At 64.1% G+C, this 222469-nt stretch carries 213 protein-coding genes, 6 tRNA genes, 1 other RNA gene, 5 pseudogenes and 1 riboswitch (1 of these 226 cut by a window edge); of the genes and pseudogenes, 103 read left to right on the forward strand and 122 right to left on the reverse strand.

All coding sequences use genetic code 11. The features are described from left to right. Positions 1-86 precede the first annotated feature (86 nt). Positions 87-1913 carry a phosphoenolpyruvate carboxykinase (GTP) gene (locus AC50X5_RS06110; RefSeq protein ID WP_494975238.1) on the reverse strand — a complete coding sequence of 609 codons (1827 nt, stop codon included), beginning with the start codon at positions 1911-1913 and terminating at the stop codon, positions 87-89. Positions 1914-2190: 277 nt separating this feature from the next. On the opposite strand from AC50X5_RS06110, the gene AC50X5_RS06115 reads away from it, so the two are divergent. From AC50X5_RS06115 to AC50X5_RS06140, 6 genes are all read left to right on the forward strand, one after another. Further along, positions 2191-2264 (forward strand) — tRNA-Arg (locus tag AC50X5_RS06115). A gap of 149 nt (positions 2265-2413) precedes the next feature. Then, complete coding sequence (locus tag AC50X5_RS06120; protein ID WP_494975239.1) at positions 2414-3886, forward strand: dihydrolipoyl dehydrogenase family protein; 1473 nt, start codon at positions 2414-2416, stop codon at positions 3884-3886. Positions 3887-4014: 128 nt separating this feature from the next. Continuing rightward, the gene (locus AC50X5_RS06125) at positions 4015-4710 is read left to right on the forward strand and encodes an ABC transporter ATP-binding protein (protein WP_494975240.1); all 696 of its coding nucleotides are present in this window, start codon (positions 4015-4017) and stop codon (positions 4708-4710) included. Continuing rightward, positions 4707-6743: a YhgE/Pip family protein gene (locus tag AC50X5_RS06130; protein WP_494975241.1), complete on the forward strand. Its 2037-nt coding sequence runs from the start codon at positions 4707-4709 to the stop codon at positions 6741-6743. The genes AC50X5_RS06125 and AC50X5_RS06130 overlap by 4 nt, the downstream gene beginning before the upstream one ends. Next, complete coding sequence (locus AC50X5_RS06135) at positions 6740-7423, forward strand: TetR/AcrR family transcriptional regulator (RefSeq protein WP_494975242.1); 684 nt, start codon at positions 6740-6742, stop codon at positions 7421-7423. Before AC50X5_RS06130 ends, AC50X5_RS06135 begins: the two co-directional genes overlap by 4 nt. After that, positions 7420-7983: a hypothetical protein gene (locus tag AC50X5_RS06140; protein WP_494975243.1), complete on the forward strand. Its 564-nt coding sequence runs from the start codon at positions 7420-7422 to the stop codon at positions 7981-7983. The genes AC50X5_RS06135 and AC50X5_RS06140 overlap by 4 nt, the downstream gene beginning before the upstream one ends. A gap of 253 nt (positions 7984-8236) precedes the next feature. Here AC50X5_RS06140 and AC50X5_RS06145 read toward each other — a convergent pair whose 3' ends face one another. The 3 genes from AC50X5_RS06145 to AC50X5_RS06155 all read right to left on the reverse strand — a co-directional run bounded on the left by AC50X5_RS06145 (position 8237) and on the right by AC50X5_RS06155 (position 10160). Next, positions 8237-8539, reverse strand: coding sequence for a DUF4193 domain-containing protein (locus AC50X5_RS06145; RefSeq protein WP_494975244.1), 303 nt, complete (start codon positions 8537-8539; stop codon positions 8237-8239). Positions 8540-8684: 145 nt separating this feature from the next. Next, the gene (locus tag AC50X5_RS06150) at positions 8685-9212 is read right to left on the reverse strand and encodes a SixA phosphatase family protein (RefSeq protein WP_494975245.1); all 528 of its coding nucleotides are present in this window, start codon (positions 9210-9212) and stop codon (positions 8685-8687) included. A gap of 96 nt (positions 9213-9308) precedes the next feature. After that, positions 9309-10160: a winged helix-turn-helix domain-containing protein gene (locus AC50X5_RS06155; protein ID WP_494975246.1), complete on the reverse strand. Its 852-nt coding sequence runs from the start codon at positions 10158-10160 to the stop codon at positions 9309-9311. Positions 10161-10816: 656 nt separating this feature from the next. Then, positions 10817-10995: riboswitch (cyclic di-AMP (ydaO/yuaA leader) on the forward strand. A gap of 4 nt (positions 10996-10999) precedes the next feature. On the opposite strand from AC50X5_RS06155, the gene AC50X5_RS06160 reads away from it, so the two are divergent. After that, positions 11000-11839 (forward strand): aggregation-promoting factor C-terminal-like domain-containing protein, encoded by an 840-nt coding sequence (locus AC50X5_RS06160; protein WP_494975247.1) that lies wholly within the window; start codon positions 11000-11002, stop codon positions 11837-11839. Between the two features lie 124 nt (positions 11840-11963). Here the strand turns inward: AC50X5_RS06160 and upp are convergent, their stop codons facing one another. Together upp and AC50X5_RS06170 are read right to left on the reverse strand one after the other, a co-directional pair. Next, complete coding sequence (gene upp, locus AC50X5_RS06165; RefSeq protein WP_494975248.1) at positions 11964-12599, reverse strand: uracil phosphoribosyltransferase; 636 nt, start codon at positions 12597-12599, stop codon at positions 11964-11966. Positions 12600-12632: 33 nt separating this feature from the next. Next, positions 12633-13445: a phosphatase PAP2 family protein gene (locus tag AC50X5_RS06170; protein ID WP_494975249.1), complete on the reverse strand. Its 813-nt coding sequence runs from the start codon at positions 13443-13445 to the stop codon at positions 12633-12635. A 95-nt stretch (positions 13446-13540) separates the two neighbouring features. On the opposite strand from AC50X5_RS06170, the gene tadA reads away from it, so the two are divergent. Continuing rightward, complete coding sequence (tadA, locus tag AC50X5_RS06175; protein WP_494976044.1) at positions 13541-14032, forward strand: tRNA adenosine(34) deaminase TadA; 492 nt, start codon at positions 13541-13543, stop codon at positions 14030-14032. Positions 14033-14225: 193 nt separating this feature from the next. Here tadA and AC50X5_RS06180 read toward each other — a convergent pair whose 3' ends face one another. Next, positions 14226-14624, reverse strand: a complete 399-nt coding sequence (locus AC50X5_RS06180) for a 6-pyruvoyl trahydropterin synthase family protein (protein WP_494975250.1) — start codon at positions 14622-14624, stop codon at positions 14226-14228. Positions 14625-14628: 4 nt separating this feature from the next. Continuing rightward, entirely contained in the window at positions 14629-15666 is a 1038-nt protein-coding gene (locus AC50X5_RS06185; protein ID WP_494975251.1) for a zinc-dependent alcohol dehydrogenase, read from the reverse strand. A 71-nt stretch (positions 15667-15737) separates the two neighbouring features. Here AC50X5_RS06185 and AC50X5_RS06190 point away from each other — a divergent pair. Continuing rightward, positions 15738-15827: transfer RNA gene (locus AC50X5_RS06190), tRNA-Ser, on the forward strand. Positions 15828-15995: 168 nt separating this feature from the next. After that, a complete protein-coding gene (locus AC50X5_RS06195; RefSeq protein ID WP_494975252.1) occupies positions 15996-16385 on the forward strand; it encodes a hypothetical protein in 390 nt (129 codons plus the stop codon). Here AC50X5_RS06195 and AC50X5_RS06200 read toward each other — a convergent pair. From AC50X5_RS06200 to AC50X5_RS06215, 4 genes are all read right to left on the reverse strand, one after another. Beyond that, the gene (locus AC50X5_RS06200) at positions 16378-17319 is read right to left on the reverse strand and encodes an LssY C-terminal domain-containing protein (RefSeq protein WP_494975253.1); all 942 of its coding nucleotides are present in this window, start codon (positions 17317-17319) and stop codon (positions 16378-16380) included. The genes AC50X5_RS06195 and AC50X5_RS06200 overlap by 8 nt on opposite strands. 529 nt (positions 17320-17848) lie before the next feature. Next, complete coding sequence (locus AC50X5_RS06205; protein WP_494975254.1) at positions 17849-18535, reverse strand: DUF4190 domain-containing protein; 687 nt, start codon at positions 18533-18535, stop codon at positions 17849-17851. Between the two features lie 164 nt (positions 18536-18699). Next, positions 18700-19935 carry an endonuclease/exonuclease/phosphatase family protein gene (locus AC50X5_RS06210; protein ID WP_494975255.1) on the reverse strand — a complete coding sequence of 412 codons (1236 nt, stop codon included), beginning with the start codon at positions 19933-19935 and terminating at the stop codon, positions 18700-18702. Positions 19936-20155: 220 nt separating this feature from the next. After that, positions 20156-20932 (reverse strand): type 1 glutamine amidotransferase domain-containing protein, encoded by a 777-nt coding sequence (locus AC50X5_RS06215; protein WP_494975256.1) that lies wholly within the window; start codon positions 20930-20932, stop codon positions 20156-20158. 154 nt (positions 20933-21086) lie between these two features. Between AC50X5_RS06215 and AC50X5_RS06220 the strand changes: the two genes are divergently transcribed. After that, a complete protein-coding gene (locus AC50X5_RS06220) occupies positions 21087-21560 on the forward strand; it encodes a cupin domain-containing protein (RefSeq protein ID WP_494975257.1) in 474 nt (157 codons plus the stop codon). Between the two features lie 33 nt (positions 21561-21593). On the opposite strand, the gene AC50X5_RS06225 is transcribed toward AC50X5_RS06220, so the two are convergent. Together AC50X5_RS06225 and AC50X5_RS06230 are read right to left on the reverse strand one after the other, a co-directional pair. Then, positions 21594-22544: an oxygenase MpaB family protein gene (locus AC50X5_RS06225; RefSeq protein WP_494975258.1), complete on the reverse strand. Its 951-nt coding sequence runs from the start codon at positions 22542-22544 to the stop codon at positions 21594-21596. Positions 22545-22703: 159 nt separating this feature from the next. Further along, the gene (locus tag AC50X5_RS06230; protein WP_494975259.1) at positions 22704-23078 is read right to left on the reverse strand and encodes a hypothetical protein; all 375 of its coding nucleotides are present in this window, start codon (positions 23076-23078) and stop codon (positions 22704-22706) included. A gap of 148 nt (positions 23079-23226) precedes the next feature. Here AC50X5_RS06230 and AC50X5_RS06235 point away from each other — a divergent pair, with 148 nt between their 5' ends. Next, the gene (locus AC50X5_RS06235; RefSeq protein WP_494975260.1) at positions 23227-23895 is read left to right on the forward strand and encodes a hypothetical protein; all 669 of its coding nucleotides are present in this window, start codon (positions 23227-23229) and stop codon (positions 23893-23895) included. Positions 23896-23978: 83 nt separating this feature from the next. Further along, entirely contained in the window at positions 23979-24719 is a 741-nt protein-coding gene (locus tag AC50X5_RS06240) for a YcnI family copper-binding membrane protein (RefSeq protein ID WP_494975261.1), read from the forward strand. Between the two features lie 136 nt (positions 24720-24855). Here AC50X5_RS06240 and AC50X5_RS06245 read toward each other — a convergent pair whose 3' ends face one another. Further along, positions 24856-25053 (reverse strand): hypothetical protein, encoded by a 198-nt coding sequence (locus AC50X5_RS06245; RefSeq protein WP_494975262.1) that lies wholly within the window; start codon positions 25051-25053, stop codon positions 24856-24858. 10 nt (positions 25054-25063) lie between these two features. Here AC50X5_RS06245 and AC50X5_RS06250 point away from each other — a divergent pair, with 10 nt between their 5' ends. From AC50X5_RS06250 to AC50X5_RS06265, 4 genes are all read left to right on the forward strand, one after another. Next, positions 25064-25462: a DUF4232 domain-containing protein gene (locus AC50X5_RS06250; RefSeq protein ID WP_494975263.1), complete on the forward strand. Its 399-nt coding sequence runs from the start codon at positions 25064-25066 to the stop codon at positions 25460-25462. A gap of 113 nt (positions 25463-25575) precedes the next feature. After that, complete coding sequence (locus AC50X5_RS06255; protein WP_494975264.1) at positions 25576-27129, forward strand: FAD-dependent oxidoreductase; 1554 nt, start codon at positions 25576-25578, stop codon at positions 27127-27129. A gap of 139 nt (positions 27130-27268) precedes the next feature. Continuing rightward, a complete protein-coding gene (locus tag AC50X5_RS06260) occupies positions 27269-32218 on the forward strand; it encodes an ATP-dependent helicase (protein WP_494975265.1) in 4950 nt (1649 codons plus the stop codon). Beyond that, the gene (locus tag AC50X5_RS06265; protein ID WP_494975266.1) at positions 32211-33062 is read left to right on the forward strand and encodes an Fpg/Nei family DNA glycosylase; all 852 of its coding nucleotides are present in this window, start codon (positions 32211-32213) and stop codon (positions 33060-33062) included. The genes AC50X5_RS06260 and AC50X5_RS06265 overlap by 8 nt, the downstream gene beginning before the upstream one ends. Before the next feature lie 9 nt (positions 33063-33071). Here AC50X5_RS06265 and yczE read toward each other — a convergent pair whose 3' ends face one another. Further along, positions 33072-33722 carry a membrane protein YczE gene (gene yczE, locus AC50X5_RS06270; RefSeq protein ID WP_494975267.1) on the reverse strand — a complete coding sequence of 217 codons (651 nt, stop codon included), beginning with the start codon at positions 33720-33722 and terminating at the stop codon, positions 33072-33074. A gap of 61 nt (positions 33723-33783) precedes the next feature. On the opposite strand from yczE, the gene yczR reads away from it, so the two are divergent. The 3 genes from yczR to AC50X5_RS06285 all read left to right on the forward strand — a co-directional run bounded on the left by yczR (position 33784) and on the right by AC50X5_RS06285 (position 37260). Next, complete coding sequence (gene yczR / locus AC50X5_RS06275; RefSeq protein WP_494975268.1) at positions 33784-35241, forward strand: MocR-like transcription factor YczR; 1458 nt, start codon at positions 33784-33786, stop codon at positions 35239-35241. Positions 35242-35391: 150 nt separating this feature from the next. Continuing rightward, the gene (locus tag AC50X5_RS06280) at positions 35392-35988 is read left to right on the forward strand and encodes a TetR-like C-terminal domain-containing protein (RefSeq protein ID WP_494975269.1); all 597 of its coding nucleotides are present in this window, start codon (positions 35392-35394) and stop codon (positions 35986-35988) included. A 303-nt stretch (positions 35989-36291) separates the two neighbouring features. Continuing rightward, positions 36292-37260 (forward strand): RluA family pseudouridine synthase, encoded by a 969-nt coding sequence (locus AC50X5_RS06285; RefSeq protein WP_494976045.1) that lies wholly within the window; start codon positions 36292-36294, stop codon positions 37258-37260. On the opposite strand, the gene AC50X5_RS06290 is transcribed toward AC50X5_RS06285, so the two are convergent. Further along, positions 37232-37762 (reverse strand): O-acetyl-ADP-ribose deacetylase, encoded by a 531-nt coding sequence (locus AC50X5_RS06290; RefSeq protein WP_494975270.1) that lies wholly within the window; start codon positions 37760-37762, stop codon positions 37232-37234. The two genes, AC50X5_RS06285 and AC50X5_RS06290, sit on opposite strands and share 29 nt — an antisense overlap. A 179-nt stretch (positions 37763-37941) precedes the next feature. After that, a complete protein-coding gene (locus tag AC50X5_RS06295; RefSeq protein ID WP_494975271.1) occupies positions 37942-38367 on the reverse strand; it encodes an Hsp20/alpha crystallin family protein in 426 nt (141 codons plus the stop codon). A 189-nt stretch (positions 38368-38556) separates the two neighbouring features. Here AC50X5_RS06295 and AC50X5_RS06300 point away from each other — a divergent pair, with 189 nt between their 5' ends. Further along, positions 38557-39186, forward strand: a complete 630-nt coding sequence (locus AC50X5_RS06300) for a DedA family protein (protein ID WP_494975272.1) — start codon at positions 38557-38559, stop codon at positions 39184-39186. On the opposite strand, the gene AC50X5_RS06305 is transcribed toward AC50X5_RS06300, so the two are convergent. Together AC50X5_RS06305 and ppc are read right to left on the reverse strand one after the other, a co-directional pair. Then, entirely contained in the window at positions 39183-39488 is a 306-nt protein-coding gene (locus tag AC50X5_RS06305; RefSeq protein WP_463936811.1) for a hypothetical protein, read from the reverse strand. The genes AC50X5_RS06300 and AC50X5_RS06305 overlap by 4 nt on opposite strands. A gap of 59 nt (positions 39489-39547) precedes the next feature. Further along, on the reverse strand, positions 39548-42385 hold the full coding sequence (ppc, locus tag AC50X5_RS06310; protein WP_494975273.1) for a phosphoenolpyruvate carboxylase: 2838 nt from the start codon (positions 42383-42385) through the stop codon (positions 39548-39550). A 269-nt stretch (positions 42386-42654) separates the two neighbouring features. Here ppc and AC50X5_RS06315 point away from each other — a divergent pair, with 269 nt between their 5' ends. Beyond that, positions 42655-43470, forward strand: a complete 816-nt coding sequence (locus AC50X5_RS06315) for a DUF1684 domain-containing protein (RefSeq protein ID WP_494975274.1) — start codon at positions 42655-42657, stop codon at positions 43468-43470. 1 nt (position 43471) lies between these two features. Here AC50X5_RS06315 and AC50X5_RS06320 read toward each other — a convergent pair whose 3' ends face one another. The 3 genes from AC50X5_RS06320 to AC50X5_RS06330 all read right to left on the reverse strand — a co-directional run bounded on the left by AC50X5_RS06320 (position 43472) and on the right by AC50X5_RS06330 (position 45953). Then, positions 43472-43750 carry a hypothetical protein gene (locus tag AC50X5_RS06320; RefSeq protein ID WP_494975275.1) on the reverse strand — a complete coding sequence of 93 codons (279 nt, stop codon included), beginning with the start codon at positions 43748-43750 and terminating at the stop codon, positions 43472-43474. 161 nt (positions 43751-43911) lie between these two features. After that, entirely contained in the window at positions 43912-45135 is a 1224-nt protein-coding gene (locus AC50X5_RS06325) for an acyl-CoA dehydrogenase family protein (RefSeq protein ID WP_494975276.1), read from the reverse strand. Beyond that, complete coding sequence (locus tag AC50X5_RS06330) at positions 45132-45953, reverse strand: SDR family NAD(P)-dependent oxidoreductase (protein ID WP_494975277.1); 822 nt, start codon at positions 45951-45953, stop codon at positions 45132-45134. Before AC50X5_RS06330 ends, AC50X5_RS06325 begins: the two co-directional genes overlap by 4 nt. A 105-nt stretch (positions 45954-46058) precedes the next feature. Here AC50X5_RS06330 and AC50X5_RS06335 point away from each other — a divergent pair, with 105 nt between their 5' ends. The 4 genes from AC50X5_RS06335 to AC50X5_RS06350 all read left to right on the forward strand — a co-directional run bounded on the left by AC50X5_RS06335 (position 46059) and on the right by AC50X5_RS06350 (position 51201). Beyond that, complete coding sequence (locus AC50X5_RS06335) at positions 46059-47201, forward strand: glycoside hydrolase family 76 protein (RefSeq protein ID WP_494975278.1); 1143 nt, start codon at positions 46059-46061, stop codon at positions 47199-47201. 163 nt (positions 47202-47364) lie between these two features. Then, the gene (locus tag AC50X5_RS06340; protein WP_494975279.1) at positions 47365-48432 is read left to right on the forward strand and encodes an iron ABC transporter substrate-binding protein; all 1068 of its coding nucleotides are present in this window, start codon (positions 47365-47367) and stop codon (positions 48430-48432) included. Positions 48433-48436: 4 nt separating this feature from the next. Then, on the forward strand, positions 48437-50041 hold the full coding sequence (locus tag AC50X5_RS06345) for an ABC transporter permease (RefSeq protein WP_494975280.1): 1605 nt from the start codon (positions 48437-48439) through the stop codon (positions 50039-50041). Positions 50042-50091: 50 nt separating this feature from the next. Then, the gene (locus AC50X5_RS06350; protein WP_494975281.1) at positions 50092-51201 is read left to right on the forward strand and encodes an ABC transporter ATP-binding protein; all 1110 of its coding nucleotides are present in this window, start codon (positions 50092-50094) and stop codon (positions 51199-51201) included. Here the strand turns inward: AC50X5_RS06350 and AC50X5_RS06355 are convergent. Then, positions 51198-51800, reverse strand: coding sequence for a YdeI/OmpD-associated family protein (locus tag AC50X5_RS06355; RefSeq protein ID WP_494975282.1), 603 nt, complete (start codon positions 51798-51800; stop codon positions 51198-51200). The genes AC50X5_RS06350 and AC50X5_RS06355 overlap by 4 nt on opposite strands. Positions 51801-51898: 98 nt before the next feature. On the opposite strand from AC50X5_RS06355, the gene AC50X5_RS06360 reads away from it, so the two are divergent. The 4 genes from AC50X5_RS06360 to AC50X5_RS06375 all read left to right on the forward strand — a co-directional run bounded on the left by AC50X5_RS06360 (position 51899) and on the right by AC50X5_RS06375 (position 56051). Next, a complete protein-coding gene (locus tag AC50X5_RS06360; RefSeq protein WP_494975283.1) occupies positions 51899-52438 on the forward strand; it encodes an NUDIX hydrolase family protein in 540 nt (179 codons plus the stop codon). 87 nt (positions 52439-52525) lie between these two features. Next, positions 52526-53539 carry a DUF6707 family protein gene (locus AC50X5_RS06365; RefSeq protein WP_494975284.1) on the forward strand — a complete coding sequence of 338 codons (1014 nt, stop codon included), beginning with the start codon at positions 52526-52528 and terminating at the stop codon, positions 53537-53539. A gap of 164 nt (positions 53540-53703) precedes the next feature. Beyond that, complete coding sequence (tgt, locus tag AC50X5_RS06370) at positions 53704-54960, forward strand: tRNA guanosine(34) transglycosylase Tgt (protein WP_494976046.1); 1257 nt, start codon at positions 53704-53706, stop codon at positions 54958-54960. A 152-nt stretch (positions 54961-55112) separates the two neighbouring features. Further along, positions 55113-56051, forward strand: a complete 939-nt coding sequence (locus AC50X5_RS06375) for a type IV toxin-antitoxin system AbiEi family antitoxin domain-containing protein (RefSeq protein ID WP_494975285.1) — start codon at positions 55113-55115, stop codon at positions 56049-56051. Between the two features lie 114 nt (positions 56052-56165). On the opposite strand, the gene AC50X5_RS06380 is transcribed toward AC50X5_RS06375, so the two are convergent. After that, entirely contained in the window at positions 56166-56933 is a 768-nt protein-coding gene (locus tag AC50X5_RS06380) for a queuosine precursor transporter (protein WP_494975286.1), read from the reverse strand. 190 nt (positions 56934-57123) lie between these two features. Between AC50X5_RS06380 and AC50X5_RS06385 the strand changes: the two genes are divergently transcribed. From AC50X5_RS06385 to AC50X5_RS06400, 4 genes are read left to right on the forward strand one after another with little or no spacing between them, the layout of a single operon-like run. After that, positions 57124-57792 carry a TetR/AcrR family transcriptional regulator gene (locus tag AC50X5_RS06385; protein WP_494975287.1) on the forward strand — a complete coding sequence of 223 codons (669 nt, stop codon included), beginning with the start codon at positions 57124-57126 and terminating at the stop codon, positions 57790-57792. A gap of 22 nt (positions 57793-57814) precedes the next feature. Continuing rightward, positions 57815-58711, forward strand: a complete 897-nt coding sequence (locus tag AC50X5_RS06390) for a TIGR01777 family oxidoreductase (RefSeq protein WP_494975288.1) — start codon at positions 57815-57817, stop codon at positions 58709-58711. Beyond that, the gene (locus AC50X5_RS06395; RefSeq protein ID WP_494975289.1) at positions 58708-59172 is read left to right on the forward strand and encodes a hypothetical protein; all 465 of its coding nucleotides are present in this window, start codon (positions 58708-58710) and stop codon (positions 59170-59172) included. The genes AC50X5_RS06390 and AC50X5_RS06395 overlap by 4 nt, the downstream gene beginning before the upstream one ends. After that, a complete protein-coding gene (locus AC50X5_RS06400; protein ID WP_494975290.1) occupies positions 59169-60035 on the forward strand; it encodes a hydroxymethylpyrimidine/phosphomethylpyrimidine kinase in 867 nt (288 codons plus the stop codon). The genes AC50X5_RS06395 and AC50X5_RS06400 overlap by 4 nt, the downstream gene beginning before the upstream one ends. Positions 60036-60128: 93 nt before the next feature. Here AC50X5_RS06400 and AC50X5_RS06405 read toward each other — a convergent pair whose 3' ends face one another. Further along, the gene (locus AC50X5_RS06405) at positions 60129-61394 is read right to left on the reverse strand and encodes a glycoside hydrolase family 6 protein (RefSeq protein ID WP_494975291.1); all 1266 of its coding nucleotides are present in this window, start codon (positions 61392-61394) and stop codon (positions 60129-60131) included. Positions 61395-61675: 281 nt separating this feature from the next. Between AC50X5_RS06405 and AC50X5_RS06410 the strand changes: the two genes are divergently transcribed. Next, positions 61676-62755 carry a LacI family DNA-binding transcriptional regulator gene (locus AC50X5_RS06410; protein ID WP_494975292.1) on the forward strand — a complete coding sequence of 360 codons (1080 nt, stop codon included), beginning with the start codon at positions 61676-61678 and terminating at the stop codon, positions 62753-62755. On the opposite strand, the gene AC50X5_RS06415 is transcribed toward AC50X5_RS06410, so the two are convergent. After that, positions 62752-63354 carry a TetR/AcrR family transcriptional regulator gene (locus AC50X5_RS06415; RefSeq protein WP_494975293.1) on the reverse strand — a complete coding sequence of 201 codons (603 nt, stop codon included), beginning with the start codon at positions 63352-63354 and terminating at the stop codon, positions 62752-62754. The two genes, AC50X5_RS06410 and AC50X5_RS06415, sit on opposite strands and share 4 nt — an antisense overlap. Before the next feature lie 108 nt (positions 63355-63462). Here AC50X5_RS06415 and AC50X5_RS06420 point away from each other — a divergent pair, with 108 nt between their 5' ends. Further along, positions 63463-63741 (forward strand): hypothetical protein, encoded by a 279-nt coding sequence (locus AC50X5_RS06420; protein ID WP_494976047.1) that lies wholly within the window; start codon positions 63463-63465, stop codon positions 63739-63741. 14 nt (positions 63742-63755) lie between these two features. Here the strand turns inward: AC50X5_RS06420 and AC50X5_RS06425 are convergent, their stop codons facing one another. Beyond that, positions 63756-65039 (reverse strand): serpin family protein, encoded by a 1284-nt coding sequence (locus AC50X5_RS06425; RefSeq protein ID WP_494975294.1) that lies wholly within the window; start codon positions 65037-65039, stop codon positions 63756-63758. Positions 65040-65046: 7 nt separating this feature from the next. Then, the gene (locus AC50X5_RS06430; RefSeq protein ID WP_494975295.1) at positions 65047-66534 is read right to left on the reverse strand and encodes a helix-turn-helix domain-containing protein; all 1488 of its coding nucleotides are present in this window, start codon (positions 66532-66534) and stop codon (positions 65047-65049) included. Between the two features lie 185 nt (positions 66535-66719). Between AC50X5_RS06430 and aceA the strand changes: the two genes are divergently transcribed. Further along, on the forward strand, positions 66720-68063 hold the full coding sequence (gene aceA, locus AC50X5_RS06435) for an isocitrate lyase (RefSeq protein WP_494975296.1): 1344 nt from the start codon (positions 66720-66722) through the stop codon (positions 68061-68063). Between the two features lie 274 nt (positions 68064-68337). Then, positions 68338-69999, forward strand: coding sequence for a malate synthase A (gene aceB, locus AC50X5_RS06440; RefSeq protein WP_494975297.1), 1662 nt, complete (start codon positions 68338-68340; stop codon positions 69997-69999). A 162-nt stretch (positions 70000-70161) separates the two neighbouring features. On the opposite strand, the gene AC50X5_RS06445 is transcribed toward aceB, so the two are convergent. Beyond that, a complete protein-coding gene (locus tag AC50X5_RS06445) occupies positions 70162-71385 on the reverse strand; it encodes an MFS transporter (RefSeq protein ID WP_494975298.1) in 1224 nt (407 codons plus the stop codon). 96 nt (positions 71386-71481) lie between these two features. On the opposite strand from AC50X5_RS06445, the gene AC50X5_RS06450 reads away from it, so the two are divergent. Then, a complete protein-coding gene (locus AC50X5_RS06450) occupies positions 71482-72441 on the forward strand; it encodes a D-2-hydroxyacid dehydrogenase family protein (protein ID WP_494975299.1) in 960 nt (319 codons plus the stop codon). On the opposite strand, the gene AC50X5_RS06455 is transcribed toward AC50X5_RS06450, so the two are convergent. Next, a complete protein-coding gene (locus AC50X5_RS06455) occupies positions 72431-73675 on the reverse strand; it encodes an ROK family transcriptional regulator (RefSeq protein WP_494975300.1) in 1245 nt (414 codons plus the stop codon). The two genes, AC50X5_RS06450 and AC50X5_RS06455, sit on opposite strands and share 11 nt — an antisense overlap. 187 nt (positions 73676-73862) lie before the next feature. On the opposite strand from AC50X5_RS06455, the gene AC50X5_RS06460 reads away from it, so the two are divergent. The 7 genes from AC50X5_RS06460 to AC50X5_RS06490 all read left to right on the forward strand — a co-directional run bounded on the left by AC50X5_RS06460 (position 73863) and on the right by AC50X5_RS06490 (position 80597). Further along, positions 73863-74603 carry a sugar phosphate isomerase/epimerase family protein gene (locus AC50X5_RS06460; RefSeq protein WP_494975301.1) on the forward strand — a complete coding sequence of 247 codons (741 nt, stop codon included), beginning with the start codon at positions 73863-73865 and terminating at the stop codon, positions 74601-74603. After that, positions 74600-75736, forward strand: a complete 1137-nt coding sequence (locus tag AC50X5_RS06465; RefSeq protein ID WP_494975302.1) for a Gfo/Idh/MocA family protein — start codon at positions 74600-74602, stop codon at positions 75734-75736. Before AC50X5_RS06460 ends, AC50X5_RS06465 begins: the two co-directional genes overlap by 4 nt. 159 nt (positions 75737-75895) lie before the next feature. Further along, positions 75896-76669 (forward strand): sugar phosphate isomerase/epimerase family protein, encoded by a 774-nt coding sequence (locus AC50X5_RS06470; RefSeq protein ID WP_494975303.1) that lies wholly within the window; start codon positions 75896-75898, stop codon positions 76667-76669. Next, entirely contained in the window at positions 76666-77793 is a 1128-nt protein-coding gene (locus tag AC50X5_RS06475) for a Gfo/Idh/MocA family protein (RefSeq protein ID WP_494975304.1), read from the forward strand. The genes AC50X5_RS06470 and AC50X5_RS06475 overlap by 4 nt, the downstream gene beginning before the upstream one ends. A gap of 31 nt (positions 77794-77824) precedes the next feature. Then, positions 77825-79015 (forward strand): Gfo/Idh/MocA family protein, encoded by a 1191-nt coding sequence (locus AC50X5_RS06480; RefSeq protein ID WP_494975305.1) that lies wholly within the window; start codon positions 77825-77827, stop codon positions 79013-79015. A gap of 1 nt (position 79016) precedes the next feature. Beyond that, positions 79017-80012 (forward strand): sugar phosphate isomerase/epimerase family protein, encoded by a 996-nt coding sequence (locus tag AC50X5_RS06485; RefSeq protein ID WP_494975306.1) that lies wholly within the window; start codon positions 79017-79019, stop codon positions 80010-80012. A 51-nt stretch (positions 80013-80063) separates the two neighbouring features. After that, entirely contained in the window at positions 80064-80597 is a 534-nt protein-coding gene (locus AC50X5_RS06490) for a GNAT family N-acetyltransferase (RefSeq protein WP_494975307.1), read from the forward strand. Here the strand turns inward: AC50X5_RS06490 and AC50X5_RS06495 are convergent. Further along, complete coding sequence (locus AC50X5_RS06495) at positions 80594-82759, reverse strand: amylo-alpha-1,6-glucosidase (RefSeq protein WP_494975308.1); 2166 nt, start codon at positions 82757-82759, stop codon at positions 80594-80596. The genes AC50X5_RS06490 and AC50X5_RS06495 overlap by 4 nt on opposite strands. After that, positions 82756-83889, reverse strand: a complete 1134-nt coding sequence (locus tag AC50X5_RS06500; RefSeq protein ID WP_494976048.1) for a glycosyltransferase family 4 protein — start codon at positions 83887-83889, stop codon at positions 82756-82758. The genes AC50X5_RS06495 and AC50X5_RS06500 overlap by 4 nt, the downstream gene beginning before the upstream one ends. Positions 83890-84042: 153 nt before the next feature. On the opposite strand from AC50X5_RS06500, the gene AC50X5_RS06505 reads away from it, so the two are divergent. Beyond that, positions 84043-84765, forward strand: coding sequence for a DsbA family oxidoreductase (locus tag AC50X5_RS06505; RefSeq protein ID WP_494975309.1), 723 nt, complete (start codon positions 84043-84045; stop codon positions 84763-84765). A 106-nt stretch (positions 84766-84871) separates the two neighbouring features. Next, positions 84872-85144, forward strand: a pseudogene (locus AC50X5_RS06510) (TetR/AcrR family transcriptional regulator); the annotation flags it as partial. Between the two features lie 114 nt (positions 85145-85258). Here the strand turns inward: AC50X5_RS06510 and AC50X5_RS06515 are convergent. Beyond that, a complete protein-coding gene (locus AC50X5_RS06515) occupies positions 85259-86611 on the reverse strand; it encodes a M23 family metallopeptidase (RefSeq protein ID WP_494975310.1) in 1353 nt (450 codons plus the stop codon). A 247-nt stretch (positions 86612-86858) separates the two neighbouring features. Beyond that, positions 86859-86943 (reverse strand) — tRNA-Ser (locus AC50X5_RS06520). Positions 86944-87232: 289 nt separating this feature from the next. Here AC50X5_RS06520 and AC50X5_RS06525 point away from each other — a divergent pair. The 5 genes from AC50X5_RS06525 to AC50X5_RS06545 all read left to right on the forward strand — a co-directional run bounded on the left by AC50X5_RS06525 (position 87233) and on the right by AC50X5_RS06545 (position 92037). After that, positions 87233-87556 carry a hypothetical protein gene (locus tag AC50X5_RS06525; RefSeq protein ID WP_494975311.1) on the forward strand — a complete coding sequence of 108 codons (324 nt, stop codon included), beginning with the start codon at positions 87233-87235 and terminating at the stop codon, positions 87554-87556. 51 nt (positions 87557-87607) lie between these two features. Beyond that, positions 87608-87704, forward strand: an RNA gene (gene ffs, locus AC50X5_RS06530) — signal recognition particle sRNA small type. A gap of 50 nt (positions 87705-87754) precedes the next feature. Beyond that, on the forward strand, positions 87755-90775 hold the full coding sequence (locus AC50X5_RS06535) for a DNA polymerase III subunit gamma and tau (RefSeq protein ID WP_494975312.1): 3021 nt from the start codon (positions 87755-87757) through the stop codon (positions 90773-90775). 67 nt (positions 90776-90842) lie between these two features. Then, a complete protein-coding gene (gene recR / locus AC50X5_RS06540) occupies positions 90843-91442 on the forward strand; it encodes a recombination mediator RecR (protein WP_463936764.1) in 600 nt (199 codons plus the stop codon). After that, positions 91429-92037 (forward strand): GNAT family N-acetyltransferase, encoded by a 609-nt coding sequence (locus AC50X5_RS06545; RefSeq protein ID WP_494975313.1) that lies wholly within the window; start codon positions 91429-91431, stop codon positions 92035-92037. Before recR ends, AC50X5_RS06545 begins: the two co-directional genes overlap by 14 nt. Positions 92038-92096: 59 nt before the next feature. Here AC50X5_RS06545 and AC50X5_RS06550 read toward each other — a convergent pair whose 3' ends face one another. Both AC50X5_RS06550 and AC50X5_RS06555 read right to left on the reverse strand, forming a co-directional pair. Further along, positions 92097-93230 carry an ABC transporter permease gene (locus tag AC50X5_RS06550; protein ID WP_494975314.1) on the reverse strand — a complete coding sequence of 378 codons (1134 nt, stop codon included), beginning with the start codon at positions 93228-93230 and terminating at the stop codon, positions 92097-92099. Then, positions 93227-94198, reverse strand: coding sequence for an ABC transporter ATP-binding protein (locus AC50X5_RS06555; RefSeq protein WP_494975315.1), 972 nt, complete (start codon positions 94196-94198; stop codon positions 93227-93229). Before AC50X5_RS06555 ends, AC50X5_RS06550 begins: the two co-directional genes overlap by 4 nt. A 314-nt stretch (positions 94199-94512) precedes the next feature. On the opposite strand from AC50X5_RS06555, the gene AC50X5_RS06560 reads away from it, so the two are divergent. Beyond that, positions 94513-95871 (forward strand): aspartate kinase, encoded by a 1359-nt coding sequence (locus AC50X5_RS06560; protein WP_494975316.1) that lies wholly within the window; start codon positions 94513-94515, stop codon positions 95869-95871. A 6-nt stretch (positions 95872-95877) separates the two neighbouring features. Here the strand turns inward: AC50X5_RS06560 and AC50X5_RS06565 are convergent, their stop codons facing one another. Further along, the gene (locus tag AC50X5_RS06565; RefSeq protein ID WP_494975317.1) at positions 95878-96120 is read right to left on the reverse strand and encodes a hypothetical protein; all 243 of its coding nucleotides are present in this window, start codon (positions 96118-96120) and stop codon (positions 95878-95880) included. Between the two features lie 86 nt (positions 96121-96206). On the opposite strand from AC50X5_RS06565, the gene AC50X5_RS06570 reads away from it, so the two are divergent. Genes AC50X5_RS06570 through AC50X5_RS06580 form a run of 3 tightly spaced genes read left to right on the forward strand, consistent with a single transcriptional unit; the run spans position 96207 to position 98178 of the window. Beyond that, positions 96207-96662, forward strand: coding sequence for a MarR family winged helix-turn-helix transcriptional regulator (locus AC50X5_RS06570; RefSeq protein ID WP_494975318.1), 456 nt, complete (start codon positions 96207-96209; stop codon positions 96660-96662). A 51-nt stretch (positions 96663-96713) separates the two neighbouring features. After that, positions 96714-97265 (forward strand): SSI family serine proteinase inhibitor, encoded by a 552-nt coding sequence (locus tag AC50X5_RS06575; protein ID WP_494975319.1) that lies wholly within the window; start codon positions 96714-96716, stop codon positions 97263-97265. Next, a complete protein-coding gene (locus AC50X5_RS06580; protein ID WP_494975320.1) occupies positions 97249-98178 on the forward strand; it encodes a 3-methyladenine DNA glycosylase in 930 nt (309 codons plus the stop codon). Before AC50X5_RS06575 ends, AC50X5_RS06580 begins: the two co-directional genes overlap by 17 nt. 134 nt (positions 98179-98312) lie before the next feature. On the opposite strand, the gene AC50X5_RS06585 is transcribed toward AC50X5_RS06580, so the two are convergent. Together AC50X5_RS06585 and AC50X5_RS06590 are read right to left on the reverse strand one after the other, a co-directional pair. Beyond that, positions 98313-101501 carry a S8 family serine peptidase gene (locus AC50X5_RS06585; RefSeq protein WP_494975321.1) on the reverse strand — a complete coding sequence of 1063 codons (3189 nt, stop codon included), beginning with the start codon at positions 101499-101501 and terminating at the stop codon, positions 98313-98315. A gap of 289 nt (positions 101502-101790) precedes the next feature. Then, the gene (locus tag AC50X5_RS06590; RefSeq protein ID WP_494975322.1) at positions 101791-101976 is read right to left on the reverse strand and encodes a hypothetical protein; all 186 of its coding nucleotides are present in this window, start codon (positions 101974-101976) and stop codon (positions 101791-101793) included. Positions 101977-102333: 357 nt separating this feature from the next. Between AC50X5_RS06590 and purS the strand changes: the two genes are divergently transcribed. The 3 genes from purS to purL are packed head-to-tail and all read left to right on the forward strand — an operon-like array spanning position 102334 to position 105696. Continuing rightward, positions 102334-102585, forward strand: a complete 252-nt coding sequence (gene purS, locus AC50X5_RS06595; RefSeq protein ID WP_494975323.1) for a phosphoribosylformylglycinamidine synthase subunit PurS — start codon at positions 102334-102336, stop codon at positions 102583-102585. A 1-nt stretch (position 102586) separates the two neighbouring features. Beyond that, entirely contained in the window at positions 102587-103381 is a 795-nt protein-coding gene (gene purQ, locus AC50X5_RS06600) for a phosphoribosylformylglycinamidine synthase subunit PurQ (protein WP_494975324.1), read from the forward strand. Then, complete coding sequence (purL, locus tag AC50X5_RS06605; RefSeq protein WP_494975325.1) at positions 103378-105696, forward strand: phosphoribosylformylglycinamidine synthase subunit PurL; 2319 nt, start codon at positions 103378-103380, stop codon at positions 105694-105696. The genes purQ and purL overlap by 4 nt, the downstream gene beginning before the upstream one ends. 80 nt (positions 105697-105776) lie before the next feature. Here the strand turns inward: purL and AC50X5_RS06610 are convergent, their stop codons facing one another. From AC50X5_RS06610 to AC50X5_RS06635, 6 genes are all read right to left on the reverse strand, one after another. Next, positions 105777-106073: a DUF503 domain-containing protein gene (locus tag AC50X5_RS06610; RefSeq protein ID WP_494975326.1), complete on the reverse strand. Its 297-nt coding sequence runs from the start codon at positions 106071-106073 to the stop codon at positions 105777-105779. 18 nt (positions 106074-106091) lie between these two features. Then, a complete protein-coding gene (locus AC50X5_RS06615; RefSeq protein ID WP_494975327.1) occupies positions 106092-106985 on the reverse strand; it encodes a carbohydrate ABC transporter permease in 894 nt (297 codons plus the stop codon). Continuing rightward, a complete protein-coding gene (locus AC50X5_RS06620) occupies positions 106985-108001 on the reverse strand; it encodes a carbohydrate ABC transporter permease (RefSeq protein ID WP_494975328.1) in 1017 nt (338 codons plus the stop codon). The genes AC50X5_RS06615 and AC50X5_RS06620 overlap by 1 nt, the downstream gene beginning before the upstream one ends. Positions 108002-108006: 5 nt before the next feature. Next, positions 108007-109419, reverse strand: coding sequence for an N-acetylglucosamine/diacetylchitobiose ABC transporter substrate-binding protein (gene ngcE, locus AC50X5_RS06625; protein ID WP_494975329.1), 1413 nt, complete (start codon positions 109417-109419; stop codon positions 108007-108009). Between the two features lie 179 nt (positions 109420-109598). Further along, positions 109599-110243: a hypothetical protein gene (locus AC50X5_RS06630; protein ID WP_494975330.1), complete on the reverse strand. Its 645-nt coding sequence runs from the start codon at positions 110241-110243 to the stop codon at positions 109599-109601. Positions 110244-110312: 69 nt separating this feature from the next. Further along, entirely contained in the window at positions 110313-110717 is a 405-nt protein-coding gene (locus AC50X5_RS06635; RefSeq protein ID WP_494975331.1) for an MmcQ/YjbR family DNA-binding protein, read from the reverse strand. 45 nt (positions 110718-110762) lie between these two features. On the opposite strand from AC50X5_RS06635, the gene AC50X5_RS06640 reads away from it, so the two are divergent. Then, positions 110763-111779 carry an isopenicillin N synthase family dioxygenase gene (locus AC50X5_RS06640; protein WP_494975332.1) on the forward strand — a complete coding sequence of 339 codons (1017 nt, stop codon included), beginning with the start codon at positions 110763-110765 and terminating at the stop codon, positions 111777-111779. Positions 111780-111834: 55 nt separating this feature from the next. Here the strand turns inward: AC50X5_RS06640 and AC50X5_RS06645 are convergent, their stop codons facing one another. Then, positions 111835-112260, reverse strand: a complete 426-nt coding sequence (locus tag AC50X5_RS06645) for a CoA-binding protein (protein ID WP_494975333.1) — start codon at positions 112258-112260, stop codon at positions 111835-111837. A 24-nt stretch (positions 112261-112284) separates the two neighbouring features. Here AC50X5_RS06645 and AC50X5_RS06650 point away from each other — a divergent pair, with 24 nt between their 5' ends. Beyond that, positions 112285-112485, forward strand: a complete 201-nt coding sequence (locus AC50X5_RS06650) for a hypothetical protein (protein ID WP_494975334.1) — start codon at positions 112285-112287, stop codon at positions 112483-112485. Here the strand turns inward: AC50X5_RS06650 and AC50X5_RS06655 are convergent. Continuing rightward, positions 112475-113764, reverse strand: coding sequence for an adenylosuccinate synthase (locus AC50X5_RS06655; RefSeq protein WP_463936731.1), 1290 nt, complete (start codon positions 113762-113764; stop codon positions 112475-112477). The genes AC50X5_RS06650 and AC50X5_RS06655 overlap by 11 nt on opposite strands. A gap of 218 nt (positions 113765-113982) precedes the next feature. Continuing rightward, the gene (locus AC50X5_RS06660) at positions 113983-115047 is read right to left on the reverse strand and encodes a M14 family zinc carboxypeptidase (RefSeq protein ID WP_494975335.1); all 1065 of its coding nucleotides are present in this window, start codon (positions 115045-115047) and stop codon (positions 113983-113985) included. A 295-nt stretch (positions 115048-115342) separates the two neighbouring features. Between AC50X5_RS06660 and AC50X5_RS06665 the strand changes: the two genes are divergently transcribed. Next, on the forward strand, positions 115343-115972 hold the full coding sequence (locus tag AC50X5_RS06665; protein ID WP_494976049.1) for a uracil-DNA glycosylase family protein: 630 nt from the start codon (positions 115343-115345) through the stop codon (positions 115970-115972). 138 nt (positions 115973-116110) lie between these two features. Here the strand turns inward: AC50X5_RS06665 and AC50X5_RS06670 are convergent, their stop codons facing one another. The 5 genes from AC50X5_RS06670 to AC50X5_RS06690 all read right to left on the reverse strand — a co-directional run bounded on the left by AC50X5_RS06670 (position 116111) and on the right by AC50X5_RS06690 (position 123798). Next, on the reverse strand, positions 116111-116539 hold the full coding sequence (locus AC50X5_RS06670; protein ID WP_494975336.1) for a DUF3151 domain-containing protein: 429 nt from the start codon (positions 116537-116539) through the stop codon (positions 116111-116113). 2 nt (positions 116540-116541) lie between these two features. After that, positions 116542-117561, reverse strand: a complete 1020-nt coding sequence (fbaA, locus tag AC50X5_RS06675) for a class II fructose-bisphosphate aldolase (protein ID WP_494975337.1) — start codon at positions 117559-117561, stop codon at positions 116542-116544. A 200-nt stretch (positions 117562-117761) separates the two neighbouring features. Then, positions 117762-118046, reverse strand: coding sequence for a hypothetical protein (locus AC50X5_RS06680; protein ID WP_494975338.1), 285 nt, complete (start codon positions 118044-118046; stop codon positions 117762-117764). Positions 118047-118220: 174 nt separating this feature from the next. Continuing rightward, positions 118221-122645 carry a DUF7507 domain-containing protein gene (locus tag AC50X5_RS06685; protein ID WP_494975339.1) on the reverse strand — a complete coding sequence of 1475 codons (4425 nt, stop codon included), beginning with the start codon at positions 122643-122645 and terminating at the stop codon, positions 118221-118223. A gap of 484 nt (positions 122646-123129) precedes the next feature. Beyond that, positions 123130-123798 (reverse strand): TrmH family RNA methyltransferase, encoded by a 669-nt coding sequence (locus AC50X5_RS06690; RefSeq protein ID WP_494975340.1) that lies wholly within the window; start codon positions 123796-123798, stop codon positions 123130-123132. 51 nt (positions 123799-123849) lie between these two features. Between AC50X5_RS06690 and AC50X5_RS06695 the strand changes: the two genes are divergently transcribed. Then, on the forward strand, positions 123850-124680 hold the full coding sequence (locus tag AC50X5_RS06695; protein WP_494975341.1) for an HAD-IIA family hydrolase: 831 nt from the start codon (positions 123850-123852) through the stop codon (positions 124678-124680). Positions 124681-124718: 38 nt separating this feature from the next. On the opposite strand, the gene AC50X5_RS06700 is transcribed toward AC50X5_RS06695, so the two are convergent. From AC50X5_RS06700 to pyrE, 4 genes are all read right to left on the reverse strand, one after another. After that, positions 124719-125741 (reverse strand): alpha/beta fold hydrolase, encoded by a 1023-nt coding sequence (locus tag AC50X5_RS06700; RefSeq protein ID WP_494975342.1) that lies wholly within the window; start codon positions 125739-125741, stop codon positions 124719-124721. Between the two features lie 75 nt (positions 125742-125816). After that, positions 125817-126038, reverse strand: coding sequence for a hypothetical protein (locus AC50X5_RS06705; protein ID WP_494975343.1), 222 nt, complete (start codon positions 126036-126038; stop codon positions 125817-125819). Positions 126039-126133: 95 nt separating this feature from the next. Then, positions 126134-126889, reverse strand: coding sequence for a GAF and ANTAR domain-containing protein (locus AC50X5_RS06710; RefSeq protein WP_494975344.1), 756 nt, complete (start codon positions 126887-126889; stop codon positions 126134-126136). 97 nt (positions 126890-126986) lie between these two features. Next, complete coding sequence (gene pyrE, locus AC50X5_RS06715) at positions 126987-127562, reverse strand: orotate phosphoribosyltransferase (protein WP_494975345.1); 576 nt, start codon at positions 127560-127562, stop codon at positions 126987-126989. 93 nt (positions 127563-127655) lie between these two features. Here pyrE and nadE point away from each other — a divergent pair, with 93 nt between their 5' ends. Beyond that, the gene (nadE, locus tag AC50X5_RS06720; RefSeq protein WP_494975346.1) at positions 127656-128477 is read left to right on the forward strand and encodes an NAD(+) synthase; all 822 of its coding nucleotides are present in this window, start codon (positions 127656-127658) and stop codon (positions 128475-128477) included. On the opposite strand, the gene AC50X5_RS06725 is transcribed toward nadE, so the two are convergent. Then, complete coding sequence (locus AC50X5_RS06725; RefSeq protein WP_494976050.1) at positions 128478-129611, reverse strand: acyl-CoA dehydrogenase family protein; 1134 nt, start codon at positions 129609-129611, stop codon at positions 128478-128480. Between the two features lie 173 nt (positions 129612-129784). Between AC50X5_RS06725 and AC50X5_RS06730 the strand changes: the two genes are divergently transcribed. Next, positions 129785-131566: an AMP-binding protein gene (locus AC50X5_RS06730; protein WP_494975347.1), complete on the forward strand. Its 1782-nt coding sequence runs from the start codon at positions 129785-129787 to the stop codon at positions 131564-131566. A 3-nt stretch (positions 131567-131569) separates the two neighbouring features. Next, positions 131570-132076 carry a MarR family winged helix-turn-helix transcriptional regulator gene (locus AC50X5_RS06735; protein ID WP_494975348.1) on the forward strand — a complete coding sequence of 169 codons (507 nt, stop codon included), beginning with the start codon at positions 131570-131572 and terminating at the stop codon, positions 132074-132076. Positions 132077-132102: 26 nt separating this feature from the next. On the opposite strand, the gene AC50X5_RS06740 is transcribed toward AC50X5_RS06735, so the two are convergent. Together AC50X5_RS06740 and AC50X5_RS06745 are read right to left on the reverse strand one after the other, a co-directional pair. Further along, entirely contained in the window at positions 132103-132918 is an 816-nt protein-coding gene (locus AC50X5_RS06740) for a CPBP family glutamic-type intramembrane protease (protein ID WP_494975349.1), read from the reverse strand. Further along, positions 132911-133513: a helix-turn-helix domain-containing protein gene (locus AC50X5_RS06745; protein ID WP_494975350.1), complete on the reverse strand. Its 603-nt coding sequence runs from the start codon at positions 133511-133513 to the stop codon at positions 132911-132913. Before AC50X5_RS06745 ends, AC50X5_RS06740 begins: the two co-directional genes overlap by 8 nt. A 69-nt stretch (positions 133514-133582) precedes the next feature. Here AC50X5_RS06745 and AC50X5_RS06750 point away from each other — a divergent pair, with 69 nt between their 5' ends. Then, positions 133583-134551 (forward strand): NAD(P)/FAD-dependent oxidoreductase, encoded by a 969-nt coding sequence (locus AC50X5_RS06750; RefSeq protein WP_494975351.1) that lies wholly within the window; start codon positions 133583-133585, stop codon positions 134549-134551. Between the two features lie 44 nt (positions 134552-134595). On the opposite strand, the gene AC50X5_RS06755 is transcribed toward AC50X5_RS06750, so the two are convergent. Further along, a complete protein-coding gene (locus AC50X5_RS06755; protein WP_494975352.1) occupies positions 134596-135336 on the reverse strand; it encodes an alpha/beta fold hydrolase in 741 nt (246 codons plus the stop codon). A gap of 73 nt (positions 135337-135409) precedes the next feature. On the opposite strand from AC50X5_RS06755, the gene AC50X5_RS06760 reads away from it, so the two are divergent. Further along, entirely contained in the window at positions 135410-136108 is a 699-nt protein-coding gene (locus AC50X5_RS06760; RefSeq protein WP_494975353.1) for a helix-turn-helix transcriptional regulator, read from the forward strand. A 31-nt stretch (positions 136109-136139) separates the two neighbouring features. Here AC50X5_RS06760 and AC50X5_RS06765 read toward each other — a convergent pair whose 3' ends face one another. The 7 genes and pseudogenes from AC50X5_RS06765 to AC50X5_RS06795 form a co-directional block, all read right to left on the reverse strand. Beyond that, positions 136140-136988: an enoyl-CoA hydratase gene (locus tag AC50X5_RS06765; protein ID WP_494975354.1), complete on the reverse strand. Its 849-nt coding sequence runs from the start codon at positions 136986-136988 to the stop codon at positions 136140-136142. Further along, complete coding sequence (gene mmsB, locus AC50X5_RS06770; RefSeq protein WP_494975355.1) at positions 136985-137947, reverse strand: 3-hydroxyisobutyrate dehydrogenase; 963 nt, start codon at positions 137945-137947, stop codon at positions 136985-136987. The genes AC50X5_RS06765 and mmsB overlap by 4 nt, the downstream gene beginning before the upstream one ends. Then, positions 137940-139043 (reverse strand): enoyl-CoA hydratase/isomerase family protein, encoded by a 1104-nt coding sequence (locus AC50X5_RS06775; protein ID WP_494975356.1) that lies wholly within the window; start codon positions 139041-139043, stop codon positions 137940-137942. The genes mmsB and AC50X5_RS06775 overlap by 8 nt, the downstream gene beginning before the upstream one ends. Continuing rightward, positions 139043-140536 carry a CoA-acylating methylmalonate-semialdehyde dehydrogenase gene (locus AC50X5_RS06780; protein ID WP_494976051.1) on the reverse strand — a complete coding sequence of 498 codons (1494 nt, stop codon included), beginning with the start codon at positions 140534-140536 and terminating at the stop codon, positions 139043-139045. Before AC50X5_RS06780 ends, AC50X5_RS06775 begins: the two co-directional genes overlap by 1 nt. A gap of 119 nt (positions 140537-140655) precedes the next feature. After that, positions 140656-142070 (reverse strand): annotated as a pseudogene (locus AC50X5_RS06785) (cryptochrome/photolyase family protein). Positions 142071-142162: 92 nt separating this feature from the next. After that, a complete protein-coding gene (locus AC50X5_RS06790) occupies positions 142163-142900 on the reverse strand; it encodes an ankyrin repeat domain-containing protein (RefSeq protein ID WP_494975357.1) in 738 nt (245 codons plus the stop codon). 11 nt (positions 142901-142911) lie between these two features. Next, positions 142912-143487, reverse strand: a pseudogene (locus tag AC50X5_RS06795) (GlcG/HbpS family heme-binding protein). Positions 143488-143687: 200 nt separating this feature from the next. On the opposite strand from AC50X5_RS06795, the gene AC50X5_RS06800 reads away from it, so the two are divergent. The 4 genes from AC50X5_RS06800 to AC50X5_RS06815 all read left to right on the forward strand — a co-directional run bounded on the left by AC50X5_RS06800 (position 143688) and on the right by AC50X5_RS06815 (position 147323). Further along, on the forward strand, positions 143688-144890 hold the full coding sequence (locus AC50X5_RS06800) for a sensor histidine kinase (RefSeq protein WP_494975358.1): 1203 nt from the start codon (positions 143688-143690) through the stop codon (positions 144888-144890). Next, a complete protein-coding gene (locus AC50X5_RS06805; protein ID WP_494975359.1) occupies positions 144887-145513 on the forward strand; it encodes a response regulator in 627 nt (208 codons plus the stop codon). The genes AC50X5_RS06800 and AC50X5_RS06805 overlap by 4 nt, the downstream gene beginning before the upstream one ends. A gap of 81 nt (positions 145514-145594) precedes the next feature. Beyond that, positions 145595-146401, forward strand: a complete 807-nt coding sequence (locus AC50X5_RS06810; RefSeq protein WP_494975360.1) for an exodeoxyribonuclease III — start codon at positions 145595-145597, stop codon at positions 146399-146401. Between the two features lie 22 nt (positions 146402-146423). Next, entirely contained in the window at positions 146424-147323 is a 900-nt protein-coding gene (locus AC50X5_RS06815) for a DUF8083 family protein (RefSeq protein WP_494975361.1), read from the forward strand. Between the two features lie 7 nt (positions 147324-147330). Here the strand turns inward: AC50X5_RS06815 and AC50X5_RS06820 are convergent, their stop codons facing one another. The 4 genes from AC50X5_RS06820 to AC50X5_RS06835 form a co-directional block, all read right to left on the reverse strand. After that, a complete protein-coding gene (locus tag AC50X5_RS06820) occupies positions 147331-148383 on the reverse strand; it encodes a LacI family DNA-binding transcriptional regulator (protein WP_494975362.1) in 1053 nt (350 codons plus the stop codon). A 27-nt stretch (positions 148384-148410) separates the two neighbouring features. After that, entirely contained in the window at positions 148411-149385 is a 975-nt protein-coding gene (locus AC50X5_RS06825) for a carbohydrate ABC transporter permease (RefSeq protein ID WP_494975363.1), read from the reverse strand. Continuing rightward, positions 149382-150347: a carbohydrate ABC transporter permease gene (locus AC50X5_RS06830; protein WP_494975364.1), complete on the reverse strand. Its 966-nt coding sequence runs from the start codon at positions 150345-150347 to the stop codon at positions 149382-149384. Before AC50X5_RS06830 ends, AC50X5_RS06825 begins: the two co-directional genes overlap by 4 nt. Positions 150348-150439: 92 nt before the next feature. Then, positions 150440-151783 (reverse strand): ABC transporter substrate-binding protein, encoded by a 1344-nt coding sequence (locus AC50X5_RS06835; protein WP_494975365.1) that lies wholly within the window; start codon positions 151781-151783, stop codon positions 150440-150442. 122 nt (positions 151784-151905) lie between these two features. Between AC50X5_RS06835 and AC50X5_RS06840 the strand changes: the two genes are divergently transcribed. Next, a complete protein-coding gene (locus AC50X5_RS06840) occupies positions 151906-153702 on the forward strand; it encodes a glycoside hydrolase family 13 protein (RefSeq protein ID WP_494975366.1) in 1797 nt (598 codons plus the stop codon). Between the two features lie 208 nt (positions 153703-153910). Next, entirely contained in the window at positions 153911-154210 is a 300-nt protein-coding gene (locus AC50X5_RS06845) for a hypothetical protein (RefSeq protein ID WP_494975367.1), read from the forward strand. 131 nt (positions 154211-154341) lie between these two features. On the opposite strand, the gene AC50X5_RS06850 is transcribed toward AC50X5_RS06845, so the two are convergent. The 10 genes from AC50X5_RS06850 to AC50X5_RS06895 all read right to left on the reverse strand — a co-directional run bounded on the left by AC50X5_RS06850 (position 154342) and on the right by AC50X5_RS06895 (position 158578). Next, positions 154342-154953, reverse strand: coding sequence for a hypothetical protein (locus AC50X5_RS06850; protein WP_494975368.1), 612 nt, complete (start codon positions 154951-154953; stop codon positions 154342-154344). Next, positions 154950-155615 (reverse strand): hypothetical protein, encoded by a 666-nt coding sequence (locus AC50X5_RS06855; RefSeq protein WP_494975369.1) that lies wholly within the window; start codon positions 155613-155615, stop codon positions 154950-154952. The genes AC50X5_RS06850 and AC50X5_RS06855 overlap by 4 nt, the downstream gene beginning before the upstream one ends. Beyond that, positions 155612-156022 carry a hypothetical protein gene (locus tag AC50X5_RS06860; protein WP_494975370.1) on the reverse strand — a complete coding sequence of 137 codons (411 nt, stop codon included), beginning with the start codon at positions 156020-156022 and terminating at the stop codon, positions 155612-155614. Before AC50X5_RS06860 ends, AC50X5_RS06855 begins: the two co-directional genes overlap by 4 nt. Next, positions 156019-156210, reverse strand: coding sequence for a hypothetical protein (locus tag AC50X5_RS06865; protein ID WP_493983821.1), 192 nt, complete (start codon positions 156208-156210; stop codon positions 156019-156021). Before AC50X5_RS06865 ends, AC50X5_RS06860 begins: the two co-directional genes overlap by 4 nt. Next, a complete protein-coding gene (locus AC50X5_RS06870; protein WP_494975371.1) occupies positions 156207-156728 on the reverse strand; it encodes an Asp23/Gls24 family envelope stress response protein in 522 nt (173 codons plus the stop codon). The genes AC50X5_RS06865 and AC50X5_RS06870 overlap by 4 nt, the downstream gene beginning before the upstream one ends. 101 nt (positions 156729-156829) lie before the next feature. Then, complete coding sequence (locus AC50X5_RS06875; protein WP_494975372.1) at positions 156830-157066, reverse strand: zinc-ribbon domain-containing protein; 237 nt, start codon at positions 157064-157066, stop codon at positions 156830-156832. Between the two features lie 48 nt (positions 157067-157114). Next, the gene (locus AC50X5_RS06880) at positions 157115-157987 is read right to left on the reverse strand and encodes an NAD-dependent epimerase/dehydratase family protein (protein WP_494975373.1); all 873 of its coding nucleotides are present in this window, start codon (positions 157985-157987) and stop codon (positions 157115-157117) included. 221 nt (positions 157988-158208) lie between these two features. After that, a tRNA-Phe gene (locus AC50X5_RS06885) sits at positions 158209-158281 on the reverse strand. 48 nt (positions 158282-158329) lie between these two features. Next, positions 158330-158403: transfer RNA gene (locus AC50X5_RS06890), tRNA-Asp, on the reverse strand. Positions 158404-158505: 102 nt separating this feature from the next. Then, a tRNA-Glu gene (locus AC50X5_RS06895) sits at positions 158506-158578 on the reverse strand. Between the two features lie 268 nt (positions 158579-158846). Between AC50X5_RS06895 and AC50X5_RS06900 the strand changes: the two genes are divergently transcribed. The 5 genes from AC50X5_RS06900 to AC50X5_RS06920 all read left to right on the forward strand — a co-directional run bounded on the left by AC50X5_RS06900 (position 158847) and on the right by AC50X5_RS06920 (position 164184). Then, positions 158847-159908: a PHP domain-containing protein gene (locus AC50X5_RS06900; protein ID WP_494975374.1), complete on the forward strand. Its 1062-nt coding sequence runs from the start codon at positions 158847-158849 to the stop codon at positions 159906-159908. A 263-nt stretch (positions 159909-160171) separates the two neighbouring features. Continuing rightward, a complete protein-coding gene (locus AC50X5_RS06905) occupies positions 160172-161017 on the forward strand; it encodes a DMT family transporter (protein ID WP_494976052.1) in 846 nt (281 codons plus the stop codon). 24 nt (positions 161018-161041) lie between these two features. Beyond that, positions 161042-161461, forward strand: coding sequence for a metallopeptidase family protein (locus AC50X5_RS06910; protein WP_494975375.1), 420 nt, complete (start codon positions 161042-161044; stop codon positions 161459-161461). 52 nt (positions 161462-161513) lie between these two features. Continuing rightward, positions 161514-162428, forward strand: coding sequence for a cation diffusion facilitator family transporter (locus tag AC50X5_RS06915; RefSeq protein WP_494975376.1), 915 nt, complete (start codon positions 161514-161516; stop codon positions 162426-162428). A 187-nt stretch (positions 162429-162615) separates the two neighbouring features. Continuing rightward, positions 162616-164184 carry a C40 family peptidase gene (locus AC50X5_RS06920; protein ID WP_494975377.1) on the forward strand — a complete coding sequence of 523 codons (1569 nt, stop codon included), beginning with the start codon at positions 162616-162618 and terminating at the stop codon, positions 164182-164184. A gap of 12 nt (positions 164185-164196) precedes the next feature. Here AC50X5_RS06920 and AC50X5_RS06925 read toward each other — a convergent pair whose 3' ends face one another. Beyond that, positions 164197-165231 carry a universal stress protein gene (locus AC50X5_RS06925; protein WP_494975378.1) on the reverse strand — a complete coding sequence of 345 codons (1035 nt, stop codon included), beginning with the start codon at positions 165229-165231 and terminating at the stop codon, positions 164197-164199. Positions 165232-165577: 346 nt separating this feature from the next. Between AC50X5_RS06925 and AC50X5_RS06930 the strand changes: the two genes are divergently transcribed. After that, the gene (locus tag AC50X5_RS06930) at positions 165578-166210 is read left to right on the forward strand and encodes an NAD(P)-binding protein (protein WP_494975379.1); all 633 of its coding nucleotides are present in this window, start codon (positions 165578-165580) and stop codon (positions 166208-166210) included. 17 nt (positions 166211-166227) lie between these two features. Here the strand turns inward: AC50X5_RS06930 and AC50X5_RS06935 are convergent, their stop codons facing one another. Beyond that, positions 166228-166920 carry a copper resistance CopC family protein gene (locus AC50X5_RS06935; protein ID WP_494975380.1) on the reverse strand — a complete coding sequence of 231 codons (693 nt, stop codon included), beginning with the start codon at positions 166918-166920 and terminating at the stop codon, positions 166228-166230. A gap of 112 nt (positions 166921-167032) precedes the next feature. Here AC50X5_RS06935 and AC50X5_RS06940 point away from each other — a divergent pair, with 112 nt between their 5' ends. Beyond that, positions 167033-168472, forward strand: coding sequence for an NCS2 family permease (locus AC50X5_RS06940; RefSeq protein WP_494975381.1), 1440 nt, complete (start codon positions 167033-167035; stop codon positions 168470-168472). A gap of 40 nt (positions 168473-168512) precedes the next feature. Here AC50X5_RS06940 and AC50X5_RS06945 read toward each other — a convergent pair whose 3' ends face one another. Then, a complete protein-coding gene (locus tag AC50X5_RS06945) occupies positions 168513-169817 on the reverse strand; it encodes a cation:proton antiporter (protein ID WP_494976053.1) in 1305 nt (434 codons plus the stop codon). Between the two features lie 244 nt (positions 169818-170061). Between AC50X5_RS06945 and hutG the strand changes: the two genes are divergently transcribed. Then, the gene (gene hutG / locus AC50X5_RS06950) at positions 170062-171069 is read left to right on the forward strand and encodes a formimidoylglutamase (protein ID WP_494976054.1); all 1008 of its coding nucleotides are present in this window, start codon (positions 170062-170064) and stop codon (positions 171067-171069) included. On the opposite strand, the gene AC50X5_RS06955 is transcribed toward hutG, so the two are convergent. After that, positions 171056-171724: a response regulator gene (locus AC50X5_RS06955; protein ID WP_494976055.1), complete on the reverse strand. Its 669-nt coding sequence runs from the start codon at positions 171722-171724 to the stop codon at positions 171056-171058. The genes hutG and AC50X5_RS06955 overlap by 14 nt on opposite strands. Further along, entirely contained in the window at positions 171721-173322 is a 1602-nt protein-coding gene (locus AC50X5_RS06960; RefSeq protein ID WP_494975382.1) for a sensor histidine kinase, read from the reverse strand. The genes AC50X5_RS06955 and AC50X5_RS06960 overlap by 4 nt, the downstream gene beginning before the upstream one ends. A 251-nt stretch (positions 173323-173573) precedes the next feature. Between AC50X5_RS06960 and AC50X5_RS06965 the strand changes: the two genes are divergently transcribed. The 5 genes from AC50X5_RS06965 (at position 173574) to AC50X5_RS06985 (ending at position 177471) form a co-directional block, all read left to right on the forward strand. Further along, a complete protein-coding gene (locus AC50X5_RS06965) occupies positions 173574-174578 on the forward strand; it encodes a Bug family tripartite tricarboxylate transporter substrate binding protein (protein WP_494975383.1) in 1005 nt (334 codons plus the stop codon). Further along, positions 174575-175078, forward strand: a complete 504-nt coding sequence (locus AC50X5_RS06970; protein ID WP_494975384.1) for a tripartite tricarboxylate transporter TctB family protein — start codon at positions 174575-174577, stop codon at positions 175076-175078. Before AC50X5_RS06965 ends, AC50X5_RS06970 begins: the two co-directional genes overlap by 4 nt. Further along, on the forward strand, positions 175078-176595 hold the full coding sequence (locus AC50X5_RS06975; RefSeq protein ID WP_494975385.1) for a tripartite tricarboxylate transporter permease: 1518 nt from the start codon (positions 175078-175080) through the stop codon (positions 176593-176595). Before AC50X5_RS06970 ends, AC50X5_RS06975 begins: the two co-directional genes overlap by 1 nt. Next, complete coding sequence (locus AC50X5_RS06980) at positions 176592-176984, forward strand: universal stress protein (protein ID WP_494975386.1); 393 nt, start codon at positions 176592-176594, stop codon at positions 176982-176984. Before AC50X5_RS06975 ends, AC50X5_RS06980 begins: the two co-directional genes overlap by 4 nt. A gap of 241 nt (positions 176985-177225) precedes the next feature. Then, positions 177226-177471, forward strand: a complete 246-nt coding sequence (locus AC50X5_RS06985; RefSeq protein WP_494975387.1) for a hypothetical protein — start codon at positions 177226-177228, stop codon at positions 177469-177471. 85 nt (positions 177472-177556) lie between these two features. On the opposite strand, the gene AC50X5_RS06990 is transcribed toward AC50X5_RS06985, so the two are convergent. The 4 genes and pseudogenes from AC50X5_RS06990 to AC50X5_RS07005 all read right to left on the reverse strand — a co-directional run bounded on the left by AC50X5_RS06990 (position 177557) and on the right by AC50X5_RS07005 (position 180410). Beyond that, positions 177557-178312, reverse strand: a complete 756-nt coding sequence (locus AC50X5_RS06990; RefSeq protein ID WP_494975388.1) for an SDR family NAD(P)-dependent oxidoreductase — start codon at positions 178310-178312, stop codon at positions 177557-177559. After that, the gene (locus AC50X5_RS06995; RefSeq protein ID WP_494976056.1) at positions 178309-179244 is read right to left on the reverse strand and encodes a fumarylacetoacetate hydrolase family protein; all 936 of its coding nucleotides are present in this window, start codon (positions 179242-179244) and stop codon (positions 178309-178311) included. The genes AC50X5_RS06990 and AC50X5_RS06995 overlap by 4 nt, the downstream gene beginning before the upstream one ends. A 102-nt stretch (positions 179245-179346) precedes the next feature. Then, positions 179347-179511: pseudogene (locus AC50X5_RS07000) on the reverse strand (L-rhamnose mutarotase); the annotation flags it as partial. After that, a complete protein-coding gene (locus tag AC50X5_RS07005) occupies positions 179502-180410 on the reverse strand; it encodes an amidohydrolase family protein (protein WP_494975389.1) in 909 nt (302 codons plus the stop codon). The gene AC50X5_RS07005 and the pseudogene AC50X5_RS07000, both read right to left, overlap by 10 nt. A 23-nt stretch (positions 180411-180433) precedes the next feature. Between AC50X5_RS07005 and AC50X5_RS07010 the strand changes: the two genes are divergently transcribed. Beyond that, positions 180434-181243 carry a FadR/GntR family transcriptional regulator gene (locus AC50X5_RS07010; protein WP_494975390.1) on the forward strand — a complete coding sequence of 270 codons (810 nt, stop codon included), beginning with the start codon at positions 180434-180436 and terminating at the stop codon, positions 181241-181243. Here AC50X5_RS07010 and AC50X5_RS07015 read toward each other — a convergent pair. From AC50X5_RS07015 to AC50X5_RS07065, 11 genes are all read right to left on the reverse strand, one after another. Beyond that, positions 181156-182526 carry an L-fuconate dehydratase gene (locus tag AC50X5_RS07015; protein ID WP_494975391.1) on the reverse strand — a complete coding sequence of 457 codons (1371 nt, stop codon included), beginning with the start codon at positions 182524-182526 and terminating at the stop codon, positions 181156-181158. The two genes, AC50X5_RS07010 and AC50X5_RS07015, sit on opposite strands and share 88 nt — an antisense overlap. Further along, the gene (locus tag AC50X5_RS07020; RefSeq protein ID WP_494975392.1) at positions 182523-183464 is read right to left on the reverse strand and encodes an aldo/keto reductase; all 942 of its coding nucleotides are present in this window, start codon (positions 183462-183464) and stop codon (positions 182523-182525) included. Before AC50X5_RS07020 ends, AC50X5_RS07015 begins: the two co-directional genes overlap by 4 nt. Before the next feature lie 282 nt (positions 183465-183746). After that, positions 183747-183896 carry a hypothetical protein gene (locus AC50X5_RS07025; RefSeq protein WP_494975393.1) on the reverse strand — a complete coding sequence of 50 codons (150 nt, stop codon included), beginning with the start codon at positions 183894-183896 and terminating at the stop codon, positions 183747-183749. Between the two features lie 294 nt (positions 183897-184190). After that, on the reverse strand, positions 184191-185837 hold the full coding sequence (gene hutH, locus AC50X5_RS07030) for a histidine ammonia-lyase (RefSeq protein ID WP_494975394.1): 1647 nt from the start codon (positions 185835-185837) through the stop codon (positions 184191-184193). A 72-nt stretch (positions 185838-185909) separates the two neighbouring features. Next, a complete protein-coding gene (hutU, locus tag AC50X5_RS07035; protein WP_494975395.1) occupies positions 185910-187643 on the reverse strand; it encodes a urocanate hydratase in 1734 nt (577 codons plus the stop codon). A 195-nt stretch (positions 187644-187838) separates the two neighbouring features. Continuing rightward, positions 187839-188648: an IclR family transcriptional regulator gene (locus tag AC50X5_RS07040; protein ID WP_494975396.1), complete on the reverse strand. Its 810-nt coding sequence runs from the start codon at positions 188646-188648 to the stop codon at positions 187839-187841. A gap of 102 nt (positions 188649-188750) precedes the next feature. Further along, on the reverse strand, positions 188751-189719 hold the full coding sequence (locus tag AC50X5_RS07045) for an NAD(P)-dependent alcohol dehydrogenase (RefSeq protein ID WP_494975397.1): 969 nt from the start codon (positions 189717-189719) through the stop codon (positions 188751-188753). A 2-nt stretch (positions 189720-189721) separates the two neighbouring features. Further along, positions 189722-189943: a helix-turn-helix transcriptional regulator gene (locus AC50X5_RS07050; RefSeq protein WP_494975398.1), complete on the reverse strand. Its 222-nt coding sequence runs from the start codon at positions 189941-189943 to the stop codon at positions 189722-189724. Beyond that, positions 189937-190365 (reverse strand): hypothetical protein, encoded by a 429-nt coding sequence (locus tag AC50X5_RS07055; protein ID WP_494975399.1) that lies wholly within the window; start codon positions 190363-190365, stop codon positions 189937-189939. The genes AC50X5_RS07050 and AC50X5_RS07055 overlap by 7 nt, the downstream gene beginning before the upstream one ends. Before the next feature lie 140 nt (positions 190366-190505). After that, positions 190506-191081 carry a hypothetical protein gene (locus AC50X5_RS07060; RefSeq protein ID WP_494975400.1) on the reverse strand — a complete coding sequence of 192 codons (576 nt, stop codon included), beginning with the start codon at positions 191079-191081 and terminating at the stop codon, positions 190506-190508. Between the two features lie 9 nt (positions 191082-191090). After that, positions 191091-192239 (reverse strand): zinc-dependent alcohol dehydrogenase, encoded by a 1149-nt coding sequence (locus AC50X5_RS07065; RefSeq protein ID WP_494975401.1) that lies wholly within the window; start codon positions 192237-192239, stop codon positions 191091-191093. Positions 192240-192332: 93 nt separating this feature from the next. Here AC50X5_RS07065 and AC50X5_RS07070 point away from each other — a divergent pair, with 93 nt between their 5' ends. After that, on the forward strand, positions 192333-192935 hold the full coding sequence (locus AC50X5_RS07070; protein WP_494975402.1) for a DinB family protein: 603 nt from the start codon (positions 192333-192335) through the stop codon (positions 192933-192935). Between the two features lie 46 nt (positions 192936-192981). On the opposite strand, the gene AC50X5_RS07075 is transcribed toward AC50X5_RS07070, so the two are convergent. After that, positions 192982-193854 carry an SDR family oxidoreductase gene (locus AC50X5_RS07075; RefSeq protein WP_494975403.1) on the reverse strand — a complete coding sequence of 291 codons (873 nt, stop codon included), beginning with the start codon at positions 193852-193854 and terminating at the stop codon, positions 192982-192984. A gap of 100 nt (positions 193855-193954) precedes the next feature. On the opposite strand from AC50X5_RS07075, the gene AC50X5_RS07080 reads away from it, so the two are divergent. From AC50X5_RS07080 to AC50X5_RS07090, 3 genes are all read left to right on the forward strand, one after another. Then, on the forward strand, positions 193955-194332 hold the full coding sequence (locus tag AC50X5_RS07080; protein WP_494975404.1) for a winged helix-turn-helix transcriptional regulator: 378 nt from the start codon (positions 193955-193957) through the stop codon (positions 194330-194332). Beyond that, positions 194316-194669, forward strand: a complete 354-nt coding sequence (locus AC50X5_RS07085) for a hypothetical protein (RefSeq protein ID WP_494975405.1) — start codon at positions 194316-194318, stop codon at positions 194667-194669. The genes AC50X5_RS07080 and AC50X5_RS07085 overlap by 17 nt, the downstream gene beginning before the upstream one ends. 188 nt (positions 194670-194857) lie before the next feature. Then, a complete protein-coding gene (locus AC50X5_RS07090) occupies positions 194858-195121 on the forward strand; it encodes a hypothetical protein (RefSeq protein ID WP_494975406.1) in 264 nt (87 codons plus the stop codon). Between the two features lie 64 nt (positions 195122-195185). Here the strand turns inward: AC50X5_RS07090 and AC50X5_RS07095 are convergent, their stop codons facing one another. Both AC50X5_RS07095 and AC50X5_RS07100 read right to left on the reverse strand, forming a co-directional pair. Then, the gene (locus AC50X5_RS07095; RefSeq protein ID WP_494975407.1) at positions 195186-195935 is read right to left on the reverse strand and encodes a 3-hydroxybutyrate dehydrogenase; all 750 of its coding nucleotides are present in this window, start codon (positions 195933-195935) and stop codon (positions 195186-195188) included. Between the two features lie 41 nt (positions 195936-195976). After that, entirely contained in the window at positions 195977-197377 is a 1401-nt protein-coding gene (locus AC50X5_RS07100; protein ID WP_494975408.1) for an MFS transporter, read from the reverse strand. 141 nt (positions 197378-197518) lie between these two features. On the opposite strand from AC50X5_RS07100, the gene AC50X5_RS07105 reads away from it, so the two are divergent. Continuing rightward, positions 197519-198424 carry a LysR family transcriptional regulator gene (locus AC50X5_RS07105; RefSeq protein WP_494975409.1) on the forward strand — a complete coding sequence of 302 codons (906 nt, stop codon included), beginning with the start codon at positions 197519-197521 and terminating at the stop codon, positions 198422-198424. A gap of 87 nt (positions 198425-198511) precedes the next feature. On the opposite strand, the gene AC50X5_RS07110 is transcribed toward AC50X5_RS07105, so the two are convergent. The 3 genes from AC50X5_RS07110 to AC50X5_RS07120 are packed head-to-tail and all read right to left on the reverse strand — an operon-like array spanning position 198512 to position 202417. Then, on the reverse strand, positions 198512-199402 hold the full coding sequence (locus tag AC50X5_RS07110; protein WP_494975410.1) for a spermidine synthase: 891 nt from the start codon (positions 199400-199402) through the stop codon (positions 198512-198514). Between the two features lie 55 nt (positions 199403-199457). Next, the gene (gene rfaE2, locus AC50X5_RS07115) at positions 199458-200966 is read right to left on the reverse strand and encodes a D-glycero-beta-D-manno-heptose 1-phosphate adenylyltransferase (protein ID WP_494975411.1); all 1509 of its coding nucleotides are present in this window, start codon (positions 200964-200966) and stop codon (positions 199458-199460) included. Then, the gene (locus AC50X5_RS07120; protein WP_494975412.1) at positions 200963-202417 is read right to left on the reverse strand and encodes an aldehyde dehydrogenase family protein; all 1455 of its coding nucleotides are present in this window, start codon (positions 202415-202417) and stop codon (positions 200963-200965) included. The genes rfaE2 and AC50X5_RS07120 overlap by 4 nt, the downstream gene beginning before the upstream one ends. 193 nt (positions 202418-202610) lie before the next feature. Between AC50X5_RS07120 and AC50X5_RS07125 the strand changes: the two genes are divergently transcribed. Beyond that, positions 202611-203771 (forward strand): glycosyltransferase family 9 protein, encoded by a 1161-nt coding sequence (locus AC50X5_RS07125; protein WP_494975413.1) that lies wholly within the window; start codon positions 202611-202613, stop codon positions 203769-203771. On the opposite strand, the gene AC50X5_RS07130 is transcribed toward AC50X5_RS07125, so the two are convergent. After that, positions 203735-204994, reverse strand: coding sequence for an MFS transporter (locus tag AC50X5_RS07130; protein WP_494975414.1), 1260 nt, complete (start codon positions 204992-204994; stop codon positions 203735-203737). The genes AC50X5_RS07125 and AC50X5_RS07130 overlap by 37 nt on opposite strands. 30 nt (positions 204995-205024) lie before the next feature. Here AC50X5_RS07130 and AC50X5_RS07135 point away from each other — a divergent pair, with 30 nt between their 5' ends. Next, entirely contained in the window at positions 205025-206071 is a 1047-nt protein-coding gene (locus tag AC50X5_RS07135; protein ID WP_494975415.1) for a LacI family DNA-binding transcriptional regulator, read from the forward strand. Positions 206072-206154: 83 nt separating this feature from the next. Here AC50X5_RS07135 and AC50X5_RS07140 read toward each other — a convergent pair whose 3' ends face one another. Next, a complete protein-coding gene (locus AC50X5_RS07140; protein ID WP_494975416.1) occupies positions 206155-206910 on the reverse strand; it encodes a ZIP family metal transporter in 756 nt (251 codons plus the stop codon). Positions 206911-207041: 131 nt separating this feature from the next. Here AC50X5_RS07140 and AC50X5_RS07145 point away from each other — a divergent pair, with 131 nt between their 5' ends. Further along, positions 207042-207704, forward strand: a complete 663-nt coding sequence (locus tag AC50X5_RS07145) for a ketopantoate reductase family protein (protein WP_494975417.1) — start codon at positions 207042-207044, stop codon at positions 207702-207704. Positions 207705-207883: 179 nt separating this feature from the next. Here AC50X5_RS07145 and AC50X5_RS07150 read toward each other — a convergent pair whose 3' ends face one another. Both AC50X5_RS07150 and AC50X5_RS07155 read right to left on the reverse strand, forming a co-directional pair. Next, positions 207884-208486 (reverse strand): GTP cyclohydrolase II, encoded by a 603-nt coding sequence (locus AC50X5_RS07150; RefSeq protein WP_494975418.1) that lies wholly within the window; start codon positions 208484-208486, stop codon positions 207884-207886. A gap of 193 nt (positions 208487-208679) precedes the next feature. Next, a complete protein-coding gene (locus AC50X5_RS07155) occupies positions 208680-208952 on the reverse strand; it encodes a helix-turn-helix domain-containing protein (RefSeq protein ID WP_494975419.1) in 273 nt (90 codons plus the stop codon). A 56-nt stretch (positions 208953-209008) separates the two neighbouring features. Here AC50X5_RS07155 and map point away from each other — a divergent pair, with 56 nt between their 5' ends. Beyond that, entirely contained in the window at positions 209009-209779 is a 771-nt protein-coding gene (map, locus tag AC50X5_RS07160; protein WP_494975420.1) for a type I methionyl aminopeptidase, read from the forward strand. A gap of 17 nt (positions 209780-209796) precedes the next feature. On the opposite strand, the gene AC50X5_RS07165 is transcribed toward map, so the two are convergent. The 7 genes from AC50X5_RS07165 to AC50X5_RS07195 all read right to left on the reverse strand — a co-directional run bounded on the left by AC50X5_RS07165 (position 209797) and on the right by AC50X5_RS07195 (position 216821). Then, positions 209797-210510 carry an SDR family oxidoreductase gene (locus AC50X5_RS07165; RefSeq protein ID WP_494975421.1) on the reverse strand — a complete coding sequence of 238 codons (714 nt, stop codon included), beginning with the start codon at positions 210508-210510 and terminating at the stop codon, positions 209797-209799. Between the two features lie 49 nt (positions 210511-210559). Continuing rightward, positions 210560-211936 (reverse strand): PfkB family carbohydrate kinase, encoded by a 1377-nt coding sequence (locus AC50X5_RS07170; protein WP_494975422.1) that lies wholly within the window; start codon positions 211934-211936, stop codon positions 210560-210562. Then, positions 211933-212550 carry a D-sedoheptulose-7-phosphate isomerase gene (locus tag AC50X5_RS07175; RefSeq protein ID WP_494976057.1) on the reverse strand — a complete coding sequence of 206 codons (618 nt, stop codon included), beginning with the start codon at positions 212548-212550 and terminating at the stop codon, positions 211933-211935. The genes AC50X5_RS07170 and AC50X5_RS07175 overlap by 4 nt, the downstream gene beginning before the upstream one ends. A gap of 86 nt (positions 212551-212636) precedes the next feature. Then, positions 212637-213959 (reverse strand): glycosyltransferase, encoded by a 1323-nt coding sequence (locus AC50X5_RS07180; protein ID WP_494975423.1) that lies wholly within the window; start codon positions 213957-213959, stop codon positions 212637-212639. Further along, complete coding sequence (locus AC50X5_RS07185; protein ID WP_494975424.1) at positions 213956-215008, reverse strand: glycosyltransferase; 1053 nt, start codon at positions 215006-215008, stop codon at positions 213956-213958. Before AC50X5_RS07185 ends, AC50X5_RS07180 begins: the two co-directional genes overlap by 4 nt. Next, on the reverse strand, positions 215008-216171 hold the full coding sequence (locus tag AC50X5_RS07190; RefSeq protein WP_494975425.1) for a glycosyltransferase family 9 protein: 1164 nt from the start codon (positions 216169-216171) through the stop codon (positions 215008-215010). Before AC50X5_RS07190 ends, AC50X5_RS07185 begins: the two co-directional genes overlap by 1 nt. Then, a complete protein-coding gene (locus AC50X5_RS07195) occupies positions 216168-216821 on the reverse strand; it encodes a D-glycero-alpha-D-manno-heptose-1,7-bisphosphate 7-phosphatase (protein WP_494975426.1) in 654 nt (217 codons plus the stop codon). The genes AC50X5_RS07190 and AC50X5_RS07195 overlap by 4 nt, the downstream gene beginning before the upstream one ends. A gap of 214 nt (positions 216822-217035) precedes the next feature. Between AC50X5_RS07195 and AC50X5_RS07200 the strand changes: the two genes are divergently transcribed. Beyond that, the gene (locus AC50X5_RS07200; RefSeq protein ID WP_494976058.1) at positions 217036-217947 is read left to right on the forward strand and encodes a glycosyltransferase family 9 protein; all 912 of its coding nucleotides are present in this window, start codon (positions 217036-217038) and stop codon (positions 217945-217947) included. A 53-nt stretch (positions 217948-218000) separates the two neighbouring features. Here the strand turns inward: AC50X5_RS07200 and AC50X5_RS07205 are convergent. Then, a pseudogene (locus tag AC50X5_RS07205) lies at positions 218001-218768 on the reverse strand (sigma-70 family RNA polymerase sigma factor); the annotation flags it as partial. Positions 218769-219019: 251 nt separating this feature from the next. Between AC50X5_RS07205 and AC50X5_RS07210 the strand changes: the two are divergent. The 4 genes from AC50X5_RS07210 to AC50X5_RS07225 all read left to right on the forward strand — a co-directional run bounded on the left by AC50X5_RS07210 (position 219020) and on the right by AC50X5_RS07225 (position 222088). Continuing rightward, complete coding sequence (locus tag AC50X5_RS07210) at positions 219020-219871, forward strand: hypothetical protein (RefSeq protein WP_494975427.1); 852 nt, start codon at positions 219020-219022, stop codon at positions 219869-219871. Continuing rightward, positions 219868-220293, forward strand: a complete 426-nt coding sequence (locus AC50X5_RS07215; RefSeq protein WP_494975428.1) for a phage holin family protein — start codon at positions 219868-219870, stop codon at positions 220291-220293. Before AC50X5_RS07210 ends, AC50X5_RS07215 begins: the two co-directional genes overlap by 4 nt. Beyond that, entirely contained in the window at positions 220290-220898 is a 609-nt protein-coding gene (locus AC50X5_RS07220; protein ID WP_494975429.1) for a DUF3618 domain-containing protein, read from the forward strand. Before AC50X5_RS07215 ends, AC50X5_RS07220 begins: the two co-directional genes overlap by 4 nt. 116 nt (positions 220899-221014) lie before the next feature. Then, positions 221015-222088: a YihY/virulence factor BrkB family protein gene (locus tag AC50X5_RS07225; RefSeq protein WP_494975430.1), complete on the forward strand. Its 1074-nt coding sequence runs from the start codon at positions 221015-221017 to the stop codon at positions 222086-222088. Positions 222089-222091: 3 nt separating this feature from the next. Here the strand turns inward: AC50X5_RS07225 and AC50X5_RS07230 are convergent, their stop codons facing one another. Next, positions 222092-222469 carry the 3' portion of an O-methyltransferase gene (locus AC50X5_RS07230; RefSeq protein ID WP_494975431.1) on the reverse strand. It continues 300 nt past the right edge of the window, so only the last 378 of its 678 coding nucleotides appear in the window; its start codon lies beyond the right edge, outside the window; the stop codon is at positions 222092-222094.

The raw sequence follows: 222469 nt of genomic DNA on the forward strand, positions 1-222469 counted from the left end.
AAAAACCACACCCAACACCGCCCCCCCCCCCCTTTGGGGAAGAGGGGGCGGTCCCGCCGTCGTATTTTCTTTTGTCCCGGGTGGAATCAGGACAGTCGGGATTTCAGCCCGGTCAGCTCGGCCTGCAGGGCGCCGGGGAGGGACTCGCCAAAGTTGGCGAACCATTCCTCGATCGAGGCCAGTTCCGTGGCCCACTCATCCGGGTCGACCCGGACGGCTTCCTCAACCTGCGCCGGGGTCATGTCCAGTCCGGTCAGATCGATCGCGTCCCCGGTAGGCACGTAGCCGATCGGGGTTTCGACGGCGTCAGCCTTACCCTCAAGGCGCTCGATGGCCCACTTCAGGACGCGCGAGTTGTCGCCGAAGCCGGGCCAGGCGAAGCCGCCGTCGGAGTTGCGGCGGAACCAGTTGACCAGGAAAATCTTCGGCAGCCGGTCCGGGCTGCCCTTCGCGGACAGGTTCACCCAATGATTCAGGTAATCACCGGCGTCGTAGCCGATGAACGGCAGCATGGCCATGGGATCGCGGCGCACCACACCTACTGCGCCTGCGGCGGCAGCGGTGGTCTCGGAGGACAGGGTCGCTCCCATGAAGATGCCGTTGGACCAGCTGCGGGCCTCAGTGACCAAGGGAATCGTGGTCTTCCTGCGGCCGCCGAACAGGATGGCGGAGAGCTCAACACCGTCGGGGTTGTTGTATTCCTCTGCGAGCATGTCGATCTGGTCGATCGGCGTGCAGAACCGGGAGTTCGGGTGCGCGGCAGGCTGGTCCGAATCCGGCGTCCAGGAGTTGCCCTTCCAGTCGGTCAGGTGAGCGGGCACTTCCTCGGTCATACCCTCCCACCACACGCCGCCGTCGTCAGTCAGGGCAACATTGGTGAAGATGCTGTTGCCCTTGGCGATAGCGCGCATGGCGTTGGGGTTGGTGCCCCAGCCGGTACCCGGAGCTACGCCGAAGAGGCCGGCCTCGGGGTTGACGGCGCGGAGCTCGCCTTCCTTGCCGAAGCGCATCCAGGTGATGTCGTCACCCAGGGTCTCCACTTTCCAGCCGTCAATGGTGGGATCGAGCAGCGCGAGGTTGGTCTTGCCGCAGGCGGACGGGAAAGCAGCCGAGATGTAGTAGGTCTTCTGCTCGGGCGAGGTGAGCTTCAGGATGAGCATGTGCTCGGCCAGCCAGCCTTCGTCGCGGGCCATCACGGACGCGATCCGGAGGGCGTAGCACTTCTTGCCCAGCAGGGCATTTCCGCCGTAGCCGGAGCCGAAAGACCAGATGGAACGCTCTTCCGGGAAATGCACAATCCACTTGTCCGGGTTGCAGGGCCAGGCCACATCGGCCTGGCCGGGCTCCAGTGGCGCACCGACGGAGTGGAGTGCGGGGACAAAGAAAGCGTTCGTCTCGGTGATCTTGTTCAGCACATCGGTGCCGATGCGTGCCATAATGCGCATCGAAGCAACAACGTAGGCGGAGTCGGTGATCTCGACGCCGAACTTCGGGTCTTCGGCGTCCAGGTGGCCCATGACGAACGGGATGACGTACATGGTGCGGCCGCGCATGGAGCCAGAGAAGAGGCCCGCGAGCTTCTCCTTCATTTCCGCAGGAGCCATCCAGTTGTTGGTGAACCCGGCATCACGCTTGTTCTCCGAGCAGATGAAGGTTTGCTCCTCGACACGGGCCACATCGGCAGGATCGGAGAAGGCGGCGAACGAATTGGGGAAGAGCTCCGGGTTCAGGGGCTTCAGGGTGCCGCCAGCAACAAGCTCCTCGTTGAGCTGCGCAATTTCCTCTTGGGACCCATCTACCCAGTGGATACGGTCCGGCCGCGTGAGAGCGGCAACCTCCTCAACCCAGGCAAGCAGCCCAGGGTGGGTGGTTGGTGCTTCTTCAAGCAGCGGCATTCGCGCCAGATCGCCCATTGCGGTTCCCTTCCTCGGGGTCATCGGTGTGCCTAAATGCTATGGGCCTGCTGGTTTCCGGATTTGAGGCCCAAGCTTGGGCCCACCGCGCCTCGGAAGCCAAATCCGCGTAAAATCAGGAAAATCCTGACAAAAAGCCGCCAATTTAGTGACCAAGGTCACATAGACCGGTCTAGTCGCGCAGATTACAGGGCTCTTGATTTGGAACATAGGCCCACCTCGCGTAAAGTTATTCGAGGTTCGGCGGGGAGTACACGCTCCACAACGAATCGAAGATGCGCCCATAGCTCAGCTGGATAGAGCGTCTGTCTACGGAACAGAAGGTCAGGGGTTCGAATCCCTTTGGGCGCACGGATCAAGAAAGCCCACACCGGTTGGTGTGGGCTTTTTTTGTTGCCCAACTAAGAATTCGCTGCGGATACCAGTCCACCCGACCGGGCGGCTCGCCCTAAGGCCGATCGTAGGACCAACCCCGTAATAGCCGGGCTAGGCTGTTGCCCATGACGCCTGAGGCCATTGAACGCGAAGTTGATGTCATTGTTATCGGCGCCGGCGCCGTGGGTGAAAACGCCGCGGAGCGGGTAGTCAAGGGTGGCCTGTCCGCCGTCCTTGTAGAGGCCGAACTGGTGGGCGGGGAGTGTTCCTACTGGGCCTGCATGCCGTCCAAGGCCCTGCTTCGCCCGGGCTCGGCCCTGCACGGTGCACAGACCGTGCCGGGTGCAGAGCAAGCCGTGACCGGAGCCCTGGACGCCGCCGCCGTTCTTAAGCGTCGGGATGAGTTCACGTCCAACTGGCAGGACGAGGGCCAGGTCCAATGGGTGGAGGACACCGGTATAGACCTCTTGCGGGGCCATGCCTGGATCAGATCGCCGCAGCACGTAGAAGTGACCGGACTGGACGGTACGACCCGGCACCTGCAAGCACGCCATGCCGTCGTACTGGCCACAGGGTCCCACCCCACCCTGCCACCTATCGAAGGCCTCGAGGGGCTGGAAGTCTGGGGTACGCGGGAAGCCACGTCAGCGAAGGCGATCCCCCGAAGCCTGGCAGTACTGGGTGGTGGAGTGTCCGGGACGGAGCTTGCGCAGGCGTACGCGAGGCTTGGCGCGGATGTGACGCTGGTAGCCCGGGGTGCTTTGCTCGGTTCCTACCCGGAAGAGGCAGCCAAACTGGTGGCGGCCGGCCTGCAGGCCGACGGCGTGGAACTGCGGCTCCACACCAACACCGAACACGTGGAGCAGAACCACGACGGCAGCTTCACCCTCACGCTGGCAGGCGGCACCAAGGTCACGGCAGACAAACTGTTGGTCTCTACCGGCCGCCACCCCGCACTCGAGGGCTTGGGGCTGGAGAACCTCGGATTTTCCTCCGACGACGGCAGGCACCTGACGCTGGAGACTGACAGTTCCGGAGCAGTCCAGGGAGTCGCGGTCGAGGACGGTGAAGGCTCCGGGCAGCCGTGGCTCTACGCCATCGGCGACGCCGCGGGCAAGGTGCTGTTGACCCATCAGGGCAAATATGAAGCCCGCGCAACCGGCGATGCAATTGTGGCCAGGGCCCAGGGCAAACTCACCGGCGAACCGGCCGCTTGGAGCAAGCACGCGCAGACAGCCAACCAGCACGCCGTTCCGCAAATCGTGTTCACGGACCCTGAACTTGCGAGTGTGGGGAGGAACAAGGAACAGGCCAGCTCAGACGGGTACAACGTTTCCTCCGTGGAACTGCCTATCGCCGTCGCTGGCTCCTCCCTGCACGCGGACAACTATGAAGGCTGGGCACAGCTGGTGATTGACGAGGACCGGAAAGTTCTTCTTGGAGCCACCTTCGCCGGCCCGGATGTGGCGGAGTTGTTGCATGCGGCAACGATCGCGGTGGTGGGTGAGGTTCCGCTGGACCGGTTATGGCATGCGGTGCCGTCCTATCCCACTATCAGCGAGGTGTGGCTGCGGCTGCTGGAGAAATACGGCCTCTGACTGCCGGATCCGGCTGCTCGCGGCAGGCGCTGCACGGCCGGACTGCCGGAACGTCCTCAAGGGCTATTTGAACTGACTAGTCAGTTTAGTTTAGATTTGGTGCAGACATTCTCTGCGAAAGGCTTTTCTTGCTCTCCGTACACCAGCTTCAGGTGAAAGGCCGGCGGGATCCTTTGCTTCCGGCAACCTCGCTCCAGGCAAAACGCGGTGAACTTCTCCTGGTATCCGGCAACCGGCAGGACCAGCGGACCGCACTGGCCCTCACCCTGAGCGGACGCATGAAGCCCAGCAGCGGTACGGCCAGCTGGGACGGCAGCGGACGCATCAAGCATCTGCGCCTTGCCAGCGCCCTGGTGGACTCGCCCGGCGTAAATGAGCCCGAGCAGCACTTGAGCGTCCGTGACCTTGTCACTGAGGACCTTGCCCTGATCCCGCGACGATACCGCGGAGCGTTGCTCAGCAAGCCCTGGCTGAAAGTGAACAGCTTCGAGGACATCGCGGACCTCTGGACCGAGCAGCTGCCGCCGTCCCGGCGGCTGGAACTCCTCACCGCCCTGGCATTAGCCAACCCGCACACCGATCTCCTGGTGGTGGACTCCCCGGACCGGCACACTGCCGAGGCTTCGGACTGGCTGCCGCGGCTCCGGCAGTTGGCTGACGACGGCGGCCGGCCACTTGCCGTCGTTGTTACTGTCGCTGCCCTCCCGGAATCGTGGGACGGGGCGTCGGCGGTGATCGGCAACGCGGCCGTGGAACCTGAGTCCGAAGTGAAACCGGACCGACCGGAACCCGAGACCGAGACCGAAACCGAGGACGCAGAATGACTGTGCTGCGGCTGGCCCGCTCCGAACTGAAGCGGATGACCGGCGGGCTCCTGCCCAAGCTGACCATCCTGGCGCTGACCATGGTGCCGCTGCTGTATGGTGCCGTGTATTTGTATGCGAACTGGGATCCGTACGGCAATTTGGACCAGATCGATGCCGCCCTGGTGGTTGAGGATTCCGGCGCCACTTCCGGCGACGGCACTGAACTGCGCGCTGGCGACAAGGTTGCCGAGAGCCTCCTGGAAGCCCACCTCTTCAATTGGAAGTCGGTTTCCACCACAGAGGAGGCCGATCAGGGCGTCAGCAGCGGCAAGTATGCCTTTGCCCTGAAGATCCCTGCGGACTTTTCTGCCAACCTGGCCTCCCCTGCCAGTTTCGATTCTGCCAGCCAGGCCATGCTAAACGTCACCACCAATGACGCCAACAACTACCTGCTCAGCACCATCGTGGACAAACTGACCACCGCCGTGCACAACACAGTGGCCAAGGATGTGGGTGAGGAGACCGCCAACCAGCTGCTCACCGGATTCGGCACCATCCACACCCAGATGGTCAAGGCCGGGGACGGCGCCGGGCAACTTGCCGACGGTGTGGCTGCCCTCCGCGACGGAACCGTCACCCTGCACCAGGGCACCACGGAACTCAGCGGCGGCGCGGATGCACTTTACGCAGGCGAGCAGAAATTGCTCGACGGCGCCACCCAACTCAGTGACGGTGCACACCAGCTAAGCAGTGGACTCGCCTTACTGAAGGACAAGACTGCCTCACTTCCGGAAAGTTCGCGGGCACTGGCAGAGGGTGCGGCCCGGGTCGCCGCCGGAAACGAGCAGCTGAACACCAAGGTGCAGGACGTGGTGGCCCAACTGGAGACAGCGGACCAAGGACTCCGGGCCCGTCTCATCGAATCGAACAACCAGCTGGTGGAATCAAAGGTCGTCACCCGGGAGCAGGCGGATGCCATCCTGGCCGAATTTGACGCGGCAGCCGCTGCCGGTCCTGTCACCGGGGCGAAAGCCACAATCCAGGCCGATGCCGCTCAAATCCAGCAGCTCGCGGACGGTTCAGCCGCGGTCAGCGCCGGGGCAGCCCAACTCGCTGCTTCCACTCCCGCACTGAGAGATGCCATAGTCCAGGCCTCCGGCGGCGCAGACCAGTTAGATACCGGTGCCGCTACCCTTGCCGCCGGGCAGCAATCGGCGCTGGACGGCGCGGCCAGGCTCAGCGATGGTACCGTGAAGCTCGACGCCGGTGCAGGCCAACTCGAGGCGGGCGCCGGAACCGCTGCTGAAGGGTCGAGGACGCTCGCGGATGAAATCGCCAAGGGCGTCGGCCAGGTGCCCAACCCCGATGGCGCGCAAAAAGCCAGTGTGTCCAAGGTGATTGCTGACCCGGTTTCAGTCAGCAACGTTTCCCAGGCCAAAGCGAACTCCTACGGCGCCGGGCTGGCCCCGTTCTTCCTGACTCTGGCGCTGTGGATCGGCATCTTTATGCTGGTACAGGCCATGCGTCCCATCACCCAGCGGGCCCTGGCGTCGAACGCCCCCGCCTGGAAAATCGCCGTCGGAGGTTGGCTTCCGTTCCTTGCAGTCTCCGTGGTGCAGGCCACCCTCCTCACCCTCGTGGTGGACCTGGCCCTGGGACTCAACCCGGCGCACCCCTTGCTGATGTGGTTGTTCATGCTCGCCGCGGCCATGGCCTTCAGCGCGATCATCCAGGGCGTGGTTGCCTTGCTGGGCTCTCCCGGAAAGCTGGTGGTCCTCATCCTGCTGGTGCTGCAGCTGGTCTCCTCCGGCGGTACCTTCCCCTGGCAGACCACGCCCACGCCCCTTCACCTGGTGCACGACGTCCTGCCCATGGGATACGTGGTCACCGGTATGCGGCACCTGATTTATGGCGCGGACCTGTCCATGATTGTGCCCACCCTCCTTGGCCTGCTGGGCTACACTCTGCTCGGCGCCACAATGTCCACGTTGGCCGTCAGGAAGCACAAATTCTGGACGCTGAAGGCCCTGAAACCGGAGATCGCCGTATGAGCAACGAACCAGCCCTGCCCGGGGAGCAACTTCCCGGCCGGAAACTCCGTCCCGAACGGACCAACGCCACGAAGCAGCGGCTCTTCGAGGCGTCGATGGAACTGATCGGCCGGCGGGGCGCAGCCGGAGTTACGGTGGACGAGATTGCTGCCGCGGCCGGAGTTTCCAAGGGAACGGTGTACTACAACTTCGGCAGCAAATCGGACCTGATAGCCCAGCTGCTGCGGCATGGTGTGGACATCCTGAAAGCCCGCTTGCTCGAAGGCGACGACGGCGGTGCCGGCGCTGAGTCCGAGGCCCGCAAACCTGCTGATCCGCTGCTGGCTATGGAGGCCATGATCGGCCAGGCCATGGACTTTATGGACGAGTATCCCTCCTTCGCCCGGCTCTGGGTCAGTGAGAACTGGCGGACGCCCAGCGAATGGCAGGACACCTTTGCTGTTCTCCGGGGTGAGCTGCTGGAGGTGATCGGTACGGCGATAGGGAGGGTCGCCGTCGTCTATCCCGTGGACACTACGATTTCCCGCGGCAGCCTGGAAACGGCGATTTTCGGCGCATGCTTTGTGGTGGGCCTGGACCGGCAGACCTACAATCCGGAGCGCAGCCGTGACCAAAGTGTTGCCGCAATTATGACGATTATGCGCGGCTACGTGCAGAAGCAGCCGTCCACTCAGGAATGATGAAGGCCATGGGCAGCAGTGGAAAAATTGCCATCGCGGCGGCGCTGGCCGCCGTGGGGTTGATGGTAATGACCGTCTTTACCCTGGACGAGCCCGTGTTGTTCGCCTTATCGGCTGCGGTGGCTGTGGCTTACATCGCGTCGGTCTGGGCCGTTCTCACGCGGGGCCGGCACCTGGCCATGGTGTTGGGAGCTGCTGGGAGCGGGATGGCCATCGCTTTTTCGATAGCCTTCCTGCGTATGTGGGGGCTCGCCTTCAACAAAGACGCCGCTGCCTTGGGCACGGCCGTGGCCAGCCGGGATTCGGACATCTATTTCTTCCTGGCCGTGGTCACCGGGCTCCTGACCCTTGCCTTCCTTTTTGTGTCCGCGGTCTGGCCTTCGCGGGCAACGGTGCCGCCGCGAAGCCCACGGCGGAAGCCGGCACGGAAACCGGCAGCCCGCAGACCCGCCCCGAACAGGTCGGCGCCCAAAAAGCCCACCCCGAAAAAGCCGGCCCCCAGGAGCACGGCAGCAAAGAAGCCGGCCACCAGAAAGCCCGCCTCCTCCCCAACTAGGTAGCGTCAACTGTCGTTATGGGCGCTCATAACGACAGATAGCGCTACCTGGTTGGGCGGGACGGGACTGACTTTGGGCGCGGCACCATGGGCGACCGGCAGCCCGCCCGCAGAGTCCCTGCCGGGCCGGGGACGTGAGCCGGACACGGCCGGCCTGCTGCCCGGCAGACGAGAGCCCGAGAAACTGGCCGTCCGGTCGATAAGGTGGTCTGTCCCGGCTACCTCCCGAACTGAGGGGATCGGGCTAAGCCTTCGGCTCAGTCCCCTTCGCATTCGAGGCAGAACGCCATTCCGTCCTTCTCGCGCGCAAGCTGGGACTGATGATGGACCAGGAAGCAGGATGAGCAGACAAATTCGTCCTTCTTCGGTGGCACTACTTCCACCGTCAATTCCAGGGTGGACAGGTCCGCCCCGGGAAGCTCGATGCCTTCGGCGGTATCGGGTTCGTCCACATCGACACCGGCTGAGCGGACTGCACTTTGGGCTGTGCGCAGCTCCTCCAGCGATTCCGGAGCCGGATCCGATTCAGACTTGCGCGGTTCGTCGTAATCCGTGGCCATTGCCAGTCACTCTCCTCCCTTGGATGCCTCCCCCAAGGTCTATAGTAAGCATGCTTATCTTACAGGTGGTCAAGGGGAAAAGTAGATGCCACTGAACACTCTTTGTGCGCTCAGGCATCCAGGGCGATCCAGCCGCGGGAAAGGACTACCTGGCCCTCGGCACCGCGAAGCTGACCAACCGGGCGTCCTGGCCATCCAGTTCGGCCCAGGGCTTCTCAGTTTCCATCACCGTCAGCGCGCTGGTGGGATATTTTGTGGCCGCATCCATATAGGCATCCTGGTCCGAATCGCGCGAGGCCAGATGCACGGCAAGATCCTGCACGCCAGGCAGGTGCGCAATGACCATCAGCGTGGTCACGGTATCCGGTACATGGTTGATCACCGTCAGCATGCGCGACGCCTGCGCGGCATAGAGACCGCTTTCCAGCTTGGGCGTTGGCGCTTTGTCGCCCAGTTCCGAGCACACCCAGGTACAGGTTTGCCGGGTGCGCAGCGCGCTGGAGCAAAGAATGAAGTCGGGAACTACGCCCTGATCCACCAGCCAACGGCCCGCCAGCGGTGCCTCCAGGTGGCCGCGTTCCTCTAAGGGACGGTCGTGGTCATCCACACCGCCAGGCCAGTCTGCCTTGGAATGGCGCATGATAATCAGCCGCCGAATGTGATGCTCACTCATGCCCCCACCCTATCCTCGCTGTCCGCACGGTAACCGGGAGCGTAAAGCGAAAGCGCCCATCCCACGGTGGGACAGGCGCTTTCGGTGCAGCAAAAGCTAGATGGAGTACTCCGGTGCTGCCCAAACGACGACCTCGGGGTGCTCGTAGAACCGGTAGCCCTGGCCACGGACGGTGCGGACCGTATTGGCGAGGCGGCCCAGCTTGGAGCGCAGGCGGCGGATGTGGACGTCGATGGTGCGCTCGTTGGGGACCTCATCCGCGTTGCGCCACAGGCCCTCAAGGAGTTCATCGCGGCCGACCGTCCGGGTGCCGTTCTCGACGAGGTAATTGAGCAGTTCGAATTCCTTGAACGTCAGGTTCAGCGATTCGCCATCGAGGTGCACTTCGCGGCGGGCCAGATCAATCAGGACACCGGAGGGACGCGGCTCCTGCGCCTGCTGCAACCGGGTATTGTCGGTGCGCTGCCTGGCATTCACTGTGGGGTCGCCGAAGGTGGAACGTACGACGTCGAGCGCTGAGCCGGGTGCGTTGGCGGGAGCGATTGCCACGGCGGCATAGCTCTCGGCACCTGTAACGAGCGACTGGGCGTAGGCCCGGATTTCCTGCGCCAACTTGGCAATTGAGGTACCTGCGGCCGCTGCAGTCTCCTCGTCAATGCCCATGTAGAGGACGAATCCACGGGCAACAGTGTCGTTGGCGACCGGGCGGACACCGCTGCCGGGACCGGCAATGACGGGGGTGGGGGCGGTCATGGGCGTCGCTTCCGCGGCAGGCACGGCCCGGAGCTGACCATAGGAGTTGGGGTTGTAACCCTGCGGCGCGTAGCTGGAGGCGGAGGGAAAACCGCTGCCCGATCCGGGGGCGTAGCCCTGCCGGAGGCCGGCCGGCTGGGCCGGCTTGTTGGCGTTGCGGACTGAGATGTGGACGTATCCGGATGCAACTGACATGGAATGCTTACCTCAATGTGAATGGCCGTTATCGCGGCACGAATGCTGAGTTCCCCAGAGCTGTTGGAACACATTCTGGGGAGGTTGCCCGGCACTGGGCTTGTTGGGGACGAATGCCTAAAAACTCTCTGGGGTTTGACAGTTAGGCGTGCATTCGACAACAGCGCATGTCGGCAGCAGCAGGTGTGCTGGGCCAGTAATCTGCAGTTGCAGGTGCTGTTGAGTTCTTGTTCACAAATGAAGTGTGCAACGTAACAATAAGAACTTGCAAGTAACAATGGACGCTTTAGTCCGCATAGTGAGACGATTCCGTTCTTTGTGGTGCACATCACGATTCGCTGAGGGGTCTTGACTGCCCGCACTTTTGGGCTAACGAGGACTGAAACTCCTATTCCAGCGAATTTTACGACGATATGCACGCTTTAATTCGTTTTTTATTCAGTTCTCAATTGACTGGATTAACTTGCACGTAAAAGTTCCCCAAAAGTCCAGCGATTCAGGAAGCAGCGTCGTGAGGGCCGGGCGGCCCCTCGTCCAAAGAGCGGAACCAAGCGGAGAGTCGGGTGCTGCCTGCCGTGATCTCCGTTACCAAATTGTGACTCAGGTGGCAATCCCCTGTACCGTGGATGGGGTGTGGCCACCGTTCCGGCTGCATGACCGGGTGAATGCCGAGCTCTGCCGCCACCCGGATTCCTCATGATCAGGCAGAGGCGGGGAACCCACAGTCCCGGGCACGAGTCGCCCTAGGGGTGAAGCCATCGCGTGATTGTTCCGCGTGGCCGGATGACCTCATCCGAATCCGACAGCTAACTCCGCAGGCGTTGAGAGGCTAAATCATCATGACTGAATACCAGGATCACGCGCGCGTGAAAAACGGTACGGAGCAAGCCCATGGCCGACGCCGCACCGCTGAATCAACCGCCATTCCAACAAGTTCCACCCGCACTGTCCGCAGCCGAGTTGTTGACTCGGCGCACCCGGTACCCAGCCGCCGCACCGCCGTTCTGGGTGTAGCCCGGCGCGCTGCCGTGGTAACGGCGTCCTGCGCCCTGCTCATCGGCGCCGCCGCTGCCGGTCAAGCGGGCAGTAATCCGATGGTGCCGGCGTCCGTCGTCCAGGCTGTCTTGCCGGAGTCGGCGGCAAACTCCACTCCCGCCGAGGCGCTTGCGTCAGCAGCAGCCGAGCAGTCTGCCATGAAAGCGGATCCGGCACCGGCACCTGCTCCTTCCCAGGAGACGCCTGTTGAACCGGCTCCCGCTGCTGCACCGGCAGAACCTGCTCCCGCTCCGGCGCCCGTGGAGCCAGCACCCGTGGCGCCCGCTCCCGCTGCTGCGCCCGCTCCCGCTGTTGCCCCCCAACCTGTTGCCGTTAACGACCCCGCTGGTGCCCAGGCCTACGCGCTGAGCCAACTGGGTTCCTACGGCTGGGGCGCCGGCCAGATGCCGTGCCTGACCACGCTCTGGACCAAGGAATCGGACTGGACCACTACTGCCACCAACCCCACCAGCGGCGCGTACGGAATCGTCCAGTCACTGCCGGCGGAGAAAATGGCGAGCGCCGGTGCTGATTACCTCACCAACTACCGCACCCAGATCAACTGGGGCCTGAACTACATCCAGGAGCGCTACCAGTCCCCGTGCGGCGCCTTGGACTTCCACCTTTCCAACAACTGGTACTAAAAAAATTCCTACGCCACGCTAGTTCCGGTTTCCAGTGGTCCCTGTGGACAGGCTGGCCCGGGGTCTGACGCAGGGAGGGGCCGGCTCCGTTTGGGGCCGGCCCTTACATCTGTCCAAGGCGAATTTAGCCCGCTACGCCGTAGAGCCTGTCGCCGGCGTCGCCCAGACCGGGAACAATGTAAGCCTTCTCGTTGAGTTTCTCGTCAATGGACGCAAGCACAATGGTCACGTTGGCGTCGGCCAGCTCTTCTTCCAGCTTGGCCAGGCCCTCCGGCGCTGCCAGCAGGCAGATGCACGTGACGTCCGAGGCGCCACGGCGGAAGAGGAACTTGATGGCTTCGCGCAGGGTCCCACCGGTGGCCAGCATGGGGTCCAGCACGAAGATCTGCCGGTCCGTGAGGTCCTCCGGGAGGCGCTCGGCATAGGTGATGATGTCCAGGGTTTCCTCGTCGCGGGCCATGCCCAGGAAACCGACCTCCGCAGTGGGAACCAGCTTGGTCATGCCTTCGAGCATGCCCAGGCCGGCGCGCAGGATGGGAACTACCAGCGGCGTGGGCTTTGTGAACGCGGTGCCGATGGTGGTGGCAACGGGCGTCTGAATAGTGACGTCCTGGGTGCGGACATCGCGTGTGGCCTCGTAGGCCAGGAGCGTCACCAGTTCCTCGGTCAGCTGCCGGAAGACCGGCGACGGGGTGTTTTTATCGCGGAGAACGGTGAGTTTGTGGGCGACCAGCGGGTGGTCCACGACGAGTGTGCGCATGAGGTCAAAACTATCATCCGGTCACTCGGAGTTTCATTGCCGGGTGGGTCCGCCGGGCCGGCCGGAGTCTTCCGCGTTGGAGGTCATCTCTTCCTGCACCACGTCCCGTACTACAGGCCTGTCGAACGACGGGACCGGACCCACGTGCTCGCGGCGGGCGATGGCATAAAAGAGCCGATGTGCCAAAATCACTATCCCCAGCCACGCCAGCCCCAGCAGCCAGGCGGCCACGACGTCGGTCAGCCAGTGATGGCCCAGGTACACCCTGCTGAGACCCATGGCGATGATGAACAGCGAGCCTGCAGTGATGGCGGTGATCCTGGCCCAGAGGATATCGAACTGGAGACACATCACGTAGACCAGCACCCCGATGACCACCGTGGTGTTGAGGGTATGCCCGCTGGGAAACGAGGGGGAGGTTTCAAACGGCGGGACGGCGTCGATATGGTCCGGACGGGTCCTGCCTACCAATCCCTTACCCACGGTGGTGGCCGTGGTGGATACGGCGGCGGCGCCGGCCACCAGGATTAACGGACGCCAGTTGCGGCCAAGATACATCAGCCAGGCGGTGAGGATGGACGCGAGGATGGGCATACCGATCCCGCCGCCGATGTTGGTAAAGGCCGTCATGGCGGCATTCAGTTCCGGGGTCCGCAGGCTCTGCGCGTACTGGAGCGCGGGGATATCCAGGGAGGCCAGTCCTTCCTCATCCACTACGCTCTCGTAGACCTCTGCCCCGGCCAGGGCCAGGACAATCACCAGGAAGCCGCCCACCGCCATGGTGATCCAGAGGGCCGCATATGGTTTGTACCAAGTAAGCAGCCGGTCCTTTATTGAGTCCATCATTCCCCTCCTGGGCTCAGGCCAATCGGCAACCGGGTAAATATCGAAACTATCATTGAGCCATGCTTGCGGCAGAAAATTCTTATCCGGCTGATGCCATGGTCCCGGCCGAGGCGCAGCGTTCTGCCTGGATGGAGCTGGCGTTGGCGGAAGCCCGCCGTGCTCTGGAAACAGACGACGTACCCATCGGCGCCGTCGTTGTGGGTCCTGACGGCACCATCCTTGGCTCCGGCCGCAATGAACGGGAGGCATCCGGGGATCCGACGGCGCACGCGGAGGTGATTGCGATCCGGCAGGCTGCTGCCCGGTTGCGCGGGTCCGGTCCAAGCGGAGGTAACGGGTGGCGCCTGGCTGACTGCACGTTGGTGGTCACCCTGGAACCTTGTGCCATGTGCGCCGGCGCAACTGTGCTGGCCCGGATTCCGCGTGTGGTGTTCGGCGCCTGGGACGAGAAAGCAGGAGCAGCCGGCTCGGTGTTTGACGTGCTCCGCGAGCGCAGGCTGAATCACTGGGTGGAAGTGTACGCGGGCGTGCGCGAGGACGAATGCGGGGCCCTGCTGCGGGACTTTTTCGCCGGGCACCGGGACTGATTACTTTCCGCCTGCCTGCCTGCGCCGCCGCCCGACACGACTCCTGCACCAGCTCCGAATTGGTCAGCCAACGGCTGAGGGCAGCCACCAGCGGTGCCGGGTCCTCTTCCCCGCCTATTGCGTGCTCAAGTCCGCCGGAGGAATGCCGGATATTCCCGGGAACCAGCAGGCGCAGGGCGGAAGGGCGACGATGTCAGGCCCCCGGAAGGTCCATGCTGTAGCTGGCCCAGGCGTCCGGGTTTTCGCGCAGGGTGACGTCGAGGCCCGCCAATGCGGGGCCGTCCACGGCGTCTTCCAGCGTGGCAGCCACTTTACGGGCGATATATTCTGCGAGCGCTTCCGTGGTGCTTAGCTTCCCGGCAAAGTCCGGGTGTTCGTCCAGGTTCTGGTAGTTCAGGCCTTCCAGCACCTCGTCAATGATGGTCCCGGCTTCGCCGATGTCCAGCACAATCGCGTTTTCGGTCAAAGTACGACGGCGGAAGGTCACCTCTGCCACGAACGTCGCCCCGTGCAGGCCCTGAGCGGGTCCGAAGACGAGGCGCGGGAGGCTGTGGGCGATCATAAAGTGGCGGCGGACGGTCAGGCTGAACAATGGGTTACCTCGCGTTCTGGTGGGCGGTCTGGACTGTTTCGGGGTCTTCGGCAGTCGGATATTCGATGACGTGGCACAGGGCCTGCAGGCTGCCGTCGGCCAGCGCGCGGACCACGCCCGGGAGCTCGGCGAACGGTGACGATCCGGTGAGGAAGGCGTCGAAGACAGGGTCTTCCAGAAGGCTGACGGCCAGGTTGAGGCGGTCGCTGGTGGTGCGGCGGTGCCTGCGTGCCCGCGCGACCACACCTACCTGGCTGGCACGGATGGCGAGCCGGCGCGCGTGGAAGTCCTCACCCAGCGGGATGGTGACGCTGCGGTCCGCGTACCAGGACATTTCGATGACTTCGCCTTCATCGCCCACCAGCTGGAGGGAGCGGGCCAGTCCATCGTCGGAACCCGAGCAGTGGATGACGATGTCGCAGTCGGTTTTAGCCTGTTCCGGGGTGGCGAACTCGACGTCCAATTGGTCTGCCAGGTGCTTGCGCCCGGGGTCCAGGTCCACCAGTTGCAGTCGGGCCAACGGGAAGGTGCGCAGCAGCGTGGCCACCATGCCACCCACCAGACCCGCACCCACGACGGCAATCCTGTCACCCAGCCGCGGGCCGGCCTCCCACAGGGCGTTGACGGCGGTTTCCACGGTGCCGGTGAGGACAGCACGTCGGGACGGGACGGCGTCGGGAATTCTTGTCAGTTGATCTACCGGCACCACGTAACGGTCCTGGTGTGGGTTCAGGCAGAATACGCGCTGCCCCAGCCAATCGGATGGGCCCTGCTCCACGACGCCAACGGACAGGTATCCGAACTTAACCGGTCCGGGAAAATCGCCTTCCTGGCGCGGGGCGCTCATCCTGTCCGCAACCCGGTCCGGCACCGCACCGTGGTGGACCACCATTTCGGTGCCTTTGCTGATGCCGGAATAGAGGGCGCGGACTATGGCTTCATCGTCTTTGGGTGCGGGCAGTTCTTCGGCGCGGAGCTCGCCGTTCTCGGGACTCAAGGTCCAGTAAGCGGTGGCCTGGCGGGTTTGGGCTGGAATAGTCATCTTGCTTACGAATCTAGCGCCGCCCGCCCGTTTTGGGGAAGCTGGCCATACTCCGGTAACCTAGTCAGGTTGGTGACGTGTCCGAGCGGCCGAAGGTGCAACACTCGAAATGTTGTTTGGTGTAAAAGCCAACGTGGGTTCAAATCCCACCGTCACCGCCAATGAGAAAGGCCCCGAATCCCTCTGTTTATGAGGGAAGCGGGGCTTTTTCTTTGCCCTAAGGGGGTTTCAGCGGTAAAGCATGCAGTAGTAGATTTCCTCATGTCCTGCTGTATCGAGCCACGGTGGACATGCAGCCATGTGCAGGGCCCATCCGAGAGGACAATTCCTTGACTTCAAAAGCAGGCAACCATCCGGCGAACCCTTCCGAGATGATCTTGCCCGTTCAAGACTGGTTGCTCATCGACGCAACCATGGACAACACGGTGGCCATCGCAGACCAGAACGGTGATGTGTTCACCGCGGAGCAGGGCCGCACCGTTCGGAAGGCAGGCTGGTCAGCAGCCGGCCATCACCCTAAGGCTGAACAGGGGTGGGGAGGTTGGCCGCCCCTGGACGAACATTTGAGTTTCGAACTGCCGGCCGCCACGTGGCACTTCATAGTCGGCCAGCTGCGACGTTGGGACGAAGTGGACTCTCTCATGAATCCTCGCAGCGACGGTGCACCGGAAGCCAAGAGCTTGGAGCTGGCCCGGTTGCTTGAAGGACAGCTTAACTGAGTCCTGATTGGCCCTGCTCGGTCTCGCGCTCTTTTTGCAGTTCCTCAGGCGGGCGCAGTCGCTCCGGCGGATGCAGGTCAATGATCGGCAGGTGTCCATCAGTGCGGATGGCGTCTCCGCCGCCATTGCGGTGATGGTAGCCACTGGAGTAGTTGAGAATTGTGTGCACCCCTTCAACAGCGTTGGCCGAGCGGAGCGTCCCGATAATGAAGTCGCGTTCCTCATCAGTGCGGTCGGCAATCTTGTGGGTGATCTGAAAGGTGAAGAGGGATAGTCCTACGCTTCGATCGTAGGTACCCGCCCCTACCCAATCCACGGCCAGACCCCCTGGCAGCAACCACCCAGCCGGGCACTTCCAAAACCGTACGTGGTGCCGTTTGCGGGGGTTCCCGTCAATCTCGCGCTGGAAGGCGAGGTCTTGTTTGTTGCCGAAAACATAGAGAGAGCTGACCGGCGCCTGCGGGTAGCTGCGGCCCATCACTGTGGAGGTCAAGGTCCGCCAGGCCGTAGCCGGAGTGATGGGATCAGCTTCCACCCACCCGGCGGTCCGCATGGCCTGCCGCAGTTCCCTCTCCGGTCCCACAACCGCCAGGTTCACGGGGTCGCCGAGCACGCCGTCGCCGGTCCTGGTCCGTCCTATGAAATAGTCCGGAATGTACAGACTGCTGAGGATCTTATGGACGCGCGGCAGCAGGGCGTAGGCCAGGATCAACCACACCGGCAGGAACACCCACGCCTGCTCCGGGCCTCGCGCAAGCCGGGCAAGCAGGAAATAGTAAACAGCCCAGCCCACTGCCGCCGTCACCACCAGGTACAGCAGCCGCTGCAGGACTGCCAGGACAGTAGCCCATCTGCTTTGCCTGCGTTCAACCGGGCTGCTGGAAGGTGAGTGGTCCGGCTCAAGCGGAGCGGCTGGCTTCTCCCCCTCAGTCATCACAACTCAGGAGATCCTCATACTCCCCTGCGATCCGGGAAGCCACTCAGTCGCCTCCACCGCCGCCGCCTCCATCACTGCCGCCAGCAGCACCAGTGTCAGCACCGGGGCCATCGTTGCTGCCCATGAGAGCTGCTCCCCCTACGACAGCAGCAGACCCGCCGCCGTCGTCGTGTCCTTGGGTTGAGCTTTTCCTATGGTCAGACTTCCTGGCACTCCTTACCACCGCGAGGATAATAAGCACCGTCACCACGAGGATGAGTCCAAAGATCAGTGCACCAGATGGCTCCATGGCCAGGTTCCCCTCCTTCGAATGTCACTTCAGTCGAATGTCACTTCAGTCTTGGAATCTACACCGGCACCAATGACACCCGCGAGAGGCGCCCGGCGCTTCTTGGGTGATTCTCCCCGGCCCCGCTACTTGGGACCTGATTGAGCTCCTCTTTTGCCGGCCACGACCAGCCCTACCCACAAAAACACCCTGTGCACTCCTTTCGGAGCACACAGGGTATTCAGACAAGCAGGCCTACTATCCAGCAGCAACCAGGGTCTGGCAGGCCGCGATGTCATTTCCGACTACGGTCTCCATTGCCATGACCTCCTCGGGCAAAGCACCGGTCTCGTGACCATGGGCCAGCATGTACTCATAGAAATCTGAGTAAGCGGCCTGGTTTGGGCCGGGAGCAGAGGCGAGTGCCTTGAACGCCGCCGAGGACGCAGCATCCCTGTCTTCCTCATTGGCGGCTGCGATGTTCGTGATGCCCTCCGTCAGCACTGCACAAAATTCCGGCGATACCGCACCAGCAGCCTGGCCGGAATCAGTGGGCAGCTCGCCGGTGTTCACGGGGGCTTCCTGCTGTGCGATGGCCTCCTGCTGCTCTGCGACATCGATTGCTGCCTGGCCAGCGGAGATGCCGACCATGATCATAACGACGATCACCACGGCACCCGCCACGATTCCGACATAACCCAGAATCACGCCGGCCAAGGCGAGGCCACGGCCTTTCTCACCTGTCCTTTTAATCTGCGACAAGGCGATGTGCCCGGTGATGATCGCAGCCAGGGAGATGAAGAAAGCGCTCACTAGCGAGATGATCGCCAGGACGTTGTATCTCGGCTCGGGCTGCAGCTGCGGCGCTCCCTGGTAAGCGTTCCCCTGGGGGTAGCTTTCCGGCGGGACAGCGGGCACGTCAACGGGCGGAATGTTATTGCTCATGGAGTTCAAAGTCTCATTTTCATTTTTGGGTGCGAGGAATAGCAGATAGAGCTTCTTCGCCTTTAGCCTAACGTATGGAGTAAGTACGCTAAGAGTCGGAATTTCGGACCGCGCTGGTAGTGCCACCAGTCAGGAAGAGACCAACGAGATCAGGTTCAGTGAGCTCAGCCGCGGACCTGCAAGTCCACCCAGACGAGACGGTGGTCGCTGCTGGGAAACGGATAAACACCGGTCAGCCGCGAAAGAGGGTCAGCCCGGGCCGGCCAGAACACCCCGGCGTCGAGCACCTTGGACCCGCGTGAGGGCAGCACGTAGTCAGCCCGCAGGTTGCCAGGCGCAGTGTCGGCGAAGTCGGCGGTGTCATAGCGGGGGGCGCTTTCATGCGTGGCATTGGCGCCGCCCTGCAAAGCGGCTGCTTCCCGGCCGCCATCGGACGCCGGCAGTGGGTCGAGGACTCGCCTCGAATCAAGGAGCTGATTGATCGCGGCGTCAACAGAGTCACCGTCAAACGGGTCGGCATTCTGGTCGCCCACGATGACGAACGGTTCGCTCGGCTTGAGCCCACGCTTCATACCTTCGTCGTCAACAATGTACGTCGACTTGCCCGGGGTAACGTAGTCAGCCCAGAACCGGATCTCGTCGTGGTTCCGGCGGCCGTTCCGGTCCTCGGGGCCGTCAAAAGTTGGCGGTGTTGGGTGGGAGGCGAGTACGTGCACTGTTTCGCGACCGACCTTCACCGGAACATCCCAGTGCGACTTGCTGGATAGACGCACAACATCGAGCTCCTCCGGGGAGAACCAGTCCGCCGGTTCGGGCGTCGCCGGGTTGTCAGGCAAAAGCGCATCCGGCATGTCTTTCCAGAGGAAGTTCTGAAACGTCCGCACTTGCTCTGTCACGATCGGATACTTCGACAGAATCGCCATGCCGTATTGACCCTCGAATGCACCGAAACCAAAGGCGTCGTCGCCTCCAGCTATGCGCCCGTCGTTGTTCAGGTCAAATCCGCTGGGAATTCCGGTGTTCGACGGCGCTACGTAGGCGTAGGGGTAATCGACGGGGTCTGCCCCGCCCTGACCGACGGCGAGGTAGTTGTCGCGGAACACATCGGCCGCACGTATTCCGGGCACGTAGTCGAACTCGTTCAGCAGGATGACGTCCGGCTCCGCCCGCTGAATGACCTCGGCAACGGTACGCGCCTGCGGGTCATCCGGGGTGCTGAGATCCGCCTCAAGTTCGCCGGCGCTTGCCCGGTTGAGCGACAGATTGTAGGTCGCGACCCGCAGGTCGACCGCGTGATTTTTCTTGGGCTCTGCGGCTGCGGGGGCTCCGCCGAATCCGACGGTAAGGCCGCCGAGAATGACAGCGGTGACGGCGGCGGTGAGTGGGCGGTTCGTGGACATGGAACTCCTTGGCGGCGGAAATGGCGGGACGAAGGACGGTGCGTTCAACCTATGCTTCCTACGTGACCGGGAGAAGTACCACAGGCAAACGGATGTCGTTGCAAGTTCAAGGTCCTGGCCGTGCGCAAGGCAATCCGGGCGGCTCACCATCACTCGGTGTTGTGCAAAAAAAGACGGCCACCCCGTCGTCGGGGTAGCCGTCAAATTCCGCTCGGTGGGGTTAGTGCTCCGCTTCTGCGGCCGCCTTCTTGGCGCTCTTCTCGGCGTCCTTCTCGGCGCGCAGAACCTCTGTGTCGTGCTGTTCTTCCGCTTTTTCCTGGTGGATAACCTCCGCGAAGAGTTTTTCCATTTCCTTGGCGACCCCTGCGGCTGAAGCCGGGTTCTGGCCGGTCACCAGCCGTTCGTCAACTACCACCTTCTCCTCAAAGACATCGGCGGAGACGTGGGTGGCGCCCTGTTCCTCAAGTCGGTCTGCCAGGAAGAACGGGATGACCTTGTCCTTCCCTGCTGCAACTTCCTCGTCGTTGGTGAAGGCCGCCACCTTTCGGCCCTCAACGAGGCGGAACCCGTTGTCCAGTTCCACGTTTATCAGGCCGGCCGGGCCATGGCAGACCGCGCCCACCAGGCCGCCGGCGTTGTACACACTGGCTACCAGGTTCTGCAGGCCTTCGCTGTCCGGGAAGTCCCACATGGTGCCGTGTCCGCCGACGAGGTAGACGGCGTCATACTGGTCGGGATCTACGACGTCGACCCTGGCTGTGTTGAAGAGGCCGGCGCGGGTAGTCTCGTCCTCCGTGAAGGCCACCTGGATGGGGTCTGATGAGTCCACTTCATCGCGCGGCGGCTGGCCGCCCTTAATGGAAGCGAAGTCGACGAAATGCCCAGAATCCTTGAAGACCTTCCAGGGATGTGCAGCCTCGGCCACGTTGTAGCCGGTCTTCTCTCCCGTGTTGCCAATCTCGGAAACGCTGGTCAGTACCATGAGGATTTTCTTCATGAAGTGCTCCTTTCGTCCAGCTTCCACCCTACGCCCGTCACCACAGGCCCACGTCCCCCCAAGCTGGCTGCTGGCCGGGTTGGCAAAGAGCGGGCAACAGCAATCAGCTGTTCCCTGCCTTGGCGAACTATTGGGAATGGTACAGAATGCGAGCATGGATATCACCGATAACGGACCACAGCCGAATGCCTTCAACATCGAAAGCGCCACGACGGAAAATGCCGCCTACCGCCGCGTGGCCTGGACGGGCAAGCACCTGCAGGTGACGCTCATGTCCATCGAACCCGGCGGTGCGATTGGTCTTGAAGTGCATCACGGGACCGACCAGTTCCTGCGCATCGATGCCGGGAAGGGCCGCGTGAAGATGGGGCCTTCAAAGGACGATCTCTCGTACCAGAAAGACGTCGGGGACGGTTGGAGCATCCAGGTGCCGGCCGGCACCTGGCACGACGTCGAGAACACCGGGGACGAAGCACTCCGCCTCTACACAATTTACGCGCCCACCCATCACGCCCAGGGCATTGTTCAGGAAACACCAGAGGATGCTGACAAGGACGAGGAGAAGGGCCTTGACGAGCCGCCGGAATGGGTCGAGGAAGTTGACGACAAGGGCGAAGAGAGCGCCTGAGTAGCCGCATCACGAGGACGTCCGCCGGGTGCCCTAGGAGCTTTCGGAAGTCCCGGGGCCCTCAGGCGTCCGCTGCGTACCGGCCGCCAACCGGCGCAGCCGTTTCAAGGCAGCCTGCTGGCTCGGAGCAACGCGCCCCAAGGCGAGGTGTACCAGGCTTAGCGTTACCCTCGTCGCCAATTTCACGGGAAGTGGGATGGGACCGAGCCGGGCCGTTTTCAGGCCCAGCATCTCCCGGTACTTCGGCTCCAGGCTGGTCACGGCGGCTGCGAACAACACACGGTACCCGGGTTTCAAAGCTGCGTGGATTGGCGGATCCTTGATGAAAGCGACGGTTTCCGCAACCCGCTCGTCAGAGACCAGCTCGCCGTCGTCGTACCAGCGGTCAAGCTGCCGGCGCATCTCCTCCTCGGTGAGCGGGGGCGTGGGCACTCCCATCAACAGCCCCGCCTGCGCCCATTCGCGCACGTAGGCATCCGGCCCTCCGGGTATGGGGCCGCCCCACAGCTTGTGCGCGGCGAGGAAGGCGTCCATGAAAGCTATGTGCACCCAGCGGAGGAGCTCGGGATCGTTCGCCGAATAGCTTTGGAGACGGCCCGCGCCATCCACATATGTTCCGCGCACGCGTTCATGCAGCCGGAGGACCCAGTCAGAGGCTTCACGGGCGGCCTCTGTGGAACCGTAGGTCACGGTGAACACCCACCGGATGGTGCCGGCCAGCCTGCCCAGAGGGTCTTCGCGGAAACGCGAGTGGTCATGCACCCCGGCGAGCGCTCCTGGATGCAACGCCTGCATCAGAAGCGCCCGTATTCCGGCTACGATCGTCGGCATTCCCCCGTGCACTGCCCAGACGGCCGAACCAGGCAGGTGATAGCCGGCGTCATCTCCCTCAGCGAGCCTGCTCACCCACTCCGGAACGGCGTCCGGCGAGCCCGTAAAGGTCCGTTTGAGTTCGCCCCGCCACTTCGTGAGGAAGTTGAACATCCCGCATCCTTTCCGTGGGACTGGTGCGGTTTGGGATGACCTTGTTTGCACCACCTTGCCGGCCTTACCGCTGCCGCTCTCCTGCCAATCCGCGCGTTTGCACAACGGGGACGACCCAAAGTGGGGCAATTTTGCCGTCCCGGCGGCGCCGGTGCAGCGCTACATCGGATCGGTGCCGGACCCCATCCTCGTGCCGGTCCCGCCGCTGCCACGCTGATCTCCTTTGCTCCCGCGCAGGTTTTCCTGGACCTTGCCGAACAGGTCCTTGATGGTGGACTCGGTGTTGGTCAACACGTCCGGCTGAAGGTAGATGGTCTGGCTGGTGGAAAGGGTGTAAGCGGACTTCAGGTCGCCATGGTCCGTGGCGCCCTCCAGCGCGATGGTGGTTGTCCCGCCACGGCGGGCGATGGCCGCGATCCTTCCAAACACCTGGACTTCGTCGTCGGTCTCGAAACTGACGGTCTGGCCTACATGGGTTCGGTTGAGTGTGCCCACTGACGTTGCCTTTTCATTGCCGGTCCCTGCATAAGTCATGATGCCCTCCTGAGGCAATGGCGGCGGCTGATGCCAGCAGTCTAGTTCCGTCCGCACTGCCCGGTACAGGACCAAATCGAGTAACTTTTGCGGCAAGGAGCCCAGTAGAATCTAGAGCGACCGCCGGCCCAGCAACCAGGAGGAACCCGTGCACCACAGCAGTGCCACGGTTCCATCGCACCCGGCGCTCAGCCGCGAGGTCCCCTTCCACGCGGTGCGCGCGGGCATGGTGGCGAGTGCCGTCGTCGGACTGGCTGCCGGTGCGCACGTGATCGGTGGCGGCGGCCTTCCGGCCCTGCCCATCCTGTTGGCGATCGTGACGCTTACGGGCCTGGCAGCCACCACCGCCACCCGCTTCAAATTAAACGCCCCCGCAATGCTTGCTGTGCTGGGCACGGGGCAACTGCTCCTCCACGAGGCCCTGACTGCACTGAGCGCCGCCCCCGTTGCCAGCCAGAAACTACAGGGCAGCCACGCCGGACACGGCAGCCAGGAGCACGGTGAAGTGGTGGCCGCCCTCGCCGCTGCGGGGCAAACCACGGCGGAACAGGACCACAGCTCCGCCGGCATCGGCATGTTCCTGGCGCACACCGCGGCAACACTGGCCTGCGCCGCGCTCCTGTCCCGCGGTGAGGCCGCCTTCTGGGCTCTGGACGCGTGGTTGCGTCCGTTGGTCAACCTCCCTGAAGCTATAACTTTCGACGCCGGTCACTCACCAGCGGCAGCCAGCCCGCCGGCGTCCTCCCCCCACCGCCCCTGGCGGAACCTGAGGCAAGACAGCCGACGCGGCCCGCCTTCCGTCGTCGTATTTTCCTGACCTCAAACAAAAAATCCTGCTCCGCAACGGGGCCATTATTTGCCACACGCCGTGACTATTCCGGCGTGTGCGAAAGGCACACCATGAACAGCTCCACCATTCGTCGCGCCATCTCCGCTACCGCCGTAGCCGGCGGCACAGCCGCCCTCCTGCTCACGGGCATCGGCCCGGCAGCTGCCCACGTAACCGTCACTCCGGACAAAACTGCCGCCAACGGCTATGCAGTCCTCAACTTCGCCTTCTCACATGGTTGCGAGGGTGCCGCCACCAGCAAGATCACCATCACGCTGCCACAGGAGCTCAACGCCGCGACGCCCACCGTGAACCCGAACTGGACAGTGGAAAAGGTCACCGAAACACTGGCCGAACCCCGCACCCTCGCAGACGGCAGCAGCATCACCAAACGCACCAGCCAGATCGTCTACACAGCCAAGGAACCCGTGGCCGACGGTCTGCGGGACACCTTGGCTCTCTCCGCCAAGCTCCCCGATGTTGCCGGCACCACGCTTTACTTCCCTACCCTCCAGACCTGTGAGACCGGCCAGACGGATTGGGCGGAGATCCCTGCGGAGGGCCAGGATCCGCACGACCTCGAGGCTCCGGCACCATCACTGACCGTCACAGAGGCAGCAGCCGAGGGAACCGATGGGCACGGTTCTGATCAAAAAGCAGAGCCTGCCCCGGCAAGCACCACTGAGGACGCCGGAGCGAACGCCCGCAGCTGGGGAGGGCTGGTGGCGGGACTCGGCGGCCTGGCCCTGGGCGGCGTGGCGCTGGCCCGCAGCGGACGCTCCCCCAAGCAAGGCACAACAGCCGGCAACTGATACCTGAGCTGGGGAAACAAGGATTTGATGCCCGGAGCATTACGATCCGGGCATCAAAACCTCCCCGCAGCCGCGCCGCCGTTGACTCGCCGCTGCCGTACCGAGAGGGTGGAGCGATGAGGTCTCAGCGATTCACCTACGGTATTCTCCTGACGACGGCGGCCGCGGCAGGCGCTCTTCTCCTGGCCGGCTGTGGCCAGGCCAGCCCGCCACAGACGCAGGAAACGCCGACGACGTCGGCCGGCCCAACGTCGTCGATCTCCCCTTCCAGCCCCAGCACTTCGCCGAGCGCACTGCCAGCCCCGCCTTCCACCCCCGGTGTGAAGAGGTGCAACACTGATACCTTGACCGGGTCCACCGACGCCAGCGGCGGCGGCGCGGCGGGCAGCGTCTACATGACCCTGGTCCTCACCAACAGCGGAGCGGAGCCCTGCATGCTGATGGGCTATCCGGGCGTGTCCCTGACCGCCGGACCGGAAGGCGAACCCATCGGCGCGCCGGCTGCGCGGGAAGAATCCAAGGCGCCGGTGGAGCTGCTGCTGGCTCCGGGTGAATCGGGCGGCGCGGTGCTGAGGTACGTGCAAGCCGGCAACTACCCGGACTGCACTATGACTGGTGCGGCAGGCTACCGGATCTACCCGCCGGAGGACTTTGGCTCACTGTTCATTCCGCAGCCCACACAGGCTTGCAGCAACACCGAAATCGACCTGCTGACCATCGAATCTTTCCAACCGGTGGGCTAGCTGTTCCTTGTTCCTCCCTTGCTACCCATCGCTTCATAAGTAGACTTACTAAATCTGCTGTTGAATCGATGGGTATTAGTGGACAAGGGCACTGACCCGGAACGGACTGCACCATGACCTCACTGTGGCTTGACCGGAAGACCGAATTTTCCAGTGATGCGTTTGTCCCAGGGAACACGTACGACACCGTTGTAGCCGGCGCCGGACTTACCGGCCTGGTGACGGCCTTGCTGCTGGCCCGCTCCGGCCAGAACGTGCTGGTCCTGGAAGCCCGGCAGCCCGCAGCCGTGACCACCGGCAACACCACCGCCAAAGTGACATTGCTTCAGGGCACCGTGCTTTCACAACTGAGCCGCCAGTACTCGCCGAAGGTGGTGAATGCTTACGTGGAGATGAACCGCGAAGGCCAAAGCTGGCTGCTCCGCTACCTTGATTCCAACAACCTGCCGTACCAGCGCCGCACGGGCTACACCTACGCCACCACCCCTGAAGGCGCAGAGAAGCTGCGGTTGGAGCTTGCTGCCGCCACGTCAGCTGGCCTGAACGTCGATTACGTCCGGACTGCCGGACTGCCGTTCAACATCACAGGTGCGATCGCACTGCCGGAGCAGGCCCAGATCAATCCGCTGGACGTCATCGAGACCCTTCTGAAGGACGTGAAGGCCCACGGCGGAACAATCGTGAGCAACGTCAGAGTCACAGGAGTCAAGGGCTCAGGGCCGGCAACAGTGGAAACAAACCGCGGCGCAGTCCGGGCCACGAGCGTAGTCCTCGCAACCGGCACGCCCATCCTGGACCGGGGCCTGTACTTCGCCAAACTCAAGCCGCACCGCTCCTACGCGGCGGCCCTGGAGATGCCGGGAACAATGCAGGCGCCGGAGGGCATGTACCTCTCCGTCGAACAGCCCACCCGGTCCTTGCGCGATTACCCGGCGGACGGGATTGTCGCCTCGGACGCCGTCAGCGGCGAGGGCAGTGGTGCGGGAAGTGGAAAGCCGCTGCTGCTGGTGGGCGGCAGTGGGCACCCTGTGGGCAAGGCCGATTCCGAGCAGGCGCACCTGGATGATCTGCTGAACTGGGCTGAGACGCACTTCCCCGGAGCACGCCCCACCCACACGTGGTCCGCCCAGGACTACCAGGCCGTCAACCTGATGCCGTTCTTCGGCAGGCTCCCCCGCGGCCGGGGAGACATCTACTTCGCCACCGCCTACAACAAGTGGGGGATGACCAACGCGGTGGGCGCCTCGATAGGAATCTCCGCAAACATCCTCGGCGGCCAGATCCCGTGGGCAGACACTATCCACCGCCGGATCACCGCCCCGTCGGCGGCGGCATCCGCCGTGGGGCACAATGCGGAAGTCGGAGCGACGCTCGCCAAGGACTGGGCAAAGCTCCTGAAACGTCCGACGCCGGACGGGGCACCTGAGGAGGGCACCGGCGTCGTCACCCGTTCCGGCATGCGCCCGGTGGCAACCTCCACGGTCAACGGTAAAACCTGCGCCGTCAGCGCGAGGTGCACGCACCTGGGCGGCATCCTGCACTGGAACGACTCGGAGAAGACCTGGGACTGCCCGCTGCATGGCTCGCGCTTCACACCGGAAGGCGAGAACCTGGAAGGGCCAGCCACGACTCCGCTGGCGCAGGCGCCGGATTCGGGCAAAGGGTGAGGTGGCACGCCCCCTTCAGGATGACCTGCTCACCGAGGACACGGCGCTCGGCGGCAGCGAACTTGCGTGAAGGACGGATTGCGAGGCCCACCGTTGCCCAGCACGGCAAACTGTCAGTGCGTTGAGGCATGATGGAGAAATGCAGGGTCAGGAGCTTCTAGGAATGGATCGGTTCAGCCGGCCCACCCGTGACTGGTTCCTGGGCGCCTTCAGCGTTCCCACGCCTGCACAGGAGGGTGCCTGGAACGCTATCTCTTCCGGCCAGCACGCCCTGGTGGTGGCGCCTACCGGCTCCGGTAAGACCCTGGCCGCGTTCCTCTGGGCCCTTGACCGGCTCCTGGTCTCGGCGCCTGCTCCGCCGCCGGAACTTCCCGGCACCGCGGAAGCCAAGCCTCGCGGCCGGATCCGCGCGCCAAAGCGTAAGACCCGCGTCCTCTACATCTCACCACTCAAGGCCCTGGGTGTCGACGTCGAAAGGAACCTGCGTGCCCCGCTGATCGGCATCACGCAGACCGCAAAGCGATTGGACCTGCCGGCACCGCTGATCACGGTGGGTGTACGCTCCGGCGACACCCCCGCGTCGGACCGGCGGGCACTGTTGACCAACCCGCCGGACATCCTGATCACCACCCCCGAGTCGCTGTTCCTGATGCTGACGTCCCGGGCACGCGAAACGCTCAGCGAGGTGGATACAGTCATTGTGGACGAGGTCCACGCAGTCGCCGGCACCAAACGCGGCGCCCACCTGGCAGTCTCGCTGGAGCGTCTGGATGCCCTGCTCCCCAAGCCCGCTCAGCGCATCGGCCTGTCCGCCACCGTGGAGCCGCGCGAACTGGTGGCCCAGTTCCTGGCGGGCAGCGCACCGGTGGAAATCGTGGCACCGCCGTCGCGCAAAACCTGGGACCTCACTGTCTCTGTGCCTGTGGAGGACATGTCAGATCTGCAGGGCGCTGCGGGCGCCTTCGATTCAGGCCCGGCGTCGGGATTGCAGCCACAAGCGTCTATTTGGCCTCATGTGGAGGAGAAGATCGTGGACCTGGTGCTGGACAACCAGTCCACCATCGTGTTCGCCAATTCCCGCCGCCTGGCAGAGCGGCTCACGGCACGGCTCAACGAGATCTACGCGGAACGCCAGCTGGTGGCCGCGGGTGGCGGTGGCTGGGATCTTCCGGCTGACTCCGGTGCTGCCGATTCGCCTTCCCCCGTTTCCACCGCCACGCCTGCCCACATGATGGCCCAGGCCGGCAGCACCACGGGCGCCGATCCGGTGCTGGCCCGGGCGCACCATGGCTCCGTTTCCAAAGACCAGCGGGCCATGATCGAGGACGACCTCAAGTCCGGCCGGCTGCGCTGCGTGGTGGCCACCTCATCACTGGAGCTGGGCATCGACATGGGTGCGGTGGATCTGGTGGTGCAGGTGGAATCGCCGCCCTCGGTGGCCAGCGGGCTCCAGCGCGTGGGCCGAGCCGGGCATCAGGTGGGCGAGGTCTCCCAAGGCGTGTTGTTCCCCAAGCACCGCGCGGACCTGGTTCACACCGCCATCACCGTGGAACGAATGCTGGACGGCAAGATCGAACGGCTCGCCATCCCGGCAAATCCGCTGGACATCCTGGCCCAACAGACCGTAGCGGCCACCGCGTTGGGAAGTATCGACGTCGAGGAATGGTTTGCCACGGTGCGCCGCTCTGCGCCGTTCGCCTCGCTGCCTCGTTCCGCGTACGAGGCCACCCTTGACCTGCTGGCCGGCCGCTACCCCTCGGACGAATTCGCCGAGCTGCGGCCACGCATCATCTGGGACCGCAATGCCGGCACCATCGAAGGCAGGCCCGGGGCGCAGCGCTTGGCCGTCACTTCCGGCGGCACCATCCCGGACCGCGGCCTGTTCGGCGTTTACATCATCGGCACCGAGCAGGAAGGCTCAGCCAATCCCGGGACCGACGGAAAACCCGCAGCCTCCCCGGCAAAGGGCGGCCGCCGCGTGGGCGAGCTGGACGAGGAAATGGTGTACGAATCCCGCGTGGGAGACGTCTTCGCGCTGGGTGCTACCAGCTGGAAGATCGAGGACATCACCCACGACCGTGTGCTGGTCTCCCCCGCCTTCGGCCAACCAGGGAAACTGCCGTTCTGGAAGGGCGATTCACTGGGCAGGCCCGTGGACCTGGGCCGGGCGCTGGGTGCTTTCGTCCGCGAACTGTCAGCGTCCGACGTCGGGCCCGCCATGGAACGCTGCAAAGCCAGCGGCCTGGACGACTACGCCGCCGGAAACCTGATCCAGTACCTGCGTGAACAGCGCGAAGCCACCGAGGTGGTGCCCAGCGACACCACCCTGGTGGTTGAACGGTTCCATGACGAGCTTGGCGACTGGCGCGTTATCCTGCACAGCCCGTTCGGCATGCCGGTCCACGCGCCGTGGGCCCTGGCGGTGGGCCAGCGGCTCCACCAGCGCTACGGCATGGACGGTTCCGCGATGGCCGCCGACGACGGCATTGTGCTCCGCGTTCCCATGATGGAAGACGAGCCGCCGGGTGCTGAACTGTTCCTCTTCGAGCCTGACGAACTCGAGGAGATTGTCACCGCGGAGGTGGGCGGCAGCGCGTTGTTCGCCTCCCGATTCCGTGAATGCGCTGCCCGCGCGCTGCTGCTGCCGCGCCAGACTCCCGGCAAACGGCAGCCGCTGTGGCAGCAGCGCCAACGGTCCGCCCAACTCCTGGACGTTGCCCGAAAGTATCCAAGTTTCCCGATCGTGCTGGAAACCGTGCGTGAATGCCTGCAGGACGTGTACGACCTCCCCGCATTGAAGGACATCGCCGCGTCCGTGGAGCGCCGCGAACTGCGGATCCTTCAAACCACCACGCAGCAGCCGTCGCCTTTCGCCAAATCCCTGCTGTTCGGCTATGTGGCGCAGTTCCTGTACGAAGGCGATTCCCCGCTGGCCGAGCGCCGCGCCGCAGCCTTGGCCCTCGATTCAACCCTTCTCAACGAACTCCTGGGCCGGGTGGAGCTGCGCGAACTGCTGGACGCTAAGGTCATCGAAGCCACCGAGGCGGAGCTACAGCGCCTCGCTCCAGGCCGCCGCGCCCGCGGGATGGAAGGCGTGGCGGACCTGCTCCGGCTGCTGGGGCCACTGACCGTGGAAGAAGTGGCCGCGCGACTGGAAGCTGAGCAACAGGCCGAGACCTCCGCCCCGGTGGTTGTGCCTGCCGAAACCCCGGAAGTCGCCGTAGAGCCGGCCGAAACCCCGGAAGTCGCAGCCGCCCACCTGGCTGCGCTGCAGCGCGCCAATCGTGCCATCAAGGTGAACATCGGCGGCGTGGAACGCTTCGCTGCTGTGGAGGATGCCGCCCGACTCCGCGACGCCATTGGGGTGCCATTGCCCATGGGCGTTCCGCTGGCTTTCATCGAGCCGGTGGATGATCCGCTGGGTGACCTCGTCTCCCGCTATGCCCGCACCCACGGCCCCTTCACCGCTACGGAGGCAGCGGCGAGGCTGGGGCTCGGCGCCGCCGTCGTCAGTGCCGCACTCAAGCGGTTGGCAGGCGAGGGCCGAACCGTGGAGGGAGAATTCCGGCCGCACCCAACGGCCACGGAAGCGGGGGACGCTTCCGCAGAGCTACCTCCCCCGGCCCCTTCCGCACCGCCGGCCAGCGAATGGTGCGACGCCGAGGTGTTGCGCAAGCTGCGGCGACGTTCCCTGGCGGCCCTGCGCGCCGAGGTGGAACCGGTTGATGGCGCCGCATACGGCCGGTTCCTGCCGGCCTGGCAGCACGTCCAGACGCGTGGACAACAAGGCCAAAGAGGCCAACCCGCACTTCGCGGGCTGGATGGTGTGCTCACTGCCGTAGACCAGCTTTCCGGCGTCCCCGTCCCGGCGTCGGCGTGGGAACCGCTGATCCTGGCCAGCCGGGTATCCAACTACCAGCCAGCCATGCTGGACGAGCTGATGGCCAGCGGCGAGGTCTTATGGTCGGGTGCCGGCGCGCTTCCGGGAAATGACGGCTGGGTCAGCCTGCACTTGGCCGAATCCGCCGAATTGACGCTGAATCCCTCGCCCGAATACGAACCCGGCGACGCCGCGCAAAGAATTCTGGACCACCTGCAGAACAACGGCGGGGGCTATTTTTTCCGCCAGCTCACGGAAGTCGCCGGCGGAATGGACGCAGTCTTGAGCGACGCCGATGTCAACTCCGCCCTGTGGGACCTCGCCTGGGCCGGACGCATCACCGGGGACACTTTCGCGCCAGTCCGGGCCCTCATCGCCGCCGGACACACCGCACACCGGCAAACCGCCAAGGCGCCCCGCGCCAGGGCTCCCCGGCTCAGCCGGCTGGGCCGTTCACACGGTACCGGCCTGCTTGGTTCGCCGGGACTGACCGGTGGACGGTACGGTTCTGGTGGCGCGGCGCCCACCCCGCCAACTGCGGTTGGCCGCTGGTCAGCGCTGCCGCTGCCCGAACTGGACCCCACCATCCATGCACGGGCCACAGCTGAGCTCCTGCTGGACCGCTACGGCGTGGTTACCCGTGGATCCGTGATGGCCGAACAAATCCTTGGTGGCTTCGGCCTGATGTACAAGGTGTTGGCGCGCCTGGAAGAAGCCGGGCGATGCCGCCGCGGTTACTTCATAGAGCACCTCGGCGCCGCCCAGTTCGCCGTGCCCGCCACCGTAGACCGGTTGCGCACCTACGCGGAGGACGTTGCCATGTCCAAGGCCCAGCCCTTCGCACTGGCACTGGCAGCCACTGATCCCGCCAACCCTTACGGTGCCGCCCTCCCCTGGCCGGCCATGCACGTGGAAGCCGGGACGGGGCACCGGCCGGGGCGGAAAGCGGGAGCGTTGGTGGTTATGGTCGACGGCGCCCTGGTACTTTACGTGGAACGTGGCGGCAAGACGCTGCTCGCTTTCTCTGAAGAGCCGGAGGTGCTCACCGCTGCGGGCGCTGCGTTGGCGAACGTGGTCAAACGCGGGGCAGTGGACAAACTGATCATGGAAAAGGTCAACGGGCACGGCATTCTGGACACCCCGATTGCCTCTGCACTGGCTGCGGCAGGCGCCTATTCCACACCCAAGGGGTTGCGGATCCGTGCCTGAGGGAGATTCCGTATTCCGGGCCTGCGCCGAGCTCCACGCCGCCCTGGCCGGGCAAACTCTCACCGCCTCCGACTTCCGGGTGCCACGCTTCGCCACCCTGAACCTCGCTGGCTGGACAGTAGAAGAAGTGATTCCCCGCGGCAAGCACCTGCTGATGCGGGTGAAAAGCCCTGACGACAAGCGGCTCACCATCCGGTCCCACCTGAAGATGGAGGGGAACTGGCAGGTGTACCCGCCGGGTGGCCGTTGGCGAAAACCCGGCTTTACAGCCAGGTGCGTCCTGCGGACCAGTGTTGCCGTCGCCGTCGGATTCTCCCTGGGGGAGCTGGAAGTGGTCCGGACGGATCAGGAGGATTCCGCCGTCGGGCATCTGGGTCCGGACCTGTTGGGGCCCGACTGGGATCCCGAGGAAGCCGAACGACGGGTGCGCGCGGCCCCTGAGGTCCCCATCGGGGTTGCGATCCTGGACCAGCGGAACCTGGCCGGGATAGGCAACATCTACCGCTGCGAGGCGTGCTTCCTTGCCGGTGTCCACCCCGCCACACCGGCACGGGATGTTGCTGACCTGAAGACGTTGTTCGCGCACGCCAAGTTGCTCCTGGAAGCAAACCTCGGGCCTGGGCGGCGCATCACTGTTCTGCCACAGGCGGGAACCTACCGGGACAGGACCATGCTGGCACGGGGCGGGCGGCCTGCACGGTACTGGGTGTACCACCGCGAGAACCAGCCGTGCCTGCGCTGCCGCACGCCCATCAGGCATGCCACCCTGGGAAAGCCAGGCGGCGAGGAGGAGCGTGACATCTATTTTTGTCCGCGGTGCCAGCCCGCCCCTGAAAGTCCTTGAAGCTGCAGCTTATGCTGCGGTGGTGGGAGCTTCTGCTCGTAAGCCCCGTTCCACTGCAGGTCCTGACGCTGGTGGCTTAGCCCGTTCCGCCACCGCGAAGAGCGGCATCAGCAACTGCACCAGCGGCCCGATGGCCAGCGCGTACACAACGGTCCCGACGCCCACGGACCCGCCCAGCAACCAGCCCGCCGCCAGAACCACCACTTCGATCAGGGTGCGGGAAACCCGGACAGACCAGCCGGTGCGCCTGGCCAGGCCGGTCATGAGCCCGTCCCTGGCGCCCGGGCCGAACCGTGCGCCGATGTAGCAGGCGGACGCCACGGCGTTGGCCAGCACGGCTCCCACCAACATCGCTATCTGGCCGCCGAGGTGCGAAAACTCCGGCAACAACGCCAGCCCGACGTCGGCGAACAGGCCCACCAGGATCGCGTTGCACAGGGTCCCAAAACCGGGCCTCTGGCGCAGCGGGATCCAGAGCAGCAACACCAGGAAACTGACCACGATCACCACAGCGCCAATGCTCCAGCCGGACTTGAGGGAGATGCCCTGGTGGAACACGTCCCATGGATCCAGCCCCAGGCCGGCGCGGATGAACATGGCCAGGGAGAAGCCATACAAGGCAAGGCCGGTAAAGAGCTGAACGAGTCTGCGAATCATCATGACAACCATAGTCCCGGCAAACTGGCATCGAAATACATAGCCAGTCTGCGATACTGGCTTTATGTCCGGTCAACTCTCAGCCTCAGCCCTCGCCCGTCTCCTTGGCAGGTGGCAGGCAGGTGCCGCCCCGGCGTATCGCGAGCTTGCTGACGTCGTACGCCTCCTCATCCTGGATGGCCGGGTCCCGCTGGATAATGCCCTTCCCGGCGAGCGCCCGCTGGCCGAAACCCTCGGCATCAGCCGGACCACCGTTACGGCGGCTTACGCACAACTGCGTGAGCAGGGCTTTCTCAGCAGCGGCCAGGGCGCAAAAGGCCGTACCCGCCTGCCCCGCTCACCGGAAGCCGCAGCCGTTCCGGGAATCAATGCCCCGGATGGAGTCCTCGACCTGGCGTACGCCGCCCTGCCCGCCAGCGGCGAGGCGGTGCACCGCGCATTTGCTTCAGCATTGACCGAACTCCCGGCCCTGCTGCCCGGTTTTGGCTACGAGGTCCAGGGAATGCTGGGGCTTAGGGAAGCCATTGCGGAGCGCTATACCGCGGCCGGTGTGGCTACAGAGGCGGACGCAATTCTTGTGACGTCGGGGGCGCAGCATGCGCTGAACGTTGTCCTCCGTGCCCTGATCACCCGGGCCAGCGGACGCCAGGACAAGGTGCTTGTGGACCACCCGAGCTACCCGAACGCCCTGGACGCGATCCGGAATTCCGGCGCCCGGGCCGTGCCGGTCCCCCTTCCGGCGGCACCGGGCAGTTGGGATATTGAGGCCTGGGAATCTGCGCTCGAACAACACCGCCCCACCATCGCGTACGTCATTGCGGACTTTCACAACCCAACAGGGCGCCTGATGCCAGATGACCAGCGTCGCCGGCTGGTGAGGGCAGCGGCCCGAACCGGCACGGTTCTGATCGCTGATGAGACGCTGCGGGAGCTGAACCTGGACGGGACTCCCAGCCTGCCGATGGCTGCGTTCGGCCCGGGCGTGGTGTCCATCGGTTCGCTGAGCAAGTCACACTGGGGCGGGCTGCGGACAGGATGGATCCGTGCCAGCGCAGACCTCATCAGTCGCTTCGCGCCGGCCCGGAGCAGCATTGACCTGGGTGGGCCCGTGATGGAGCAGTTGGCTGCCGCACACCTGGTTCGAACACTTGACCAGCCACTGCCGGACCGGCTGCAATCGCTGCACGGAAACAGGGCGGCCTTGCTGGAGTTGCTGGGCAAGGAACTGCCGGACTGGACACCAGAAATTCCCGACGGCGGACTATCGGTTTGGTGCCGGCTGCCGGGCCCGATCAGCACCTCCCTGGCCCTGGTCGCTCCGGAGTTCGGCATCCGGTTGGCGGCCGGCCCGCGATTTGGACTAGGGGGAAGCTACCAAAGTCATCTGCGTATCCCGTTTACGCTGCCTCCGGAGCGGCTTCGGGTTGCTGTCCTGGCACTGTGTGCGGCTCAGGAACGGCTGGCGGCAGCTCCCCGGTTGCGGAGGGAGCTCCGGGACTCGCCTGTCAACGCGATCGCCTGACTTGTTCTTTCGCGCCGACTCCCCCAATAGTTGCCGGCGCGAAAGAATGCACTGCTCGCGGTAAGCCTTTCGGCTCCGCCATACCCCGCCCGGAAGGGCCGAAGGTTTTATAACGCAGTTACGAAACAATGTAGTGAAACAATGCAGAGTATGGCAAGACCAGTGGTCCACGACGAGGCACTCCGTCAGCGCCTGCTGAACGTCACTGCCCAGCTGGTGGATCGGGAAGGCCCGGACAGGGTCACTATGCGGGACATCGCCGCCGCCGCAGGCACATCAACATCAGCTATCTACTCCTTGTTCGGCGGCAGGCCCCAGCTATTAACCGCGGTGGTGGACTACGGATTCCGGTCCTTCCACGCTTCCCAGGAAGCGGCAGGTAAACAAGGCCTGAAAGCTCTTGGTCGGGCGTACCGGCAATGGGCGCTGGAGCATGACTCTCTCTACAGGCTGATGTTCGGTGGCGGCATGGCCGCTTACGCAGGCGGAGAATCGGGCGCGGAGCCGGCTGAGGCGGTATCTGTGGACGCCATGGCGCCGTTGGTCAGCGCGGTCACCGCGGCTCAGGCCGAAGGGCTCCTCGGCCCCTACAACGTGATGTTGATCGCCACAGCCTTCTGGGGCCAGGTCCACGGGCTGGTCAGCCTTGAGCTGGCCCGCGGCGCCTCAATGCCCATCGACTGGGAAGGGCTTTACGACGCCACCCTGGATGCCGGCATCCGCGGCTGGGCACCCCGGGCCGGGTGAACCGGGCCCGCAGTTTGCACCACTCGTGCCGCGCTGCCGGCCCTTCAGCACCAACCCGAGTGCCGCCGTCGAACTTTCCGCCCCTGCCCAATGGTTCGGCGGCCCGCACCGATTCGATGGTTCCCGGCCCGTTCGATGGCCCGAACCATCGTATGGGCAGGGAACCATCGAAATGGCGAGGAAGCGCGGCCATCCGCCGGCATCCGCGGCTGGGGACCGCGGCTGGGCACCCAGGGCTGGGCACCCAGGGCTGGGTGAACCGGGCGGTGAGGGAAAGCGGGCAGCAAGTAGAATGGACCGGTGATGCAATCCCCCCTCCCCGTGCGCGACGGCGTGAATGCGACCCGCCTGCGCCTTCCGGAGGACGGCCCCTGGATCACCGCAATCGACTACATGATGCACCGCTGGGGCCACATCGATCCGCAAGGCATTGAGGACAGGTTCGACGCCGGCGAAATTGTTGGCGAGGGCGGCGTCCCCCTGGACCGGACTACCAAGCTCCAGGACCACACCTTCATCTGGTACTACAGAAGCCTGCCGCCGGAGGACCGCATCCCGGTGGAGCTGAACATCCTGCATCAGGACCAGCACCTCCTGGTAGTGGACAAGCCGCACTTCCTGCCCACCACCCCGGGCGGCACCTACATCCAGGAATCGGCGCTGGTGCGGCTGCGCAACCAACTGGGCCTGCCGGACCTGATTCCCATGCACCGCCTGGACCGGATGACCGCAGGCATCCTGCTCCTCTCCACCAACCCGGAAACCCGCGGCAGGTACCAGGTCTTGTTCGAGAAACGGCAGGTCCAAAAAGAGTACGAGTGCGTGTCCGCAGCCGACCCTGCGCCCGGGTATCCCGCCGTCGAGTTTCCCGTGGTAGTGCGGAACCGGATGACCAAGTCCCGCAGCTACCTCTTGGCCGAGGTGATCGAGGGCGAACCGAACGCGGAGACCCGCATCGAACGCCTGGAAACGTTCGACGGCGGAACGCCAGCAGGTGATGCCGCGCACCCGCTCTCCGGGCGGAGGGCGCTGTACCGGCTCGAGCCGCATTCGGGCAAGACGCACCAGCTGCGGGTTCACATGGCGTCGCTGGGGCTGGGCATCGTCAACGACGCGTTTTATCCCCAGCTGCTGGACAAGGCGCCGGACGACTACTCCAAACCGCTCCAGCTTTTGGCCCGTGGCGTCCGCTTCGTCGATCCAATATCGGGCAAGCCGGTGGAATACCGGAGCCGGCTGCAGCTCAGTGAGGTTCCGCCCACACGGCGTTGAACGTTTCCTCCATTTCGGGGCTGAACAGCACAAACTCCACCAGCTCCAGGGAGGTTTTCGGGTGGGAGGCTGCATAAGCGCTCAGTGCGGCATGGGCTGCCTCAGCCACCTGGCGTCCGGTCCAGCCGTAGATCCCGCCGCCTATGGCCGGGAAGGCGATGGACCTGGCGCCCAGCGCATCTGCCACCCGCAGGCTTTCGCTGAAGCAGGAAACCAAGAGTGCTTTGTTGGTCTGGCCGGCATGCCGGTTGGGGCCCACGGTGTGGATGATCCAGCGCGCCGGCAGCCCAAATGCCGGCGTTGCCACGGCGGCCCCTGGCGCCAGTCCGTTCGGCAGGTCCGTGCCGCGAAGCTCCTTGCAGGCGGCCAGAAGCTGGGGCCCAGCAGCCCGGTGAATGGCGCCGTCCACACCGCCGCCCCCAAGCAGCGTGGAATTGGCCGCATTGACGATGGCGTCCACGGCCCTGGTAGTGATGTCGCCCTGCAGGATCCTGGTACGCATGTTCCAGTTTCCCACTGCCGGGCCCACAGCGACAGAAGTGGTCCCCGGCCGTACCGACCGGGGACCACCGTGGGGAAGGGATCCGCGCTGCTGCATTTGCGCTACAAGGCGCTGTGGCGTCCGCATGATGCCAACCGCCCTATCCGCAGCCTCTGCGTCCGGCGTCCCGTCCCTGCTTGTCAGGCGGCGTTGATCTGTTGCTGCCTGCCTTTCGTCTCGATCTCGATCCTGTGGGGCTGTGCCTGTTCGGCCACCGGGATCCGTATGGTCAGGACGCCGCCCTCGTATGAGGCCGTAACCTTCGCAACGTCCAGGGCTTCGCCCAGGACCAGCTGCCGGCTGAACACGCCGCGGGGACGTTCGGAAGCGAGCAGCTCGGTGTCTTCGCCGACTGGATCCTTCCGTTCGGCGCGCACCGTGAGAACATTCTTTTCAACATCCAGGTCAACCGAATCGATGTCCACGCCGGGCAGATCCAGTGCAACAACAAATTCATTCCCCTCACGCCAGGCGTCCATCGGCATCACTGCGGGCCGTGCCGCCGTGCCCATGACCTGCTGGGCGATCCGGTCGAACTGGCGGAACGGGTCGTTCAACATCAACATCGCATACCTCCTATGATCATCTGACCGCCGGATGTATATCGGCTGATATAGATTAAATAGCACCACGGGCCCGCTATCGCAAGAGGTTTTCTACCTGGTGTTGATACCGGTTCCGCCGTCAAAAAGAGATGATGGCGGGTTGGCGATGGCAGGTGACGTGGGTCCCATAAAGTGCGGTACGTTATGCGCATGGACGTTGGCAGCGTTGACCTCTGGGGGGCCGCGATCTATTTCTGGATCATCCCCGCAGTGCTCGGCGACGCCATCTTTCCGCCCATCCCGTCCGAGCTGGTGGTGATCACCGGCGGAGCACTCTCTGCCGAAGGCGGGGCCAACGTTTTCCTCGTTTTAGCCCTGGCCGCAGTGGCCTCCTGGATCGGCGACATCGTGGTCTTCCAGCTGTTCAAACGCCGCCTCAGCTACGTGCTGGACCGTTGGCGGTGGGGCCGGAAAGTCCACGCCAGCATCCATCTGGCCATCGCCAAAGCCGGCCGCTCCTCCACTTACGGCACCATCATAGGAGCGCGCTTCATCCCGGGCGGACGGCTTGCGACGTCGGCTGCCGCAGGCATCGGTGAGGTCACCACCCGAGGCTTCAGCCTCTGCGCCGGCCTCGGTGCCCTGTTGTGGGCGTGCTGGCTGGTCGGCCTGGGCTATGTCACCGGCTCCACCACCGGCCTGCCGTTCTGGGCCAGCTCCCTCATCGGTGTAGCCCTGGGGCTGGTGGTGGGTGCCGCCGTCGGCATCATTGTCACCCGACGGCGCGGCACCCGCTCGCCCGTGGACGAACCCGGCACCGCGGCGCAGACTGATTCCTAGACCGGTGCCCAGCGTCCGCGGTTCCGGCGCAACACCATCAGCGAACCGGTCAGGGCAACACGTTCGACGGCGTCACGCATCATCGCTGCCGACTCCAGGGCCTGCTGGTTCTCACCGCTGTACTCGGTGGCCTCCACGAGGAAGCGCAGGTTCAGCTGGGGCACGCCACCGGCAATGTCCAGCTGGTTGGACTCAACGTGGTGCCGGGTTTCAAGGGCCTCCACGGCGGCAGCCATCACGGATTCGGGCGGGTTGCCGGGCAACAGCCCGGTGATCTTGAGACGGGTCTGAAACGAAGGCATGTCACCACCCTAACCACAAACGCACGGCCAGAATTGCCCGCCACCGCCGGGCGGGAACCCTACCCGGTGTTGCGCAGTCCTGCCGCCACGCCGTTGACGGTGATAAGCATGGCCCGCTGCAGCCGCTCGTCGATCTCACCGCCGGAGATCGTGGCCTCGGAGCTGGGAGCAGCGGTCTCCCGGATACGGCGGAGCAGTTCCACCTGCAAATAGCTGATGGGATCGAGGTACTGGTCGCGGACTTCGAGGGAGCGCTTCAGGGTAGGCTGCGCGTCGAGCAGGATGTTCTCACCTGTCAGGGCCTGGACTTCGCGGACCGTCAGCTCGTACTCCTCACGGATGGCCTTGAAGATATGGTGCAGCTCGGCAGGAACCAGCGTGGAAACGTAGTATCCAGCGATGTCCATGTCCGTCTTGGCCAGCGTCATTTCGACGTTGGACAGCACCGACTGGAAGAAGTGCCATCCTTCCATCATCTCGACCAGCTGCTCGGAGCTGCCTGCTTCCCGGGCCGCTTTAAGCCCGGACCCCACGCCGAACCAGCCCGGCACAATCTGGCGTGACTGGGTCCAGCCGAACACCCACGGAATGGCGCGCAGGCCACCAAGGCCCGCTCCGGAATCGGGGCGCTTGGACGGCCGCGAGCCGATGTTCAGGGAACCAAGCTGCTCCACCGGCGTGGAAGCCAGGAAGTAGGCAGGAAGGTCGGGGTGGTCAACCAGACTGCGGTACCGGTCAAAGGCGGCATCAGAAATGACTTCCATCACGTGGCCGTAGCGCACGCGCTGGTCCTCGGACGTCCGCGGGCTGCGGTGCAGGGCCGAACCCTGGAGCACCGCGGCCAGGGAGAGCTCCAGATTTTCACGGGCAAGCTCCGGCAACGAGTACTTGTCCGAAATGACCTCACCCTGTTCGGTGAACTTGATCTCACCTTCCAGGACGCCGTTGGGCTGGGCCATGATGGCCTCATAGGTTGGTCCGCCGCCCCGGCCCACGGAACCGCCGCGGCCATGGAACAAGCGCACCCGTACACCGTGCTTTGCGGCAACGTCGCGGAGCTTCCGCTGGGTTTTGTGGATTTCCCACTGGCTGGTCATGACGCCGGACTCCTTATTGGAGTCCGAGTAACCGAGCATGACTTCCTGCACGTCTCCGCGCAGGCGCACCAGGTCCCGGTAGGCCGGAACGGAGAGCAGCTGGTCCACGATCTCGGCAGAGGCCCGCAACTCCTCCACGGTTTCCAGCAGCGGCGCAAAGCCGATCTTGGCCCAGGGAGACTCGCCGAACAGGTTAACCAGCCCGGCCTCCCGGGCCAGAACAGCGGCAGCCAGCACGTCGTCGGCGCCACGGGTCATCGAAATGATGTACGTCTCGATGACGTCGGGGCCGTAGGTCCTCAGCGCACGTCGGATCTCACGGAAGACGTCGTAGGTGCCGTCCGCAGCGCCGTCGAGCTTGATCGGGTGGCCCGAGAGCGGCCGGCGGGACGCGAGCTCGGAACCGAGCACGTCGAACCGTTCGCTGCGGCTGAGCTCGGCGTAGCGCAGCCCGGGACCGCCCAGCCGGTCCATGAGCTGGCCGACGGCGTCGTGGTGCTGGTCGGCGTGCTCACGGATATCAAGCGTGGCCAGGTGCAGCCCGAAGGAGGCAACAGCACGCTGAACCCGGGCGAGGGCGCCGTCCGCAGCCAATACGCCCGAGTGGTTGCGCAGGGAGGCTTCCAGCAGCGCCAGGTCCGCCAGGAGTTCCGGCGCGCCGTTGTAGTCGCGGCCGTGCTCATGCGAGGAGTTATTGGCCACCCGTTTGCCGGTGTTGATGAGCTTGGCCTTGATGCAGGTGAGCTTTAGCCGGTAGGGCTCCTGCGCGTTGAGTTCAAGGACCCGGCGGTCCAGTCCGGGCAGGTTGATGAGGTCCTCGTCGATGGAGGCCTGCAGTTCGGCATCCACCCCGGACAACGCCGTGGAGTTGGACAGGATAGTGATGAGTTCATCGATCATGCCGATGTTCAGGCGGATGGCCTGCTGGTTTTGGATCTGCAGGATTTCCCTGGTGACCGCGGCCGTCACGTTGGGGTTCCCGTCGCGGTCACCGCCGATCCAGGAGCCGAAGCGAATGGGCGCCGCCTTGCCCGCCAGGCTCACGCCCTGCTCCGCCAGGAGCTCGGAGAAGTCGTCCAGCATTTCGGGCATGGCGTCCGTGAGGATGTTGCCAAGGTAGTAGATCGCGTTGCGGGCCTCATCCACGGGAGTTGGCCGAACCTGGCGAAGCTCGTCGGTCTGCCACATCTGATCGATGATCTCCGCGAGTTCGCGGTCCTGTCGGCGCCAGGCCGAAGATCCTTCCGCTGCAGGCCTGGCCAGAATGTCGGAGAGCCTGCGGATCTTGTCCAGGACCGAGCGGCGCGATGCCTCGGTGGGGTGTGCGGTGAAAACGGGCCGCACGTCCAGCGAATCAACCACGTCCTGCAAGGCTCCGGGACCGGCCTTGTCGGCGATGTCCGCCACGGCCTTGGCCAGCCAACCGTCTTTTTCCTCCCGGGTCCGCAGCCCGCGCACCCGGTGCACCTGCTCCGCCGCGTTGGCGAGGTGGAAGTAGAAGGCGAAGGCGCGGACCAGGTCTGTTGCCTGCTCAAGTGGCAGGGAGGCGAGCAATTCGCGGACCTGGGCCACGACGTCGTGCGCGCTCCACGGGCCGGTGGCATCGGCGCCGCCCCGGGCGGCTTCCTTGGACTCCTTGGTCAGGAGCCGGACCTGCTCCACCAGCTCAAGGAGCTCCGGACCGTGCTGGCGGACCAGGGATTCGCCCAGCAGCGTGGACACCCGGCGGACGTCGGCGCGGAGCTCGGCAGCCAGGTGGGTGTCAAGGTCAATGCCCTTGTTGAATGCAGTGTGAGCCATGGAAGCTTCTTTCGAAGGTTTGGACTTGGGCCCGTACACTGCGCTGGATACTGTGAGCCACGTTACTGCTTAATGATGTTACCGGCACCGGGGCTGTACTTAGGAATTTGTGTCAAAAGTGACTGCACCGCGCTGAGCTGCCATTGCCATCAGGCGCTGCTTTCCAAATTAGCAGCGGTGCCCGTGCCAGATAAGGGCCGGTGGGATGTGCTGGAATGAACAGCATGCGGCCGCGGTTGTACCCAGGCACAGAGGCAATGGAGGGCCACATGAGCACCAACACCAATCAACGGCTTGAGCGCTTGCAGCGTTTCCGCAGCAGCCGGAACCGTGCCCTCGCTGCCCCTCACGGCTGGCTGACCCTCACCTCCTTCCAGTGGCTGGAAGACTCTCCTTCCGCCGTCGACTTTGCCCCTGGACTTTGGTTTACGGATGGCACGACGGCGGCACTCACCGCCGTTTCCGAGGACGGACTGACGCTTGTGGAGAGCGGAACGCCGGTCAGCGGAAAAGTGACAGCGACTTTGCTGGATGAGGAATCGCTGCTGTGGGTGCAGTACGGCGGCACGGACGGGACACAGGTGCAGGTGGAACTGGCCATGCGGGCCGGCAAGTACGCCATCCGTACCAGGGATGCCGGCTCACCGGTGTTCACGGAGTTCGACGGCGTTCCCACCTTCGATTTCGACCCCGCCTGGGAAATCACCGGGCGCTTTGAGCCATATCCCGAACCGGTCGACGTACCGATCGCCACGGCCAACCCGCTGGTGGACGGGCTGCACCGCTCAGTAGGTGAGGTGGTTTTCCGGATTCCAGGAATCGGGCACGAGCTGCGGCTGCAGGCTGAGGAAGAAAAACTGGGCGCCCTCAACGTCACGTTCCATGATGAAACAAATGGCATCAGCACCGACGAATGGCGCAAGGTTCTCATTCCACGGCCCCGCCCGGACGGCTCCGTCGTTATCGATTTCAACCGCGCCATCAATTACCCCAGCGCATTCACTCCCTACGGGACCTGCCCCATGCCCGTCCGAGGGAATTCATTGGACGTAGAAGTAAAAGCCGGCGAGAAACTGCCGCGCTAATTCAGCGGTTAATTTCCTGCTCAATTCGCTGGTTATTCCCGTTCCGGTTCCACCGGTAACGGCGGATGAGGTCAGCCGCCGCCAGCAGGCCCGCGATCGGGGTAAGAACAGCTATCAGGTAGACGAACAACATCCACATCAATGTAGTTATGGGCAGGTTCCGGTCATTGAGCATGGACAGCCCGCCGGTCAGCGCCACCACCCAGAAAAGGACCACTCCCGCGAGCACCGCGGCTGCAGGGAAGTACTCGCTCCTGACAATCTTCCTGACCGTTTCCATCCTTGCCTCCTGCCTGCTGTCTGCGCGGGAAGAACCGCTCATTCAGTATGCAACCGGCAGCGGAAGAAAAGCAGCGACACACCCCGGGGCGTGATGAAGATAACGCCCACCCGCACGGTAAGCGTTTACCGACGAACAATCCGCGGCTAAAAATCATTCTTTTACGTAATGGCCGAGGTACCCGTTATTTCCCGCCCCACAATCAGCGAATTTATTTCGAAGGTACCTTCGTACGTGTAAATAGCCTCAGCGTCGGAGAATATCCGGGCCATCCGGTAGTCGCTGAGAATTCCATTGCCGCCCAGGATGGACCGGCCCATGCCCACACTGCGGCGCATCAGGGCGCTGGTGTAGGACTTCGCCAGCGCCACCTGCGCCATATCCGCCCCGCCGTCTTCCTGAAGCGCCGAAATCCGCACCATCATGCCCATCGAGGCCACGGCGTTTCCCAGCATGTCCACCAGCTGCTGCTGGATCAGCTGGAACTTGGCCAGCGGCCTGCCGAACTGCTGGCGGCCCACCGCGTACTCCCGGGCGACGTCGAAGGCCGCCAGCTGCTGCCCGACTGCCTGCCAGCCCACCATGATCCGCGATGCCCGCAACAGCTCCTTGGTGTCCTCGAAGCTGCTGATCCCGGCCAGCCTGTCCCGCTCCTCGATTTTGACACCCTCGAACCGGAGGTCCGCGTTCTGGACGGTCCGCAGCGCCACTTTGTTCTCGATCCGGCTGCGGCTGACTCCCGGCAGGGTGGCGTCAAGGATGAACCCGCGCACCGAGCCGTCGGCCTCATCCCGCGCCCATACCAGCATGTAGTCGCAGAACGTCCCGTTGCCGATCCACCGTTTGGCACCGTTGAGCACCCAGTGGTCGGCGCCGGCGTCGGTAACACGGCGGACGCTGGTGGCCATGCCGCCGGCCACATCCGAACCATGATCAGGCTCAGTCAGCGCGAAGGCGCCGGTAATGCGCAACCGGGACGCGTCGTCGAGGAACCGCCCGCGTTGGTCCTCTGAACCGAAGCGGTGCAACGCCTCCACGAAGAGATCGTGGTGAACCAGGAAAAAGGTGGCGATGGACGTATCCGTCCTCGTCATTTCGGCAATGACCAGCCCCGCGAAAAGCTGGCTGTAGCCCCTGTGAACCGGTGTGCTGAGTTCCAGGGCGGCCAGTTTCGGCAGGATATGGGCGGGGAACTCGGCCTTGTTCCACCACTCTCCGGCGAACGGAGCGATCTCCGAGGCCAGGAATTCCCGCAGCTCCGCCAACTTGCGCCGCTCCTCTTCACTGAGCAGCGATTCGAAGGCGAAGAAATCCGGGCCCGGGAGCGTGTGCGGCGGTTTCGGTGCGGATACGGTTGCGGGAAAGTCCGACGGCGGCTGGGTCACTTGGGTGCCATCCTGATGGCACCATCAAGGCGGATGGTTTCGCCGTTGAGCATGGCGTTGTCCACGATGTGCGCCACGAGTTTTGCGTACTCAACCGGAAGCCCCAGGCGCGAGGGATGCGGCACCTGCTTGCCGAGGGATTCCTGCGCCTCGGCCGGCAGCCCTGCCAGCATGGGCGTCTCAAAGAGGCCCGGCGCGATGGTGACCACCCGGATCTGCGAGCGCGCCAGCTCTCGGGCGATCGGCAACGTCATGGCGGCGACGGCACCCTTTGACGCGGAGTAGGCGGCCTGCCCGATCTGGCCGTCAAAGGCAGCCACGGACGCGGTATTGATAATCACACCGCGTTCGAAGTCTCCGGGGCGGGTGTCACTGCCGGATGTGCCCGGGTAGGACAGCACCGGCTCAGTAAGGGCCATGGCTTCGGCAGCCAACCGGATCACGTTGAAGGTGCCCACCAGGTTGATCTGGATGACCCGGTTGAACGTCGCCAGCGGCAGCACCCCGTCGCGCCCCATTACCTTGCCGGGTGTGGCAATCCCCGCGCAATTCACCACGATCCGGAGCGGACCCAGCGCTGCGGCAGCCTCGACGGCACCGCGCACATCGTTCTCGCTGGTGACATCCGCTGGGACAAATACGGCCTGCGCCGTGGTGGGATTCCCATTCGTCAGGGAAGCGGCCGCCTCAGCACCCGCACTGCCGGGGAGGTCAACCAGCACCACGGAAGCTCCGGCGTCGAACAGCATCCTGGCGGTGGCGGCACCCAATCCGGACGCCCCACCCGTAACCAGCGCTACAGCTCCTGCTACGTCCATACATCCTCCTTGATGCGGAACCGGCCGGTAGGCCTTAGTTAACGCATGCTAACTGAAATTCATGTCCGGCGCACCCTCCAGCCCTCACGGCGATAGGCTGGCCGAATGACCTGGCCGGATACCACCACCATCGACTGGTCCGCGCGGGCAGATGAGGCCGCCCGCTCCGTGACACGAAGGTTCGGCCGGAAGCTGCTGTTCCTGCCCGGCACCCACATCGCGGTTACTGCCTGGCCCGCAGGGAACCGGAACCGGCCGCTCCCCTGGCATTACTGGTGGCAGGCGCACTACCTGGACTGCCTGGTGGACGCCGGCCGGCGCGAACTGGATCGTGGGGCTGCGCCACGGGACCGTTTTGACGGCCCCGATAACCCGAGTGCCGGACGGCTGGCCTCACGGCTCCTTAGGGGTATCCGACTGCGCAACCTGCTCACTTTCGTCAACAATTACTACGACGACATGGCCTGGCTGGCCCTGGCTGCGCTGCGCCTCGACGGCCTGGCTGCGGCCGCCGGCAAACGGGGCCGCCGCCGCTATGCCAAAGTCCAGCGCAGCCTTACTCCGCAGTTCATAGCGGCTTCCACCGACGACCTGGGCGGCGGCACCTTTTGGAGCACCAAGCGGGACTTCAAGAACACGCCGGCCACCGCCCCCGTGGCCCTCTATTTTGCCCGCACCGGCCAGCAGCAGCGGGCACGGGCCTTGGCGGACTGGCTCGATTCCACACTGTTCGACGCCGGACGCGGCCTTTACCTTGACGGCGTGCGGCTGGGAGGGGATGGCCAGATCCAGGTAGAAGGCAACGTATACACCTACAACCAGGGTCCCGTTCTGGGCGCGCTGCTGGAGCTAGGCGGGGCACGCAACCTGGAACGGGCAGTGGAGGTGATTGCCGCCGTCGAACGCCACCTCACGGTGCGCCCAGGCGCCACAAAGGTGCTCCGCTGCGACGGCACCGGCGACCGCGGGCTGTTCACTGGAATCCTCTGCCGCTACCTGGCCCTCGCCGCCCGCGACCAGCGAATACCCCGTGCGTGGCGCAGCACCGCCGGGCGGCTGATCCTGGACACCGCGGACGCCTTCTGGGCCGGCAGCCGCAGCTCACCCGAAGCCAGGGAAGAACGTGTTTTCGCCATCCACGCCACCGGCACAGCCGACGAGGATTACCCGCCAGGTTCCGCCGTCGAGCTTTCCACGCAGCTCCAGGCGTGGATGGTCCTGGAGGCCGCCGCTACGCTTCGCGCTTGAATTAGAGAACGCAATAGTTACGTAATGCACGTGATCCTCATCACTTAAAGTGAATCCCTCTAGGTGGCTTAGGGATGCCTAACCTAAAGTTCATTTCGAATGAGCCGACACCCCCACTTCCCTTCGGCTCATCGGACCAAGTCCATTCGAGAAAGCAGTCCCCATGAAGCTCCCCAAGAATGCGCTGGCCGGTGTCGCACTGGCCGCCACCGCAGCCCTGGCACTGACCGCCTGCGGCGGTAGCGCAACCCCAGCAGCCACCACCCCCGCGTCCGCACCGTCAGCGTCGGCCAGCAGTGCCAGCGGTGAGATCACCGTGTACAACGCGCAGCACGAAAGCCTGACCCAGGAATGGATCGACGCGTTCACCGCCGAGACCGGCATCAAGGTGACCATGCGCCAGGGCAAGGACACGGAGCTGTCCAATCAGATCATCCAGGAGGGCGACGCGTCCCCCGCTGACGTTTTCCTGACCGAGAACTCTCCCGCGATGACGCAGGTTGAGAACGCCGGCCTGTTCGCCGACGTCGATGCCGCCACCCAGGAGCAGGTTCCCGAAGAGTACCGTCCCAGCACCGGAAAGTGGACCGGCATTGCCGCCCGCTCCACCGTCCTGATGTACGACCCCGCGAAGATCAGCGAGGACCAGCTTCCGGAGTCGATGCTGGATTTGGCCAAGCCGGAGTGGAAGGGCAAGTGGGCTGCATCCCCCACCGGAGCCGACTTCCAGGCGATCGTTTCCGCACTGCTGGAACTGGAGGGCGAGGAAGCCACCAAGACCTGGCTGGCCGGGATGAAGGAAAATTCCACGGCGCACAAGGGAAACAGTGCCGCCATGAAGGCAGTCAACGCCGGTGAAGTGGATGCCGCTCTGATTTACCACTACTACTACTACGGCGATCAGGCCAAGACCGGCGAGAATTCCAACAACGTCAAGCCTTACTACTTCAAGAACCAGGATCCGGGCGCCTTTGTGTCCATCTCCGGCGGCGGTGTCCTGAAGACCTCGAAGAATGCTGAGGCTGCACAGGCCTTCCTGAAGTTCATAACCGGCAAGAAGGGCCAGGAGGTCCTGCAGAAGGGTGACTCCTTCGAGTACGCCATCGCGTCCGACGTTCCTGCGAACGAGTTGCTGGTTCCGCTGCCTGAGCTGCAGGCTCCGGTCGTGGACCCCGCCAAGCTCAACTCGGAAAAGGTCACCGAGCTCATGACCGAGGCAGGACTGCTGTAATTTCGTGACCACTGATCTATCGGCTCCCCGCGGGAAGGATTCCGTCACAGGGAGCACGACGACGGCGGGCAGGGGCAAGCGCCCCCGCCCGCCTTTCGGCGTTTCCACGGTGTCCCTGCTGGCGGTGCTGATCGCAGCATTCGCACTGATTCCGCTCGGGTACGTCGTCTATATGACGGCGGTAACCGGCTGGGACACCGCCGTCGGACTGATTGTCCGGCCCCGGGTGGGCGAACTGCTCCTCAACACCATCCTGCTCACCGTCATCACCGTTCCCCTGTGCCTGGTGCTGGGCGTGGGCGGAGCCTGGCTGGTGGAACGGACCGCTCTTGCGGGCGCTCGTGTGTGGGCTGTATTGCTGGCCGCGCCGCTGGCCATTCCGGCGTTTGTCAACAGCTACGCCTGGGTTTCCGCCGTGCCGTCGCTGAACGGACTGGGCTCCGGAGTCCTCATCGCCACGCTCTCCTATTTCCCCCTGGTCTACATTCCGGCCGCCGCCACCCTCAGCCGGCTGGACCCGGCCATCGAACAGTCCGCGGCGGCGCTGGGGCTGGGCAACTGGCGGGTCTTTTTCCGTGTGGTACTCCCCCAGCTCCGCGTTGCCATGACAGGCGGCGCGCTCCTGGTGGCGCTGCATCTGCTGGCCGAATACGGCGCCTTCGCCATGATCCGCTTCGATACCTTCACGACGGCGATCATGGTCCAGTTCCAGTCCACCTTCAACGGCAGCGCCGGCAACATGCTGGCCAGCGTCCTGGTGTTCCTCTGCCTGATTTTGCTCGTCCTGGAGGTCCGCAGCAGGGGAAACGCCCGCTACGCCAGGATCGGCTCCGGCGCCCAGGCCCGGGCGCTCCGGCTTCCCCTGCATGCCTTCCGCGTTCCGGCACAGCTGTCCCTGCTGGCGCTGGCGGTTCTTTCCGTGGGACTGCCCGTGTTCCAGGTGCTGCGCTGGATCATGGCCGGCGGGGCGGAGATCTGGACGGCCGACGAATTCCTGCCGGCCCTCCTGCAGACCCTCTGGTACGGACTCGCCGGCGCACTGGTGACCACCGTCGTCGCGTTCCCCATGGCGTACCTGGCCGTCCGGCACCCGGGGTGGTTCAGTAAAACCCTGGAACTGTCCAACTACATCACCAGCTCGCTGCCGGGAATCGTCGTCGGGCTGGCGTTTGTGACCGTCAGTATCCGGGCCGTACCCGCCTTGTACCAAAGCAGCGCGGTGCTCATCGCCGCGTACGTGCTGCTGTTCCTGCCGCGGGCTCTGGTGAGCCTCCGGGCGGGCCTGTCGCAGGCTCCCCGGGAACTTGATGAGGCCGCACGGGCTCTCGGGCGTCCTCCGCTGCATGCGTTCCTTGGTGTGACCCTTCGGCTGACCGCGCCCGCTGCCGCCGGCGGGGCCGCCCTGGTGTTCCTGGCGATCGTGAATGAACTCACCGCCACACTGCTGCTGGCTCCCAACGGCACCCGCACGCTTGCCACCGAGTTCTGGAGCAAGAGCAGCGAAATCGATTACGTGGCAGCCGCGCCGTATGCACTGCTGATGATCCTGCTCTCGGCACCCATGACCTACCTCCTCTTCCAGCAGTCCAAGAAAGTGGCCGGACAGTGACAGACCTAGCACCCTCCCGCGTACCCCTTCGGCCAGGACCGGGCACCACCGTGCCCTCCGCCCCCGGGTATCTTCAGATCTCGGCTGTGACGCGGAACTTCGGGTCACAGGCCGTGCTGCAAGGTATCGACCTCTCCATCGGCAAGGGCTCCACCACGGCCATTGTGGGGCCCTCCGGGTCCGGCAAGACCACCCTTCTGCGGTTGATCGCCGGCTTCGACGCCCCGGCCACCGGCTCCATCACACTGGACGGCGTCACCGTGGCGGGCGACGGCGGCTGGGTGCCGGCCCACAAACGGCACATCGGCTACGTAGCCCAGGACGGCGCACTCTTTCCGCACCTGACAGTTGGCCAGAACGTCGCGTTCGGGTTGGGCGGCCCCGGCTCGCGCCACGGACGCCACGGACGCCACGGGCGGAAAGACATCGACGGGCGCGTGGCAGAGCTGCTGGAGATGGTGTCGCTGGATCCGGCGATGGCCAGGCGGCGTCCGCATCAGCTGTCCGGCGGGCAGCAACAAAGGGTTGCCCTGGCCCGCGCCCTCGCCCGGGAGCCCGGCATCATGCTCCTGGACGAGCCGTTTTCCGCACTGGACGCCGGGTTGCGCGTGGCTACCCGGCGCGCCGTGGCAAAAGTGTTGGCGGAGGCCGGCATCACCACCATCCTGGTCACCCACGACCAGGCGGAGGCGTTGTCGTTCGCGGACCAGGTGGCCGTCATGCGCGGCGGCAGGCTGGCGCAGGTTGGCAACCCCTTTGTGGTGTACACACGCCCCGCTGACAGGGCTACCGCAGAGTTCCTGGGTGACGCCGTCGTTCTTGATGCCTGGATGGAAGGCTCCCTCGCTACCTGTTCGCTCGGTGGCATACCCGTCCGGAGGCCGCCTGCGCAGGGCCGCGTGCAGCTGATGCTGAGGCCCGAGCAGATCAGGATCGCGGAGGACTCGCCCATTCGCGGGGTGGTGCTGGATGCCGACTACTTCGGGCCCGAATCGACGGTGCGGATCCGCCTCATCGCGCCTCCGGAACTCCAGCAAGATCCGCGGTACCCGGGAGGCGGCGAGATCATCTCCATCCGGCACTGGAACGCCTCCATCGCGCGCCCCGGCAGTACTCTAAGCCTTCGCGTGGTGGGCGAGGGCGTGGCTTTTACCGCTTAGTCCGGCCCTGCGAGCTTTTTCTTCTGCGGAAACGGCGCCTCGCCGCGAGCCAGCATCTCCACAAATCCGGCGATTTTCCGGGCGCGGGTCTCTGGCCTCTTGACCGAGTTGGTGCGGTAGATCAGGGCGTAGCGGTTGACGCTGGTGAGGACGTCAAACATGGCCTGCGCCGCCGGGACCGCGGCTATAGCCGCGGCCAGGTCCTCCGGAACTTCCGCAGTAGCCTGCCCGGAATATGCAGCGTCCCAGCGGCCGTCGGCTTTGGCACTTTCGACGGCGGCACGGCCGGCGTCGGTCATCTTGCCTTCGGCTTCAAGCCGGGCTACATGGCCCACGTTGATCAGCGACCAAGGGCTCTTGGGCCCCCGGCGGGTCATCCTCCGAAAGCTGGTGTCGTCGTCGCGCTTTCTGGACTGGCCGTCGATCCAGCCGAAGCACAGGGCTTCATCCAGTGCGGCTTTGTAGTCCAGTTCCGTGGCCCGGCCGCCCTTCTTGTGCAATGCCAGCCACACTCCGGGGCTGGTGGCATGGTTCTCAGCCAGCCAGGCGCGCCACTCATGGGCGTCTCTCACCAGAAGTTCGGGCAATTCAATGGCCATGCAACACAGGCTACTCCCAGCCCCTGACACGAGCCGCGGAGCGCATTTATCCCGCCGCTCGGTGGGGCGGCCCGGCCTCATGGGGTAGAACTTAACCCATGAACGTTCGAACCCCCGACCCCAATCCAGGCTGGCTTTCGCAGGAGGACCTCTTCGAAGCCCGCGGACGGCTCCCCATGGTTTACGTGGAGGCGGTGCCCGTTAGGCTCGATCCCCTAGGGTTCGTCAACGAAGTGGGCACGCTGCTGCAAGGCGATCAGGATGGCAGCATGGTCCGCTCGCTCGTCTCCGGGCGGGTCCTGTACCGCGAGACCATCCGTGCGGCCCTGCTCCGGCACCTGGAAAAAGACCTCGGCCCATTGGCGTTCCCGCAGCTTCCTATCAGTCCGGTTCCCTTCACGGTTGCCGAATACTTTCCAGCGCCGTCGCAAACGGGCTTCACCGATGACCGCCAACACGCCGTGGCTCTGGCTTATGTTATTCCCGTGACCGGCGAGTGCGAGCCACGCCAGGACGCCCTTGAACTCACCTGGATGACCCCCGACGAGGTGCTCAGCGAAGGGGTCCAGCTGGAATTCGTTGGCGGCCGCGGCGCCCTTGTCCGGCAGGCATTGAGCTTTGCCGGAGTAGGCTTCTAGGCGCATCCGCCCGGCCCGCGTCCCCGAATTCCGGGGTGCCGCTTTGTAGACTGGTGGGCGGACCGCAAGAGAACCAAAGGATTTCCGATGACTCAAACCCCAGCCGAACCGCAATACCGGAACCAACAGGCTGGAACCCTGAGCGCAGGAGACCGCCTGCTTCTTCCGGATGCCGCCTCCAGCGCCGAGATCCACGAGTTCCATATCGACGCGGACGACTACGGCACCGCCGCAATCATCGTGGCAACCCTCGTGGATGGCCGCACCGTCCGGATAGCTGCAGGTTCCGAAGTCAAGATTGTCCAGGAAACGCACGACGGCGTGACTCCCCTTTTCACCAAGGGCAACCTTGATGGCAGTGAGGGTTCGCCTGCGCGACTGCCTGCCGAGGGGCAGGGCGGCGAGGCAGCCGCCACAGTGCCTCCCGCCGTCGTCATCCCCCCTCTTCCTGTGGCCGCTCCTGCAGTCCCGATCGCGACCGAGGAGGAACTGGCCCTGATTCCTGAGCCTGCCGGCACGCCGGAGTCCGTGGTTGAGTCCGTGGCGCAGAACCATCAGGATTCGATCGGCGTCCTGCTGCTGGCGGACAAGCTGGCCAAGGGGATCAACCCAAAATCGGGCAGTTGCCTTAAGGACCTCAGTGACCTTTCCCATGAGCTGTTCATTACGCTCAAGGACGGTGACGGCGCCCTGGCTGTGGCCGATCTACTCAACGTCCTGCCTTACGACGGGAACCCGGGACGCTGGGCCTCGGTGGAGGCGTCGCTTGCGCTGTCCAGCTACATCTGCAGGCAGAATGGGCAGCCGGAGCGGGCCGCCGTGTACGAGAAACTGCTCCGGAGCCCCGAATCCCGGGAAACTGACCCGTTCAAGGCGCGGATGAACGCCAAAGTCAGGCAGCGTTCACTCAACGAGCCCAATCTGTACGACAAGGAAATATTCCGTTCGATCGATAACTCCAACCACGATGCCGAACGTGAATGGCGGCTTCTCCGGCTGGAATCGTTGCTCTTCCTGCGTGCCCACGGTGGTTCAGAGACCTTCGGGGCCGGGGAGCTGGAGCGGCGGATTGCCAACGAACTTGAGGCCGTGCGGGCGTGATACCAGCCTCGGGTTGATGGGCCTGGTAAGGCCCGCCGTGCGGAGCGGCCGCCAATAGCTGGCAAACTGGAACGGTGCCAGCTGAACCTGTTTCGTCTTTTGCCCCTGCCTCCCCTTCTGTTCCTGCGTCCCCCGACGCCCGCGAGGCGTCACCGGAGGCGTCATTGCGGCAGTCGGAGTTTTCATTCACCGTAGGAACCAGGCTGTCCGAAAGCTGCACGCCGTCCGCTGCCCAGGTTGACGCCAATGGCGGAGAATTCCTTGGCCGCACGGGCACCATCACCACCCCGCACGGTGAGATCAGGACGCCGGCGTTCATCGCCGTCGGAACCAAAGCGACCGTCAAGTCCGTACTGCCGGAGTCCATGGCGGAGCTGGGCGCCCAGGCCCTCCTGGCCAACGCCTACCACCTGTATCTCCAGCCCGGCGCGGATATCCTTGATGAGGCCGGCGGGCTGGGCGCGTTCATGAACTGGCCCGGCCCCACCTTCACTGACTCCGGCGGGTTTCAGGTGATGAGCCTCGGTTCCGGCTTCAAGAAGGTCATCGACATGAAGTCCGTTGATGCTTCGGGACCCGATGACGCTGTGGCGCCCGGCAAGGAGCGCCTGGCCCATATTGACGACGACGGCGTCTGGTTCAAGTCGCACCTGAACGGTGACCGGCACCGATTCTCCCCCGAAATCTCCATGCAGGTCCAGCACCAGATCGGCGCGGACATCATGTTCGCCTTCGACGAGCTGACCACCCTGCAGAACTCCCGCGGCTACCAGGAAGAGTCGCTGGAGCGCACCCGCCTGTGGGCGCTGCGCTGCATCGAGGAGCACTTCCGGCTGACAGACGCGCGGGCGGGCAAGCCCTACCAGGCGTTGTTCGGTGTGATCCAAGGTGCCCAGTACGAGGACCTGCGCCGCAAGGCCTGCCGGGACCTGGGCGCCATGCCGTTTGACGGGTTCGGCATCGGCGGCGCGCTGGAGAAGGAAAACCTGGGAACGATTGTGCGCTGGTGCAATGAGGAACTTCCGGAGAACAAGCCGCGCCACCTGCTGGGCATCTCCGAACCGGACGATATTTTCACGGCCATCGAAAACGGCGCCGACACCTTTGACTGCGTCTCTCCAACCCGTGTTGCCCGTAATTCAGCGTTCTACACCCCTTTCGGTCGATTCAACCTCTCCGGAGCCAAGTACAAGCGCGATTTCGGCCCGCTGCAGGATGGTTGCGACTGCTACACCTGCACCAACTACTCCCGCGCCTATATCCACCACCTGTTCAAGGCCAAGGAGATGCTCTCCGCCACCCTGATCTCCATCCACAACGAGCGCTTCGTGGTGAAAATGGTGGACGACGCCCGCCTGGCCATCGAATCCGGCACCTTCTTCGAATTTAAGGCCCAGACCCTGGCGGATTACTACTCGTAGCATCCGAGGCGGGTGCCGCCGTCGGGCTCGCCTGAACGCTGCCAGCTCGCCGATTCGGCCCGGCAAGCTGGCACAGTTCCGGCGAGCTCGAGTTATGCACATAACGGCGACGGCACCTGGCGGCCGTTCGTAGGCTGTCCGAAGGTGGATGGATGACTGAGCCGAACCCGCCGCTGGTCCCGGAGCTACCGGAAACCGGCAATCTCTGGCGGACTGAACAACTGCATCAGCTGGGCCACACCTCTCGGTCCATCCGGCTGCTTCTGGGACAGCGGACGCTGGTACGGCTCCGCTACGGGTGTTACATCCGGGGTTCTCTGTGGGACAGGCAGTCCGCGGCCAGCCGCAGCAAGCAGCTGATCTTTGCACACGCCCACGGAACACTCACGACGTCCACGGGAGATTACGTGTACAGCCACACTTCTGCGGCCAGGCTTCACGACCTGTTCCTCTGGAATGCCGACGACATCATCCACATTCTGCTCAAGGTCTGCCCATCAAATGAGCGCCTCGGCAGCGACGTCCGGGGCCACACCAAACCCTTCACGGAGGATGACGTCGTGATGATTGACAAGTTACGGGTGACCAGCCTCGAGCGGACGGTTGTGGATTGCGCCATGATGCTGAGTTACAGGCAAGCACTGGTCCTGCTTGACCATGCACTCAGGCTGGGCGCAGACGTAGCCCTGCTGGAAGCTATGGCAGCCGAATTGCCAGGGCGACGAGGCATCAGAAATCTCCGGATGGTTCTGGCCAATGCTGACCCCAGGTCCGAGTCTGCCGGTGAGACGCTGACTCGCGAACTGCTACATCGGCTGAAGCTCCCCATGCCGGAGCTGCAGGTGGACGTGCAGAGCCGGAGTGGCCGTCACCGGCTGGACTTTGCCTGGAAGGAGAGGAAGACCGCGCTCGAATTCGACGGCAAGGTCAAATACTTTGCCTACCGGCCCACCCAGGAGGTGCTTTTCGAGGAGCGGCGCCGGGAAAAGGCACTGGCGGAGGAGGGCTGGTTCTTCATCCGTCTGGAATGGCGCGATCTCTTCCGCGAGCAGGAGCTGAAGAACCGCATCTTGGCCGCCCTCCGGCGGTAGCTCCGACGTCGGAAGCGCGTTTCCGCCTCCGGACTCGCGGGAAAGGGGCGGGCTCGCCGCAGCGCTACGGTGAGGTGGCAGCGTTCCGGCGAGCCCGGTGAATCAGCGGGACTGTCAGGAACTGACGACGCCGTAACTCGGCTCGCGCTTCTTGACCCACCCGATGAGCAGGGACGTTACGGGAACGAAGAGGAACTCCACGAGGGTCTTGTAGACGAAGCCCACCAGCACGTAGTTCAGGAATGTCGCGAAGTCGGTGATGCCAATGACTGACGCTGCGATGCTGCAAAAGATCAGCGTGTCCACGAATTCGCCGGCCCCTGAGGAACCCATCAGCCTCGCCCAAAGCGACTTCTCACCTGAACGGGCCTTCATCTTCACCAGGATCCAGGAATTGATGGTCTGGCCCGCCAGGAATGCCAGCAGCGACGCCAGCACAATCTGCGGTACCGGGCCAAGGGCTCCTTCGAGGGCGGCCTGCTTGGAGATGCCGAACTCGTCGTCAAAACCCGGCAGGGCGATGATGATCCAGAAACAGAGCGACGCGAACACCGACAGGGCGAACGTGGTGAAGATGGCCTTGCGGGCTACCTTGAAGCCGTAAACCTCGCTGATGACGTCGCCAAGGATGTAGGCCAAGGGGAACAGGAAGAAGCCGCCGTCAGTGATGATCGGCCCGATTGCAACGCCCTTGGACGCGCCGATGTTGGACAGGATCACCACCACGGCCATGACCGCCAGCATGATGCCAAAGTAGGGCGAGCCGATCGAGGCGAACTTGACACCGCTCCCGGCAGAAGCTGCACGGGCGGCAGCGGGTTCAGGGGCGGAGCCGGTGTTGACGGTTCGGGGCAGGGCGTCAGAGCCCGGGGATGAAGGCATGGGGAGTGTCCGTTCGTAGTGGTTCGCTCGGTACCCGGATCATCACGCGGCACCGGCTGTATTAGCACTGGTCGAACAATTCTCCCACGCGAGGCCAGTCAGTAATCCGAGGGTCTCCAATGGCAATATTTGAACATGTTCAGATATCTGCCATACTCGGTTCTGAACGTGTTCAAAAAGGGAGAAGTAAATGTCCAAGAGCGAACAGACCAGGCAACTGGTGGCAGGTGTGGCACTGCGAATGTTCCGCGAAACCGGCTTCGAGAAAACCACCATGCGCGCCATAGCGGCACAGGCGGGGGTATCTGTCGGCAACGCCTACTACTACTTCGCGTCCAAGGACGAACTGGTGCAGGAGTTGTACCGGCAGGTCCAGGACGAACACGCCGCACTCGCTGAAAAGGCACTGGCGGAGCAGGCAGTGGCAGGGAAGACTGACCTCGCTTCGCGGCTCAAGGCCACCCTCCATTCCGGCCTCGACGTTTTGACGCCCTATCACCAATTTGGCGCCGACTTCATTGCCACTGCCATCCGGCCGACGTCGGCAGTAAACCCCTTTTCCAGCGACTCCACCGAAGCGCGCGAGGCCTCGCTGGCCGTCTTCCGGAGAGCAGTCGAAGGTGCCAAACCACAGGTGCCGAAAAAGCTCCGGCCGGAACTTCCGGAACTCCTGTGGCTGGGCTACATGGGGATTGCACTCTTCTGGGTATACGACTCCTCCGAGGGCCAGCGCCGCACCCGCCGCCTGGTGGACGGAGCAGTTCCGCTGATGGCACGGGGGCTGTCACTGGCCCGGATCCCGGGCGTCGGCAAGCTCATCGACGAAGTACTGGAGCTCACCCGCAGCATCCGGAACTAGACGCATCCACCAAGGGGGAAATATGAAGACAGTTGTTATCGCAGGGGCTGGGGGTTACATCGGCCAGGACTTCCGGCGGCGGTTCACAGCGGACGGCTGGACGGTCCGCACCATCGGCCGCAGTGCTGACAACAACGCCACCTGGTCCGACGGCGACGCCATCACCAGGACGGTTGACGGCGCCGATCTGCTGATCAACCTCGCCGGACGTTCCGTAAACTGCCGCTACAACGCTCGGAATCGCGCCCAAATCCTCACCTCCCGGGTGAGTACGACGGCGGCACTCGGCAATGCGGTCGGGCGCAGCGCTGCTCCCCCGGCCACCTGGCTGAACGCCAGCACAGGAACCATTTACCGTCACGCGGAGGACCGGCCCCAAGGCGAAAGTGACGGCGAGTTGGGTACGGGCTTTTCGGTGGAGATCGCTCGCGCCTGGGAGGACATACTGGAAGCCGCGGATACGCCCCGGACGCGCAAGATTCCGCTGCGCATCTCCATTGTTTTGGGCCCGGGCGGCGGAGTGATGCGGCCGCTGCGCAACCTCGCACGGCTGGGATTGGGCGGCGCCATGGGCAAGGGCAGCCAGAAGTTCAGCTGGGTTCATCTTGACGACCTCTACCGGGCCACGCTGTTTATTGCGGCCCGGGCTGACATCACGGGGCCGGTCAACATTGCCTCGCCTGAGGTTGTGGACAACCGAGGGCTGATGCGGCTGGTGAGAAAGGCCTACGGGATAGAACGAGGCGTTCCCACGCCGGCATGGCTCCTGGAACTGGGCGCCGTCCTGATCGGGACAGAGACTGAGCTGGTTCTCAAAAGCCGCTGGGTCCATCCGCGAAAACTGCTGGATGCCGGTTTCACGTTCAAGCACCCCACCCTAGGCGATGCGCTGACGGCCATCGCGAGAGACGCAGCATGAGCCGGCCGCGGCGGGTAGTCCTGGGTACCACGGCTATCTTCGCGGGATCGGCTGCGAGCCTGGCCTGCTTGGCTGCCATGCTGATGGTGCTCCTGGGATTCTCCCTCCACCCGGCGGCTGTCTTGTTCGCTACCCTGCTTTATGGTTCAGTGCCAGCGGTCGCACTGGGCTTCTGCTGTGGAGCGCCACTGGCGATTCTTCTGCATCCTGTCAGGAACCAGTGGCTACACGTGGCGGCCTTTACCGGTTTAGGTGCCGGCATCGGTCCCGCGCTTGCTGCGCTCACCAGGCTCAGCACCGGCCCGGACCCTGGATTCATGGCGCTCGCAGCGGCCGTCATGGGGCTCTCCCTAGGCGTGGGCCGGCTGAGCGTCTGGAAGCTGGCGCGGACCAACGATGACAACGTCGAGCTTGTTTCCGATCCCGGCACCCTGCCTTCGGATGGCAGGATAGAACCATGACTTCTGTAGCAGCTGCAGCCGCATCCACCCTGCCCGCTCCCGATCTTCCTGCTGTGGTCCTGACCATCGCGGGCTCCGAAGCGACCGGCGGCGCCGGCGCCCAGGCGGACTTGAAGACCTTCCAGGAACTGGGTGTCTTCGGCATCGCGAACCTGACATGCATCGTCTCCTTCAACCCGAAGGACGACTGGAACCACCGCTTTGTGCCGGTGGACCAGCAGGTCATCGCGGACCAACTGGAAGCCACGACGGCGGCATACGGTGCCGGGTCCGGTGCACCGTCTGTGATGGACACCGTGAAGATCGGCATGCTGGGCAGCCCTGCCACCATTTCCACAGTGGAGGACGCGCTGTCCGCTGGCTCGTTCACCAACGTCGTGCTGGATCCGGTACTCATTTGCAAGGGCCAAGAGCCGGGGCATGCTCTGGACACGGACCAGGCCCTCAAGGCGCAGATTCTGCCGCTGGCCACGTTCGTCACACCCAACCACTTCGAGGCGGAGTCGCTGTCCGGGATGACGATCACAGACGTCGAATCCCTCAAGGCGGCGGCCGTGAAGATCCACGAGCTGAGCGGCGCAGCAGTCCTCGCCAAAGGCGGGGTACGGCTGGAAGGCCCGGACGCCGTCGACGTCTTCTACGACGGTGAGACGCTGGAAGTGCTGTCCACGCTCAAGATTGGTGAGGTGGCCGTGTCAGGTGCCGGGTGCTCGCTTGCCGCCGCGGTGACCGCCGAACTGGCCAAGGGCGCCACCCCGCTGGAAGCCGCCCGCACTGCCAAGGAGTTCGTGACGGCCGGCATCAAGAACCGCGTGGCCTCGGGTGCTCCATTTGACGCACTGTGGCAGGGCGGCACCCGCTAAGCACGGCAGGAGAAGACACAAAAAGCTGCTCCCTGTTACTACAGGGAGCAGCTTCTGCATGTGGTGCTGACTGACGTCTGGTGCTGCGAAGCTTTAGCGTCCGAACGTCGGATTCGAGTGCTTGATCAGGTCCAGCGCCTGCTGTGGGAACCATGCTCCTGCTGCAGGATCGACGATTCCCCACTCCGGATCGACCGCGCCGGAACCCAGGCCGCGGTTGCACTCGCCGTCGGATTCCCCGGGCACTTTAACCCAGAGGAAAGCATCGGCGAGTTCGTTGCCGGTATCCGTGGTGGGGGCGATGCCCAGGCCCCTGGCCGGTGGGTTGCACCAGGTCTGGGGGTCCGGGTAGGTGCGCTCTGGTGTCCAGGGCCCCTGCCCGTTACGGCTTGTGTCGATGACGAAGTGGGCAAGGTCGTCGGAACCGGGAGCGTTGGAGGCCTTGTCCACGTTCGCTTCGTACCATGCATCGGTCAACGTCCAGGTTGAGAAGTCATTCGAGGACGCAGGATAGTACTGGCTTCCGCAGGCCCCGAAGTTCCCGGGATTTATTTCCGTCGCGTAGTAGATGCACTTGGAAATCCAGGTACCGAATTTGAGTTGCTTGTCGGTCAACTCATAGTTCGAAACATTCAGAAAGAACCCATCGGCTCTCTGAACTCCTGCCTTAACAAGCCGGTCTGCTGCGTCCCCTACGCTCAACCAGCCACTGTGTGTCCCATCGAGGTACACACTCGTTTCGGGCAGGGCCTTGAGGGTATCCACCGCGTAGTTGAGCATTTCAAAGCGATCTGCGGCCGCGGTTTCGGCGTCAGCCTCGGCGGGCTGGCACCACTCCGGGCTCGTACTGTTGTAGGGCGTGTACCAGGGGATGATCCCGAGTCCGTCGGTCTCGAGGATGATGACAGCCTCCCGGTCCTCGATGCCAGCGGCAACTCCATCAATCCAGGCCTTGTATTCGTCAACGGTGGAAGCACCACCGGCTGAGTACTGGGAGCAATCCCTGAACGGCAGGTTGTAGGCAGACAATACCGGAATCTGTCCCTTACCCTCCGCCCGATGGGTCGTCTGGCGCACCTGTTGCTCGACCTGCTGAGGGGTTCCTGACGTCACCCATACAGCCTGCGGGGTCGAAATGAGCTCCCTGAGCTGCTCAGCAGACCTGTGGTCCCCTGACGCCCGTAGTTTTGCCGACTGCCGCAGAGCTTCCTGGTAATGGTTCTGCTGCTCAACGTAAAAACGGGATCCGTCTGCGATATCAGCGGACGCAGCGGGAGCTGAGAGGGACATGGCGGCGAATGAGGTCGCCGCCACCACAGCTCCCAGTTTAGACAGCGAGAATAGCGATCTTTTGAACATCTGCGCTCCTTCGAGCAGTAGTGGGCATCTTGGAAAGTGTCGTTCCCGGCGCCTTCGTGGAAGCGCTCCCACAAAGTATGTGTGCTGCAGGTCACGCCGTCAACCAGTAGCGTGCTGACGAGACATGCCGGGGTGGCTGCCACTCTTACTGGCGAAGGGCAGGAAGAGCGGTTCCAACGGAAAGAGGGTTGAGAGCGCTCCCATGGAGAGTGGCTTATCCGCGGGCAGATGATGGCGTCGCTGCTGGAAGAATCCACCGCTGGTGTCGTATCGTCTAGATAATGGACGCTCAAACGCTTGGGTCCGGTCATCCCATCTCACGACGGCCAAGCAACCCCACGCTGGAGGACCTGGCCCACGCTGCCGGGGTGTCTCGATCAACCGCGTCACGAGCAATCAACGGGGGATACAAAGTCAGCCCGCAGGCTCGCGACGCAGTGGATCGCGCCGTCGCCGCCCTCGGTTACATTCCCAACCACGCGGCCCGGAGCCTGGTGACCCGCCGGACGTCCTCGATCGCGCTGGTTATACCGGAGCCGGATGTCCGCGTCATGATGGATCCTTTCTTCGCCGTTGTGATCACCAGCATCACGGAAGCCCTTCGTGAGACCGACGTGCAACTGGTGCTGCTGATGTCCAGGACCGGCGACGACTCGTCACGCACCCTGCGGTACCTGCGGGGCGGCCACGTTGACGGTGCCATCGTCGTCTCACACCACAAGGCCGACTCCTGGGGGAAATTACTCGCTGAAACAAGCCTTCCATCCATCTTTATTGGCCGGCCGTGGGACACGACATCCGATGTGACCTACGTAGATGCGGACAACTACGAGGGTGGGCGGCAGGCGGCACGACATCTCGCTTCCACAGGTCGCACCCGGCTAGGGACCATTGCCGGTCCGGTGGACATGACGGCAGCAACAGACCGACTGGCAGGTTGGAAGGAAGGACTACGTGAGGCGGGACTGTCCCAAGGGCCTATAGTCCATGCTGATTTCTCTACCGCAGGAGGGCAGGAGGCCGCTCTTCGTTTGCTGGCTGGCAACCCGCACCTCGATGGCATATTTGCCGCGTCGGACCTCATGGCTCTTGGGGTGATGAGTGCCTTGGCCAGTAAAGGCCGCTCAGTCCCGGACGATGTTGCCCTCATCGGTTACGACAACCATGCGATCGCTGCTACCACCGCCGTCCCGCTGACCACCATCACCCAGCCCATGGCCGCCATGGCAAGCAAAGCCGCTGACATGCTTTTGCAGAAGTTGGATGCTCCCGATGCCGGGCAGGTCCCTTTCATCTACCCAGCTCAGCTCATCATCAGATCAAGCACGCCCTCCATCCAGATGGAAGGCGGCGCCCGCTAGGAGGCACTCCCCGCGGCCTCGGCGACCAGCGCTTCGGCCATGAGGGCTGACGTCCGGACGATAAAGGCGCGACGCCGGTTCGCCCGGTCCGGCGCCTCTCCCGCCATCAGCGCGTCCACCTGCGGCAGCGCTACCCAACCATCGCACAGCGTCACGACGGTAAGGAGCAGTTCGGCCGCGTCGGCCCTGTGGATACCGGGCAGGACTGACTGGACCTGGCCTACCTTGGTGGCGCAGTGATCCGCCCGTGTGGCGCGGTCCACAGTGTCCCGGCCGCGCTCCAGTCCCTCCCAGAAAAGCAGCCGCGGCAGCACCCCGTCCCTGCTGTGCCGGTCAAAGAGGCGGCCGGCGTAGTCGCCGAAGGCTTCCGGCCCGTGCCCTTTGATGGGCACCTCAGTCATTACCCGGACCATTTCCGCCGCCAGGACGGCGTCGAAGAGATCGTCCTTCTTACCGAAGTACTGGTAGATCCGCTCTTTGTTGACGCCGGCGGCAGCTGCGATCCGGTCCACACGTGCGCCGGCCAGGCCCTTATCGCTGAATTCAGCCGTAGCAGCGGTCAGCAGCAGTTCCTTGGTGCGTTCAACATTCCAGGCCATGAACCCATTTTACGCAAATTCCAACTAACCAGTTGCACTTGGGCATTTGCGGGACTAGAGTCGCATCCATCAAATGCAACTAGACAGTTGGAGATTGTCGTGAACAGCATGCCCAGCCCCGAACCCACCACCCTCGCGGCAGACGCTCCCCTCCCAGCACCCAACGGACCGTCCGTCCACATCCGGGCCGTCATCACCTGGCTGGCCATTTTCCCGCTGGTTGCGATCGCCATGATGGCTTCAGCACCGCTCATGGAAGAGTGGCATCCGGTACTGCGGTCCTTTGCGCTCACCCTGGTAGTGGTTCCGGCAGCCGTCTACGTGGTGGTACCCCGGCTCTTCGCCGGCTACGGTGCCCTGATGCGCCGGCGCAGCGCCAGACGTTAAGGCGCACCACGCAACTATCGCGGGTCGCCGATCTGACCCATAAATAAGGGCATGCCGGTCTCCAGGTGCACTATCTGGTACTGGAACGGCCTGTCGAAACTGATGCTCAGGTCAGGTTCAGCAATCCCGCTTACCTCCATGGCGATCTGTGTTACGGCGGCGGCAACTGTGCCTTTTTCGGCCACGGTGATGTTGGCGGCCTGGGCGGCGGCGCTGACAAAAGCTCCACGCTGGATGTTGTCGAAGTCTGTGGTGGTGGACAGCATGATGTCCAGGCCCAGTTTCCGCAGGACCTCCATCAGTTCGAACTTGCTCTCGTGGTCCCACTTGGGCAGATCAAGAGCAACGTTCGACGGCGTCACGCCCTCAAGTGCCTCGGCCACCAACCCCAACTCATCGGCGTCGAGCATCTGCTGCGGCGCATCAGCATCCGGCAGCACCAACCGCATGGCGAAACCTTCCGCGTACGGCAGGTCGATGGCCCGCCAGCCGTCGCCTTCGGCATACGCGGCCCGAACGTACCCGGCCATGGTGGGGACGTCCACCGTTTCGCCGGCCGCGGTAGTGAACGGACGGTCGTCCGTGGCTTCGGGCTTGAACGGGGCGTCCCAGGCAGCAGCCAGGTACAGGGTATTGAGGAGCGTAAGGGTGAAGTTTTGCTGGTACCGCACCGGGGCCTTCTTGATGCGGCCGCCGGTATGCTCTTCCACCCAGGAATCGATCATCGGTTCGGTGGTGGCCTGGTCGGTAAAGCCCAGCCGATACACGCCGGTCCCGTAGTGCCTGGCCAGGATGTTCAGATACTCCTCACCTGTTGGCACGTCTCGGTCAATGAACAGCCCGTTCGCGGGATGCATTACCGGTTTGCGTGGCGGGTCCTCCTCGTCCACTGAGGAGGGGTCGCCGTCGTACTCTTGCAGGGAGGCGAGCAGCGCGTTCATCCCCTCGTCACGCTTCTCCGGAAGCCCCAGCACCTGGTCCATTTCGGCGGCTGTCCGGCCCGTAGCGCCTGCCCGCAGCATCGAGAGTGCTATCAGCAGGCTGGCCGGCGAGGCCACCACATTCCCGTCGGTATTCCCGCCACCGTCGGCAAGAAGGGCGCTTCCGAGCTTCAGGGATGACTGCCGGAAAGCCTCCAGTTCGGCGGCGTAGTCACCCGTAGAAACTGACAGGCGCTCGACGTCGGCCTTCTCCAAAGCGGGTGGCGTGGGCTGCGGTGCGGGCGGGGCCGACGAACAGGCCGTCAGTGAGGCAACAGCACCCACGGCGATGATCCTGACAAGATTCCTGGGGTTCACGGTTTCCTCAGCTTTCCGAATGCGCCTGCAGGAATGAGTAAACCTCGGTTTCATCAACCCCTGGAAACGCACCCGGCGGCATCGCGGCCAGGAGGTGCGAGTGGGCCCGGGCGGACGGCCACGCGTTGCCGGCCCATGCCAATGCCAGCTCTGCGGGCGGGCGTTTGCAGCAGCTCTCGTCGGGACACATCGACTTGGACCGCTGCGTGGTATCCCTGCCACGGAACCATTTCACTTGCGCATACGGGACCCCGACGGAAAGCGAAAATTCACCGTTTGCCGAGCGCTCAGTCCGTGCAGTGCACCAGTACGTGCCCGAAGGGGTGTCCGTGTACTGGCTGTACGCGCTGAACTTGTCCGGCACATCGAACACCACCCGCGACGTCCACTGCTTGCACGACGGCTGGCCCTCAATGGCGCCCGTGTGATCCTGCGGGAACGTCACGCCGTCGTTCTCATAAGCCTTGTAGATGATGCCGCTCTGGTGCGTCTTCTGGAAGTGCGTGCGGATGTCCAGGTGCTCGGTGGCGAGGTTGGTGAAGCGGTGCGCCGCCGTTTCGTAGCTCACCGCGAAGGCGTCGCGGATGTCTTCCACAGCAATTTCCTTGGCCTGCTTGGCACGCTGCAGAAACTCGACAGTAGCTTTCTCCGGCAGCAGAAGGGCCGCAGCGAAATAGTTGGTGGCAACGCGTTGCATCAGGAAATCGGCATAGCTGGACGGCGTCTGGTGGCCCAGCACGTAGTGCCCCAAGGCCTGCAGCAGCACCGAACGCGGGTCGTGATCACTGCGTCCGCCCTGGGTCAGGTAAATTCGGTGATTCTTAAGGTCCGTGACCGAGCGGGTGGAATGCGGCAAATCGCTCACGTGGTGGAGGGTGAAACCCAGATGCCCGGCGATGTCCGCGATCACGTGCTGGGACAGCGGACCATGGGTATGCCCGACGCCGGCAAGCACCTTTTGCGCCTCCGCCTCGTATTCGGGGAAGTAGTTATTCCGCTCCCGCATCATGGCGCGCAGCTCACTGTTCGCCCGCCGGGCTTCCTCTGGGGTGGCGATTTGTTCATTCAGCTTTCGCTCAAGCTCCTGCTGCAGGCCCACCATGGACTCCAACACATCCATGGGAAGCCGAGAGCTGATGCGGATTTTAGGCAGGTTCAGGGACTCGTACAGCGGACTGCGCTGGTACCGTTCCAGCTCGATTTCCAGCGCCGCCCGCCGGTTGGGAGGCTCCGCGCCAAGCAGTTGATCGATGCCCACATTCAGGGCCGCGCTGAGCTGCTGCAGCAGTCCCAGCTTGGGTTCACGCTTGCCGTTTTCAATCAGGCTCAACTGGCTGGGCGCAGTCCCGACGGCGGCACTCAAGCCATCGAGCGTCAGCCCGGCTTCCTTACGCAGGTGCCTGATGCGGCGGCCCAGGCTGATGGCGTCCAGATCCGCCGAGGAAGGGGACGAGGCGGGGACTGTGGCGGTGCGGTTCCAGCTTGAAGGCGACATTTTTGAAGAATACGTGAAGAAGTGCGTTTCTTTCCATGCTTTGCCTCTGTTGAAGGGGTTGTAACTGCTGAAAAGTAGTCATTACGCAAAGAAGCACGGCTTCGATTAGCTCAACCGCCGGGACTTGGGTCTCGACAAGCTCGACCACCGGGGCAGCTATCGAAGCACAAACAAGGAGATTACCGATGACTGCAGCATTTGAGCCCACCCAGCAGCCTTCCGGCCAGGACGCAACCTCACAGGCCGCCGCATTGGAGCTCGAGTGGGCCGCTAACCCCCGTTGGGAAGGTGTGACCCGTGACTACAAGGCAGCGGATGTGGTCCGCCTCCGTGGCCGGGTGACCGAAGAGCACACCCTGGCCCGCCGCGGATCTGAGAAGCTGTGGAAGCAGCTCACCGAAGAGCACGCGACCGGCCAGTACACCAACGCCCTTGGCGCACTGACCGGCAACCAGGCGGTCCAGCAGGTCAAAGCCGGCCTGCGCGCCATCTACCTCTCCGGCTGGCAGGTAGCCGCCGACGCCAACAACTCCGGCCACACCTACCCGGACCAGTCCCTCTACCCGGCCAACTCGGTTCCCACCGTGGTCCGCCGCATCAACAACGCCCTGCTGCGGGCCGACCAGATCGAATTCGCCGAGGGTGTCCAGACCGTTGAAGACTGGCTGGTTCCGATCGTTGCCGACGCCGAAGCCGGCTTTGGCGGCCCGCTGAACGCCTACGAGCTCATGAAGTCCATGATCCAGGCCGGCGCTTCGGGCGTGCACTGGGAGGACCAGCTCGCTTCCGAAAAGAAGTGCGGTCACCTCGGCGGCAAGGTCCTCATCCCCACGCAGCAGCACGTCCGGACGCTCAACGCCGCCCGCCTCGCGGCCGACGTCGCCGGCACCCCGTCGGTGGTCATCGCCCGCACCGACGCTGAGGCAGCCACCCTGATCACCTCCGACGTCGACGAACGGGACCAGGAGTTCATCCTCCGCGAAGGGGGGCAGCCGGTCCGCACGGCCGAAGGCTTCTACAAAGTCCGCAACGGCATCGAACCCTGCATCGCCCGCGCCAAGGCCTATGCCCCGTACTCGGACCTCATCTGGATGGAGACGGGCACCCCGGACCTGGAGCTGGCCCGTACGTTCGCCGAAGCTGTCAAGGCCGAATTCCCTGACCAGATGCTTTCCTACAACTGCTCGCCGTCGTTCAACTGGCGCAAGCACCTGGACGACGCCACGATCGCTAAGTTCCAGCGCGAACTCGGCGCCATGGGCTTCACCTTCCAGTTCATCACCCTGGCCGGCTTCCACGCCCTGAACTACTCGATGTTCGACCTCGCCCACGGCTACGCCCGCGACGGCATGAGCGCCTACGTCGAACTCCAGGAAAAGGAATTCGCCTCCGAATCCCGCGGCTACACCGCAACGAAACACCAGCGCGAAGTCGGCACCGGCTACTTCGACGACATCGCTACTGCGCTCAACCCGAACGCATCAACCCTTGCCTTGGTGGGATCCACCGAAGAAGGCCAGTTCCACTAATCCCCAGCCGCCCCTCCACTCGCAAGCTTGCGAGGGAACCCGGCGGCCGTGGGCCCGCCCCGACGGCGGCAGTTGCTTCCGGCCTCCGGATCGGCGTCGCTCTGCCTGCTATTCCCCACGCCCGCCCCGTGACCTCGTAGAACTCGATCGGGGGCGGGCACAGGGCCCCTTTTACGCAGGCTGCCGCGGCACCGGCTCCTTCGGCTACACGCCCATGTCGCCGCGTGAGCTAAGCGTCGCCGTCGACCTTTCCTTCTTTCTTTAGGAGTTTGAGATGCATTCCTTTACTGACCCTGACACCAGTTCTTTCGCAAATGGCATTACGTTGACTGCGCAGCCTGTTTGCCGGCAGGACGAGATTCTTACTCCTGATGCGCTGGATTTCATTGCCCGGCTGCACCAGGCTACGGCGGGGCGGCGGCAGGAACTGCTGCAGGCCCGGCGGACCCGGCGGGCCGACATTGCAGCCGGCCAGGACCCGCGTTTCCTCCGCGAGACCGAACACATCCGTAATGATGACAGCTGGCGCGTCGCTCCCCCGGCTCCCGGTCTGGAGGACCGCCGGGTGGAAATCACCGGCCCCGTGGACAAGAAAATGACCATCAACGCCCTGAACTCCGGCGCGAAGGTGTGGTTGGCGGACATGGAAGATTCATCCACACCCACGTGGCGGAACGTCATCAAGGGCCAGCTGAACCTCATTGACGCCCTGGAGCGGCGCATCGATTTCACCACCGAGGAGGGCAAGGAATACCGGCTCCGCAGCGACGTCGAACTCCCCACCATCGTGGTGCGGCCGCGCGGTTGGCACCTACCGGAAAAACACATGATGATCGACGGCGGGCCCATCGCAGGCGGAATCGTTGACTTTGGACTGTTCTTCTTCCACAACGCCCGCCGTCTGCTGGCCCAAGGCAAGGGCCCCTACTTCTACCTGCCCAAGATCGAGAACCACCTCGAGGCCCGATTGTGGAACGACATCTTCGTCCTGGCCCAGGATTTGCTGGGCATACCGCAAGGCACCATCCGCGCCACGGTTCTGATCGAGACCATCACCGCATCCTTCGAAATGGAGGAAATCCTCTACGAGCTGCGCGATCACGCCGCCGGCCTGAACGCCGGACGCTGGGACTACATCTTCTCCCTGATCAAGAACTTCCGCACCCGCGGCCCCCGCTTTGTCCTGCCGGACCGGGCCCTGGTGACCATGACCCAGCCCTTCATGCGCTCCTACACCGAGCAGCTGGTCCGCGCCTGCCACAAGCGCGGCGCCATGGCCATCGGCGGAATGGCCGCCGCCGTCCCCAACCGCAAGGACCCCGCAGCCAACGCGATCGCGCTGGAGAAGGTCCGTGCAGACAAAACCCGGGAAGCCAACGACGGCTTCGACGGCTCCTGGGTGGCGCACCCCGACTTGGTGCCCATCTGCCGCGAAGTGTTCGACGGCGTACTGGGCAACCGTTCCAACCAGCTGGACCGTCTCCGCACAGACGTCACCCCCGATGATGCCGCCCTCATCGACATCACCGCGACCCAGGGCACCATCACTGAGAAGGGCATCCGCAATAACGTCGAGGTCGGGATCCGCTACATCGAGTCCTGGCTGCGTGGCAACGGCGCGGTGGCCATCCATAACCTGATGGAGGACGCCGCCACCGCGGAAATCTCCCGTTCCCAGCTGTGGCAATGGATGTATGCCCGGGCCATCACCGACGACGGCGAGATCGTCACCCACGAATGGGTGGGTGAACTTCTCGACGAGGAGTTCGCCAGGCTGGAGCGCTTCGACGGCGACCGGTTCGAGGACGCCCGGGACATCTTCGAGGAAGTCACCATGAGCCCGGAGTTCCCGTCCTTCCTCACCCTGCCTGCCTACGCCCGCTACCTCACCGAGGCACGGGAAAAAGCCACAGCAGAGGAACTCGCCGCCGCCTAACATCTCCGGTGGTTGAGCCCGTCGAAACCTGGTCTCGACAGGCTCGACCACCGGCACGTCAGCCGGGCCGGCACGCCCTTCGCAACAGGCACCCCGAGAGCCGGGGGCCGGCCCGGCTGCGGAAACCCCGTCCGGTTCCGCTGTTCGTCCGGGGGACGATACCTAGCGGCCCTTCGGCACCAGCCGCACTGACGCAGTGGTGCACACGAAGAACGTCAGCACAGAGACCAGCACCACCAGCAGTGCGGGCGTCCAGGAATCAGCCGAGGTGTGGACGAAACCCACCAGCGGGGGTGCAACAGCGGCAAAGCAGTAACCGACGCCCTGCACGGTGGCTGACATTCGGCCCGCGGAAGCCTGGTCCCGGGCCAACCGGATGATGGCGAGGAAGATCAGGGTGATGCCCCCGCCTTGAGCTATCCCGCCGGAAACGCACCACAACCACCAGAGCCCGGGTGCCATCAGCAGCCCCGCCGGTACGGCAAGCCAGAGCACACCCAGGGTGACCGCCGTCGTCGTCGTACTGAGATATTTAGCCGCGAAGGGCACGCCCAGCGCTCCCACGATCGCCAGCACCTGGAAAAGCGAGGATCCGGCGCCTGCTGCGGAAGCGGACATTCCCAGTTCGGCGTTCAGGTAGCTGGGCAGCCAGGCGGTAACACCGTAGTAGGAAAAGGCCTGCCCGGCGAAGCCCGCGGTGAGGCCGGCCGTGATCCATCCCGAGCCCTTGACGGCGTCTTTGCGGGCGTCGGGGTCTTTGTCATGAGTAATCCCCTGCGGCAGGAGGGCACGGCGCGGTCCAGTGGCCAGGATCCAGGCCACAATCGCTGCCACCGCAAAGATCCCAACGGCGGCAAGCGCCATGCGCCAGCCCGCCACCTCCGCCAGCGGCGCAGTGACCACGGACGTCAGAAAGGAGCCAATGTTGAGGGCTGCTGTGTAAACACCCATCGCGGTCCCCTGCCGCCGTGCGGAGAAGTCGCGCCGGATGATCAGCGGAACTGCGATGTTGCCGATGGTGATGGCCAGGCCAATTATCACCGTGCCCAGAATCACCATCGTCGGGCCGCCAGCCGAACGTACCACCACCCCGGCCAGCACGCCCAGGATAGTGAGTGTTACGGCAAATTCGGCACCATACTTGCGGGTGGCCAGCGATGCCAAGGGCGCTGCAAGCGAAAAACACAGCACCGGAATACTGGTCAGCAGGCCCAAAAGAACGGGTGAAAACCCCAGGTCCGCCTGCATCAGCCCAACCACGGGCGCAACTGCCACAAAGGGACCACGAAGGTTCAGGGCCAGGAGCGCAATACAGGCAATCAGGATTGCCCCGCCGGACATCCTGGACAGGAACTTGTTGCGCGGCGGTGGTGGGTTTTCATTCATCACCTTATTGCTATCACGCCCGTGGCTGCCTGATTTCCCACCCACACGCCTCACGCTGCTCTACGATGAAAGCCACCACGGAATGAAGGGCACGCCATGAAGCACCGTCTTGCAATCCTCGATGACTACCAGGACGTGGCCCAGGGGTTCGCAGACTGGACCGCACTGGAGCAGGACGGTGTCCAGGTCATGACCTTCCGGGAGCCCTTTCCATCCCAGGAGGCGATGGCGGCGGCACTTGCCGGGGTAACAATCATCATCGCCATGCGTGAGCGCACTGCCTTCCCTCGGGAAGTCCTGGAACAACTTCCCGCCCTGCAGCTCCTGGTCACCACCGGGATGGCAAATGCTGCAATCGACGTCGGAGCCGCCGAAGAGAACGGCGTCACTGTGTGTGGCACGCCGGGTTCCCCCGCTGCGGCGCCGGAGCTGACCTGGGCCCTGTTGCTGGCCGCCGCACGAAACCTCACTGCAGAGGAACGTTCCCTGCGGGCGGGCAGCTGGCAGACAACCGTGGGCTTCGAACTGGCCGGGAAGACGCTCGGGATTGTGGGAATGGGCAAGATCGGCCGCCGGATTGCGGGCTACGCCAATGCTTTCGGGATGGAGGTGCTCGCATGGAGCCAGAACCTCACAGCCGAGGCCGCCAAAGAGGCCGGTGCGCGGCTGGTCACCAAGGCGGAGCTGTTCCGGCTGTCCCATGTTGCAACCCTGCATCTGCGCCTCTCCGAGCGATCGGAAAACACGGTGACTGAGGAAGAACTGCGCCTGCTCGGGCCGGAAGGTATTTTGGTCAACACGGCCCGGGGCCCGTTGGTCAACCAGGATGATCTTGTCCGGGCGCTTTCCGAAGGATGGATTGCGGGAGCCGCACTGGATGTTTTTGACCAGGAACCTTTACCGCCGGGGCATCCGCTCCTGGCCACACCAAACACTGTGCTGTCACCCCATCTGGGATACGTCACCCGGGAGAGCTACCGGGAGTTCTACGGCGGGGCCTTCGAGGATGTCACAGCATGGCTGGCAGGCAAGCCTGTCCGCGTGCTCAGCCCCTGACACCGCCGGCTGTACTGGGCCAGGACGTTTGCAGTTTTGCCTCGACGGCCGCGGGGGACAACACGTACTGCGTCACCAGTTGACTGGCCCCCAGGATGGCGGCCTGGTCCGCTGCGATTGAGGGCGCAATCCGGAGGTGCGTGGTGGCCAGCGGCAGTGAGCGCCGGTAGACCACCTCGCGCACTCCAGCCATCAAGTGCTCGCCGGCCTGACCCAGGCTTCCTCCGATCACGATGACTGACGGATTCAGCAGGTTTACCACCGTCGCCAGCACGTCCCCCACATCCCGGCCGGCCTGGCGCAGCACGTGGATGGCCTCAGGATTGCCTTCCGCAACCAACCGCAGGACATCCGCCCCTTTGGCTGCCGGCAGGCCCCGTCGGCTCAACTCCGCAGCCAGCGCCGGGCCTGAGGCGAGCGCTTCCAGGCAGCCGGAATTGCCGCAGCGGCACAGGACGTCGTCGCCACGCGGAACGCGGACGTGCCCCAGATCTCCGGCGGTACCGTTGGCGCCTCGCTGCAATTCTCCGTTGCTGATGATGCCTGAGCCGATGCCGGTGGCCACCTTGATGAACAGGAAATTGTCTTCCATGGGCCAGTGGGCCGTCCGCTCGCCCAGGGCCATGATGTTCACGTCGTTGTCCACCAGCACGGGAACGGCCAGCGAGCGCTGGACGTACGTAACGACGTCGAACCCGTCCCAGCCAGGCATGATGGGCGGCTTCACGGGTTTTCCGCTGTGGTGTTCCACCGGACCCGGCAGCCCGATTCCGATTCCAGCCAACTGCTCCAGGCCCCACGTGGTCCGGGTAAGAAGGGCTTTCCCTTCCCGGATCACCCGGTTCAGCACCGCCTCGGGGCCGTCGGCGACCTCCTGCGCCAGGCGTTTTTCCACGATGACGCTCCCGCTCAGATCCGTCACTGCCACGATCACGTGCGTGGCGCCTACGTCAATGGCCAGCACAGCGCGTGCCGCGGGATTGAAGGCAAAGCGCGACGGCGGCCTGCCGCCGCTGGAGTTCGCCTCACCGGCAGGGCCAACCAGACCGGCGCTGATCAGGGCGTCGATGCGGGAAGCAACGGTGGAGCGGGCGAGACCCGTTGTAACGGCAAGTTCGGCGCGCGTGCGGGCTCGTCCGTCCCTGAGAAGCTGGAAGAGGTTTCCAGCACGCGAAAGGTTGCCGGCCTCCGGGACGGACGAAGGTCCGGCGACGGTTCCGGGTGCTGAAGTCATGCCTTTAGTGAAGCATGATTGCTTATTTGTGTCATTCGGCAGAAGACTGCCGGAGTAGTTCCACCTTTTGCTTGACGCTCGGCAAAAGTCACCCTAAGTTGAGGTGTGAGTGACGTCACCCTGGCCTAAGCGGCGGAATCCGGGCCACAGGGGGCCGCCCGTCAACCCACGATTACGAGGAGAGCCAGTGCCCTACTCCATTCAGCTGTACACGGTCCGCAAAGCCCTTGAGGAGGACCTTGCCGGAACCATCCGACGACTAGCCGACATCGGCTACACCATGGTTGAGCCCTACCGTTTCGTCGCCAAGGCCGACGAACTCAAGCGGGCCCTGGCCGAGAACAACCTCACTGCCCCGTCCGGCCATGCCCCCCTGCTCAGTGGCGACCAGGATGAGATTTTTGCTGCGGCTCAGCAGCTTGGCATCGGCACCGTGATAGACCCGAACGTTCCGATCGAGCGCTGGAATACGATCGAAAACATCACGGCGACTGCTGAACAGCTGAATACGGCTGCGGCGAAGGGCGCCGGGTACGGCGTACGGGTGGGCTACCACAACCATTGGTGGGAAGTTGAGTCAGTCATTGACGGCAAGACCGCCCTCGAGCATCTGGCAGACCACCTCAACCCCGAGGTCGTGCTGGAACTGGACACCTACTGGGCGGCAGTCGGCGGCCAGAACCCTGCCGAGCTTCTGGCCCGGCTCGGTGACCGGGTCACCTTTATTCACATCAAGGACGGCCCTGTCACTTCCGACCCGTCGAGCCAACTCGCCGTCGGCGCCGGCAAGATGCCCATATGGGACGTGCTGGAGGCGGCAGTATCCGTCGAAGCAACCGTGGTGGAACTCGATGACTTCAAGGGCGACATGTTCGAAGCCGTACAGGACAGCTATAACTACCTCAGCGCGGGAAAGGTATCCGTATGAGCCACGCGGCAGGAGCAGCCTTTGGTCCGTTGGGGTCAGGCCCGGTAGGCGTCGGCATCATCGGCGCCGGCGTCATCAGCAAGCAATACTTGGACAATCTCACCAGCTTCCCTGACATTCGCGTTGTAGCGATCGGTGACCTGTTCGAAGAGGCCGCTGCTACGCGGGCCGGCGAGTATGGGATTGCCATCCATGGCGGGATCGATGCTGTCCTCGGCCACCCCGAGGTGGAGATTGTCATCAATCTGACCATTCCCGCGGCGCACGTGGAAGTTGCTACCCAGGCCGTGAACGCCGGAAAGCATGTCTGGAGCGAAAAGCCGTTCTCACTGGATCGCGAAAGTGGCTTGGGCCTGCTCAAAGCTGCTGACGCGGCGGGCGTCAGGCTTGGATGCGCACCCGATACGTTCCTGGGCGCCGGGCTGCAAACGGCCCGACGGATGATCGAGCGCGGCGATATCGGAACTCCTCTGACCGCATTGACCCTGATGCAGTCACCCGGCCCGGAATCCTGGCACCCGAATCCCGCCTTTCTGTTCCAGGACGGAGCCGGCCCGCTGTTCGACATCGGACCGTATTACCTGACCGCGCTGGTCCAAACGTTCGGCAGCGTCCGCAAGGTCGGAGCATTCGGTTCCAAGTCGCGGGAAACACGCGTGATTGGCTCGGGACCCAAGGCCGGAGAGACGTTTGAGGTCACAGTCCCCACCCACGTCAGCTCCATCATTGAGTTCGAGAATGGAGAATCGTCGCAGAGCATCTTCAGCTTCGATTCACCGTTCAGGCGCGCAGGCTTCGTGGAAGTCACCGGCTCCGAAGCAACCATCGCTTTTCCGGACCCGAACAACTTCGACGGTGATGTCAGGATTTGTGCCCTCGGCTCCGATGACTGGACTACTGTTCCGTCCGTCGGCTCCACTGCCAGCCGGGGCGCAGGAGTACTGGAGATGGCCCGCGCCATCCGTGCGGGACGGCCGCATCGGGCACAGGGTGAGCTGGCTTTCCACATCCTGGACACGATGGCGTCTATCGCAGAGTCGATCGATAACCGGGCATTTGTGGATGTGGAAAGTTCCGCCGCAAAGGTGCCTGCACTGCCTGAGGACTGGGATCCCACGGCAGCAACGCTTTAGGCTTCGTGACCGAAGCCACGGGCCGCAGGGGCGCCCTCCCTTGGCCCCAAGGCTTGCGCCAGTGATTGCTCATCTTTAGACATGCCACCGAAACCGGCTCCTTCGGCCCCCGCCCAACCGGGGCTCCTGCTGACGGCAATGAATATACAAAGGAAATAAATGTCTTACTCCATCCAGCTGTACAGCCTGCGCGACGCTATGCAGGAGGACCTTCCTGGAACTATTAAGCGAGTCGCGGAGATCGGCTTCACACAGGTCGAACCGTACAATTTCGTGGCCACAGCCAAGGAACTCGGGGTTGCCCTCAGGGAAAACGGCCTCACCGCCCCTTCGGGTCACGCTCCGTTGTTGAGCCAGGACCAAGACGAGATCTTCGCCGCCGCCCAGGAACTGGGCATCGCCACCGTCATCGATCCTTTCCTTCCGGCGGAGCACTGGCAGGACGCACAAACCATCCAGGGCACCGCGGAGAAGCTCAACGCAGCAGCCAAGAAGGGTGCGAAGTACGGGATCCGGGTGGGTTACCACAACCATGCCTGGGAGCTGCAGTCCACCATTGAAGGCAAAACTGCTTTGGAGTACTTCGAGGGGCTCCTGGACCCGGAACTCGTCCTTGAAGTGGATACCTACTGGGTTGCTGTCGGCGGCCAGGACCCGGTTGAACTTCTGGCCCGCCTGGGCGACCGCGTCAGACTCATCCACATCAAGGACGGCCCGGCCACCACGGACACCAAGGCGCAGCAACCCGCCGGCCAAGGCACCATTCCCGTCCTGGAGGTCATCGCTGCCGCCACGTCCCTGGAAGTCGGCGTCGTTGAATTCGACGACTACTCCGGCGATATCTTTGAAGGCATCACCGAGAGCCTCAACTACCTGACCGGCGCCGGCCTTCCGGCAGCCAGTGGAACTGTTACACAGGAGGCAGGGGCATGAGTGCCGCTTTCTCCCCGTCAGAACGCAAAGGCCCCGTTGGAGTCGCCGTCATCGGTGCAGGCAACATCAGCAAACAGTATCTGGAGAACCTGACGGCTTTTCCTGACGTGTTGGTCCTGGTCATCGCGGACCTTTTCGCCGAGGCGGCGAAGGCACGCGCTGAAGAGTACGGTGTTCCGGAGTGGGGCGCGCCGGACCTGGCACTGAACCATCCCGACGTCGAACTGATCATCAACCTCACCATCCCTGCGGCGCATGTCGAAGTCGCAACTGCAGCGGTCAGGGCCGGCAAGCACGTCTGGACAGAGAAGCCGTTCTCGCTGGACCGTGAATCCGGCCTGGGCCTGCTCAAACTGGCCGACGCCGCCGGCATCCGGCTGGGCACCGCACCGGACACGTTCCTGGGGGCCGGCCTGCAGACCGCACGCCGAATCATCGAGCGCGGCGGCATCGGCACACCGCTCACCGCCATGACCGCATTCCAGACGCCCGGCCCGGAATCCTGGCACCCGAATCCTGCTTTCCTGTTCCAGCATGGCGCCGGCCCGCTGTTCGACATGGGCCCGTACTACATCACCGCCCTGGTTCAGACGTTCGGCCCGGTCCGCAAGGTGGCCGCAGTCGGCTCCTCCGCAAAGGCGACCCGCATTATTGGTTCCGGTCCAAAGGCAGGCGAGGAATTCGCGGTCGAGGTCCCCACGCATGTGTCCGCAATGGCCCAGTTCGAGGGCGGGCAGTCCTCTCACAGCGTGTTCAGCTTCGAGTCCCCGCGCCAACGCATGGGATTCGTGGAGATCACCGGAACAGAAGCGACGCTGTCGCTTCCGGACCCGAACTACTTCGATGGTGACCTGAAGCTTTGGCGTCCGGGCGCGGAAGAACCCGAGATCATCGCGTCCACCGGTCCGGCCAATGGCCGCGGGATGGGCGCATTGGACATGGCGCGTGCCATCCGCGCCGGCGTTCCGCACCGCGCGACCGGGGAACTTGCCTACCACGTAGTGGACACCATGGTCGCGGTTGCCGAGTCAGTGGAATCGGGCTCGTTCGTGGACGTCAGCAGCACCGCACCCGCCTCGGCTTCCCTCCCCGAGGACTGGGCTCCGGAAACCGCCACCCTCTAGAATCCCCAGCAAACAGCAAGGAACCATACTTATGACCATCCCCGCCCATACTGGCCAGACCCCGGGCCTCCCCCAACGACCCCTGGGAGTTGCGGCCGTCGGCTACGCCTTCATGGGGAAAGCCCACTCCAACGCGTGGCGGAATGTAGCCAGTTTCTTCGACGTTCCCGCATTCGAACAGAAGGTACTCGTTGGCCGTGACGCCGCCCAGGTGGCCGCAGCCGCCGCTGCATACGGCTGGACAGAATCTTCCACCGATTGGCGTTCCGTCATCGAGCGGGACGATATAGACATCGTCGACATCTGCGCCCCCGGCTGGATGCATGCCGAAATCGCCATCGCAGCCCTGGAGGCCGGAAAGCACGTCCTCGTGGAAAAGCCACTCGCCAACACCGTCACCGAGGCAGAGGCCATGACGGCAGCCGCTGCAAAAGCCCGCGCCCGCGGCGTCAAATCTATGGTGGGCTTCAACTACCGTTGTGTTCCCGCCCTGGCCCTCGCCCGCGAACTGATCGCCGAAAACCGGCTCGGTACAATCCGGCACGTCCGCGCCGCCTACCTTCAGGACTGGCTCTCCGACGCCGATTCCCCCATGACCTGGCGGCTTCGCAAGGAAACCGCTGGTTCCGGTGCGCTCGGCGATATCGCTTCCCACGCCGTAGACCAGGTCCAGTTCCTCCTGGGCGATGCCGTCACGGAGGTCACCGGCCGTCTGCATACCTTCGTGGATCAGCGTCCGGGGCCGGACGGACCGGAAGCTGTAAATGTCGACGACGCCGCCTGGGCCACGCTGACCCTCGCCTCTGGAGCAATCGCTTCAGTGGAGGTCTCGCGCGTGGCCACGGGCCAGAAGAACTCCCTCAAGCTCGAAATCTATGGCGACAAAGGCACTATCCTTTTCGATCTTGAAGCCTTGAATGAGCTCGGCTTCCTGGACGCCACAGCCCCGGTCCGTGAGCAGGGCTTCCGCCGGATCCTGGTTAACGAGCCCGAACACCCTTATCTCGAAGCCTGGTGGCCCCAGGGGCACATCATTGGTTGGGAGCACACCTTCACCCACCAGATCCGGGACTTCCTGACCGCCATTGACGCCGGCGGGCAACCGTCGCCCTCATTCGAAGACGGCCTGAACGTCCAGCGCATCCTATCTGCCGTGGAGGAATCCGCGGCCGCCAGAAGCTCACTCATCCAGCTGCACGCCGTCACCCCCGAAGGAGCCTGACATGTCCCGCCCCTACACACTGTTCACCGGCCAGTGGGCCGATCTCCCGTTCGAGGAAGTTGCCCGGCTGGCATCGGGCTGGGGCTACGACGGCCTGGAAATCGCCGTCTCCGGCGACCACCTTGATGCCTGGCGCTGGGACGAACCCGGGTACGTCGACTCCAAGCTCGCAGTACTGGAAAAGTACAACCTCAAGGTCTGGGCCATCTCAAACCACCTCAAGGGCCAGGCCGTCTGCGATGACCCCATCGACTTCCGGCACCAGGGCATCGTTGGCGCGAAGGTCTGGGGTGACGGTGAGCCCGAAGGCGTACGCCAGCGCGCGGCGGAGGAAATGAAGCACACCGCCAGGCTCGCCAAGGCACTGGGCGTGGACACCGTCATCGGATTCACGGGATCATCCATCTGGCAGTACGTGGCTATGTTCCCGCCCGTTCCGGAAAAGGTCATCGAGGCCGGCTACCAGGACTTCGCCGATCGCTGGAACCCTATCCTGGATGTCTTCGACGAATGCGGCGTCCGCTTCGCCCACGAAGTCCACCCCTCCGAGATCGCCTACGACTACTGGACCACCGTCCGCACCCTCGAAGCGATCGGCCACCGGCCCGCGTTCGGGCTGAACTGGGACCCGTCCCACATGATGTGGCAGGGCATCGACCCCGTCTCCTTCATCTGGGACTTCAAGGACCGGATCTACCACGTGGACTGCAAGGACACCAAAGTCCGCCAGACCGGCCGCAACACCGTGCTGGGCTCGCACCTCGCCTGGGGCGACCCCCGCCGCGGCTGGGACTTCGTCTCCGCCGGTCGCGGCGACGTCCCCTGGGAAGCGTCTTTCCGTGCCCTCACCGCCATCGGGTACGACGGGCCCATCTCGGTGGAGTGGGAGGATGCCGGCATGGACCGACTCCATGGCGCCCCCGAAGCCCTCGCCGCCTTGAAGAAATTCGACTTCCCGCCGTCGAACACCTCCTTCGACGCCGCCTTCAGTCAGTAGCAGGTCATGCTGGTGGTCCTGAACATGAGAGCGGAGAAATAGAATGCCTGAATGGCGCCTATGATCCGAACGGCAACAGCAGACGACGCCGGCGCGCTGGCGGAGTTGGCGGCAGTCACGTTCCCGCTGGCGTGCCCGCCGTCGTCATCGCCTGAGGACATCGCCGCGCACCTGGCCGGCACGTTGAGCGAACGGCATTTCCAGGCCTATCTGGCAGATCCGGATATCACCATCCTCGTCATCGATGTCGACGGCGCGCTGCTTGGTTACAGCCTTTTGGTAAACAGGCCGTCGTCGGACCCGGACGTCGCTGGTTCCCTGACCCTGCACCCGTCGATGGAGCTGAGCAAGTGCTACGTCCACCCTGACCACCACGGACTGGGGGCATCGGCAGAGCTCATGCGGGCCAGCATTCAGGCAGCCCACCACGCCGGATCCACGGGGATGTGGCTGGGCGTCAACAGTCAGAATGCCAGGGCGGTGCGCTTTTACGAGAAGTCCGGATTCCGCAAAGTGGGCACCAAAACCTTCGTGCTGGGCAGCGTTGTGGAGAACGACTTCGTCATGGAACGGGCTCTGCCTTAGCCCGCCTGGCTGTCCTGCTCCGGCTCCCCGGGCGCCAGGTCATGGTCCAGCGGGGGCCTGGGTTCCTTGATCATTTCCAGGCGGCCGGGCAGCCCGGTCAGCAATCCTTCGTGGTTACGGGCCTCCACCACTACGCGGGAATGGTCCAGATTGACGTTCTCCGCCCTGAAGTCCCCCATGGACTCGGGCAGGATCGGGGCCAGGTGCACCACGCCGCGTGTGAAGTCGGGGTCAAACCGCAGCAGGATCCTGGCGAGCTGGACGGGAGCAGCGGCCGCCCACGCCTGCGGGGAACACGCCGTCGGATATGGCACCGGTCCGGGGAAATCCTTGTGGTCGAATCCGCAGAAGAGTTCCGGCAGCCGCCCGTCAAAGTGCGAGGCCGCTGAGAAGATTGCGCTGGCAACCCTGCTGGCTTCCTCTACAAATCCATAACGCATCAATCCAGTAGCCACCAGGGCGGTGTCGTGCGGCCAAACGGAGCCGTTGTGGTAGCTGACGGGGTTGTAGGCACCCATGCTGGATGCCAGGGTGCGGATGCCCCAGCCGGTGAACATGTCCGGCTCCATCAGCCGCGCGGCAACCGCCGGAGCCTTGTCGGCGTCGACGATCCCCAGCCAGAGGCAGTGGCCCATATTGGAGGTGCAGGCATCAACAGGTGTTTTGTCCTTGTCCAGCGCGACGGCGAAGTAGCCCTTGTCCGGCAACCAGAAACGCTCGTTGAACGCGGTTTTCAACGCAGCCGCCTTCGCTGCCCAGTGCCGCTCCGTCGCCCGGTCACCGGCGCAGCGGGCCAGTCGTGACCGGCCAACGTACGCGGAGTAGACGTAGGCCTGGACCTCGCACAGCGCGATGGGCGGCTCAGCAATCCTGCCGTCTGCGAAGTTGATCCCGTCCCACGAGTCCTTCCAGCCCTGGTTGATCAGCCCGTGCGGATTCGGGCGCAGGTACTCCACAAACCCGTCGCCGTCACGATCTCCGTACTTTTCGATCCATTCCATGGCGCGGTCGGCATGTGGCAGCAGGGAGTCGATGATGTCGTCGGAGAGGCCCCAGCGGCTCAGCTCGCCGAGCAGGCTGACGAACAGTGGCGTAGCGTCGGCTGTCCCGTAGTAGGCGGTCCCGCCCAACGACAATCCGGCGGTGACCCCCAGCCGGACCTCGTGCGGAATGCGCCCGGGCTCCTCTTCGGAATCCGGGTCCATCACCTTCCCCTGCAGGCCTGCCAGTGTTTGCAAAGTGCCGGTGGCGAGGCCGGGGTCCACCATCAGCGCCATATAGGAAGAAATCAGGGAATCCCGGCCGAACAGCGCCATGAACCACGGGGCACCCGCGGCGACGGCTGCACGGTCCCGGTGCCGGGGGTCGAATATCCGCAAAGAACCCAGGTCGCGCTGGCTGCGGTCCAGCACGTTCTGGACGTTGGTGTTCGTCACAGTAATCCGGGGAACGGCCTCCGCCCAGTCACGGTGCCGGCGCACTCCGGTCAGGTGCTGCGGCTTGCTTGCCTCGCTGAATGGTTCGGCAGGAGGTTCGCCATTGATTAGTGGCACCACAATGATGGTGGTGGACCACTGCCCGCGCGGCGGGATAGTGGCGCGGAACCGGAGCGATCCTTCACTCGCAAAAGCTCCCCGGGCCCGGATGGCCGAGCCGCGTCGCTGGCCGTTGCGCACAGCTTCCAGCACGATCTCCCCGTCCCGGACCACGCGGTTTATGCTGGCCGGACTCGCCACCCGGCCGCCTTTGACCTCGAAGAGATCCGCCTGGTCCGCATCCACCAGCAACTCAATGTCACAGTCCACGGCCTCGGCCGAATAGTTCTCAAGCGTAATGTCGTCCTGCAGGCCAGGGCCTACATGGCGCTCCTGCCGGACCACCAGTGGACTGTCGAAGCGGCCATCCGGCCACCGTGCGCGGCCTGCAAAAATGGCACGGAACGACTCGGGCCGTTGAGCCACCAGCGGCTCACGCAGAGAGTCGTTGATCCTCAGGATCCAACGCGAAATGATGCGCGTGTCCTGGTAGAACGCCCCGTTGGTACCGGCGTCGGCACTGATATCCCCGGTACCGCCGGAGATGCAGAAGGATGATCCCTCCACCACCGTCATCGCACCGGATTCAGTGGCGGCGGCCTCCGTGTCAGCATTCCATGCGTTCATGGGAGGACTCCTTCCTCCGGGTCCTCGTCCGGATACCCGGTACGGTTCGATGCCTTGCTGGCTGCCCTCTCTCTAAGATTGTGGTGCAAGCCCGGACGGTCCGGAAGTCCCGTCGCCTTCCCGGAATCGAGAATCGCGCCGAAAAGCTCCAAGTGGTTTCCCGCCATGCGTTCAGTGCTGAAAAACTGCAGGGCGCGCGACCTGCACAAAGCTCTGTCCAGCTCCGCAGCCCGGGAAAGAAAATCCGCCAGTTTCTCCGTTGGAGCAAGGAAACCGGTCCGGCCATGGTCAACAATTTCCGCCGCCGATCCAATAAGCGTTCCCACCACCGGCGTCCCCGTAGCGAGGGCCTCGATCATGACCAGGCCAAAAGGTTCGTGCCACTGGATGGGGTTCAACAGCGCCACAGCCTCGCCCATCAGGTGCTGCTTGTCGGCCTCGTTCACTTCGCCCAGGAACTCTTCGTTGCTTCCCAGCAGCGGTTCGATGACGTCCTGGAAGTACCGGACTTCGGCCTGCTCGCGTACCTTGGCGGCGATCCGCAGCGGTACCCGGGCTTCGCGGGCAATAAGGATGGCTTCAAGCACACCCTTGTCAGGGCACATCCGTCCCACAAAACACGCGTAGCCGCCCTGTCCCGAACCGGGCTGCACTGATGTGACGTCGATTCCATGGTGAATCACCCGTGCCACCGGCAGCTTTGCCCGGGACACCTGGTCCCGTGAAATTCCGATGATCGAGGTGTTGGCTGACATTGTCCGGTAAACGTCTATCGCCGCCCGATCGAGCAGACCGTGGATGGTGGTCACCACGGGAATCCCTGCTGGCCGTCCCGCATACAACGGCCCGGTCACCGTGTGGTCATGGATGATGTCCACTCCGCCGAGGGCGTGGTAGGCCCGGATTACCTGGCTGAGCTCCGAGACAGGCGTTCCCAGCGCATCCGGGTCCGATTCGCGCATTCCCGGGGCAAGGGGAACCGGGCAGGTACTGTCCGACGGTGCCGCGAGCACCACCTCGTGGCCGGCACTTTCAAAGCCCCGCGCCAATCCGTCCACTACACGTTCTGTACCGCCGTACGTGGGCGGCGGGACCGGAAACCAGGGACCAGCTATGAGTCCTATCCGCATCGCTGCCTCCCGAATCATGGCGGAGGATGGGACGACGGTGTCCGGAGGCTGCTGCTCCATAACCTACCCAAAGCGTATGTTCCCCTCCAGCGGTCCGGCAAGGGCGGCAGGAATGCCAGGAATGCCTCGGACAGTCTGGTGGTTGGCTCGTTTATGAAGGTTGAGATCTGGTCAGATGTGGCGTGCCCGTGGTGTTTCATCGGCAAAAGGCGGTTCGAGGCAGCGCTGGCGGAGTTTCCGCACCGCGCCGATGTCGAGGTGGTGTGGCGCAGCTATCAGTTGGACCCTTCGCTTCCGGACCATTACGACGGCGGCGAGCTGGAGTACCTGAGCAGCCGCAAGGGACTGCCGGCAGACCAGGTCATGGGAATGTTCGGACATGTGGCCGCGCAGGCGCACGAAGAAGGATTGAACTTCGCCTTTGACCGTGTAGTGGTGGCCAACAGCTTTACAGCCCACCGGCTGATCCATCTTGCTGCTGCCCACGGCAAGCAGGGTGAAGCCAAGGAGCGCCTGCTCAGTGACCACTTCGAACACGGCAAGGACATCGGTAACCATGACTACCTCATGGAAGTAGCCTTTGAGCTGGGCATTGACGCAGCCGAGGTGGAAGAGCTCTTCAGTACGGACAGATTCACCGCCGAGGTACGGGCGGACATCAGCGAGGCAAGGTCCCTGGGCATCAGTGGCGTCCCGTTCTTCGTCATCGACCGCAAATACGGCCTCTCCGGCGCCCAGCCTCCTGAGAACTTTGCAGCTGCTCTGAACCAGGCATGGCAGGAAAGCCATCCACTGGTCATGGTGGGGGCCCCGGCGGGCCGGGATGGCACCGCAGCCGGCGCTGAAGCCTGCGGGCCGGACGGTTGCAGCGTTTAGGCAGGCACACAGGAGCGTCCCGGCAGGCACACAGGCGGCCGGTCTGTTGCTGACACCAGTTCGCACCATTCGTCCGTTTGCTGACACATCGCGATAAAGTGTCTGCATGCCCAGGATCTCGGCCGCCAGTAATGCAGCGCAACGCGCCGAGACACAGCGCCGGATCCTGACTGCCTTTGGCGAACTTCTTTTCAGTCACGGGTTGCCCGGCCTCACGATGACTGATGTGGCCCGGCATGCCGGCGTGGGCCGGACCGCCGTCTACAACTACTACGCGGATATCGAAGAGCTGCTGATCTCCTATGCGCTCGATGAGACCGAGCGTTTCCTGGCGGAACTCCGCGAAGCGCTCGCGGAGCTGCCCAACCCCGTGGACCGATTTTGGAGCTGTTTTGGGGCACCCAGGGAGTTCAAGTACGCATTTTCTCCGGCGGATCGGGGTTATCCCCCTCCCTGGCTGGCAAGCTGAGGCCCGGGACCCTCAAGATCAGGCCTACGGCTGGGTGCTCAGGGCGTTCTCCAGCAGGACGGCAACGGGCACTTCAGCAAGGGTCGCTGGCTCGAGGGGCGCAGACGGCTCCGGTTCAGGGACAGGGATCGTTGAGGCGGAGGTGGGTGTAGGCGTTGGAGCGGGTTCCGACGGCACTGGAGCTGGAACGGGGTCCGGCGTAGGCGCAGGCGGCGGCGTCGGAGCTGGAACGGGGTCCGGCGTAGGCGCAGGCGGCGGCGTCGGAGCTGGAGCGGGGTCCGGCGAGGGCGAGGGCGGAGGCGGCGGCGTGGGAGCTGGAACGGGGTCCGGCGAGGGCGCAGGTGCAGGTGTAGGCGCTGGAACTGCGGTGCCAGGGTCAGCCGGTGTTGGTGTTGCAGTGCCGGGGTCAGCAGGCGCTGGCAAGGGCGTCGCCGCCGACCTGCCCGGATCCGTGGCCGGGACCGTAGGCAGCTCGTGCTCGCCGCCCGATACAGCGTGGTGGCCGTGATCGCCAGCAGGGAGTGCCCAGTTCACCGAGGTTCCGGTGGTGCGATCAGCTCCATAATCCACCATGCCGATGTTCTCCAGCTGGTCAAGCTGCTGAATGGGGATCAATTTCCAGCGGCTGGGATCAACATGCCGGCCGTCCAGGATGGTTTCGAAGTGCAGGTGGCAGCCGGTAGACCAGCCAGTAGTTCCCACCCGCGCAATCACCTGGCCCACCTCCACCGATTGGCCGGTCTTCACGCCGATGGCTTCAAGGTGGTTGTATGTGGTGATCAGGCCGTTGCCATGATCAACTTCCACGCGGTTGCCGCCGCCCCAGGGATGCCAGCCGGCAGCGCGGACCACACCTGCGTCTGCCGAATACACGCGTGTCCCGCAGGGCGCAGCGAAGTCCTGGCCCAGATGGAAATCGCCGGCCGCCCCGGAAATGGGACTGATGCGGTACCCGTAAGGCGAACTGGCAGTCAGTGATTCCAGTGGCGACATCAGGTATCCCGCCGGTGGACGTTTCAGGCCTGCGCGGGCAAGGTTGAGCGTGGACTCACCGTCCTTGGACACGGTTCTAACGGAGGTCCGCGTGAATGGCACCAGCGCTTTGGGCGCGGCAGCGATGGTAGCAAGACCGCCTGGAAGCGCATCAGCCCCGGCGTCGATCCGCGCTTCATGGGAGTCCGGGTTCGCTATAGGCAGGAACGCCGGACCCACAACGCCGGACGCAGAACCAGCGGTTACCGTGTCGGGGGGAGGTGGCTCAACCGAGAATCCAACGGTTACTGCGACCGCCAGGAAGCATAAGGCCACGACGCGCAGCCCAATACCGCAGGCGCCAGCCAGCTTCTTGCCGAACCCGGACTCCCGGTGTGATGCCAAGATTGCTCCCCAATAGTACGCAATACCTCAGATATGGGCGACGTACCTTCTTATGGGACCACAATAGGGTGACCTTGGGAACCCCCTACTGGAGCCGGTTGGTGACACCCCAAGTCATCCTGACCGCCCACCTGCAGTTGGTACCGGGTCGCAGCGGCTCAGCGCAACCGGCGCAACCAGCTGCACGCAGAACATCAGCGCAACAAAAAACCCGGTCCTGACCGAAGTCAGGACCGGGTTTTTCCGGCGGAGAATGGGGGATTTGAACCCCCGAGGGCGTTAACCCAACACGCGTTCCAGGCGTGCGCCATAGGCCGCTAGGCGAATTCTCCAGTTGCTTCTGAATCAAAAGCAGATACTAGACTACCTGAACTTCGCGGCAACGCCCAATTGGCATGCCATAACTCCTCGTCATCGGCTTAACGGCAAAATGGGCGCCCCCAATGCGCCCATTCTGGCGATACACCGTTGAGCCACCGGGTCCGGCCATCCCACCAGGCCCCACGGCTCACAACCTTGAGATTGCCCCAATCGGTGTACATATCCATGATCGGCCTTGCCCCCCGGATAAGCAATGAAAAGATCTCTTGCCTTCGTGCGGTTCCCGGGCAGGATGGAGCCATGGCTCCACTCCACGCACTGGTTGTTTACGTCCCCGCCACCCATACCAGCCACGTCCTCGCGGCAATTGGTGACGCAGGGGCGGGCAGGATCGGGAACTATTCACACTGCTCCTTTGTACAGCTGGGCACCGGACGCTTTACTCCGTTGGACGGCGCCGTCCCGTTCCTTGGCGAGGTGGGTGGTGCCACCGAAATTGCGGAGGAACGGATCGAGTGCGTGGTTGAGGAGGACCTGCTCCGCGACGTGGTGCTTGCCTTGCGCGCGGCCCATCCGTATGAGGAGCCGGCATTCATGAGCTGGCGAGTGGACGGATGGCGGTAACCACCCCGTCCGGTCGATTCGGGACGGCGGCAAACTTCGGGTAAACTTGCTGACGGCCCCTCATGTGGCGTCATCCTGTTGAACTCCCCCAGGACCGGAAGGTAGCAAGGGTAAATGGGCTCTGGCGGGTGCATGGGGGGTCTTTACTATTCCCCCACAGCCCAGCAAACTGTCGCACCGGATTGGTAGGGTTTTCCTGTGACCGCAACAACTGCTCTTTACCGTAGATACCGTCCGGATTCCTTTGCAGACGTTATCGGGCAAGAGCATGTCACGGAGCCGCTCATGACGGCCCTGCGGAAGAACAGGGTGAATCACGCGTACCTGTTTTCCGGACCGCGCGGCTGCGGCAAGACCACTTCTGCCCGCATCCTGGCCCGTTGCCTGAACTGCGCCAAGGGCCCCACGGATACCCCGTGCGGTACCTGCCCCAGTTGCATTGAGCTTGCCCGCGGTGGCTCTGGTTCCCTCGATGTCATCGAGATCGACGCCGCCAGCCACGGTGGCGTCGATGACGCCCGCGATCTTCGCGAACGTGCCACCTTCGCCCCCGTCCGGGACCGCTACAAGATCTTCATCATTGATGAAGCCCACATGGTCACCTCCGCCGGCTTCAATGCCCTGCTCAAGATCGTCGAAGAACCGCCGGAACACATCAAGTTCATCTTCGCCACCACGGAGCCGGACAAGGTCATTGGCACCATCCGCTCACGCACGCACCACTACCCCTTCCGGCTTGTTCCTCCGGAGCCGCTCCTGGCGTACCTGGAGCTGCTGTGCCGTCAGGAAAACGTGCCGGTGGCGCCGGGTGTGCTTTCCCTCGTTATCAGGGCCGGCGGCGGCTCAGTCCGGGACACCCTTTCCGTACTGGACCAGCTCATGGCAGGCGCGGGGGCAGACGGCCTGGATTACGAGCTCGCCGTGGCGTTGCTCGGCTACACCCACGCCACCTTGCTGGATGACGTTGTGGAGGCCATCGCCGCTTCGGATTCGGCCACCGTATTCAAGGCCGTGGACCGGGTCATCCAGACCGGCCACGATCCGCGGCGTTTCGTCGAGGACCTTTTGGAGCGCTTCCGCGACCTCATCATCGTCCGGGCCATGCCGGAGAGCGCCAGTGCCATCCTGCGCGGTATGCCTGCAGACCAGATCGCCAGGCTCCACCACCAGGCCCACAACCTCGGCGCTTCCGAACTCTCGCGCGCCGCGGACGTCACCAACACCGCGCTGACGGAAATGACCGGCGCCACTTCCCCCCGCCTGCACCTCGAGCTGCTGTGTGCCCGCATCCTGCTCCCCAGCGCTGAACAGACGGAACGGGGCATCGCAGCCCGGATCGATCGCGTAGAGCGACGCCTCAACTACGCCGGGAACGATGTCGCCTCCCCTGTCCCGTCTGCCGCGCCCCTGGAAGGACGGGCCGACGTCGGCGCTGCAGCCTCGGAAGCCGCGGCACCTGCGGTGGCGTCCCCGGCCGCTCCCACTCCCCTACCTGCTGCTTCTGCGCCCCTGGCTTCCGAACCTGCTGTTTCTGCGCCCCTGGCTTCCGAACCTGCTGTTTCTGCTCCGGTCACCCGGGCACCGGCCGCCGGGCCTGCCGAACCAGTCGTATCCGTCGGCCCGGATGGTGAACAGATCGCTCCGCCCCGTGTCAGCACCAGTGACGTGCCCCGCGACGACTCACCCGCTGAAGCGTCTGCACCACCAGTTGCCTCTGCACCACCAGTTGCACCCGCGCAACAGGTTCCGGCTGCTTCCCAGCCGGCAGCTTCTTCGGCGTCCAGTGCTGCAGCATCGGCCGCCCCGCCAGTTCCTTCTGTTTCAATGCCGGCCAAGGCACCTGCCGGGACCCTATCAGCCCAGCCTCAGCCTTCTTCCCCGCCCGCTGCCCAGCCTTCCGCCGCCGGAAGGCATGGCGATGTCGAAGTATTGCGCCGTGCCTGGCCGGACGTCCTCCAGACGCTGTCCAAGATCAAGCGGAGCACCTGGGCCCTGGTCGAGCCGAATGCCCAGGTGGCGTCCTTCGACGGCCAGCTGCTGACCCTGGCCTTCACCACCAGTGGCCTGGCCGGCGCATTCGGGCGGGCGGAGCATTCGGACAACCTGCGTCAGGCGATTCACAAGACTGTGGGGATTGATTGCCAGATCACGGCTGTTGCCGGTGGAACCGGACCTGCGAGCTCTGAGCCAAACCCAAAAGCGCCAACCACTCCGGACGTCACGCCGACGTCCGTTGATGAAGCCTGGGGTCTGGTCCCTTCCGGCTCGGCTCCCACCATCAAGTCCGTCATTCCGGCGGCCCCCGTTCCGCGGGCGGCAGCACCGTCTCCTGTTGGACCTGCGGCCCCGGCAACACCCGTCACAGTTCCCGCAGATCGGGCCGTCGCAGCCACTCCAGCTTCTTCAGCAACCGCTGCCCAGCCCTCGCCTGCCGTTTCGGGTCCCGATGCCACCATCGCGAGCTACTCGGACGACGACTGGGGTCCTCCCCTCGACGAGCATGCTCCGCCGCTGGACGAGGAACCGCCTATGGACTGGATGCCGTCCAATCCAGCCCACGGCACTGCTGCTGGCCAGGCATCCCCGCCGCGGGATTCCCTCACACCCGAATCCAAGGCCCGCAGCGGCGGCACCACCGAATCCCGCGTTGACGATCCCTGGTCGCGGGCTGTCGAACAGGCTCCCGGCGTCTGGCAGGTTGGTTCGACCACCAACATCTCTACAGGGCAGGAGCGCCCCGGGCCTTCTGTGCAGCCTGCTGCTCCAGCTTCGCCGGTACCCCAGGCAACCGGCCAGCAAGCGCCGTCGTCGTCCACACTGGCTGCAAGGCCTGAGGACTCCGGCTGGGGTTCACAGGAAACGGAACCCACCGGGCCACCTGCCCGCGAACCGGCCTACTCCATGGCGGCTGCTGTCCCCGCTGCAGCCAGCCCGGCTCCGGTCCGAACCACCGAACCCGTGCCTGCACCCGCACCATCCGGACGCCAAAGCCTGTACCAACGGCTGTCCAACAGTCCGGAAGCCCAGGCCGGCCGTGCCCGGGTGGCCCAGGCCACCGCGGCAGCAACCAAGCCATACGTCCAGGACATCCCGGACCCGGAAGATGAAACCATCGAGGAGTCGGGAGTGTTCGGCCGTGCCGCCGTCGAGCGTATTCTGGGCGGAAAGCTGATCGATGAACGTTCCCTGGACGGAAGTCCCTTGCCGCCCCGCTTCTAGGGCGTCAGGGGGAAGCGGTCCATATGGGATCCGCTGACCAGATCCATCTCGAGCTAATGAGGAAAAAGTGTACGAAGGTGCTGTCCAGGAGCTGATTGATGAGCTCGGACGCCTGCCAGGAGTTGGGCCCAAGTCCGCCCAGCGGCTGGCCTTCCATATCCTCGAAGCCGATCCGCAGGACATGAAGCGGCTGGTCGATGCCATCACCACTGTGAAGGAACGAGTCAAGTTCTGCACAGTTTGCGGGAACGTCACCGAGCAGGAGATGTGCAATATCTGCCGCGACCCCCGTCGTGATCCAGCGGTGATCTGCGTCGTGGAAGAGTCCAAAGACGTACTGGCCGTCGAACGGACCAGGTCCTTCCGCGGCAGATACCACGTGCTGGGGGGAGCCATTAACCCGATTGCGGGAGTCGGCCCCGAACAACTGCGGATCCGGGAGTTGCTCACCCGGCTTAACGACGGTGCTATCCAGGAAGTCATCATCGCCACGGATCCCAATCTTGAGGGTGAGGCCACGGCAACCTACCTGGCGCGGATGCTGAAGACCATTGGCATTGCCGTCACCCGGCTCGCTTCCGGGCTGCCGGTGGGTGGCGACCTCGAGTACGCCGACGAGGTAACCTTGGGCCGGGCATTTGAGGGCAGGCGCAATGCCCTCACCTGACCACCTCCGTTCGGTGCTGCCGGCCCCGATCAAAACCAGTCGGCTCACACTGCGGCTGTTGACCGGGGACGACGCCCCAGCCGTCCACCGGTACCGGAGTCAGGCTGACGTCACCAGGTTCCTGTCCCACGGAGTGCTCACTGCACCGGAAACCGTGGAACGGATCCGGCACTCAATCGAGCTGGCGCAGGTGTCCACTGCGGAGTGGTTTATGGTGCCCTGGGCGCTGGTGGCCACCCGGACCGGGCAACTGATTGGGGACGCAAGGGCCTGGAACTCCAACGAGATATCCGCGGACGGGAGGATCCAGCCGGGAACTGTCCCCAAGGACCACGCCGCAATGGGTTACGTACTGGACCCTGGACAGCACGGCAAGGGCCTGGGCCGTGAAGCTGCCGGCGCCATGGTCAACTGGCTCTTTGCAAGACGGAACATCACCAGCATCCTCGCGGCCATCTACGAGCCCAACCTGGCCTCGCGCCGGCTGCTGGAAAAACTTGGATTCAAGCAGGACCTGTTCGTGCCGGCGTCGGCTGACCGCCACGGCAAGAATCTCGCATCGATCCGGATGCGCCTGGACCGCCCAGCCAAGTAGCAGCGGGTGCCGCATAGACCGCAGTATAGAAACTTCCCCTGCTACCCGGTTGGGGAGGCTCAAGCGATCCTGGTACCCCGCGCCAGCTTCCTGGCAGGAGTACGCAGCGAGCGCCAGCCGAGCCATAGCATCAGTCCGGTCAACGCCACCTGCAACCCCAGGCCCAGCGGCCATAGCGGGGTGGTTTGCGCCAGATAATGGGGTTGGGGCTGGCCGTTGGCGCACGCGTAGGAACCTTCCGGTCCAGCCAAGGCATGCCGCGCCCCCTGGCTGATGGATTCCATGGCCCCGCCGGCGAACCCATAACTGTTGCCCCCGGTACGGTCCGGGTACGGGATAGCATCCGCCACCACCACAAAGGGGTTCATGGCCAACATCCACGCCACGCGCTCGGTGCGCACGGCGGGCATCTCCCGCAGCGGGCCGCTGCATTCATAAGCGGGAATGGCCTCCGGCTGATCCGGCACATATTCCTTGTACTGCGTCTGGTTCGCCAGCACGGTCCCATGGGCCAGTCCGACGCCCAGGCCGAAGGCAATCAGCGTCCCGAAGACCAACCCGGCCACCGTCAGATACGTCACCACAATCGAGAACAACGGCCGCCCGGCGATGGCCGAGATCCCTACACCCAGGCCACAGACGACCGCGAGTTCCACGGCCAGCATCAGCAACGCCACCAGCACATGGCCGGGTGTCATGCCGCCCAAGGAAACGCCGACAATGAGGAACGGAGCGCTGACCACCAAAAAGATGAGTGCAGCGATCCAGGCAGCGCAAAACTTCCCCCACAGGATCTGACCCGGCGTCAGCAGCGTCACCTGAAGGATGGCCAGCGTCCCGCCGGCACGGTCGCCGTTTACCGCATTGGCGGACAATGCCGGAGCCACCAACAATGCGAAAAGCAACACAAAGGCGAGCACCACTTCAAAAATCATGGAGCCCGGTCCCCCACCGGCAGCAACGCTGGTGTCCGGCATGTCGTAACCGAGGCGCGCTTGCCTGGAGGATTCCCAGCCGGCCCAGGTCAGGGCCGTCACAATCCCTGTCAGGGCAAACCAAATGCCCAACATGATGTACCAGCCCCGGGACCTCAGCCGCTGCTTGAGTTCCAGGACCACCACGTCCCGGACAGCGCCAAGGTAACTGCCAGCCGAACCAGCGGGAGAGGTGGACAATTCCGTTGCAGTACTCATGACGTCCGTGCCTCCAGTTTCAGGTAAGTCTCTTCCAAAGCACCCGTGGCGGGCGCGAAGGAGATGACCCCGACATCGGCCAGCACCAGTTCCCTAAGGAGGCGCGCGGCGTCGTCATCGTTGAGCAGCATCAGGCTGATGGTGGCACGACGGTTGTTCTCCTGCCGGAATACCAGGCCCAGTCCGTTCAGTTTGGCCACCAGTCCGGGACCGTTCACCGCCGATACCGCGTACCTGCGTCCGCCCGCCACAGCATCGGCAGTTGTTTGTTGGCTCAGCGTCCGCCCCCGGTTGACGAAGACTGCGCCGTCGGCGATCTCATCCAGCTCGCTGAGGACGTGGGAGGAAACCACCACGGCCTTCCCATCAGACGCCAGGCCCCGAAGCATCGCCCGCAGTTCCAGTCGTGAGCCCGGATCAAGTCCTGAGGCAGGCTCATCCAGCAGCAGCACGCTGGGATCATGGATGAGAGCGCGCCCCAGGCTGAGCCGCTGCTGCTGGCCGCGGGACAGCACACGGGCGGGCTGGTCTGCCAGATCGGCGAGCCGCACCGTGGCAAGCATCGCGTTGACCCGTTCGGGAATCTGCACAGCCGGAAGCCGGTAGAAACGGGCCATCTGCGTCAAAATCTCCCGGGCTGTCAACGACTCCCATATGCCCAGGGTGTCCGGCATCCAGCCAATCTTCTGCCTGACGGCAGCGTGGTGGTGCTGCGGGTCCAGGCCGTCCACCGTGATGGTCCCGGAGTCCGGGGCCAGCAACGACGCCAGCATCAGCAGCAGGGTGGTTTTCCCGGCGCCATTTGGCCCGATCAGGGCGGTGACCTGCCCGGCAGGGGCTGCGAGGTCCATATGGTCGACGGCAAGCACCGCGCCAAAGGAACGGCGCACCGCCGTCGCCCGTATTCCTGACTGTTCCGGAGCCGGCCCTGAAGTGGGCACCCCCGTTGTTCCTGACTCTGCGGTCATTTGTTCTGCACCTGTTTCCCCCAAGATCCGACGTGCATACTGGCTATGCGTCAGCCTACGCTGCGGAAGCATGCCGGTACAGCACGCCCTTGGCCTCCACGCAGGAGCACAGCACCAGCGCCGTGCTCCTGCTGAGCACCCGCAGGAGTAAGGAATCCGCCCTCACACTCGGGACAATGATGCAGTTTTCAGTCACAATTCAACGCCCGGGGAGGGGCGGCGATAAACTGGCTTCATCAGTACGCTGCTCGGCCGTGAGGCCTTCCGGCTCCAAGACTGTCCAGAAATCCGATAGATCCATTGAAGGTACGCGCATGAGCACGCCCACTACCGAAGTGCACTCCGAGCCCCTGCCCGGGACGCGGCCCGCCAGGAACGGCGCCACCAAGCAGCTTCTGGTCCAGAAGTTCGGCGGCTCTTCGGTTTCCGACGCCGAAGGCATTAAGCGTGTGGCCCGCCGCGTTGTGGACGCCCGGAACGCGGGCAACGAGGTAGTGGTGGTGGTCTCCGCCATGGGCGACACCACCGACGAACTCCTGGACCTCGCCGCGCAGGTCACTGACTCCGCACCCGCCCGTGAGATGGACATGCTGCTCTCCGCCGGTGAACGCATCTCCATGGCGCTGCTCGCCATGGCCATCAACAAGTACGGCGCTACCGCACAGTCCTTCACCGGTTCCCAGGCCGGCATGATCACCGATGGCATCCACGGCAAGGCCAGGATTATCGACGTCGATCCACACCGGATCCGTACGTCACTGGACAAGGGGCACATCGCCATTGTGGCCGGTTTCCAAGGCATGAGCCGCAGTACGAACGAAATCACCACGCTGGGCCGCGGCGGCTCGGACACAACAGCGGTGGCGCTTGCCGCAGCACTGGAAGCGGACGTCTGCGAGATCTACACCGACGTCGACGGCATCTATACCGCCGATCCGCGTGTGGTGGCGTCGGCCAAGAAGATTGACACCATTTCCAGCGAGGAAATGCTGGAACTGGCGGCGTCAGGGGCCAAAATCCTGCACCTGCGCTGCGTGGAATACGCCCGCCGCTTCGGAGTGCCGCTGCACGTCCGTTCGTCCTTCAGCCAGAACGAAGGCACCTGGGTCCTGCCCGGCGCCGACGACAAGATCACCATTCAAGAGGGAGTTGCCTTGGAGCAGCCAATCATCTCCGGCGTTGCACATGACCGTTCCGAAGCGAAGGTCACCGTAGTGGGGGTGCCGGACATCCCCGGCAAGGCAGCGGCAATTTTCCAGGTCATTGCTGACGCCCACTCAAATATCGACATGATCGTGCAGAACGTGTCTACCCACGGAACCGGCCGCACCGACATCTCCTTCACGCTGCCCATCATCGAAGGAGCGGACGCACTGGCTGCGCTGCGGGCAGCCCAGCCGGAAATCGGCTTTGAGAGCATTGAATATAACGAAAAGATCGGCAAACTGTCCCTGATCGGCGCTGGAATGCGCTCGCACCCGGGCGTCTCCGCCACGTTCTTTAAGGCGCTCTCGGCCGCCGGCATCAACATCAACATGATCTCGACCTCTGAGATCCGGATCTCTGTTGTAACGCATGCCGATCTGCTGGACGACGCAGTGCGCGCCATCCACAAGGCGTTCGACCTGGACAGCGAGCAGGAAGCCACCGTCTACGGCGGTACCGGCCGCTAACGCCTGCTAGCGCAGGGACCGGTCTTCCGGGTCGCGCGGCACGAGGTAAGTGGTTCCGTCAGCCCGGCGGACGGTCTCAAACTGGTCTGCGGCCGCCCGCCTCTGGGCGTCGAGGAGTTCACGGTTCTCTTCAGTCATCGCGTGATAAAGGTCCGTACGGGTAGCGGGACCAAAGAACATCCGCAACCTTCCCGTCAACCGCATGAACCGTTGGGCACGGTTTTCCTTTTCCACGTGTGAACTCCTCATCAGATTCGATCCAGCTCTTACAGTGTAGCCTAATAGTTAATGCACTAATGATTAGTGCGAGCAGTTTCCAGAGTCTAACCAAAGGAATGAGCGCCATGGCAGTCACCGCAGCCGCATCGGATGACCTACGGTTGGAGCACCAACTGTGTTTCGCTCTGACGGTTGCTTCCCGCAGCGTGGTGGGGGCTTATAAGCCCGTCCTGGAAGAACTGGGCCTGACCCACCCCCAGTACCTGGTGATGCTGTGCCTTTGGGAAGAAAGTCCCCGGACGGTACGGAATATCAGCGAAGCACTCGCACAGGACCCGGCCACCATCTCCCCGCTCCTACGGCGGCTTGAGTCCGCGGGATTTATCACCCGGCGGCGGGTGGACGGCAACGAACGGGCACTTGCCGTGGAACTCACCCCCAGCGGCACCGCACTGCGCGACAAAGCCCTCGCGGTCCCCGGGACCATGATGGAACGGTTAGGCCTCACCCGCGATCAGGTAACTGAGCTGCATTCCTCCATGATGGCCCTTATCGCTGCCACCTCCCGCTGAAGATCCTGGCGTCAGGGCGGTAGAATGGCCACGACTCAGGAGGAACGGACCATGCGCAAGATACTCCTCCCGGTGATGGCCGTCGCCGTCGCAGTTCTTGTTGCGTTTCTGTCCGCTTGCTCCACCGGCAACCAGCCCGCCGCACCCACAGAATCAGCCACTGACATGCCTTCCGAATCCCCAGCTTCCACTACACCGCCCGACGACGCTTCAACCGCTCCGACACCGGCACCCGCTGCACCTACGGACGTCCCGTCCGGTCCGGGCAGCGCGGAACTCTCGATCGTCGTTGAACCGGGCGAGGGCGCCGCGCCCCTCCACTACACGCTGGTGTGCGAATCAGGCACGGCCGCTGCGGAAAGCTCGCATCCCAATGCCCAGGCCGCCTGTGCTGCGCTGACGACCAACCCCGGGATGCTCCACCGCAAGCCGGACCCCAACCGGATCTGTACTGAACAATATGGCGGTCCGCAAACAGCCACGGTGACCGGCGCAGTGGACGGCATTCCCGTTGCGGCCACCTTCTCACGGACTGACGGTTGCGAAATCAGCGCCTGGGACGCTGCGAAGGACCTGCTGGGCGCCGATGGTGGATCAGTTTAGGACGCTCGCGGCCGAGGAGTGGCAGGCACAGGAAGCGGCCCATCAGGTCCGCGTCCGCCGCTATGCTGATCCCTACCTTGCCCGCCGCTCGGCCGGCCGCAAGCACCCGGTGGAGGACTTCCTTTTCACCTATTACACGCAGAAGCCAGGGCAGCTGCTGCGTTGGCACCCGGGCGTCGGCGTGGTTCTCACCGGCGCGGCCGCGGCTCAACGTTCCGGCTGGAAACACTACAAAATGCTCGACGCCGGCCAGCTCGCGGACGCCGGACTCCGACCTGGCACGGTGGCGGTCACGGTGGACAGGGATTCGTTCCTTACTGACAGGAGCGAGGCGGTCCGTTTTGCAGACATCATTCTGCGCGGCACGGCGGCCCGTCCCGCCAACTTCAGCTGCTTCGGCCTGCACGAGTGGGCCATGGTGTACCGGCAGGACAAGTTTGAACTGCGCCACGAGTATCTGAAGCTCCGGCTGGGCGGAACTGGAACAGACCGTGTAGTGGAAGAGAACCGGATCCGCTGCTCGCACTTTGACGCGTTCCGTTTCTACACTCCGGATGCGGTCCCGCTCAATGGGCTCAAGCCCACCCGTGAGAACCAGCGGCACCTGGAGCAGCCGGGCTGCCTGCACGCGAACATGGACCTGTACAAATGGGCGTACAAGCTGACCCCCGCGCTTTCAAGCGATCTGGTGATGGATTGCTTCGAGTTGTCATGGCGGGTGCGTGCCATGGATATGCAGGCCTCGCCCTACGATCTCGAGGCCTGGGGCTACCCGCCCATCCGGATTGAAACTCCGGACGGAAAGGCGGCATATGTGGAGCACCAACGGGCCTTTGCAGCCGAAGCCGACGTGCTGCGGCAGCGCCTTGCCGATGCTTTGACTGGGTTGCACATACCCCGCTCCCAGCCGTGACTTTTGGCTGCCCGCCGAGCCCGTCCATCGCCTGCGTACCGTGTTAAGCGCCGGAGGCCGCCGGACCAGATATGGTCCGGTGGCCTCCGGTTGATGCTTGCCGTTGGCAGATCCAGCTGAGTTTTGCTTCCCGGCTAGATTCCCAGGTCCACGGTGCCCGTCGTTTCGGGCAGTTCCTGCTTCTTCTTTTCCTTCTTCACCTTGTCCTGCTGCTCAGGAGTGGCCCCTGCCGCCTCGTCACCGGGAACGCTGGCTGCGCCACCGGGTGCAACCAGCACCGAAACAAATGTTGCAGTGCTGGACCCTTCGTAACTGACGCGGCCGATGTAGGAACCCTCAGCTAGGTTGGTCCAGTTGAGGGTCAGGGCTCCAGTCGTGCCGTTCTTGAGCTTGAGCGGGTTGGGCGAAACGAAAGCGTTTCCAACGTTCGCACCCAGTACCGCGGCGTCCATCGAGGCCTTGGTGGCTTGGCCGTTCGGGCTCGAGTACAGGTTGACGTACATCTTGTACACGCCGGCCCGCGGGTTGGGAACGGAAACCGATTCGCTGGCGGACGCTGTCTGTGCCAGCAGCGAACGGCCCGTGGGGTCCACAACAACCAGGTCAAAGTCCGCTGCGTCGTCAGACGAGAAGACGGAGAACTTGGCCAGCGGCGAGCCTGCCTGAACCGTCACTTCCTTCACAGCGTTCGAGGCATCGCCTGCCATGGCCAGCGGGCCGGGAACAAGCTCGATCGCGGTGGAATCAGCCTTGGACAGCCCATCCAGGGTGATGTTGACCGGTGAATTGGTGCCGGAAACCACCGGGATCTGGCCTGAACCGGTACTGCCCTGGGAAGTGAAGGCGATGTTCGACGGCGCCGTGACAGCCTGCGGCCGGACGGCGATGGGCGAGGCAACAGTCTTGCCGGCGCCCTGCCACACCAGATTGCCCATGGCGAACTGGCCAAGCGCAGCACCGTTGTTCTCAAACTTCACTTTGAAGGTGCGCGTCTGGCCCACTGCGTCGAAGTTGAGAACCGATGGCGTCACCTTCACGCTGACTCCGGGAACGTTTGCCTGAACACGGTACAGGCCAGGAGTCAGGGCGGTAACAGTCCTGGTCACTTCAGTTTTGCCGGTGAGGGCTCCGAGGGCGAAGGACGCAACGTTCATGTCCTTGGCAGCGGTGCTGCCCAGTCCCGGGATGCCCAGGTCCAGTCCGGTACCTTGGATGTACTTCAGGTAGTCCTCCTGGTTGGCATCGTAGACCAGGCCCGGATCCAGAACATCAGTCACGGCAACCTGTCCGGCACCAGTGGCAAAGACGTCACCGTTACGGCTGCCGTCCGCGTTTACCAGGTCCGTCGCGGTGGTCATCATGGCCGATTTGATGGTGGCCGGGGACCACGTGGGGTTCTTGGCCAGGACCAGCGCGCCAAAGCCCGCCACGTGCGGAGCAGCCATGGACGTGCCGGACATCATTCCGAAATCCTCGCCACCGCTGGCAACCTGTGAAACGCCGGCCAGCACTGCCACGCCGGGAGCTGTTACGTCCGGCTTCAGCAGGTCTGATCCCGAGGCCAGCAGGGGGCCGCGGGAGGAGAATCCGGCCACCTGCGGTTGGGGTGCCTTGGGCAGTCCGGTGGTGTCGGTGTTGGCCAGGGAAGCTTTGATCTCCGGGTTGGCTGTGACCTTGGCTTTGATCTCGTCCGTAGCAGGAGGGTTGACGTGGACGGTGGGAACAGCATGCACGTCAACATCCTCGGAGGAGGGTGTGACGTTCACCAGGATCATGCCTACACCTCCGGCACGCTTGACTTCGGTGCTCTTGACCACACGGTCGATCACGCCACGGTCGCAGACAACAATCTTCCCGGCAACCTTGGCCGGATCCAATGTGTTGGGCCCGCACAGTGCCGGGTTGGCGCCACCTGCTGCGGCAGCCGCCGTCGCCAGGATCACGTTGGTGGCCGGGAGCGGCTCAGCCATCAGGCTGGCGCCGCGGTACTTGGTGCCGTCCTCGAATTCAATGGTGCCCTGCAGTTCGCTGGAGAACGACGACGCCCCCACGGTCGTCAGCCACGGCGCACCGTGGTTGACGGTACTGGCGGTCGGTCCTGAGTTTCCGGCGGAAGCGGACACAAAGACGCCGGCTGATGCTGCAGAGAGGAAAGCCAGCGCTACCGGATCCGTGGTGGACGTGGTGCTGCCGGAAATGGAGTAGTTCAGCACGTCTACGCCGTCCAGGATTGCCTGGTTGATGGCGGCAACGGAGGCGGAGCTGTAGCAGCCGCCGGTGTTGGGGTCTGTGTCTTCCCAGCAGACCTTGTAGACGGACAGCTTGGCCGCCGGGGCCACACCGCCGGTGACGCCCATGTCACGGCCGCCGAGGGTGGCCTCGATGTTGGCGTTGCCGACCGCCGTGCTGGCGGTGTGGGTTCCGTGGCTGCCTACATCCACGGGAGAAATGACCTCTTGGGGAGCACGGTTTCCGGGCGGCGTGTAGCGCAGGAAATCATCGGCAAAGTAGCGCGCACTCAGGACTTTGGAGTTGCAGGCGCTACCGTCGAAACTTGCTCCAGTACCAACTCCCGGCTGGCATTCACCCAGGAAAGTGTCGCCGTCGGCCTTCAGCATGGCGATCTTGCCATCTTCAGTCCGGTAGGGCACACCCACCTGCGGTTCACCGGTAAGTGGCTGGACGTCCACGCCTGCGAAGAACGGGTTTTCCGGAGCGTATCCGGAATCGATCACGCCCACCACAACACCCTTGCCGGCGTTCTCCGTGCCACCAAAAACAGTGTTCCAGGAGCCATCGGCACCGCTGAGCTTGAGGAAATCGGTGGTGGAATAGTCCGGCGCATGCTCCGTGTCCGGCGACACGGTCAGTACCGCTGGATCCTTCGCGAGTTGCACGGCCTGCTGGGCGGTGAGGTCCGCAGTAAAGCCATTGAGGGCGGCCGTGAAGGTGTTCTTGATCTGGACATCTTCCGCGGCGGCAACGCGCTGCTGTTCGGCCTCAAGGTGCGCCTGGTACTGCTTCACCTCAGGCCGGTTTGCGTCCAGCTTGCGGCCCCGCTCCGGTTTGGTTGCCCCCAGACCGGGCGTCCCGCCCTCGTAGGTTGCGGCAGGCTTCTCGGCCAGCACCACAATGTACCGGCCGTCGGGGTAGCTGTCCGGATCGGGATTTTTCTGCTGAACGGCGGCGGGCTGGTCCGCCAATGGCGCCGCGGTGGCGGGCATGATGGCGACGGATGTAAATAGCAAAGGCAAACCGATGGACAATGCGGCAGCTTTGCGGACCCTCTGGCTTCCAAGGAAGCTCTTTCCTGCTGGTTTCACGAGTGGTGTGTACCTTTCCAATGGAACGGTCCCGGCATCGTGGCCGGGAACATTAGCTGGATTTGCGCAGGATTGACAGGTTGTGACAACCGGCTCGACCAGCGTTTCCCACAGTACAGATTGAGAGTCGAATATGACATAGCCCACAACAAAGTTGTCTTGCTTGTCATGCAAATTTACTTGATCTTTACACAGAGGGGAGCCGTCGGCCGTGGAGGAAGCATGCTACGCGAAGGCGCACAGACCGGCTGCGAACCTGGCCTGCGCCGCGCTGGCTTGGCCCGGAGTCCTACTGGCGCGGGGTACGAACCACTTCGCTGATCCACTGACGGGTTTTGTCATCGATGTCACCGGTGACCCGGGTTTCCCTCGCTGCCCGGTCTGCCTGGATCTTTTGCCACACCATCCGTCCCAGGCCGGCAAAGACAGCAGCAGCCATCATGGGCAAAAGGAGGGACTTCGGATTCGCAGCCATGCGGCCATCCTAGATCAGCGGCCCCCAGCCGAACAGGGCAGTCAGGAAACGAAACCCATACCCGGACAAGCGAAGGCCCGGGACTGGCCCTTCCGTCCCGGACGGCGGCCGGAGACACGGGAACGTCAGAGTCCAGGCAGCGGAAATGGCCACGCCTTACTGGCCGGTAAACCCTTCAAACCCAATCGAGACGGCCGAAGCCTCCGGGGCCGGTAGAATAGAGTAGCAAGCTCGCGGAGCGTCCGTTCATTTCTGTTGTTGATCCCCTACCGGGTCGCCAGGCCACGGCGTGAGACGGCACTACTCCGCTGGGCTGCACTGCGCCCTTACCCAATGCTCACGCACAGGAGTTGCCGGATGCCCCGGATCGTTGTTGACGTCATGCCCAAGCCCGAGATTCTGGACCCGCAGGGGAAGGCCATCGTGGGTGCACTCCCCCGGCTGGGCTTCACTGCATTTAGTTCTGTCCGCCAGGGCAAGCGCTTCGAACTGACGGTCGACGGCGAGGTGACGGAGGAAATCCTGGCCCAGGCCCGCGACGCCGCCGAGACCCTGCTGTCCAACCCGGTGATCGAAGACGTCGTGAACGTCGAGGTCGTTGGAGCCTGACATGACTGAACTTCCCCTGATCGGCGGGGCTCCGGCTGCCGCGGACATGTTCGACGGCGGCGCACTCGCCGGTGCCAAAATCGGCGTCATCACCTTCCCCGGCACACTTGACGATCGCGACGCTGCCCGCGCTGTCCGCCGCGCTGGAGGCACGGCCGTTCAGCTCTGGCACGCCGACGCCGAACTTGGTGACGTCGACGCCGTCATCATCCCTGGCGGCTTTTCCTACGGCGACTACCTGCGGGCGGGCGCCATCGCCCGGTTCGCCCCCCTGATGGGCAAGGTCATTGACGCTGCAAACTCGGACGCCAAGCTGCCCGTCCTGGGTATTTGCAACGGCTTCCAGATCCTTACCGAGTCCCACCTCCTTCCCGGTTCCATGATCAAGAACGATCACCTGAAATTCCTGTGCCGCGATCAGGTCCTGCGTGTTGAAAACAACAACACCGACTGGACCCTCGACTACGGCCAGGGCCAGGAAATCACCATCCCCCTGAAGAACCAGGACGGCCAGTACCTCGCCGACGAAAAAACCCTCGATGCCCTTGAAGCTGAAGGTCGCGTGGTGTTCCGCTACGTGGGCTTCAACCCGAACGGCTCCCGCCGGGACATCGCCGGAATCTCCAACGCCGCCGGCAACGTGGTGGGCCTGATGCCCCACCCCGAACACGCCATCGAACCTGGCTTTGGCCCCGAATCTGTTGGGTCCGGCTCCGCCGGAGTCGGTGGATCCGACGTCGATGGCCTCGGCTTTTTCACCTCCGTATTGACCAAGATCGTGGGAGGCGCCAAGTGACCACCTCAGCTGAAACCATCGGCAAGAAGTTCAACATCGACACCGTCGAAAACGCTGCCAAGACCCCGGACACCGATCTCCCCTGGGCCGAACTCGGCCTGAAGCAGAACGAGTTCGACGAGGTTGTCAAGGTCCTGGGCCGCCGCCCCACCGCGGCTGAACTTGCCATGTACTCGGTGATGTGGAGCGAGCACTGCTCCTACAAGTCTTCCAAGAACCATCTTCGCCAGTTCGGCGAGAAGGTCACCGAGGAAATGAAGAAGGACATGCTGGTAGGCATCGGCGAAAACGCCGGCGTGACCAACCTCGGGGACGGCTGGGCCGTAACCTTCAAGATTGAATCCCACAACTCGCCGTCGTTCGTTGAGCCCTACCAGGGCGCAGCCACCGGCATCGGCGGAATCGTCCGCGACATCATCTCCATGGGCGCCCGCCCCGTTGCCGTGATGGATCCGCTGCGCTTCGGCGCGATCGACCACCCGGACACGGCCCGCGTCATGCACGGAGCGGTTGCCGGCATCGGCGGTTACGGGAACTCCCTGGGCCTGCCCAACATCGGCGGCGAAATGGTCTTCGACTCCGTCTACCAGGGCAACCCGCTGGTTAACGCGCTGGCTGTGGGCGTCATGCGCCACGAGGACATCCGCCTCGCGAACGCGTCCGGCAAGGGCAACAAGGTGGTCCTGTTCGGTGCACGCACCGGCGGCGATGGAATCGGCGGCGCCTCGGTGCTGGCTTCGGAGTCCTTCGATGACACCAAGCCGTCCAAGCGCCCGGCCGTCCAGGTGGGCGATCCGTTCGCCGAGAAGGTCCTGATCGAGTGCTGCCTGGAGCTGTTCAAGGGCTCGCTGGTGGAAGGCATCCAGGATCTCGGCGCTGCAGGCATCTCCTGCGCCACGTCGGAGCTCGCGTCCAACGGTGACGGCGGAATGGAAGTTGAGCTGACCTCGGTCCTGCTCCGCGATCCCACGCTGACCCCCGGTGAGATCCTGATGTCCGAGTCGCAGGAACGCATGATGGCCGTGGTCACCCCGGAGAACATCGAAGCCTTCGAAGCCGTGATGGACAAGTGGGCCGTGGAATACTCGTGGCTGGGTGAGGTCACCGATACCGGCCGCCTCATCATCACGTGGGAAGGCGAAGTCATTGTCGACGTCGACCCGCGCACTGTTGCCCACGACGGCCCGGTCTACGACCGGCCGTATGCCCGTCCGCAATGGCAGGACTCCGTGCAGGCGGATTCCTTCACCGGTTCCGTACAGGACGCCAGCCGTCCCGCCGCTCCGGCTGAACTGGCTGCAGCAGTCACTGAGCTGGTGGCGTCGCCGAACATGTGCAGCAAGTCCTGGATCACGGACCAGTACGACCGCTACGTTGGCGGCAACACCTCCATGGCGTTCCCCGATGACGCCGGTGTGGTCCGGGTTGACGAGGAAACCGGACTGGGCGTTGCTTTGGCAACTGACGCCAACGGCCGCTACACCTACCTGGATCCGTACCACGGCGCGCAGTTGGCCCTGGCGGAGGCCTACCGTAACGTGGCCACTTCCGGTGCCGTGCCCATGGCTGTCAGCGACTGCCTGAACTTCGGCTCCCCCGAGGATCCGGACGTGATGTGGCAGCTGGCCGAGGCTATCCGCGGCCTGTCCGATGCCTGCATGGAACTGGGCATCCCGGTTACCGGCGGCAACGTCTCGCTGTACAACCAGACCGGCACCACGCCCATCCACCCCTCCCCCGTGGTGGCAGTCCTGGGCAAGCTTGACGACGTCGCCCGCCGCACGCCGTCGGGTTGGCGGGAAGACGGCCAGGCCATCTACCTCCTGGGCACCACGGCCAATGAGCTGGACGGCTCGGAGTGGGCGAACATGCGCGGTCACCTGGGTGGGTTGCCGCCCAAGGTTGACCTTGGCGTCGAACGTTCCCTGGGCGAGATCCTGATCAACGCCTCACGCGACGGCATGATCGACTCCGCGCACGACCTCTCCGAAGGCGGCCTGGCGGCTGCCCTCGTGGAATCCTCGCTGCGTTATGGTGTGGGTGCCCGGATCGCCCTGCAGGACGTCATGGACCGCGATGGCGTGGACCTGTTCACAGCGCTCTTCTCCGAGACCCAGGGACGTGCCATTGTTGGCGTCCCGCGCTCGGAGGAGGTCCGCTTCAACGACATGTGCACCGCCCGCGGCTTCGCTTACACCCGGATCGGCGTTGTCGATGCTGAGAGCGGCGAACTCGCCATCAACGGCGTAGATCCGCTGTCCCTGAACGCGCTGCGTGAAGCCCACGAGGGAACGCTGCCGAAGTACTTCGGCTAAACGCACCGACCAGAGATCCGCGGTGGTTCCGGCTTGTCCGGGACCACCGCGGATTTCTTTTGACGTCGGTGCCCCGGTGCCTAGTGGTCCTCGCTGCGGAGGTCCCGGCGTCGAACGCTGAGCAGTTCTATTTCCGGACGGGAAGCCACCAAACGCTCGACGGCGTCAAGCACCTCGACCAGATGGCTGCGGTCTGCTGCCACCAGGCCAATGCCCAGGACAGTCCGGCGGTGCTGCTCATGAAGATCCGCCTCGACGGCGGAAACGTCGTACCGGCGCCTTAATTCGGCCAGGATGGGCCGCACTACCGACCGTTTTTCCTTCAGGCTGTGAACATCACCCAGCAGGACATCGCATTCGATCCATCCAATCCACATCTACCCAGTCTTGCACTTCTACTTCAGGGTGCCCTGGGACACCGAACCCTGCAGTTGGCGCTGGAAGATGATGTAGACGATCAGCACCGGGACCACCGTGACCGTAACGGCGGCAAAAAGCGCTCCGAAGTCCACGGCGTAGCCCATCTGCCCCGCGAAGGCCGCGAGCTCCTGTGACAGCACACGCGGACCGGCAGCGTTGATGGCTACCGGAATCAGGAACTGGTTCCACAGGCCCAGGAAGTTGAAGATGGCCACCGAGGCCAGCCCCGGTTTGGCCATCGGCAGCATGACCTGGAAGAACGTCCGCCACTCGCCTGCTCCGTCAAGTGCGGCCGCCTCGGTGATTTCATGAGGCAAAGACTTAAAGAAGGCGAAGAGGAAGAACACCGTGAACGGCAGCGCAAAGCCGACGTAGACCAGGATCAGCCCCGGCAAGGTGTTCAAAAGGCCCATGTTCCTCAGGACAAAGAACAACGGCACCATGGCGAGGAAAATCGGAAAGGTGAGCCCGGCGAGCATCAGGTAGTAGATCAGCGTGCTGCCCGGGAAGGTATACCGGGCCAGTACGTAGGCGCACATGGCGCCCAGGACCATGACGATCACCAGTGCCGTAGCCACCACCACGACCGAGTTCAGGAAGGCACTCCCGATGCCCGCCTCGCTCCAGGCCTTAAAGTAGTTATCCAGGTTCCACTGACCCGGAAGGGCAAATGGTGACGCAAAGATCTCGCTGGAGGTCTTGAAAGAGGACATCACGGTCCACAGGAGGGGAAGGATAACGATGAGCGTCCAGATGGTCAGTGCCGTATGCGATACCGCTCCCACCACTTTGTCTCCGGTTGTGGTTGCGGGAGTCCGTGGCTGGAAGTGCAGTGACTTCATTTGAGGAGCTGAGATTTTTGTTGTCATTACATGCTCACGTCCTTATCGCCGCCGGTGAGCCGGTTAACCAGGAACACCAGTCCGGAGAAGACAAGCGTGGCGACTGCAAGGACAACGCCCATGGCGCTGGCCAGACCAAATTGTCCCTTGCTGAAAGCGGTAAAAAACAACTGCTGTGCCATGACCAGTGTGGAGTTGTCCGGACCACCGCCGGAATTCAGGGCTGCCATGTAGACGAAGGCATCCAGCGCCAGGATGCCCATGTAGATGTAAGCGGTCTGGATGTTGTCACGGATCAAGGGGATGGTGATGGACAATGCGGTGCGGAGACGTCCGGCGCCGTCGATTCTGGCCGCTTCGAAAAGCTCGGCAGGGATGCCCTTGATGCCGGCAACGAACAGGACCATGTAGAAGCCTACAAAGCCCCAGACGATCACGAACATGGTGGCCGCCATGGCGGTGTTCTTGTCACCCAGCCAGGCAAAGTCCTTGTACTGGTCAAATCCCAGTCCGGTGAGCATGCCGTTCAGCAAGCCTCCGGAGGGGTCATAGATCTGGCCCCACATAATGCCGATGGCGATGGCGGGAATCGTATACGGGAAGAAGGACACAACACGGTAAAAACTGGAATTGCGCAGTCCCTTGATCTGGCCTTTGCTGCTTCCGCCTACTGTCACCAGGGATGCCAGCACCAGGCTCAGGATGATGGTGATAATCGGGAGGAAGATGACCAGGAGAATGTTGTTCCCCATGGCCTTCATGAAGATGTCGTCGGTGAAGATCCTCGTGTAGTTCTCCAGGCCGATGAAGTTCTGGGTGGGTGAAAAACCCGACCAGTCCGTCAACGAGTAGCTGAAGGCCTGAACAAAGGGCCAAATCACGAACAACAGGTAGATCGCCAGCGGCAGTCCGAGGAAGACTGCGAAGAAACTGACTCTGTCCCACGTCAACGGCTTGCGCCGCCGCTTCACGAACGTCGGAGCGGTAACCGGAACGGCGACGGCGGTCAGGCCGTCGTCGTTCCGGCCCTGCTGGGTTTTCACTGCTGTCACTTCACTTCGATCTTCTTGACCGAGCTGTCGTTACGGACCTTGTCCGTGATGTTTTGCAGCCCCGCGGTCAGCGTCGCGACGTCGGACTTGCCGTCGAGGAACGTGTTCCAGACCACCAGCTGGTCCTTGTTGGTGCCGTACAGGTCGATGAAATTCCAGGTGTAGATATTCTCGCCGGCTGCATCAAGCAGCTTGGTCTGCGAGACCAGGGCTGTGGATCCGAAGCCATCGGCCGGAACGGTGTCCTTGACGATGGTCGGGGCCAGCTTGGACTTGGCGAAGTTGGTGGCGGCTTCCTTCGAGAGCATGACGCGCAGCAACTCTTTGCCGCCGGCTGCATTCTTGCCCTGGGACGGAACGATGAAAGGTTCACCTGCCGCGCTGTGCAGTGCCTCGTAAGGAAGCGCAGAATCAGCGGTGACAGACGGGACAGGCACCCCGGTCATATCGAAGCCGGCCTTGGTTTGGTCCTTCATTTCATTTTCAATCCAGGAGCCGGACGGGTAGAACAGGGCTTCCTGTGCATTGCTCCACTGCGCCTGTGCAGCGGTGAACTGGGTGCCTGAGCCGCCGGGCTTGAAGAAACCGGCCTTGATGATTTTGTCCAGGGCGGTGAAGACCGACTGGACGGCGGGGTGTGACCAGCAGTCGGCCGTGAGGTTCTCCAGGCCGAGGCGCACTTCGTCGCCACCTTCCTTGACAGCGGAGGCAATCGCCATCTCCTGGTAATACGTGGCTGCCTCCTTGCCCCACAGGAACAGGTACTTGCCCTTGGCCTTGGCCTCCTCGCCAAGCGCGAACATCTCGTCCCAGGTCTTGGGCACCGACCAGCCGTTTTCCTTGAACAGCGAATCCGAATACCACATGGCGTAAACGGTCAGCACGTAGTTCAGTGCTGCCAGTTTGCCCTCGAAGGTGCCCGGAGCAAGGACGCCGCCGTAGAGCGTGTCCTTGATGACGGTTCCCTCAAGGTTCTTGGCTTCGACCACGCTGGTGAGGTCTTCGAGCTGGGCAAGTACGGTGCTGAAGCCGATGGCCTTCGCACCGGAGTTGTCGATGAGGTCCGGCGGGTTGCCACCGACGAAGCGAGGCTGGAGTTCCTGGGCAATATCTGTGGAGGGGGCAATCTTGGCGGTGGACCCCTCGTGGACCTTCTCGAACGTCTTGCCGGCAAACTCAACGTAGTCAATTCCGTAGCCGCCCTTGAAGATGACAGCGTCAACCGTGGAGTTGTCCGCCATGCCGAAGGGGTTGGTGTCGGAGACGGCACCTGTAGCTACCGGGCCGGTAGCACCTCCCCCACCGGCGGCACAGGAGGCCAGGGCACCACCCATCGGAACGAGGACTGCTGCTGCCAGTGCCCCACGGATAAATCCCCGCCGTGCGAGTGGCCGATTCTCAATCTTCATCTCTTACCCTCCAGTGACTCCTGATGCGACCCCCTGAACGGATAAGTTCCGGGACATCGACGGCCAATCCGGTCCGTCCTGTGTGACATATTTCACCACTAGTGCTCGGAAATCAATATTTGGTGGCACTTTTAATCAGAAAGAATCATTTCGGTAACGCACGCCGGTATTTCGGAACGTCAGGGCGCTTTTCCATCACTTTCGCTTTCCTGGCCTCTTCCGCACTGGGAGATTGATCGGGCGGCCAGCTCAACCTGGGCAGGAGTGCCTGTCCGGTCTGCCCACTGTTCGGCCAGCTGGAACTCGACCATGGCTTCCGTTCTCCTGCCAGCGTCCAGCAACAGCTGGCCCAGGTTCTGGTGCAACGTCACCATCCAGCGTCTGGCAACGGGAACATGAGCCGTGGACGCATACTCAAGGGCACTGCGCATCCAGGCCTCGGCATGGCCGGAGTCTGCGGTGGCCAGCAGGTGAAGCGCCTCCACCGCAAGGTAATCCTCGCCCAGGTGGTCGGCCAGTTCGGCAGCCTGTTCCAGCAGAGGAGCAGCCATGGCCGCATGCCCGCTTTCTGCCAGGAGCCGGCCCCGTTCCACCAGGATTCGAACGCCGACGGTAGGTTCTTCCAAGTCATCAATTGAATCCAGCAGGGCATCGGCTTCCTCATAACGGCCCTGAAGGCCCACGGCGCGTCCGAGCTGGGTGGCAAGTTCTGCACGTTCATCTACGTCGTAACCGCCATTGGTGATGGCGTCCAGGAACCGGGATTCGGATTCCTTTGGGTCGGATACGTTCCAGAGTTGGTCAAGGGTGTGTTGGTTCAGCATGGGAGGCTCCTCATCAGCTGTCACCGGCGGCCAGGTCGTTTGCCCTCTCAATGTAGCGGCCCGCCCTCTTTAGGTGCCATCGGCAAGCCGCGCCCAACCCAATTGCTCCTGCTGCTTGCGGCTTAGTGAGGCCACCACCAGGTCGTAGGAGTCCTCGATCATGTCCCGGACCATGTCGTCCGGCAAGGCACCGTCCAGCCGGACGCCATTCCAGTGCACCTTGTTCAGGTGGTACGCCCCGACGATTTCCGGGTGGGCTGCGCGCAGCTGCACAGCCAGGGTCGGATCGCATTTCAGGCTTACAGAAAGTGCCGCTGGCTCCAGCCCGGAGATCGCAAAGATCTTTGCCTCCTGCCGCGCGCCGCCGCTCACGGCCGCCCGCACTTTGAAGACGGACATGTCGGGCCCGAAGGGAAAATCTTCGAAGGTACCGGGAAAAGAGAGGCATGTTTTCCTGAGTTGCGTGGCGTCCATGCAGCGAGCCTACAAAGCCTGTGTGCGCGGTGCTAGCCTGCGGTAATGGAGACTATTCCAGTTCTGGACTTCAGCACTGCCAAGCTGCCGGACGGTTCGTTCAACCCCGAGTTCATCGATCAGCTACGGGATGCCACCCACCGCGTGGGTTTCTTCCAACTGACCGGCTACGGAGCGGCTCCGGGGCAGCCGGAGCACCTTTTCGACGTCATTAGACGGTTCTTCGCATTGCCCCTCGAAGAGCGGATGAAGCTGGACAACCGGCTGTCACCGCATTTCCGTGGGTACACAAGGATGGGCACGGAGGTGACCCAGGGCCGCGCGGACGCCCGTGAACAGATCGATTACTCGCCAGAACGGGAGCCGGTTCGGGATTACCCTGAGGACCAGCCGTTCTGGCTGCTTCAGGGTCCCAATCTCTGGCCGGACGAGGCCTTGCCGGAGCTGCGCCAGGCAGCCATGGACTGGGCCGGGCTGATGTCCAGGGTGGGTGCGGGGCTGCTCTCTGCGATCGCTGTGTCCCTGCACTTGGAACCTGACTATTTCGATCCGGCTTTCGAGGGGACGCCTGCCTGGATGGGGAAACTGGTGCACTATGTGGGCGGCGTGGTGGAGGCAGCCGGAGACCAGGGCGTGGGTACCCACGCGGACTACGGTTTTGTCACTCTGCTGCTGCAGGACAACGTGGGCGGCCTGGAGGTGCTGCCACCCGGTACCACCGAATGGATTTCCGTGGAGCCGATCGAGGGTGCGCTGGTGGTGAACCTGGGCGAGATGCTGGAAGTTGCCACGGAGGGCTACCTGGCGGCCACCGTTCACCGGGTGCAGGCACCTCCGCCGGGAGCGGACCGCTACTCGGTGCCATTCTTCTGGTCACCGAGGCTGGACGCCCTAATCGATCCCGTGCCGCTTCCGGAAGAGTTGAGGCGCGAAGCCCGGGGCATCTCCGACGATCCGGAGAACCCCATGCTGGCTTCGTTTGGAATGAACATGCTGAAGGGCCGCATGCGTGCCCACCCGGATGTCACCGAGCGCCACTATCCGCAGATGCTTAAGCGCTGATCCCCTGGCGGCGCTGCATTTGCGAGCCTCTGCACTCTCCGCAGGCAAGGCCCGCTTAGAGTCCTAACTTCCATGCGTGGTGCGCCGGGCAGGTATTCATTACGACGTCGAGGCCGGCGGCTTTGGCGCGCTCCGCAGCGGCTTCGTCGATAACGCCCAGCTGCAGCCACACCGCTCTTGCGCCAACGGCGATCGCCTGGTCAACCACGGCGCCCACTTTCGCGGAATTCACAAAGCAGTCCACAACGTCGATCGGTTGCTTGTCAGCGGGAATGTCCGCCAGAGTCCTGTACCCCTGTTCGCCGTGAACGCTAACGCCGGCAAGGTTCACAGGGATGATTTCCATCCCGAGCCGGTCACGGAGGAGCAGCGAGACGTCATACGCTGAGCGCCACGGATTGGAGCTCAGGCCAACAACGGCCCAACGACCCTTCGTGCGCATGAGATTCTCAATAACCACCGGATCGTTCAGATGAGCCATAAAACAAGCGTACTCTGACCACTTATGAGCGTTATCCGCCGAATGCAACGAACGCGTTTGAGGCCTTCGCCGTACCTCCGGAACAAGACCACCTCCTCCAAGCGGCAGGTACTGGCCTGGCGCCCGTTCATAGTTGAGGAAAACGACGACGGCGGGTCACCTTCCCAAGGTGACCCGCCGTCGTCGTTCTGTGTGTTGTTTGCTCCGCAGATCGTCAGTCGTTGATGAGGTCGTTGATGACGATCGTCTGGTCGCGGTCCGGACCGACGCCGATGGCCGAGAAGCGGGTGCCGGACAGCTTTTCGAGGGCCAGCACGTAGTTCCGTGCGTTCTCCGGCAGGTCCGCGAGGGTGCGGGCGCCAGTGATGTCTTCCGTCCAGCCGGCAAAGTACTCGAAGATGGGCTTCGCGTGGTGGAAATCGGTCTGCGTCATGGGCATTTCGTCGTGGCGCACGCCGTCCACGTCATAGGCCACGCACACCGGAATCTGTTCGATGCCGGTGAGGACGTCAAGCTTGGTGACGAAGTAATCAGTGAAGCCGTTGACGCGGGAAGCGTGGCGGGCCAGGACGGCGTCGTACCAGCCACAGCGGCGCGGCCGGCCGGTGTTTACGCCAAACTCGCCGCCGGTCTTTTGCAGGTACAGCCCCATGTCGTCAAACAGTTCAGTGGGGAACGGGCCGGCGCCTACACGGGTGGTGTAGGCCTTGATGATGCCGATGGAGCGGGAGATGCGGGTGGGGCCGATGCCCGAGCCCACGGAGGCGCCGCCGGCTGTGGGGTTGGACGAGGTGACGAACGGGTAGGTGCCGTGGTCAACGTCAAGGAACGTGGCCTGGCCGCCTTCCATCAGGACTACCTTGCCCTGGTCCAGGGCCTCGTTAAGCACAAAGGTGCTGTCGATGACCAACGGGCGGAGCCGGTCAGCGAAGGAGAGGAAATAGCTCACAATCTCCTCTACCTCGATGTCGCGGCGGTTGTACACCTTGACCAGGAGTTCGTTCTTCTGGCGCAGCGAGCCTTCCACCTTCTGGCGGAGGATGGACTCGTCAAAAACGTCCTGTACGCGGATACCCAGGCGGGCCACCTTGTCCATGTAGGCGGGGCCGATGCCGCGGCCGGTGGTGCCGATAGCCCGGCTGCCCAGGAAGCGCTCGGTGACCTTGTCCAGGACCTGGTGGTACGGGGCCACCAGGTGGGCGTTGGCGGAAATCCGCAGCTTGGAGGTGTCCGCGCCGCGGGCTTCGAGGCCATCGATCTCCTGGAACAGGGCCTCCAGGTTCACGACGCAGCCGTTGCCGATGATCGGGACGGCGTTGGGGCTGAGGATGCCGGCAGGAAGGAGCTTCAGCTCATACTTCTCACCGCCCACGACGACGGTGTGCCCGGCGTTGTTGCCACCGTTGGGCTTAACCACGTAGTCCACACGGTGCCCGAGCAGGTCAGTGGCCTTGCCTTTTCCTTCGTCGCCCCATTGGGCCCCGACGATAACGATTGCTGGCATGGGATCCTCCCCCATTCGTTTCGGGCCGGACCAAGATGGCGCGGCGCCGTACATGAGAACGCCCCGGCTGAACTGGCTGCCGCTACGCACGGAGCGCAGCGATGCAAGAGTTCCGGGGCTCTTACCACCCAAGTTTAGCCGATCACGGACTTTCTCCAGCCGTTGGCACGCGGTGGCTCCCTGCACCCGGCAGGGAACCACCACTGGCCGCTGGGCTGCTACTCGCCGTCGGCCTCCTCACCAGGGCGGGAGGTCTGGGTGGCGAGGGTGTCCCAGAAGGAGGTGTCGGCGTCGGCGATTGAACCGTCAGCGATAGCCGCAGCCGTGGACGTCAGCGTGGTGACCGTCTGCTTGATCAGGTAACCGTTGCTGCGCAGTCCCAGGGCGACGCCGTCCGCGTAGTGGTCTGACATGCCGCGCATCTCGAACAACAGCGTGGCGATGCCGTATTCAACAGCGATGCCGTTGCGGCTGATGGTTTCCGCACTGCCGCCGGAGTACTTGCCCAGGTGGCCCCAGCCAGTTGAATCGACGTTATCGAACACCACGGCGCCCAACTGCTTGGACTTCTCAACAACCAATGGATCGGCGTTGGGGGTGGTGGGGTACAGGATTGACCCTGACACCAGCTTGCCATCACGCTCGCTGCGGGTGCCCTGGTGGTGGAGGTCGATCATGTAGTCGATCCGGTATTTCCGCATCACGTTGTTGTGCAGCGCCTGGGTCTCCGGCTGGATCTTGTCCACGTGGTCGCGGTTCAGGTCCACTTCCTCCGCGTTGTAACGCGTAAGGTGGCGGTCACCCTTGGCCAGGTAGTCATCCAGCGGGAAGTTCACGTCTCCCATGGCGCCGTCAGCATTGAGCATCGGGACCACCAGTATATTGACGCCGTCCAGGATGCCGCCCGACTTGCCCGTTCCCAGGTGCCGGATGAACTCCATGGCCCCTTCGGTGGTGAGCTGTTCATTGCCGTGTTGCTGTGTCAGGTACAGGATGGTGGGCTTGGCCGGGTCCGAGATGTACTTGACCAGGTGGATGTCCCGCCCCTTGACGGTCTGGCCGATAACTTCCAGTTCCATGGCGGACTGGCGGGCGTCCTGGTCCTTGAGGAAAGTAACCATTTCGTCATACGTTGCCAGCTTGGAGGTGGTGATCTGACCGTTGCCGCTGTAGTTGGGGCCCTCGCCTACAGCATTCGCCACCGGAAGCGGCGCGGCCACTACGGCCAGCGCCAATGCTCCCGTAACTGCCAGGGTCCTGAAGGTTGCCAGTGGTTTTCTCACAGTGCTTGCCTCTTTCGAATTCCTCTAGTGCGGGCAGCCGGACGGGTGGAGAGCGCGGCTGTCAGACCAGCCAAGCAAGCTGGGCAGAAGCTGTCAATGGCCGTGACAAAAGCTGGAAAGAACTTTCCACGAGCCATCCCGGCACCATGATGTACAGCGGCTTGCTAAACTGGGTAAGGCTGACCAGGAATCAGTCCACTCCATCTTTCAAACCACCCGGACCGGCCGTGCCATCGAACACGGCGCAGCCTTCCCCGTGGCAGCAACGCCAAACCCGCAGGAGACCCCGCCCTTTATGACAGCCCTGGCACCCGAATCCACACGAGAGCAGCTCATGAACCGCCGCTACGAACCCACCGTTGCAGCCATCAACGAGCTCTGCGATTCCCTCCAGGGCACCAAACCGGACACCGTAGTCCCCTACGTTGACCCGATCCACGACGTTGACGAATGCCGCATCATCAGCCTGTACTCAAACATCGGCGCCATTGATCCGTCCGGCTTCATCACCCCGGGCGACGACGACGCAGCCGGCCGCATGCTGGGTATACAGTGGAAGCTGGGCCTGCGCCCGGAGTACGTGATGCCGTGGAACGTCCACCCCTGGTACACCCCGGGCGAGGCCAACGGCAAGTTCACTCCGGACCAGATCTCCGCCGGGCTCAAGCCGCTGCTGAAGTTCCTGGCACTGGTACCGCGGGCATCGGTGATCGTGGCGCACGGCACCGAGGCAAACCGCCTGGCCAACCTGTTGCTCAAGACCGAAGTTCCGCTTCTCTGGCGCCGCGGCCTCAAGACCTATAAGGTCCGGTCCCTCAGCGGCCGCGCTTTCGCCGGCAGCCCGGTGCGGCAGGAACAGTACCTGGAGGACATGCGCGTGGCCTACGCGGACGCCATGGCGCGCACCGGCCTGACCCCCGCCTGATGCCTGCTGGTTGAGCCTGTCGAAACCCGGGAGGATCTCGACAAGCTCGATCACCGGTGTACGACGGCGGGAGGTCACCCTTCTTTTGAAAGGTGACCTCCCGCCGTCGTTATTTTTTGGAGTTCTCGAGTTTCCGGCTCAGTGCTTCCGGGCTTCGATCGCTGCCTTCGCAGTGGGATCGGAGTCTTTGAGGAACTTCTCGATCCGCTCCGGCTCCTCCGCCTCATTGATGGCTGCGGAAGCGCGGCCCAGAGAGTACAGCGCCCGGAGAAAACCGCGGTTGGGCTCGTGCTCCCACGGGATGGGGCCAACGCCGCGCCAGCCATTGCGCCGCAGCGAATCCAGTCCCCGGTGGTAGCCCACCCGTGAATACGCGTACGAATCGATGGTGCGGCCCTCAGCCCACGCCTCTTCGGCCAGGACGGCCCAGAGCAGCGAGGACGTGGGGTACTTCTCCACCAGGTCCAGCGCTTCCTGGCCCGCTTCCAACTGCTGGTAAACCTCGGTCTCGGCCGGCAGCAGCGTGGGCTCCGGGCCCATCAGGTTCTTGCGGAACTCGTCAGACATTCCTAGAAAGTCTTTCCAGCGGAGCCGAGCTGCTTGGTGGCCTCGACGACGCGTGCGGCCAGTCCGGCCTCGGCGGCAGCGCCCCAGACTCGGGGATCGTAGGTCTTCTTGTTGCCGACCTCGCCGTCAACCTTCAGGACGCCGTCGTAGTTGCGGAACATGTGATCCGCAACCGGGCGCGTGTAGGCGTACTGGGTGTCCGTGTCGATATTCATCTTGATGGTGCCGTAAGAAACCGCGTCAGCAATTTCCTGGTCCGAGGATCCGGATCCGCCGTGGAAGACGAGGTCGAACGGGCTGTCCTTGCCGATCTTGGCGCCGACCTGGGCCTGGATGTCCTTGAGGATCTCCGGGCGCAGCTTCACGCCGCCGGGCTTGTAGACGCCGTGGACGTTGCCGAAGGTAAGAGCCGTGATGTAGCGGCCGTTCTCGCCGGAGCCGAGGGCGTCAATAGTGGCCAGGGCGTCTTCAACGGTGGTGTAGAGCTTCTCGTTGATCTCGTTTTCGACGCCGTCTTCCTCGCCACCCACGGTGCCGATTTCAACTTCGAGGATGATCTTGGCCGCAGCGGTGCGCTCCAGCAGCTCGCGGGCAATACGCAGGTTATCCTGCAGGGTCTCAGCTGAGCCGTCCCACATGTGCGAGTTGAACAGCGGGTTGCGGCCGGCCTTGACCTCAGCCTCGGAAGCTGCCAACAGCGGCAGGACGAAGCCGTCCAGCTTGTCCTTGGGGCAATGGTCGGTGTGCAGCGCGATGTTCACGTTGTAGTTCTTGGCAACCTCGCGGGCGAAGGCCGCGAAACCCAGGGAACCGGCCACCATGTCCTTGGTGGAGGCGCCGGACCAGTAGGCTGCGCCGCCGGTGGATACCTGGATGATGCCGTCGGACTCAGCCTCGGCGAAGCCGCGAAGTGCGGCATTGAGCGTCTGCGAGGACGTGACATTTACGGCCGGGAATGCGAAGCCGCCCGCCTTTGCGCGGTCAATCATCTCGGCGTAGATCTCTGGGGTTGCAATGGGCATGCTGACTCCTAAAGTGAATTTCGTCTGCGGGTGTGGTGACCCTGGAGTGGACCTCGTCGGCTAGCAACCATCCTAGCCATTTCCGGACGCCTTGCCGTGTTTCGGGTCACTGGAGGGGTAACAGTTGCACCGAGGTGGCACTCGGGCCGGTGTGGGAGTGCGCCTGTCCCGGAGCCTGCAGGTCCTCGACGCGGCGACGTTCAGTCGTCCAGGTGCTCGAGGTTGAGGTTTGAACACCTTACCGAGGGGGTGGCTGCCGCACCGCTCGAGAACAGGGAGGTGGCAACGAGCGACGCCAGGGCCTTGGGAGAACCGAGCACACCGTCGAAAGCCTCCGCCGGCGTCTCTGTGCCGGTCTTGATCTGCTCGCCCCTCATCGTGGCGTCATCGATGCGGTCGATCATGAATTGCCGGGCGACCTCTCTTGCCGAGCTTTCATCGAGTACGTCAAGATCAAATTCTGCTTTGATGCGAAAGGTAGTCATGCGGTCGATTGTGGCACGCGGTGCGGGTCGCGGACCGGCCGGTGAAGCGGCTGTCGGGGTTGCCTCTGTTGTTCCGGACAAAGACCAGCACCCGGGGCGGTGTCTTCCGCCCCGGGTGCTGGTCTCTTACCGTGTTCGTTCAGCCCTCAGTGGTTCAGGTTGAACGGTGCCTTGTCAGGCGTGTTCGCGGCGCCGCATTTTCACGGCCGCTACTGTGCCTGCGCCGAGGAGCAGAAGCACGAGTCCACCCATTGCGAGCGGACCGGCGGTCAGGCCGGTGTTCGCCAGGGCGCCCTTAGCCGGCGGCGCCGGCTTCTGGGCTGCCGGTTGCTCTGGGGTCAGAACCGGAGCGGTGATGATTTTTGCGGTGGACGGATCCGAATCGAGCTTCCCGCCGCCCGGGACCGTGGCGGTTCCGGTTGCGGTGTTCGAGATGGTTCCGGCCACCAGGTCGGCGGCGGTGGTGGTGTACGTCGCGGTACAGGTCACCGACTGGCCCGGGATGAGCACTGCTGCGCCCTCCGGGCAGATCACCCCGGAGAGCTTGCCGGTGCCCGAGAACTCGCCCTCGACGACGGCCGCGTCACGCAGGGTGACGTTACCGGTGTTGGTGAGCAGGAACGAGTACGTAATAACCTGACCGGCCGAGGTGATGTTGCCGGCCGAGGCGGTCTTTACGATCGCCAGCTCCGGATCGATGACCAGGGGAACGGTAACCACGGAGTCCGGTGAGACCGGTGCTTCTCCACGGGCAGGGATTCCGGTCGCGGTGGCAGTGTTCTTGATGAACCCGGCATCAACATCGGCCTGGAGGACCGTGTAGGTGGCGGTGCAGACGATCTCCGTACCCGGTGCCAGTGAAGCGGCTCCCTCCGGGCAGGTGATTGCCGAGAGATCGCCGGCGCCCTCGAAGACGTCGTTGACCGTGACGTCGTTGAGGATCAGGTTGCCGGTGTTTTTGACCAGGAAGGAGTACTTGATCTCCTGGCCGAGCTTAAGCGCGCCCTGTGCTTGTTCATCGGCGCTCTTCACGACGGTGATACCCGGCTGGGCCGGGAATTCAACGCGTGCGTTAGCAGGAACAGACGTGATTGGCGTGCTGGTGTTCGGCGGGGTGCCTGTACCTGTGGCGGTGTTCGTGATGACGCCAGCCTCTACGTCGGCCTGGGTGGTCGTGTAGGTTGCGGTGCACTTCACGGACGCGTTCGGTGCAAGCTCTGCAGCACCGTCCGCACAGGTCACATCAGAGAGATTGGCGGGAGTACCGCTGAACTCGCCCTCGACGACAGAGACATCCTTGATCGTCACGTTGCCGGTGTTGGTGACCACGAAGGTGTACGTGATCTCCTGGCCGGCGCGGGTGACGCCCTCGGAGGCAGCCTTCACGATCGACAGTTCCGGATCCTGGTCAGCCTCGACGGTGACCTCGCTCGAGGGCACCTCCGGCAGCTCGGGGGATCCTGTAGGAGGCGTCGCGGTTCCGGTTGCAATGTTCCTGATCGTGCCGCGATCCACATCGGCCTGGACGACCGTGTAGGTAGCCGTGCAGGTCACTGTTGCATCCGGTGCCAGTGAAACAGCGCCAGCCGGGCAATCAAACGCTGACAGCTTGCCTGCTCCGGTGAAGGTTCCCTCAACGGGTGTTGCGTTGTTGAGAGTGACGTTACCGGTGTTCGTGACCAGGAAGGAGTAGGTGATCTTCTGGCCGAGCGTGTACGTGGCACCAGCAGCAACATCAGAGGACTTGACCACGGTCATGGCCGGCGTCCGGTTGATGGTTACTTCCGCACCGTCAGGCCCGGACGTGATCGGCTCGTCCGTGCCCGGCGGGGTGCCGGTCACCGTTGCCGTGTTCGTGATGACACCGGCGTCCGCGTCCACATCGGCCTGGGTGGTCGTGTAGGTCGCCTCGCAGGTCACGGTCGCGTCCGGAGCCAGCGTCGTCGTCGGGCAGACGACATCCGAAAGCTTGCCCGTACCGGAGAATTCACCCTCGTTGACGGTGACATTGCTGAGCGTGACGTTACCGGTGTTGGTGACCAGGAAGGAGTACGTGATCTCCTGGCCGGCAGCGGTGATCGGTGCTTCCGACGCCGACTTTACGACGGCGATCCCTGGCTCGGGAACGATCGGCACCGTGATGTCAGACGGAGGCGTTACCGGGGGAACCGGGAAGCCGACCGGAGGCGTTCCGGTGCCGGTGGCCTCGTTGGAGATCGACCCGGCATCGGCATCGGCCTGCGTCACGGTGTACGTCGCGGTGCAGGTTACGGACTCATCCGGTTGCACGGCACCGGTCGGGCAGACCGCGACCGGACGGGTACCCTTGCCGGTAAACGTGGTCTCGTTGATCCGAATATCGGTCAGCGGGACGTCGCCGGAGTTGGTGAACACGAACGAGTAGGTGATGACCTGCCCGGCTTCGATGCTCGCCTGTGCCGCAGTGTCGGCCGTCTTGACCAGCGTTGCAGCAACAGGGATCGCGTCGTTGGTGACGTTGCAAGCGAAGGCGGCTGCATCAGGGATCGTGACAGCCCATGAGCCCGCGCCGGTACCAGTCGCCGGGACCACAGCCCCAGTGACAGTGTTCAGGCACTCGATACCGGTCGTGTAGGCGTTGATGGCGCTGGCGGAGCCGGCGGCCATCGTGTCGGTGATCGTGTACGTCGCGCCCTGGGAGACGGGCTGGTTCACAGTGCTCACCGTGTTCGCAGTTCCGGTGGTCGTGGCCTGCGCCTGAACCGTGCCCTCGGGGTCCACGAGGCCTACGGTGAACTGGTCGGCAGGAGCCTGGCGCCCTTCGACGGTCTTCGTGATTGCCAGGGTGGGGATCGTAGCCAGCGCACAGCGCGCACCGTCGTTACCGCCGGCGGCCGGGCCATTAGCCAGAAGGATCGTCGCACCGGTCGTGACGTCGATGCGGTAGATGTTGCCGTTGGCGTTGTTCGACCCGTAGAGGAACCCGGCAGCGTCGACGTACACCGCACCGGTCAAGAGGCCCGAGATGGTGGAACCGTTAGGTCCGGTGAGCGGAGCGACGACAGTTTGGATGCCCGTCGAGGGATCGAAGCGCAGAAGGAGGTTGTTGCCGGCCGCGTCTCCACCGTTGGAGTAGAAGAAGCCGTCGATGTAGCCCCAGTCCGGGTTCATCTGGGTGACCCCTGTGGCCATCGTCATCGGAATCGTGTTGATCACGGTGCCGAAGGTAGGCGACCCGGGAGCCAGATCGATCTGGTGTGCTGGAGTGTTGCCCTGCAAGACCCAGTACTGCCCGGCGTTGTCGAAGTCACCGACGAGATAGGAACCCGCGGGGAGCCCTGGTACTGGTCCCAGATTCTCGGCTGAACCATCGGAGCCGATCCGGTACAGGACATTCGTACCGGTGGCGAGGCCGTAAAAGTAGTTGTCCAGCGTGTTGTAACCCACACCATTGAGCGGCGTCGGCGTCTCGAAGATCGTCTCGAAGTCACCGGTGACCAGATCAACCCTCTGCACCAGGTTCACTCCCGGAGAAGGGTTCTGGAAAAGGTAGCCGCTCGCGTCACACTGGAAGGGCTCGGACGTGAACTCCACCGTGGACTCGCCCGGGAGGTTGATGCCGGTCCCGGTGATATTGGCCGGGCCGTTCGTGTAGGAACCAGGCTCGTCAGCAACTACTTTGACCGTGACCGTGCAGGAAGCCTGGCCGGCATTGAGGTTGCCGGCGACGCGCACAGACGTGGCGCCCGCAGGAGCGGTGACGACGCCAGCCGCACAGGTGGTGGACGCAGCACCGTCAGCGACGCTCAAGCCCTCAGGCAGGGAGTCCGTGAAGGACCAGCCGTTCTTCGAGGCCAGCTCTTCGGTGTTGGTCACCGTCAAAGTCAGCGTCGACGCCTGGCCCTGAGGAACCGAGGTGGGCGAGAACGACTTGTCGAGCTGCGGGGTGACATCCAGGATCTGGAAGTTATCGAACGACTGGTCGTTGCCGCTTCCGCTCTTTTCGAGGTTCTCGATGCGGAATCCGACCGTGTCGCCGGCCATCAGGTAGGAGCGGTCACCGACGATGCTGCCCACGACAACGGGTGCTGCGCTGCCGGGGACAGTGATCGAGTCCGCGGCGGGATCTGTGCAGTAGTTGTAGGCCTGGTCGTTGAGCCGAACGTTCTGTGCGCCGTCGGTCAGGTAAAAAACATCTTTGGGCTGGACGCCAGCACCACTGTTGCAGTACCCGCCGACGTCGAGGCTGAAGGTGACGAAGCGGCCCGCCGCCGGCAGGGAGACAGGCCTGTTCGTGCGGAGCATGTCCGCCGCAGCGTAATTACCACCGGTGTACGTCTGCTCGGCGACGACGAAGTTGGCCGCAGGGTTCGCCATCCCCTGGGACATACCCATGCCGGTTGCTATCTTCGTCGAGTTCGGCCACCAACCCGGACAGAAGTTGTACGCAGCCTGGGAGGCGGCGCTCAGTAGGCCGGAGTGAACAAAGCCGTTGCACAGGGCCGGATTGTTCCAGCCACCGTCGGCGGCGTAGGTGACTCCGCTGGTCGAAACATATTCGGTGATCCCCACGCCCTGCGTTGGATCGGCGATGTTCTGAAAGTCTTCCGTGTAGAGCATGGTCGAAGTTCCCGGTGCTCCCGGTGTGCCAGGTGCTGCCTGTGCCGGCGCTGCGGCCGGCCCAAGCCCGGCCGCTCCTGTAAACGAAACTGCCAGAAGAGCAGCAACGGCCGTCATGCTTAGCGCCGATGCAGCCACGCTTCGTTGTGAAGCCCAACCTCTCAAAACGTTGGGACTCTTGGTTCCATCTTTCAACTGATACCCCTTTTTTATTGCGTGGCATCAGGGCACAAAACGCCCCAATGTTTACCTTTGGGACGCGTCCTCGGAAGTCTTCGGAACCTTGATTTGACCGCAGTGAGACCTTGGTCAGGTGAAACCTTGTGATTAGCTACCCAGCACCTAAAGAATAGTAAAGAGCTTGACGAAACTGTAAACAAACTCACAGGTGGTTTCAGGTAAACGCACGTTATGACTCATGACTTGACAACCCAGTCGACAACAAATTCTCTGCGGAGTAAGTCCGGCCGTGGCTGCGGGACCCCTACACGGGCTGGTTGAAGACGTGGCGGCGAATCCAGGCATGCATGGCGATGGCTGCAGCAGAGGCGGCATTGATGGAGCGGGTGGACCCGAACTGCTCAATGGAGAGGGTGGCCAGCGCGGCCTCGTGGACCTTAGGAGTCAGGCCTGGACCCTCCTGGCCGAACACCAGCACGCAGTCCCTTGGTAACTCATAGGTTTCCAAGGGAACCGAGTCCGGAAAGATGTCGATCCCGATGATGGCCAGGCCCTCGCCCTGCGCCCACGCCACGAAGTCGTCCACGGTGGGGTGGTAGCGGACGTGCTGGTAGCGGTCGGTGACCATGGCGCCGCGGCGGTTCCACCTGCGCCGGCCGATAATATGAACTTCCTTTGCCAGGAAGGCGTTGGCTGTGCGCACGACAGTGCCAATGTTGAGGTCGTGCTGCCAGTTCTCGATGGCGATGTGGAAGTTGTGCCGCCTTGCATCAAGATCCGCCACGATCGCGTCGTGTTTCCAGTAACGGTATTTGTCCACCACGTTGCGCCGGTCCCCGGCTGCCAGGAGCTCGGGGTCCCAGTGGTCGCCGTCAGGCAGTTTGCCTTCCCACGGCCCCACGCCGACTTCCGCCTGCGGCGCTTCTTCGATGCCTGGCTGGGGATCGTCTGGCGTCCCGGGTGTCTGATTCACCCCTCAACACTAGACTGGGCCGAGGAATATCCATTACCCGTGGAGGAAGTCATGGCAGAAGCTGACCAGGTAAAAGCATCGGCGGCGGTTTACCGCAGTGGCCAGGAGATCGAATGCTGGCTCACGGACATGGACGGCGTGCTGGTTCACGAGAATCAGCCCGTTCCCGGAGCGGCGGATCTGATCCAGCGCTGGGTGGACACTTCCAAGCGTTTCCTGGTCCTGACAAACAATTCCATCTTCACTCCCAGGGACCTTGCGGCCCGGCTCCGCGCTTCCGGCCTGGAGATCCCGGAGGAGAATATCTGGACCTCCGCCCTGGCTACGGCCCAGTTCCTCAAGGACCAGGTGCATGGTTCCGGTTCGGGCAACCGCGCCTACACCATCGGTGAAGCAGGACTAACGACGGCGTTGCATGAGGCGGGCTTCATCCTCACCGACCAGAACCCGGACTTTGTGGTTCTTGGCGAGACCCGTACATATTCTTTCGAGGCCATCACCATGGCGATCCGGCTGATCCTCGCCGGGGCCAGGTTCATTGCCACCAACCCGGACGCCACCGGCCCTTCCAAGGACGGTCCCATGCCCGCCACCGGCGCCATAGCTGCGCTGATCACCAAGGCGACGGGCCGGGAACCCTACATTGTGGGCAAGCCCAATCCCATGATGTTCCGCTCCGCCATGAACCAGATCGACGCCCATTCCGAGACCACCGCCATGATCGGGGACCGGATGGACACTGACATCGTGGCGGGCATGGAAGCGGGACTACACACCGTACTGGTCCTGACCGGCATCACCCGCCGCGAGGACATCGACTCATTCCCGTTCCGGCCCAACCAGGTGCTGGGTTCGGTCGCGGACCTCAAGGACCAGATCTAGGGGACCGGACCTAGGAGAACAGGTTCAGGGGATCGCATCTAGTAGATCGATACCCTCGACCCGCCAGCGGGCAGCGGGAAGATCCTGTCCTGCAGTTCCACCACCAGTGGACGGTAGACGAACGGGTTCCAGCCCGGGCTCGCGTGGGCGGGCCGGGCGCCGTCCGTCCGCAGGTCCGTGGTTTCCATGTTGTTCGGAAACGTGGATTCCCAGCCGGCCCTGGCCGTTGCGTACCGCACGGTTTGATCCTCCGGACTGCCAATAAACGCCATCCGGGTGCTTCCCAGCTTGTCAGCGAAACGGAAGGCGGAGAAGTGGTAGATGTAGGCTGATTCGCTCTGGATCAGCACGCTGGACGGTGCAAGGGGCGACAGTTGCGCCATGGTCTGGTCCAAAATCTGCCGCCAGGTACGCTCGTCCTTGTGCACGATCCGTTCCCCTAACTCATAGCTGCCGCGGACTACGCTGGGCACCCGAAACCCTGACTCGTAGAGGAACACCACGCCGTCGAACCAGCTTTGGTCCAGCACATCGGTGCGGCTGTGCGGGGAGGAGTCCAGCAGGATAAATTCCACTTCGAGGCCATGGAGCTCGCGCAGGCGTGCGGCCACCTGGGTAGCCACCATGCCGCCAAAGCTGTGGCCGTAAAAGTAGAGCTTGGTGAGTTTCTGCGCGCGGACATATTCGATCACCTCAATCACCAGCTCATCAATGTCCAGCCCCAGGTTGGAATATCCGATGGCGGCGAGCCGGCCCCGGCGGTTAAGGGCACCCCTCAGGGAGTTAAGAATCCACTGCGCTTCTTCCCAGCTGGTCTTGTAGCCGGGGAACAGGAACCAGCTGGCACCGGGGTGGTACTTGTCCGCGAAATCGTCGGACACGGGCAGGATCTGGCTGACGCGTCGCTGGCCCTGCACCCGTTGGGTGAAGAGCATGTCCGCCGCTAAGACACTTGAGGCTGCGGCGCCGAGCAGAAATTTGCGCCGGGAGAACCTGTCCAGATCCCCGGCCTGCCTCAGCAGCCTGCGGGCCCAATCGGTGTGTTCGGAGCGAAAGTCCACGTCTCTACCGTAATAGAGGGCGGACCTGCGAAGGTTCGCCTGGGCCACGGGCGGACCCCGCCCATTGGCAAGTAATCAGGCGTCAGTCAGCGACGGATTGGTCCTGCGGCGCCGATCAATCTCGAGGCAGATGGCACTGTAGATGGCGAGGTGCTCACCTATGCGGGGGTCACGGTTATTCTCCATGCGGGCATAGGCCTTGTCGCTGGCCTTGAGCAGTTCGGCGTCCGTCCACGAGGACAGGGAGGCAGGGTCCGGACGGTGATGAAAGTGATCGAGAAAACATGCGTGGACCATAGAAACTCCAACCTGGGCTCAACTATGGCCGGATGCTCAACCTCTACCAGCCTATAGTGCGCGTTGCGGGTAATACAAAAACGCTCACTGGCGCCTTATCCTGCCTGGCTGTGAGTCGGCTCATCGAAATGAGTAGCAGCCTGCGCACCGCCGATTTTGCTCACAAGATTCTCTGCCAGCGTGCGCAGCTTGGTGTTGCTGTTGCTGGCAGCCTCGCTCAGGATCCTGAACGCCTCCTCCTGGCTGCAGCGGTTCTGCCCCATCACAATGCCAATGGCAAGATCGATGGCTGTCCGCGACTTCATGCTGGCCCGCAGATTAACCGCGTTGTCATTATGTAGCGCAATACGGACGGCAAGGCGCAGTGCCTGGGATACCTCCCGGGTGTACTCCCAGGCGCGTTCACGGGTCACATCATTAAAGGAATCCGGAGCGGCCGAATACAGGTTCAGGGCCGCTTTCGCTTCACCTTGCAGGTCAAAAGGCAGCGAAAGCACAGACCTTAAGCCGTGGCTGGCCACGGCTTTGGCGTAATCCGGTCCCCAGCGGTCTTCCTCCGTGAGGTCCGGGACGTAGACCTCTTTCTGCTCCTCAGCCGAGGTGAGGCAAGGTCCCTGGGCCAGTGAGTACTGGATCTCGTCCACTTCACGTGCCTCAGTGCTGCTCCAGCCGATGGTGGCCGCCTGGCGGTCACGCAGCAGGGTGATGCCACAGAGCACTTTATTACCGTCGCTCGACGTAGCCTTGGCAGACAACTGAGCCAACTCATTGAGGAACTCCTCAAAGTCGGCGCTTTCCAGGATCAGGTTCTGGATCCTGTCCACAGGTAAGAACTCCGGATCAAGCGACATACCGCCACCTTTATAGTAAGTACTGCGGAGGATACCCGCTTGCGAAACGTAAGAAAAGGATAGGCTTCACAGGGCGTCCCGGTCGAGCCGGAATGAGTCAGCCCAGGCCAAGCTCGTCCTTGCCGAAAGCAAAGAGGTACGGAACGCCGGTTTCGGCTTCGATCTTTTCCTTGGCGCCGGTGTCGCGGTCCACAATGACAGCCACCGCCACCACGTTGCCGCCAGCGGTCCGGACGCCCTCGACGGCGGTCAGTGCGGAACCGCCGGTGGTGGAAGTGTCCTCAAGGACCACCACATTGCGGCCGTCAACGGAGGGACCCTCCACCTGGCGTCCCATCCCATACGATTTCTGCGCCTTGCGGACAACAAAGGCGTCCACGGGACGTCCGGCGTCGGCAGCTGCGTGCATCACGGCGGTTCCCACGGGGTCCGCCCCCATGGTGAGGCCACCGGCGCACTCAAAGCTGATGCCGGCGTCGTCAATCATTTTCAGCATGACCTGGCCTACCAGCCTGGACGCCTCGTGGTGGAGGGTGATGCGGCGGAGGTCGATGTAGTAATCGGCCTCGGCTCCGCTGGACAGGGTCACTTTGCCCCGGACCACCGCCAGTTCCTTAATCAGCTCAAGCAGGCGGGCACGGGCATCGGCAGGCGAAACGCTGGGGGAAGTCATGGTGACAAGTTTATCCGGGTCTTTTGTCCTGTTCCGCCGCCGTGGCCCGTCACCTGTTGAGCAGGGTTGACACTCGTGACTAGTGTGGATCACATGCGCGAACTCCAGGCCAGGATCATTGAAGAAATGGGCGTCCAGCCCCGGATCGACCCCGCGGGGGAGGTGCGCAAACGTGTTGACTTCCTCAAGGAATACCTCAAGGCCACCGGAACCAAGGGATTTGTCCTGGGCATCTCCGGCGGCCTGGATTCGTCGCTGGCCGGCAAGCTGGCTCAGCTGGCGGTCGACGAACTGGAAGCGGAGGGCGTGAACGCCAACTTCGTCGCAGTCCGGCTGCCCTACGGCGTCCAGCATGACGAGGAAGACGCCCAGGCCGCCATGGACTTCATCAGGCCCAAAACCGAATGGACCTACAACGTCTCCCACGCCGTCGACGGCTTTGAAGAGGAGTTCGAAAAGACCACCGGCAGCCCCATCTCCGACTTCAACCGCGGCAACGTCAAGGCCCGTGCACGCATGATCGCACAGTATGCCTTGGCCGGCGAGCACAACTACCTGGTGGTCGGCACCGATCACGGGGCTGAGTCCGTCACGGGGTTCTTCACCAAGTTCGGCGACGGCGGCGCGGACATCCTGCCACTCTTCGGCCTGAACAAGCGGCAGAACCGGATGCTGCTGGCCGAGTTGGGTGCCCCTGCCCGGGTGTGGGAGAAGGTTCCCACGGCAGACCTCTTGAACGATAACCCCGGCCGAACCGACGAGGACGAACTGGGCCTCAGCTACGACCAGATCGACGACTACCTGGAAGGCCGCGAGGTTACTGAAGCTGCCGCCACGCTGATCGAGGAAAAGTACCTGCGGACCCGCCACAAACGCACCGTGCCGGTCACCATCTTTGACACCTGGTGGAAGTAGTCACACAAAAGCGGACTTTCCGGTCACGGCCCGGCCCACAATCAGCGCATTGATCTCATAGCTGCCCTCGTACGTGTAGAGGATTTCGGCATCGCCGAACAGCTTGGCCATCTCAAAATCGGTGCTGATGCCGTTGCCGCCCAGCAGGGACCGGCCCATGGCCACCGTTTCCCGCGCCAACCGGGTGGTGGTGGCCTTGGCCATGGCGGCCTGCGCCATCTCCAGCCGCCCGTCCCGCTGGATCGTGGCCAACTGGCTCATCAGCGCCAATGAAGCCGAGGCGTTGCCCACCATCTCCGAAAGCTGCTGCTGGATGAGCTGGAAGCGGGCCAACTCCCTGCCGAACTGGGTGCGCTCCAGGGCGTAGGAGCGGGCAACGTCGAACGCGGCCAGTTGGATGCCCGCCGCCTGCCAGCCGACCCAGGCCCGTGAGTCGCGGAGCAGGGAGTTCGCTGCTGAGAAGTCGGTGGCCCCGGGCAGCAGGTTGCGGTGGGGAATTCGGACCTGGTCAAGCACTATGTCCGCGTTCGGCATGATGCGCAGGCCGATCTTGTTGGAGATCTTGGTGGCACGGTAGCCGGGCCTGTCCGTCTCCACGATGAAACCCTTGATCCTGCCATCGGCTTCATCCCGGGCCCAGACCAGCGCGAAGTCGGCGATGGTTCCGGCTCCGATCCAGCGCTTTGCGCCGTTGATCACCCACTCCGCGCCATCTCGCTGTGCCGTGGTGCTCAGGCCGCCGGCAATGTCAGAACCGTGCTCCGGCTCGGTCAAGGCGAAAGCCCCCAACTGGGTGAAGGCTGCCAGCCCGGGGAGCCAGCGCTGCTTCTGTTCCTCCGAGCCCAGTTCGTTGATCATGCCAAGGATGAGCTCGTTATGGATCCCCACGAGGGCGCTGAGCGAGACGTCTGCCCGTGCGACTTCGACGTACATCAGGCCCTTGAACAAGGCTGATGAACCGTCCGTCTGGAGCCCGCCCAGGCCGCAGCCGGCCAGCAGTTTCAGCAGCTCATAGGGAAATTCCTCCCGGTTCCAGTACGGAATAGAGGCTGCCCGAACCCTGGCCTGCAGCAGGTCCCGCACCTCGAGGTACCGCTGACGTTCTGTTGGCGGCAGCAGGTCCACAATGTGCATCAGGTCAGCATCCGGAAAAGGGATCCCGGCCCGGGCGGCCTGCGGCGTCCCTCCCCCGGTGTCACTTCCTTGTGGCTTCACGGGACATATCCCTTCTTCCAGACCATTGGATGTCCTAGTATATTCACAGAGTTGAGACGAAGTGATGGGGATCACCACGCGAAAGGCCTGCAATGTCAGTCACCGACGACTTCCGTTCCGCGCGCGACAGATTACTGGCCCTCCGCGCTGACTACGGCGCCGCCCGCCAGGAGTTCGGCTGGCCCCGGTTCGAGCATTTCAACTTCGCCCTGGACTGGTTTGACCAGATCGCTACCAGCCCGGCCACCGCCGGCAAACCCGCCCTGGTGATCGTGGAACAGGATGGTTCCGCCACCCGGCGGACTTTTGCCGAGCTCGCGGCGGATTCGAGCCGGCTGGCCAACTGGCTACGCAGCGTGGGCGTCCGGCGCGGGGACCATATGATCCTGATGCTGGGAAACCAGGTCGAATTGTGGGAGTTCATGCTGGCCGGCATGAAGCTGGGCATCGTCCTCATCCCCACCACCACACTGATGGGCCCGGCTGATCTGCGCGACCGGGTGGAGCGTGGCAGGGCCTCGTGGGCCGTGGCGGGCAGTTCGAACATCGCAAAATTCGCTGACGTCCCGGGCCGCTACCGTTTGGTTGAAGTGAACGACGGCGGTGCTGCAGCCAGCGCCGACGCCTTTCAGTACAGCGATTCGCGGGGTGCACCGGCGGAATTTGAGCCCGACGCCCCCACCGGTGCGGATGACACCCTGCTGCTTTATTTCACCTCCGGCACCACATCCAAGGCCAAGCTGGTGGAGCACACCCACACCTCGTACCCGGTGGGCCATCTGTCCACGCTCTACTGGATCGGCATCGAACCCGGCGACGTCCACCTGAACGTCGCATCGCCGGGCTGGGCAAAGCACGCCTGGTCCAACGTTTTCACTCCGTGGATCGCCGAGGCCTGTGTTTTCGTGTACAACTACGAACGCTTCGACGCCCGCTCCCTCATGGAACAGATGGACCGCGAACGCGTCAGCAGCTTCTGCGCTCCGCCCACTGTCTGGCGGATGATGATCCAGGCGGACCTGACGTTGCTCAGGAATCCTCCCACGAAGGTGGTTTCCGCCGGCGAACCGCTCAATGCTGAGGTCATTGGCCAGGTATCCAAAGCCTGGGGGCAAACCATCAGGGACGGCTTCGGGCAGACGGAAACCACCGTGCAGGTGGCCAACACACCCGGCCAGCCCGTCACCGTTGGTGCGATGGGAAAACCGCTGCCGGGTTACGACGTCGTACTGGTTGATCCGGCGACGGGGCAGGAAGGCGACGACGGCGAACTCTGCCTGCGCCTGGATCCCCGGCCGGTGGGACTGATGAAGGCGTACTACGGCGACCCGGAACGGACGGCGGAAGCCTTCCGCGGCGGCTATTACCACACGGGCGACATGGCCAGCCGGGACGCAGACGGCGTGATCACCTACATCGGACGGGACGACGACGTCTTCAAATCGTCGGACTACCGGCTTTCTCCTTTTGAGCTGGAGAGCGTGCTGATCGAGCATCCGGCAGTGGCGGAAGCTGCGGTGGTTCCGTCACCGGATGAGTTGCGGCTCTCAGTACCCAAGGCGTTCGTTGTGCTGGTTGCCGGGTTTGAACCCGGCGCGGAATTGGCGGAGGACATCTTCAAATATTGCCGCGACCACTTAGCGCCGTTCAAACGGATCCGGCGCCTGGAGTTCACCGCCCTGCCCAAGACCATTTCCGGGAAGATCCGGCGCGTGGAGCTGCGGCAGAGCGAGGAACTGCGGCACGCCGCGGGTGGAGGCTCAGCTAACCCCGGCGCGGCAGGCATCGCTATGATCGCCGGTGCGGGAGTCGGCGTTGAGTATTCCGAGGCTGATTTCCCTGCCCTCAGAAGCGGCCTGGGGAGCGAAGGCTAAGCCATGGCCGGTCCGCTGCCCCGGGATCCCATTGCCGATGCACAGCGCAACTGGGAGGCTCACGGCTGGGTTGAAGAAGCCGCGCCCATGGCCGCGATTACCGCGATCATGCGCACCCAACAGATCCTGTTGGCCCGGATCGAAGCGGTGCTGCGGCCCTTTGGGCTGACCTTCGCACGCTATGAACTGCTGGCCCTGCTCAGTTTCGCCCGCGGCGGTGCGCTCCCGATGAACAAGGCGAGCGCATTGCTCCAGGTGCATCCGACGTCGGTCACCAATGCCGTGGACAGACTGGCCTCCGCAGGGCTGGTGGTCCGTTCACCGCACCCCAGCGACGGCCGCACCACCCTCGTGGAGCTGACCCCGGAGGGCCGGACGCTGGCCAAAAACGCGACGGCGGCACTCAACAGTGTCATCTTCGCCACGTCAGGGTTCGGCGACGACGACGTCACGCAACTGATCCGGATCCTGGGTGATTTCCGCCGGAACGCCGGGGACTTCGAGGGCTGAGGCGCCTGCTGTCCGTCAACTCCGGCTCACAGCCCGTACGCGTCCCACCAGCCGCTGTTGTGCACCTGGAGCAGCACCAGGAACAGCACGAAGTCGAACAACAGGTGGACGCTGACGATGTAGGACAGGGACTTGGTTACGGTAAAAAGCCTGGCCTGCAGCAGTGCGAACGGGAAGATGAACAGCGGCCCCCAGGCCTCGAAACCCAGTTCCCAGAGGAACGAGGTGAACAGCACCGCCTGGAGCAGGTTGGCCTGCCATTCAGGCAGATGCCGGCGCAGCAGCGTGAAGGCCGTGCAGATGAAGAACAGCTCATCCCAGATGCCCAGGCCGTTGGTGCCGACGAAGAGCCTGATGATCCCGTCAGGCTCGCTGACCGCAGGCCAGTTCCTGTACACGCCGGTGCTCACCATGTAGTAGCCCAGCATCACGTATCCCAGCGGCGGCACCACCCAGAGGTACAGTTTCTCCGCGCGGGTCCAGGGCTGCCCGGTGAGCACAGGGAAAAGGACAGCATGGTCGCGGTAGACCCAGCGGGATACGGCATAGGGAACCCCGACGGCGGCAATCATCGCGGCGCCCATCTCCAGCATGTGCCCCGTACTGATGTCCGTGGTGACAGGAACCAGGCTCATCATCACCAGGCCGAACGCCACCAGGGCGAGATCCTTGGCCAGGGAGCGGTTGAAGATGGCAGCACCCAGCAGGGCAACTGCCAGCATGCTGAAACCGACCAGCCGGTTTTCGAGGGCGAAGAGCACGAAGCCGGAGGCGGACAAGAGCGTGGCCGGGAGCAGGTTGAGGCGGCTGGCCTGGGAGACGGTCACGGTTGATTCAGCCAACGGTCTTCGCCTTCAGGTGGACGCGTTCTCCCTGCCGGCCAAAGAGGCTGAGGAATTCCACTGGGTCGTTGTCCGCCGTGCCGAACCAGTGCGGCACGCGGGTGTCGAACTCGGCTGCCTCCCCCGGGCCCATCACAAAGTTTCGGTCACCGAGCACCACCCGGAGCGCACCATTGAGTACGTACAGCCATTCGTAGCCCTCGTGGACCTGCGGGTCCGGCTCCTCGGTACGGCCCGCCTTCATGATGCACTTGTAGGCCTGAATGCCGCCGGGCTTGCGGGTCAGCGGAATGATGGTCATCCGCGGGCCCGTCCGGGGGCGCAGGTGCACCCGTGGATCTCCGGTGTCCGGTGCCCCCACCAGTTCGTCCAACGGCACCTGGTGCGCACGGGCAAGCGGCAGGAGCAGTTCCAGGTTGGGTTTGCGCTGGCCTGATTCCAGCCTGGACAACGTGCTCACCGAAATCCCGGTAGTGGCGGATAATTCGGTGAGGGTGACGTTACTCTCCGAACGCAACGCCCGCAGCCGGGGACCAACAGCCGCCAGGACGCCGTCGAACTCTTCCTCGTCTTCCGCCATGCCTGCCTTCCGCATCCAACGGTTCTTTTTGCTGATCCAGCAAGAATAATTGCCAGCAAGAGGGATGGCAAGCACGCTTGAGACATGAGCGAAAACAACGAACTTTTGTACGACGCCGTCGTCATCGGAGGAGGCGCCGCCGGCCTGAGCGCTGCCCAAACCCTGGGCCGTGCCCGGCGCACAGTTGCCGTAATCGATTCGGGCAAACCACGCAATGCGCCCGCTGAGGGCGTGCACGCTTTTCTCACCCGGGACGGCATGGACCCCCTTGAGCTGCTGCGGATAGCCCGCGCCGAAGCGGAAAGCTACGGCGCGGTCATGGTTCCCGGCCGCGTCGCCGACGCCTCAGGCTCTGCAGGCGCCTTCACCGTCACGCTCGACGACGGCGCCCGGGTTTCAGGGCGCCGCATCCTGGTTGCCACCGGGTTGCGGGACGATCTTCCCGCCATTCCCGGACTCCGGGACCTGTGGGGCAAGGATGTGCTGCACTGCCCGTTCTGCCACGGCTGGGAAGTGCGGGACCAGGCAATCGGCATCATCGGAGCCGGGCCGGTGTCCGTCCACCAGGCGTTGATGTTCCGGCAGTGGAGCGCCAACATCACCCTGTTCCTCAATGATCTTGCCGCCCCAGGCGAGGAGGAACTGGAACAGTTGGCCGCACGTGGCATCCGGGTGGTGGGCGGCGGCATTGAGGAACTCCGCGTCCAGGACGGCCGGCTCCGCGGCGTGGCGCTCGCTTCCGGCGAGGTGGCCATCGACGCCCTGGTGGCAGGACCCAAAGTGCACGCCCGCTTGGACGGCCTGGCCGGACTGGGCCTGTCCGCCACACCGCACCCGTCCGGCATGGGTGACTACCTGGTAACCGACGAGGGCGGAGCCACGGCGGTCCCGGGCATCTGGGCGGCGGGCAACGTCACGGACATCAAGGCGCAGGTGCTGCCGGCCGCGGCGGGAGGCACCTGGGCGGCAGTTAACCTCAACAACAGCCTGATGGCCGAGGAACTGGATCGGGACGTGGCGGTTTACCGGGAGTCCCTCGGACAGAGGGTGTAGGGGCCAGCCGGATTCGGCTGACCCCTCCAGGTTGTAAGTGCAATTCAGTTGGTTCGAGAGGCCGCTGAGTGAATGACCTTGGCGAGGTCGAGGGGACGGCTCCACATAGGCCAATGCCCCGTCGGGAGGTCGATGACATCCAGGTGCTCGATGTTCGCGACTTCGGCAAACATGGCGTGGCCTGCGCGTGCCAGCTCCAGCACCTGCGCGCCAGCGATCGAGCAGCACACCAGGGTGGTCCGGACCTTGCGGCGGGCATCGTTCGTGAGCTCGACGGGCTGGCGAAGCACGGGGCCGGGCTCAGGGACGGCCCGGGCCCGAAAACGCTCGAGGACCTCTGCGCTCAGGCCTTCGAGGCTCGCCTGCTGTGCGAGGACGTCGAAGGGCGGCAGCGGAAGCTCCTCCAACTCCGGCGGAATGTTTGGGGCGAAGGCGCTTCCCGTCGCCACGGGGCCCGAGTCGACCCACACCACTCGATGGACAAGCTCAGGGTGCCGGTCAAGGACGAGGCTGACGGGGGCGTTCGCCCCGCTGTGAGCGACGAGAGTTGCGGGCTGAGCCTCGGAGACCCCAAGTTCAGTGATGACCTCAAGGACCGCCGCGGCTTGATCGTCCAGAGTCTTCGCCGCCCGTCCGGGATCGTCCCCGTCTAGGCCGGGCAGTGTCATCGCGATTGCACGCGAGTGGTCGGTTGTCAGGTGTTCAAGCACTTCGTCCCACGCCCAAGCGCCTAGCCAGTGGCCGGCGATGAGAACGATGATCGGACTGCTTGTAGTAGTTGTCATGTCACTACCCTCGCAGCCACAACGGACAAAGGTATGTCACTATTTGTGTCATGAATTTGTCCGGGCCTGAACTGTGAAACGAGTCGAACGGCTCCATGCCCTATCCGAGATGTTGCGCCGCAGCGGCACGCGGGGGGTTTCCGCCGAACGGTTGGCGAGCGAGTTTGAGGTATCCGTGCGCACCATAAAAAGGGACCTCGATGCGCTGGAGAACAGCGGTGCGCCTATCTGGTCTCGCCCAGGTCCGGGCGGTGGCTACGGATTGGCCACAGGCGCGTCCCTGCCGCCTGTCAGCCTGTCTCCAGGGCAGGCCGTGGCGCTCATGGCAGCTGTGTCCGCTGCACCCGATGCCCCCTACGCCGATCTTGCAGCGGCAGGTATCCAGAAGATCCTGGACGTGCTCGATCCTAAAACCCGGGCACGGGCCGACGAGCTGGCCCATCGCGTCTGGGTCAACGCGCTTCCGTCCTCTTCGCGCGCCATCAAGTCGGCATTGGAGGAAGCGATGGCCGAGCAGCGAGTGATCCGCATTCGCTACACATCGAAGGACGAGACCACGACCACCCGTGACGTTGAACCAGTGCTCTTCGCCTCCACGAACGGCCAGTGGTACCTGGTTGGCTGGTGCCGACTGCGCAACGCAATGCGATGGTTCACTGTGTCGCGCATCGAGCGAGCCAGCGTGACCAGGACGGCGTGCAGCGGCCACACCATCCACGAGGTCGGAGAACCTCCGGCGAACGCCAGACCGGTGCACAGTCGGGGCGAGTGAGTCACTCAAACAACCATTCCAGTCGGTATACCTACCGGTGCTTGAAATCCGGCTGCCGCTTCTGGGCGAACGCCGCCATCCCTTCCTTCTGGTCCTCGCTGGCAAACAGCGAATGGAAGAGGCGGCGTTCAAACACCACGCCCTGCGCCAGGCCTGTTTCGAAGGCCGCGTTCACGGCTTCCTTAGCCAGCATGGCCACTGGTTTGGACTTAGACGCGATCACCTCCGCGGCCTTCACAGCTTCCTCCACGACGTCCGCAGCCGGTACCACGCGGGAGACCAGCCCGCAGCGTTCGGCTTCTTCGGCACCGATGAAACGTCCTGTGAGGATGAGGTCCATGGCCTTGGCCTTGCCCACTGCCCTGGTGAGCCGTTGTGAGCCGCCCATCCCCGGAATCACGCCCAGGTTGATTTCCGGTTGACCGAACTTGGCGTTGTCCCCGGCAATCACGAGGTCGCACATCATGGCCAGCTCGCAGCCGCCGCCCAGGGCAAAGCCGGACACCGCGGCAACGATCGGAATCCGCAACCGTGTCAGGTCCTCCCATGCACGGAACCAGTCCAGCGCGTACATCTCCAGGTAGCTTTTATCCGCCATCTCCTTGATGTCCGCACCCGCGGCAAACGCCTTGGCAGAACCGGTGATCACGACGGCGCCAACCCCTGAATCCGCATCCATGGCACTGACTGCAGCAACGACGTCGTCCAGCGTTCCCTTGTTCAGCGCATTCAGCGCCTCTGGACGGTTCAGGGTCAAGATGCCCACGCGCCCGCGGTGCTCCACCAGAATGTTGGCGTACTGTCCGGCCGTTGTCGCGGATGATGTGGTTCCGGCTTTTGTTGTCCCGGCGGTGCCCTGCTGCGTCATGGATTCCCTCACGTGTCTGATGCTTCCGGCTGTCCAGCCGCCGATTTGTCCCTGATGTCCGTAATGATGCCGGAGAAGTCCCGGCCGGCGCCGCCTTCTGCGGCAAACGCCTCGTAAATTTCGGCGGCCAGCGGACCCAGGCGTGCAGCCACGCCGTTGCTCTCCAGCGCGTTCAAGGCCAGCCGCAGGTCCTTTGCCATCAGCGCACCCGCGAACCCGGGCTGATAGTCGCGGTTGGCCGGGCTGGTGGGGACGGGGCCCGGCACGGGGCAGTTGGTAGTCAGCGCCCAGCATTGCCCCGAGGCGTTGGAGGCGACGTCGAACAGTGCCTGGTGTGTCAGCCCCAGCTTCTCCCCCAGCACAAAGGCCTCACTCACGGCGATCATGGAAATCCCCAGAATCAGGTTGTTGCAGACTTTCGCCGCCTGACCCAAACCGTGGTCGCCGCAGTGCACAATACGCTTACCCATCACCTCCAGCAGCGGACGGACGGCCTCGAAGTCCTCAGCAGTGCCGCCCACCATAAAGGTCAGGGTGCCGGCCTCGGCTCCCACCACACCGCCGGACACCGGAGCGTCTACGGAGCGGTGGCCCGCGTCCAAAGCCAGCTGCGCAGCTTCCCGGGCCTCGTCCACGTTGATGGTGGAGCAGTCCAGGAACAGCGTGCCCGGCGCGGCTTCGGCCAACAGGCCGGGGGCGCCGACGGTCCCGCGGTAAGCATCCAGCAGGTGCCGGCCGCTGGGCAGCATGGTGAGCACCACGGAGGCGGCCCGGACGGCGTCGACGGCGTTCTCCACCGTGGGCACCCCGTTGCGGCCTGCTTCCTCGACGGCCGCCGGGACAACGTCGAAACCGGACACCGGGTACCCGGCCTTGACCAGGTTCACGGCCATCGGACCGCCCATATGGCCCAGTCCCAAAAACGCTATGGTGCCCCGTGGGGCAGCGTCCTGTGAAGCAGCGTCAGACATGATCGGACTCCCTCTCCTGCAGTTCCAGCCCGGCATCGGGTTGCACTTCGAGTTCCAGTTCAGCGTCATCCAGCGGATGGAAGAACCGATCGACGTCGGCCTCCGTCACCTGGTGCAGCGAGGGTGGGTTCCAGCGCGGGTTGCGGTCCTTGTCCACCACCTGCGCCCGGATCCCCTCCCGGAAATCCGGACCGGTGAGGCACCGCAATCCAACCCTGTACTCCTGCTTCAGTGCCTCGCCCAGGTCCAGGTTGCGCGCCCGGCGGATGCCGGCCAGTGCAACCTTCACGGCAGTCGGGGATTTCGCGGCAATGGTGGCAGCGGCTTCCGCTGCGTCCCCGCCCGCGGCGTCGAGCCGGCGGACAATCTCCTCGGCACTGTCCCCGGTGTAGCAGTCATCAATCCAGCTGCGCTGCTTTTCCAGGGCGCTGGGCGGGGCCGACGAGCTGAAACGCACGACGGCGTCCTCCGGGTTTTCGCTTTCCAACGCCTCCGCCAGCGCGGGAAGCCTGCCTGACTCAACGAAGTGGTCTGCCAGCCCCAGGAAGATGGCATCCGAACCGGTGCAGTGCGCCCCGGTGAGGGCGGCATGGGTTCCCGCCTCCCCAGGCGAGCGGGCCAGTAGATAGGTCCCGCCGACGTCGGGCACAAAGCCAATGGTGGTTTCGGGCATTCCGGTGCGTGTCCGCTCGGTGACCACCCGGACCGAACCGTGGGCCGAAATGCCCACCCCGCCACCCAGCACCAGCCCGTCCATGAAGGCCACGTACGGCTTAGGGTAGCTGGCGATCAGCGCGTTCAGCCGGTACTCGACCTGCCAGAACCTGGCCGTCCTGTCTCCGCCGGTGAGCATGTCCCGGTAGATAGCCACGATGTCGCCGCCGGCGCACAGGCCCCGATCACCGGCGCCCCGGACCAGGACTGTGGCCACGGCATCGTCCATTGCCCACGCCGTCAGCTGCTCCAGCATGCCTGCAGCCATCCCTTCAGTCAGGGCGTTGACGGCCCTGGGACGGTTCAAGGTGATAACGCCCAACCGGCCGCGGCGCTCGAACAGTATTTCCGGGACCGCGGCCTCATTAGCACCCTGCGTCATCAGCTTCCCTCCGGCATGATGAAGCTGGCACCGGAGCGGATTCCCGAAGGCCACCGGGTGGTGATGGTTTTGGTCTTGGTATAGAAGCGGAAGGCGTCCGGGCCGTGCTGGTTGAGATCGCCAAAGCCTGAGGCTTTCCAGCCACCGAAGGTGTAGTAGGCAATGGGAACGGGGATGGGCACGTTGATGCCCACCATGCCTACCTGGACGCGGCTGGCAAAGTCGCGGGCGGCGTCGCCGTCGCGGGTAAAGATGGCCACGCCGTTGCCATACTCGTGTTCGGTGCAGAGCCGCAATGCTTCCTCATAGTCCGGAGCCCGCAGGATACTGAGGACCGGGCCGAAGATCTCCTCGCGGTAGATCGCCATGTCCTTGGTGACATGGTCAAAGAGGGTGGGGCCCACCCAGAAACCACCGTCGTGTCCGTCCACTTCAAGGCCGCGCCCGTCCGCAAGGAGGGTGGCGCCGTCGTCAACTCCGGATTGGATGTACCCCTCGATCCGTTCCTTGGCGGCGGCGGTGACCACGGGCCCGAAGTCGCTGTCCGGCGCCAGGCTGGGGCCGACTTTGAGAGCCTTTACCCGTTCCTGAAGTGTGGCTACCAGCCTGTTCGCGGTCTCCTCGCCGACAGGTACGGCCACCGAAATGGCCATGCAGCGTTCACCGGCAGAACCATACCCCGCACCGATCAGGGCGTCAGCTGCCATCTCCAGATCGGCGTCGGGCATGATCACCATATGGTTCTTGGCGCCGCCAAAGCACTGGGCGCGCTTGCCGTGCGCTGCAGCCGTGGCATAGATGTACTGGGCAATGGGGGTGGAGCCAACGAAGCCCACCGCCTTGACCCGGGGGTCCTCCAGCAACGAGTCCACGGCTTCCTTATCCCCGTTGACCACGTTGAACACGCCATCCGGGACGCCTGCTTCGGTGAAAAGCTCGGCGAGGCGGAGCGGCACCGAGGGGTCGCGCTCCGAGGGCTTGAGGATGAAGGCGTTGCCGGCGGCGAGCGCTGGGCCGGACTTCCACAGCGGGATCATGGCGGGGAAGTTGAACGGCGTGATCCCGGCGACGACGCCCAACGGCTGCCGCACCGAGTGCACGTCGATCCCGCCGGCGTCGGAAAATTCGCCCTTGAGCAGGTGCGGGGCGCCGGCGGCGAACTCCACCACCTCGATGCCGCGTTGGATATCGCCCCTGGAATCGGCGAAGGTCTTTCCGTGTTCCCTGGACAGCAGCGTGGCCAGCTCGTCCATGTTGGCGTTGACCAGCTCCACGAACTTGAGCAGGATCCGTCCACGGCGCTGCGGATTCATAGCCGCCCACTCGAGCTGCGCCTTCTCCGCGCTGGCAATGACGTTGGCCACCTCGTCCCGGGAAGCCAACGGAACCCGTGCCTGCACCTGGCCGGAACAGGGATCAAAGACATCCCCGAACCGGCCGGAGGTACCATCAACCCGCTGCCCGTCTACGTAATGGGAAAGCTCGCGCACCAAAGCTGCCATAGTGGAATGCTCCTTCGCATGTGATCCAGGCCATCTTGCAGCCGAATATACTCGGACTTCCTACTAAATTCCAGAGCATGCTGATGCGACAATAAACCCCGGGCTCCTGCTTAGAGTCCGTCCTTCAGCCCCCTGTACGCATCCAGCGCCTTTTGCCGCGAAGCCTTGAGGTCCACGATGCTTTCCGGGTAGTCCGGTGTTCCAAACTCGGGGACCCAGTGGCCGACGTACTTTCCGGCGGGATCGAACTTGGTCCGCTGCGACTCCGGATTGAATATCCTGAAGAACGGTGCCGCGTCCGCCCCGGACCCGGCCACCCATTGCCAATTGGCCGGGTTGGAGGCAGGGTCTGCGTCCACCAAGGTGTCCCAGTACCACTGCTCACCTACCTGCCAATGGATGCCGAGGTTCTTCACCAGAAAGCTGGCCGCCACCATCCTGACGCGGTTGTGCATCCACCCCGTATGCCACATCTGCCGCTGCCCGGCGTCCACCAGGGGGAAACCGGTCCGGCCCTGCTGCCAGGCCGCTAAGGTGTCAGACACTGAGCTTTCAGTACTCCCGGCAGGGGTTTTCCCTACGGCAGCGTTGTCGGCAGCAGCTGGCCACGCCCAAGGGACCTGTCAAACTCCGGCCGCAAATTCTCCGTGGCCAGCCCCGGGTGGTGGAAGTACTGGTGCCAGCAAAACTCGCGCCATCCCAATTCGGAGGTGAACAACGCAACGCTTTCCGGCGCGTCCCTGCGGTGCCTGACCGTTGCGTGCCACACTTCGTAGGGACTCAGTTCACCCCACCGAAGGTAGGGGGACAACCTGCTGCTTCCCGCCAGGTCAGGCCGATCACGGCCTTCCCGATATCCGGCCAGGCCCTCTCCCAGGAAGACCGCCAGCCGCTCCCGGGCGTGGGCCGATCCCGGCGTCCACATCTGGGCCAGCCCAGCGGACCAATCCGGCTTAACAGGCAGCAGTGCCCAGGTGTCCAAGTCCTCCTGGCCCGGAAGTCCGCCGTCGTACCCGTTTCCAGGTTCTGGCTCAGCCAGCGGTTCGCGAAACTCCGTGGCGGACAGCGCCCGCCAGAACGGCGAAAACACCTTGAAGTGCCCGCCCTGCTTGGTAGTCACTTTCCACGGTTCATGAAGCAACAACGCTTGGAAGCTCTCCGAGTGCAACCCAGACTCTTGTGCCCACGACTTGATCTCAGCGTCCAAAGTACGTTCGGCCAACCCATAGCGTCGGTTCCAGTACAGCGCACCAGCGCCCAAGGCCTCGGCGGTTTCCCGAACTACCGTTCCAGCGGGCCCACGCCGCAGCAGCAGCGGTACTCCCAACCGGCTGAGTTCTTTCCGGAGGGCGCTAAGGGAGTGATGCAGCCACCAGCGGGCGGCTCCGCCCAGAGGCCTGATATTCGGAGATTCTTCATCGAGGACGTAGAGACCCACCGCGCCGCCATCCTCGACCGCGGCACGGAGGGCAGGATGGTCGCTGACGCGCAGATCGTCGCGAAACCACACAAGTGAGGGCTTCAATCAGGTCCTTTCAGAACCCGGAACGGAACGGGCTTGCACGGTGGTCCTGATGAATCTACTGGGGAACCCGGGAGGTGTCGAGCCTGACTGGTTCAGCGGCTTCGGATAAGCGCCGCGATTTCCGTGAACCCCAGCCGGTCAGCGTTATCCACAGCCGTACGCCCCTGTGGGTCGCGGACGTCCGGGTTGGCGCCCGCGGCCAGCAACTGGCGGACCACTTCCTGCTGGTTGGGACCGCCGCTGTTGAGCAGGATGGCTTCCTGCATGGCGGTCCAGCCGAGGTTATTGACGTGGTCCACGGGAACGCCGGCGGCGATGAGGATGCTCACCGTTTCCACGTGGCCGTGCTCGCTGGCGGGGATGAGCGCCGTACCGCCGTAGCGGTTGGTGCTGCTGACATCAGCTCCGGCCGCGAGCGTCAGCTGCAGCACCTCGTTGAAGCCCTCCGCGCCGGCATACAGGAACGCTGAATCCTGGATGGAATCCTTGGCGTTGACGTCCCCACCAGCCTCAATCAATTCCTTGACGCGGACCGGATCGTTGGCTTTCGCCGCGCGGATGAGCTGCTGGTCAAGTTCCATTTGTGCCTCCGGGCCCAAGGCTGCCCTGCGTTCCGCCGCCGTTACCGGAGCAGCGGACGACGGCGGTACCGCCGCCGCAGTGGCGGGTGCCGGCGTCGTGGTTTCTGCAACCTTGGCCGGGGCTCTGGTGACCGGCGCCGTAGTGGCTGACGGCGCTGGCTGCGGTGCAGCAGTGCCACAACCGGCCAGCAGCCCGGCCGCCGCCATCCCGGCGATGCGGCGCCGGGCTGCTTTCCTGAATCTCCGCATTGAACCCGAGCCTACTTGCCGGCCCCGGCAATGACCTCGGCTCCGGCGGTGGCGCACGCTTCATCGAGCATGCCGTCCGGAGCGCCGCCCACGCCGATCCCTGCAACGGAAACGCCGTTGACCTTCAAGGGCACCCCGCCCGGGAGGAACAGGGTACCGGGCAGGTCCGCAATGGAAGGCTTGCCGTTGCCGTTGATGCGACCTGCAAGTTAGCTGGTGGGAGCTCCGAACGCCGCTGCGGTGTAGGCCTTCTGCTTCGCAGCTTCGATGGTGTGCTCGGCGGCGTTGTCTCCGCGCAGGAGAGCCTGGACGGTGCCGAAGCGGTCCACCAGTGCCACCGTGACGAACGGAAGCTTGTCCGCCTGGCACTTCGCCAGGGCTGCCTTGACGGCATCCGCGGAAGCACCCACGCTGATGCGGTTCTGCTGGACCGTGGTGTCCGGCGAGGCAGGGACGTCGACGGCGGGAACGGAGATGGGTGCGGGTTGTTGCGGCACGGAGACGGCATTCGCGACGGCAGTAATGCCGCCGGTGAGGACCAGGGCACTGACGGCTGCGCTGCTGAACAACATGGTGGACTTCTTCATGGCTTCTCCTGCTTGTCGGCTTTCCTGGCGGTCTTGCCAGGGCACCCTTCAAGCTTCGTCGGGGACGCCGCCTCGGGGCATCGGCCAAGCAGTCGCTGCCTGCTCATCCTTTCTGCGGGGCTTATCAGCCAAATGGCTGAGAGACCGGCAACCGCAAGGGAATTAGCATGGTGGGTAGCGTATTCAAGCGAAGGAAACCCATGTCAGTGAACAGGATTGACGGCCGGATTGACGCCGTCGTCCACGTCAGTTTCGCAGTCCTGATGGTGGCTTCCGGCGTGCGGTACGTGATGCGGCACTCCCCCGCGGACAACCTCTGGACCGTTGCCCTGGCCGCTGCCGTTTGCACCCTCTATGGCGTGGTGGCAGTCCTTTCGCTGCGCGGCCAGCCCTGGATGCCATGGATGTTTGCCCTGGTGGCCGCGTGGTCTGCACTGGTGATCGCGGCCCCGAGCTTTGCCTGGGGCTCTTTCGCTTTGTTCTTCCTGGCCCGTTCGGCCTTTCGCGGCTGGGCCGCTTACGTGGCGTCGGGAATCACGGCGGCCGCAACCGCCGTCGGGTTGTTTTGGATGAGCGGCGGCACCGATGTTGCCATGCTCCTGGGACCGGTGGCCGCCGGCCTGCTGCTCACCCTCATCTACGGCAGGATGGAGCGAGACGCCCGAATCCAGAAACAGCTGCTGGACGACGTCACCCGGGCCCAGGACCGCCTCGCCGCCAGCGAACGCGAAGCAGGAGTGGTTGCCGAGCGCGAACGGGTTTCCCGGGAAATCCACGACACCGTCACCCAGGGGCTGGCCAGCAGCCTCTTGCTGCTCGAAGCTGCCCAGCGGTCCTGGCCGGCCCGGGAATCGCGGGAGGAAATACAGAAAGCCGCGGGCCTGCTGCGCCGGAACCTCGCCGAAACCCGGAGCCTGGTGCACGAACTGTCCGCTCCAGGGCTGGAGAGCATTCCTCTCCCGGACGCGCTCGAGCAAGCGGCCGGGCAGTACCTGGACCATTTTCGGTTCCAGGTGACCGGAGAACAGTCACCTGTTCCCGGCGAAATCCGTCATGCCCTGTTGCGTGTCACTCAAAGCGCGGCGGCCAACATCAAGCTTCACGCCCGGGCAGGAAACGTCAGCATCACCCTCGGTTACCTTCCCGGGGCGGTCACCCTGGATGTGTTCGACGACGGCCGCGGCTTCGATCCCTCGGCGGTACCCGGGCCCTCGGATGCCGGCGGCTACGGACTCCGCGCGATGCGGCAGCGGGTGGAGCAGCTGGGCGGTATGTTGTCAGTGGAAAGCAGCCCGGGCGAGGGCACCGTCATTGCGGCCCAACTGCCACTGCCTCCCGCAGCGGCGCCCAAAGAGGCAAACGCCACCTCCGCTGCAACCCGGACTGCCAAGGAGACCCGATGACTGCCATTACCGTGCTCCTGGTGGACGATCACGTGGTGGTCCGGAGCGGGCTCAAGGCGCTGCTGGGCACCCAGCCCGATATCGACGTCGTAGGTGAAGCGGCATCAGGTGAGGAAGCGCTGGCCGTGGCCGAATCCTGCTCGCCGGACGTGATCCTCATGGACCTTGCCATGGGTCCCGGCATGGATGGCATCGAGGCGATCAAACGGCTACGCCAGCGCAACAGCAAGCAGGCCGTCATCGTGTTCACCACCTACGATTCGGATGCTGACATAGTCCGTGCCGTGGACGCCGGCGCCATGGGCTACCTGCTCAAAGACGCCGCTCCAGAGGAGATCTTCGCGGGCGTGCGGGCCGCTGTGCAGGGCAAGAGCGTGATGAGTCCGCCCGTGGCGTCCCGCCTTTTCCAGCAGATGCGCAACCCGGACGAAATCCTCACGGCCCGCGAGGCGGAGCTGCTCAGCCTCCTCACCCAGGGACTGAGCAACCGCCAGCTTGGCAAGCAGCTCTTCATCTCCGAAGCCACAGTAAAAACCCACCTGGCGCACATCTACGCCAAGCTCGGGGTGGACACCCGTGCCGCCGCGATCGCCACCGCCATCCGCCGGGAGGGGATGCGCTGAGCTGTGCCGTGTTGGGCCAGCGCCCGGCCGCCCAACAAACCCTGTAACGCCTCCGGCCGACAAGTTCGGTAAGTTAGAACTGTGAAGATTGCTACCTGGAACGTTAATTCCCTCCGAGCCCGGGCCGATCGTGTCGAAGCCTGGCTTCAGCGCAGCGATTGCGATGTCCTCGCCATCCAGGAAACCAAATGCAAGGACGACAACTTCCCATGGGAGCTCTTTGAGCGGATGGGCTACGAGGTGGCGCACTTCGGGCTCAACCAGTGGAACGGCGTTGCCATTGCCTCCCGCGTAGGGCTTGAGGACGTGGAGCGCACCTTCATGGATCAGCCCGCTTTTGGGAAAGAAGGAAAGGATCCCGTCCAGGAGGCCCGTGCCATGGGAGCCACGTGCAATGGCGTGCGCGTATGGAGCCTGTACGTTCCCAACGGTCGCTCCCTCAACGATGAGCACATGCCGTACAAGCTGAAGTGGCTGGACATGCTCAACGCCCACGCCCGTGGCGAGCTGGCAGCAAACCCGGACCTGCAGCTGGCACTGATGGGCGACTGGAACATCGCCCCGCGGGACGAGGATGTCTGGGACATCGACCTTTTCCTGACCCAGGGCTACACCCATGTCAGCGAGCCCGAACGGGAAGCGTTCCGGGCTTTCGAGGCCGCCGGATTTACCGACGTCGCCCGTCCTTACACTCCTGGCCCCGGCGTCTACACCTACTGGGACTACACCCAGCTCCGCTTCCCCAAAAAAGAAGGAATGCGGATCGACTTTGTGCTGGCCTCACCGGCGCTGGCTGCCCGGGTCACTGGCGCCTCCATCGACAGGGAAGAGCGCAAGGGCAAGGGCGCTTCTGACCACGCTCCTGTGATCGTGGACCTGGCTGACTAGTGTTTTTGCAAGGGAGGCGGACATGACCGGAAGCATCTACCGGGGCCAGGCGGGCCTGCCGTTTTCCTCCGCCCTGCGGGTCTACGAACCCCTGCACGCCTTCCCCGAAGAGCAGCGCAAAGCCCTCCGCAAGGCGGGGCTCGGCGCTGCCTCAAGGGACGCCGTCGAAAATGCCGAACTGCTCGCCTCCCTGGGCCGCATCACCCGCGAAGGCGGGGATCCCTTTCCTACCGGACGTACAGATCTGGTCCGGGTCCGATCGGCAAAGAACGACGCCGGAGCTGCCGCGGCCGCCGGTGCCGGTGCCGGTGCCGGAGCGGATGGTGAAGACCTGTTGTACTGCCCCAGCCAGCTGGTGCTGCGCGCCGGCCTTGCCGCGAACGCCCTGATGGAGGGTATCCACGGCCCGCTGGCACAACTGCTGATCCCCGAGGAACAGCTGGACAAGCACCAGGAACGGATCAACCAGGTCAAGGCCAGCGGTGAAACGCCGCGGGTGCACACACGGGCCTCTACCTGGGGCATTCCGTTCAGCTGGTTTTCGCTCTTCATGGAGGGCGACCGGCAGGAGGTGGTGGAGTCCCAGGGCAAAATCGCCACGGTACGGGTATGGGCCACCCTCCTGGAGGCACTGGAAAGGGCGCGTTACGCCGTCGCGCATCTTGCCCTGGCTGCTCCGGACCTGGACATGTTGGAGGAACTGGCCCAGCTGACCGCCTGGCTGGAGCGGTTCGATTCAGCGTCCATTGTGGAGCTGGACTATGGTGCCGTGGCAGACAAGGTGCACCCTGATGACTCGCCGCTGGACATCAGGTTGGGCATCGAGTGCCTGGCCGAGGGCGACATGACCGGCGCCGCTGCCGCTTACCGCAGGCTCGCGTCCCGCTGGATTCCCATCCGTCAGCTGGCCCGCGCCTCCTGACCCACTGCTACCTGGTTGGCGGGGATGTTGAGGTGCGGACAATCAGCTCATGAGGCGCGACCGCGGAATGTACCGCGCCGCTGATGCCGTCCAGTTCGTCAAGGAGCATCTTGGTGGCGAGCTCGGCCTGCTCGTCAGGGCGCTGACTCACCGTGGTCAGGCCCATGGCTTCGGCGAAATCGTGGTCGTCGATTCCCACCACTGACAGGTCCTCGGGCACCCGGACCCCCAGGCGTGCGGCTTCAAACATGACGCCCATTGCCATCTCATCCGATGCGCAGAAAACGGCCGTCGGCTTTGGTCCGGGCGCACGCCACAGCCGCTGGAAAGCTGCCTGCCCACTGCGCACCGTAAAGTCGCCGAGTTCATCCCACTCCGGCCGGTCCACCAGACCCGCCCGCTTCATCACGTCGTGAAAGGCCAGGATCCGGACCCGCGGAACATCGAAGTTCAGGTCCGTTTCATCGTCACCATGAATCAGCGCAATGTCCTTGTGACCAAGATCGATCAGGTGCTGGACCGCGGTGGAGGCGGCCGCGTAGTCGTCAATGCCAATGTAGGCACAATCTTCCACGTGGCCACCCACTACTACCAGCGGGATGTCGATTTTCTGCAGATGTTCCAGTTCCTCGTGGGTCAGCGCCATACACAGGACCAGCAGGGCGTCGATCTGCTTGTAGACCATAGTCTTGCTGAACAGCCGCTCCCGGTTGCTCCCGTGCCCGCCCAAATTGAACAGGGATAGGTTGTAGTGCCGGGTGTGAAGCTCCCGGTCGGCGCCCTCGATTGCCTTGGAGAAGAACCAGCGGCTCACGAACGGCGCCAACACACCGATGGTCTTGGTGCGGCCGGTTGCCAGTCCGGAAGCCGACGACGACGCCACATAGCCCAACTGGCCGGCAATCTCCAGGATCTTCTCCCGGGTGGCCGGCGACACCCGGGGCAGCCCCCTCACTGCCCGGGAGACAGTCGCCGTGGAGAACCCGGTGGCTGCAGCGACGTCTTCGATACTGACCCCGCTGTGCCCGCCCCGTTGGCTTCTTTCAGTTGCCCGTGCCACGGTTCCCTCCGTCAGTTAGCGGCGGCATCAGCCCTTCAGGCCGCCCGCCAGCAGACCGCGGACAAAGTAGCGCTGCAGGCCGAAGAACACCAGAAGCGGAATGATGATCGAGACGAAAGCCGCCGCCGGGTTCAGGAAATCCCGGTTTCCACGGGTACCGGAAATTTCCGCAAGCCGCTGGGTGATGGGGGCGACATCCGCAGTACCACCGGAGAACACCAGGGCCACCAGCAAGTCATTCCACACCCAGAGGAACTGGAAGATCGCCAGTGATGCCAGCGCCGGTACGGACAGCGGCAGGATAATCCGCCAGAAGATCGTGGAGTGGCCGGCGCCGTCGACCTTGGCGGCCTCGATAACTTCCCCCGGAATCTCCGAGATGAAGTTGTGAAGGAGGAAGATGCCCAGCGGCAAACCGAAGATTGTGTGCGCTATCCATAGCTGGGTGTAGGAGCCCGCCGGGATCTGCAGCACCTGCGTGAAGAGCTGCAACAGCGGGATCAGGGCCATCTGAAGCGGAATGATCTGCAGGGCAAAGACGAAAATGAACGCTGATTCCCGGCCGCGGAAGTTGCCCCACGCGAAGATATAGGCAGCCATGGACGCCAGCACCAGGACGAACACGGTGACCGGAATGACGATTGCCAGCGAGTTCACGAAGTACTGCGAGAGATTCGCAGACTGTGAACCCGCTGCGGCCGTGACGTCCACGTAGTGCTTGAACGTGAACTGCCAGTCGGTGAAGAAATTCCACCAGCCGTCAGCTCGGGGGCCCACCTGCTTGGTTGCAGGCCTGATGGAGGAAATAAACAGGCCGAAGGTCGGGATGGTCCAGACGACGGCAATAACCAGGGCCGCCGCCGTGGCCCAGCGGGAGGTCAGGCGTTGCTTGACCCGGCGGGCCATGGGCGCGGAATCGTCCGGACCGCCGGGGACCCTGCGTGATGTGATCTTGGTACTGCTATTTTTTGGTGCCGCATCCGGCGCTGGCATGACGGTCATCGGATTTCCTTTTGCTGACGAAGGACGCGGGCGTTGTAGACGACGATCGGCAGGACCATGAGGAAGAGCACCAGTGCCAATGCCGCGCCCCTGCCGGGCTCACCGGCACGGAAGGCCTGTGTGTACATCTCGTTGGCCACGACCGAAGTCTCGTAGTTTCCGGCTGTCATGGTCCGGACGATGTCGAAGACCTTCAGGGTGGCAATGGTGATGGTGGTCAACACCACCACCAGTGAGCCGCGGATACCCGGAATGGTCACGTTGCGGAACTGCTCCCAGGCGTTGGCGCCGTCCAGCCGGGCCGCTTCGGTCAGTTCCACCGGGACACCCTTGATGGCTGCGGAAAGGATTACCATGGCGAAACCGGTCTGGATCCAGACCATCACGACGATAAGGAAGATAGTGTTTTCGGGTGCGTCCAAGAGGAACTGCTTGGGTTCCATTCCGAACATCACGCGCAAAGCGTTCAGAACGCCGGTCTGCTCAATCCCTGAACCGCGGAAGTCATACACCAGCTTCCAGATGATGCCCGCACCGACGAAGGAAATGGCCATTGGCATGAAGACCAGGGCCTTCAGCACCCGCTCGCCGCGAGCCTTATCGATAAACACCGCGTAGGCCAACCCAAACACCGTGGAAAGCAGGGGCACCAGGACTGTCCAGATGAGGGTATTCCGCAGGGTGATCAGGGCCTCCGGCTGCGTGAACATCCAGACAAAGTTGTCGAAGCCGATGAGCTTGCCGCTGGGGTCCGTGAAGGCCAGGTATGAGGTACTGACGGCCGGATAAACGAGCCCGACGATAAGAAGAATTGCTGCCGGTGCCAAAAACCCGGCGATGGTTACTTTGTCCTTGGCGGACTTGGGAGCCCTGTCCACCAGCAACATAATGAGTCCGATAATCGCGGCAAAAATTGCCAAGGCGATGAGGACCTGAAGGAATTTTCCTCCGATAAACTCCATTGCCCAACCTCCGTGGTGTGCGTGGATCCAGATGGTCGCGGTACGTCACACCCCCGGGACGGAAGGCCCCGGGGGTGTGACGTGGAGGCGGGTCAGCTGGCAGGCCAGCTGCCTTCGATGCTGTCGGTTACCTGCTCGGCAGGGGTTCCGTTGATCCACGCAACGATTCCCTTCCAGAAGGAGTTGGAACCAACGGCGCCGGGCATCAGGTCAGAACCATCAAACCGGAAGACGGTATCGGGATTCTGAAGCAGCTCGATCGAGAGCTTGTCCAGCTCGGTCTGGGCGTTCGCCGGATCGAGACCCTTGTTTGCGCTGATCACGCCGCCAAGCTTGACGCGATCGTTGGCGAACTCCGGGCTGGCCATGTAGGCCTGGAAAGCCTGGACCTCAGGGGTGTCCTTGTAGGCGCCGACCATTTCGCCGCCACCGGTGATGGTCTGGCCAAGGCTCTCGTCGATGGGCGGAGTCATGAAGGCCCAGACGTCGCCGTCGGGAGCAACAACGGTTCCTTCAGGCCAGTTGGAAGCCTGGAAGTTAGCCTGGTGGTGCATGGCGCACTGGCCGTCCAGCACCGGCTGGCCAGCTTGGGCGAAGCCCGTGGTGAGGATGGAGCGGACGTCGCCGAAGCCACCGTTAACCATCTTGTCGTCCAGCAGGATCTCGCCGGTGGTGTTGAACGCTTCAACGATCTTGGGATCGTTAAAGGGGATCTCGTGGCTGACCCATTGGTCGTAAACCTCGGGGCCGTGGGCGCGAAGCACAACGTCCTCAATCCAGTCAGTGCCCGGCCAGCCTGTGGCTTCACCGGACTCGAAACCTGCACACCACGGCTTCATGGTGCCGGCATCGGCGATGGTGTTGGACAGTGTCATCATTTCGTCCCACGAGGTGGGTACTTCCCAGCCGTTGTCCTCAAACGTCTTGGGTGCGTACCAGACGAAGCCCTTGACGTTTGCCAGCATGGGAGCGGCATAGAAGGTTCCGTCTACGGTGCCGTACTTCTTCCAGTCAGCTGACCAGTTTTCATCCACTGCGTCCGAAACGGTCTGCGGGGCGGGCTTCAGGTTGCCGGCCCGGGCCTGATCGGCCATCAGGCCGGGCTGCGGGAAGATAGCGATATCCGGGGCGTTGCCGGCCTTGGCGCGGACACCGATCTGGGTTTCGAATTCCTTGCTGCCCTCATATTTGATGGTGGCACCGGTGCATTCCTCGAATGCCGCCCAGGTCTGCTCCAGGTTGGTGGCCTCAACGTCAACGATGGTGGAGTAGACGGAAATTGTTTTGCCTTCGTGCTTGCCGTACGACTCGTAGGCCGTGCAATCGACCTCAGCGGCCGGATCGCTTCCGCCGCCGCCGTCTGAGCTGCAGGCACTAAGCGTCAGCGCCAGGATTCCGGTAGCCGCTATGGGCAACAGGTACTTTCGGTTTTTCATGCTTCTGACTCCTCGATGAGTACAAGAAAAATTGGCCCGCATTGATGTGGTGACCATCACCCTAGTAAGGTTATTGGAAGAAATGCAAGCGTTTACACAGAATTGTTCCCTGAAGGAGACCTATGCCGCAAGCGACCATCCCCACCCCCGGCTCAGAGCTCGACACCTGGTGGGCTGGCGCCGTTGTTTACCAGATTTATCCGCGATCATTCTCTGACGCCAACGGTGATGGGCTGGGCGATCTCCGCGGGGTGACGGAACGGCTCGCTTACCTGAAGCGTCTGGGCGTTGACGCCATATGGCTGTCCCCCTTCTACCGGTCTCCGCAGGCCGATGCCGGCTACGACGTCGCTGACTACCGGGCCGTCGACCCGATCTTCGGCACCTTGGACGACTTCGATGTGATGTTGGAGGAGGCTCACGGTCTGGGCCTGAAAGTCATTGTTGACCTGGTTCCCAATCACACGTCTGACGAGCACGCCTGGTTCCGGGAAGCTCTCGCCGCACCGCCCGGATCCCCGGCGCGGAGCAGGTACATCTTCCGGCCCGGCAAGGATCAGGTACCGGGTTCAGGCGACGGCCTCCTGCCGCCCAACAACTGGCAGTCGATTTTCGGCGGTAAGGCGTGGACCCGGATCACCGAGGCCGATGGCACCGCGGGTGAGTGGTACCTCCACCTTTTCGACACCAAGCAGCCGGACCTCAACTGGGACAACCCCGAGGTCCACGACGAGATGCGCTCCGTGCTGCGGTTCTGGCTGGACCGCGGAGTGGACGGCTTCCGCGTCGATGTAGCCCACGGCCTGGTCAAGGCCGAAGGGTTGCCGGACTGGGCGGGTGCGGCTGCCATGGTGGAGGGCGGCCGGTCTGAGGAAATCGAGCCCGGCGACGCGCCCGGTGCCCACTCTGATGCAGAAGAACCACACCGTGCCGACTCACCCCAGCTGCCGCCCTCGCCGTATCTTGACCAGGACGGCGTCCATGAGATTTACCGTGACTGGCACCAGGTACTGGCGGATTACGACGGCGATCGAATGATGGTTGCCGAAGCCTGGGTTGAACCGGCCGAAAGGCTGGCGCGCTACATCCGGAAGGACGAGTTCCAGCAGGCGTTCAACTTCGATTTCCTGCTGTCCGGATGGGATGCCTCCAGGATGTCAGCAGCCATCGAGGCCTCGCTCGTGTCCGCTGCCACGGTGGGCGCCTCCTCCACCTGGGTGCTCAGCAACCATGACACCGTCCGGCACACCAGCCGCTTCGGCCTGAAAAATCCGACGACGTTTCCCAAGGGAATCGGCGAAGGAGACGAGCAGCCGGACCCGGAACTTGGACTGGCCCGGGCACGCGCCGCCACACTGGTTTCGCTGGCACTGCCGGGTTCCGCCTACCTTTACCAAGGCGAGGAACTAGGGCTGCCCGAGCACACCACCCTGCCAGACGTCGCCCGCCAGGATCCGTCTTTCTTCCGCACCCTGGGGGCTGAAAAGGGACGGGATGGCTGCCGGGTTCCACTCCCCTGGGAGGCCGCAGCCCCGGGTTATGGTTTCTCCTCAGCGCCGCAGCCTGCCGCCCCATGGCTGCCCCAGCCGGAATCCTTCGGCGGGCTGGCAGCGGATCTCCAGGACGGCGTCGAAAGCTCCACCCTAGAGCTGTACCGCGCGGCACTGAATTTCCGGCGCAGCCATTCTCTGGGATCCGGTGACTTCCGCTGGGCCGATGCCCATGATCCCGAGCGCGGCGTCCTGGCCTTCCATAACCGCGACATCCTGGTCCTGGCGAACATGGGCGCCGCTCCGGTGCAACTTCCGGAGGGTTACACCGCGCTGCTTTCCAGCACTTCCGACGCCGGTACGACTGCTGCGGTGCCGACCGCCTGCACCGTCTACCTCACAGTTGCCGCGGATGACCAAATGGAGTGAAAGTCCGGTAGAGGACACGTGCTGCCACGTTGGCAGCAATCGACATTACCTATGCGGCACGGGGGCGGATCAGCAAGATCCACCTCGCGGATGCCGCCGTCGAACTCCTTCTGATCCGAAGCTGGCTTCGGAACAAGTAGCTGCGGATTTATCCACAGGCTGGGCCGGGCGATTGGCAGAGCAGGCCTGCAATGGGGACGATGTAGCCGTGAGCAACCCGATCCATGTTGACCCTCTGGCCATGCAGCCCCTTGCCTGCACGCTGGAGAGAAATGCGACGAGCCTCCGTTCGGCGTCTGCCTGGAGCGCCGATAACTGCGGCTCACCGCACACCGCCGCCATCCTGCGGGAAAGCGGTGACGCGGCCAAAGCAGTCCTGGGTTGCTTCGCAGCGGAGTTGGACGAGCTGAGCCAGGACATCAGGCTGGCAGCGAGGCAGTACCAGTTCGTCAACGACGCCACGGCAGCGGGTTTGCTTGGCAGGCTGCTCCCCGACAGGCCCGGATGAACCGCCGGAAGACTTTTATGGCGCCGGTATCTCCTGATTGCCGGCGCCCAAGGGTATAGCCCTTGGGAGATAGGGCAGGGCCTACTTTCTGCCTCGGAGGCATGCGCGCGGTAGACGGCCGCCAAACAGCTTTAGCGCACCCGTTCGGCCCGGCTTAACCGCGTGCGCGCGCCGGCACTGATATGAATGAGGACAGGTATCCGCTGGCCCACCAGGTCCTCCAGCGCCTGCACCAGTTCGGCGACCTCGGCTGCCAGCAGTTGCGGGGCAACCCCCTGCCTGGGGTGCAGCCGGACCCGCAGCGCCGGGCTGCCCTTGATGCTGTACGTGGCGACGGAAGAGCCGGCAAGGTCAGCACGGCCGGCCAATGCCCCTCTGATGGCCTGTTCGGCAACACTTCCGGCAATCCGGATGGTTCCCGGGACATCGCCGTCATCCCGCGGGGCGACCAGGAGATCAGCCCTGCCCTTGCCCTGCTGCGCCACCCAGGCGATAACGAGGCCAATAACAAGGGCAAGGACTGCCGCCACGACCATCCACAGCCAACTCTCGCTGCGGCCCGGCAGGGGCGTCCGCTCGAAGGCCTGCAAAGCCGCGCCCCATGCCTCGGCCGACCACGCCTGCCACCAGTCGGCGACAGCAGGAACGGCGGCGAGCAGCAGTAACAGGACACCAATGGCTAACAACTTCACGCCGAGGATGCCAATCAGGATGCGGTTCAGGACCCGCGGTGTGCTGTTCATGCGCCAATCACCCCGGAACTGGCCACGAGCACGCGGACGTAAGGGAGCGGCAGCGGAGCCAGGTCTTCCAGTTCATCGCGGACAGCGGCCAGGATGACGTCTTCGCTGACAGGCGCCCCGGACGTGGGCCTCACGTTGACCAGCACCTGCTTCTGCGAGACCACCACCATCACCTGTTCCGGTGTGACGTTGGCAGCAAGTCTGGCTCGCCGCGCAAGGGCCGAAGCGATGGTTTCGTCGTCAACCACAACGGCAACGGACTCGGTGGGGATACCCAACCGCGCTCCGTCCAGGACATGGCGCGCGCGACGGCCGGGGAGCACAGCTTGCAGCAGGAAGAAGAGGCCTGCCATGGCAACTACGGCGCCGGCGGCACCCAGCAGCGCAGGGGAAATCCCTTCGGGAAGCGCTGTGATGCGCTGTGCGGCCAGATGCGGTTCGATCAGCCAAGCGGGCTGGCCGATTGCATGAACACCTGCTTCCAGCAGTCCGTAGGTGGCCGCCAGTCCAATCAGCACGGCAGCCAGGATAGCCGCAAAGGCACGGGTGGGACGCATCTCCCGGCGCACCACCTTATCGAGGTCAACGGCCAGGCCGCTGTAGGTTTGCGCGTTCCCTTGCGAGGCGGCTTCCGCGGGCAATTGCTCGTGATTCCGGCTCAACGTACCCTCCCGCCATCGGTGATTTTTATTCCGCTGATCCGGATATCCACCCTGCTCAGCTGCGCACCGCTCAGTGCTGTGACGCTGCCCAGGATGTCAGCTTTTGCCGCCACAACGCGGTCCAGGATGGACCCACCGAATCCGCGGAGCCGCCCATTATCCCGGGCGACGGCTGCCAGCGGCGGGACCAACACAGGCGAGACGAGGGACAGGGCCAGCAGTCCGTCGTCGTCCGCCCAGTCCACGCGAATCTCATGCGCAGGCACACCGAGTGACCTGGAGGCTGAGGCCTTCGCGAGGCTGCTCAGCGCCTGGGTGCTGATTCTGTTGTGGCCGTTCAGCCGGAGGCCGGTGCCGGGGGTGTCCGGGCCGCCTGGCTGCGTTACCGGCCCAGCTGCCGTGCTCATGAGGACGAGCGGCGGCCGGTGATGGCGTCCAGGACCCCTCGCAGGTCCAGCTTTCCTTCGGCTGCACGGCCCAGCAGGGCGCCGATGGCCATGAACAGTACCGATGCCAGGAAACCCCAGGGCCCGAAGGCGAAGGACATGAAGGCCAGGAAGGCGCCGGCGGCAATGCCCACTACTGTCAGGTTCACGCGAGTACCTCCCGGTCAGCGCCGGGCCTTGCCGGCGCGGCAATGTAGACATCGTTGATCTCTACGTTCACTTCGATGACCTGCAGGCCCACCAGTTCCTCCACGGCGCGGTACACGGCGGCGCGGACCGCGTTGGCCAAGGAGTGCAGGGGTGTGCCGTAGTCGGCGACGAGATTGATGTCCACGGCAACCTGGGTTTCGCCGACCTCGGCATGGACGCCGGCAGCATGGTCCGAACTGCCCACGGCTTCACGGATGGCACCAAGTGCACGGGTGGATCCGGTGCCCAGCGAGTGGACACCCGGCACGGCACGGGCGGCAATGCCGGCAACCTTTTCCACTGCAGTTTCAGATATAACAGTGCGTCCGCGGGACCCCGGCACCTCCGCGGCAGCAGCTACTGGGCCGGCAGCGGCAGTACGTATGGCACCGGCTGCTCCGGCCGGGCTGCCGGAAGTTTCAGTGCGGCCGGGATTTACAAGCACACCGGGTTCGGATTGCGGGTCCGGATATTCCATGAGGCACTCCCCCTTCTGTTGCTTCAACCCTATCCCTTGGCCAGGACATCGTGTCTAGGGCCGCGGCAGGGGCGTGTACCGCAGAGGACGGCTGGCCTTTCCTACCGTCGCAGTTCCAACGCGCGCTTCTGCCTCGCGGAGATGCTGGAAGCGTAGCCGCAGTTGGCACACGTGATGAGGTAGGACCGCGACGTGGTGAAAACCGGAATGAAGAAGAGCGTGAACTTGGTGGCCCGCTCCTCAAGGTGGTGGTGGCCGAAGAAGCGGCAGCGCTGGCAGGTCGCGGACTTGCCGGCCAGCGCCTTAAGGGCGGTCTTGAAACCAAAAAGAAGGAACATCGGTTTTGCCTTCCGGAGTCGTGCTGCCAGTTGTGGCAACTCGGTTTTCTAGTCTTCTGTGGGAGTGGTTCGGCTTGGCTGGTAGTCACGCCAGGTGTGCTCCGGCTCAAAGCCGAGCAGGCGCCGCGCCTTATCGATGGACAGCATGGTCTCGTGCTCCCCCAGCTCCTTAGTCACCCTGACGTCCGGGAAAACGGCAGCGGCCAGGCTGGCGCTGGAACGGGTCATGACCGTGTCCGCGTTGGCGATGATGAACGCCTCGAACCCGGGCTTGCTGTTTTCCAATGCGCGCGCCACCGCCTGGGCGCCGTCACGGCCGTCAATGTATCCCCACAGGTTCCACTTGCGCAGAAGCGGATCGGAGTCGAATGACGGGAACCGTTCGTAATCCTCAGCGTCCATGACGTTTGAGAAGCGCAGGGCACTGATGCTTAGCTCCGGATCCCAGCGTGTCAGCTCAATCGCCATCTGCTCTTCCAGGTGCTTGACCAGGGAGTACGTGCTTTCGGGGCGGGCCGGGTACTCCTCATCCACGGGAATATAGGGAGGGTCGACGTCGAACGGCAGTCCCAGCACCGTCTCACTGGACGCATACACCACCTTTTTGATGCCGGCCCGGCGAGCCGCCTGGAAAACGTTGTAGGTGGACAGCATGTTGTTTTCAAAGGTGGCTGCGTCGGGAACAATGCCCGGAGCGGGCATCGCTCCCAGGTGGACGACGGCGTCGAAACCCTGATGCCTGTCATCGAGCCCGAGGAGTACATCCAGAACCTGGCCATACTCACGGAGATCCACTATTGCCAAAGTGGAGCTTCTTTCCCCGGAACGGTCCAGGTTCAGCACTTCGTGGCCATCATCATTGAGCCGGCGGACTACGTGCCGTCCAAGCTTTCCGCTGCCACCTGTCACTGCAATTCTCATACTGATTCCTACCTCATCCGACGGGGGCTATCGCTGACGACTCTACTAAGGCTAAGGCGTTCCGGCTGGCGACGGGTAGGTCGACCAAAGCCCGGATCTCTACTGGTGCTGAAAACTCTGATGCAGGCTGGTTCGCCTGTTCACCGGGCAAAGACAAAACCCCGCTTCCCGGAAGTCCGGGAGGCGGGGTTCTAGCTGCTTGCGTTGAGCTTGCCGAAATGTGGCTCCGACCGGCGTCGATCCGGTGACCTTTCGATTTTCAGTCGAACGCTCTACCAACTGAGCTACAGAGCCTAGGTGACATGTCACCATGAAGGCCGGAATCTCTTCCGGCAATCAAAGCGACCCTGACGGGACTTGAACCCGCGACCTCCGCCGTGACAGGGCGGCGCGCTAACCAACTGCGCTACAGGGCCTTGCGTTTACTGCATTTTTACTGCTCCGCGGCATTGCTACCGCTTTTTTTCAAGGGCTCCAGCCTACCAGACTTTTCCAGCCTGCCGGACCAGCTCCCTGCGTACCCCCAACGGGATTCGAACCCGTGCCGCCGCCGTGAAAGGGCGGTGTCCTAGGCCGCTAGACGATGGGGGCCTGAACTCAGTACGGAGGCAAAAATAAAAGGCTTCGAGCCGGGGCTCTCCGTCTTCGTCCCTGCGATTTCTCCGAACTGGACTCTAAAACTATAGGGCCTTCACCGGGATTATCCAAAATCCCGCCGGAGCCGCTTGGAAGCGGCCGTGGAAGCGTCCACGCAGCGGCCGTGGAGGCCGCTCTGAATGGAGCGCCGCAAGGACCCCTGGGGAAGAGCCCGGCCTGCGCAGCTCCGGACGGACTGCCGGGAAGGGTGCAAAATGGTCAGATGGATGCTGTCGCCGCACTCAACGAAATCGCCTTCTGGCTTGAACGGGGGCGCGCCGCTACGTTCAAGGTCCAGGCCTTCCGCAAGGCCGCCGCCACTATCGCAACGCTGGACGAGGCAGAGCTTGAGGCCCGGGTCCGGAACGGCCGGCTGAAGTCCATGAAGGGGATTGGCGACCGGACGTACACCGTGATCCGGGAGGCCGTAGACGGTAAGGTTCCTGACTACCTTGCCGAGCTTCGCGAGAGGACAGCCCAGCCCCTGGCTGCCGGTGGCCGCACTATCAGCGGGTCTCTTCGCGGTGACCTTCACAGCCACAGCGACTGGTCCGACGGCGGCTCACCCATCCCCCTGATGGTTGATGCCGCGCGGCTCCTGGGCCGCGAGTACCTCGCCCTGACGGACCACTCCCCCAACCTCACCATCGCGAACGGCCTCACCGCCGAGCGCCTGACGGCCCAACTCAAAGAGGTGAAGAGGATCAACACGGCCATCGCCAAGGAGGTTAAGAACGACGGCGGTGCGGACTTCCGCCTCCTCGCCGGCATCGAGGTGGACATCCTGGAGAACGGGGAACTGGACCAGTCTCCGGACATGCTGGAGCAGCTGGACGTGGTGGTGGCCAGTGTGCACTCCAAGCTCCGGGCGGATCGTGGCACTATGACCAGGCGGATGTTGGGTGGCATCACGCATCCGCGCACCAATGTGCTGGGCCATTGCACAGGCCGGCTTGTGGAGGGCTCGCGGGGCACGAGGCCGCAGTCTGAATTTGATGCCGCCAAGGTTTTCGCCGCCTGTGTGGAGAACCATGTGGCGGTGGAAATCAATTCGCGCCCTGAACGCCAGGATCCTCCTGACAACCTCCTCCAGCAGGCAGTCGAGGCAGGCTGCCTGTTCAGCATCGACAGCGACGCGCACGCTCCCGGACAGCTCGATTTCCTGCAGTACGGGGCTGAACGCGCTGAACGCAACGGGGTTCCGGCGGAACGTATCGTGAACACGTGGCCTTTGGACCGCCTGCTTGAGTGGGCCGGGAAAGGTAAAGGGCAGGGCACCCGGTAGGGCACAATCCGGCGCCTTGGAGCGGTGGTGCAGGGCAGTCCGGGGCATTGGCAGTAATTTGTGCTGACCTGTCCGATTTCCGCCGGATCAGTAGGGCCGCCAGGAACTACATTGGATTCATGAGCAGCACCGCCGGGCGCAACATCGACGCCTCCCCCGCAAACCCGCCCACTGCTGAACCAGTGACTACGGCAACGGCCCCCGAAAATGTCCCGGCACCTGCCCTCACGCCTGGGAAGGTGCCGCCGCTGGCCATCGCGGCCATGATCACCACGGTGGTCCTGTGGGCTTCAGCCTTCGTGGGCATCCGGGCGGTAGGACCAACGTTTTCCCCCGGTTCCCTGACCCTGGGACGGCTGGCGGTTGCCGCCGTCGTGCTCGGTCTGGTGGTGCTGCCCACGCTGCGCGCGCTGCCCAAGGGCCGTGAGTGGTGGCCCATCCTGGCCTACGGCGTGATGTGGTTTGGCGGGTACAACGTGGCGCTCAACGCCGCGGAACACATGCTCGACGCCGGCACCAGCGCTTTGCTGATCAATGTCAGCCCGATTGTGGTGGCCATCCTGGCCGCGCTTTTCCTCAAGGAGGGCTTCCCGCGCTGGCTGTTGATCGGAAGCGTGGTGGCATTCAGCGGCGTTGCCCTCATTGCGCTGGGTTCCGGACAGCGTTCGACGGCGGATGTCACCGGTGTGTTGTTGTGCCTGCTCGCCGCGGTGCTCGCCTCCGTCAGCGTCATCATCCAGAAGCCGGTGCTGAAGAAGTTTCCCGCCGGCCAGGCGACGTGGTTCGGCATCATGGTGGGCACCATCTGCTGCCTGCCCTTCACGGGCCAGCTGATCGGCGAGCTCCAGCAGGCGGGACTGCCGGCCACACTGGGCCTGCTCTATCTGGGAATCTTCCCCACTGCCATAGCCTTCACCACGTGGGCCTACACACTGTCCCTGATCGACGCCGGAAAACTGGCCGCCACCACCTACCTGGTTCCCGGCACCACCATCCTGATTTCCTGGCTGCTGCTGGGCGAGGTACCCACCATCTGGGGGCTGGCCGGTGGCGTCCTCTGCCTGATCGGAGTGGCACTGACCCGGCGGCGCTCCCGTACCCGCGGCTAGCATCGCGCAGCTAGAGTCATCAGTATGTCCAGCCACCTTCCGCCCGGCCTGCCCATCGATCCCGGCCCGGCGCAGCCTTTCGAGCTGAGCCCTGACGACTTCGAGGCTGCGGTCATCGAGGCCCTGGAACGTATCCCGCCCGGAGTAGAACAGGCCATGAACAACGTGGCCGTCTTCATCGAGGACGACTACGAGCCCGGCCCCGACGAGGATCCGGACACCGTTTTGCTGGGGCTGTACGAAGGCACGCCGCTCACTGACAGGGACTCGTCCTGGGATACCGGCTCGCTGCCTGACCGCATCACCATTTTCCGCAAACCCCTCCTGGAAATCTGCAGTTCCCGCGAGGAAGTCATCGAGGAAGTGGGCGTCACCGTGGTCCACGAAATCGCCCACCATTTTGGTATTGATGACGAACGGCTGCACCAGTTGGGATGGGGCTGAAGGCCACACACTGCTGGGCTCCAGCGGCCATCGGCAGCGATAACCTAGGCACATGGGACATAATCACAGCCACGCAATGACCGGCACCGGAAGGCATCGGAACCGCCTGGTCATCGTGCTGGCGATCACGCTGGCTGTGGTGGTGATCCAGATCATCGGCGCCGTCCTTTCGGGGTCGCTGGCCCTCCTCGCCGACGCCGGCCACATGCTCTCCGATGCCGCCGGCGTTTTCATCGCGCTGCTGGCCTCCTGGATCGCTACCAGGCCGGCCAGTGAACTGCGCACCTACGGTTACCAGCGCGCCGAGGTGCTGGCGGCCATGGCCAATGCGCTGATCCTGATCGTCATAGCCGTGGTGATCGTCATTGAAGCCATCCGTAGATTCGGGGAGGCTCCAGGAGTCCGGACGGACATCATGCTCGGGGCTGCAGTGCTCGGCGCCCTGGCCAACCTGGTGTCGCTGCTGATCCTCCGCGGCGGCCAGAAGGAGAGCCTGAACATCCGTGGTGCGTACCTGGAGGTCCTCGGGGACCTGCTGGGATCCGTGGCGGTCATCGCCGCCGCGATCGTCATCATGACCACCGGATTCCAGGCGGCGGACACTATCGCCTCACTGCTGATCGCGGTCATGATCCTTCCCCGGGCCTGGAGCCTGCTGCGGGATGTGGTGGATGTCCTGCTGGAGGCCACGCCCAAGGGCGTAGAAGTCCAGATGATCCGCGAGCACATTCTGACTGTTCCGGGCGTAGTGGACGTGCACGACATTCACATCTGGACCATCACCTCCGGCGTGCCGGTGTTCTCGGCCCACATCGTGGTGAAAGATGCCATGCTCAACGCGCACGGAACTGACCAGATATTGGACCATCTGGGCACGTGCCTGGGCTCGCACTTCGATACTGAGCACTGCACCTTCCAGCTGGAACCGGCCAGCCATTCAGAACACGAGTCACACCAGCACGCCTAGCCGGACACGCCGGGCGCAAAATCCAGCGGAATGACACACTTGTTGTTTATGTTATTGATGTGACCAATGTTGCCAAAGTGGCTTTTGGGCACGTAGCCTCTTGTGAGCCGGGATGATCCGCCGAGGGGCAATGCCAATGTGCCAACCAACCTCGCTGTTCCCGGCCCGATCCAGCGAGGTTCAGCATATGGTTTTGGCCAATGGTGCCGGCACGGCCAGATCCGGCCATACAGCATTGAGGACGGCAGCAGCCAGCGCGGCAAAAAAGACCGCAGTTCTCTGCAGCATCATGGCCCTCGTCGGCGCGTTCGGCCTCCCTGCACAGGCGGCACCCGCTTCCCCGTTGGCCCAACGGCCGATCCTGGTACCTGCTGCCCCGGATATCCCCTCCGCTGAAGAGATTGCTGCCGCCAAGTCCGACGAGGACACCAGCGCCCGGCAGGTCAACAAGATCGAGCAGATCCTGGAAGCCGCAGTCGCCTCCCAACAAGCTACTTTCACCCTCTCCCTGCAGGCAAACAATGCCTACAGCGAGGCCTTGGTGGAACTTCAGAACCGCAGGGCTGCCGCTGATCTTGCCGCCACCAAAGCCGAAGCAGCCCAAGCCCGGCAGCAGCTCACCCGCAAAGAGGTGGGCCAGTTGGCCGGGGACCTGTATCGCAATGGCGGATTGAACCCGTCCTTGGGGACCTTCATGTCAGGCAATGGTGATGCCCTGCAGCAGGCCGCAACCTTGGAAGCCATCTCCGCCAACCGCAGCCGTGCTTTCCAGTCCGCGGAAACGGCCGCTTCAGCCGCTGAATCGCTCACCGCAACGGCAGCCGAAACCCGCAGGGCGGCGGATGAGGCAGCCACCACGGCCGATATCCGCAAGACCCAGGCTGAAGAGGCCAACGCCGCCCAGGCGAAGACCGTCGCCGATGCGCAGGCTCAACGCACAGTGCTGATCAGTCAGCTGGCAACTCTGAGAAATACGACGGCGGAACTCGAGTCCGAGCGCATCGCCGGCCTGGAGCAGCAACGGGCGGAGTTGCGGTTGGCAGAGCAGCACGCGGACGCGGAGCGGGCCGCCGCCGAACAGGCAGGGCGGAGTGCCGATCGCAGCAACAACACCGGCGGCAACAGCGGGAATACCAACAGCGGCAATACCAACAGCGGGAACAGGCCTGGCGCGGCGCTTCCTCCGGCGCCGGCCGGACCAGCGCCCGCGCCGCCGCCTGCGGCCGCACCCGCGCCTCCGCCTGCGCCCGCACCCGCGCCTCCGGCGCCGGTTGCACCTGCGCCTCCCGCAGCGCCCGCACCCCCTCAGGTATCGGCCCCGGCCCCTCCACCCGCTCCGGCACCGCCGCCGCCCCCCGCACCGGCACCTCCGCCGGCACCCGCTCCCGGCGGTTCCAACCAGACGGCCGTCTCCGTTGCCCTGAGCAAAGTCGGCGCACCGCATTACTACCAGTGGGGTGGCACCGGGCCCTATGGCTTTGACTGCTCCGGGCTGGTCTACACCTCGTTCGCCGCAGCCGGCAAGTGGTTGCCCAGGACGGCAACACCCCAGTACACCCATGCCCCGGTGAAGGTGCCCATGTCGCAGGCCCAGCCGGGAGACCTGCTCTTTTGGGGCAGTGAAGGGAACTTTTACCACGTGGCCATCTACCTTGGCGGCGGGCGTGTGGTGCAGGCCTTGAATCCGACTGAAGGCATCGACGTCACGGAACTGCGGTGGATGGCGCCTGCCTACGGCTACGCCGCCCGCTACTAAGCGACGCCAGCTCTAAACAGCCGGGATCGGACCAAACTGTTCACGGTCCGCGAGGCGCTGGTCCTCGCGGTCCGGGACCACCATCACCGGGCACTTGGCATGATGCAGCACGCCGTCCGAGGTTGAGCCGAGCAGCATGCCGGCGAAGCCACCACGACCCCGGGTTCCGAGCACCACCAGTTCAACGTGCCGGCTCTGGTCCACCAGCACGTCCACCGGCGACCCGTCCAGGAGCTCGTACTCCATGGGCAGGTCCGGGTAGTGGGACTTCAACCAGCGGCCGCCGGCATCCAGCTGGGTCCTGATGTCCGCGAACAGGGCCGTGCGGTCCATGGGTGCGGGGACCCAGGCGAGTGAGCCGGTGTAGTGCGGAACTGCACAGATGACCCGGAGCTTCGCTCCAAGCCGTTCGGCCTGGCTCGCGGCTTCGAGAACCGCCACCCGGGCCTGCTCGGAACCGTCCACACCTACCACTACAACATTCTCAACGGGCCGTAGCCCCTCCTTGGCGACGTCTGCCTTGGCCCGTTTGTCCGTAACGTCCTCGCCCAGCCGTGGAGCACAACTGAGCGGGACCGTCACCGTGGGGCATTTGGCGTGGGCAGGCAGGGCGCTGCTCACGGAGCCCAGCAGCCTTCCCACAAAGCCGCCGCGTCCGCGGGTTCCCACCACCAGCAGTTCCGCCGATTCGGAAATCTCCAGCAGTACCCCCGCGGCGTCGCCGTTTTCAACGGTGGCATCGGCGTCCACGTTGTAGCCGGAAATTTTGTCCACGGCATGGCGCAGAACGGATTCGGCACCCTCCCGGATTACCGAATCATCGACGGTTGCGTAACCGCCGTCGAGCCCGGATGCGGCGAAGATGGGCACGGAGTAGGCCGTAACGATGTGAAGGGGACGTCGACGGCGTTCAGCCTCCCGCGCAGCCCAGATCAGGGCACACTGGCCGTGCTCCGAGCCGTCAACACCCACGACGATGCCGGTGGGGCCCGACGGATCCCGGTGGTCGTCCCTGGCCGGGTCCGGATGAATCTCCTGTGCTCCCATGGGGCCGCCTCCTTGCGATACTGCCTGATGTTGCCGCTATTCTGCCAGACGCCGGCTGATCCGTTGTCAACCGCCTCCACTTCTCTCTATTCTCCCACTTTCAGGCTCCTGCAAGGCGCCCAACCGAAGGATCTTCGGGTGGGCGCCCACCGGTCCGGCACACGTTTTCCCAGTTGAAGAAGTGGGGCTACCCAGGCCCGGTTTTGTTCTGTATTGTTCGTTGCACTGTTGGTTCGGAACATCGGAAGATGTCCGGACCAGGCACTTCAGCCAAACCTTGGGGGTACCGCGGCGAGTGCAGGGTAAAGATGCCTGTGCTTCCGATTCTCTTGAGAGGAACTGTGTGGTGGCGAGCACGCCTGTGAGCGGAACCGAACGTACAACAACCGTGGTCATCGGCACCGGGTTTTCCGGCCTGGCGGTGGCCTCTGAACTGTGCCGGCGTGGCGTGGATGCGATCGTCGTGGACGGACTGGACACCCCGGGAGCCCAGCCGGGTACCGTCACTGCGTCACTGCCCCGCTGCGATTCATCAGCTTCGGCAACCCTTATTGAACGGAACGAGATTTTGCGGCACTTGCGCAATTATGCCGCCAGCCACCGGCTTGATATCCGCAGTGCCACCCGCGCCTCCCAGCTGAATCTGGCGGACGTTGTCCCGGGCGCCACGACGCCGCCGCAATGGGAAGTCCACACGGCCACGGGCATCCTGCTGGCGGACAACATCGTGCTCACCCGTTGCGCGCAGAGCCAGCTCCGGCGCATGCTGGCGGAGCTGGGCATGGCGGTGGGCCAGAACGTGGCCGCTGCACTCCGCGCGATCGGCCTTTACCTGGTGGGCGTGGGAGAGCTGATCGTTCCATCCCCTAAAGAAGTACTCCGCCAGGCCAAGACCGTCAGCAAGGCAATTTCTGCCACCATGGCTTCCGATTCCGACTACAGCCAAGGCGGGCTCGCTGCTTTGCCGGCACCGGCCTGACCGAGCCCCGGTAGGCCTTACTCGGAATCCTCGTCGCCGGCCTGGAGCCGGCGGCGGGCCATGACGCCCAAAGCCACCAGCAGGCCCAGCGCCACGACGGCAAACCCCACGATGCTCCAGGGGAACGGCTCGGAAGAGGTAACCACCGGTTCAGGGGTAGAGGTGGCACCCGGTGGAGCGGTACCCAGGGTGGGAACCGTTCCTGCCGTGGGAACAGCGGACGACGCCGGCCCGGTAGCCGAGGGCGCGGCCGTACCTGCCGCCGTCGTACTTCCCTCAGTGCTCGCCGCCGCGGTAAAGGTGAACGTCCCCTCGATGGGGTGCGAATCCGAACTGACAACCCGCCAGCTCACCGTGTAGGCACCTGCGGGGGCGCCAGGCCGCAGCGGCTGCGAGGCCACATTGTCCGCGATCTGCACGCCGCCGGCCGCCCACTCGGTGCCCGAGGAGTCCTTGACTGACATGGACGCGCCGAGCCCCAGCGGATTGTTGTTGAAGGTCACGGAGACCTGAGCCGGCACCGAGGCAACGACCTCACCGTTGGAGGGCGTTGAACCTTCGGCGGCATCGTGCGCAAATGCCGGCTCGGCAGTGAGGAGTACGGCGCCGAACAATGCGCTGGTCAACAGTGCGCCGGCAAAGAGCACGGCGGCCAGGAGGAGTGCCGGCAAGGCGGAAAGACCGGCTGAAGGACGGCGGGTGGAAGGCATGAGGGTATAGCTCCCTTGTGTTGGCTTCCTTACAGACTAGGCGAATATGCCGGCTGCCCGGGCCCGGGAGCCATAGGATTCAGGTAATTCCAATCACTCATCCGGAGGACTAATGCTCAAGCAGGGCTCTGCACTGGACCGGTATTTCATGATCTCCGAGAGGGGGTCCAACTTCTCCCGTGAAATCCGCGGGGGCTTTGCCACCTTCTTTGCCATGAGCTACATCGTGGTCCTTAACCCGTTGATCCTCTCCGGACCGGACTCCAGCGGCAATACGCTGGGCTTCACCGCGGTGGCCGCTGTGACCGCTTTTGTGGCCGGCATCCTGACCATCCTGATGGGCGCCTGGGCGAAGCACCCATTCGCCCTCGCCACCGGCCTCGGGGTGAACGCCTTCGTCGCCGTCACCGTAGCCACTAACCCTGAGCTGACGTGGCCGGACACCATGGGCCTGGTGGTCCTGGCCGGCGTGACCATGTTGATCCTGGTCCTCACCGGCTTCCGGACCGCAGTGTTCAAGGCCGTTCCTGACGGGCTGAAGAGGGCCATTGTGGTAGGCATCGGCCTCTTCATCGCACTGATCGGCCTGGTCAACGCGGGCTTTGTCCGCCGCCTCCCGGACGCGGCCGGCACCACGGTACCGGTGGGCCTGGGCTTTGATGGCAAACTGCTGGGCTGGCCCACTGCGGTTTTCGTCTTCGGCCTGCTCCTGACCATTGTGCTGCTGGTCCGGAAGGTCAAAGGCGCGATCCTGATCGGCATCATCACCTCCACCATCATTTCCGTGATCCTCGAAGCGACGCTGCGCATCGGGCCCAGCGTGGGCGAAAACACATTCAACCCGCAGGGCTGGTCCCTGGTGGCACCCACGTTCACCGGGTGGGCGGCTCCGGATCTCTCGCTGATCGGCAAGGCCAACCCGTTCGGCGCCTTTGAACACCTGGGCGTCGTAGCGGCCTCGCTGCTGGCGTTCGTGATCCTCCTCAGCATCTTCTTCGACGCCATGGGCACCATGGTGGGCCTGGCACACGAGGCAGGCAGCGTGGATGAGCATGGCAACATCCCCAATGTTGACCGCGTCCTTCAGGTCGACGCCCTGGGAGCGATTGTTGGCGGCGGCGCCTCCGTTTCCTCCAACCAGATCTACGTCGAAGCGGGCGCCGGCATTGGTGAAGGTGCCCGGACTGGCCTGGCCTCGATTGTCACCGGCCTGTTGTTCCTGGTGGCCATGTTCTTCACCCCGCTGATCAATCTGGTGCCCTTCGAAGCCGTGGCCCCCGCCCTGGTAGTTGTGGGCTTCATGATGGTCCAGCAGGTGGGCAAGATCGACTGGCAGGATTGGGGCATCGCCATCCCGGCGTTCTTCACGTTCTCCCTGATGCCGTTCACGTACTCGATCGCCATTGGCCTGGGTGCAGGTTTCATCTCCTACGTGGTCATCCGCACGGCACAGGGCCGGACCCGCGACATCCACCCGCTCATGTGGGCCGTGGCTGCCGCTTTTGTGCTCTTCTTCGCGATCGGCCCCATCGAGGCCGCACTGGGCGTGTAGTCCGCGCCTCTACACGGGCAGACGGCCCCCAATGCTCCTGCTACACGGGCGTGTTGGGGGCCAGTCCTTCATCCCCGAATTCGGTCTTCGCCCTCCGGCTGCGGAGGTTGTCCAGGCGGTTCATCAGGGGCGATGCCGTGACGCCATGGATGACGATGGACAGCGCCACCACCAGCCCGATAAAGGACCACAGCCATTCGGCGTGGTCCGCGAATTCTCCCTTTCCCAGCGCATAGGAGAGGTAATAGAGCGATCCGATGCCGCGGATGCCGAAGAAGGACAGGGCTATCCGCTCACGCGGGCCGGTTTTGCCGCCCAAAAGCCCCAATAAGCCGGCCAACGGCCTGATCAGCAGCAGGAAGATCAGGGCAACGGCAAGTTCCGTCCAACCGACCTCCGCCAGCAGCCCACGGGCAATAGCGCCGCCCAGCAGAACCAGGATGACCACTGTCAGGAGCCGCTCCAGCTGTTCCACATAAGAATGCAGCACCTGGTGATACGCGTGGTGGCGTTCCGCGGAGCGAATGGTTACCGCACAAACAAAAACAGCGATGAACCCGTACCCCTCAACCATCTCCGCGAGGCCGTAGGCCAAAAAAGTAGCGGCCAGCGCCACAAAACCGTCAGATGTCTCCGATAAACGCAGGCTTGTCCTACCCGTGGTGAAGAGCAGCCGTGACAGGGCCTTTCCGATGAGCCAGCCGAACAGCAGACCAATGGACAACCGCCACAACACGTCGATGCCGAACCATTCAGGAAACCAGTTCGATGGCGACGAGCCCACAATGCTGATGGCGATGGCAAGATACACGAAAGGGAAGGCAAGTCCGTCGTTAAGCCCGGCCTCCGACGTCAGGCCGAACCGCACTTCGTCCTCGCGCTCAGGACTTTCGGTCTCGTCCGCAGGCTCGCCCACCTGCACCTCACTGGCGAGCACGGGGTCTGTTGGCGCCAGCGCCGCAGCCGCCAACAACGCCACACCCAGCCCAACACCCAGCAGCCACATCCCCACCAGGGTCAAAGCGATGATGCAGACGGGCATGGCAATCCCCAGGAGCCGCCAGGTTGTTGCCCAGCTTTTCCGGCCCACAGGCCGGTCCAGCGCAAGGCCGGCACCCATCAGCGAAATGATTACGCAGATTTCAGCGAGGTGTGTGGTGAGGTCCGGGTATTGGAGGGGATCCGGGTCCGGGAGCGTGGGAATGAGTGAAAAGGCGGCCAACCCGCCGCCAAGAAAGACCATGGGCACGGAGAGGGGCGCATCGCGCAGGAGCCTTGGCAGAATGCTGGCCACGAGTACCGCGACCCCGGCTGCTGCAAACACAAGGCTGGGGACTTCGAGCATGGTGCGGCACTCCGATCGGTAGGGACCGCCAACAAGCAGTTCATTTACGATATCCCCACCGGCGTGCCGAAGCATCCGAGATTCCCCTTGTTACGCCTTTGCCTCCACCGAATCCGGGATTCCGGACAGGTCCGCGAGGATGCCGCTCGCTTCTGTCCCGCGGTTTTGATCAGCTGGGACTATGCCTGCCGTGACTCCCGAACCTTCCGCCCGACCCGTCGAATCCCCCGCAACCGCTGAACCCATGGAGTCCCCCGCATCCAGCCTGCCGGGACTTCCGCCTGCCGTTGATGAGGCCCCGCAGCCGTGGACCGGGCGATTCGACGGCGACGGCGACGAACACCGCCGGTGGTGGCAGGCCGTCCGGCCGGTTGCACCTGGAGCACTCACCGACGCCAGAAACCCCGCCGTCCTGCTCGGTTTCGCCAGCGACGAGGGCGTCCGCCGGAACCAGGGACGCCAAGGTGCGGCCAAGGCACCTGCCGCGCTCCGGAAGGCACTCTCGCCCCTGGCCTTCCACCTGGACAGGGACGTATTCGACGCCGGCGACGTGACCGTAGAGGACGGAAGCCTTGAGAACGGCCAACTCCGTGCAGGCAGCGCCATCACAGCGCTGATCGACGCCGGAACACTTCCCGTGGTGCTGGGGGGCGGCCACGAAACGGCCTTTGCCAGTTACCTTGGCGTGGCTGGCTCGGCCGTTGTGGGCAAGGGAAAGCGGCTCGGCGTCCTCAACCTCGACGCGCATTTCGATCTTCGCGACGAACCGGTAGCCACTTCCGGCACCCCGTTCCTCCAGATGGCCCGCGCGGAAGCTGCCGCCGGGCGCGGACTCCAGTACGCCGTCGTGGGCATTTCCGAGCCGAACAACACCGCAGCGCTGTTTACGACGGCGGAGCGGCTGGGGGTGCGGTTCCTTACGGATGAGGATTGCTCGCCGGAGCGGGTCCGGGACTTTGTGGGCGGCTTCCTGGACAGCGTCGATGTGCTCTATCTGACCATTGACCTGGACGTGCTGCCCGCGGCCGTGGCACCAGGGGTGAGCGCACCGGCGTCCTACGGAGTTCCACTGCCGGTGATCGTGGAAGTCTGCAAGCAGGTGGCAGCCAGCGGCAAGCTGCTCCACCTGGACATCGCGGAACTTAACCCGGAATTCGACGTCGACTCCCGGACCGCCAGAGTGGCTGCCCGGCTGATCAATACCCTGCTGCGCCAGGGTCCGCCGCCGGCACAGGGAATCAGGCGCCTTTAAGGACGTAGCGCCGCTCCGGCCGGCCCACGCCGTACTTGAGGCGCACTTCCAGCAGGCCTTCGTCGTTCAGGTACTCCAGGTACCGCCTCGCGCTGACCCGGGAGGTGCCCAGCTGGACGGCAAGTTCGGCGGCGGACAGATCGCCCTCGGCCGCTTGCAGCGCCGATTCCACCATCTTCAGGGTTTCGATGCTGCAGCCCTTTGGCAGCGGCCTGTCCGTACGGTCCAGGCCGAACACCCGGTTGACGTCCGACTGCTCCGCCACGTCCTTGGACGAGGCCAGGCTCTGATAGGCGCTGCGGTAATGCTCCAGCCGCTCCTGCAGGTCCGTCTGGGAGAAGGGCTTGATGAGGTAGTGCACGATGCCGCCGCGCAGCGCCTTCCTTACCGTCTCCACTTCGCGGGCCGCGCTGATCACCAGTACGTCCAACTCCGGCGCCACCTTCCGCAGGCTCTGCATCAGGTCAAGTCCGTTGACGTCCGGCAGGTGGATATCGAGCAGGACCAGGTCCGGCTGGAGCCTGGCGGTCTCGGCCACAGCCTGGGCACCGGTGTGGGCAACACCGACGACGGCGAACCCCGGCGTGCGCTGGATGAAGCCCGCATGGACTTTGGCCACCATGAAGTCATCATCAACAATCAGGACCTTGATCATGGCGTCGTCCACTCACTCTCCAAGTTCCGCACTGCCTGCCTTTTCAACCGTGCCGTGAAGACGGCACCGTGGTCGTTCATTACCCCCAGGTCCCCGCCGCTCCTGCGGCACACCACCCGCGAAAGCGCCAGGCCGAAGCCCCTGCTGCCTTGGGGACCGGGTTGTTTCGTGGTGAAGCCCTGCCGGAAGATCTCCTCCGGATCGCTGATGCCGATGCCAGGCCCATTGTCCCGGACAGTCACCGTCACGGCGTCCTCTTCCTCCTCTACGAGAACCCGGACGGCCGCCCCGGGAAGTCCGGTGACGGCGTCGAACGCGTTGTCCATGAGGTTTCCCACCACGGTGGTGAGGTCGCGGGACAGGTGATCGTCCACCCGTTCCAACGCCGACTCCGGTTCCAGCTGGAGAATGACGCCGCGCTCCGCAGCCAGGCTGGACTTGGCGATGAGGAGGGCGGCGAGCGCCGGATCCTGGATGCGGCTGGTGACCTCATCGTTGAGCCGGGTCCGGTCAAGGGTAGCGCCGTTGACAAACTGCACCACGGAATCGTACTCGCCAATCTGGATCAGCCCGGAAATCACGTGGAGCTGGTTCGCGAACTCGTGGGCCTGCGCGCGCAGTGTGTCAGTAGCCGTCCGTGTGGCGCCCAGTTCCCGCTCCAGGGAGGACAGTTCAGTGCGGTCGCGCAGGGTGGTCACGGAACCGATGTCCCGGCTACGGGAGCGGATGGGGACCCGGTTCAGCACCACCAGCCGCTCGCCCACCAACACCAGCTGGTCCGCTGCGGGCTGCTCGCGGGTGAGAACATCCTTCAGCGCGGGTTCAACCGGCAGGCTGGCCAAATGCTTACCCACGCAGTCCGCGGGCAGTCCCAGGAGTTCGCGGGCGCTGTCGTTGGCCACAGTGATCCTGCCATGCGGATCCAGCCCCACCACGCCTTCCTTCAGACCGTGCAGCATCGCCTCCCGGTTTTCCACCAGTCCCGTAATTTCGCTTGGTTCCATGCCGAGGGTCTGCCGTTTCACCCGCCGGGACAACAGCAGGGAGCCTGCCACGCCAAGGACGCTGGCCACCCCCAGATAAGTGAGAAGGTTGGGCACGGCTTCACCCAGGCGTTCCACTGTGGACGGGTAGGTTCTGCTGATGGACGCTATCCCGATCATGGTCCCGGTGTCGTCCAGTACCGGGACATGGGCAGAGAGCAGGGATTTGCCGGAACCGCCCACGGAACCTGACCAGGCCCGCCCTTCCATCACCCTGCTGGGCCCGAGTTCCAGCGGTTGGCCCAGCATTCCCGGATCGCTTGAGGCCACTACCGTCCTGTCCATTCTGGCCAGCGCAACGTGCTCCGATCCGGACACCAGACGGACTGATTCGGCAACTGCCGTGAGGGCCGCACCCACCCGTGGTTCGGCGTCGGGAAGCAACGCCCGAACGGTAGGACTCCCGCCCAGGCCTTCGGCAGCGGACAGGGCCCTGCGTCCCTCGATCCGTTCGAAGGCTGCCGTGGACTGGGCCAGTGAAATTGCCACCACGGCCACCAACACCGCCAGGACAATCAGCAACTGCAGGACCAGGTACTGTCCGGCAAGGGACATTCCTCTTCGTCGAGTCACGGTGTGGTTTTCCTCTGGTTCTGCAGGGCCGGTGCGTGCCGGTGCACCCCCGCGCCGGGTATCGGAACTATACCGCAGGGCCCTGCCCGCGTGTGCAGGTGGGACTCCGGAAACGTGAACGCAATGAACTTAACTTTCTCTGCGTACACAAGAGTGATGGCGGTCACTTCCGGACCTAGCATCGAATCACCAGTCAGTTTTTGACAAGATTTCTTATCGAGAAGAGGAACACCATGCGCCAGACCCGCGCATTGCGAATTGCCGCCGTCGCCGCCGGCATCGCCCTGATGGCCACCGGCTGCGGTGCTACAGGAAACAACTCCGCCCAGACTTCCGGCGCCGCTGCCGGCCCTCTCGCCGGAGTCCAGATCATGGTCCCCAACACCGCCGGTGGCGGCTACGACACCACCGCCCGCGTTGCAGCAAAGGTCCTCGACGACGAGAAGATCAGCACCAACACGGAGGTATTCAACCTGGCCGGTGCCGGCGGCACCGTGGGCCTGGCCCGTGTGGTCAACGAAAAGGGCAACGGAGACCTCACCATGCTGATGGGACTTGGCGTGGTGGGCGCAAGCTACACCAACAAGTCCGAGGCCAAGCTGACCGACACCACGCCGCTGGCCCGGCTGATCGAGGAGCCCGGCGCCATCATGGTCAGCAAGGACTCTCCCTACAAGACCATCGATGACCTGGTCACGGCATGGAAGGCCGATCCCGGTTCCATCGCCGTCGGCGGCGGATCCTCCCCCGGTGGCCCGGACCACCTGCTCCCGATGCAGCTCGCTGGAGCGGTGGGCATCGATGCCACCAAGGTGAACTTCGTTTCCTACGACGGCGGCGGAGACCTCCTGCCCGCGATCCTGGGCAACAAGCTGGGCTTCGCAGCATCCGGTGCGGGCGAGTACCTCCAGCAAATCGAGTCCGGCGAGGTCCGCGTCCTGGCTACCAGCGGCGAGAACCGCCTCCAAGGAGTGGACGCTCCCACCCTGAAGGAATCCGGCATCGATCTGGTCTTCAGCAACTGGCGCGGCATAGTGGCTCCTCCAGGCATCAGCGACGAGGACAAGGAAAAGCTGATCGGCGCCCTCGAGGACATGCACGCCAGTGACGCTTGGAAGGAAGCGCTGAAGAAGAACAGCTGGACCGACGCGTTCATCACCGGCGACGAGTTCTCCAGCTTCCTTACTGAGCAGGACAAGCGGGTGGCGGACGTCCTCACGAAGCTTGGTTTGGCGTGAGTTCCATAGCCTCAGGCTTGAAAGGCCGCGCCGAGCTGGGGGTAGCCCTCCTGCTCGGCGTGGCCGGCGTCGTGGTCTTCCTCGACGCCAGCAGCCTGGCCATCACGTACTCCCAAACTGATCCGGTAGGGCCAAAAACCATTCCCTACCTGGTGTCCGGCCTCCTGCTTGTCTGCGCAGTGTTCCTGGCCATCGACGTGCTGCGGGGCGGCAAGGGCGAGGCGGAGGGCGGCGAGGACGTGGACCTCACCCATCCGGCCGACTGGAAAACCGTCCTGCCGCTGGTGGGCGCATTCGTCCTGAATATCCTGCTGATCGACGTGGCCGGCTGGGTCATCTCCGGGACGGTCCACTTCTGGGGCAGCGCCTGGGCACTGGGCAGCAGGCACTACCTGCGTGACGCCCTGATCGCCGTCGGCCTGTCGGTGCTCACCTTCTACGGCTTCTACCTCGGCCTGGGTATCCCCCTCCCCGCCGGCCTCCTGGAAGGGATCCTGTAATGGACGTCTGGTCCTCCCTGATGGACGGTTTTGCAACCGCCCTGACCCCCATGAACTTCCTGTATGCCGTGATCGGCGTGCTCCTGGGCACTGCTGTCGGCGTCCTCCCGGGACTGGGCCCGGCCATGACTGTGGCACTGCTGCTGCCGGTGACCTACGCCCTGGAACCCACCAGCGCATTCATCATGTTCGCGGGTATCTACTACGGCGGCATGTACGGCGGTTCCACCACCTCCATCCTGCTGAACACTCCCGGGGAATCGTCGTCCGTGGTGACGGCCATTGAAGGCAACAAGATGGCCAAGGCGGGCAGGGCAGCGCAAGCCCTGGCAACGGCTGCCATCGGTTCCTTCGTTGCCGGTACCATCGGCACCGCGCTGCTGGCCCTGTTTGCCCCGATCGTGGTTGACTTCGCCGTCAGCCTGGGCGCACCCAGCTACTTCGCGATCATGGTCCTGGCCCTCCTGGCAGTCACCGCCGTCCTGGGGTCCTCCCGGCTCCGCGGCTTCGCCGCCCTTGGCCTCGGCCTGGCCATTGGCCTGGTTGGCATGGGGTCGGGACAGGCCCGCCTCACCTTCGGGATCCCGTTGTTGGCCGATGGCCTGGACATTGTGGTGGTGGCCGTTGCCATCTTCGCTGTGGGCGAGGCCCTCTGGGTTGCTGCCCACCTGCGCCGCACCCCGCTGCATGCCATCCCGGTAGGCCGGCCGTGGATGGGCAAAGCCGACTGGAGGCGGTCCTGGAAGCCCTGGCTCCGCGGAACCGCGTTCGGGTTTCCCTTCGGGGCGCTGCCCGCCGGCGGCGCCGAGATTCCCACCTTCTTGTCCTATGTCACCGAGAAGCGCCTGAGCAAGCACCCCGAAGAATTTGGCCACGGCGCCATCGAAGGTGTTGCCGGGCCGGAAGCGGCCAACAACGCGGCCGCGGCCGGCACGATGACGCCCCTGCTTGCCCTGGGCCTGCCCACCAACGCCACGGCTGCCGTCATGCTGGCCGCGTTCACCTCCTACGGTATCCAGCCAGGCCCGCAGCTGTTCGCCAGCCAGGGGCCCCTGGTCTGGGCCTTGATTGCCAGTCTTTTCATCGGCAACTTCCTGCTGCTGCTGATCAACCTGCCGTTGGCACCGATGTGGGCGAAGCTGCTGCAGCTTCCCCGCCCGTATTTGTATGCCGGCATCCTGTTCTTCGCCACGCTTGGCGCCTACTCGGTGAACCTGCAGGCGTTCGACCTGGTACTCCTGCTGGTGCTCGGAGCGCTGGGCTTCATGATGCGGCGCTTCGGGCTGCCCGTCCTGCCGCTGATCCTGGGCGTGATCCTGGGACCACGGCTGGAGGACCAGCTCCGCAAGGCGCTGCAGCTCTCCAGCGGTGACCCGTCAGGGCTGCTGGGCGAGCCGATCGCCGTCGTGGTCTACATCATCGTGGCGATCATCCTGGTGTTCCCGCTGTTGCTCAAGCTCTGGCGACGGACCCGCCAACCAAGCCGTTCCGAACCAACCAAGATGGAGCAGATATGACGATCGTAGTGGGATACGTCCCCACGCCCGAGGGCGAAGCGGCCCTGGCGCAGGCCATCGCGGAAGCCCGGCAGCGCGGCACCCGGCTGTTGGTGATCAACTCGTCCAAGGGTGACGCCCTGGTGGACAACAGGTACGCGCAGGAGCAAGAAATCCAGAGCATCGAGGACCGCCTGGCCAGCCAGGGAGTAGACCACGTGATCAAGCAGCCGGTCCGTGGACACGATGCGGCAGTGGAGGTCCTTAATGCCGCGGAGGAGCACAACGCCGAGCTGATTGTGATCGGCCTGCGCCGCCGGAGTCCGGTAGGCAAGCTGATTATGGGCAGCACATCGCAACGGATCCTGCTGGAAGCCGATTGCCCGGTGTTGGCGGTCAAGGCCGGTTAGCCTCTTTGCTCCGAACGGTCCGGGGCTTGTCCGCAGCGTCCCTCGGGTTCCTGCGGACAGGCCCCGGACTTTTCCGTCTCCCGCTGTTTGGGCGAACATGAACACCGCTGTTGCCTCTTGTGCGTCCAGTGTCCGGATGTAATCATTATCGATGAAAAGTGTTGAATCGTTTCGCCATATCCGGCCGGAGCGCCTAAACTATCCCAGGCCCTCCGGCCCCGCATCACTGAAAGGCGACAACATGACTGCAACTATTTTGGAACGTCCCTTGCCGTCCGGCGAACGGACAAGCGCTTCCATCGAGCTTGAATTTTCTTCTGCCCACGAGGTCCACGACGGCCTCGACCGCGCGGTTAAGTCCCTGATCGAACCGGCCCGCCGGGCGAGCTGTGGAATCCTGGTCACCCGGACCCTGCCCGGCCGGTACATCGTGGCAGTGGACCAGTCCGTTCCCTATGGCGAGACGTACGAGAACATCGCGGCCTGAAACCCAGGACGCAGCAGAAGTCCCCGTCACCAGCCGCACGAGTCAGCGGCCGGAGACGGGGACTTTTCGCTGTGCCGGGACCGGTTCAGGCGCCCACTGGACGCAGGCGCAGTTCCTGCATGCCGCCGTCCACCGCTATTGACGTACCTGACGTGGATCCGGACAGCGGGCTGGCCAGATAGGCCACAGCACCGGCAACCTCATCGGCGGAAACCAGCCGGCCGTGTGGCTGGCGGGCTTCCAGGGCGGCACGTTCTGCCTGCGGGTCCGGTGCATCATCCAGGAGGCGGGCGATCCAGGGCGTGTCAGCGGTGCCGGGGTTGACGCAGTTGACCCGGATGCCATCCCGCAAATGGTCAGCGGCCATGGCCCGGGTCAGCGACAGCACCGCGCCCTTGGACGCGGAGTACAGCGCCCGCTGCGGCAGCCCCGCCGTGGCTGCGATCGAGCAGGTATTCACGATCGCTGCCGACGGCGACTCCCGCAGCGCCGGCAGCGCGGCCCGGCTGACCCGAACCATCCCCACGACGTTCACGTCCCACACGCGGTGCCATTCGTCGTCGTTGTTGTCCTCCACCGTTCCCTGCGCGCCGATGCCGGCGTTGTTCACCACGACGTCCAGCCGGCCAAATTCGGCAAGAACGGATTCGACGGCGGTACGCACTGAGGCGTCGTCGGCGACGTCGCAGGTGACCGGGAAAGCCCCGGGTGCCGAATCCGCCGGGTCACGGTCCAGGACGGCGACTTGCGCCCCCAGGCCCTGGAGCCTGCGGACAACGGCATCGCCGATGCCTGATGCCCCTCCCGTGACGATGGCGACCAGTCCTTGCAGCTCACTCATGACCTGACGCCGGTTTCCGCTGGCTGTCCCGCTGCTTCACCGGCTGCCTGCCCGGGCCGCAGCGCCCCGGCGGCCCGGAAGAATTCCTGCCGTTGGCGGCCAAGCCCTTCGATCTCCAACTCCAGAACGTCCCCGGGCTGGAGGTACGGGAACCGGCCACTCAAAGCCACGCCTGCCGGGGTACCGGTGAGGATCACATCTCCCGGTTCCAGCAGCATGTACTGGCTCAGGTGATGGACCACAGTGACAGGATCGAAAATGAGGTCTGCCGTGGTGGAATCCTGCCGGGCTTCCCCGTTGACCCAACTGCGGAGCCGGAAATTGCCTGAATCGACGTCATCTGCCGGAACCAGCCAGGGCCCAAGCGGCGTGGATCCCGGCAAGGACTTGCCCTTGGTCCACTGGCCCGCTGCGCCCGGCAACTGGTATTCACGCTCTGACAGGTCGTTGGCAGTCACGTAGCCGGCGATGCACTCCCGCGCGTCAGCCACGGCGCCGAGGTAGCTGGCCTCCTTGCCGATAACAATTCCCAGTTCCACTTCCCAGTCATACTTTGCGGACAGTGGCGGGATCGGGGCGGCGTCGTAGGGCCCTGCCACGGTATTTGCCGGCTTGAGGAAAACCACAGGGATCTCCGGCGGGGCTGCTCCTGATTCGGCTGCATGCGCGGCGTAGTTCATGCCGATGCACACCACGGATCCCGGCCGGGATACCGGCGGGCCCACCCGCAGCTCCCCGGCACCGTCCAGGACCGGAAGGGTGCCGGCCGCCAGCGCCTCGCGGACCTTAGCCACCCCGCCGCCGGCGAGGAACGCACCGTCCACGTCAGCGGTCAGCGGCTTGAGGCTGAAGTACTTGTCCGAACCGTCTTCCGCGGCCACCACAACGGCCGGCTGCTCTTTGCCGGCAACACCTAATCGCACTATTTTCATACTGGATCTCCTATGATCTGAGGTTCTGCATCGTTCAAGATGGTGGCGGGTCAGTTGTGGTGGCGGCCATGTCGGCGTCATAATCGTTGCCCGGTACTCAAAATAGGAAAACAGGAGGATGTCCATCCGGTAAATCGAGTAGTTTGTGACCGCGCTTCGTGACAATCGCTCGAGGACCGCCGGCCGCACTGCCGCGTGGACCCGTTCGTAGTCATCGATCCGGTCCGGCCTGATCCCGACCACCTGGGCACCACGTGTCATGGCCATGCCTCCGAAGGAACAGGAAGCGCCGCCGATGCCGCCTCTGCCTGCGCCAGCAGCCCGGCGTCCATGCGGTAAAAGCGCTCGGCCGTACCACCCAGGATCAGGTCGCGGTCCCGGGCCGGCAGTTCGGCGAGGATTCCGGATACGGCATCCCAGATCCTGTCATAGCCGCCCGCCGTCACCGAGATGGGCCAATCCCCGCCATACATCAACCGCTCCGGCCCGAAAACTTCCACGGCGTATTCAATGAACGGCCGGATCGATTCGGTCGTCCACGACGCCGGGTCCCCTGTTGAGGAGTACAGCCCGGAGATCTTGGCGTGGACCAGCGGGTTCTCCGCTGCCCGGGCCAGCAGGGTCCGCCATGTTCTGTCGCCAGGTGCCCCCACCGGCGGTTTGGACAGGTGGTCGATCACCAGGCGCAGGGCAGGATGCCGGGCGGAAAGCTCCGGCACCAGTTCCAGGTGCCGCGGAAGCACGGACACCAGATCGAAGGCCAGGTCCGCTTTTTCAAGGACCTCCAGGCCGGCACGGACCTCCGCCCGCAGCAGCCAGTTCGGATCGGGCTGGTTGTGGATGAGGTTCCGGATGCCCACCACCAGCGGATCAGCCCGGAAACCCTCCGCGAGCTCCGCCGTGCGCCCGGCGTCTGCCAACGGCGCAAAGGCCACCACGGCTGCGATTTGCGGAAACTTCCCGGCAGCGCGCAGCATCAGGTGCGTGTCGTCGTCGTTATCAGCTGACTGGACCAGGATGGTGGCCTGCACTCCTGCCCTGTCCAGCGACGGCTGCAGTTCATCGAAGGCAACAGCCCTGTTGATGGGGGCAAGTTCCGGACCCAGCCACGGATACTCGGCCTGTGCAGGATCCCACACATGCTGGTGGGCATCGATGACGGTCATGGTGTTCCTCCTACAATGAAGCTATGCCTTCCACTGTGAGCCCAGCCGCCGGGGGCGCCGGCGCGCGCTCGCAGACCGACGTTGTTGTCCAGGGCATCAAAGAGATGATCACCAGCGGAAAGCTCGACGCCGGCGCGCGCCTTCCGATCGAAAAGGAACTGGCCGCCTCGCTTGGCGTCTCCCGCGGGTCGCTCCGCGAAGGAGTCCGGGCCCTGGCAATCATGGGCGTGCTGGAAACCCGGCAGGGTGACGGAACCTACGTGACGTCGCTGTCCCCGGACCGCCTCCTGGCTCCCATGGAATTTATGGTCGATCTTCAGGATGCAGCGGGAATCGCGCATGTCCAGAACGTCCGGCGGATCCTGGAATCCGAGGCAGCTGCCCTGGCCGCAACCCGGATCGGGCCGGACGAACTCCATGACGCGGCCGCCATCCTGGATCGGGCGGGCGGACTCATCTCTGCAGGTGGACATCTGGACCACGAGGCCCTCCTGCAGGCAGACCTGGACTTCCACCGGGTGATTGCCCGGGCCTCCGGAAACCCTGCCCTTGAAGCCCTGATCGAGGCACTGGCCAACCGCACCCTGCGGGGGCGGCTGTGGCGGGCCATCGCAGAGCAGGGCGTGCACCAGCGAACCCACGTCGAGCACCTTGACCTCCTGGAAGCCCTCCGGGCCGGGAGCGCGGAAAGTGCCAGGATCCGAATGGCAAACCATCTGCTGGGTGTCCAGGATTTCCTCGAAGCTCAGGCGCCCGGAAGCAGCGGGGACAGCTCCGGCTCGGCTGCAGTGCCTGCCGGGCTGCTGGCTGCCGCGGACGCAGATACCCAGTAGTTTCCACCAGGGAATGTGTAGTCCGCCACTGACCCTTCAAGCATCTGGGCGCTGTACCCAGGCCGCAGGGGTAGGGCATAGGAGCCGTTGGACACAATGCACGGGTCCGTGAAGTGCTCGTGGAGGTGGTCCACAAATTCGGTCACCCTGTTGTCCAGGGACCCGGAAACTGCCACGTAGTCAAAAATGGACAGGTGCTGCACCAGCTCGCAGAGCCCTACTCCCCCTGCATGCGGGCACACCGGAACACCGAACTTGCACGCCATCAGATAAACCGCCAGGATCTCGTTGACGCTGCCAAGGCGGGCTGAATCGAGCTGGCAGTAGTCGATGGCCCCGGCCTGGAACATCTGCTTGAACAGCACACGGTTCATGCCATGCTCCCCAGTGGCCACGCCGATGGGCGCCACTGCCTTCCTGATGGCAGCATGTCCAAGGATGTCGTCAGGACTGGTGGGTTCTTCGATCCAGAGCGGCTTGAAGGGGGCAAGTTCCTTCATCCATACAATGGCTTCCGGAACATCCCAGACCTGGTTGGCGTCAATCATCAGGTTTGCGTCCCAGCCGATGACTTCGCGGGCAATGCTGAGCCGGCGGATGTCTTCCTGCAGATCCGCGCCGACTTTCAGCTTCACGTGCTTGTAGCCTTCGTCCACAGCTTCCTGGAGAAGCCGGCGCAGCTTGTCGTCGCTGTAGCCAAGCCAGCCTGCACTGGTGGTGTAACAGGGATAGCCGCCCCGGGCTTCGAGCTCTTCGATCCGCTGCTGCCGGGTGGGGGCCTGCCTGGCCAGGATGGCCAGGGCCTCCTCGCGGGTCAAAACATCGGAGAGGTAGCGAAGGTCCGCTGCGTCCACCAGCTGCTCCGGGGTCATTTCCGTGAGAAGGCGCCACAGCGGCTTGTCCGCCACCCGTGCCGCGAGGTCCCAGACCGCGTTCATCACAGCGGCCAACGCGAGGTGGACCACGCCTTTTTCCGGACCCAGCCAGCGCAGCTGCGAGTCCCCCTGCAGGCTCCGGTAGGTGCCACCGAGGTCCTCGACCAGCTCTTCCACCGTCCGCCCGATCAACGGCAGCCCGCGCTGGCGGGCCGCTTCGACGCAAAGATCGTTGCCCCGGCCGATGGTGAACGTGAAGCCATAGCCCTTCACCACGGGGTCATCAGTGTGAATGACCACGTAGGCCGCGGAGTAGTCCCCGTCCTTGTTCATGGCATCGGAGCCATCCATGCTCAGTGATGTGGGAAAGCGGACGTCGTGGGAGGTGACGGCTGTAACGGTGGTCATCGAATTCCTTGAAAGTCAGAGGAAAGGGCAGCCAGTCCGCTGGCCTTCAGTGCTGCCCAGAAATCAGGGCCGGGGGCGGAGGTGTACCGTCGATGGTTTTCCCGTGCCTGGCCGGGCGAACGGGCGCCAAGGACTACGGACACCACGGCCGGGTGCTGCAGCGGGTAGGCGACGGCGGCCTCCGGGAGTGTGGTGCCATGCTCCTCGCAGAGTGCGGCGAGCTGCCGGGCCTTTGCCAGCGCTTCCTGCGGGGCGTCCTGGTAGTCGTATTTGGCACCCGGCCCGGGCTGCGCCGAGCTGAGCAGGCCTGAGTTGTAGACGCCAGCGGCCACAATCCGTACGTTCCGTTCCAGCGCCAGCGGCAGCAGCTCGTCCAGGCCGGACTGGTCCAGCAGCGTGTACCGGCCAGCGAGCATCACCACGTCAATGTCAGCCTGCCGGATGAACCTGGCGGGCATTTGCGCCTGGTTCATGCCGACGCCGACGGCCCCCACAACACCCTGATCCCGCAGCTCGATCAGCGTGCCGACTCCCGTTGTGGAGGCCTGGTCCCAGTGGTGGTCCGGGTCGTGGAGGTAGACGATGTCCAGGCGGTCCAGGCCAGTGCGGGCCAGCGTCCCTTCAACGGAACGCAGGATGCCCTCCCGGCTGAAATCCCATTCCCGCCGGTGGGTTGCCGGCACAGCGAATCCTTCATCGTCCATTCCCTGCACCGGATCATTGGGCACCAGCAGCCGCCCCACTTTGGAAGAAACGATAAAGTCCTCGCGTGGGTACTGTTTCAAGGCTGCACCGAGCCGGTGCTCGGACAAGCCCAGGCCATAATGCGGGGCAGTGTCGAAGTAGCGCACTCCGGACGCCCAGGCCGCTTCAACCGTGGCTTGGGCTTCCGCGTCGGTGATTTCGCGGTACAGGTTCCCCAGCTGAGCTGTTCCCAAGCCCAGCTCAGTTACCTTGCTCCGGCCCCTAACCGATCGCCGGTTCATAACCAACACCCCGAATCATAAGATGAATAACCGCTGCCGCCCAGGGAGTTTCCCCAGCATACGGCGAATAAAGGGGAACCAATCTGATCTTTTCAGGCCCTGCATAGAAAAATAGCACATTGATCCGATGAATGACCGCTGGGTGAAACAAAAGGCCCCCGCCATCCTGTCTTCTCCTTGACAGGGGAAGCGCCGGGCGGCGGGGACCTTTTGGTTCTGAACGAGTTCAGGTGCTTAGGTCTTTCGGACCTGCACACCATCAGACTTCAGGAAAACCTGCTTTTCGGTGGGGGTGGAAGAAACCAGCCACAGGACGTTTCCGCTCTGCGACACCTCCTCCACAACACCCCCTGCGACGACCTGCGCGTGCTGGAGGATTTCCACTCGGGTCCCCGGCTGGAGGGTACCCCAGTCCGGAACGGTGGCTGAATGGGCGTTGCGCCTGGATAAGACTGCCCCACGTGCTTTCATCTGAACTTCTACCCCTTTGTATTCATTCAACTGCATATGTTCTTGCAACTAACTGCTGCTGCGACGATCAATCCAGGGTCACAGCATCCTTGATGTGACTTCCACTACATCTTCAGTTCTACTACACTTCGCGGGCCCGTCTGCGTGTGTCGCCGTATATTTCGACGGGCCTGCAAAGCGCAGCTGCATCCCGAAGGATATTCCGCATCAGGCAAGTATCCCGATGGCAGATTCGACGGCGGCGCGCACCTCACCGGAGGCAACCAGCAAGTCTGCAGCTTCCAGTTCCGGAGACAGGAACCTGTCCGTCCCTGGACCGTCGACCACGCCGCGCAGGACGGCGATGACGGCAGCACCGGCGGGTCCGGGCGTCAGCCCGCCGTCGGAAAGCTGCGTCCTGATGTCGATGGCCCGGGCACTGGCCACCAGCTCGATGGCCAGGACCCGCCGCAGGTTCTCTACGGCCTTGCGCAGCTTCCGTGCCGCGTGCCAGCCCATGGACACGTGGTCCTCCTGCATGGCGGAACTCGGAATGGAGTCCACCGATGCCGGGACGGCCAGGCGCTTGTTGTCCGAAACCAGGCCGGCCTGGGTGTACTGGGCGATCATCAGGCCCGAGTCCACCCCGGGATCGTTGGCCAGGAAGGCCGGCAGTCCGTGCGAGCGGGCAGGGTCCAGCATGCGGTCCGTGCGGCGCTCGGCAATGGAGGACAGGTCCGCCACGGCGATGGCCAGGAAGTCCAGCACGTACGCCACGGGGGCGCCGTGGAAGTTGCCGTTGGAGGATACCCGGCCGTCCGGCAGGACCACTGGGTTGTCGATCGCTGCGGCCAGTTCGCGGGAGGCCACCAGCTCGGCATGGGCAACAGTGTCCCGGACGGCGCCTGCCACCTGCGGAGCGCACCGCAACGAGTAGGCATCCTGGACCTTCGTGTCATTGATCCGGTGGGAGGCCACGATGGGCGAGTTGGCCAGCACACGGAGCATGTTGTCAGCGCTGTCAGCCTGGCCCGGATGCGGGCGCAACGCCGCATGCAGTTCCGGCAGGAACACCTGGTCAGTACCCAGGAGCGCCTCTACGCTGAGCGCAGCGGTAATGTCCGCCGTCGTCAGCAGCATGCGAAGATCCGCGATGGCCATCAGCAGCATGCCCAGCATGCCCTCGGTGCCATTGACCAGCGCCAGGCCTTCCTTTTCCGCCAGGATGACCGGCTCGATACCGTGTGCGGCAAGCAGCTCAGCGACAGGGGCCTCGCCGCGCCCGCCGTACGTCACGCCGTCGGGCCCGGCCGCTTCGCCTTCACCCATCAGCACCAGTGCGCAGTGCGAAAGCGGGGCAAGGTCCCCGGAACAGCCCAGCGAACCAAATTCGCGGACTACCGGAGTAATTCCGGCGTTGAGTACGTCCACCATGGTCTGGAGGACCACGGGACGGACGCCGGTGCGGCCTGAGGCGAGGGTCTTGGCGCGCAGGAACATGATGCCGCGGACCACTTCGCGTTCCACGGCCGGGCCCATGCCTGCGGCGTGGCTGCGAATGAGGCTCTTCTGCAGCTGGGTTCGCAGCTCGTTCGGGATGTGGCGGTTGGCCAGTGCGCCGAAGCCAGTGGAAATGCCGTACGCCGGGGTTTCGCTGTGGGCGAGGTCGTCGATGTGGGCACGGACCTTGGCCACAGTGTCCAGGGCTTCCTGGCTGATGGTGACCTTGGCACCGTGGCGGGCGACGTTCAGGACGTCTTCAGGGGTGACGCCGCTGGAGCCGAGCGTGACGGTCAGCCGTTCGTGGGTTGGGGCCACGCGGACAGGGTTCCCTGACCGAGCTTGCGAGGTGAGGGAGTTCGTGGGGATAGTCATGGGGTTCCTTTGTTGAACCGGTGGTTGAGCCTGTCGAAACCGGTGGATCTCGACAGGCTCGATCACCAGGTGTCAGCGGTTCTCGTTCATGGGGATGCGGACGCCGCGTTCGGCGGCTACTTCGAGGGCGCGGTCGTAGCCGGCGTCGGCGTGGCGGATGACGCCCATGCCGGGGTCGTTCGTGAGGAGGCGTTCAAGTTTCTGCGCCGCGAGATCGGTGCCGTCCGCGACGGAGACCTGGCCTGCGTGGATGGACCGCCCAATGCCAACTCCGCCGCCGTGGTGCAGGGATACCCAGGTGGCGCCGGAAGCGGTGTTGAGCAGTGCGTTGAGCATGGGCCAGTCGGCGATCGCGTCGGAACCGTCAGCCATGGATTCGGTCTCCCGGTACGGGGACGCCACGGACCCGGAGTCCAGGTGGTCACGTCCGATCACGATGGGGGCCTTGACCTTGCCATCTCTGACGAGCTGGTTGAACAGCAGTCCGGCTTTGGCTCGTTCGCCATAGCCCAGCCAGCAAATCCGTGCCGGCAGGCCCTCAAACTCGACCCGCTCGGCAGCGGCGTCGAGCCACTTGTGCAGGTGGGTGTTCTCCGGGAACAGTTCCTTGATTGCCGCGTCGGTTACAGCGATGTCTTCCGGGTCTCCTGAGAGCGCCACCCAGCGGAACGGGCCCAGGCCCTCGCAGAACAGCGGGCGGATGTAGGCCGGGACGAAGCCGGGGAACTCAAATGCCCGGGTGTAGCCGCCCTTGCGGGCTTCATCACGGATCGAGTTTCCGTAGTCAAAGACCTCGGCGCCGGCATCCTGGAATTCCACCATCGCCTGGACGTGCCTGGCCATGGAAGCCTGGGCCTTCTTGGTGAAGCCTTCAGGGTCCGCGGCCGCTTCGGTCTGCCAGTCCTGGACGGTGATGCCCTCGGGCAGGTAGGACAGCGGGTCGTGGGCACTGGTCTGGTCGGTGACCACGTCAATGTGCAGTTCCCCGGCCTTGTGGCGGCGCAACAGCTCAGGGAAAACCTCGGCAGCGTTACCGACGTAACCCACGGACCAGCCACGGCGCTCTTCCTTGGCCTTGTTCACCTTGGCGATCGCGGCGTCGAGGTCGGTTTCGACCTCGTCCAGGTAGCGCTTGCCGACGCGGCGGCGCAGGCGGGTTTCGTCGACGTCGACAATCAGGCAGGCGCCGTCATTCAGCGTGACGGCGAGCGGCTGCGCGCCGCCCATCCCGCCGCAACCACCGGTAAGGGTCAGTGTCCCGGCAAGCGGGCCTGCACTGCCGGCGCCTGTGCCTGCGCCCGCCGCGATGCGGCCTTCTGCCTGGAGCTTGCGCCCGACGGCGGCAAAGGTCTCGTAGGTGCCCTGCAGGATGCCCTGGGTGCCAATGTAGATCCACGAACCGGCAGTCATCTGCCCGTACATCATCAGGCCCTCGGCCTCCAGGCGGCGGAACTCGGGCCAGTTTGCCCAGTCACCCACGAGGTTGGAGTTGGCCAGCAGCACCCGCGGCGCCCATTCGTTGGTGCGGAACACGCCCACCGGCTTGCCGGACTGGACCAGCAGGGTTTCGTCCTTTTCCATGGTTTCCAGGGTGCGCGTGATGGCATCGAAGGCAGCCCAGGAGCGCACGGCACGGCCGGTGCCGCCGTAAACCACCAGATCGTCCGGGCGTTCGGCAACCTCCGGATCCAGGTTGTTCATCAGCATGCGCAGTGGCGCTTCGGTCTGCCACGACTTGGCCGTGAGTTCGGTGCCGCGGGCAGCTTTGACCGGGCGGGCTCCGGTGGTGAAATCGGCGGGTGCCATAGGGCGCTCCTTCGTTGGATCAGCGGTTGCAAGAGGTCTACTTCCACTAAAGCCCCGACGGCGCAGCCCGAACAGTCATTTTGTTCGCCTGCTGTCCGGGATTCCAGACCCGCCGCTCAAGTGAGTAGCACTAACTGCCGTTTAGGCCCCTCTAAACGGCAGTTACTGCTACCCAGTTGGGGAAGGGGGCGCGGGTCAGCGGGCGGGCCGGCCGTGGAGGCGGACCGAGAGGTCATCGGCCACTTTCTGCACGCGGGCGGCCAGTGCCGGCCACTGGTCCCCCGGCAGCTTTTCCTCAAGAAATGTCACGGCGACTGCCGCCGTCGGCCAGCCCACGTGATCTGTGACAGCGGCGGCGATGGACCCGAAGCCCGGCGTCACCTCACCATGTTCGGTGGCATAGCCACGCTGCCGCACCTGGTCCAGGTGCGAGGACAGCGCCGAGTATTTCATGATGGCGCCTTCCACCGCGTGCCGGGCGGTGAAGGCGGCAGCATTGGGATACAAGGCCCGGACCTGCGACTTAGGCAGCGCGGCCAGGATCGCCCTGCCGCTTGCCGTGAGGTGACTGGGCAGCCTAACGCCAACATCCGTCACCAGCGAGGGCCTGTTTTTGGCCCGCTCCTCGACGATGTACAGCACGTCGCGTCCGTGCAGCACGGCCAGGTGTGCGCTCTCGCCGATCACATCCACCAGGGACGCCAGCAGCGGTCTCCCCAGCCGCGACAACGGCTCCTGCCTCGAGTAGGCAGAGCTGAGTTCGAACGCACTGATTCCCAGCCCGTACCGCTGTTCCTCGTGCAGGTGCAGCACAAAGCCGTTCTCCTCCATCACGCCAAGGAGGTGGTAGACGCTGGAGCGCGGCAACCCCAGGGACGTGGCAATTTGCGACGCCGCCATGGGTCCCCGGCGGGAAGCCAGGAGCTTGAGGATACGCAGGGTGTTTTCGGCAGCAGGGACCTTCGAGGTCACTTTGGTGCGCGGGACGGTGTAGGCGGCTGGCATGGATTAAGCATGCTCCCGGCCTGCCCCTTACGGTGCGCACCACGCGGCAGCAGAGTCTCTGATCCCGGACACGGAATCTGCCGGAGGCTTTCAGAGTGCCTTTCAGAGGGCGAGGACAACCTTGCCACCCACCCGCCCGGAACGCAGCCGGTCAATGGCAGCCCGCGCCTCTGCCAACGGGTAAACAGCATCGATGTGCGGGGTCACGTGGCCGGCGTCGATCATGGCCGCCAGATCCTCAAGGTTCTGCGCTTTCTCCAGCGAGATCAGGGCCTTCAGGTTGTGCCGGACGAAGGGGTTCAACGCCGCTGCCCGCAGAGAGCGGTCGAATCCGCCGCCGATCTTCCCGCCGCCCTCGCCACCGATCACCACCAGGGTGCCATGCGGGGTGAGTAACCTCCGAAGCGCCCTTAGGGGACGGTTGCCGGCAGTATCCAGTACGACGTCGAATGTCTCAGCTGCCGCCGTCGGGTCTTCCACGGCGTAGTCGATGACGCGATCAGCGCCGAGTGAGAGCACCAGTTCGGCCTTGGCTGCGCTGCACACGCCGGTGACGTGCGCCCCGGCCGCCTTGGCCAGCTGAACAGCGAAGGAGCCGACACCACCGCCTGCTCCGAGAACCAGCACCTTCTGGCCGGCAGTTACCTGGCCGGCATCCCGAACCGCCTGCATCGCAGTTACCCCGGAGATGGCCGCGGCTGCGGCCTGTTCGAAGGTGAGGCCGGCAGGCTTCAGCGCGAGGTTGTCCTCCTTGGCGCACGCATATTCGGCGAACGACCCTTCGCAGGTGCCGTACACCTCGTCACCCTGCTGCAAACGGCTGACGCCCTCCCCCACTGATTCCACCACGCCCGCAACCTCGCGGCCCCGCACCGCCGTCGTAGGTTTCCGGAGGCCGAAGCCCAGCCTGGTGAGGTAGGGCAGGCCTGTCATCAGGTGCCAGACGCCCTGGTCCACGCCGGCCGCCCGTACCCGCAGGAGCACCTGCCCGACGCCGGGCACCGGCATGTCGATATCCCGCAACTCAAGAACTTCCGAGGACCCGTATTTATCCTGCATGACAGCCTTCACGATCAGTCTCCTTGCTCGTACTGGAAGACGTCGTCCAGCGGAACGCGGAAGACGTTGGCAATCTGGAACGCCATCTCCAGTGACGGCGAGTAGCGGCCCTGTTCAATGGCAATGATGGTTTGGCGGGTGACGCCGACGCGCTCGGCCAGTTCGGCCTGGGTCATACTGCCTGCCTCGAAACGCAGCCGGCGGATGGAATTGTGGACGCGCGTAGGCCTCACCACGTCTGGAACCCCCGGCGGTAGGCAACGATCTTGGCCACCGACCCGAGGATCGCGGAGAGGACAAAAGCCAGATAGATCGTGTTGGCGATCCAGAAATGGTCCAGTTCGGCCATGGCCATCAGCAGGGCTGCCACGGCACCAATTACCAGGAAGGACTGCCCCACGTGTTCGCCGAATTGATATATTTCCCTGTCGCGCTGGTCCTTGGCGCGTTCACCTTTGGACGAGAACATGCCCATCACCATATTCAGCAGGATGGACACCACTATGGCGCCGCCAACGCTCCAGAGCAGCGGCGCCACATAGGCAACGTCCACCAGCGCAGCGCCTCCCGCCTGGCCCAGCACAACCACCAGGTAAACGGCGTAGGCCGCCACAGCAATGACGCCGAACAACCAGGCGCTCTTCTCCTCGTAAGACATTTACCCACCTCATGTTAAGCAAAGCTGACATGAGCAAATGTAAAGAATGCCCGACACCGTGTCAAGACTTTTTTACTTCAGCAGTTTAGGTGGGCACCACTCACCGCGTTGGGGTGAGTGGTGCCGCAGGTGGTGCGTGGTCAGCGTCTTCCAGCCGCAGCTTTAGCCAATGCCCGCCCAGCCAGCACGGCCGCACCGCCTGCGGCCACCCACGGCCCGAAGACAATGATGGGATCCATCCAGACGTGGCTCAGATCAGCCTTGCGTCCACGGCGGGAACGGAGAGGATGACTCTTGAGTTCGGCCTGGACACCGCTTTCGGTGACAGGGTTGTCAGGCCGGAACGTGGCGAAGGAGCGGAGGTGGCTTTCCCAGGCGTCCACCCTGTCCCCGAGGATCAGCAACAGCCAATGGGCCGCACGGGCCTCGCTGTAGTTCTTGTAGGCGTAGCGGCGGATGGCTCCGGACAAACCCCGCAACGGGACGCCGGTACCAAAAACGGGCGGCAGCATCAGGTGCTCAATGGACCTCTCGCGGGGCTCCCGTTCTTCCTGCCGGTCCGGAAACTCCCAGTGGGCCCCGGTGTCAAGATCCCTTTGCTCCCGTGGCACAGACGGCCTGTCGGCAGGGTCAAGGTCAACTCCCCAGCCGGGAATGCGGGCCTTGAGCTCGTCAGTGATCGGTGCTTTTGGCGGCCGGTCTGCGGTATATGGCATGGCTCCTCCTCAGGCTTCGTCAAATGTGAGCAGTGGCTTGACGCAGTTGTCCAGCTTGTTGGAAAAGAGGTGATATCCCTCGGCAACGTGCTCCAGCGGGACGCGGTGTGTGACAAGCTCGGATGGTTTGAGGTAGCCGTTTTGGAGGTGCTCGAACAACCGCGGCCATTGACGCTTCACCGGGCATTGGTTCATTCGCAGGGTCAGGCCCTTATTGACGGCATCGCCGAACTTTACTGCGCTGAAAATAGGCCCGTAAGCACCAACCACTGATACCGTTCCGGCTTTCCGCACCGAGTCAATGGCCCAGTTCAAGGCAACCGGGGAGCCGCCCTGCAGCTTGAGCTTTGCGCCGGTGACGTGCTGGGTCAGGTTGCCTACGGCCTCTGCGCCGACAGCATCAATAACGACGTCGGCGCCAAGTCCATCGGTAATCTTCTTCAGGTGCACCACGATGTCGTCGTACTCAACGAAGTTATAGGTCTCGGCGTGGGCAAAGGAGCGCGCCTTTTCGAGCCGGTACTCCAGATGGTCAATAACGATGACACGGCCGGCACCCATCAACCAGGAGGATTGGGCGGCCACCAGCCCCACCGGCCCTGCCCCGAGGACCACCACGGTATCGCCTTCGCCTATGTCGCCGAGCTGCGCCCCGAAGTAGCCGGTGGGCACGGCATCGGTGAGCAGGACGGCATCATCGTCGCTCATCCACTCAGGGATGTGCGAGGGGCCAACGTCGGCGAAGGGAACGCGGACGTATTCGGCCTGGCCGCCGTCGTACCCTCCGCTGGTGTGCGAGTAACCGTAAATGGCCCCCACGGCGGTGGCATTGGGGTTGACGTTATGGCAGTTCGAGTACAGTCCGCGGGCACAGAAGTAGCAGCTGCCACAGAAGATATTGAAGGGCACCATCACGCGGTCGCCCGGCACCAGCCGCTGAACTGAAGATCCCACCTCATGCACCACCCCGATGAATTCGTGGCCGAAGGTGGTGCCCACCCGGGTGTCCGGCAGTAAGCCGTGGTAAAGGTGCAGGTCGGAACCGCAGATTGCCGCCCGTGTCACCCGCACAATGGCATCGTTGGGATGCTCGATCCGCGGAATGTCCTTTTCTTCAACGCGGATTTTGTAGGGCCCGCGGTACACCATGGCCTTCATTCTGGCCGCCTTCCGTTGGAATTTGTTAAATAGTAACCATGCTTACTATTTAACAACAGGCCAGATGTCGGAGCGCCTTGGTAAAGTCCGGCCATGGACCAGAAGGAAACACTGCACAAGTACCTCCGCACCCGCCGCCAAAACCTCTTGGGGAAACTCGACGGCCTGGACGAATACAGCATCCGCAAACCCATGACTCCCACAGGCACCAACTTGCTGGGCCTGGTGAAGCACGTGGCCAGCGTAGAGCTGGGATACTTCACGGACGTTTTTGGCAGGCCCGGCGGCCGCGCCCTGCCGTGGTTCACCAATGGCGCCGAACCCGATGCCGATTTTTGGGCCACGCCTGATGAGTCCCGTCAATCCATTATCGAGTTGCACCATTACTCAGCCACCGCCGCCGACGCCACCATCAACGAACTGGATCTGGATTCCCCGGGTGTTGTGCCATGGTGGCCGGAAGAACGTCGTAGCGTCACCCTGCACCAGATCCTCACCCACATGTGCGTGGAAACGGCGCACCATCTGGGCCACGCGGACATCCTGCGCGAACTGATCGACGGCGCAATGGGTCAAGGCGCTGCGGACCCCAACGTGACGCCACGCTCTGCCGCCGAATGGGCGGCCCACCGGGAACGCATCGAAGCCGCGGCCAGGAAGGCCGCGGCGACCGAACGGCCTGAGGCCACCCGCTGACGGGCTGCCCCAGGCCGGGGTGTTGCTACAGTGTTCTTTCCGCTGCCTATGCGGCCTGCAGCGAGTCCACGCTTGCCCGGACCGCCTGCTGCATGGTGGTGGCGGGCCGGCCAAGGAGCGTGCTGAGCTCGTTCCCGTTCACCAGGAGATCGCCCCGGGCGATCCCCAGATCGGAATCGGCCAGAATGTCCGCGAAGTGCGCGGGTACGCCAGCGCCCTCAAGGAGCTTGGCAAACCCGTCCGCGGGCAGGTCCTGGTAGCTGATTTCCTGGCCCGCTGCGGCACCAACTTCGGCGGCCAGTTCGGCAAGGGAAAACGGTTGGTCGTTGCCCAGTTCGTAGGTCTTTCCGGCCTGGCCGTCAGCGACGAGGACTGCTGCGGCTGCTTCGGCATAGTCCGCACGGGTGGCGGCGCTCACCCGGCCCTCGCCAGCACTGCCCGTAACAACTCCGTACTCAAGGTAGGTGGGGATCTGGGCCGTGTAGTTCTCGATGTACCAGCTGTTGCGGAGAATGGCCACCGGCAGCCCGGATTCCTTCAGCAGTTCTTCAGTGTCCACGTGTTCGGCGGCAAGTTTCATCTGCGTCGCTCCAGCATTCGCGATGCTGGTGTAAGCCAGCAGCTCTACGCCCTCAGCTTTGGCGGCATCAATGACCACGCGGTGCTGATCAACGCGCTTGCCCACCTCGCTGCCGGAGATCAGCAGCACCTTGTCCGCGCCCTTCAGGGCCTCCGCAACCGATGCGGCGTCGTCGTAATCCATCTTCTTGACCTGCACTCCACGTCCGGCGAATTCAGCCAGTTTTTCCGTGGAACGGCCGACGGCGACAATTTCGTCAGCCGGTACGTTGCGGTTCAGGAGGGCTTCCAGGACCAGGCGACCCAGGTGTCCGGTTGCTCCGGTGATAACGATGCTCATGTGATTCCCTTTCGGTGGCTTGCGCTGTCACCATGGCTAACAGGCTCTCCTGGCGAATACTTCCCTACAGAGAGTACGCACTTTGAAGTAAGGTACTGACATGAAAGTTAGTTTTGAGCCAGCACGCGCTTCAGTGGCGTTGGAAAACGGAATCTTTCCCGCGGGCTGTCCCAGCCGTACCGTCCTGGATCACATCACCAGCAAATGGGGTGTGCTGATACTGCTGGCGCTGTCCGAACGGGAACACCGCTGGAGCGAACTGCGCCGCCGGGCGGACGGGATCAGCGAGAAGATGCTGGCCCAGACCCTGAAGACCCTTGAACAGGACGGCCTGGTGCACCGCCAGTCACAACCCGTTATCCCGCCCCGGGTGGACTACAGCCTCACCGGGTTGGGTCAGGAAGTAGCGGCGCTCCTGGTACCGCTGGCAACGTGGGCCTTCGAGAATGCTGAGAAAATCGTTGGCGACCGGAACTGAAACGCGGGGCGTCCGCAGTTACTGGCTGATCCTCACCGGGCTGATGGCCGCAGCGGTCCTGATAGTCGGCCTTGTTCCACCGCCATGGGTTTTTTTCGGCGGGCTTGCGGTCCTCACCACGGTGTTGATGGTCGGCTGGAAAATGGGCTGGCAGCCGCCGGCTTCCGGGAGAACCACGAACGGACAGTCCACGAAGTTTCCGGTCTACGCAGCTTTCCTGGCCCTGCTGGCCGCGCAACTGCTTCGGAGCTCGGGAGGCGCCGTCGTACTTGTTCCGGCGCTGGCATTGGCTCTGATCGCCTCAACCATTGTGTGGCTGCGCCGCGGGGAAAGCTAGCGCTGCCCTCTGACCAGGACCAGGATCAAAAAACAGGTACTTGTTATTGGTGTGACTGCTGGGATTTGTGGATAACCTTGTTTACAGGGTGCCGACCGGAATGGGAGCGCCGTACTCCGCTGGGAGCATTCAGGTTACCTGCACCCCCAAGTGCGCGGCCGGTGGCCGCCCGCGAGGAGATGGTACGCATGGTCAAAGCCCCGGTCCAGGACCTGTCCAGGATGGGCCAGCCAGTCAGCCTGGCCACGGTTGCGGCGCAAGCCTGGAAGCGGATGGCGAGATGGCTCGCCCCAAGATCGCCTTACAGGATTGGTGACGCAGTAGTGGGAGACGATCCCTTCAACGGCCGCCGTGAGGGGGTGGTGGTTTTCCGGCAGGGCACGTCAATGGGTGTGGACACTTCCCAAGGAGTGTTTTTCTACGATCACCGTCAGCTCAAAAAGCTGGACTAGCCGCTCAGAGCGGCCAGCCCCGCTTCCTTCTTTTGCTGACTTTTGAGGACTTTTGCGGACCGCCTCAGCGAGCCGACCAGCCGCCGTCCATGGTGTAGCTGGCACCAGTAACCATTCCGGCAGGATTGGACACAAGCCAGCCCACCAGGGACGCTACTTCCTCCGGTTCCACCAGCCTCTTGATGGCAGATTCCGTGAGCATCACCTGGGTCAGTACCTCTGACTCGGGGATCCCGTGTACCAGCGCCTGGTCTGCGATCTGCTTCTCCACCAGCGGGGTTCGCACGTAGCCCGGGTTGATGCAATTGGACGTAACCCCGTGTTCCCCGCCCTCCAGCGCAGTCACCTTGCTGAGCCCCTCAAGGCCGTGCTTGGCGGCAACGTAAGCGCTTTTGAACGGGGAGGCGCGGAGGCCGTGCACCGAGGAGACGTTGATAATCCTGCCGAACTTGTTCGCGTACATGTGCGGCAACGCAGCCCTGATCAGCAGGAACGGCGCCTCAAGCATCAGGGTGATGATGCGCCGGAAATCGGCCGGATCGAACTCCTCGATGGGGCTGACCCGCTGGATCCCGGCGTTGTTCACCAGGATGTCGCAGTCCAGGCTCAACGTTCCGAGCGAGTCCACGTCCAGCAGGTCAATGCCCCAGGCAGTTCCCCCCACTTCATCGGCGAGGTCGGCAGCTCCGGCGGAATCGACGTCGGCCACCACCACTTTTGCCCCGCGGGCGGCGAGCTCGCGCACGCACGCCGCCCCGATGCCGCTGGCACCCCCGGTGACCAGGGCCTTGCGGCCGTTCAAGTAATTTTCCATAACAGTGCCCTTCCGGCAGTCACTGACCGTTCGCCTTCCGTTCAGCGGACGACGGCGGCAGAAGCCAGGCCTTCGCGTTTGGCGTCCGCCAGGTCCACCTGCTCCAGGGCGATCCCCTTGGTTTCCTTCAGGCTCAGCACTACTGCGGCAGTGATGCCGCAAGCCACCAGGAGGTAGATGGCAGTGGGAACCCAGGAACCGGTGTCCTTGAGCCACTGGGTGGCCAGAAGCGGAGCCAGTGAACCGGCAAAGATGGACGTCACTTGCGAGCCCAGCGAGACGCCGGAGTAACGCATCCGGGTGGGAAACAGCTCAGCCATGATGGCCGGCTGTCCTGCGTACATAAACGCGTGCAGGCACAGGCCGACTGTTACTGCGGCAACGATCACCACGGCATTGCGGGTGTCGAACATCGGGAATGCAAAGAACGGCCAGGAGGCACCGGCAATCGCGCCGAGCAGGTACACCGGTTTGCGGCCCCAGGAATCTACCAGGCGTCCTACCTGCGGGATGACCAGGAAATGGATGACGTGCGCGATCAGCAGGGCCAGCAGGAGCGATGACGTGTCGTACTGGTGGACGCTTTTGAGGTAAACGATGGAGAAGCTGACCACCAGGTAGTACATGATGTTCTCCGCAAAGCGCAGTCCCATCGCCTGCAGAATGCCCTTGGGGTATTTGCGGACCACTTCGAAGACGCCGTAGCTGACGGCTTGTTCCTTCTCCACCAGCGCCTTGGCTTCGAGGAAAATGGGAGCTTCGGTCACGTGCGTGCGGATGTAGTAGCCAACGAACACGATCACCGCGGACAGCCAGAACGCCACCCGCCAGCCCCAGCCAAGGAACGCCTCGCTGCTGAGGGTGGTGGACATGATGAACAGGACCAGCGTGGCCAGCAGGTTCCCTACCGGTACGGCAGCCTGCGGCCAGCTGGACCAGAATCCGCGCGATTCATTGGGGCTGTGCTCGGCCACAAGCAGCACGGCACCACCCCATTCACCGCCCAGTGCAAAGCCCTGGATGAAGCGTAGCGCCACCAGCATGGCCGGAGCCGCGTAGCCGATTTCGGCAAAGCCCGGTAGGCAGCCCATCAGGAATGTGGCAACGCCGACGAGCACAATGGTCAGCTGGAGGGTGGGCTTACGGCCCAGTTTGTCGCCGATCTGACCGAACACAATGCCGCCGAGCGGGCGGGCCACGAAGCCCACGGCGTAAGTGAGGAATGCCTGGATGATGCCATCCAGTTCGTTGCCGGTGGCGGGAAAGAAGTATTTGCCAAAAACGAGGGTGGCTGCTGTGGCGTAGAGGAAGAATTCATACCACTCCACCACCGTTCCCGCCATGGAAGCCGCCACGATCTTCTTCAGCCCGGTGCCCTTGGCTGCGGATCCGGCCGGACCCGCACTGTGCGCTCTGCCCGTCCGGTGTTGCTCTGTGCTCATGATGTCTCCTCGGTGTCCACATTGACACGTGCCGGTCCCTCGGTTTGTGAGCCACGGCACAACTGCTGCCACTGAGTATTCCTGCACAGTCGCAGCCCTTCAATGACCAGTTCGGCACGCTACATGTGCACAATTGCAGATATGACAGTCAACCCTGACGACCTCCTGATCCTCCTCGCGGTGTCCCGCTCAGCAAAATTCACGACGGCGGCACAGAACCTGGGCCTCAACCACACCACCATCTCACGCAGGATAGCCGCCCTTGAGAAGGAACTGGGCGGCAGGGTCCTCGCCCGGGCGTCCGGCGGTTGGGAGGTGACCGAGTTGGGCGCGGAGGCGGTGCGGGCAGCGGAACGGGTGGAGGCCGCGGTGGGCACGCTGGGACCGGCGGGCGAGGCACCTGACCCCATTGCCGGCGTCGTACGCATGACCGCTACCGACGGTTTCAGCGCCTACATTGCCGCACCGGCTGTGGCCAGACTGCGGCGCCGGCACCGGGGACTGAGCGTGGAGGTGGTGACCATGACGCGTCGGGCGCTGCAACAGCGGTCCGGGCTGGACATCGAGGTGGTGGTAGGCGAGCCGCAGGTGCATCGGGCGGAGGCGATCCGGCTGGGTGAGTACATGCTGGGGATGTACGCGTCGCGGGCGTACCTCGCCGAAAACGGCACGCCCTCCACTGTGGACGAAGTGACGGAGCACCCGCTGGTGTACTTCGTGGATTCGATGCTGCAGGTGGACGATCTGGACGCGCCCCGGCGGTTGGTACCCGCCATGCGCGACGGCCTGACCTCCACCAACGTTTTTGTGCACGTGGAAGCCACGCGGGCCGGCGCCGGGATCGGATTTTTGCCGTGTTTTATGGGCGATCGCCACGAGGACCTGGTCCGGCTGCTGCCTGCGGAGTTCGCCGAACTGCTTCCCTACTGGATGGTACTGCGGCCGGATTCGATGCGCCGGCCCGCCGTGGCCGCAGTCGTCCATGCGCTGCAGGAGGAAGTGGCCGCTTCCAGGGATGCGCTGCTGGGCCGCGGACCCGGTGGCTGAGACCCGGTGGTTGAGCCCTCTGGTGGTTGCGCTTGTCGAAACCGGGATCTCGACAGGCTCGATCACCAGGCCCGCTCGATCACCGGGTTACGCCGGGTCGTGCCGCACCGGCGAGTTCCTGGCGAAGGCGCGGACCTGGGCGTCGTTCCAGATGTGGGCGGGAACGGCGCCGCCCAGGAGCCGGCGGGCCAGCGACGGATCGTCGTCGAACGGCCGGTCCGAGCCGGCCATCACCATGTTGCCGTAACGCCTGCCCTTGAGCATGGCGGGATCGGCAACGAGTGCCGTGTATTCAAAGGCGGCTGCGATGGTGGCGGCATCCTCGCGCGCGTTCTTCAAGTCCGGAGCATCGCCGGAGTTCACCACGTAGATTCCGCCGGGTGCCAGGACGTTGCGGACGTGGTCGATGAACTCGTTGGTGGTGAGCGGGCGGGGCGTCACAGACCCGGCAAAGACGTCGCGAATGATGAAGTCGCGGGAGTCCGGCGTCAGCGATTCGGTCACCTCACGGGCCTCCCCCACACGGAGCCGGAGCATGGGCGCCTTGGGGAGGTTAAACCAGCCGCGGACGTATTCGGCCAGCTTGCCGTCCAGCTCCACCACCACTTGGCGGGCATCCGGATAAGCCGCATGGAAGTACCGTGCGAGGGAGCAGGCACCACCGCCGAGGTGCAACCCGCGCAGTTTATGGTGCTCACCCGCCGGCCATCGCGACTCAATCAAGGCCGCAATCCAGCGCATGTACTCAAAGTCCAGGAACAGCGGATCGGCAAGGTCGATGTGCGAACTCATCACGCCGTTGATTTTCAGCAGCCAGCCGGTGGAATTGTCCTGGTCCTGGATCAGCTGGCAGTCGCCGGTGTCAATGTAGTAGACGCCCTCAACAGGACCATCGGCACGGCTGCCCTTGGGCAGCTCGATGACTCCCGGGATCGGACTGCCCTGGTTCCTGCCGCCGCTTTTGCCGCGCCGTGCCACTATTTCCGCACCCGGTCCCGGAGGGTTTTACTCATGCTTCAACCCTAATCCAGTCTCAGGCGCCCACCTCCCGTGAGCCGCCGTTGCGGATCCTTTCCACCACGGCACTGGTTGACTGCTCCGGCACGTACTCCAGGATGGCCACCTCGCCGCCGCATTCCTCCACTGCGGCAGTCTCGGCCAGCATGGACGCCGTGTAGTCCCCGCCCTTCGCGTAGATTTCGGGGCGGATCTGCTGGATCAGCGGGATGGGCGTGGGAGTGTCGAACACTGTCACATAGTCCACGCAACTGAGCGCCCCGATCACTGCCGCCCGATCAGCGACACCGTTGATGGGCCGCCCGGGTCCTTTCAGCTGGCGGACGGATTCGTCACTGTTCAGGGCCACCACCAGCACATCGCCCAGCTGCCTGGCCTGGTTGAGGTAGCGGGTGTGGCCCCGGTGCAGGACGTCAAAGCAGCCGTTCGTCAGGACAATACGCCGCCCCTGTGCCCGCTCAGCTTTAAGCCTGGACATCAGCTCCGAAGGCTCCAGCGTTGTCTCCGCGAAGCTGCCCAGGTAGCGGCTGAGCTGCTCTGTGCGGCAAATTGCGGTTCCTGCCTGCTGCACCACAACGTCTGCAGCCGCCTGCGCGAGGTCCAGGCTGGTGGTGAGCGGCAGCCCGCACGCCCGGCCAATAGTCAGCGCGGCCACAAAGGTATCGCCGGCACCGGATGCCTGCTTCTCGGTTGCCGGCCGGGCCCAGGTGCGGTGCGACGGGCCGTCCGTCAGCAGCATGGTGCCGTCCCGGTCCAACGTGGCCACCACGGCTTTGGCGCCCGTGAGTTGCAGCATTTTTTCCCGCTGTCCGGCCAGGAATCCCGCGCGCGCCGAACCCTCGGGAAGCTTAACACCCAGCATCCGCGACGCTTCCAGGGCATTGGGCGTAACCAGGTCCGGTTCCAGCACTGACCAGTTCCGGGGATCGTGCGCATCCACCACCATCAGGGGGCGTCCCTTCGCCAATCCGACGGCGGCACTCACCTTCCCGATCATGCCGTTCTCCAGGGTGCCGGTGCCGTAGTCACAGATAATGACGGCGTCGCGCCCGGCAACAGCCTCCGGCAGCAATGCGGCCAAAGTATCCGTGGCTTCCGCCGGTACGGGGGCTGAACAGTCATCCAGCCTGAACATGATCTGACCGGCGCTGCTCACCCGGATCTTGGTGGGGGTGACCACACCCGGAAGCTGCAGCAGGTAGCGGACGTCCACGCCGCCTTCCTGCAACAGGGAGCGCAACCTTTCCCCGTTGGCATCCATCCCGACGACGCCGGCCAGCGTCACCTTCGCGCCAAGGGCGGCCAGGTTCATGGCCGTGTTGGCAGCACCTCCGGGCGAAAACTCCCGCCGCAACAGGTCCACCACCGGCGCCGGGGCTTCACGACACATCCGCTCTATATTGCCCGTCCACCAGCCGTCCAGCATTACGTCGCCGATCACGGTCACGGCGGGCTGACGCTGGGCGAGGATGTGCGGGAGCGTGTCTGAGAGCGCCCGTTGCGTGGACAGATCAGGGGTTGTCATCGGGCACCACCGTCTGGTTGTCGGGGTGGGGTGGCAGGCGGCGCGCTCACGTGAACCACTTTGACCCTGGTGAATTCGTCCAGGAGTTCAGGCCCGTAGCCGAAGCCCTGCCCGCTGATGCCGCGCGGCTGGGCTGATCCGCCGGGGGCGCCGCCGAACACCGCGTTGATCTTGACGGTCCCCACCGGAAGTGCGGCGATGGCCTGCTGCGCGTGTTCCAGGCCTGCGGTCAGGACGGTCGCCGCCAGCCCGTAGTCGCCGGCGGCCGCCAGCGAGAGTCCCTCCGCGAAGGAATCCACCACCCGGACCGGGGCCACCGGCCCGAAGGTCTCCTGGAGCATGATGTCCATGGTGTCAGCGCACCCGGTTAGTACCGTAGCGGGATAGAAGGCGCCCGGACCTTCCGGAACCTGGCCGCCCACCAACGCCTCGGCGCCCCGTGCCAGGGCCTCCGAAACCTGGGCCTCGACTGTGTCGCGCATGCGCGTATCCACCAGTGGCGCCAGGCTCCCGTCCGCATTCCGGCGTCGTGCTTCTTCAGCGAGCGCTTCGCAGAAGGGTTCTGCAATGTCGCGGTGCACGTAGATGCGTTCAACGGACGTGCAGATCTGTCCGCTGTTACTGAACGCACCGATCGCCGCCTGTTCAGCGGCCCAGACGGGATCGACGTCGGCGTCCACCAGGAGCGGATCATTCCCGCCGTTTTCGCGGATGACGTGCGCCCCCGTGAGCATGCCGGCACGGGCGATGCGCGCTCCCGCATCACTGGAACCAACGTGCGCGATGACGGCGACAGCGAAGTCCTGGGTAAGGAGCATGCCGACGTCGGGCCCTCCGGAGAGCGTGCTGAACACACCCCCCGGAAAGACCGGCTCCAGCACTTCGCCGAGTTCACGTCCCAGGCGCGGGCACCGTTCGCTGGGTTTGTGGATCACGGAGTTTCCGGTGACCAGCGCGGCGCCGATCAGTCCGCAGGCAACCGCCACAGGATCGTTCCAGGGTGTGAGCACAGCGGCAACGCCACGAGCCTCGGGCACCGTGTAGTCACTGGCGAAGGTGCCGCCGCGGAGGCTGTGTCCCCGGTGCAGCGGGCCCAGTTCGGCGTACTGCCTGAGCGTGCCGATGCCGGCCTCGATCCCTGCCCTGGCTTCATCCACCGGGCGGCCGGTTTCCAGGGCATTGGTTTCAGCCAGCTGCTGGGCCGAAGCACTAAGGGCGTCCGCGGCGTGATGCAGCATGGCGCCGCGGTCAGCCGCGGGAGTGGCTTTCCACTCTTCCCACGCGGCGACTGCCGCGCCGATTGCGCGGCTGACCTCTTCCTCGGAGGCCACCGGCACCTCCGAAGCGACGTCCCCGGTGCGGGGGTTCAAGACGGTCAGGACGGCCGGAACGCCTGTTTCGGCTCCGGTGCTGGTACTGCTTTCCGTTTCCTGCTGCATGTTTGCTTGCATGGCTACCTCCTGGGAATCACGTACCCAAGCGGACGGTACTTCACACACCCCGGACTTCACACACCCGGGCGGGGTCTCCTGGGGATGCCCTCGAAGATGCTCCTCAAAGTGACGCATCAGGGCCGCCTGTCATGGCGCGTCTGGAGAAGAAGCATTATGGTGATCTCACCAGATACTAAGGGGGCTTACTGTTTTGCTGATCAAGGAAGCGGGCGCACCCGGCGAAGGTTCCGGCGTCGGGCCCGTACTGGAAAAATTCGACGGCGTCTCCCGAATTGCCGTGCTCCGCGGGGGCGGTCTGGGCGACCTGATGTTTGCCCTGCCTGCCGTTGCCGCGCTCAAGGCGGCATACCCGCAAGCCACGGTGACCATGCTGGGGACGCCACTGCACGCGATGCTGGCTGCCGAGATTTACACGCCCATGGACGAGGTCTGCGTGCTGCCGTTTGCGGAGGGGGTGCGGCCTCCGGGCCCCGGGGACGCCGAGGACGCGGAAGAACAGGAGAAGTTCTTTGCCCGGATGCAGTCCCGCCACTTTGACCTGGCCGTCCAACTGCACGGCGGCGGGCGCTACTCCAATCCTTTCCTCCACAGGCTGGGGGCCCGGTACACCGTAGGCGCCAGAACTCCCGACGCCGTCCCGTTGGACCGCTCGCTGCCCTACCTCTATTACCAGCACGAGGTCCTTCGCGCCCTGGAGACGGTGGGCCTGGCTGGTTCCGCCCCCGTCGGGTTGGAGTGCCGCTTGCGCCCGCTCCCCCGGTTCACGGCTGAGGTCCGCGGGATTCTGGCTGACGGGGCCATGGAAGGAGCTCCCGTCGTCGTGATCCACCCCGGCGCCACGGATCCGAGGCGGCGGTGGTCCGCGGCGGCCTTCGGTGAACTTGCCGCAAAGGCGGCCGACGACGGCTGCCGGGTTCTGGTGGTTGGTGCCGGCGAAGATGTGGAACTGGCCGGCGAGATAGTGGACCACGCGCGACAGCAGGCGGCGCCCGGACGGGCCGTCATGGTGGAATCCCTGGCGGGCCGGCTGGGGCTGGGCCAGCTCGCTGCATTGCTCGCCGCCAGCGACGTGATGGTGGCAAACGACAGTGGCCCCCGGCACCTCGCACAATCCCTGGGGACGCCGACCATCGGCATCTACTGGGCGGGAAACGTCATCAACGCCGGTCCGCTGGGCCGGGCGCTGCACCGGATCCATATCTCATGGAAGACGAACTGCGCGGTGTGCGGCGCGGATCTCAGCCAGGTGGGCTGGACCGCGCCGCGCTGCCCGCACGACGAGTCGTTGGTGGACTCGGTGGCCGTGAAGGACGTCTATGCGGATGTGGTCGAGCTGCTGGCGACGGGCTGATCCGTCGGCGAGGAAACGATGAGGCGCTGGCAGATCCGCACGAGCACCGGGGTCAGGACGAGCAGGAGTGCGCAGAGTCCGGCCACGGCCAGCATGGACCCGCGCAGGCCTGCCGCTTCAGACCACAGCCCCACGTAGACGGGGCCGAGGAGAAAGCCGAGGTAGGACACGGTCGCAAGGAGAGCGGTGGCCTTGCCGAGGACTTCCACGCGGATAGCCCGGGAAAGCATCCCCAGCAGGGTCGGATACAGGACCGCGCTTCCGGCGGCGGCGATCGCCAGCCCAATCCAGGCAACGATTGTTGATGGCGCCCCGGCCAGGATCACCGCACCAAGAGTGGCAGCAGCCGCCCCAACAATCAACGTGCCCATGGCTTGGGATGGTTTCAGCGCTCCGGTGCTGAATCGGGTGATGGCGACTACGGCGGCGAACACAGCAGGGGCGGTGGAGCTTAACCCGGGACCCGTTCCCAGCTCGTCTTCAAAGAATACGGCGGACCAGCTCTGGTGGGCGTTTTCGCCGGCGAAGGCCAGAGCCCCGAGGATTCCAAGGAGGAGGACCGCCGGCACCGGCACCCCCGTTCCGGTGGCGCCGCGGCAATAACGCGTTTCAGCTTCCCCTTCCCGCACCCCCAGCGCGGCACCCGACGGAGCCCGCGGAGGAAGGGTGCGCAGGAGGAGCAGACCGACAACGCCCGACGCCGCAACCACCGCGACGAAAGAGAACACGATGGTGGCGCCCTGTGCGGTTGCCAGACCGGTGCCAAGGCTGGAGACGACCACGAAGGCGGAAAACATGCCGTGGGAGCGTGTAATGACCGGCACCTCTGCTGCCTGCTCCGCAGCCCCGGCCGCCGCATTGATCGCAACATCGGCCGCTCCGCTGGCCGCTCCTACAAGCAGCAGGCCCACACATAGGCGGGTAAAGTCCGTCGCTCCCAGGGCAACGACCAGCCCCGCGACTCCCTGACCCATAAGGGCCGTCGCCGCCGTTAAGCGGACTCCAAGCCGATCAATGACCCGGCCGGTCAACAGCATGGCCGGCAGCGCCCCGGCGCCAACGAACAACAGCGCCATTCCCAGTTGGCCATCAGAGATATCCGCCTGAGATCTGAGGCCCGGAACCGACGCTCCCCACGTGCCCCAAAAAATCCCGAACGCCGCGAACGATGCGTAGGACGCCAGGGGCGGACTGGGGGCTGGAAACAGCAGTAAGCGGCGCATTGTGTAACGATACACAGATATGCTTGGTTTATGCCATCTTCCGCTTCGGCTTCCCGGGTCACTCTCAGCGAGGTGGCACGCGCGGCCGGAGTTTCTGTAATGACCGCTTCCTACACCTACAACACTCCCTCGCGTGTTTCCGCTGCATCCCGGGAAAAGGTCCTGGCTGCTGCGCAGGTGCTGGGGTATCCCGGACCCGATCCCAGCGCCCGGTCCCTTCGGCGGGGAAGCAGTGGTGCGCTCGGAGTGGTGTTGGGCGAGAGCCTTCCCTACGCCTTCGACGATCCCCAGGCGACGCGGTTCCTCGCCGGGATAGCGGATGTGTGCTCCGGGCACGGCCTGGCCATGACTATTCTTCCCACCAACGGTTCGGCTGAGGACACCCAGCGCATCCGCGCGGCAGCCGTGGACGGCTTCGTGGTGTGGACGACCACAGAGGATGATCCAGTCCTTGACGCTCTGGCAATGACGGGCCGGCCGGTCACCATTCACGGCGGGCCACAGAGGAACTCCTTTGGCCTGGTGGGCATTGAGGACCGGGCGGCTTCCCGGGCGGTCGCAGAGGCCGGCTTGCGTCAGAGCAGGCGCCCAGCGGTCGTTAGCTTCCCCTTTTCCAAGATACGTGCCGCAACGCTCGCACTCGGGCCGGACCCAGCAGCAGCAACCTTCCCGATCACCCGAAACCGGCTCCTGGGATTCCAGGACGCCATCACCGCCGCAGGATTCCACTGGAACCAGATCCCCGTGGCGGCATGTTCAACCAACACCGCCGCCGAAGCGGCACGGGTAGCCGAACGACTGCTCTCGGGCAGCGATCGACCGGATGTGATCCTCACAATGAGTGATGAGCAGGCGCGAGGAGTCCTCAACGCAGCGGCGCAGGCCGGCATCCGGATTCCAGCCGACCTCGCCGTAACAGGATGGGACGCCTCCGACGCCGCCCGGGACTGCCGGCTCACCACCATAGAACAGGACCTCCGAGGCCAGGGAGCCGCCTGCGCCGAGGCCGTCATCACGGGCAACCCCGCGGTCCAGCCGCAACCCTGGCGGCTGATTACCGGGCGTACCACGCGCTAGCACAAAGCGGCCCGTCGATCACCAACGCTTGCCGCTACGCTTCCAACGTCGCCCTTGACGAGTTGGGCTGCCGCCGGACCTTGTCAGCCCCCTAGGTGGTGGATGGTGAAGGCGGCCAGGAAGCCCACGGCTGCGGTAAGGCCGGTGAGGTTGTGATGCTCCTCGAAGGCCTCAGGAATCATGGTGTCAGCCACCATGGCAAGGATTCCGCCTGCTGCTATGGCCGTGATGAAAGCTATGAGTTCAGCCGGGGCGTTTTCCAGGGCGGCATAGCCAAGGAGCGAGGCAAGCCCGGAGAATACGGCAATCGCCGTCCATACACCGAAGACGTAGCCTGCGCTCCTGCCGGCCCGCTTCATCCCGGCCGTGCTGGAGAGACCTTCGGGGACGTTCGAGATGAAGACCGCGGCGAGCATAGCCGGGCTGACGGTCCCCGAAGCGAGTAGCCCCACCCCGAGAACAGCGGATTCGGGGATCCCGTCGATGAGCGCTCCGATGGCGATCGCCGTTCCGCTGCCGGGTGAGTCCTTCTCGGACGGATGCTTCTGCCCTGACCGTTTCCGGTGCTTGGCTCCTGCGCGGGTCAGGAGGGCGTTGGAGCCGACAAAGATCAGGGCCCCTGCCAGGAAACCCGCCACGGTGGGCAATAATCCCCCACTGTCAACGGCCTCATCAACCAGTTCGAAAGCCAAGGCCGAGATCAGCACGCCGGCACCGAAAGCCATCACGGTCGAGACAATCCTGGGCGGGACTTTCCACCACCAGGCAATGCCGGCACCCAGGACGAGGGCAGCTCCGGCCACGGTGCCCCACATCAGTGCCTGCATCCACATCGGCATTATCCGCTCCCTCCACAGCCCTCCTGCCGTACGAACGGCGGATCATGACGGCTCTACCCGTAGCGGACCTTACCAGCGAAGGACGGCAGGGCGCTTGTCAGGGGGCTCACCCGCGGCCGTGCCCGCCGGGCGTGATCCTTTCACCTGCATGCCGACGTCGGAGGGCAGGGCTTGCAGCTACTCTACTGATCGCCACCAAGGCGTGGCAGGTCAAAGAGGCGCTGGAGGACCTGCAGGGAAAGATCGATGATCGAACGACTGTGGTGACTCTCCAAAACGGCGTCGATGCCCCCGAGGTTGCCCGACGCATCTTCCCTGACTGTCCTGTACTTGCTGCAACGTGCATGGTGATCGTGAAGCACACCGCCCCGCTGGCTGTTGAACTGGTGGGCGGCGAGGCGGACCCCCAGCTCGGGCTCTTTGATACAGTCGGCACCGGCAGTGGCATCGTCGAGCAGGTGGTGGCCGCCCTCAATGACAGCTCCATGACCGCAACCTTGGTCAAAGACGTGCACCGGGCGCTATGGAAAAAAATCGCCCTTATCGCCTCTTATGGCGGAGTGGGTGCCGTATCCGGCGTCCCTGTAGGGGTGACTCGAGCCCATCCCGAAACCCGGTCCATGGTTTTGGAGGGCATTACCGAGTGCGCCTCGGTTGCTCATGCCTCAGAGCTGGCCGATCAAAACGGGGCGATTGTTGCCCGCGCCGAACAGGGAGGAGTATCCACCCCTACGCATTCCTTCATCCTGCGGTCCCAGTTACCACGCGAACGGCAAGCCAGGTCCCGTCCATGACTGGCTAGGCAGGTCAGTCTGTTGCCATGCTCCCAATCAGCTCGAGAAGGCGTTTAACCTGCGGGTGCCAAGGCCGGTCGGACGGACCGGTGAAAACGAGCCGGCGCCCTATGCGGATGTGGTCGAGCTGCTGGCGGCGGGCTGATTTGTCGGCGCAGGCCTGGCGTCCCAAGGACTTGTCATCCGACTAAACTCATGCCCGCAAAACCATGACCCATCCGGTCCCGCTTGGTGCGAAGATATGCCTCATTGCATGGGTTTACGAAGACGGGAGTAGGCAGCCGCTCAACATCGACGTTGAGCGCCCTCAGTTGCTCTGACTTTTCAGGGTTGTTGGTCAGCAGGGAGATGGATGACCAACCAAGGTCCTTGAGAATGTCAACAGCGACTTCGTAGGTTCGAAGGTCCGGCTCGAAGCCGATGGCAAGATTGGCGTCAACGGTGTCGAGGCCCTCGTCTTGCTTCTGGTACGCAAGGAGCTTGGCGGACAAGCCGATCCCCCGGCCCTCCTGGTGAAGGTAGATAACTGCTCCAAGACCAGCGGACTGGACGGCCTGCAGGCCCCATTGAAGCTGCGGGCCGCAGTCACAACGGAGGCTGCCCAGAAGGTCGCCTGTGAAGCACGCGGAGTGGATACGCACTGCCGGCCGCTCATCTGATACGCGTTCCTCCCATGCCCTGGGCAGCACAACCTGGGCTTCCGTTACTCCGTCGGTGTAATTGCGAAGTTCCAGTTCCCCGTAAGTCGAAGGGATGTAGGCCTTCGAAGCGAGCACATGCATGAGTTCTCCAACTAATCGCTAAGACATGGCAAGAGTGGGCCGCACGTCCTCAAGGGTTGCGGAACCACATGAGACCGAGCGAGCCCCAGTGCTCAAAGCATGCTGGAGCAGAAGCGCACTGTCAACATTTGTAAAGGGAATTCTCGGGAAAGTCATAAGGGCCTCGTCATGTTGGGAAAACTTGACAGCGGGACTACGACGCTTCCTCGAACGGCTCCCCGCAGAGGCTCTGGAGCTGCGTCCAGACGGAGTCGAGGGACAACCCCAGCTCGCCGGCAAGTGCGGCGACGATCCCGAACGACGGCGTGGCGATCCGTCCGGTCTCAATTTTCCGGAGGGTCTCCGGGGAGACGCCGGCACCCATGGCCACCTGGCCCAGGGTGCGATCCCCCCTTGCTTCGCGGAGCACTTCGCCCAGGAGCTTGCCTCGGTGGATCTCTTCAGGACTCAGGGGGACTCTAACCATCCCCCAATAGTAATACCGGTATAGTAATACCGGTATACCAGTAACGGAGGATAACTGTGATCGAGGTACTGACACCCCGGGAGGTAGCGGCCGCACGGCCGTCAGGCCAGTTCGTGGCCCGCACCCTCGCCGAGCTCAGGAAGAAGGCTAAGCCCGGCGTCAACCTGCTGCATCTGAACACCCTGGCAGCGACAATGATTGAGGAAGCCGGGGCCCGCTCCTGCTACGTGGACTATGCGCCGTCGTTCGGTCGTGGACCTTTCGGGAAAGTGATCTGCACGTCTGTGAACGATGCCGTGCTCCACGGCCTCCCTCACGACTACGTGCTGAAGGACGGGGACCTGCTCACGCTCGACTTCGCGGCCAGCCTCAATGGCTGGGTCACAGACGCCGCCATCAGCTTCACCGTGGGAGATATGGCCAGGGAAGAGGACCGTCACATGATCGACGCCACCCAACAGGCCCTGACCGCCGGGATCGCGGCAGTCCGGCCCGGAGCACGGATCGGTGACATCTCATACGCGATCGGCTCAGTCCTGGAAGGAGCCGGCTTTGACGTCAACACCGAATTCGGCGGCCATGGGGTAGGCAGCACCATGCACCAGGATCCGCACATCGCCAACAAGGGTGTTCCGGGCCGGGGCTACAAGCTGCGCCCCGGCCTTCTCCTGGCTATCGAGCCCTGGGTGATGGCCGGCACCAGCGAACTCATCGTGGATCCTGACGGCTGGACGCTGCGCAGCGCCAACGGCGGCCGGACGGCGCACCACGAACATACCGTCGCCGTCACAGAATCCGGTCCCGTCATCCTCACCCAGCTGGACTGAGCGAAGACTGAAGGGACTTACGGCCAGGAGCCTTCCTCTTCGTGGCAGATCAGCATCTCCCGCACTTCGCAACCCTTCGACTGGGACAGCGCAAACAGGATCGCCTGCGCCACGTTCTCGGGATCGTTAAGCCGGGAGTCGTCCTGCGGCTTGTACTGCTCGGTGCGGTCGTCGAAGAAGCGCGTCTTCATGCCTCCCGGAATCATGGTGGTGACCCCGATTGAACCGCCGGTTTCCGCAGCGAGCGCGTGGCTGAAGCCGATTACCCCGAACTTGGACGCACAGTAGGCTGTGGCATCCGCGACAGCCCGCTTGCCCAGTGTGGACGCCACGGTAACCACCCGGCCGTGGGTCTCCACCAGGTACGGCAGCGCGGCGCGAACCACTGACACCGTACCCATCAGGTTTACGCCGATCACCCGCTCCCACTCACCGGCGTCCACATCCGCCAGCTTTCCGCAACGGTCAATTCCCGCAGCGGTCACCACGGCGTCCAATCCGCCCAGGGTTTCTGCCGCCTCACGGACGGCTGCTTCCACAGCCGCCCGGTCAGAGACATCCACCTCGTACGCTTTCGCCTCGGCGACCGCGCTGATATCCCGGTCCAGCACCACGGGCGTTCCGCCTGCCTGAATGACGGCGTGGACGACGGCGGCGCCGAGCCCGGACCCGCCGCCCGTCACGAGGACGCGGCCCGGGTTGGCGGTGAAAGTCGGAGAAGGCTGGTTCATGGGGTTTCCTTTCGTCAGGGGAAAACGGGTAAGTGAAGCAGGGAGGAGCTCAGCTCACCTTCGCGAGCGCCTCGGCCAGTCCGGTTGTGGAGCGTGCCGGGTGGTACGGCACGGTTTCACAGCGGCCGCCCCAGCTCTCGACGAGGGCCGCCTCAGGCAACCGTTCGCCGTCGTAATCTCCACCTTTGACCCAGATGTCCGGACGGAACCGGGCCAGGCACGCCTCCGGGGTGTCCTCCTCAAAGATCTCGACGGCGTCCACGCACTCAAGTGCCAGGAGCAGCTCGAGCCGGTCCTGTTGGTTCATGATGGGCCGCTGGTCCCCCTTGAGCCGGCGCACCGAGGTGTCCGAGTTGAGGCAGACCACCAGGCAGTCGCCCATTTGGCGTGCGGCGGCGAGCGCGCGGACGTGGCCGGCGTGCAGGAGGTCGAAGCAGCCTCCGGTCGCCACCACCACCCCGCCGTCTGCCCGGACGGCGGCGGACAGGGCCGCGGCCTCCGAGGGAAGGACGGCGGCGGCCGGCCGCTCCGGAAGCGTTCCCACCCCGCCGCGGCCCAGGAAATCTGCCGCTGCGTGGACCGCCAGGACTGCTGCGTCCGGAACCGAATGCCCTTCAGCCAGATGCGCTGCCAGGCTTGCGGCCAGGCGGTCACCGGCGCCACAAGGATCGCTGACGGCAGTCCGTGGTGCCGGGAGAACCAGGGCCTCAGGATTGCGCCGGCTCACCAGCGTGGCCCCCTGCGCCCCCATGGTCACCAGCACGGCCCGGCTGGCCCAGCGCCGCATCAGTCCTGCAGCGAGTTCGCCAGGCTGCGCACTCCCGCCGTTCAGGGCGGCCCCCGGCTCAACTGATGAAGCGGCGAACTTCTGCGCCTCGCCAAGGTTCGGAGTGACGACGGCGACACCCGGCACCGGGTCGGCCCCGGACGGATGCGGGTCCCACACAATAGGGACGTCGTCCGCAAGCTCAGCAAGCAGCTCGCGCAGCTCCGCATTCCGGGCCAGCCCGCGGCCGTAATCCGCGACGACGATCGCTCCCGCCTGCCTGATTGCAGCCAGCATCGCAGGGGTTACGGCCGGCACAGGTGCAGGCGCACAGCCTTCATCCACACGCACGACGGCCTGCTGCCCCGCCTGCACCCGCGTCTTCACCGGCGTACTGGTTCCAGAAGGGCCTGCCACAACCCGCACCCCTGAGAGGGCGCGTTCCAGCGGCAGCCGGGAATCGTCGTCGGACATCACTGTTACCAAGGTGACGGCATGGCCGTCCTCCAGCAGCATCCTGGCCACCAGCCCGGCCCCGCCTGCCCGGCGCCGGGTACTGGAAACGTCCACCACCGGCACTGGCGCGTCCGGGCAAAGGCGGGTGGCCTCGCCCTTGATGTCTACGTCCAGCAGGACATCACCAACCACTACAATCCTCATGCCCGCCCTCCTTTCACCACGGTCCGGAGGGGCATCCGGGCAGGGGTCCGATACACCGGAACCTGCCGGGAACCGCGGCGCGCCACTTCAGCATCGAAAGCCCGGCACACCGCGTGGATGGCGATGAGGTGGCCTTCCTGCGCGTTGGCCGCGAGGCCGCTGACACATACGGATTCGTCACAGGCCGCAGCCAGCGGATTGGGCCCCGAACCGGTCAGTGCCCACGTAGTGACCCCTACCCGGCGGGCGGATTCGGCGGCGCGCAGCAGGTTGGGGCTCTTGCCACTGGTGGACAGGAGCAGCAGCACGTCGCCGGCGCGGCCATGGGCGCGGACCTGGCGCGCGAACACCTCCTCATAGCCATAGTCGTTGCCGATCGCCGTCAGCGCCGAGCTCTCCGCATGCAGGGATATTGCGGAAAACGGGATGCGCTCGCCGTCAAACCGCCCTACCAATTCTGCCGTCAGGTGCTGGGCCTCAGCGGCTGAGCCGCCGTTTCCCGCTGCCAGCAGCCGCTGGCCGGCCAGCAGCCGCTGAGCCAGCTCAACACCCCATCCAGCCAGCGTTCCGGACTGTTCCCGCAGTGATTCAAGTGCCGGAAGCACGTTGTCCAGGTGGGCTGAAACGAGCCCGACGGCGGTCGCGGCACCAGAAGTACCGGCGGGAGTACCGGTACCGGTTGGAACTACTGCTTGCGTACTCACAGCGCCACCTCCTGCATTGATGCGTACTCCGACGTGGCCGTTCCCTGCAATGCCTTCCGGTACGCCCTCTCCGTCTCCTGTGCCACCCGGTCCCAGGAGTAACGTGCCCGCGCCCGGCGCTCGCCGGCCTGGCCATAAGCCGCCGCCATGTCGGAATTATCCAAGAGGCGGGCGATGGCTGCTGCGGTCGCCTCCGCGTCCTTCGGCGGGACGTGCAGGCCGGTGCGGTGGTTCAGGACAGTGTCCCCCAGTCCGCCAACCGCCGCGGCCACAACGGGAACCCCGCAGGCCATAGCCTCGAGCGGGACAATGCCGAACGGCTCGTACCATGGCGTGCACACCACGGCGCTCGCGCTGCGGAAGATGCCCGGCATGGCGTCCCGGGACACCTGCCCGCGGAAAACCACCCGGTCCTCAACACCCAATTCCCGTGCCAGCTCCTGCAGCCGTCGGCCCTCGGGGTCTGCAGCGAGGTCATCGGCAGTGCCGCCGCCACCTACAATGACGAGTTCGACGTCGTCACGCCCCTTTTCGGCCAGCTGCGCCAATGCGGAGATCACCGTATCCACGCCCTTCCGGGGAACAAGCCGGCCTACTGACAGAATGCGATGCTTACGACCCCTCTGCTCTGCGGAACCCTGATCCGAAAACAGGTCAAGGTCCACACCGCAGGGCGCCACCGAGATTTTGGCAGCACCGATCCCCATCGACTTGAGCTCGAACACTTCATCGGAGCAGGTGGCAATGATCCTGTCCACAGCCTGCCCCACGGACGGTTCCAGGAACTGCCTGTCCGCGGGGCTGGTGTCCTGAACTCCCTGGTGGCGCCGCTTCACGGTTCCCAAAGCATGGAACGTCTGCAGGACAGGAATCCGGGATCCCGTCCGCGAGGTCCGGCCGCGGCCGTTACGCCCGGCGGCCTGCAGCCGGACCGCGTCCAGCGCTGCCAGTCCGGACATCCAGAAATGTGCGTGCACCACATCCGGCGGCCCTGATTCGCCGGCTCCACCGGCCAGGAAGGCGGCCGACTCCCAGTCGGCGGCCACGCCTGCGCCGAGTGCCGGGATGAACGGCAGGAGTTCGTCCTTGGGCACATGCGTGGGCGGTCCGGCGTCGATATGGACAACCTCCACACCCCTGCCTACCTGCACGCGCGCCGGCAGGTCCACCGAGTCCCTGCGGGTGTACACGGTCACGCTGTGACCGCGCCGGGCCAGTGCCGTTGCCAGTGCCGCAACATGGACATTCTGGCCACCGGCATCAACCCCGCCCAGCGCTGCCAGCGGGCTCGCGTGTTCGGAAATCATGGCGACTTTCATGGGATGTTCCTTTCCGCAGGGAACAACAGTGGGTTGGTGGACAGCGCGGGGTTGGCCCGGGTGTTACTGGCCCGATCGGTACTTCCCCTGCCAGGGGCAAGGTCGGCCAGGATTGTGTCCCAGTCCGACAAGAACCTGGCCAGGCCGTACCTGGCCAGGGCCGCCTCGCGGGCGGCGAGGCCACGGCGCCGGGCCTCCTCCGGATCCTTGATCAGAAGGGCGGCGCAGCGCTGCAGTTCGGCGATGTTGTTGCTGACCAGTCCGGCTTCCGGCGGCACAGCCCTGGACGCCTCGGTAGTGTCAAGGGCCAGCACGGGCATGCCCAGGTGCATCGCCTCCAGCAGCGCCAGGCCCAGTGACGTCCAGCGCAACGGGTGAAGGTAGGCCCGGCAGTCGGCCAGTTCGCGGTGCAGCCGCGCGGTGGGCAGATCACCACGGATGGTGAGCCGGTCAGCAGAAAGTCCGACCGCGGCGGGCAACCCGTCGCCACCCATCCCGAACACCTGCAGCGGTGCTGTCTCAGCGAAACGCGGCAGCAGGTCAGTTCCCGTCACCCTGCCCCGCCGCACGGGTTCATTCACCACCACGCCCAAGGACTCGTCGTCGCCGGTGTACAGGTATCCGGGGTCCGCGATGCCGTGCTCCACCACAGTTGTCAGGGCCTCGCCGGAGTCCCAAAAGAGGTCGTTGAAATAACTGACGTGGACTATTGGAATCCTGCGCTGCTCCGCCAGCGGATGTCGGGTGGAGGGAACGTCCCCCTTAGGGGTGTTGTGCTCGACATAGACGGCCGGCAAATCAACACCCGGGCGCCTGCCCAGGGTACGCTGCACCTCCTCCGCTTCTTCCGGCCGCTGCAAAACCACCACATCAACGCTGTCCGGGTCCAGCTCTGCCAGGACCGTCTCTGTGGCCGCCGGCCAGTCCCGGCCGCCCCGGCCGAGTCCCCATGGTCCGCCCTCCGGTGCCACGGGAAGCAGGTACTCATGACTGCCCCGGACAAAGGCATCCGTCCATGAGCCATGGACATGCCACAACAGAATGCGCATCACAACCTCCCTCTTCGCTGCCTGGCGGCAGCACGCCGGTGACCGGTGCTTAGCCGGGTGCTCAGGGAGCTGACTCCGCTGATCAGCCGTTCGACCGCTTCGGCCACCTGCTCCGGAGATACCGAATCCAGGCAAGGATGGCCGGGCACCGGGCAGTAACGGGCCCGCGTCAGCCGGCATTCGGCCGTCTGGTCGCCCAGCAGCTCCAGCGGAACGCCATACGGCGCCCATTTGATAGCCGGCACCACTGGCGAAAACAGGCAGGCCACCGGCGTGCCTACCGCTGCTGCCAGGTGGGCCGGTCCGGTGTTCCCCACCACGACGGCCTCAGCTCCCGCCAGCACCCCGGACAGGGTGCGCAGGTCCGTTCGTCCGCCCAGGTCAAGGGCTCCCGGTCCTGCCACGGTCGCGGTCAGGGCCGTCTCTCCTTTGCCGCCGGTTACCACCACGCGGTGCCCGGCACCTTCCAGAAGTTCGACGGCGGCAGCATGATGCAGCGGTGGCCAGGCCCTGGCCGGTGCGCTCGCACCGGGGTGCACCACCACGTAGGGACCCTCGCCCACAAGGTCTGTGACGTCCGGCGGATCGACAACCCTCAGGAGGCCTTCATCGCCAGGGGGAAGCTGGAAACCTGCAGCTTCAGCGATGGTGAGGGCACGTAACGTCTCGGGCAGGTCCTCGGGGAAGTCCTCACCGGGTTTCAGCCGCACATCCAGGAGACTGCCGGCGTAGTCAGTGGAAGCAGCAGTAATTTTCCCCACCCCGGCAAGCCGCAGGAGCAGGGCCAGCGGCAACGGAGACTGGTGGAAGGACGTCAGGATTACGGCTTCGGAGATCCTGGAATTGCGGACGTAGGCGATGAGGGACTGCACGGATTCGGCCGTGATGTCCGGAGCCGGGTTCATAATCCACGGGCTCGGCCAGGTATAAACGTCTGTCACACCGGGAAGGAGCCGGGCCGCTGCTTCACCCTGGGGTCCGCAGAGCACCAGCACGTCATTGGCGCCGGTTTTTCCGGGCAGGCTGATTGGTGCTGGCTGGCCGGTGTTGTTGGTGATGCCGATGGCGCCGTCCGGCCTGCCCGCAGCGACCGCACGGATGGCAGGACCGGCCAGCAGCATGTCGCCCACACTATCCAGCCGGGCCACCAATACCCGGCTCACGGTGTACCCCCGTGCGATGGCAGAGAACGTCGATTCAAGCCAGGTAGTTCCTGCAGTTCCGGGTCCGGCATTCGTAATATCGGCAGCGTCGCTTCCGGCTCATGTGCTTCCGGTGGCGCCTCTCCCAAGATGAGGTCCACGGCTTCTTCGAGAGACGCCGCCACCTCCGGCGCGGCTGTTACTTCTTTGGGCAGGGTGACCGGCGTCGGCACCAGGATTCCGCGGACTCCTGCTGCGGCGGCAGCCTCCATGTCGGAGCCGATGTCTCCTACAAAGACGGCCTGCTCCGGACGGATGCCAAGGTAATTGCAGGCCGACAGCAGCATTCCGGGTTGTGGCTTACGGCAGCGGCAGGCGTCCTCTGGCCCGTGCGGACAGTATTCCCAGACATCGAAGGGGCCCAGCAACGACTCCACCCGAAGATTCACGGAGTGCATCTGGTGCACGGTCAACAGGCCCTTCGCGATTCCCGACTGGTTGGTGACTACACCCGTGAACAGGCCCGATTTTCGCAGGCGGGAGACAGCGGGCAGGGCGCCGGGTGATGGGCGGACCAAATCCGGTTCGTTGTTGTAAGGCACATCAAGGACCAGCGTCCCGTCTCTGTCGAACAGGACGGCCTTGAGCTGGTGGCGCGAAGAGATTGCCATACACGCTAGGTTCCCCGCGTCCGGAGAAGCTAAACAGTAGACTTACTACTTCTTCTACTGATCCTCGTTGAGGGTCGGTTTTCCGCAGCCGCATCATGTGCCGAACGGGAGGAAACACCGCGTGGCCCCAACAACTTCAGCAGCCCCGTCCGCCACACATTCCGCAACGCCCTTAACTGCGTCCTCGCCTGGGTCTTCCGGCAGCGGGCAGCCAATACTCCTTGTGCTGCGGGCTTTGAAGCTCGGCGATCTGCTGGTGGCGGTCCCGGCCCTGCACGCCCTGCGGCGGGCCTTCCCGGAGCACCGCAGGCTGTACGCGGCCCAAGGTTGGCTCGCTGACGCCGTCGAGCTTGTGGGAGGTTGGGAACTGCTCCCCACGCACGGCCTGGACGTACCCGTACCGCTGCCACCTGGCGTGGTGGACATTGCCGTAAACCTGCACGGTAGCGGGCCCGAGAGCCAGCACCGGATCGGTGCCCTGGATGCCGCCCGGGTGATTACCCATGAGGGAGCGGGATTCAACGGGCCGCCGTGGCGCGACGAATTTGCGGAGCGGGAGCGCTGGACCCGCCTGTTGCAGTGGCATGGCATCGAAGCGGACCCCCTGGACTGCCGACTCCAGCCACCCGGCGTCGCCAGTCCCGCTCCCGGAGCAGCAGTGGTGCACGTGGGCGCGGCGTACGGCAGCAGGCTATGGCCGGTGGATCGGTTCGCGGCAGTGGCGGCCCAACTGGCTGGCGCCGGCCATCAGGTCATCTTTACAGGGAGCCAGGCGGAGCGGGAGCGTGCCCTGAAAGTGGCGGAGCAGGCAGGGCTGCCTTCAAGCACGGTAATGGCCGGCGAGCTGTCCTTGGCAGAATTTGCCGCAGCGGTTGCCGCAGCGTGCCTGGTTTTTTCTGCGGATACCGGCGCGGCCCACCTGGCCTCCGCCTACGGAACGCCGTCAGTGGTGCTGTTCGGCCCCGCGCCTGTGGAAATTTGGGGGCCGCCGCCCGGTCCTCACCTGGCGCTGACGCGTCCCGAATTCCGCCTTGGTGACACCTTTGCTGCAACACCGGACCCGGCTTTGCTGGCCGTGACCGTTGACGATTCCCTGGCGGCCATCCGGGAGCTCAAGCTGCTCTGAGGGTTTTCCTGGAAGCTGCCCTGAAAGTCTGGATCGTCCACCAACCTTCGCTGCAGGGCCACCAGGATACGGGCGAGCCTCCGGGAGACCTGCATCTGGGACATGCCAAACTTCCTGCCCAGCTCTGCCTGTGAATCCTCGCAGTAGTACCGGCCATACAGCAGCGCCCGGTCTGCGGGGTCCAGTTCGCGAATGGCCTGGCCCAAGCAGAGCACGTCCACCAGATCGCCGTCTTCGTTGGCGCCATGCGGCAGCGATTCGGCCAGGGACGGCCCCTCGTCATGGCTCGCGGCGCTGTCCAGGGAATCGGGCCGCATGCTCGAATAGGCCATGTAGGCCTCACGGATTTCACGAACATCCACGTCAAGTTCAGCAGCCAGCTCAGCTTCGGTGGGTTCACGGCGAAGCTGCTGGCCCAGCTCCCGCTCGGCCCGCAGGAGCTGCGAACGCAGATCCTGGATATGACGGGGCGGACGGACCATCCAGCAGCGATCGCGCAGGTATCGCTTCAGCTCGCCGGTAATGGTGGGGGCTGCGTAGGCGGCAAAGCTATCCCCCTTGGACTCCTCAAAGCCCCTGGCCGCCTTGACCAGGCCAAGGTAGGCAACCTGCGTCAGGTCCGCCCGATCGCGGCCATGCGTGGCGAACTTCGAAGCTATGGACTCAGCCAGGTTCAGGTAGTCAAGAACCAGATGCTCCCTGAACGTCTGCTGAAGCCGGCCCGCTCCCCGCGGCGGGACCGTCACGCGTTGAATTTCCGCCGCCTGGAACGCTTCTCCCGGCGGCGGGCCATCAATGAGTGCAGCTTGAAAGTCGGGCATGGGCTGGCTCCTTCTATACCCCGGATCACGGGAAGCCTGCGGCAAGACTTATCAAAAAGGAAACCATAAGCCTACTTATTAAACAACGTTCTCCCGAATGGCACTTACTGGCCGGAAACTTTGCCACCCCCTGTGTAAAAACGCCCTTGCGGGGGTAGGTTACTAACTGATAGTAATCATGCTTACTATCTTGCGGCCAGTACCGCTGGTTCTGCATCAGTAATCCTGCTTCCTGGAAAGAGAGAGCGAAGATGACAGAGAACCAATGGACCGAGGACCCCGCCTACACCCGTCCTCCGGACCCACTAAATCCGACACCGGCTACCGGCACCACCGGCACGGGATCCACCACCGGCACCAACGACGGTTCCACCAAGGAAGCCGTCAAAGGTGAGGCCGCAGAGGTTGCCCAGACCGCCAGGCAATCCGCGCAGCATGTGGCGGAGACCGCCAGGGATGAGGCCTCCACCGTCGCTGCCGAGGCCAAGAACAACGCCAGGGACCTCCTCTACCAAGCCCGTGAGGACCTGGCCAGCCAGGCCGGAACACAGCAGCAGAAGGTCGCTTCCGGACTCCGGTCCATCTCTGATGAGTTGCAGTCCATGGCCTCATCCTCGGACCAGCAGGGCATGGCCACCGACCTGGTCCGTCAGGCTGCGGACCGATCCGCTTCCGCAGCCCAGTGGCTGGAAGACCGGGACCCCGGATCCCTCCTCGACGAGGTTAAGTCCTTTGCCCGGCAACGACCTGGTGCTTTCCTTCTGCTGGCTGCCGGAGCCGGCGTCCTGGCCGGGCGGCTCAGCCGGAGCCTGACCGGGGGCGGGGATTCCGACGCAGATGGCCGGACACGCAGCACCGCCTATGGCGCAGGAGCACCGGTGCGGCCTGCCTATGGCGGCGCAGTGCCACCGCCTGCCGTCGAACTGCCGGGCCCCTCGACCACTACCGCGGGCTACGCCGGCACCGGTGCAGGCACCGATCCGTACACCGGAGCAGGCACCAGCACGGGAGCAGGCCCCTACCCGGGAACCGGCCCGGGCACCGGAACCCCGCTTGCGGATGACCCCGAGACAGGCTGGCCGGAAACAGGAGGGCCCCGATGAGTTCGTCCGAGATGCCTCCCAGCGAGGCACACGTCAAGGCGGACAACACCTCCCTCGGCGACCTGCTCGGCAATGTCACCCGCGACATGTCCACCCTGATCCGCCAGGAGATGGAGCTGGCAAAGGTGGAGATGAAGCAGACGGCAAGCCGCGCGGGAAAAGGCGGCGGCATGCTGGCCGGTGCCGGCGTTGCCGGGCACTTCGTACTGCTCTTCCTCTCCATCGCCCTTTGGTACGCCTTGGGTGAGCTGATGGGACTGGGTTGGTCCGCCGTCGTCGTTGCAGTGCTTTGGGGCATTGTGGCAGCCATTCTGGCCAGTATTGGCCGTAAGAAGCTCAAGGAAGTTAAGGGTCTCCCTCAGACCACGGAGACCCTGCAGGAAATCCCTTCAACACTCAAACCCGGTGAGGACAGAAAATGAGCGAGAACCCGGACGTCATCCGTGCAGATATTGAAGCAACACGCCGTCGGCTTGGTACCAACGTCGATGCGGTGGCCGACAAGGTCACTCCGTCAAACGTCGTCCACCGGCAGACGGATAAGGTCAAAAATGCCGTTTTTGGTGTTAAGGACAAGGTGATGGGCACAGCAGACAGCGCCGGATCCAGCATGGGTTCGGCAATGCACGACGCCGGATCCGGCATGGGTTCGGCAATGCACGACGCCGGCGATGCGGTTAAGGACGCACCGTACCAGGTCAAGGCCAAGACGCAGGGAAACCCGCTCGCCGCCGGCCTGGTTGCCTTCGGCGCCGGGCTCCTGCTGGGATCACTGCTCCCTGCCAGCGAAAAGGAGCGCCAAGCCGCCCAACAGCTGAAGTCCGCAGCGGAACCTGTCACCACGGGACTGACCGAGGCCGCCAAGGATATGGCCGAGGGTCTGAAGGAACCGGCCATGGAAGCCGTCGAAAACGTCAAGGCCAGCGCGGCCGAGGCCGCCGAGCACGTCAAGGCCGAGGGCCAGGACGCTGCCTCGGAGGTCAAGGGCCGGGCCGACGACGCCAGGGGCAATCTCAGCAACTCCTGATCCTGCAGCATCCTGCCACCGGCCGGCTGTCCCGCATCACGGGAGGGCCGGCCGCGCTGCTTGACCGGCAGGAAGCGTTGCCTGCAGGAACAAGCCAGCATTGAAAGGACAGCCAAGTGGTCGCCAGTAACAACCAGCCCGAAACCAGCACTGCGAAAAGCGCCAACGCACCGGCACCAGACGATTCACGGAAGCCGGACAGCCCAACGGACCTCAACAAACCGTCCTGGAAATACATCGCCAGAAAAACCTTCCGCGAATTCAGCCAGGACCAGTGCCCGGACCTCGCCGCAGCCCTGACATATTTCGCCGTGTTGTCCCTGTTTCCCGGCATCCTTGCCCTTGTCTCGATCCTTGGCCTTTTTGGAGATCCTTCCCGGACTACCTCTGCGCTGCTGGAGATTGTGCAGGGCGTCGCGCCAGGCTCCACGATGGACACCATCCGCGGACCCATCGAGGAACTTGCGGCATCACCGGCGGCCGGATTCACCTTCGTGATCGGCCTCCTGACGGCCCTGTGGTCCGCCTCCGGCTATGTGGGGGCCTTTGGCCGGGCTATGAACCGCGTCTACGAAGTGGACGAGGGCCGGCCGTTCCTGAAACTCCGTGGCACCATGCTGGCGGTAACGCTGCTGTCCCTTGTCGCCGTCGCCCTTCTGGCTGGCATGCTGGTGCTCAGCGGGCCGGTGGCCGAGGCGGTGGGCGGCGCGCTTGGCCTCAGTGAGGTGCTGTTAACGGTGTGGAACATCGCCAAATGGCCGGTCATTGTGGTCCTGGTGGTGCTCCTGATTGCAGTGCTGTACTACGCCACGCCCAACGTGAAGCAACCCAAGTTCCGCTGGATGAGCATGGGCTCCTTCATCGCGTTGTTGGTATTTGTGGTGGCATCGCTCGGATTTGGCTTTTACGTGGCAAACTTCGGCAACTACAACAAGACCTACGGAGCCATCGGTGGCGTGATCATCATGCTGTTGTGGCTCTGGATCTTGAATATGTCACTTCTGTTCGGTGCCGAATTCGACGCCGAAACCGAGCGGGGCCGCCAGCTTCAGGCCGGCATCGAAGCGGAGGAAACCATCCAACTGCCGCCGCGCGACACCAAGAAGAGCGAGAAACTGCAGGCGCAGGAAGAAGAGGACGTCAAGCGCGGGCGGGAACTGCGCGAACAGCAGAACGGGGATAAGGGTTAGCCGCTAGCGCACCACTGCCAGGGCAAAACCGTCCCAGCCCTTGGCGCCGACGGTCTGTATCACCGTTGCGTCCAGCCGGGGGTCCTCCCCCAGCATGTGCAGGGCCTTTTTGATGCCGGGTCCGTTGACGTCGTCGATTGACGGGTCCAGCATCACGCCTTCCCAGACCGCGTTGTCCAGGACGATGACAGTTCCCGGCCTGCCCAGCCTGATGGCCCACTCAAGGTAATCGGTGTTGTGCTGCTTGTCCGCGTCAATGAACACCAAGTCGAAGGGCTCGGAGCCGTCAGCTTCCAGCGTCGGGAGGATGTCCAGGGCTGCGCCCACCCGGATCTCCACTTGCTGGTCCATGCCTGCCGCTTCCAGGTTTGCTTGCGCAAC

It is taken from the genome of Pseudarthrobacter sp. MDT1-40-2, from assembly GCF_059383595.1.

What these genes read in the sequence shown, in the direction of transcription:
- AC50X5_RS06110 (WP_494975238.1), bottom strand. Translation starts at nt 1,913, where the DNA reads ATGGGCGATCTGGCGCGAATGCCGCTGCTTGAAGAAGCACCAACCACC.
- AC50X5_RS06120 (WP_494975239.1), top strand. Translation starts at nt 2,414, where the DNA reads ATGACGCCTGAGGCCATTGAACGCGAAGTTGATGTCATTGTTATCGGC.
- AC50X5_RS06130 (WP_494975241.1), top strand. Translation starts at nt 4,707, where the DNA reads ATGACTGTGCTGCGGCTGGCCCGCTCCGAACTGAAGCGGATGACCGGC.
- AC50X5_RS06135 (WP_494975242.1), top strand. Translation starts at nt 6,740, where the DNA reads ATGAGCAACGAACCAGCCCTGCCCGGGGAGCAACTTCCCGGCCGGAAA.
- AC50X5_RS06140 (WP_494975243.1), top strand. Translation starts at nt 7,420, where the DNA reads ATGATGAAGGCCATGGGCAGCAGTGGAAAAATTGCCATCGCGGCGGCG.
- AC50X5_RS06145 (WP_494975244.1), bottom strand. Translation starts at nt 8,539, where the DNA reads ATGGCCACGGATTACGACGAACCGCGCAAGTCTGAATCGGATCCGGCT.
- AC50X5_RS06150 (WP_494975245.1), bottom strand. Translation starts at nt 9,212, where the DNA reads ATGAGTGAGCATCACATTCGGCGGCTGATTATCATGCGCCATTCCAAG.
- AC50X5_RS06155 (WP_494975246.1), bottom strand. Translation starts at nt 10,160, where the DNA reads ATGTCAGTTGCATCCGGATACGTCCACATCTCAGTCCGCAACGCCAAC.
- AC50X5_RS06160 (WP_494975247.1), top strand. Translation starts at nt 11,000, where the DNA reads ATGACTGAATACCAGGATCACGCGCGCGTGAAAAACGGTACGGAGCAA.
- upp (WP_494975248.1), bottom strand. Translation starts at nt 12,599, where the DNA reads ATGCGCACACTCGTCGTGGACCACCCGCTGGTCGCCCACAAACTCACC.
- AC50X5_RS06170 (WP_494975249.1), bottom strand. Translation starts at nt 13,445, where the DNA reads ATGATGGACTCAATAAAGGACCGGCTGCTTACTTGGTACAAACCATAT.
- tadA (WP_494976044.1), top strand. Translation starts at nt 13,541, where the DNA reads ATGGTCCCGGCCGAGGCGCAGCGTTCTGCCTGGATGGAGCTGGCGTTG.
- AC50X5_RS06185 (WP_494975251.1), bottom strand. Translation starts at nt 15,666, where the DNA reads ATGACTATTCCAGCCCAAACCCGCCAGGCCACCGCTTACTGGACCTTG.
- AC50X5_RS06200 (WP_494975253.1), bottom strand. Translation starts at nt 17,319, where the DNA reads ATGACTGAGGGGGAGAAGCCAGCCGCTCCGCTTGAGCCGGACCACTCA.
- AC50X5_RS06205 (WP_494975254.1), bottom strand. Translation starts at nt 18,535, where the DNA reads ATGAGCAATAACATTCCGCCCGTTGACGTGCCCGCTGTCCCGCCGGAA.
- AC50X5_RS06210 (WP_494975255.1), bottom strand. Translation starts at nt 19,935, where the DNA reads ATGTCCACGAACCGCCCACTCACCGCCGCCGTCACCGCTGTCATTCTC.
- AC50X5_RS06215 (WP_494975256.1), bottom strand. Translation starts at nt 20,932, where the DNA reads ATGAAGAAAATCCTCATGGTACTGACCAGCGTTTCCGAGATTGGCAAC.
- AC50X5_RS06220 (WP_494975257.1), top strand. Translation starts at nt 21,087, where the DNA reads ATGGATATCACCGATAACGGACCACAGCCGAATGCCTTCAACATCGAA.
- AC50X5_RS06225 (WP_494975258.1), bottom strand. Translation starts at nt 22,544, where the DNA reads ATGTTCAACTTCCTCACGAAGTGGCGGGGCGAACTCAAACGGACCTTT.
- AC50X5_RS06230 (WP_494975259.1), bottom strand. Translation starts at nt 23,078, where the DNA reads ATGACTTATGCAGGGACCGGCAATGAAAAGGCAACGTCAGTGGGCACA.
- AC50X5_RS06240 (WP_494975261.1), top strand. Translation starts at nt 23,979, where the DNA reads ATGAACAGCTCCACCATTCGTCGCGCCATCTCCGCTACCGCCGTAGCC.
- AC50X5_RS06255 (WP_494975264.1), top strand. Translation starts at nt 25,576, where the DNA reads ATGACCTCACTGTGGCTTGACCGGAAGACCGAATTTTCCAGTGATGCG.
- AC50X5_RS06260 (WP_494975265.1), top strand. Translation starts at nt 27,269, where the DNA reads ATGCAGGGTCAGGAGCTTCTAGGAATGGATCGGTTCAGCCGGCCCACC.
- yczE (WP_494975267.1), bottom strand. Translation starts at nt 33,722, where the DNA reads ATGATGATTCGCAGACTCGTTCAGCTCTTTACCGGCCTTGCCTTGTAT.
- yczR (WP_494975268.1), top strand. Translation starts at nt 33,784, where the DNA reads ATGTCCGGTCAACTCTCAGCCTCAGCCCTCGCCCGTCTCCTTGGCAGG.
- AC50X5_RS06280 (WP_494975269.1), top strand. Translation starts at nt 35,392, where the DNA reads ATGGCAAGACCAGTGGTCCACGACGAGGCACTCCGTCAGCGCCTGCTG.
- AC50X5_RS06285 (WP_494976045.1), top strand. Translation starts at nt 36,292, where the DNA reads ATGCAATCCCCCCTCCCCGTGCGCGACGGCGTGAATGCGACCCGCCTG.
- AC50X5_RS06290 (WP_494975270.1), bottom strand. Translation starts at nt 37,762, where the DNA reads ATGCGTACCAGGATCCTGCAGGGCGACATCACTACCAGGGCCGTGGAC.
- AC50X5_RS06295 (WP_494975271.1), bottom strand. Translation starts at nt 38,367, where the DNA reads ATGTTGATGTTGAACGACCCGTTCCGCCAGTTCGACCGGATCGCCCAG.
- AC50X5_RS06300 (WP_494975272.1), top strand. Translation starts at nt 38,557, where the DNA reads ATGGACGTTGGCAGCGTTGACCTCTGGGGGGCCGCGATCTATTTCTGG.
- AC50X5_RS06305 (WP_463936811.1), bottom strand. Translation starts at nt 39,488, where the DNA reads ATGCCTTCGTTTCAGACCCGTCTCAAGATCACCGGGCTGTTGCCCGGC.
- ppc (WP_494975273.1), bottom strand. Translation starts at nt 42,385, where the DNA reads ATGGCTCACACTGCATTCAACAAGGGCATTGACCTTGACACCCACCTG.
- AC50X5_RS06315 (WP_494975274.1), top strand. Translation starts at nt 42,655, where the DNA reads ATGAGCACCAACACCAATCAACGGCTTGAGCGCTTGCAGCGTTTCCGC.
- AC50X5_RS06320 (WP_494975275.1), bottom strand. Translation starts at nt 43,750, where the DNA reads ATGGAAACGGTCAGGAAGATTGTCAGGAGCGAGTACTTCCCTGCAGCC.
- AC50X5_RS06330 (WP_494975277.1), bottom strand. Translation starts at nt 45,953, where the DNA reads ATGGACGTAGCAGGAGCTGTAGCGCTGGTTACGGGTGGGGCGTCCGGA.
- AC50X5_RS06335 (WP_494975278.1), top strand. Translation starts at nt 46,059, where the DNA reads ATGACCTGGCCGGATACCACCACCATCGACTGGTCCGCGCGGGCAGAT.
- AC50X5_RS06340 (WP_494975279.1), top strand. Translation starts at nt 47,365, where the DNA reads ATGAAGCTCCCCAAGAATGCGCTGGCCGGTGTCGCACTGGCCGCCACC.
- AC50X5_RS06355 (WP_494975282.1), bottom strand. Translation starts at nt 51,800, where the DNA reads ATGGCCATTGAATTGCCCGAACTTCTGGTGAGAGACGCCCATGAGTGG.
- AC50X5_RS06360 (WP_494975283.1), top strand. Translation starts at nt 51,899, where the DNA reads ATGAACGTTCGAACCCCCGACCCCAATCCAGGCTGGCTTTCGCAGGAG.
- AC50X5_RS06365 (WP_494975284.1), top strand. Translation starts at nt 52,526, where the DNA reads ATGACTCAAACCCCAGCCGAACCGCAATACCGGAACCAACAGGCTGGA.
- AC50X5_RS06375 (WP_494975285.1), top strand. Translation starts at nt 55,113, where the DNA reads ATGACTGAGCCGAACCCGCCGCTGGTCCCGGAGCTACCGGAAACCGGC.
- AC50X5_RS06380 (WP_494975286.1), bottom strand. Translation starts at nt 56,933, where the DNA reads ATGCCTTCATCCCCGGGCTCTGACGCCCTGCCCCGAACCGTCAACACC.
- AC50X5_RS06385 (WP_494975287.1), top strand. Translation starts at nt 57,124, where the DNA reads ATGTCCAAGAGCGAACAGACCAGGCAACTGGTGGCAGGTGTGGCACTG.
- AC50X5_RS06390 (WP_494975288.1), top strand. Translation starts at nt 57,815, where the DNA reads ATGAAGACAGTTGTTATCGCAGGGGCTGGGGGTTACATCGGCCAGGAC.
- AC50X5_RS06395 (WP_494975289.1), top strand. Translation starts at nt 58,708, where the DNA reads ATGAGCCGGCCGCGGCGGGTAGTCCTGGGTACCACGGCTATCTTCGCG.
- AC50X5_RS06400 (WP_494975290.1), top strand. Translation starts at nt 59,169, where the DNA reads ATGACTTCTGTAGCAGCTGCAGCCGCATCCACCCTGCCCGCTCCCGAT.
- AC50X5_RS06405 (WP_494975291.1), bottom strand. Translation starts at nt 61,394, where the DNA reads ATGTTCAAAAGATCGCTATTCTCGCTGTCTAAACTGGGAGCTGTGGTG.
- AC50X5_RS06410 (WP_494975292.1), top strand. Translation starts at nt 61,676, where the DNA reads ATGGACGCTCAAACGCTTGGGTCCGGTCATCCCATCTCACGACGGCCA.
- AC50X5_RS06415 (WP_494975293.1), bottom strand. Translation starts at nt 63,354, where the DNA reads ATGGCCTGGAATGTTGAACGCACCAAGGAACTGCTGCTGACCGCTGCT.
- AC50X5_RS06420 (WP_494976047.1), top strand. Translation starts at nt 63,463, where the DNA reads ATGCCCAGCCCCGAACCCACCACCCTCGCGGCAGACGCTCCCCTCCCA.
- AC50X5_RS06430 (WP_494975295.1), bottom strand. Translation starts at nt 66,534, where the DNA reads ATGTCGCCTTCAAGCTGGAACCGCACCGCCACAGTCCCCGCCTCGTCC.
- aceA (WP_494975296.1), top strand. Translation starts at nt 66,720, where the DNA reads ATGACTGCAGCATTTGAGCCCACCCAGCAGCCTTCCGGCCAGGACGCA.
- aceB (WP_494975297.1), top strand. Translation starts at nt 68,338, where the DNA reads ATGCATTCCTTTACTGACCCTGACACCAGTTCTTTCGCAAATGGCATT.
- AC50X5_RS06445 (WP_494975298.1), bottom strand. Translation starts at nt 71,385, where the DNA reads ATGAATGAAAACCCACCACCGCCGCGCAACAAGTTCCTGTCCAGGATG.
- AC50X5_RS06450 (WP_494975299.1), top strand. Translation starts at nt 71,482, where the DNA reads ATGAAGCACCGTCTTGCAATCCTCGATGACTACCAGGACGTGGCCCAG.
- AC50X5_RS06455 (WP_494975300.1), bottom strand. Translation starts at nt 73,675, where the DNA reads ATGACTTCAGCACCCGGAACCGTCGCCGGACCTTCGTCCGTCCCGGAG.
- AC50X5_RS06465 (WP_494975302.1), top strand. Translation starts at nt 74,600, where the DNA reads ATGAGCCACGCGGCAGGAGCAGCCTTTGGTCCGTTGGGGTCAGGCCCG.
- AC50X5_RS06470 (WP_494975303.1), top strand. Translation starts at nt 75,896, where the DNA reads ATGTCTTACTCCATCCAGCTGTACAGCCTGCGCGACGCTATGCAGGAG.
- AC50X5_RS06475 (WP_494975304.1), top strand. Translation starts at nt 76,666, where the DNA reads ATGAGTGCCGCTTTCTCCCCGTCAGAACGCAAAGGCCCCGTTGGAGTC.
- AC50X5_RS06480 (WP_494975305.1), top strand. Translation starts at nt 77,825, where the DNA reads ATGACCATCCCCGCCCATACTGGCCAGACCCCGGGCCTCCCCCAACGA.
- AC50X5_RS06485 (WP_494975306.1), top strand. Translation starts at nt 79,017, where the DNA reads ATGTCCCGCCCCTACACACTGTTCACCGGCCAGTGGGCCGATCTCCCG.
- AC50X5_RS06490 (WP_494975307.1), top strand. Translation starts at nt 80,064, where the DNA reads ATGGCGCCTATGATCCGAACGGCAACAGCAGACGACGCCGGCGCGCTG.
- AC50X5_RS06495 (WP_494975308.1), bottom strand. Translation starts at nt 82,759, where the DNA reads ATGAACGCATGGAATGCTGACACGGAGGCCGCCGCCACTGAATCCGGT.
- AC50X5_RS06500 (WP_494976048.1), bottom strand. Translation starts at nt 83,889, where the DNA reads ATGCGGATAGGACTCATAGCTGGTCCCTGGTTTCCGGTCCCGCCGCCC.
- AC50X5_RS06505 (WP_494975309.1), top strand. Translation starts at nt 84,043, where the DNA reads ATGAAGGTTGAGATCTGGTCAGATGTGGCGTGCCCGTGGTGTTTCATC.
- AC50X5_RS06525 (WP_494975311.1), top strand. Translation starts at nt 87,233, where the DNA reads ATGGCTCCACTCCACGCACTGGTTGTTTACGTCCCCGCCACCCATACC.
- AC50X5_RS06545 (WP_494975313.1), top strand. Translation starts at nt 91,429, where the DNA reads ATGCCCTCACCTGACCACCTCCGTTCGGTGCTGCCGGCCCCGATCAAA.
- AC50X5_RS06550 (WP_494975314.1), bottom strand. Translation starts at nt 93,230, where the DNA reads ATGAGTACTGCAACGGAATTGTCCACCTCTCCCGCTGGTTCGGCTGGC.
- AC50X5_RS06555 (WP_494975315.1), bottom strand. Translation starts at nt 94,198, where the DNA reads ATGACCGCAGAGTCAGGAACAACGGGGGTGCCCACTTCAGGGCCGGCT.
- AC50X5_RS06560 (WP_494975316.1), top strand. Translation starts at nt 94,513, where the DNA reads ATGAGCACGCCCACTACCGAAGTGCACTCCGAGCCCCTGCCCGGGACG.
- AC50X5_RS06565 (WP_494975317.1), bottom strand. Translation starts at nt 96,120, where the DNA reads ATGAGGAGTTCACACGTGGAAAAGGAAAACCGTGCCCAACGGTTCATG.
- AC50X5_RS06570 (WP_494975318.1), top strand. Translation starts at nt 96,207, where the DNA reads ATGAGCGCCATGGCAGTCACCGCAGCCGCATCGGATGACCTACGGTTG.
- AC50X5_RS06575 (WP_494975319.1), top strand. Translation starts at nt 96,714, where the DNA reads ATGCGCAAGATACTCCTCCCGGTGATGGCCGTCGCCGTCGCAGTTCTT.
- AC50X5_RS06580 (WP_494975320.1), top strand. Translation starts at nt 97,249, where the DNA reads ATGGTGGATCAGTTTAGGACGCTCGCGGCCGAGGAGTGGCAGGCACAG.
- AC50X5_RS06590 (WP_494975322.1), bottom strand. Translation starts at nt 101,976, where the DNA reads ATGGCTGCGAATCCGAAGTCCCTCCTTTTGCCCATGATGGCTGCTGCT.
- purS (WP_494975323.1), top strand. Translation starts at nt 102,334, where the DNA reads ATGCCCCGGATCGTTGTTGACGTCATGCCCAAGCCCGAGATTCTGGAC.
- purQ (WP_494975324.1), top strand. Translation starts at nt 102,587, where the DNA reads ATGACTGAACTTCCCCTGATCGGCGGGGCTCCGGCTGCCGCGGACATG.
- AC50X5_RS06610 (WP_494975326.1), bottom strand. Translation starts at nt 106,073, where the DNA reads ATGTGGATTGGATGGATCGAATGCGATGTCCTGCTGGGTGATGTTCAC.
- AC50X5_RS06615 (WP_494975327.1), bottom strand. Translation starts at nt 106,985, where the DNA reads ATGACAACAAAAATCTCAGCTCCTCAAATGAAGTCACTGCACTTCCAG.
- ngcE (WP_494975329.1), bottom strand. Translation starts at nt 109,419, where the DNA reads ATGAAGATTGAGAATCGGCCACTCGCACGGCGGGGATTTATCCGTGGG.
- AC50X5_RS06630 (WP_494975330.1), bottom strand. Translation starts at nt 110,243, where the DNA reads ATGCTGAACCAACACACCCTTGACCAACTCTGGAACGTATCCGACCCA.
- AC50X5_RS06635 (WP_494975331.1), bottom strand. Translation starts at nt 110,717, where the DNA reads ATGGACGCCACGCAACTCAGGAAAACATGCCTCTCTTTTCCCGGTACC.
- AC50X5_RS06640 (WP_494975332.1), top strand. Translation starts at nt 110,763, where the DNA reads ATGGAGACTATTCCAGTTCTGGACTTCAGCACTGCCAAGCTGCCGGAC.
- AC50X5_RS06645 (WP_494975333.1), bottom strand. Translation starts at nt 112,260, where the DNA reads ATGGCTCATCTGAACGATCCGGTGGTTATTGAGAATCTCATGCGCACG.
- AC50X5_RS06650 (WP_494975334.1), top strand. Translation starts at nt 112,285, where the DNA reads ATGAGCGTTATCCGCCGAATGCAACGAACGCGTTTGAGGCCTTCGCCG.
- AC50X5_RS06655 (WP_463936731.1), bottom strand. Translation starts at nt 113,764, where the DNA reads ATGCCAGCAATCGTTATCGTCGGGGCCCAATGGGGCGACGAAGGAAAA.
- AC50X5_RS06665 (WP_494976049.1), top strand. Translation starts at nt 115,343, where the DNA reads ATGACAGCCCTGGCACCCGAATCCACACGAGAGCAGCTCATGAACCGC.
- AC50X5_RS06670 (WP_494975336.1), bottom strand. Translation starts at nt 116,539, where the DNA reads ATGTCTGACGAGTTCCGCAAGAACCTGATGGGCCCGGAGCCCACGCTG.
- fbaA (WP_494975337.1), bottom strand. Translation starts at nt 117,561, where the DNA reads ATGCCCATTGCAACCCCAGAGATCTACGCCGAGATGATTGACCGCGCA.
- AC50X5_RS06680 (WP_494975338.1), bottom strand. Translation starts at nt 118,046, where the DNA reads ATGACTACCTTTCGCATCAAAGCAGAATTTGATCTTGACGTACTCGAT.
- AC50X5_RS06685 (WP_494975339.1), bottom strand. Translation starts at nt 122,645, where the DNA reads ATGCTCTACACGGAAGACTTTCAGAACATCGCCGATCCAACGCAGGGC.
- AC50X5_RS06695 (WP_494975341.1), top strand. Translation starts at nt 123,850, where the DNA reads ATGGCAGAAGCTGACCAGGTAAAAGCATCGGCGGCGGTTTACCGCAGT.
- AC50X5_RS06705 (WP_494975343.1), bottom strand. Translation starts at nt 126,038, where the DNA reads ATGGTCCACGCATGTTTTCTCGATCACTTTCATCACCGTCCGGACCCT.
- AC50X5_RS06710 (WP_494975344.1), bottom strand. Translation starts at nt 126,889, where the DNA reads ATGTCGCTTGATCCGGAGTTCTTACCTGTGGACAGGATCCAGAACCTG.
- pyrE (WP_494975345.1), bottom strand. Translation starts at nt 127,562, where the DNA reads ATGACTTCCCCCAGCGTTTCGCCTGCCGATGCCCGTGCCCGCCTGCTT.
- nadE (WP_494975346.1), top strand. Translation starts at nt 127,656, where the DNA reads ATGCGCGAACTCCAGGCCAGGATCATTGAAGAAATGGGCGTCCAGCCC.
- AC50X5_RS06725 (WP_494976050.1), bottom strand. Translation starts at nt 129,611, where the DNA reads ATGCACATTGTGGACCTGCTGCCGCCAACAGAACGTCAGCGGTACCTC.
- AC50X5_RS06730 (WP_494975347.1), top strand. Translation starts at nt 129,785, where the DNA reads ATGTCAGTCACCGACGACTTCCGTTCCGCGCGCGACAGATTACTGGCC.
- AC50X5_RS06735 (WP_494975348.1), top strand. Translation starts at nt 131,570, where the DNA reads ATGGCCGGTCCGCTGCCCCGGGATCCCATTGCCGATGCACAGCGCAAC.
- AC50X5_RS06745 (WP_494975350.1), bottom strand. Translation starts at nt 133,513, where the DNA reads ATGCGGAAGGCAGGCATGGCGGAAGACGAGGAAGAGTTCGACGGCGTC.
- AC50X5_RS06750 (WP_494975351.1), top strand. Translation starts at nt 133,583, where the DNA reads ATGAGCGAAAACAACGAACTTTTGTACGACGCCGTCGTCATCGGAGGA.
- AC50X5_RS06755 (WP_494975352.1), bottom strand. Translation starts at nt 135,336, where the DNA reads ATGACAACTACTACAAGCAGTCCGATCATCGTTCTCATCGCCGGCCAC.
- mmsB (WP_494975355.1), bottom strand. Translation starts at nt 137,947, where the DNA reads ATGTCTGACGCTGCTTCACAGGACGCTGCCCCACGGGGCACCATAGCG.
- AC50X5_RS06775 (WP_494975356.1), bottom strand. Translation starts at nt 139,043, where the DNA reads ATGACGCAGGGTGCTAATGAGGCCGCGGTCCCGGAAATACTGTTCGAG.
- AC50X5_RS06790 (WP_494975357.1), bottom strand. Translation starts at nt 142,900, where the DNA reads ATGCGGAGATTCAGGAAAGCAGCCCGGCGCCGCATCGCCGGGATGGCG.
- AC50X5_RS06800 (WP_494975358.1), top strand. Translation starts at nt 143,688, where the DNA reads ATGTCAGTGAACAGGATTGACGGCCGGATTGACGCCGTCGTCCACGTC.
- AC50X5_RS06805 (WP_494975359.1), top strand. Translation starts at nt 144,887, where the DNA reads ATGACTGCCATTACCGTGCTCCTGGTGGACGATCACGTGGTGGTCCGG.
- AC50X5_RS06815 (WP_494975361.1), top strand. Translation starts at nt 146,424, where the DNA reads ATGACCGGAAGCATCTACCGGGGCCAGGCGGGCCTGCCGTTTTCCTCC.
- AC50X5_RS06825 (WP_494975363.1), bottom strand. Translation starts at nt 149,385, where the DNA reads ATGACCGTCATGCCAGCGCCGGATGCGGCACCAAAAAATAGCAGTACC.
- AC50X5_RS06830 (WP_494975364.1), bottom strand. Translation starts at nt 150,347, where the DNA reads ATGGAGTTTATCGGAGGAAAATTCCTTCAGGTCCTCATCGCCTTGGCA.
- AC50X5_RS06835 (WP_494975365.1), bottom strand. Translation starts at nt 151,783, where the DNA reads ATGAAAAACCGAAAGTACCTGTTGCCCATAGCGGCTACCGGAATCCTG.
- AC50X5_RS06840 (WP_494975366.1), top strand. Translation starts at nt 151,906, where the DNA reads ATGCCGCAAGCGACCATCCCCACCCCCGGCTCAGAGCTCGACACCTGG.
- AC50X5_RS06850 (WP_494975368.1), bottom strand. Translation starts at nt 154,953, where the DNA reads ATGAACAGCACACCGCGGGTCCTGAACCGCATCCTGATTGGCATCCTC.
- AC50X5_RS06860 (WP_494975370.1), bottom strand. Translation starts at nt 156,022, where the DNA reads ATGAGCACGGCAGCTGGGCCGGTAACGCAGCCAGGCGGCCCGGACACC.
- AC50X5_RS06870 (WP_494975371.1), bottom strand. Translation starts at nt 156,728, where the DNA reads ATGGAATATCCGGACCCGCAATCCGAACCCGGTGTGCTTGTAAATCCC.
- AC50X5_RS06875 (WP_494975372.1), bottom strand. Translation starts at nt 157,066, where the DNA reads ATGTTCCTTCTTTTTGGTTTCAAGACCGCCCTTAAGGCGCTGGCCGGC.
- AC50X5_RS06880 (WP_494975373.1), bottom strand. Translation starts at nt 157,987, where the DNA reads ATGAGAATTGCAGTGACAGGTGGCAGCGGAAAGCTTGGACGGCACGTA.
- AC50X5_RS06900 (WP_494975374.1), top strand. Translation starts at nt 158,847, where the DNA reads ATGGATGCTGTCGCCGCACTCAACGAAATCGCCTTCTGGCTTGAACGG.
- AC50X5_RS06905 (WP_494976052.1), top strand. Translation starts at nt 160,172, where the DNA reads ATGATCACCACGGTGGTCCTGTGGGCTTCAGCCTTCGTGGGCATCCGG.
- AC50X5_RS06910 (WP_494975375.1), top strand. Translation starts at nt 161,042, where the DNA reads ATGTCCAGCCACCTTCCGCCCGGCCTGCCCATCGATCCCGGCCCGGCG.
- AC50X5_RS06915 (WP_494975376.1), top strand. Translation starts at nt 161,514, where the DNA reads ATGGGACATAATCACAGCCACGCAATGACCGGCACCGGAAGGCATCGG.
- AC50X5_RS06920 (WP_494975377.1), top strand. Translation starts at nt 162,616, where the DNA reads ATGGTTTTGGCCAATGGTGCCGGCACGGCCAGATCCGGCCATACAGCA.
- AC50X5_RS06925 (WP_494975378.1), bottom strand. Translation starts at nt 165,231, where the DNA reads ATGGGAGCACAGGAGATTCATCCGGACCCGGCCAGGGACGACCACCGG.
- AC50X5_RS06935 (WP_494975380.1), bottom strand. Translation starts at nt 166,920, where the DNA reads ATGCCTTCCACCCGCCGTCCTTCAGCCGGTCTTTCCGCCTTGCCGGCA.
- AC50X5_RS06940 (WP_494975381.1), top strand. Translation starts at nt 167,033, where the DNA reads ATGCTCAAGCAGGGCTCTGCACTGGACCGGTATTTCATGATCTCCGAG.
- AC50X5_RS06945 (WP_494976053.1), bottom strand. Translation starts at nt 169,817, where the DNA reads ATGCTCGAAGTCCCCAGCCTTGTGTTTGCAGCAGCCGGGGTCGCGGTA.
- hutG (WP_494976054.1), top strand. Translation starts at nt 170,062, where the DNA reads ATGGAGTCCCCCGCATCCAGCCTGCCGGGACTTCCGCCTGCCGTTGAT.
- AC50X5_RS06955 (WP_494976055.1), bottom strand. Translation starts at nt 171,724, where the DNA reads ATGATCAAGGTCCTGATTGTTGATGATGACTTCATGGTGGCCAAAGTC.
- AC50X5_RS06960 (WP_494975382.1), bottom strand. Translation starts at nt 173,322, where the DNA reads ATGTCCCTTGCCGGACAGTACCTGGTCCTGCAGTTGCTGATTGTCCTG.
- AC50X5_RS06965 (WP_494975383.1), top strand. Translation starts at nt 173,574, where the DNA reads ATGCGCCAGACCCGCGCATTGCGAATTGCCGCCGTCGCCGCCGGCATC.
- AC50X5_RS06975 (WP_494975385.1), top strand. Translation starts at nt 175,078, where the DNA reads ATGGACGTCTGGTCCTCCCTGATGGACGGTTTTGCAACCGCCCTGACC.
- AC50X5_RS06980 (WP_494975386.1), top strand. Translation starts at nt 176,592, where the DNA reads ATGACGATCGTAGTGGGATACGTCCCCACGCCCGAGGGCGAAGCGGCC.
- AC50X5_RS06985 (WP_494975387.1), top strand. Translation starts at nt 177,226, where the DNA reads ATGACTGCAACTATTTTGGAACGTCCCTTGCCGTCCGGCGAACGGACA.
- AC50X5_RS06990 (WP_494975388.1), bottom strand. Translation starts at nt 178,312, where the DNA reads ATGAGTGAGCTGCAAGGACTGGTCGCCATCGTCACGGGAGGGGCATCA.
- AC50X5_RS06995 (WP_494976056.1), bottom strand. Translation starts at nt 179,244, where the DNA reads ATGAAAATAGTGCGATTAGGTGTTGCCGGCAAAGAGCAGCCGGCCGTT.
- AC50X5_RS07005 (WP_494975389.1), bottom strand. Translation starts at nt 180,410, where the DNA reads ATGACCGTCATCGATGCCCACCAGCATGTGTGGGATCCTGCACAGGCC.
- AC50X5_RS07010 (WP_494975390.1), top strand. Translation starts at nt 180,434, where the DNA reads ATGCCTTCCACTGTGAGCCCAGCCGCCGGGGGCGCCGGCGCGCGCTCG.
- AC50X5_RS07015 (WP_494975391.1), bottom strand. Translation starts at nt 182,526, where the DNA reads ATGACCACCGTTACAGCCGTCACCTCCCACGACGTCCGCTTTCCCACA.
- hutH (WP_494975394.1), bottom strand. Translation starts at nt 185,837, where the DNA reads ATGACTATCCCCACGAACTCCCTCACCTCGCAAGCTCGGTCAGGGAAC.
- hutU (WP_494975395.1), bottom strand. Translation starts at nt 187,643, where the DNA reads ATGGCACCCGCCGATTTCACCACCGGAGCCCGCCCGGTCAAAGCTGCC.
- AC50X5_RS07040 (WP_494975396.1), bottom strand. Translation starts at nt 188,648, where the DNA reads ATGCCAGCCGCCTACACCGTCCCGCGCACCAAAGTGACCTCGAAGGTC.
- AC50X5_RS07055 (WP_494975399.1), bottom strand. Translation starts at nt 190,365, where the DNA reads ATGTCTTACGAGGAGAAGAGCGCCTGGTTGTTCGGCGTCATTGCTGTG.
- AC50X5_RS07060 (WP_494975400.1), bottom strand. Translation starts at nt 191,081, where the DNA reads ATGCCATATACCGCAGACCGGCCGCCAAAAGCACCGATCACTGACGAG.
- AC50X5_RS07065 (WP_494975401.1), bottom strand. Translation starts at nt 192,239, where the DNA reads ATGAAGGCCATGGTGTACCGCGGGCCCTACAAAATCCGCGTTGAAGAA.
- AC50X5_RS07070 (WP_494975402.1), top strand. Translation starts at nt 192,333, where the DNA reads ATGGACCAGAAGGAAACACTGCACAAGTACCTCCGCACCCGCCGCCAA.
- AC50X5_RS07075 (WP_494975403.1), bottom strand. Translation starts at nt 193,854, where the DNA reads ATGAGCATCGTTATCACCGGAGCAACCGGACACCTGGGTCGCCTGGTC.
- AC50X5_RS07080 (WP_494975404.1), top strand. Translation starts at nt 193,955, where the DNA reads ATGAAAGTTAGTTTTGAGCCAGCACGCGCTTCAGTGGCGTTGGAAAAC.
- AC50X5_RS07090 (WP_494975406.1), top strand. Translation starts at nt 194,858, where the DNA reads ATGGTCAAAGCCCCGGTCCAGGACCTGTCCAGGATGGGCCAGCCAGTC.
- AC50X5_RS07095 (WP_494975407.1), bottom strand. Translation starts at nt 195,935, where the DNA reads ATGGAAAATTACTTGAACGGCCGCAAGGCCCTGGTCACCGGGGGTGCC.
- AC50X5_RS07100 (WP_494975408.1), bottom strand. Translation starts at nt 197,377, where the DNA reads ATGAGCACAGAGCAACACCGGACGGGCAGAGCGCACAGTGCGGGTCCG.
- AC50X5_RS07105 (WP_494975409.1), top strand. Translation starts at nt 197,519, where the DNA reads ATGACAGTCAACCCTGACGACCTCCTGATCCTCCTCGCGGTGTCCCGC.
- rfaE2 (WP_494975411.1), bottom strand. Translation starts at nt 200,966, where the DNA reads ATGACAACCCCTGATCTGTCCACGCAACGGGCGCTCTCAGACACGCTC.
- AC50X5_RS07120 (WP_494975412.1), bottom strand. Translation starts at nt 202,417, where the DNA reads ATGCAAGCAAACATGCAGCAGGAAACGGAAAGCAGTACCAGCACCGGA.
- AC50X5_RS07130 (WP_494975414.1), bottom strand. Translation starts at nt 204,994, where the DNA reads ATGCGCCGCTTACTGCTGTTTCCAGCCCCCAGTCCGCCCCTGGCGTCC.
- AC50X5_RS07135 (WP_494975415.1), top strand. Translation starts at nt 205,025, where the DNA reads ATGCCATCTTCCGCTTCGGCTTCCCGGGTCACTCTCAGCGAGGTGGCA.
- AC50X5_RS07140 (WP_494975416.1), bottom strand. Translation starts at nt 206,910, where the DNA reads ATGCCGATGTGGATGCAGGCACTGATGTGGGGCACCGTGGCCGGAGCT.
- AC50X5_RS07150 (WP_494975418.1), bottom strand. Translation starts at nt 208,486, where the DNA reads ATGCATGTGCTCGCTTCGAAGGCCTACATCCCTTCGACTTACGGGGAA.
- AC50X5_RS07155 (WP_494975419.1), bottom strand. Translation starts at nt 208,952, where the DNA reads ATGGTTAGAGTCCCCCTGAGTCCTGAAGAGATCCACCGAGGCAAGCTC.
- AC50X5_RS07165 (WP_494975421.1), bottom strand. Translation starts at nt 210,510, where the DNA reads ATGAACCAGCCTTCTCCGACTTTCACCGCCAACCCGGGCCGCGTCCTC.
- AC50X5_RS07170 (WP_494975422.1), bottom strand. Translation starts at nt 211,936, where the DNA reads ATGAGGATTGTAGTGGTTGGTGATGTCCTGCTGGACGTAGACATCAAG.
- AC50X5_RS07180 (WP_494975423.1), bottom strand. Translation starts at nt 213,959, where the DNA reads ATGAAAGTCGCCATGATTTCCGAACACGCGAGCCCGCTGGCAGCGCTG.
- AC50X5_RS07185 (WP_494975424.1), bottom strand. Translation starts at nt 215,008, where the DNA reads ATGCGCATTCTGTTGTGGCATGTCCATGGCTCATGGACGGATGCCTTT.
- AC50X5_RS07195 (WP_494975426.1), bottom strand. Translation starts at nt 216,821, where the DNA reads ATGGCAATCTCTTCGCGCCACCAGCTCAAGGCCGTCCTGTTCGACAGA.
- AC50X5_RS07210 (WP_494975427.1), top strand. Translation starts at nt 219,020, where the DNA reads ATGACAGAGAACCAATGGACCGAGGACCCCGCCTACACCCGTCCTCCG.
- AC50X5_RS07215 (WP_494975428.1), top strand. Translation starts at nt 219,868, where the DNA reads ATGAGTTCGTCCGAGATGCCTCCCAGCGAGGCACACGTCAAGGCGGAC.
- AC50X5_RS07220 (WP_494975429.1), top strand. Translation starts at nt 220,290, where the DNA reads ATGAGCGAGAACCCGGACGTCATCCGTGCAGATATTGAAGCAACACGC.